Genomic DNA, 214,946 nt, shown 5'->3' on the forward strand with positions numbered 1-214,946 from the left:
AGCGTGAACTCGAAGAACCAGTCTTCGCCGACCTGCTCGATCGCCGTGACCTCGGCGGTCGTGTCGACGTGGCCCTGGACGATGTGGCCGTCGAACCGACCGTCCGCACGGAGCGCGCGTTCGAGGTTGACCGTGTCGCCGACGTCGACGGTGCCGAGGTAGGTCTTCTCGACGGTCTCGCTCGCGAGAAACACCTCGAACCAGTCGTCGCCGTACTCCTCGACCGTGAGACAGACGCCGCTCACGCTGACCGACTGGCCGTGGTGGAGGTCGTCGAACGTCGTCCGGATCCGGAGGCGACGGCCGCCGTCGGCGTCGGTGACGCCGACGACTGCGCCCGTCTCTTCGACGATACCGGTGAACATACTCGCTCTTGCAGTCGTCCCCTCGAAAGTGTTGTGTCTCTCGGTTCTGGGACGTCATGCGGTTTTTTGTCACACTCCGCCGCAGCAAAGGCCATGAGCTTCGTGGGTCGCGCTCGCAACAGTTTCGTCGCCGGGCTGATACTCGTCACACCGCTGGCGGTCACTATCTTTGTCCTCCAGTTCGTCTTCGTCCGACTCACCGGGATACTCGACCCAGTGGTCGGCGCGACACGACTGACCAACTACACGGCTAACATCGAGATCGTCGCCCAACTGCTCGCGGCAGTACTCATCGCGGTCGTCATCACGCTCCTCGGGTTTCTCGCCTCCTGGAGCCTCGGCCAGCGACTGTTCGGCGGGTTCGAGCGCGCCGTCGGCCTCGTCCCCGTCGTTCGGACGGTCTACTTCGGCGTCCGGCAGGTCTCGGAGTCGCTGACGAAGCGCGACGACCGCTTCGAGCGCGTCGTCCTCGTCGAGTACCCCCGGAAGGGAGTCTACCGACTCGGCTTCGTCACGAGCGACAGTCCGTCGGCGTTCGACGCCGTGACGGGTGAAGACACCGTCGCCGTCTTCCTCCCGCACAGCCCGAACCCGACGGCCGGCGCGCTGGTGATGGTCGCCCCCAACCAGCTGTACGAGGTCGACATGTCCGTCAGCCGCGGCCTCCGACTCGTTGTCACGACGGGGCTGACCGTCGACGAGGAGGAACTCCCGACCGGAGTGGTCAGTGACTAGGTCGGGGTCGTCTCGACCGCTACGTCGCCGGCGTGAACCCCCAGAAGACCCAGATACCGACGGTCGTCACCACCGCGAGCAACAGCTGCAACGGCGCACCCACCCGCACGTAGTCCGTGAACCGATAGCCGCCCGGACTGTACACCATCAGGTTCGTCTGGTAGCCGACGGGCGTCATGAACGCCGTGCTCGCCGCGAACGTGACGGCGAGGGCGAACGCGAAGGCGTCGGCACCGATCCGGATCGCGGTGTCGACGGCGATGGGCATCAGGAGGACCACGCTCGCGACGGGCGTGACGACGTTCGCGAGGAGGCCGGTCAACAGGTAGAACAGCGCGAGCACGAGCGGTACCGGGAGCCCTTCGGCGCCGCCCACGACGGCCTGTGCGAGCACCGCCGCGCCGCCGGTCTCCTGCATGGCGTGCCCGAGCGGGATGATCCCCGCCAGAAGGAAGACGACGTTCCAGTCGACGGCGTCGTAGGCCTCGTTCGGCGACAGGACGCCCGTGACGACCATCGCCACGATGCCGCCGAGCGCCGCGATGACGATGGGGACGACGCCGAGCGCCGCCAGCGCGATGACGCCGCCGAGGATGGCGAGTGCGGGCACCGTCGTCGGACTCAACCCCCGTTCTCGCTCCCGCAGGAGCATCTCCTCGACGAGCTCCCCGGTGACGAGGAAGTCGTCGTTCTCGGAGAGGTAGTCGGCCGTCTCCTCCGTGGTCTGCAGGAGCAGCGAGTCGCCCGCCTCGAGTTCGACCGACCCCAGCCCTTCGCGGATCAGTTCGCCGCCGGCACGGCGGACGGCCAACACCGTCGCGTCGTACCGCTCCCGCAGACGGGTGCTCCCGATCGTCTCGCCGACGATCGACGACGACCGCGGGACGACGAGCTCGACGAGCGACGTCTGCTCCGGGTTGTCGAGTTCCGCGTCGGTCACGGTCGCCCGTGGAAGGAGTCGAAGGTCGACGAGCGAGCAGAACTGCTGGATCGTCTCGGGGTTGCCGCGGACGGTGAGGATGTCGCGCGGTTCGATAGTGCGGTCGGTCTCGGTGACGATGAAGTGCTGGTCGCCGCGGACGACGTCGAGGACGTCGAGATCGAGATCGCGGTGGGCGTCCTCGATCACTTCGGCGGCGACGGTGCCGACCAGCGGCGACCGTTGCGTCACGAGCACGCGCGCGAGGTACGGTTCGACCTCGAACCGGGCCGTCCGATCGCCCGGCGGGACGCGCGCCGGGATGAGCGCACGGCCGACCGTGAGCAGGTAGATTCCGCCGACGACGAGCACCAGAACACCGAGATGGGTGAACTCGAACATCGAGAAGGCGTGGAGTCCGGTCTCGGGGTTCTCCCGCCCGAGCTGGGCGACGAGGTCGCTGGCGACGAGGTTGGTCGCCGTCCCGACGAGCGTGAGCGTCCCCCCGAGCATCGACGCGTAAGACAGCGGGATGAGCAGTTTCGACGGGGAGATCCCGGCGTTGTCGGCCAGCTCGGTCACCATCGGGATGAACACCGCCACCACGGGCGTGTTGTTGACGACGCCCGCGATAGGGCCGGTGAGACCGACGACCGCCGCCAGCAGGCGGTTCTCGCTCCCGCGAGTGAGTCGTGCCACTTCGACGCCCAACCGACGGACGACGCCCGTCTCCTGGACCCCCCGCGAGAGGACGAACATCGCGATTATCGTCACCGTCGCGGGGTTCGAGAACCCGGCCAACCCTTCCTCCGGAGAGACGCCGGTCCACGGACCGAGGACCACGAGCGCGACCACGACGCCGATGGCGGTGACGTCCGGCGGGAGTAGTTCGGAGACGAAGAGCGCGACTACGACGAGGACGAGCGCGAAGACGAGAACCGTCCCCGTAGAGAGTCCGAAGACGACCATGTCCTCCAGAGAGTTCCGGACGGCTTAGTGGTTCGTACGTCAGGTCGGGTGAACGCCCGGACTCGCGGGAGTTAAATCCCGAAGCCGTCTACCTCCGACGATGCGAGCATCGATGGGACTCATGGATACGGTCGGGTTGGCCGCCTCACTCGTCTTCGCTCTCCCGGTCGGTATCTTCGGGATGAACCGACTCCTCGACGGTCAGACGCTCCTCGGCGGGGGACTCCTCGTCGTTGCCGCCCTGATGGTGCTGCTCCCGCAGAAGCTCACGACGCCGATGGACGTCCCCCAGAAGATCGCGGGCAAGGCCGTCGGCAAGGCGGTCAAGACGCCCGACGACGAAGAGGACTAAGGGACGAGCGACGTCGAGCAGTCGACCAGCAGTTCACACCCCTCCTCGGTGACGACCGCGAGATCCGCGAGCGCCACCGTCCCTCTCTCCTCGTCCGTCGCGCTCGGGTGGACGGCGACGACGTTGCCGACCGTCGCCTCGTCGGCGAGCGACGGCCCCTCGCGTCGCGTCAACCCGACGCCGTAGACCCGGTCGCCCTCGGTCGCCGTCAGTCCGAACGACGACGCCTCGGCGACGGTCTCGGAGTGGACCCACCGAAGCGACTCGCCGGGGTCGAGTTCGTCGAGCGCGACGCGGCGGGCCGACTCCACGCCGACGTGCGCCCGCCGCTCCCACCCGCCGTCGCTGTCGACGACGAACGTCCGGACGAGCCTGCCGTAGTAGCCGTGCGGACCGCGCGGTGCGAGCGAGACGACCAGCGGCGTCCCCGCCGACAGTTCGACCGCCGACCGGGCGGTCGCCGTGCCGACCCGTACCCGGGTGTGGGCGACGTCGGCGACGCCCTCGCCAACGAGCGTCGCGTTCACCTGCCGGCGGAGCCGTTCGGTCGACAGCGGGGCGTCCTGCCAGTGGAGCGTCCCCTCCCGAACCGCGGCGTCTCGAAGGATCGACCGGGCGCGCTCCACTCCTCTGACTGCCGCTCGCTGGACGGCCCGCAGTCGGTCGAGTTCCCGGTCGGACTTCACCGCCCGCGCCTCGCGGACTGCTGGCGTCGACGCGAGGTCGTACCCCGCCGACTCGAGATAGACCGCCGCGTCGTGGGGGAGCTGTCGCGGGACGAGGACGGTCGCCCCGTCGGCCACGTCGCGGTCGGCGAGCGTGTCGACGACGCGCGTCCCCACCGGGTCGTCGGCTGCCTCGCGACGGACGTCGCCGGGGAAGTCGGCGGCGACGCGGTCGACGCTGCCGCCGGTGGCGTCGGCCGGCGCGCAGAGCGTCGCCTCGCCCCCCGCGTACACGAACCCGTAGTCGGACGTGGTCTCGGAGAGCGGAGCGAGATACCGCAGGTCGGCGTCAGCGTCGCCGACGTGGACGAACGCGTCGGCGTCCGCCGCGTCGAGCGCGTCGGCGAGGAAGCCATAGTCGGAGATCGGCTCGTCGACGGTCACGGCGGCGTCAGGGTTCCGGTTCGGGTGCGATCGGTTCTTGTGCCTCGGCGAGCATCTCCTCCAGCGGTTCGTCGCGAACCTCGTTGTGCAGGAGGACGCTGACGGGGAGCGTCGGCGCGCCGTCGACGAGGTTCTCGAGCAGGACGAGGCGTTCGCGGGCACGGGACATGCCGACGTAGAAGACGCGTCGCTCGTTGTCCGTCAGGATGGGGACGGGGTTCGTCGTCTTGGTGAACTCCTCGACGCCCTCGACGTCCTCGTCGTCGACGATGGCGGCCATCTGCTCGACGACCTTCTCGGTGAGGTCGGTCGCCACGAACACGTGGTCGGCCTCGCGACCCTTCGCGGAGTGGATGGTGCCGATGCGGACGCGGTTGGGGTCCATCTCCTTGTAGTCGCCCGCGAAGTAGGCCTTGATCGTCTTGCGCTGGAAACTCGTCACCTTCCGCACCATGTCCGACGCCGAGTTGCCGTCGGGCATGAACGGCGCGAAGTTCTTCACGTCTTCGGGTGCGATCTCGATCTCGGCGAGGTCGTCGGTGTCGGCGGCCTCCTCGCGGTCGTCGATGAGGTCGTAGAGGTCGTCGCGGTCGTTCGACCCGAACGCAGAGTCCTGCAGCATACCGGCGAGACGGCGGGCCTGCAGCCCCGTCACGTGCTCGCCGCGTTCCATCCGTTCGACGGCGCGGACGTACTGCGTGAGGCGGTCGGTCCACATCCGCTGGTCGGTGAGCACCTTGAACGGCATCCCCTCGCCGATGTATTCGTCGATGAACTGGAACATCTGGTAGCGCGCCCGGAACAGCACCATGATGCTCCCGTCGTCCTGCTGGACGGTGTAGCGGACGTTGCGGACGAGGTCCAGCATCGACGGGCTGTTGACGCCCTCGACGGCGCCGCCCTCCTTGCGCGGTTTGAGGTCCTTCTCCTGTCGTTTCTCGATGTGGCGGATCTCCCGGTTGACGACGTTGAGCACGTTCGACGGCAGCCGGTAGGAGTTCGGGAGGACGACGTCCTCCTGTCGCTCGGTGTCCAAGAGGAGGTTGGGGTCCGCACCCTGCCACGCGTAGACGACCTGGTCGTCGTCACCGGCGATGAGGACGCGCTCCATGTGGGGCTTCCACTCCTCGTAGACGTCGTACTGCAGCGAGGTGATGTCCTGGAACTCGTCGATGACGAGATAGTCGACGTTCGGCAGCAGCGAGCGCTGTTTCACGCGGACGAGCATGTCGGCGAACCCGACGAGGTCGTTCTCGCCCTTGTAGGCGCGCCAGCCACGGATGGCCTCGGGGATGTCGAGGCGATCGTCCGAACTCGGCCACGTCGGGGTGTACTTGTTGCCCTCCTGGGCGTTGGGGTCGATCTCCGGCGGGAGACGGACCTCCTCGACGTTCCACTGGAACGGGACGTCGTACCAGTCGGCGACGTCGCGACGGGTGCGCTGGAGCCACTGGCTCGTCGCGATGATCTTGTTGCCGAGCGTGGTCGAACGGGCTGTTCGACGACCAGCACCGCCGTACTCGTCTTCGTACTCGATGCCGAAGTCCTCACAGAACTCCTTCTTGTGCTTCTCGCCGACGACGTCCCCTCGCGAGAGGTTGAGCAGCTCGTAGGCCTTCGCGTGCATCGTACAGACGTTCCCCTGCAGCGCCCGGGGGGAGACGTCGAGTCGCTCTGCGAGTCGTTCGCGGACCTCCGCGGCCGCGGCGCGCGTGTAGGAGACGACGAGGATGTCACGGAAGTCGACGCCGTCCTGTTCGATGATCTCCTCGACGCGGTCGAGGAGCGCAGTCGTTTTCCCGCTCCCCGGACCGCCGAACAGCCGGGTGATGTGGGAGTCCGAATCGCTCATTATCCACGCTCACGCCCTGCCGCGTGATAAAAAGCGTGGCTTGCGCTCGGCGGTGTCAGTCGAGCGGAGAGACCGAAAGAAACGATGATTGGAGGGCAGTGCGACGGACTACGTTCGTCTGGTCGAGCGGGCCTCTCGAATCGACCCGCCGTCACGGATCATGTCCTCACAGTGCGGACAGACGCGAGGTTTGTCGAGCCCGTCCGGAGCGAAGACGCGGACGTAATCCACAGTGACGAAGGAACCGCAGTTCTGGCATTCGGGCATTTCTTTCTCCGGTAGAGTGTGGAAAACTGGTTCCTATAGTTCTACCGAAACGTTCGGAGAAAACCGTGAACGAACGGGGCTCAGGCGTCTGGATACCAGCCGCAGACCGAGCACTCTGTCGCGGCGTCGTCGTGGAGGCCGCCACAGTCGGGACACTGTTTCTTGTTGTACGACTGCTCCCATCGCTGGGGCTCCGGCTCGTGTCCACGGTCGGTGAGGAACTGGTCGAACAGTTTGTCGGTGTCGCTCGGTGCTGAGGCCATACAAGTCATGGTATGGCATACCACTATTTCAATGTGGTGGCTCAACAGGCCGAACAGTCACCTCAGACGCTCTCTACGTGTATGTAGTGTGTTAACAATCATTATCGTAATAGGGGACGACGACCTACGAGACACTGGTGGAGGAGTCATGCGACACATCGAGTATACGTACACCGAAGGGATGGGAGACGAAGAGTTGGCCGAACGCCTTCGCGCCCGAGAGATGGGCGTGCTCTCGTTGGTAGACGGCGACGATGCGTTCGGGTTCCCGGTCGCGCACCACTACGACGGTGAACGGCTGTATCTCCGACTCTGCGAGCGACCGGGTCGGGGGAAGTCTGACGTCGTCGAGGCGACGGGCCGAGCGAGCTTCGTCATCACGGGTGGCGAGGCGAACGAGGAGGCGTGGAGCGTCGTCGTCCACGGCCCGCTCGTCGCCGTCGACGACGTCACCGACGAGACGCTCAACGAGTGGTTCGCCCCGGTCCGCCTGTTCGACGAACCGGTCGAGGACGTCGTCCCGGTCGTCTATCGGATGGAGATACGGGATGTCGGCGGGCGACGGTCCTGTGGCCCGATCAATCTCGGCTGACCGCCGGACTCGGAGTCAGGCCGAGTCGACCGACTCGAGGTCGTAGAGCGCGCCGTACTTCTCGGTGACGTAGTCGAGGAAGTAGTCGGCCGTGAACTCCTCGCCGGTCGCCTGCGTCACCAGCTCGTTGGTCTCGTAGCGCTGGCCGTGGCGGTGGACGTTCTCGGTCAGCCACTCGTGGAGCGCCTCGAAGTCGCCCTCGCTGATCTGTGCATCGAGGTCGCCGATCTCCGCCTCGGCGGCGGCGTAGAGCTGAGCGGCCATCACGCTACCGAGCGAGTAGGTCGGGAAGTAGCCGAAGTTGCCGTAGCTCCAGTGGATGTCCTGCAGACAGCCCTCGGTGTCGGTCTCCGGGCGGATGCCGAGATACTCCTCGTACTTGTCGTTCCACGTCTCGGGGACGTCTTCGACGTCGAGATCGCCGGAGACGAGCTCGCGCTCGATCTCGAAGCGGATGACGATGTGGAGGTGGTAGGTCAACTCGTCGGCCTCGACGCGGATGAGGTTGTCCTCGTAGACCTGGTTGGCCGCCTCGTAGGCGTCCTCGACGGACACGCCCTCCGTCTCCGGGAAGTGGTCGGTGAACGTCGGCAGGAACAGCTCCCAGAAGGCCCGCGAGCGACCGACGTGGTTCTCCCAGAGCCGCGACTGCGACTCGTGAACCGAGAGGTCCCGCGACTGGCCGAGCGGCGTCCCGTAGTGTTCGTCAGGGAGGCCGAGCGTGTAGGTGGCGTGACCGAACTCGTGAACTGTCGATAACAGCGCGCCGAGCGGGTCGGACTCGTCGAACCGGGTCGTCACGCGGGCGTCGAACGTCGTCCCCGTCGAGAACGGATGCGGGGCGACGTCGAGGCGGCCGCGTTCCCACGGGTAGCCGAGCGTGTCGAGTGCGTCGCGGACGAGTTCGTCCTGTTCCTCCTCGGGGAAGGTTCCCTCGAAGGCGTCGACGGCGAGGTCGACGTCGCTCTCACGGATCTCGTCGATCATCGGGACGAGCGTCTCCTTGACTTCCTCGAGAATCTCCTCGGCCTGCGAGAGCGGGAGACACGGTTCGAAGTCCTCGAACAGCACCTCGTAGGGGTCGCGGTCGGGATCAATATGCTCGGCGTACTGCTGTTTCAGGTCGACCAACTTCTCGAGTGTGGGTGCGAACTTCGAGAAGTCGTCCTCGGCTTTCGCCTCCTTCCACGCCGGCAGCGCCTCCGAGGAAGTGGCGGAGATCTCTTCGACGAGGTCGGTCGGGACGCGGACCTCCCGCTCGTACTCGCGGCGAACCTCACGGACGACGGCGGTCTGCTCGTCGTCGAGGTCGCTCTCCTCGAGTTCGTCGAGCAGGTCGCCGATCTCGTCGTCGACGAGCAGGTCGTGCGAGACCGCAGAGAGCGCCGAGAGCTGTTTCGAGCGGGCGGGCGTCCCCTCGTCGGGCATCATCACCTGCTGGTCCCACGAGAGGACGCCGGCGGCGTTCTGGACGTTCGAGATGCGCTGGATCTTCTCCAAGAGCGTCTGGTAGGCGTCGGGAGCTTCTGCAGTGGAGGCCTCTGTCGACATACCCTCACGGTCGACCCCTCAGGTTATCAAGGCCGTGCTTTCGGAACTGACCGTCGACGAACCGGCCCCTCAGGCGACCTCGTCGCGGCCGACGCGCTCGGCGGCGTTCCGGTAGATGCGGTAGCAGCGCTCCAGCACGTCGACGCCGACGCTCTCGGTTTCGGTGTGGGCCTCGCCCGGTTCGGAGGCGCCGCAGACGACGCAGGTCGTCCCGGCCTGCGAGAGCCACCCGGCGTCCGTGGCGTGCGGTTTCGTCGTCAGTTTCGGGTCGCCGTCCTGCGCGTCGCGGGCGGCCGCGAGCACCGTGTCGGCGAACGTCCCGTCGTCGCACTTCATCGGCGGGAGGTCCTGGTCGACGGTCCACTCGACGCCCTCGATCTCCTCGACCGCCTCCAGTGTGACGCGTTCGCCGGGGACGGTCCGCTCGTCGACGGTCACCTCACAGCGGTCGGGGACGACGTTCCACGCCGACCCGCCGTCGATCCCGGTGACTGCGACGCTCCCGCGGAGTCGCTCGCCGAACACCTCCGCCTCGGGGAACGCCATCTCGCGGACGAGGTCGACTGCGTCGCAGCCGCGGTAGACGGCGTTTTCACCCGACTCGGGGACGCTCGCGTGCGTCGACTCGCCGTGGGCGACGACGGTGCTCCCGCGACGCCCCTTGTGAGCGACGACGACGTCCGTCACGTCGTCGCCGGAGTAGTTCGTCGACCCTTCGCCGACGAGCGCGTAGTCCGGAGCGAACCCGTCGTCGATGGCCGCACGTGCGCCGACGCCGCCGATCTCCTCGCCGACGAAACTCGCGAACACGAGCTCGCAGGCCGGGTCGGCGTCGCGGAACGCACACATCGCGGCCGCGACGGAGCCTTTCATGTCCGCCGTCCCGCGGCCGTAGAGTCGCCCCCCGCGCTCCGTGACGACGTACTCTCCCGCGTCGTCGACCTGACGGTCCGCGGGCGGGACGACGTCGTGGTGGCCGACGAGCGCCAAGGAGGCGTCGGCCTGCCCTGCGGAGTCCGAGGACGCCGCAGGGCAGGCTGCTCTCCGAGCGACGACGTTGCCCGCCTCGTCTCGCCGGACGACAGCGTCGGTCTCCCGGCGGAGCCACGTCTCGATGGCGTCGCCAGCGGCGGTTTCGTCTTCGTGACTGGCGAGTGCGACGAGTTCGCGGGTCAGATCGACGACCTCGGACATGGTTCGAGGGTCGCCCGCGTCCGTCTTAATGGGTCGGTCCACGGCGGAACGAACCGGACACCTGGACTGACAGATATTTTTATATGATTACGTTACATATGCCAGACGTGACGACACGGAGAGACGAGCCGGCGTACGAGAGCCTCTCCGAGCACGTGCTCGAGCAGGTGCTGGAGACGAGTCCGATCGGCATCGTCGTCGCGGACCGTTCCGGGACGGTCACGCTCGCCAACGAGCGCACCGCCGCGGTGTTCGACAGCGAGACCGAGACGATCGTCGGCCAGAACGTCTTCGCACCGGAGTGGGACCCGACCGACGTCGACGGCGAGCCGATCCCCGCCGAAGAGAACCCGTTCTCGCTGGCCTTCGACGGCGAGACGACTTACGGGCGGCGGCTCACGGTCGCGCTCCCCGACGGCGAACGGGCCGTCCTACGTCTCAACACGGCACCGATCCGCGACGGCGGCGGCGAGATCGTCTACGCGGTCGCCACGGTCGAAGACGTCACCGAGATCGACAGACGGCAGCGCGAGCTCGCCGCGAAGAACCGGCAGTTGGAGTCGCTCGCGAGCGTCCTCTCACACGACCTGCGGAACCCGTTGGCCGTCGCACGAGGCTACACCGACCTCGCACACGAGACGGGCGATCTGTCGTTGCTCGCGAAGGTCGACGCCGCCCACGTCCGGATGGAGGAACTCGTCGACAGTCTCCTGCTTCTCGCCCGACGCGGCCACGCCATCGGTCCGAAGGAGCCGGTCGCGCTCGTCACCGCGGCGTACGCGGCCTGGCAGTCGGTCGAGACGGGCGACGCGATGTTCGACGTCGGCACCGACCTCGAGACCGTCGTCGCCGACCGCGTCCGCCTCCAGCAGCTGTTCGAGAACCTCTTTCGAAACAGTGTCGAGCACGGGGCTCGACCCGCCTCCGGTCGCTCCGCTTCCGGAGACAGCGTGAAGCGAAGCTTCACGAGCAGTCGGACGAGGTCCGACGACAGTGTGGAGCACGGCGGCGACCGCGTCACCGTCACCGTCCGCCAGTTCGAGACCGGCGAGGGGTTCTCCGTCGAGGACGACGGTCCGGGGATTCCGGGTCTCGTCGAGCCGACGCCGCTCGGCGAGTATCTCGACCGGACGGACACGGTAGAGGGGTTGGGGATGAAGATCGTCAACGCCATCGCCGAAGGTCACGACTGGCGAGCGACGGTGGGACCGGGTCGAGCCGGCGGCCTCCGGTTCGAGTTCGACGTCGGCACCGCTCCTGAAGAAGAATAATCCTGCGGCCCTCGTCCAGTATATACCCTTATCAACGCGCCGACCCAACCAGGGGACATGAACGTAGTGCCGGACACGAGCGCGGTCATCGACGGCCGCGTGTCCGAGCGGATCGACTCGGGAGCGTACGAGGGCGCGACCGTCCTCGTCCCCGAGGCGGTCGTCGGCGAACTCGAATCGCAGGCCAACGCCGGTCACGATAGCGGCTGGGAGGGCCTCGAGGAGCTCCAGCGACTGACGAACTTCGCCGACGACGGGGCGATCACCGTCGAGTACGTCGGCCGCCGTCCGAGCAGCGGCGAACAGACGGCCGCCCACGAGGGCGACATCGACGCGCTCATCCGCGATCTCGCGGACGAACACGACGCCACGCTCCTGACGAGCGACGGCGTCCAGGCGGAGGTCGCGAAGGCGAAGGGGCTCGACGTCGAGTACGTCGAACCCCGCGGCCGAGGGAAAGAGCATCTCGTCATCGAGGAGTTCTTCGACGACCAGACGATGAGCGTCCACCTGAAGGTGGGGACGAAGCCGAAAGCCAAACGCGGCGAACTCGCGGATATGCACTACGAGGCCATCAGCGAGGAGGTCTCGACCGAAGCCGATCTGAAAGAGTGGGCCCACGACATCGAGGAGAGCGCCCGCTCCAGCCCCGAGGGGTTCGTCGAACTGCAGGAGCCGGGGATGACCATCGTCCAGTTCCACGACTACCGGATCGCCGTCGCCCGTCCGCCCTTCGCGGACGCCCTCGAGATCACCGCCGTCCGCCCCATCGCGAAGACCGACATCGAGGACTACGAGTTCGCCGACGAACTCAAAGACCGACTCGCAGAGCGCCAGCGCGGCGTGCTCATCTCCGGCGCGCCGGGTGCCGGGAAGTCGACGTTCGCACAGGCGGTCGCGGAGTTCCTCAACGACAGCGACTACGCGGTCAAGACGATGGAGAAGCCGCGTGACCTGCAGGTCGGCCCCGAGATCACCCAGTACACCGCCCTCGGCGGAGAGATGGCGAAGACAGCCGACTCGCTGCTCTTGGTCCGGCCAGACTACACCATCTACGACGAGGTGCGCAAGACCGACGACTTCGGCGTCTTCGCCGACATGCGTCTGGCGGGCGTCGGGATGGTCGGCGTCGTCCACGCGACTCGCGCCATCGACGCGCTCCAGCGGCTGGTCGGCCGCGTCGAACTCGGGATGATCCCGCAGGTCGTCGACACCGTCGTCTTCATCGAGGCCGGTGAGATCCACACCGTCTACGACGTGACGACCGAGGTGAAGGTCCCCGCGGGGATGACTGCCGAGGACCTCGCCCGCCCGGTCATCCAGGTTCGGGACTTCGAGACGAAGAAACCCGCCTACGAGATCTACACCTTCAACCGGCAGGTCGTCACGGTGCCGCTCGACGAGGACGGCGACGAGAAAGAGGAGTCCGGCGTCGGCCGCATCGCCCGCCAGGAGATCGAACGCGAGATCCGCTCGATCGCCCGCGGCCACGTCGACGTCCAACTACAGGGACAGGACAAGGCCGTCGTCTACGTCGACGAGGACGACATCTCCTACGTCATCGGGAAAGGCGGCGGTCGCATCAACGACGTCGAGGAGCGTCTCGGCATCGACATCGACGTCCGCACCCACGAGGAGAACCCCAAGATGGGTGACAGCGCGGGCGGTCCGAGCACTGCCAGCGCCGGCGGCGCGGACGGCGGTAAACAGCTCCGCGAGGGCGAGGTCGTCACCCCCGAGATCACCTCGCGACACGTTGTCATCCGGATGGACGAACACGTCGGCGAGACGGTCGAGGTCCGCGCCGACGGCGATTACCTGTTCACGGCGACGGTCGGTCGCGGCGGCGACATCCAGGTGTCGCGCGGCAGCGCCATCGCCGACGAACTGGAGGACGCCATCGACCGGAAGAAACAGATCACGGTTGTCACCGCCTGACGACGGTCGAATCGACGCTCGGATCTTCTCCGTTCTTCTTCTAGCGAGTAACGGAAGTTTTCGTACTCTTCAACGTCACAAGCTTCTCACCTGCTAAAATCTGCGTGCTGCATGTAGCGCGCTAGTCGGTCAGGACCAATTCATTCCGTCGGCGTCTTCTTTTCGATAGCCACGAGTGACTCATCAAGTGCCTCAAGTACGTCGCGATCACTTGGCTCATCGCCCCAGGTGTAACGGTACGTCGTGATGAGTTGATCAATTCTTGCACCAACTACAAGTGAGGGGTCTGGTTCACCGTCTCCGTATCCCTCATTCTCGAACGCATCTCTGAACGCATCGCTCCGAGCCCAAGAGAGCCACGTCGCTTCAGAACTCTCCCCGAGGAGAGCAAGAACTCGGTCCTCCAAAAGCCACTCAGAGGCTTGTTTGGCGTCGATATTCGTATCGTGGGGGAGAACAAGCAGGTCGGCGTTTTGCGTTTCGTTCACCGTCTGGATTTCTGCAGGCATCGAGAGTTCAACCCCGTTAGCGACGTAAACGGCGGTCACGTCAAGACGCTCGTAGGTAGGGTTCTCTGAGTTCGAAGAGTTCGTTGGGAGGGCCGAACACCCGGCGAGTGAACTGAGGAGGGCAATGCCGCACGCGCCAAGAGCGTCACGGCGAGTATATCGTCGCATAAAGGCAGAGTTGCTGGGTGATTATGAAATTGTGTCGGTGAGTTAAGTAGTCGCTATTGTTTCTTGCAGGCGAACAGTAGCAGTCTATCGTACTACAAACGAACAACGACGCTGCTGCATACACGCTCTCTATTCAGCACGCCGATTCTGGCAACTCTCGGAGAGTAGACAGAGTAACTGTCTGACTCTTTTCGCGAACCCCTCTCAGTTCTTTGCCGCCGCTGCGGTCGCCAGTCGGTCGCTCACGTCGACGAACGCGCCGTCTTCGAGCTTCGGCACCGCGGTCCGTTCGCTGAACGCGGTGATGTACTCGGTGAGATCGCGCCGTCGCGTCGGGTGGGCGTTCGCGAGGTACGCCTCCCCTTTCGCGGTCGGCAGATGCTGGCGGAAGATCTCGCGTTCGACCTCCGTGGGCGGGTGGCCCTCGAGGTGGCGGCCGACGAGCGTCGCGCCGATGTGGTCCTCGGTGGCGACATCGCCGCGAGTGCCCGAACTGACGAGGTAAGTCGGTCGGTCGTCGTCGCGAGCGCGGAGATGGCGAGCGAGCGCCGCCGCGTTCGTCGTCGATCCGACGAAGACGTCGACGTCGTCGGGGTCGGGGTCGGGGTCGGTCGCGAGCAGCGCGTTGATCGCCCGACCGCCGTTCGTCGAGGTCATAGCGACCGGCCGGTCCTCGACGTCGAGCGTCTGGACGAAACTCGGCGAGTTGAAGAAGTCGTAGTCGCCGGCGGCCTCGTACTCCTCCGTCCGGTTGCCGCCGGCGCAGACGTCGGGGTTCTCCGCTTTGTGCTCGAGCGTCTGCGGTTTCTCGTCGACCACGCGTAGTGACGCCGCATCGTTCTCGAACAGTTCGACCACGGTGGTCGAGAAGAAGATGACGTCGACGACGACGTAGTTGCCCGGGGCGGGGTCGGCGGGGATCTCCTCACAGCGTTCGATGACTCGCGAGGCGAGCGTTTCCATCGACTCGTTATACGCTATCGCGAACTTAACGCTTTCTGTCGGGGGGATTCGGTCGATAGACGATACGTCGTGCCGACAGCTCTGTATGTGCCGGGCGCGAATAGACGCGGTCCGAGGGAGAGAGCGTGGACGAGCGAGCGTCGACGCGGCGGTCCGCCCTCGCTCTCTCACCTGGAGGTCCACAATGAAGGTAGTACTCGAAGACGGCACGGTGATCGACTGCGGTGGCTACAAGGCGCTCGACACGGGGCTGGTCCTGACCGAGGACCCGAAGCGCAAGCATGTCGTCGGGTTCGTCCCGCACGACCGACTGCGGTTCGTACTCCCCGACGACGCGCTCGGGGAGGGCGAACACGGGGACGGAACCGCCGGGTTCGTCCCGGACGACGAACGGCAGCGACGGATCGACGAACTCGAAGCGCAGGTCGCAGCGCTGGAAGCGCAGATTGCCGAACTCGCGACCGAGCGGACCGCGACGGCCGGGTCCGAGACGAGCGAGTCCGGGGAGAGCGAGCCGGAGGATCTCACGGTGATCGACGGCATCGGCCCGAAGTACGCCGAACGGCTGACGGCGGCGGGGATCACGACGTTCCGGGCGCTCCGGGCGGCCGACGTCGTCGACGTCGCGGAGGCGACAGGCGTCTCCGAGGAGCGTGCCGCCGAGTGGATCGACGCGACGAGGACGGCGCGAGGGGATCGGGAGACGGACGACCGAGCGGCGAGCGAGGAGTCGGAGCGGACGTCGACAGAGGAGTCCGACGACGAGGAGCGACAGGAGGAGGCGACGTCGTGACTGTCGGATCGGTGTCGTCGGTCGGAGAACGGAGAGTGGTGAGACGTCAGTGCCCGGAACGAGTCGTCACTCTGCGCAGCAGGCCTCTTTGCCGCCGTCGGCTTCCGCCTTCAGTTCGTTGAGCTGATAGAGATTCTGTCGGGCGTCGGCGAAGTAGACGTCTTCGTCGACCATCCCGATCCCTTCCAGTCGTTCGAGCGCGTAGCGGACGGTCCGCGCCGACAGCATCGACTCCTGTACGATGCCTTTCTGCGTGAGCGGACCGTTGTATTCGAGCACCTTGAACACCAGTTTCGCGCTCGGTGGGAGATCGTCGAGATTCTCCTCGTCAGTTCCAGCCATCATTACGATTCGAAAGCCGCCAACGGCATAAAGGTTGATGGCCGCCGCCCGGCAGAAACGCCAACGTATCGACGCTTCAGGCGCTGAGCGGGCCAAAGCAGTCGCTGGTGACTTGGGGCAGTCGTGCACACTTGTCTCCGAGTTGGGTCCCGAGTCATATCAGCATGGTGGGCACAGTCGGAGCCAGCGGGCAAGCGAACACCTTTTCATTCCTGATACCGGACCATGAGGCATGGCTACGGAAACGGCAACCGACTTCTCCGACCACATGCGGGGGGTGACGGTCACGACGCTCGCGTGTCTGGCCGGCGTCGCCGCCGCGCTCACGTCCGGCTACGTCGTCGGCACGAGCGCCGAGGCCGCCCAGCAGACCCTCTCTGTGGGTATCCTCGGGGCGTTCATCCTCGGGCAGTTCCCCCTGCTGCGGGTCGTCGGTATCGACGTCGAGGGGTTCGGCGTGAAGGACTATCTGTACGTCGCCTTCATGACGTTCACCCTCTGGTTCATCTCCTACGGCATCATGCTGACCGCAGAGGTCACGTTCTAAGATGGCCGACGACAGCATCGCCGTCGTCGACCTCGATCGGTGTTCACCGGACCGCTGCAACTACGAGTGTTCGAACTTCTGCCCGCCCAACCGGACGGGCAAGGAGTGCATCACGCTCCGCGGCGAGGACACCGAGGAAGGCGACCCCGACCAGATTCGCATCAGCGAGGAGATCTGTCTCGGCGAGACCTGCGGTATCTGCGTCGAGAAATGTCCGTTCGACGCGATCGAGATCATCAACCTCCCCTCGGAGCTCACCGAGGAACCCGTCCACCGCTACGGCGAGAACGCCTTCGCCCTCTACGGGCTCCCCGTCCCGGAGCCGGGGAAGGTGACCGGTCTCCTCGGCCCGAACGGGATCGGGAAGTCGACCGCGGTTCGAGCGCTCGCCGGCGAGATCACGCCGAACCTCGGCGACTACGCCGAGGAGCCGGGGTGGGACGCCGTTCTCGACCGGTATCGCGGCACCGAACTCCAGAACTACATCGAGCGACTGCTGGACGGCGAGTTGACGGTGGCGAAGAAACCGCAGTACGTCGACCAGATCCCGAAGCAGTTCGACGGCAACACGCGGGAGCTGCTCGAACGAACCGACGAGCGCGGACAGCTCGACTACCTCGTCGACGAGCTGTCGATCCGCCCGGTGATGGACCAGGACATCGACTCCATCTCCGGCGGGGAGCTCCAGCGCGTCGCGCTGGCGGCCACGCTCGCCCGCGACGCCGACTTCTACTTCCTCGACGAGATCACCCCCTATCTCGACATCGGCCAACGCGTCAAGGCCGCCCGCCTCGTCCAGGAGCTGGCCGAGGACGACGAGGCCGACCGTTCGATGCTCGTCGTCGAACACGACCTCGCGATCCTCGATCTGCTGGCCGACACGCTCCACGTCGCCTACGGTGAACCCGGCGCGTTCGGTGTCGTCACCGACCCCAAGTCGGTCCGAAACGGCATCAACGAGTACCTGAAGGGGTATCTCACGAACGAGAACATGCGGATCCGTCCGGAGTCGATCACCTTCGAGGAGCACGCCCCGCGCGAGACCTCCAAGGGCGACGTGCTCGTCGACTACCCCGACATCGCGAAGTCCTACGGTGAAGGCGAGTTCTCGCTGGCGGTCGAGGGCGGCTCGATCCACAAGAGCGAGGTGCTCGGTATCGTCGGTCCCAACGGGATCGGGAAGTCAACGCTCGCGAAGCTGTTCACGGGTGCGCTCGAACCCGACGAGGGCGATCTCGACTTCCGGCTGGACATCTCCTACAAGCCACAGTACATCGACATCGACCAGCCGATGCGTGTCGACACGTTCCTCGCCTCCATCACGGACGACTTCGGCTCCTCGTACTGGAACACCGAGGTCGCCCAACCGCTCCAGCTTAACCGCATCATGGAGCAACAGCTGACAGATCTCTCGGGCGGCGAGCGCCAGCGGGTCGCCATCGCGGCCTGTCTCTCGGAGGACGCCGACCTCTACCTGCTGGACGAACCGTCGGCGCATCTCGACGTCGAACAGCGGGTGCAAGCGACCTCGGCCATCCGCCGCTACGCCGAGAACCACGACGCGACGGTGATGGTCATCGACCACGACATCTACATGATCGACCTACTGGCCGACCGCCTGATGGTGTTCGACGGCGAACCTGCCCAGCACGGTCACGCCTCGAAACCACAGGAGATGCGTGCGGGGATGAACGACTTCCTCGCCGACCTCGACATCACGTTCCGCCGCGACGAGCGGACGGGACGTCCCCGCATCAACAAACCCGGCTCGCAGCTGGACCGCAAGCAGAAGAAACAGGGCGAGTACTACTACGCCCCGTAGACGCGGCTCAACCGCTCTCCGTCGGTCTCGTTCGATGGCCACTCGACTTTTGACGTCGCCACGAGCACCGTCGGACGAAGCTCTCTATGACGAATCAAGACAGCCCAGACCACCTCAACCGTCTCAAAGAGTGGTATCTTCTCACCGGCAGCCGGACGAGATTAGCCGGGATCGTCCTGTTCTCTCTCCTCGTCGTCACTGGCGTGCTCGTCGAGACGGGCGTCATGTACGTCGGCCCCGGGAGTTCGATGCTCTCGCTTCTCGCCAGCGGGATGCTCTCGGGACTGCTCTCGCTCATCACGGTGAGTCTCTCTATCAACCAGCTCATCCTCTCGCGCGTCTTCGGGTCGCCGTCGGGACTCACCGACCGACTCGAGGGGAACTTGGAGTTCCGTCGTAACATCGAGGAGGTCACCGGCGTCCGCACGAGTCCGAACGACCCGGCGTCGTTCCTCGGACTCGTCGCGGAGACGCTCGAGAGACGAGCAGCCAACCTCGAACGGACGATCGACGACTCGGAGGCCGACTACGCCGACGAGTTCGCGGAGTACACGCAGGAGCTCGTCTCGTACGGCCAGCATCTCGGCCAGGTCAGAGAAGGTGACGAGACGTTCAAGGTACTCGATATCATGATCGGCAGCAGATACGCATACCACATGGACCGGGTCCGCGAACTCCGGTCGATGTACGGGAACCACATCTCGAAGGGGTCGGACGACGACCTCGAAGCCATCTTCGAACTGCTGAAAGCCGTCGCCACCATCAGGCAGTTCTTCAAGACGATCGCGATCCAGCAGGACCTCGCCATGCTTTCACGGCGCATCATCTACACCGGGGTGCTCGCGGTCGTCACGAACTACGCGCTGACGACGGTGTACACGAGTTCCTCGGGGGTTCCGACGACCATCTCGCCGGCCCACCTCCCGCTCGTCGTCACTCTCGCGACGCCGATCCTGTTCGCCCCGCTCGTCATCCTCGTGAGCTACCTCCTCCGGGTGGCGACGATCGCGCTCTACACCGCCTCCGTGGGGTCGTTCGTCCCGCCCGAAGAGCAGATCACGACGTCGAGCGACTGACCGCGACGGTCGGAGAGGCGACTCGTGGACGACGCACACCCCGACCGTGACGGTCGACGCAACAACGATGTGGATGGCACGCGTCTCTCTACAGATGAGCATCGATCGTTCGGGAGACGCAGGCGACGGGGAGAACGAACTCGGGATGATCGTCGACATCGAGTTGGACGACGTCACGCTCGAAGGGGCGCTCGTCGTCCCCGACGACGCGACGGGGATCGTCGTATTCAGCCACGGCAGCGGCAGCAGTCGACACAGTCCGCGCAACAACTTCGTCGCAGAGGTCGCCAGACGACACGGACTGGCGACCCTGCTGTTCGACCTCCTGACCGAGGCGGAAGACGAGACGTACGAGACTCGGTTCGACATCGACCTCCTGACGCGGCGACTCGTCGACGTCACCGCGTGGGTCGCGGAGGGAGACGAGACGGCCGACCTCCGGATCGGCTACTTCGGGTCGAGCACGGGGGCGGCGTCGGCGCTGCGGGCGGCCGCGGAACTCGGCGACCAGATCGGCGCGGTCGTCTCCCGCGGCGGTCGCGTCGACCTCGCCAGCGACGCGCTCGCGGACGTGACCGCGCCGACGCTGTTCGTCGTCGGCGAAGCGGACACGGACGTCCTCGCGCTCAACGAGGCAGCGTTCTCGAAGCTCACCTGCACGAAAGAGTTGGAGGTCATCCCGGGTGCGGGACATCTGTTCGAGGAGCCGGGAACGCTCGACGCCGTCGCCGAACACGCGGCGGCGTGGTTCGCACAGCACCTCGCCGAGAGGTAGGAGGGTCGGTCAGCGAACCACGGTCACCGGCACCGGCGACCGTTCGACGAGCCCCTTCGCGACGCTGCCGAGGAGCCCCTCGTACCGTTTCGAGAAGCCACGGTGGCCGACGAAGACGCCTTCGAAGGAGACCCGTTCGAGGTACGACGGGATGACCGCCATCGGGTCGCCGTAGAGCAACTCGCTCTCGACGTCGACGCCGGCGTTGGCGATCCGGGCCTCGGCGTCGTCGAGGACGCGTTGGGCGCGGTCCTCGGCGTCGGTCACCGCCTCGACGACGAGGCGTCGTTCGGCCTCGGAGAGACTCGTGATGGGGGCGTCACCGCCCTCCGAGTACACCTCTGGCTCGACTGCGTGGACCACGGTCAGCGAGGCACCGAGTCCGTCGGCGATGGTGATGGCGTGGTCGAGTGCGCGCGTACTCTCTTTCGAACCGTCGACTGCGACGAGGAACTTCACGGGGAGTCACCGAGTACACTACGTTCGCCGTGCCGATAGCTGTTCGTGTGCCGAAAAGAGACGGCCGCCCGCGTGCCGAACGGAGTGAGTGCCCAGATCGCCGGGACGACCGTTCAAGGGGCGTCAGCCACGATCGGACACGGGGCCGTCAGTACCCCCGGAGGTGGGTCCGGGTGTCGTCGTCGGGATGTTTCTTGGTCTGCGCGTAGGTCTTCCGGTCGCGGATCTGGCGGTCGACGACGTCGCGCGCCTCCGAGAGCGCGTGCTGGGCACCGTAGCCCTCGCCGGAGGCGACGAAGAGGCCCTTGTCGGTGAACAGTCGGATGCGGGCGAGCACGAGCGGCGTCCCGCGGAGTTTCTCGTCGTGACGGTGCAGGTGGATGGTCGCGTCCAGCAGCGTCAGCTCGCCGTCCTTGCTGACGAGGTCGTCGACGAGCGTCGCCACGTCCGCGTAGGACATATCCTCCAGCAACCCGATGCCGACGACCTGCACGCCGCGGTGGCCCTTCGGCGTCCACGTCAGCGACCGCAGCACGTCGGTCTTGGTGACGATGCCGGTCGGCGTCTCCGCCTCGTCGACGACGACGAGCGACGAACAGCCGACGTCGAGCATCCGGTCGACGGCGGTCTCGAGCGTCGCATCGGGCGTGATGCTGTCGACCGGCGACGTCATCAGGTCGCGGACGGGAAGATCGAGCAGGCGATCGGTGTCGCCCTCGCGTGCGCCGAACCCGCCGTGGGAGCGACCGCCCGGGACGGTCCCCGGGTCGCCACCCTTGCTTTTCGACACCTCGCGGGTGGTGAACTCGACGACGTCCGAGGCGCTGAGGATGCCGACGAGGTCGCGACCGTCGACGACCGGCAGGTGAGTGATGCGACGCTCGCGGAACTGGTTCAGCGCCGACCCCAGCGTGTCCGTCGGCGCGACGGTACAGAGGTCGTCCGTGGCGACGTCCTCGACGTCCAGCGCCGAGAGCGACGACTGGACCAGTTCGAGGAGGTCGTTCGCGAGGACGACGCCCTGAAGCGTGTCGCCCGCGAGGACGGGCAACACCATCGATCGCGACTCGACCATCAGCCGAGCGGCCTCCCGTACGTCGGTGGTCTCGCCGATCGTCGGCACGTGGTAGACGAGCGTGCCGACCTTCGCCGTCGGCTTCCGGTGAGATGCGAGGAGTTGCCGCTGCGTCACGACCCCCTCGTAGTCGTCGCTATCGGTGACGACGACAGCCTTCAGCGTCGGATCCTCGAACACGCCGGTCAGCTTGGAGACGGGCGCGTCGGCGTCGAGAGTACGGAACTCCTGAGAGACGATTTGTGAGATGTTCATCGAGTAGACCTCCGGTCGTGTGTAGGGTTCCCACGGTGATGAAACAGTGGGACAGTTGTACGACAGAAAGAACGACCGAACGGGTTAAGTCGGGGACGGCGGTCGGCAGCGCTACCGGTAGAACCGGCTACAGGTGCCGCAGAGGTTCTCCTCTTTGACGTCGACTTCGCGGACCGTCGGAGAGAAGCTCATCACGCATTTGGAGTTGTCGCAGTGTTCGAGTCCGAACGTGTGACCGATCTCGTGGACGACCTCCTTGCGAACGCGGTCGGCGAACACCTCGCTTTGCGGCTTCGTCGAGATACCACCGTCCGAAGAGGTCTGGAGGCGGTACGTCGAGATGACCGAGCCGTTGCCGTTGAGGTAGGCGAGACCGAACACGTAGTTGCGACGGCGATAAAAGAGATCCTGGGGTGTGATACCGATGTTCTTGTCGCCGCTGCCGACCCGACTCGCGAGTTCGATGAACTCCTCGGCTCGGTACTGGTTGCGACCGCGATCGAACGCGCCCTCGGGGATCGCCTGCTCGTCGTGGACGGTCACGTCGAGGTCGTAGACCGAACGCAAGGCCGCCGAGGCCTCGCGCTTGACCTGTGCCGGAACGTCCCCGATGGGCACGATGTCGACAAGCATGAAAGGTGTTAAGCGGGCGTCTCTCATAAATATCCCGACGTGGAGAGCTTTCCTCGCGACGCGCTGGCCGCCCGTCTCGCTCGCTACGATACGCTCCTCGAGGTGGGTGTCGGTCGCAACCCGGACGTCGCCGCGGCGCTCGCCGCCGCCGGCAAGACGGTCACCGCGACGGACGTCTACGAGGTCGACGTTCCCGACGGTGTGCGGTTCGTCCGCGACGACGTCGTCGCCCGGAGCAAGCGATCCGACCTCGGGCCGCTCTACTGCGTCGACGCCATCTACGCGTTGAACCTCCCGGCCGAACTGCAGCGCCCGACCCGCGACGTCGCCCGTCGCGTCGACGCGGAGTTCGTCTTCACGACGCTCGGCTACGAGGAGCCGACGATTCCGGTGCGACGGGAGACGGTGGGCAGAGAGACGCTGTACACCGCCGTCGACCGGTGAGACGGAAGAATTTTACCACGTGCGTTCCGCACGAAACCTATGAATGCGGACGCAGTCGTCCTCGACATCGACGGCGTGCTCGTCGACGTCGCCGACTCCTACCGGCGAGCTATCGTCGAGTCGGTCGACCGAGTGTACGGCAAGACCATCGACATCGAGGATATCCAGCGGTTCAAGGACGCGGGCGGGTTCAACAACGACTGGGAACTCACCTACGCCGCCGCGCTGTTCGTCCTCGCACGCCGTGAGGGGCTCCGGACGAACGTCGCGGAGTTCACCGACGCCGTCGCCGAACGCGGCGGCGGACTCGAGGCGGCCCGCACCGTCGCCGCCGAGATGCCCAACATCTCGCAGGCGCGGGTCCGAGACAAGTGGGACAGAGAACGCCTCCGCGACGTGTTCCAGACGCTCTATCTCGGCAGCAACCTCTACCGCGAGCTCGAAGGCGGCGACCCGCCGTTCGACGCCCCCGGCTACATCCACGACGAACCGGTCATCGTCGACCCCGAGACGATCGACGACCTGACGGGCAGGTTCGACGTCGGCGTCGTCACCGGCCGCCCCGCCGCCGAGGCCGACATCGCGCTCGACCGCGTCGGCCTCGACGTCCCCGACGAACACCGCTTCACGATGGACGACTGGGAGGAGGGGAAACCCCACCCCCACGCGCTCGTGACGCTCGCAGAGCGGTTCGACGCCCACGCGGTGACGTTCACCGGCGACACGCTCGACGACGTCGAGACCGCCGTCAACGCCGCCGAGGCGGACCCCGGTCGGGAGTACTACGGCATCGGCGTCCTGACGGGCGGGTTGACGGGCGAGGAGGGTCGCCGGAAGTACGAGGCCGCCGGCGCGGCCGCCGTCGTCGACACCGTCAACGACCTGCCCGGCCTACTGGAATGAGCCAGTACGGACGATTCCTCGTGACGATGCTCGTCCTCGACGGCGTCGGCTACGCCGTCGTCGCCCTTCTCACCCCCGCGAACTCGCTAACGCAGTTGGCCGCGCTGGTTCCCGTCCTGCTGGTCGCGCCGTTCGTCGCGCGGCGACTCGTCTACGGCGAGTGGTTCTCTCGACCCGACGTCGAGGACGAGGCGTCGAGTGACGGAGCGGACGGAACGTCCGGCGAAGACGACGGACGCTGAGAACTCAGAACGGCTCTCTGCTCACGTCCCCTCGTCCAGCGGGAGCAGTCGCGTCCGTCCGCCGGGGTCGAAGTAGTCCACCTCGACGCCCGCCTCGCTCGCCCGTCGCCGGAGTTCGCGGGCGAGTTCGACCGTCTCGCGTCGTTCGTCGTTCGAGCGGAACGCGAGTCGGACGTCGTCGGAGCGGCCGTCGACGCGGAGGTGCAGCGAGAATCCGGTCGGACGGACGAACGGTGCGAGCGCCCGGAGGTCGGCGTAGCGGATCCGGAGCGTCTCCGGGCCGTGTATCGCCTCGGTTCGGGTGACCGCGTGCGGGTCGTACAGGCCGAGCGACTCGGGGAGATGTCCGAACAGGCCGTTGGCCGCGTCGCCGACGACACGTGCGAGGCGACCGTGTCGAGACGGCGCGAGGAGGAGCGCGTCGTCCGTGAGGAACGCTCGTCCCGGTCTGGCGCGGTCGTCGGGCGTCGGACGGAGGAGGACGTCGTAGCTGCGGGGGTCGTCCATACTCGCAGTCTCTCCCCTCCGGCAGAAAGGCGTTCGGCAGTCGACACCGGACGGGGTGGCCGTTCGCGCAAGGCTCGTACTGTCGGCTGTGACTTCGTGACGATATTCGGCACCTCGGGGTACCGAACGCCGCCGTATGCTTACAGTCGACAGTATTACTTCCCATCCCTCCACAGTCAGCGTATGCGAATCGCACTACTCGGCGGTACCGGCGATATCGGCGAAGGGTTGGCGTTGCGGTGGGCGTTCCACACGAACCACGACGTCATCATCGGCTCTCGCGACCCAGAGAAGGCGCGACAGAAGGCCGAGGAGTACGAGACCGAACTCGACAGCCGTGGCGTCGATCGGAAGATCAACGGCTTCGAGAACCCGATGGCGGCGGATCGCGCCGACGTCGTCGTCCTCTCGGTGCCGCCGTACCACGTCGCCGACACCGTCGACGCCGTCGCCGACAAACTCGACGAGGGCGACGTGCTCGTCACCCCCGCGGCGGGGATCAAACGCGACGACGACGGCTTCCACTACCACCCGCCGAGCGCGGGGAGCGTGACGCAGCTCGTCGCCGACGCCGCACCCGACGACGTCGCCGTCGTCGGCGCGTTCCACAACCTCGCGGCGGGTCGTCTCGCCGACCTCGACGCGGAGTTGGGGATCGACACCCTGCTCGTCGCCGACGACCCCGACGCGAAGGAGACGGTGCGGATGCTCGCCGAAGGCATCGACGGACTGCGAGCGCTCGACGCCGGCGGCATCGCCAACGCCTCGGAGATCGAGGCGGTGACGCCGCTTCTCATCAACGTCGCGACGAACAACGACGGGATGCACGACCTCGGCGTGCGGTTCCAGTAATCGAGTCCCGGGTCGGCCCGTCCGACGGCGGTTCTCTCCTCTCAGACCGCAGTACTATCTGTCGGTAGAGGCACCGTCAGGTGTGTTCTCTCTCCACCCGCCGTCGATCCATCCGCTCGCCCTCGCGCTCGCCGTCGTCACGTTTCTCGCGACGACCGTCGAGCGGTTTCTCTGGGAACTCGCGGACGTCCGCGTCGTCCTCGGCGTCGGCGTCGAACCCGTCGCCCGTATCGTCCTCGCCGTCGTCGCCGTCGTCACGCTGAGTACGATCGGCTGGCAGGCGCTCACGGGGCGCGGTCTACGAGCGGCCGCCATCGTTCTCGCCGGGCCGCTCGTCGGGGTCGGTGCGTTTCTCGTACTTCACTGGCTTGTCTTCGGGCCGAGCACCGACTCGCCGACGTGGCTCGTCTACCTCGCGCTCTGTGCCGGCGCGGCGGTCGCTGGCAGCGTCGTCTACGGGGTCGGTCTCACACTTCGGTGGGGGAGAAACAGGGCAGTCGAGTCCAGGCGGCCGTGAGACTTAGGCGCCGGCCTGCTTCAGCGCCGCTTCGATGTCCTCGCGCTGCGTGACACCGACGAAGCGGTCGACGACGCCGTCGTCGTTCTCGACGATGAGCGTGGGCAGCGAGCGGACCTGATACTGGTTGGCGATCTCCTGTTCCTCGTCGACGTCGACCTTCTCGAAGGAGACGTCGGGGTAGTCTCCCTCGATCTCCTCGAGGATCGGGTCCTGCGTCTTACACGGGCCACACCAGTCGGCGTAGAAGTCTTTGAGTCGGACAGTCATTGTTCCCTTCTCCGGGTAGCCTACGAGTTCGTAAAAGGGTTTCCAAGGTGGACGTTCTCGATGCAGACAGGTCGCGGACACCGAACGTCGGACGGTTCGCTCTCCGGCAAAACCGTCCGGCGAGTCGAAACGTTTACAGCCTCAAAGAGCGCAGAGGGACAGTATGAGCAGTGGACAGAACAGCGGTGGCTTGATGTCGAGTGCCGGACTCGTCCGGTACTTCGACGCGGAGGACCGAAACGCGATCCGCGTCGATCCCAAGACCGTCGTCGCGTTCGGGATCCTCTTCGGTGTCGGTATCCAGGTCCTGAACATCATCACACTCTAAGGCCCTCCGTCTCGCCTAGACGACTCGAGTTCTCGAACAGCCCCGGCTTCGGACGACCGGGCGCGACGTCCGACCGACGACTCGCGACGGACAGCGTCGCCGGTCGCGTCTTTTTTATCCGACCACTCCCGACAGTCGCTCATGCTACGTGCAGGCGTCGTCGCCGTGCAGGGGGACGTGAACGAACACGCCGCGGCGATCGAACGTGCGGCACAGCTCCACGGCGAGGAGGCCGAGGTCGTCGAGATCCGTCAGTCGGGCATCGTCTCCGACTGCGACGTCCTGCTCCTCCCCGGCGGCGAGTCGACGACCATCTCCCGACTGCTCCACGGCGAGGGGATCGCCGAAGAGATACAGGCTCACGTCGAGGCGGGAAAACCCGTGCTCGCCACCTGTGCGGGACTCATCGTCGCCTCGGCGGACGCCAAGGACGACCGCGTCGACCCGCTGGGTCTCGTCGACGTGACGGTCGACCGCAACGCGTTCGGCCGCCAGAAAGACAGCTTCGAGGCCCCGCTGGAGATCGACGGCCTCGACGACCCCTTCCCCGCCGTCTTCATCCGCGCGCCGCTCATCGACGACGCGGGCGACGTCGAGGTGCTCGCCCGGTGGGACGACGACCCGGTCGCCGTCCGCGACGGCCCGGTCGTCGGCACGTCGTTCCACCCGGAGCTCACCGACGACGTCCGACTCCACCGACTGGCGTTCTTCGAGTCGGCGATGGCGTCCGTCGAAGCCGAGTAGGGTGAGGGGAAAACTACCTGGGTTCTGACACCGATCACCTGCCGAACTAGAAGTGAATGTGGCCGACCATCGATAGATCGCACCGCTGTCTCTTTCGTGTTGACTATGATATCCCTTCACTCATACTAAGTTATAGTGTCACAGCGCGCAGAGTGTCTACCCATGGGAGATCCCATGGGTCAGACCGGAATGTCAAGGCTCGGGCGCAGGCACACTCACGGTGGGCCTATCCCGAGTTCGCCGTCGGTGTCCGTCTCTGCGCCGTCCTCCTCTGCACGAGGTCGGACGGCCAGAGGTGGTCTCACACCGTCAGTAAAAGGACGTGTGTTCGGTCTCTCTTTGCGGGACGCGCTCTATTCAGCACGGACTAGCGAGAAGCCTCACTGAGCAGTGACTCCGACGAGGCCGAGTCGAGGCGGAAACACACGCTTTTCACGTCGCGGGTGTCCAGAACGGGTATGAGCGACGAGGACATCCTCGACGAACTGTTCGAACTCATCGAGGAGCGGAAGGCGGAGCTACCGGAGGGGTCGTACACGACGTCGCTTTTCACCCACGAGAAAGGCGAAAACGCCGTCTTGGAGAAACTCGGTGAGGAGACGACGGAGCTCATCCTGGCGGCGAAAGACGACGACACGGCCGAGATGAAAGCCGAGGGTGCGGACCTCGTCTACCACTTCCTCGTCCTGCTGTCGATGAAAGACGTGACGCTCGACGAACTGCGCGCCGAACTCGACGAGCGGTTCGGCGGCCACTGACGGCGACGAGAGCGGCGGCTCGCACACGGGGTCGTCTCGCAAGCATTATACAACCGGGCCGGCAAGAGAACGCTATATGCCCAGTTTCGACGCCGCCGTCAAGCGAACCCTGGAGAAACAGATCTGCATGCGCTGCAACGCACGCAACCCGCAGAAGGCCACGCAGTGCCGGAAATGCGGCTACAAGCACCTTCGCCCGAAGTCGAAGGAACGCCGCACCGCGTAAGCGCTCTCGGAGGGAGTAGCGTAGGAATCTATAGAGTTCCTCCGTACGCACCGACGACAGGAGCCGGTCGGGGCTCACTGTGCCTCCGGCTGGCTACGATACTCCCTATCAGTTCTCCGCGCTCTCCGCGCGATACACCGCCACCAACACGCCGACGAGCGCCAGCTGGACGACCTTGTCGAACAGCCCGACCGGCGAGACGACGTCCGGCCAGTTCAGCGCGAAATACGCGAAGAACTGGAGCAGCGTGAACGGGATGCCGACGGCCACCACCTGCCGTCGCCGGACGCCGAACAGGAAGAGCGCGACCCCGCCGAAGAAGCCGAGTCCGGCGAGGACGAAACTGACCGCCAGCGGCGAGGGCAGGAAGCCGACGCCGAGGACGAGGTGGATCACACCGGTGACGGCCGCCAGGGCGACGCCGAGATAGTGGAGGCGCGTCAGCGAGGTGGTGTCGAAGCCGACGTCGTCGGTCGTCGACGAGGAGGCGTCTGTTGCCATACCACACGGTTCGTGTCGAAGGAGAATAACGTCTGCGGGAGGGCGGCTACCCGACTCGAGGAGAGAGTCCCGCCGTTTACGGCGAGGGGGATGTCATTCGTCGGGGTACTTCAGCTGTCGTTCCTCGGCGCGGGCGAGCGCGCGTTCGACGACGTCGCGGACGCTGTCCCCCGCGGGGTCGGCGGTGAAGGAGTCGCCGTGGCCGGCGTACAGCGTCGTCACGGAGTCGGGGAGATGTTCGAGCAGGTCGCGGAGACTCTGGATGAGTCGTTCGCGCGACTGGCCGGGGAGGTCGGTGCGGCCGAAACTGCCGTCGTCGTACGCGCCGTCGTTGTAGACGACGACGTCGCCGCTGAACAGCGCCGTCTCGCCGACGAACGAGACGTGGTCGGCGGCGTGACCGGGCGTGTAGACGACCTCGAACGTCTCGTCGCCCATCGCCACCGTGTCGTCCGCTTCGAGCGCGTGCGTCCGGTGGGGGTGGTCAGCGTAGGCGTAGACGTCCGCGTCGAAGCGGTCGAGCACCGCCTCGAGTTGATCGACGTGGTCCGAATGCTGGTGGGTGAGCACGATCGCGTCGAGGTGGTCGACGTGGTCGGCCACGACGTCGGCGACGCCGGGCATCGACCCAACGTCGACGAGCACCGTCCGTTCGCCCGTGAGCAGGTACGCGTTGCAGGTGAACTGCTCGGCGTCGGCGGTGACGTTGAAAACTTCCATAGCGGTGAGTCGTCGTCAGGACTGAAAAACGGACGGGGAAGCGGCCGATTCCCCGAGAACAGACAGAGATCTGATACTCCGCCGGATTTTTTACCCCGAAACAGTAACGATAGCATGTATGGGATTTGGGAGCTACGACGAGTCAGAGCAGGAGAACCAGGAGTACGACGCTGACCTCGACGAAAACGACGGGGTAGCGAGCCGTGAGAACGACCACCAAGGCAGTATGGAGTTCGAGAACGGTGCGTCGAACGACGAACTGCTCAACCGGTTGCAGGACATCAAGTCGGACGGAGAGAGCTAGGTGAAGCGAGGCATCAGAGCGCTCGGTGTCGCCGCCTCGGACGGCGACACCCGAAGTACCCTGTGCGGCGCGCTCGTCCGCGCCGACCGCGTCGTCGACGGCTGTGCCTTTCGGGAGTGCACCGTCGGCGGCACCGACTCGACCGACGCCGTCGCTCGACTTTTTTCCACGCTCGGCCGCGAAGACGTCCAGTATCTCCTACTGTCGGGAGTCGCCCCAGCGTGGTTCAATCTCTACGACCTCCACGCTGTCCACGAGGCGACCGACAGACCCGTCCTCTCGGTGTCGTTCGAGGCCAGCGAGGGGCTGACAGCGGCGCTCCGCGAGCAGTTCGAGGGTGAGCAACTGGACCGACGGCTGGCCGTCTACGAGTCGCTCCCCCCACGGCAGCGCGTCGCGGTCGACGACGGGACCGTGTTCGTCCGTGCCGTCGGCGTCGACGACGGCGAGGCTCGCGACGTCGTTCGGGCGTTCACCCCCGAGGGCGGTCGTCCCGAACCGCTCCGGGTCGCCCGTCTCCTCGCACGCGCCGGACGGGAGTTCGTCGAGACGAGCGACGACCGAAGCCCGGTCAGTTAAGCCGTTGCCGACCTCGGTTGGCGTATGGAGAACATGGATGGGCTCTGCGTTACCGACTGCGAGCGCTGTCCCTCGCTCGTCGAGTCGCGGAGTCAGATCGTCAACGGGGCCGGCCCCGAGGACGCCGACCTGCTCTTCGTCGGCGAGGGACCCGGCGCCAACGAGGACGAACAGGGCGAACCGTTCGTCGGTCGATCGGGGACGGTGCTCGACGACGCGCTCCGCGACGTCGGCCTCGCTCGCGCCGACGTCCGGATCACCAACTGCGTGCGCTGTCGGCCGCCCGAGAACCGCGACCCGACGAAAGAGGAGTTGTCGAACTGTCGCGGCTACCTCGAACACGAGATCGAACTAGTCGACCCCGAGGTGATCGTAACGCTCGGGAAGGTCCCCGGCGAACATCTGCTCGATCGGTCGGTAGCGGTGACGAAGGAGGCGGGCGACGTCGTCGACGCGCGCCTCGGCGACGCCTCGAGACGGGTGCTCGTCTGTGTCCACCCGGCGGCGACGCTGTACGACCGGAGTCAGGAGGAGACGTTCGAAGAGACGATTCGGAAGGCCGCGGAGCTGTCGGGTGCGGGCGAGGAGTCGGGCGGCCAGTCGCGACTCGGCGACTACTGAGAGGGGGCGTCGAACGAGAGTCGGGAAGGAAGGCGGAAAGTCACCGCCAGATCGACTCGGCCATCCGCTGCGGGAAGGAGGCGACGAGGCCGACGAGGCTCCGTCCCTCGTCGTTGCCGCGGATGTACGACCGGACGCGCTGACTGAACACCTCGACGGAGATGACCAAGAGGAAGATGACGAGGATGGTTGCCATCATGTTGGTGTACTTGAACAGGCCGCGCTGGGTCTGCAACACCTGTCCGAGCCCGCCACCGCCGATGAGGCCCATCGTGACGGCGATGCGGACGTTGATCTCGAGGATGTAGAACGTCCACGCGATGAAGGGGGTGAACACCTGGCTGAGCATCCCGAAGACGACCGTCTGCGGGCCGTTCGCACCGGTGCTCTCGATGGCCTCGATGGGGCCGTCCTCGACCTCCTCGAGCGCGTCGGTGAACAGCCGACCGAGGTTCCCCATCGTGTCCGTCCCGATGGCGAGCGTTGCCGTGAACGGCGAGACGCCGCCGAGCGGGATGTAGATGAGCGCCCACACGAGCGCCGGGATGGCACGGATGACGCTCATCGTCCCGCGGAAGACGAAGTTGAACGGGTACGGCGTCACGCGCTCGGAACCGAGGACGCCGAGCAGCAGTGCGCCGGGGACGCCGAGGACGGTGCCGGCGAACCCCATCGCGAACGTCACGAAGACAGCACCGAGAACGGGGTTGCCGTTCTCGAACGTCAGGAGGAGGTTGCGTTCCTGGATGAACGACCAGTACGCGCCGAGGTCGACGAAGGGGAGGAAGCCGAACAGTTCGCTCGGCGGGAAGAACTCCCCGAGAGCGGCGGTGAACACCGGCCAGTACTCCATGATCTCGCCGACAGAGAAGCCGACCTCCGAGAGCGCGCTCTGGAAGAAGAAGACGAAGACGCCCAGCAGGACTAGCGAGAAGACGAGTCGGACTCGCTTGTGGAACTGGATGGCCGAGAGCCGTTGCTGGAGACGGTCGGCGTCAGTACTCATGTGCTCGTGCTCCGCTCCGTGTGGTTGGGTCGTCGTTCGGTCCGGTCGTCCGCTCCTCGCGGATCGCTTCGGTCTCGATGTCGCCGTAGATCTCGTCGATGACGTCGACGGTGAACTCGTCGCGGTAGCCGTCGAAGACGAGCTCGCCCTCTTTCATCCCGAGGAACCGTTCGCCGAACTCGCGGGCGATGTTCACCTGGTGGAGACTCGCGACCGTCGAGAGGTCGCGCTCCGAGGCGGCCTGTCGGATGTACCGCATCACCGTCTCCGCGCTCGCGGGGTCGAGACTCGCGACGGGCTCGTCGGCGAGGAGGAGGTTCGGGTTCTGGACCAGCGCGCGGGCGATCCCGACGCGCTGTTGCTGGCCGCCGCTCATGTTGCCTGCCCGCTGGTTGGCCTGATCGAGGAGGCCGACCGTCTCGAGCGCGCGGAGTGCCTCGTGTTTGTCGTCCTCGGGATACCGGCTGAAGAGGCTCTTCAGGAACGAGGTGCGGCCGAGCGCCCCCGTCAGCGCGTTGCTGTACGCGCTCATCTGTTCGAGGATGTAGTGCTGTTGGAAGATCATTGCGACGTCGTTTCGTGGTCCGTTCACCGGTTCGTCGTCGATGGTGATAGAGCCGGACGTGGGCGTCGTGATCCCGTTGAGACAGCGGAGCAGCGTCGATTTCCCTGCACCCGATTCCCCCAAGAGGACCACGAACTCGCCGTCCGGAATCGTAAACGAGACGTCCTGTAGCGCCTGGACGCTCCCGTAGGACTTGCTGAGGTTCGTTACTTCGATCGTGCTCATGTGTCGTCGTCACCGGCACGCCGCGTGCCGAATCGCTGGTAGTCGGTCGCCCAGTTCGCCTGCGAAGACGGTGCGGTTCGCCCAGCGTCACTGTCCGAGCGTCACGCCGAGTTCGTCGAGTACGTTCTGGACGGGCTGGTAGTCCTCGGCGGAGCCTTCGGCGACGCCCGTGAACCAGAGCTGTTGATCGTCGTTCAGCTCCTCGTTGATGAGGTCGTCCTCTGAGACGTTCAGGAGAGCCGACTCGACGTCGCCGTAGACGTCTTGGTCCATCTCCGTGCGAGCGAGGATGGGTGCGCGGGGGATCGGATCCGACGTCGCCAGCAGGTCGAGTTGTGGCTCCTCGGTGCCGAGGTCGCCGTCGTTCTCCGCCGACATGTCGAGAAACTCCTGCGGGAACTGATCTTTCGGGACGTGTGGGGCCGTCGAGAACGCCCCAGTGCCCGCCGCCACCACGTCGGGGCGGTTGACCATCGTCTCGCGGGCGGTCGCGTGGTCCGACCACTGGCCGGTGAAGTCCTCGGGCGTCCCGTCGGGTGCACCGCCCGTGTCGAGGCCGGCCTGGCTGAGCATGTACAGCGGGAACAGCGACCCGCTCGTCGAGAGACGGTCGGCGAAGGCGACCGTCTCACCCTGAAGCTCCTCGAGCGACTCGACGTCGCTGTCGGTGGGCGTCGTGACGAGCGAGAAGTACCGAGAGGCACCGTACGCGATGCGGATACCGACGACCTGTGTCACGTCCTCGTTGGCACCCTGGATGGCGATGGCAGGGGCGGCGTCGGCGACGTCCGCCTGTCCGCTCTTCAGCGCCTGCAGCACGGCGGCGTAGTCGGCCGCGACGGTGGACTCGATCGTGACGTCCGCCTCCGACTCGAGGTAGCTGAAGAGCGGCTCGTACTGCTCTTCGATGTCGACATCGGACTCGGCGGGCGTCAACGCGAACGTGAGCGTCCGGGATCCGTCGCTACCGCCCGTCGTCGTCCCCTCCGCCGTCGACTCCGGCGATCCCGACGCGTTCCCTGCCCCGTCAGAGCCGTCGCCGTTCGAGTCACCAGTACACCCACTCAGCCCGGTCAGGCCGGCGGCACCCACCGCACCGGCCCTCTTGAGAAAGTTTCGTCGGTATGCCATCGGTTTATTAAGGGGTTCGATAGGGGAGAGTTAAGAGTTCCTATTCTTTCTATTGAATGAACTGTACGAACGAGAGACAGTACAAAGCGGCGAGAGACGGCCGCTCGACGACCGGGAGTTTTCGATATCTCTCGCTGGAGTGGACAGTCGTCAGTCTCTCGCGACGACGTCCGGCGTCGACGCACGACCGACGTTCGCCCGAACGGAAACTGACTTGCGTCGGCCTCCTGTATCTCCTCGCATGAGCACGACCCACCCCCAGGAGGAGACGCTGGCCGACGTCGTCGTGGTGGACTACGGACTCGGCAACCTTCGGAGCGCGACGCGCGGTCTGGAACGTGCGGGCGCGAACGTGACGGTCTCGGACGACCCCGACAGCATCGACGAGGCCGACGGCATCGTCCTCCCCGGCGTCGGCGCGTTCGGCGACGGAATGGAGAACGCCGGGCCGTTCCGCGAGGCGCTCGTCGAGGCGGCCGACGACGGCGTCCCCCTGCTGGGGATCTGTCTCGGGATGCAGATGCTTCTGACCTCTTCGGAGGAGGCCGACCGCGCCGGCCAGGGCGACGTCGAGGGGCTCGACCTCATCCCCGGTACGAACGTCCGGTTCAAGGAGGGCCAGAAGGTGCCGCACATGGGCTGGAACGAACTCGACGTCCGACGTGACCACCCACTCGTCGAGGGTATCGACGGCGAGTACGCCTACTTCGTTCACTCCTACTACGCGAAACCCGACGACGAGGACGCCGTGCTGACGACGACGGACTACGGTATCGACTTCCCGGCGATGCTCGCCAACGAGGCGGGCAACGTGATGGGGACGCAGTTCCACCCCGAGAAGAGCGGCGAGACCGGACTGCGGATCCTACGGAACTTCGTCGAGTACTGCGCTGAGAGGTAGTTGTAGTCACCAGTCGGATGCTTTCGTAGGCCGTCGGTGGTCGCGATTCGTATGCGATTTCTGAATCTGTCACCGCGAGCAAGGCTACTCAGCAAAGCCCTCGCCCTCTGCAAGTCGCTCACTGAGCAATCTTCACGAGTGGAGCGAGTGGAGGGCAGGGCGCTTCCTTTGGGATCGATTGAAGCCGGGCAGCAGTGCTGCCCAGCGACAGGAAGACCGAAGGTCTTCCGAGAGGCGACTAAGTGAGCGAGTCGGTTGGGGAGGCTGTGGCCGTGTTGTGGGGTGGGGCCGGAAGGGGACGCGTTCTCGATTCTGCCCCGGTGCCTCAAGCACCGCAGTGTGACGAGGAGCACAGAGCGTACCGCGGCGGGTCGAGAACGCGTGGGCGTTCGAGGTGGCTCTCTACTCGACTCCGGAGACGTCACCGAACGAGCCAACAGCTACCGTGCTCACAACTACAGCGACCCGACGGCCTTTTGCCACCGACCGGCAAAGAGCCTCGTAGCATGAAGGCAGTCACCCTCGGTCCCGCGGGCACGTACTCCCACCGCGCCGCCCGCGCAGTCGCAGACGAGGTGGAGTTCCGCGAGTCGGTCACCGGCATCGTCGACGCCGTCGCCGACGGCGAGTACGAACGCGGCGTCGTCCCCATCGAGAACAGCATCGAGGGGAGCGTCACCGAGACGCTCGACGCGCTCTCGAACCGCGAGATCGCCGTCACCGAGGAGATCGTCACTCCCATCCGCCACGCACTGCTCGCCCAGAGCGGCAACTTCGACACCGTCGCCAGTCACTCACAGGCGCTCGCGCAGTGTCGTACCTACCTCGAAAACGAGTACCCCCACGTCTCGCTGGAGGCCGTCGCCAGCACCGCCCGCGGCGTCGAACGCGCGCGCAACGACCCGACGGTCGCGGGTATCGGTCACCCGGACAATGCAGGCGAGGAGCTCCAGATCGTCGCCGAGGATATCCAGGACCGCAAGTCGAACGCGACGCGCTTCTTCGTCGTCGCGCCGCCGAGCGAACGCTCCGACGCGGGCGGGAAGTCGTCGGTGGTCGTCTACCCCAACGCCAACTACCCCGGACTGCTGCTCGAACTGCTCGAGGCGTTCGCCGAGCGAGACATCAACCTCTCGCGCATCGAGTCGCGCCCGAGCGGCGACCGCCTCGGCGACTACCTGTTCCACGTCGACTTCGAGGCCGGGCTGTACGAGGAGCGCGCCCAGGAGGCGCTCGCCGACGTCGAGGAGATTGCCCGCAAGGGGTGGGTCCGCCGCCTCGGCTCCTACGACACGCGACACGTCCTGTACTGAGACGAGCTGTCGAGACGGATCACGGGGACCGTCGGTCGTTCCTGTCGCCCCCGCGGCAACAATGTTGAAGTGATAAACGGACCGACAGTAGAGATACGATGCCGAACCGTTCCAACCCGTTCAAAGACATCGAGGAGTTGTTCGACCGGATGGGTCGCGGCCTCGAACCGAGCGGCCTCGCTCACGACGTCGCCGTCGACGTCTCCGAGACCGACGACGACGTCGTCGTCAACGCCGACCTCCCCGGCTACGAGAAGTCCGACATCGACGTCACCGTCGACGACAACCGACTCACCATCCGCGCGCAGCGAGACCGGACGACTGAGGGGACGGACGCACGTTACCACCGTCGGGAGCGGACCCACCGGGAGATCCGTCGGAGCCTCTCGCTCCCGACCGAGATCGACGAGTCGGCGTCGAGCGCGTCGTACCACAACGGCGTGTTGACGATCGTCCTCCCGAAGCGGGAGACGACCGAAGACGACGGGTTCGACATCGACGTCCAGTGACTCCGTCGGGTGAGCGACGCGCCGCCTCCCAGAGCGACCCACCGTCCCCCCGGCACACCGCCTCCCGGAGCGACACACCGCCTCCCCGTGAGCGCCGGTGAACAACGCCGAGGCCGCCGCTTGCGTGCGATTAGATAGCTCTGCTCCGGCAAACGTTAAGCTCTCGAACGGCGTATCTGGATGTCGGAGATATTCATGATGCGACGTTCCAACCCATTCGACTTCAGTGACTTTGAGAGCATGTTCGAACGCATGAGCCGCCAGTTCGACGAGATGAACCGCCAACTCGGTTCGTGGGAGGGCGGCGCCGACGAGATGGACGCCCACCGCGGTGCGGCCATCGACGTCACCGAACACGACGACAGCATCGTCGTCGTCGCCGACCTGCCCGGGTTCGAGAAGGAAGACATCGACCTGAAGATCGCCGGCCAGGTGCTGACGATCGTCGCCGACCAGGAGATGGAGTCGACGTCCGAATCCGGCGACGAAGAACGGGGGCAGTTCATCCGCCGCGAGCGACGCAGTCAGTCCGTCCGACGGAGCTTCCGCCTCCCCGTCGAGGTCGACGAGGAGGGCGCGAACGCCACCTACCACAACGGCGTCCTGACGGTCACGCTCCCGAAGATCCAGATCGACGAGGACGACGACTCCCACCGTATCGACGTCGAGTAAGTCGTCACCCGACTCGCTCCCAGATCGCAGTTTTTCGGACACTCACCACGCCAGCGACGCCGCCGTCTCGTCGGGTGAGCGATGACTTGTACTCGTTACTAGAGATTCTCATCTCGCTTCGGCAGGTCGAGCGGGAGCGTGGCCCTGGGTCTCTCTCGACGGTCGCCACGAAGCTCGAGAAGCGTGTGACCGCGACCCACATTCGATCGAACACCCCGCACGTCAGGTATAGGAGTATTTTAGGGTCCGACCCGACACACTCGACTATGGACTACGACCCGCAGGAACTCGAACAGCGCTGGCGAGAGCGCTGGGCCGAGAGCGGTCGGTACGAGGCCGACCCCGTGGACACGCCCGCCGACGGTGAGGAGGAGGAACCCACCTTCATCACCGTCCCGTACCCGTATCCGAGCGGCGGGATGCACATCGGTCACGCCCGCACGTACACCGTCCCCGACGTCTACGCCCGCTACCGTCGGCAGCAGGGTGACAACGTGCTGTTCCCCATCGCCTGGCACGTCACCGGCACGCCCATCATCGGCGCGGTCGAGCGCCTGAAGAAACGCGAGGAGAAGCAGATGTCGGTCCTCCGAGACACCTACAACGTCCCCGAAGACACCCTCTCGGAGTTGGAGACGCCGATGGGCTTTGCGAACCACTTCATCGAGGAGCACTACAAGAAGGGGATGCAGTCGCTGGGGCTGTCGGTCGACTGGCGACGCGAGTTCAACACGAACGACGAGCGCTACTCGAAGTTCATCACCTGGCAGTACGAGACGCTGCGCGACCACGGCCGACTGGAGAAGGGTCTCCACCCCGTCAAGTACTGCACCGACGAGGAACAACCGGTCACCACCCACGACCTGCTGGAGGGTGAAGAGGCCGAGTTCCAGGAGTACACGCTGGTTCGGTTCGGGTGGGAACAGGCGGACGAAGATGTAGTTGTGCCCATGGCCACTCTCCGCCCCGAGACGGTCTACGGCGTCACGAACGCCTACATCGATCCCGAGGCCGACTACGTCGTCGCCGACGTCGACGGCGAACGCTGGTTCGTCTCCACGCAGGCCGCCGAAAAGCTGCGCCTGCAGGCCCGCGACGTCGAGGTGCTCGCAGAGTACGAGGGTGCCGAACTGGTCGGGGAACGCGTCACGAACCCCATCACGGGCGACAAGGTGCTCGTCCTGCCGGCCGGCTTCGTCGACGCCGACAACGCGACGGGCGTCGTCATGTCCGTTCCCGCCCACTCGCCGGACGACTACGTCGCGCTTCAGGAGGCGAAAGCCGACACCGACTATCTGGAGTCGTTCGGCATCGACCCCGCCGACGTCGCCGACATCGAACCCATCCCGATCCTCGACATCGAGGACGACGAGGAGGACTGGGGCGAGATTCCGGCGCGACACGCCGTCGAGTCTAACGGCATCGAGTCCTCCGACGACCCGGCGCTGAAGAAGGCCACCAAGGACCTCTACAACAAGGAGTTCCACGCCGGCCACCTGAAGGAGATGTACGGGGAGTACGCCGGCGAACTCGTCAAGGACGCCCGCGACGAGTTCAAACACGACAACGCCGACTCCGGCGCGTTCGACCTGATGCAGGAGTTCTCCGAGGAGGTCGTCTGTCGCTGTGGCGGCGACGTCGTCGTCGCCGAACAGGACACGTGGTTCCTGACCTACAACGACGAGGACTGGAAGCGGATGGCCCACGAGGTGGTCGACGGGATGGACGCCATCCCGGAGAACACCCGCGGCGAGTACGACCACACCATCGACTGGTTGAACGAGTGGCCCTGCATCCGCAACTATGGGCTGGGGACGCGCCTGCCGTGGGACGAGGACTTCGTCATCGAACCGCTGTCCGACTCGACGATCTACATGGCGTACTACACCATCGCCCACCGCCTGCAGGACGTCCCCGTCGAGGACTTAGACCGCGAGTTCTTCGACGCGCTGTTCTACGGTGAAGACGCCGTGGACGATGCCGACGAGCGCGCGCTGCAACTGCGCGAGGAGTGGGACTACTGGTACCCGGTCGACTACCGGTTCTCCGCCAACGACCTCATCTCGAACCACCTGACGTTCTACCTGTTCCACCACGCCGACCTGTTCGACCAGCAGATGTGGCCGCAGGGGGTCGTCATCATGGGGATGGGCTTGCTCGAGGGCGAGAAGATGTCCTCCTCGAAGGGCCACGTCGTCCTGCCGGGCGAGGCGATCGAGAAGTACGGCGCCGACACCGTCCGGTTCTTCCTGCTCAACTCCGCGGAGCCGTGGCAGGACTACGACTGGCGGGCCGACCAGGTCGGTAGCGTCCGCGACCAACTCGACCGCTTCTGGAATCGGGCACAGGATCTCATCGAGGGTGACGAGGGTGACGAGGGCGAGCTGCAGCACGTCGACCGGTGGCTGCTGTCGAAGCTACAAGACACCGTCCGTACCGTCACCGAGTCGATGGAGAACTCCGAGACGCGGTCGGCCAGTCAGGCCGCCTTCTACGGTTTCGAGGAGCAACTCCGCTGGTACCGCCGCCGTGCGGATCTGGACCGTCCCGGCGCGCGGTGGACGCTCCGGCACGTGCTGGAGACCCGTCTACGCCTGCTCGCACCGTTCGTCCCGTTCCTGACGAACGAGCTCCACGAGCAGCTGACCGGGACGCCCGCCGAGGACGCCCCGTGGCCGACGGTCGACCCCGAGTACGAGAGTACCGTCGTCGAAGTCGAGGAACGACAGGTCGAACGGCTGACCGAGGACGTCCACGACATCATCGACGTCACCGAGACCGACCCCGAGACGATCCGGGTGTACGTCGCCGCCGACTGGAAGAACCTCGTGTTCGACACCGTCGCCGACGTCGGCACGAACGTCGGGCAGGTGATGAGCCAGGTGATGCAACACGAGAGCCTCCGCGAGCGCGGCAACGAGGTGAACCAGCTCGTGCAGGACCTCGTCGACGTCGTCCGCGGTCTCGACGACGACGCCGTCGAGGCGATGCGCGAGATGGACGAGGCGGCCGTCTACGAGGACGCGACGGGGTTCCTCCGTCGGGAGTTCGACGCCGACGTCGAGATCTACGTCGAGGGGAGCGAAGACGTCTACGACCCAGCCGACCGCGCCGAGAAGGCGACGCCGTTCCGCCCGGCGATCCACCTCGAGTAGCGACGGAGCGTCGGACCGCCTCCGTCGAGTTCGCTTCTGTTGTCCAGCCAATACTTAACCGCTCGCCGGTGCTACAGAGAGCTATGAGCAGCGAACCCGACGACACAGAGACAGGGGTGCTGACGAAAGCCTACCGAACCGTCACTCCGGGCTACCGGAGTCGCCCGGACACCGAGATGAACGTCATCGGACTGACGTACTTCCTCGTCCTCCTCGTCCTTCTCGTGCCACTGCTGCCCTTTATTATCGTGGTGTGGCTCATCAGCAAGTTCCTCGACTTCGTCGCTGGACAGACCGGGAGCGGCGAAGAGGAATAGCGAGAGAGAAAGGTAGCGTCCGCGAGGCGGCCTCACTCGGCGAGGCCGAGCAGGTCGAACTCGTAGCCGTTGTCGTTCTCGTCGGCGTGTTCGTAGGCGACGTGGGCGGCGGCGACGTCCTGAATCGCGAGGCCGGTCGAGTCGAAGACGGAGACGCCGTCGTCGGCCGTACGCCCCTCTTTCGCCCCGATGACGATCTCGCCGATAGCGCCGTAGATGTCCGAGTCCGAGAGCACGCCCTCGTGGTACGGGACGTTGATCTCGCCGGAGTGTGTCGTCTGGTCGAAGTCGTCGATGACGAGTTTCGCATCGAGGAGGACCTCGTCGGCGAGTTCGTGTTTCCCCTCGGCGTCGGCACCCATCGCGTTGATGTGGGTGTGCTCCCCGACCGCATCCCGGGGAACGATGGGCTCTTCGACGGGCGTCACTGTCGAGAGCACGTCACAGCCGGCGGCCTCCTCGATAGAGCCGGCGCGGACGTCGAACTCGCCTTCGAAGGTGTCGATGAAGTCGGCGACGCGTTCCTCCGAGAGGTCCGAGACGACGACCTCTTCGATGGGACGGATCTCGGAGATAGCGCGCAGTTGCGTGTACGACTGGACGCCGGCGCCGATGACGCCCATACTGGAGGCGTCGGCGACGGCGAGGTGGTCGGTGGCGACGGCGGCGGCCGCGCCCGTCCGGAGCATCGTCAGCTCCGTCCCGTCCATCAGCGCCAGCGGGAACGCGTTCTCGGGGTCCGAGTAGATCATCGTCCCCATCACGGTCGGGAGGTCGAACTTCTCGCCGTTGTCGGGGTGGACGTTGACCCACTTGATGCCGGCGGCGTCCCAGTCGCCCGCGTCGAGGTAGGCGGGCATCGACCGGAAGTCACCGTTGTACTGCGGCAGGTCGATGTAGGACTTCGGCGGCATCTGGGCGTCACCCGTCTCGTAGGCGGCGAAGGCGTCTTCGACGGCCGGGATGAGTTCGCTCATCCGGCAGTTGGCGTGGACGTCGTCGCTGTTGAGGAGCAGCGTCTGCATGCGGGCAAATATTGCAGGGTCGTATTTAGTTCATGCTAAACGCCGAGCGGACGTGTCTCTCCGGTCACCACTAACGGATAGTTACCTGTCAGAACAGAGCGTGTGGCCACGGAAACGGCGAACAAACGACTGTTCTTGCGCGTCGAGGGGTTCCCACCCTGCGGCGACGGCGAGTAGTCCGTCGACTCGACGTTCTTTCGCGAGACGGCGTGTCGAGTGCAGCGGCTACGCAGTCAGAAATAGAGAAGGATCGTTCGTCGAGCGGTGCAGCGGTTCGGGTGAGGCGAGTGCCGCTAACCGAGCGTCACATCGCGTTGGCTGAGGAAACCTCAGCCGCACACGGGAAAGAGGCGTTCGCCGCTTTTCACATCGCGCCGCCCATACCGCCCATACCGCCCATGCCACCCATGCCGCCGGGTGCGCCGCCCTCGTCGTCATCGCCCTTGGTGGAGAGGTCACCAGCGGCGATGATGTCGTCGATTTTGAGGACAAGGTTCGCGGCCTCGGTGGCCGAGGAGATGGCCTGCTCTTTCGAGTGGGCCGGTTCGACGACACCTGCGTCGAAGGTGTCGACGACCTCGCCGGTGAAGACGTTCAGGCCGGCGCGGACGTTGCCTTCCTCGTGGGCCGCACGCAGGTCGACCAGCGTGTCGATGGAGTCGAGGCCGGCGTTCTCCGCGAGGACGCGCGGGACGAGTTCGAGCGCGTCGGCGAACGCCTCGACGGCGAGCTGCTCGCGACCGGAGACGGAGTCAGCGTAGTCGCGGAGTCGCGAGGCGAGTTCGACCTCGATGGCACCGCCGCCGGCGACGACGCGACCGTCGGAGACGGTCGTGGAGACGACGTCCAGGGCGTCCTGGATGCCGCGCTCGAGTTCGTCGACGACGTGGTCGGTGGAGCCACGCAGGAGGATGGTAACGCCGTGGGCGTCGTCGCCCTCGACGTAGAACAGCTCGTCCTCGTCGTCACGGCTGACCGAGCCGTGGCCGAGGTCGGCCTCCTCGAGACTGTCGAGGTCCGAGACGATGGAGCCGCCGACAACGTTCTTGAGGAACTTGATATCGGACTTCTTCACGCGGCGGACGGCGAGGATACCCTCCTTCGCGAGGTAGTGCTGTGCGAGGTCGTCGATACCTTTCTGACAGAAGACGACGTCGGCACCGGAGTCGACGATCTGCTGGACCTTCTGCTTCAGCTGCTTCTCCTCCTGGTCGAGGAACTGCTGGAGCTGGTCCGGGCTGTCGATGGAGACGTTCGTATCCGCGGAGGCCTCCTCGACCTCGATCGCCTCGTTGAGCAGGAGGACGTTGGCGTCCTCTGCCTCGGAGGGCATGTTGTCGTGGACCGGGTCCTTGTCGATGACTGCACCCGTCAGCAGCTCGGACTCGGAGGCCGAGCGGCCGGTTTGGGTCTCGAGTTTGACGTTCTCGAGGTCGACGACGTGCGAGCCGTCGTTCGCCTCGACGGTGACCTGTCGGACGGCGTCGACGACGAGCTGGGCGAGCACGTCCTTGTTGAGTTCGGTGCCCTTGCCCGTCATCGAGGTCTCGGCGACCTTCTTCAACAGGTCCTCGTCGTCGGGGTCGACGGACTCGGCGACGTTGCCGATCTCCTCGCGTGCCTTCTCGCTGGCGAGGTGGAAGCCCTTGATGACCGCCGTCGGGTGGATGTCCTGCTCGAGGAGGTCCTCGGCGTTCTTGAGGAGTTCGCCGGCGATTGCGACGGCGGTCGTCGTCCCGTCGCCTGCCTCGTCCTCCTGCGTCTCGGCGACCTCGATGATCATCTCGGCCGTCGGGTTGTCGATGTCCATCTCCTTGAGGATGGTGACGCCGTCGTTCGTGATGGTGACGTCGCCCATCGAGTCGACGAGCATCTTGTCCATCCCTTTCGGGCCGAGTGTGGAACGTACTGCCTCGGCGACCGCACGGGCAGCACGAATGTTGTACTCCTGCGCGTCACGGTCCTTGACGCGCTGGGAATCCTCTCCGAGAATGATCATCGGCTGACCCTGTTGCATTCGCTGACTCATGGTTCATCGCCTGATTGTTTGTGATTCTATATAAGGGCTTCGGTTCGGTTCGAGAGTGTGTCGCCTGTCGTCAGTCGTCTGTGTTCGACAAACCACCAGACTGCTCGACGCTCGTCCGGTCGTCGTGTGGTTCGTTACCACGCTCCCGGCCGACGGTCGATCCGCGATATCGGGTCGGTTTAAATAGCAATCGAGCGACCCCGAGAGCGGCGTCGGCGCACCGAGCGAGGACGCGTCGCTCGTCGGCGTCGGAGCAGCAGAGAAACGGCGAGCGGCGGCTGGGAGGAGGGTTATCGTGTTCGGTCGAGTTCGACCGCGTTGTCCGCGCGGATCCACGCGAACTCGTCTCTCGTGTCGTAGATCTCGACGAAGCCGTCGTCTGAGACGAGTGCTTCGTACCGCCCACGGGGTTCGGCGTCGTAAGTTTCGTCCACCATGTGGCCTACGTGGAGGAGAGGGCGTCGGGGAGATACCCGTTTCGAATCCGGCGATTCGGTGTCGCTCACTCGTCGACGCGCTCTTTCCAGTGGATCGTCACCGTCCCGACGGCGAACGCGTCGTCTGTGGTGGAGTCACGACAGAACTGGATGGTGTTCGTCCCCTCGTGGAGCGACGCACCGGAGAGCGTGTCGACCCAGTACTGCCAACCCTCGTTCGGCGGGATGTCGAACCCGCCGAGCGACTCGCCGTTGACGAGGATCTCGTGACCGTACTCGGTGACGTCGAACGCCTGCAGGCCGACGTAGGCGTCGATAGGGTCGTCGGTGGTGACGGTGAACTCGAACTCCTCGGTCGTGTCGCCGGCAGTCGTCGCCCAGTCGAGGTCGAGACCGCCGTCGTCGGGCGCGAGCTGTGCGCCGATGTAGACGGTGGCGTAGTTCGCACGGGTGTGCACGCTCGCGGCTACTCGGTGGGGTGATAAAAACGCGACGCCCGAGGCGTCGAGACACAGACGGCTCGTAGGGCCACGACGTCAGTCGGTCAGCTCCTCCATTTCCGCGGGGTTCGCGAGGAACTCCGAGTCGACCTCCTCTTCGGCCGCCTGCGGCGGTTCCTCTTGCCCCTCTGCCCGGAGTTCACGTCGAGTGAGTTCGGCTTCGAGTTGCGCTTCCTTGTTGAGCCCCTTCTTCTCTCGACCACTCTTCGTGTCAGGCATTGTCATGCAAGGAAAAGCCGTGGAGCTTGATGAATGTTTTTATAATGTATCTGATATTTTCGCACGGCGGAGTGAAGACCTGTGTTTCACTGTGGCCTCTCCCCGAGAACGAACGAGAACGGACCCCTAAGTGACTACTCTCGCCACGTATCACGGACTGCGGCTAAGTGTTCCTCCCACAGTCGTTGTCTGCGTTCGCTCGTCCGCGGAACGTCGTCCGTGAGCGTCGTCGCTTTTCGACCATCAGGAAGTACTTGTCCCCCACTGTGGGTTCACCAGACCCCCGCTGAACGACCACGGCAGGAAGTGGTGGATTCCCGATCTCGTCTTCGTGGAGTCCGAGGATACCGAGGACCCACGATTGCCGGGCCGTGAAAACTCCGACCTCGTCGGCGACATCCATGTACGTAGTGAACCTTGAATCGTCCCGTGCTACCGAGACGAGATACGGTTTGAGTGCTTCGAGTTTGTCGATGAGCGTGTCGAACGTGGCATAGTTGTTCGAAATCCGTCCTTCTGTTTCCGTGATTCGTTCGATTACTTCCCGGTCGATGTAGGATTGGTTCCTCATAGCAGTCAGCAACAGATATACTCATCTAAGTGTTGCTATGAAAACACGATCTAGACTGAAGACAGAACACAACGGGAGTTTATCGGTCACGTTCGGAGAAAGGTCACGGGTCAGGGATTTGAACCACGGTCGCTCCTTTCAGTCGCTCCCTCATTCAACTCCCTGCGTAGTCGAGCACCCAAAACAGTGCATCACAGCGCGATGAAACGCGCTGCTCGTCACGTAGTTTCCCGAGAAACGCCAGGACAGGGATTTGAACCCTGGATCCCAGAGGGAACACGCTTTCCAGGCGTGCGCTTTACCACTCAGCCATCCTGGCTCGTATCCCAACGTACCGCGGTGGGAAGTTTAAGTCCTTCCCTTCTGCGCCACGCGATATTCGGTGACGTAGGCCACTCCGACGACGACGACGCCGAGGACGACGGCGACGACGAGACGTCTCGGGAACGACAGCGGCAGCCGACCGCCGACGAGGACGTACCCCTGCGTGAGCGCGAGGAAGGCGAACGCTCCCACTGCACCCCACAGGACGCTCGACTTGACGCGTGGCCGCACGTTCGGCTACTCCAGCGAGGCGATGGCTTCGATCTCGACGCCGACGCCCTTCGGGAGGTTCGCCACCTCGAAGGCGCTGCGGGCCGGCGGCTCGTCGTCGAAGTACGTCTCGTACGTCTCGTTCATCGCCTCGAACTCGTCGATGTCGTCGAGCAGCACCGTCACCTTCAGCACGTCCCCTGCGTCGGCCCCTTCCTCGGCGAGGATGGCCATCACGTTGTCCAGCGACTGCTCGGTCTGCGTGGCGATGTCGGCGTCGTCGAGGAGGTCGCCGTCGGGCGTGAGCGGGATCTGACCCGCGGTGAACAGGAGGTCGCCGTCGGTCGCCGCCTGACTGTACGCGCCCACCGCCGCGGGGGCGTCGTCGGTGCTGATGATTCGCTTCATATCCGAGGCGTCGACCGGACGGGCCTTAAAACGTCGAGTCACGTCGGCCTAGATTGATACAGGCGCCGATCGATCCTCGTGTTAGCATGTCAACGCAGTCCAACGTCGACGCACCGGTCCCCGACGACGACGATCAGGCGACTCCCCATGAGTGACCGAGATCCGGCGAACGGTACCGAGGCCGACAACGAGGACGGACGGAACGTCGCGATCGCCTGTCAAGGTGGCGGCAGCCACACCGCGTTCACGGCGGGCGTCCTCCGTGGGCTCTTCGACGACTGGGACGACGCGGACCGACTCGTCGGAGTCAGTGGAACCTCCGGCGGCGCGTTCTGCGCGCTCGTCGCGTGGTACAACTTCGTCACCGACGGACCCGAGGCGGCCCGCGAGGCGCTGGGGGAGTTCTGGACCGATCTCTCCGCGCGGTCGCCGGTCGACGCCGCGACCAACGAGTGGCTGGTCTGGGGGGCGCGCGTCCGGAGCAGCGGCGTCGCCCTTCCCACGTTCAGCCCCTACGACGTCCCCGGAACGGCTCTGGGAAAACACCGACTCCGGCAGGTGGTCGAACGACACGTCGACTTCGACGAGTTGGGTTCGCTGTGTACCCGCGACGCCCCGAAACTGATCGTTGGGACGGTGGACATCAACGGCGGCGAGTTCGAGACGTTCATCGACGAGGCGGTGACTGTCGACGCCGTACTCGCTTCCGCAGCCGTCCCGACGCTCTTCGAGGCGGTCGAGATACACGGCCACTACCACTGGGACGGAGTGTTCTCGCAGAACCCCCCCGTCAAAGACTTTCTCCAGGGGCCCGTAGAGCAGAAGCCCGACGAGATCTGGATCGTCCAGATCAACCCACAGCGACGCGAGGGCGAACCGCGGTCGCTCGAGGAGATCGCCGACCGACGCAGCGAGTTGGCGGGGAACCTCTCGCTCAACCAGGAGATCGGGTTCATCAACCAGGTCAACGAGTGGCTCGAGGCGGGCCACCTCCCGAAGGACGTCTACCGATCCGTCACCGTGCGTCGGCTCGAACTGGACAAGGACCTCCACTACTCGACACAGCTCGACCGAAGTCCCGCGTTCGTCCGAGAGTTGATGAGCTACGGCGAGTCGCGGGCGGATGCGCTCTTCGAGGAACAGAACGTCGACCGGACGGGGACGTAGCCCACCTCAGACCAGCACGTCGACCTCGTAGCCGTGCTCACGGAGCCCGTCGAGCAGCTCCTCAACGTGGTCCTCTCCGCGGGTCTCGAGGTCCAACTCGACCTCGGCGGCGTTCATCGCGATGTTTCGGGAGGTCCGGTCGTGGCGGATGGCGTAGATGTTCGCCTGGTGGTCGGCGATGACCTCGATGAGTCGCTCCAGTGCACCCGGACGGTCCTTGAGGACGGTCTGGACCTTCAGATACCGGCCGGTCTCGACGAGTCCGCGCATGATGACCGTCGTCAGCACGTTCATGTCGATGTTGCCGCCGCACAGCGCGGGGACGATCACCTCGTCGTCCTCGTAGTCGAACTTGTCGAACAACAGCGCCGCGAGCGGGACTGCACCCGCCCCCTCGACCAGCGTCTTGCTGCGTTCGAGCAGGTAGGTGAGCGCCACCGCGATCTCCTCGTCGGAGACGGTGACCACCTCGTCGACGCGCTCTTGGATGACCTCGAACGGTCTCGTTCCGACGTGGCGGGTGGCGATACCGTCGGCGATGGTGTCGACCGAGTCCAGCGCCTGAATCTCGCCCTTCTGCAGTGAGTCGGCGACGCTGGAGGCTCCTTCGGCCTGGACGCCGACGACGCGAGCGTCGGGAATCTGCTCTTTGACCGCCGTCGCGATGCCGGAGATGAGGCCGCCACCGCCGATGGGGACGACCACCGTGTCGAGATCGGGACAGTCCTCGACGATCTCGAGTCCGATGGTCCCCTGACCGGCCATGACGGAGTCGTCGTCGAAGGCGTGGACGTAGACGCGGTCCTCCTCCATCTCGATCTCATGAGCCTTGTCCTGCGCCTCGTTGTAGTCCGCACCCGACAGGACGACGCGTCCCCCGTAGCGTTCGGTGGCTTTCACCTTCGTGATCGGTGCGTGTTCGGGCATGACGATAGTCGAATCGACGCCCGCACGCGTCGCCGCGAGCGCGACACCCTGTGCGTGGTTGCCGGCGCTGGCGGTGACGACACCCGCCTCCTTCTCCTCCTCGGTGAGCGTCGCGATCCGGTTCATCGCACCGCGGATCTTGAACGACCCCGTCCGCTGGAAGTTCTCCAGTTTCAGGTGGACCTCCGCGCCGGTCATGTCGGTGAACGTGTGTGAGTACTCGAGCGGTGTGTGTCGCGCGACTTCGCTGACGCGCTCGCGCGCGTCGAGAACGTCGGAGAGCGAGAGCATACGTACGGCTACTCTACCGTAGTTGTTAATTGTTTATTAGCGGTGGCGAGCGGCCGAGTCCGCACGACGCCGTCGCTCGGCGGGTTGTCTCGGAAGGGGGAATTAGGTGCGCGTGACGCGCACTCTAACTATCACCCCGAAAGTACATAAACGTCCGCCACCCGGAGTGAAAGTAAAACCGCAAGACTGCGGTGAGATGAGTCGACTGTCAGACGTCCGTCGTCCCCTCGTCCGCCGGCGTCAGTCGGTGGGTCGGACGGTCACCTCGTTAGTCGCGACGTACCGTTCGACGCGATCGCCGAGCGACCCTGCTCCGGGCCACGACACGGCGTCGCCGACGGCGAGACGGTCGGGGTCGCCGACGTAGACAGCGACCGCGTCGTCTCCGAGCGACTCGGCCGTCTCGTCCCACGGAACCGACACCCGGACGTAGAGCCCCCGGTCGACCCCTTCGTAGGCGTCGAGAGCCGAGACGTCGTCTGTCCGGAGGACGCGGCCGCCGACCGACCCACCCGGTGCGAGCGTCGGATACCGGCCCTCCACCGGATGCAACCCCTCCAGTACTGCGGCCCCGACGAACGTGTACGAGTCGACGACCTGTGCGACCTGCGCTGGGTTTGTGAGCGTCCCGTAGACGAAGACATCCATGGGACCGCTTCGGGACACACACAGTTCAACGTACGTCTCGTGGGAACTGCCTGAGAGGCTGCCGTTCCGTGTGTTACGACGACCGAGACGGGAGAGACCACCGGTCGATCGGGCGGATTCCGGTACGGTGAAAGCCGACGCCGCCGGAGAGACGCTGTGCGCGACGGACGACTCCTCGGCGTCTGGAAGCGAGTCTTCGGACTCGCGTGGCCGGTGATGGCCGAACAGACCTTCCGGACGCTGATGCGGACGACCGACATCCTCGTCACGGCGACGATCTCGCCGGTGGCGGTCGCCGCGATCGGCCTCGCGGACCTCTACGCGCGGTTCCCGCTCTGGGTCGGTCTCGGCACCGGCGGCGGGGCCATCGCCCTCTCCAGTCAGGACACGGGCAGCGGTGCCGACGCCAACCGCGATCAGGCGGTCAGCATCGCCATCCTCCTCGGCGCGCTGCTCGGCGTCCCCTTCGTCGCCTTCGGCCTCCTGTTCGGCCGCGACGCCATCGCTCTGCTCGGCGCACCCACTGCCGTCGCCGACGTCGGCGGGCTCTATCTCGGAGTCGTCTTCGCGACGGCCCCGGCCAGACAGGTCGCGCTCGTCGCTGCCCGCTCGTTGCAGGGGACGGGCGACACCGAGACGCCGATGTACGTCAACGTCGTCGCCAACCTGCTCAACATCGTCGGTAGCGTCGTGCTCGGCCTCGGCCTGCTCGGGACGGCCGGAGTCGAACTGTTCGGCGTCGCCGTCACGGGCGTCGTCGGCGTCGGTGTCGCCACCGCCGTCGCGAACGTCGTCACGGCGCTCGCGCTCCTCGCGGCGCTCCGAAGCGAGTGGACCGACGCCTCGCTGGTCCGACCGACCGATCCCGTCGTGGCCAAGCAACTCGTCCTCGTCAGCGCCCCCTCCGTCGCGGAGGGGCTCGCCTCGACGCTCGCGGAGTTCCCGCTCAACAGCATCCTGCTCGGCTTCGGCACCGAGGTGAACGCGGGGTTTCAGATCGGCCGACGCATCTACCAGCAGGTGACGGGACCGCTCTCGCGCGGCTACAACGTCGCCGCGAGCATCGTCGTCGGGCAGGCGCTCGGCGACGGCGACCCGGCGAGTGCACGACACGACGGGTGGGCGACCGTCGGCCTCGGGTTCGCGACCGTCGGCGTAGTCGGTCTGCTGCTCGTCGTCGTCGCCGAACCGTTCGTCCGGGCGTTCACCGACGACCCCGAGACGGCCCGCTACGCGGTCGACTTCGCCCGTCTCTACGGCGTGACGGCGACGTTCCTCGTCGCCTTCACAGTGCTGCAGGGTGCGCTCCGCGGTGCCAGCGAGACGCGACTCCCCTTCCTCGCGCGCACCACCGGCCTGTTCGGGTTCATGGTCGGATTCACCTACCTCGTCGGCGTCGTCCTCGACTACGGTGTCGTCGGCGCGTACGCCGGAATCGCTCTCTCGTACGTCTGGATGGCCGGCGTCGTCGTCGTGAGTTTCTGGCGGAGCGACTGGGCGACACGCGCGGCGTCGATGATGGCCGAGCGGGGGAGTGCGAGCGAGTGACGGCGGCGACGCTATCCGAAGAGTAGTCGGGAGTCCGAAAAACGGGGGTGGGTGTCCTCAGTTCGACCAGAGGCGTCGCGTGAGGTAGCCGACGGCGACGCCGCCCGCGGCGGCACCCGCGGCGAACGACTTGATCATGAGGCTGCGGCGGCGTGCCTGGTACTCCTCGGGGAAGTACCGCGCCATCGAGTCGAGCATCACGTCGCCGAGGTGGTGGTACTCGTCGGACTCGCGGGCGGTCATCGCGGCGTCGCGCATCATCTCACTGACGCGACGCGCGTACCGCTCGCTGCCGGGGTATCGTTCGCGGATTCGCTGTGCGGGGATCTCTTTCAGGGCGTTGACGTCGTCGCCACTCGGTCGTCGGAGGCCATACGGTGCCATACTATACCATCGGTGGCTGTCAGCAAAAGGTTAGCGTCGGACTCGACGGGCGAGTCGCGGACCGATCGAGTCGAGCGACGAACGTCGGTCGAGAGAGTTACCGCTCGTCGAGGGGGACGAACGTCCGGTCCTCGGGGCCGACGTAGCGGGCGCGCGGACGGATGAGGCGGTTGTCCTCGTACTGTTCGAGGACGTGTGCGATCCAGCCGCCGACGCGCGACATCGCGAAGATGGGCGTGTAGATGTCGATGGGGATGCCCATCTGGTAGTACGTCGATGCGGAGTAGAAGTCGACGTTGGGCGCGAGCCCCTTCTCCTCCATGATGTACTCCTCGACGGCGACGCTCATCTCGTACCACTTCATGTCGCCCGCGGCCTCGCCGAGCTCCTCGGACTTCTCGCCGAGGATCTTCGCCCGCGGATCTTTGACGTTGTAGACGCGGTGTCCGAACCCGGGGACACGACGTCCCTCGTCGAGAGCGTTGATGACCCACTCCGTGGGTTCCATGTCGGCCTCGTCGACCTCCTCGAGCATCTTCATCACGTTCTGGTTGGCCCCGCCGTGGAGCGACCCGGCGAGCGTGCCGACGGCGCTGGTGACGGCGCTGTGAAGATCCGACAGCGTCGACGAGGTGACCATCGCCGAGAACGTCGAGGCGTTCAGTCCGTGGTCGGCGTGGAGGACGAGCGCCATGTCGAACGTCTCGGCGAGCACGTCGTCGGGTTCCTCGTCGTTGAGCATGTAGAGGAAGTTCGCGGCGTGGCTCAGGTCCTCGCGCGGCGCAACGGGGTCGTCACCTTGCCGGATGCGCTGGAAGGCGGCTAGCGCGGTCGGGATCTTCGCGGTGATGCGACAGCCCTTCCGGACGTTCGCCTCGTGGTCGGTGACGTCGTCGAAGCCGGCGTCCTCGTCGTACGCCGAGAGGTTCGAGACGACGGTCCGAAGCGCCGCCATCGGGTTCTCGTCGGCCTCGGCGAGTTCGCGGACCGTCTCGTGGACACCGTCTTCGAGTTCGCGCTCGGCGGCCATCCGCTCGCGGAACGACTCGAGTTGCTCCCGTGTCGGCAACTCTCCGTGCCAGAGGAGGTAGACGACCTCCTCGTAGCTCGCGTCACGCGCGAGATCCTCGATGGGGTAGCCTCGGTAGATGAGTCTGCCGGCGTCGCCATCGATGTAGCTGAGTTCGGATTCGGCGACGAGCACGCCTTCCAGCCCCCGCTTCAGATCGTCTGACATACCTCAATGGTTCCCGACCGTCTCAAAAAAGCGTTATCGTTTGCCCGTTTCGTGCCACCATGACTCATACGAGTCGACGGAGGGTTACGGCGACAGCGATCAACCCGTCGCCGTCTCGAGGTCCTCGGGCTACGTACGGCGAGACGGTGGAGGCGAGCAACCCTTTTCCGGTCAGGGGGTAAACGGCCGGGTATGGACCCCGGGGACGTCGAGTACGAACCAGTCAGTGTGAAGGCAGTACTCGCAGAGATGAAAGACACCGCGGAACTGCTCATCGACCTCTCGTACTCGGCGGTACTCCACGGCAGCGACGACATCGCGGAGGAGGTGCTCGCGCTCGAAGAGCGGATGGACGTCCTCCAACTGCGGGCGCGGATGAGCCTGCTTATGGCCGCACGCACGCCGGACGACGCCGAGGCGCTCGCACCCGTGTTGGGCGTCGTCGGCGCGGCCGAGAAGATCTCCGACGCCGCCGGCGACATCGCGAAGATCGTCCTCGAAGACATCGGCCTCCCCGACGCGATGCGCGCAGCGCTCCCCGAGGCGGTCGAGACGGTCGTCCGCAGCGTCGTCATCCCCGACTCCTCCTACGTGGGCCGGACGCTCGCCGACATCAACATGGAGACCGAGACGGGGGTTCGCGTCATCGCCATCCGTCGACAGGGTGACTGGATCACCAACCCCGACCACGAGACGACGCTCGAGGCCGAGGACGTGGTGCTGCTCCGCGGGCTGGACGACGGGCTCAGAACCGTCTCGCGGGAGCTGACGGGCGCACCGTACGAACCGCCGACGGTCCCCGAACCCACCATCGAAGATCTCGAACGCGCGGTCGACTCCATCGTCCTGATGAAGAACATGAGCGAACTCGCCGTCGACCTCGCCTACGGGTCGGTGCTGTTCGACAGCGAGGGCGTCGCGGAGGAGGTGTCGGAGCTCGAAGCCGAGGTCGACGCCCTCGAGTCGCGGTTCGAGGCGTGGACGCTCCGGGCGGCGAGTCGCGTCGACGACCCCATCTCGCTGCGCGGGCTGATGCATCTCGCGGGCGCGACGGAAGTGATCAGCGACGCCGCCCTCGAGATCAGCGAGGGGGTCCTTCGGGGGCTCGACACCCACCCCGTCGTCGCCGCCGCCGTCGAGGAGTCCGACGAGATCATCGTCCGGTTCACCGTCGGTCGGGGGAGCCACCTCGCGAACGCGACGCTGGGCGACAAGATGGTTCGGACGGAGACGGGGATGCGCGTCATCGCCGTCCGCCGACCGGACGGCGGCGAGTGGGTCGTCTCGCCCGGCCCGACGACGAAGCTCACGCCGGACGACGTCATCATCGCGAAGGGGACGCGCGCGGCCGCCGAGCAGCTGAGCGAACTCGCGGGCGACCCACAGAAGTTCGACGACTGACTACAGTTCTCGCGCCAGTCTGTACGCCGAGACGAGTGTCAAGAGCGCCGTGACGAGCATCGCACTCGTCGTCGCGAGCACGAAGGCGAGAAAGAGGAACCACCCCTCCGGACCGAGAAACGGATACTCGCGCGTGCCGAGGACGGGTCCGAGGAGTTCGAACACGCGGACGAGGTAGACGGAGACAGCCAACAGTAGCCCCACGGCGACGCCAGTTTTGGCGTTGCGGGGGACGTTCAGTGCCTGCACGAGTCCGCCCGAAGGCGGCCGTTCGGGGACGTCGTCGCTCACGCGTCTACGTGAGGAGTGTGGGGACAAAGCCTCGTCGTCTCTCTTCGTTTCTTAGGCCACTCACGCGTACGCCTCGAACTCCTCGCCGAAGACGAGGAAGTACGCCGTCCCGACCACGCCTACGGCGGTCGCCACCCCGAACGCGACCGTCGGCGACGACGAGTAGAGCCACCCGCCGAGGGCGGCGCTGGGGATGACGACGACGTTCCGCAGGAGGTAGTACGTCCCGACGACGCGACCGCCGGCGTTCTCCTCGGCGGGGCCGACGATGAGCGCCTTGTGCGCCGGCAGCCCGGCGAACCGCAGGCCGGAGAACGCAAACAGGAGTGCCAACACGAGGGCGTTCGGCGGCGCGGAGATGAGAAGCAGCGGGAAGACCGCATAGACCGCAAAGCCGAGCGCGACGACCGGTTTGAGACCGACACGACGCGCCAGCGCCGCGACGGGAGCCATCACGACCAGTGCGACGGCCATCTCGATCGCCAAGAGCACTCCGAAGTAGGCGTCGGGGTTGACGCGACCGACCACGGGGAGCGTCGCGCCGACCGCCAGAAACTCGACGACGACGATGACGAAGAAGGCGTACACCATCCCGTTGGCGAACCGGACGAGCGTGTCGCCGACGAGCAGCGGGCGCAACGGGTCGGGCATCTGGCGGACGTCGTCGACGACGGCGCGCAACCCCGCGAAGGACTTGCCGAGCGAGTCCTCGGCGGCGTCGTAGAGCCAGTGCTGGAGGACGGTCGCGACCAGACCGAACCCGGCGGCGAGGAGGAGCACGTACCGGAACCCGATCTGGAACTCGTAGACCGCGAGCAGTCCCGCGGCCAGGAGCGGCCCGACGAGGAACGCCGTCCGGCGGAACGTCTCGGTGCTGGCGAACCCGCTTGCGAGGCGTTCGGGCGGGACACTCTGCTTGACGATGGCGAACGTCGCCCCGAGCCCGAACGACTTCCACGCCTGCGACAGCAGGAGGCCGAAGAAGATGCCGACCGGCAGGGTGACCGCCTCGATCGCCAGCGGACCGACCTGGACGCCCGGGAGCGTCAGAAAGCCGAAGGCGGGTGCGAACAGCCAGACAACGAACCCGACCGTCGATGCCAACCCGAACAGCGTCAGCGCCGTCCGCGACCCGATGCGGTCCGACAGCGCGCCGCCGGGGTAGGGGTAGACGGCGCTGACGAGGTTGCCGAAACTCCCGTACAGACCGATGGCGACGCTCCCTGCGCCGAGAACGCTCATGTACCGCGGCATGTACCGCCCGGTCATCTGGAAGCCGAGGCTGAACGCGAACATCGCCACGGAGAGCACGAGCACGTCGCCCTGAAGCGCGAAGAACTGTCTGAACGTGGTGAACGCGCCGACGTCCTCGTCGTCCATACTGGTCCGTCGAAGGGAGTCGACAAAATTACTCTGGAGGGAGCGGGCCGAAACTGCACTACAGTGTCCACCAGAGCAGTATTGTGAGCTTACTCGGTGACAGGTCAGGAAAAATCCATGATTGAGTTGCCAAATTTCATTAATTAATTTCTTTTTGCATCCGTGGAATTAATTGGGTGTAGATGAACGAAACGATGGCAGCCTACCTGAAGCAGCACCCACGAATGACCGGCGTCCTGTTCACGATGCTCCTGCTGTTGTCGCAGGCGGGGACGGCGTTGGCGAATAACTCAGGTGCAATCAACGGCCCTTAACCAAAGCGATCCGGATCTAGCTCGTCACTCCATTGCAAACAGTCGCCGATAATAACCGGTATCACCTCTAATTCGAGGAACGAGAATAATTCATCTACAGAGACACAGAACGTGTCTATTGTGTCTGCCGCTAAGTAGTAGACAGATTCTTCATTTATATATGGAATTATAATCGATCCAACTCCGTAGATAGGAGAAGGATAGTAGTCAAGCTCTATTTCAATTTGACCAGAGGTAGCAGTATCCGAGATACGGCCCAACATAGGCGTTCCACTCTCCGCCTGACACAGCGTCATGCCTCCATCACCCATCGCGATGTACCGATAGCCGACGACCAAGTCGTCCTGCGCGATCGACAGCGCCGATCGGAGCGTGAACCCGCAGTTGAGCAGTCGCGCCAGCGTCCGGCCGAACTCGGTGGCGGCGCGGTTGGGCACCTCCGAGAGCGTGACGACGCCGCCGTAGCTCCCGCGGTCGATGAGCGCCTCGCCCTGCTCGTAGGAACTGCAGGCGTTCAGCAGGAACGACTCGACGGCCACCTCGCCGTCGAGCGTCGTCACGTCGAGGAAGCCGTCGGCACACTGGAGGCCTCGCTCGTCGACGTGGCCGATGTAGTGCAGGAAGTTCGTCGGCGACCGCAACACCTCCACGAGTCGGTCCCGCGTGAGGTCGTAGTGGACCTCGACGTCGAACTGCAGCAGGTCGCGGAGACCGTAGAGGTCGGCGACGACGTCCTCCTCGCGCATCTCGTCGTCGTTGCAGACGACGGTGATCTCGATGCTGGTGCGCTCGACCGCGTCGCGGTCGAGTCGCCGCCGGTAGGCGGTCGGCGTCGCCTTGCTCGCGCCGAGCGGGTAGCCGTCGCCGACCCACGCGTGTTCGACGGTGTCGACCGGATCCGGTTCGACGATCTCCGTCGACGACGACGACCCGCGAGGCTCCCCCGACGCGCCGTCGACGGCCGTCCCGCCGCGGACGAACTCGCCTGCGGGCAGCGGGTCGCTGCGGAAGAAGTCCGAGACTGCGTCGCGTTCGGCGCTGACCGTCTCGGCGCACGTCGCCGTCGGACACCGCACGAGCGAGAGGTCGTTCGCGACGAACGGCAACATCTCGACGTTGCTCGCTCGCGGCTGGATGTCGGTCGTCAGCGTCCACGTCGGCAGGTACGGCTCGAGATCGTCGAAGGGGACGTCGAGATAGGCGCCGACCTGCTCGTCGAGCGGGAGGTCGTAGAGCGCGGGGAAGTCGAGCGCGAGCGCCGACTCGACGGTGCGTCGTTCGTGGAGGTCGACGGGGTAGTAGCCCTCGGTACGCGTCAGGCAGTCGAGGAAGAACACCCGTCGGAGCGTCCGTGCGACGCCGGTCTCGAGACAGCCCTCGACCGTCAGCGAGTGCGACCAGCCGTCGCCAGCGAGGCGAGGGTCACAGCCGGAGACGACGTCCGCGCCGAGGTAGTAGGCGAGCGGGGCCGCCGCGAACACCGCCGGCAGTTCCGGCGGGAGGACGAGCGTCAACCCGGTGTCGGGCGGGTCGACGGTTGCAGGGACGTCGAACTCCTCGCCCAGTTCGAGGAACGGGGGGTGACCCCGAAGCGTCGGGAACGACCGTTCGGGCGAGTGCGTCTGGAGCGACGACCCTAACGTGGCGATCGCCCGCATCATCGCCTCGGGCTCCCCCGTCGTCGTCACCGTCCCCGCCGGACGCTCGTGGAACGACCGCGCACCGATCGCCACGTCGGTAGCGGAGCCGAACGAGAGGCGCGTCTCGCCGGCGCCGTACGAGACGGTGAGCGGCGACTCGACGGCGACGTACAGTTTCATCGGAGCGGTCGTCACCTCGAGGTCGTACCGGTCGTGGGGCAGCGACAGGCCGTCGCGGTTCGACGACTGGGCGACGGTCCGTCCGTCGGGGCCGCGGACGACCATCCCGGTGAGTTTCGGGAGTCGGAGCGTCGCCGTCTCGACGGCGACCGCTCCGTCGACGGGGAACCGAAACCGACCCGGCGGAGCCTCTCGGGGCGAGACTGGGGCGGGCGTACGGAGTTCGAACTGGCTGTGTTCGATGTCGTCGACGACGCGGAACGTCGTCGGTCCGGTCGACTCGAACCGGAGCGTCACGACGGACGCCTCCCGACAGACACCGGTCGGCCGTCGCAGAGACGGCCGGGTTCCCCGCTTCGCATTGCACGTTTTGTTCCTGACAAGGTGGAATAAACGTTTCGTGGGAATCAGTCCGGTGGGACTGCGGAACCGTCACCCAGCGGCGCTCCGACGGACCGAACCCCTAAAGAGTGGTGCGACCCACCATCGGACAATGACCACGCTCGGCACCGCGAGCGCGGCCCCCGGCGAGTTCGACACCGGGCGGCTCGAAGTCGGAGAGACCCGCGACGGCAGTACGGTTGGCCTTCCGGTTGCCGTCATCAACGGCGCACGCGACGGACAGACGCTCTACATGCAGGCTGCGAGCGACGGCGACGAACTCAACGGCGTCGGCGTCATCCAGCAGGTCGTCCCGCAGCTCGACCCCGCGGAACTGAGCGGGACGGTCCTCGTCGTCGGCATCGTCAACTACCACGCGTTCCAGATCGCACAACACCGGAACCCGGTCGACGACACGAAGATGAACCGCGCCTACCCGGGCGACGAGAACGGGACGTCGAGCGAGCGCATCGCCGCCGCCACGTTCGACGTCGCCCGCCAGGCGGATCTGATCCTCGACCTCCATCAGGGGTCGACCAGTCGGATGATAAACGAGGTCCGCGTCCGGTGTGGCCGTCGTCACCGGATGCACCGCGAGTGTCTCGAACTCGCCAAGGCGTTCGGCATCGGCTACGTGCTCGACCAGAAGGGACCCGACGGCCAACTCGCCCGCGCCGGCCCCGACGAGGGCGTCCCGACCATCGACCCCGAACTCGGCGGCTGTGTCGGCTGGGACGACGAGAGCATCCGACTCGGCGTCCGCGGCGTCTTCAACGTGCTCCGTCACTACGACTTCTTCGACGACGACGCCGACCTACAGCGACAGACCCGCGCGAAGAGCTTCGACCAGTACGGGTCGCCCGCCGGCGGCCTCGTGAGCTTCGAAAAGGAGCTTGGCACCCGCGTCAGCCCCGGTGACACGCTGTTCGAGGTGACAGACGTCTTCGGCAAACTGAAGGCCCGCGTCACCGCCGACAACAGCGGCATCTTCTGGCGCTCGCGCCGACTCCCGCAGGTCGCGACCGGCGAGTACGTCTGCTCGGTCGGGACGAACGTCGACACGTACTGAGCCGTCGTTCGTCGCTGTGGGTCCCACACACCACACGAAGACTTTTCGTCCGCTCGACTGTGCGGTCGGCCGTGCAGACCTACATCACGGTCCCCTACGAGAGACCCGACGCCATCCCGGACGATATCGAGGGCGACGACTGGACGCCGGAGACGCTCGTCGAGCGCGTCGTCGAGACGTACACCGACCCCGGTGAGACGGTGCTGGACCCCTTCGCGGGGTTCGGTACCACCCTCGCCGTCGCCGAGCGGCTGGACCGGATCCCCTACGGCGTGGAGTTCGACTCGGAGCGTGCCGCGTTCGTCCGCGATCGAGTCGACCACGGCGAGAACGTCGTCCACGGCGACGTCTTCGAACTCGACGGGAGCGAGCTCCCCACAGTCGACCTCTGTCACACCTCGCCGCCCTTTATCGCCTGGGACGAGGGTGTCGATCCCTTCCGGAGCTACGACGTCGAGAGCAGGACGAGCTACGAGCGCTACCTCGACGACGTCGAACGGCTCTTCGACCGAGTCACGGAGTGGATGAGGGCCGACTCGACGCTCGTCGTCGACGTAGCGAACCTGAAGAACGACCAGGGGACGTTCACCCTCGCGTGGGACGTCGGTCGACGGATCACCGAGCGTGTCGACCGGGCCAAGTTCCGCGGCGAGACGGTGGTCGTGTGGGAGGACGAGGAATCGGACGACCGAACCGACGCGTACGGCCACGGCTACGACCACAGCTACTGTCTCGTCTACGACGTCGCCGGCGGAGCGCGGTGAACGGCCTCGCACACTCGCACGCCAGCGGCGACGCGGGAACCGTCAGCTACTGGTCGCCGCCGTCCGTCCACTCGACCATGCCATCCGCTCTCGTCTGTCCCGACTGCGGGACCACCTACCCCGACCGCTGGCGCTGTGAGTGCGGCCACCCGCTGGAGTTCGCCGAGACGCCGCTCCCGGGCGGTCCGGCCCCCGACCCCGCCGCGTTCGACGGCCGACGCGGCCTCTGGTCGTTCGAGGAGTTCCTCCCCGTCGATCGCGAGGTGACGCTCGGCGAGGGGGCGACGCCGCTCGTCGATGCCCCCGAGTGGGACGCACAGTTCAAGCTGGAGTACGTCTTTCCGACGGGGAGTTTCAAAGACCGCGGCGCGACGACGACGCTGTCGCGGGCGGCCGAGCTGGGCGTCGAGAAGGTGGTCGAAGACTCCTCGGGCAACGCGGGCGCCGCCATCGCCACCTACGCCGCCCGCGCCGGAATCGACGCCGACATCTACGTTCCCGCGTCGGTGAAGGCGTCGAAGCTCCGGGCTATCGAGCGGGCGGGCGCGACGCCGGTCCGCGTCGAGGGATCACGCGAGGACGTCACCGACGCCTGTCTCGACGCCGTCGCGTCGGGCGACGGCTGGTACGCCAGTCACGCGTGGAACCCCGCGTTCTTCGCCGGGACGGCCACCGTCGCCTACGAGATCGCGCGGCAACGCGACTGGCAGGTGCCGGACGCCGTCGTGACGCCGCTGGGACACGGGACGCTCTTCCTCGGCGCGTATCGGGGGTTCCGCGCGCTGTTGGAAGCGGGGTGGACCGACCGGATGCCGCGACTGCTCGGCGCGCAGGCCAGCGGCTACGCGCCGATCGCCGAGGAGCTACACGGGGCGTCGGAGGGGACGAACGACGTCGCCGACGGCATCCAGATCCGCGACCCGGTGCGTCGCGAGGAGATACTGGAGGCGGTCGTCGAGACCGACGGCGACGCCATCGCGCTGGACGCCGACGCCGTCGGTCGAGAACTCGAACGGTTGCACGAACGCGGCTTCTACACCGAACCGACGTGTGCGGTCGCACCCGCCGCGCTCCAAGCGTACCGAGAGCGAGGAGTGCTCGACACCGACAGCGACGTCGTGGTTCCACTGACCGGCAGCGGACTGAAAGGCTGAGCGGGAACTGTCGGCGTAGACACTCGGGAGTGCGGAGTGGCGTGGTCACTCGGCAGTTCAGTTTCGAAGGGAAGAGAGCGTAGAGTGCGTCCGGGAGACGCCTCACGCGTGAACTCGGTCGAACGAGGTCGGGGGAGTACAGCGGGCGACCTCGTCAGCGCGTCTCCGCGAGGCTGACGTAGGACCCCTCGTCTGCGGCGATCCACGCGCCGACGATGTCGTCGTCGTCGACCTCTCGTGGATAGAGGGTGCACTGATCGTGGCCGGTCTCGCTCGATTCGATGACGTACTCGACGTCGAAGACGGGCCACCGGTTGAGCCCGGCACGACGCGGTGCGGACGATTCAGCCTCGGTGGAGTTGTCGGGAGTGCTCATGTGATTGCTCCTGTCTGCCCCGGTGGTGACCACCTGGGGCGCTGCGCTACACTCTCTCCTTCGTCCGAGACCCCCTTTGCTATGGCCCGGTTAAACGAGCCACAGGCTGGCTTATTTCCAGTCTAAGCACACGTTTGCTCTGCGAAACCGACGGTTAGCACGTGACAAACCGGCGTCGAACGGCGTCGAACCGGGATGGGCGGCAGCGGCCCGAACACCCTAGATATCGGCTGGTTCTCGTCACTGTCTCACCGCTCCGGGTGGACCTGAGCGTCGAACCCGCCGCGGACGAGCGGCTTTGCGACGTGTCTCCGGGCACAGGGAGGAACCTCGTACCATCCCCGCTCCAGGTCGCGGGCGAGCGGAACGGTCACCTTTCCGGGTTCGCTCGTCCCGCAGTCTCGGCAGCGATACCCTTGGTTCCGTCCGGCGCTCTTCATCGACCGTCCGCAGTCGGGGCAGTCGGGCGTGACGCGTTCGGTTCGGAGCAACTCCCGGACGGCGAACTTCTCGAGTTTGAGCGTCCCGTCAGACAGTTCGCCGCAGACCGTGAGTCGGTCGCCGACCCGGAGGGCGCGCACCCGGTCGCGGAACCGCTTGGTCGGTTCGAACGCCACGCACGGGAGCGTTCGGCCGTCGTCGCACTCGAGTTCGAGATCGAAGAACACGTGGCCGCCCCGTCGCGTCTCCGGCGACGAGACCACCGCGCCGTCGAGTCGGTAGGCCGCGCCGTCCGTGAGGCTGCCGCCCTCCGTTCGGAGGTGGGCGTCGGTCCCCTGGTTCGTCCGGAACAGCACCGTCCGGTCGACGCGTTCGCCGTCGATCCGGGCGGTGACGTCGCGAACGGCCGCGGGGTCGTCGCCGCGGATCCCGTAGAGGATAGGACCCGGCGCGTGCGGGACGCAGACGGCACCTCCCTCCTCGCGGTCGACGGTGTCCCAGACGTCGGGGTAGCCCGCGTCGGCGGCGGCGAACACCGAGTCGTAGTCGACCTGGCGGGACGTCCCGCAGCGGTCGAACACCCGGTAAGAGATCTGTTCGTAGGTCCACTCGTCGAAGGCGGCGTGCGCACCGACCGCCGCGAGCGCGCCGATCCGGCCGCGACCCTCCTTCCACCCCTCGTGGTGGTAACCCACGTCGTCGGCGAGGGCGACGGCGTCGGCGATGGTGTGGTGATCGCGGAGCGCGCCGCGGGCGAACTCGGCGACGTGGTCCGGAACGTCGGCCGGGTCGCCCGGGGCGACGACGAGGCCGGGACTCGTCCGCGGGTCGTCGACGACGGCCAGCGGGTCGAGACGGTCGCGAGCGACGGCGGCGGCGGTGGCGACGTCGACGTCCGTGTGGAGCGCGAGCGCGGCGTTGCCCCGTGTCTTGTGCTTCACGGCGGGGTTGAGTCGAACGAGGAGGCGATCGAAGACGGTGCCACCGGCTTCCTCGACGGCGTCGGCGACGAGCGCCGCGAGGTAGGTCGTACACATCCCCTGTTCGCGGGAGTCGGTGTCGTCGAGGCCGATGACGGTCATCGCAGAGGCGTAATCAGAGGACGGTAAAGCCGTTTTCGCGTCGTGAACTGCTATATAATTGTATCGGAGAAATAAGGGGTGAATCGAAAGACGTGGGGCGGGTGAGGGACACAACCGTTATATGTTGAGAATCTCCTATTCCCCCCTATGTCCCGGGCAGTCTTGGTCGACAATCTCACGGCGATGCTACACGACGCCGGATTCGTCGTGAGCGACCGCTGTGCGATCCGACCGAAAAGTTTCGACCTCGCGGCCCGGCGAGGTGAGGACCTCGTCCTCGTGAAGATTCTGGGCAACATCGACGCGTTCGACGCCGAGACCGGCGCGGAGATGCGACGACTCGGCACCTATCTGGACGCGACACCGATGGTCATCGGGCTTCGCACCCGCGACGAGGATCTGAAACCCGGCGTGGTGTACTTCCGCCACGGCGTGCCGGTGCTCAACCCCGACACGGCGATGGATCTGTTCGTCGAAGAGGTGCCGCCGCTCATCTACGCGGCACCCGGAGGTCTGTACGTCAACATCGACGGCAACATCATCGCCGACGAACGCGAGCGTCGCGGCTGGAGTCTCGGTCGACTCGCCACCGAACTCGGCGTCTCCCGCCGCACCGTCTCGAAGTACGAAGACGGGATGAACGCGAGCGTCGAGGTGGCGATCCAACTCGAGGAACTGTTCGGCAAGCCGTTCAGCAGCCCAGTCAACGTGATGGAGGGTGCCGAGGAGGTGCGCGACGCCGACCCGACGCCCGAAGACCCGCAGGTCGACCCCGACGACGAGCACGTGCTCTCCGTGTTGACCCGCGCGGGCTTTACGGTCCACCCGACCGCTCGCGCACCGTTCAAGGCGGTCAGCGAGGACAGCGACCACCGCGAGGGGAACATGTTGACGGGGCACTCGGCGTTCACCCGGAGCGCCGAGAAGCGCGCCCGCATCATGTCCTCCATCGGAGAGGTGACCCGCACCCGCTCGGTCTACTTCACCGAGGAGCGCTCGAAGCGCGAGTCGGTCGACGGAACCGCCATCGTCAGCTGCGAGGAGCTCGCGTCGATCGACGACCCCGACGAGATCCGCGACCTCCTCCGCGAACGGGCCCGCGAACCCGCCGAGAGCTAGACGGCGACGTTATCTCTCTGTCGGGCCTACCACGGGAGTGGAAAAGTTCTCCGAGTCGTTCTCGTCGCTCCGAGCGACGTTCGAGCGAGAGGTGTTGAGGTGGCCGTCCGTGTCGAGTCACACGACGTTCGGCTGGCCGTCGTATCTCGTCGAGAGCGAACTCTTCGCCGTCGTGAGCGATCAGGGAGTCTCGTTGACGCGACTCCCGGACGAGGACCGTCGACGGCTGGCGGCGACACACCGGGTGTCGCCGTTCGTCGCGAACGGACGTGCCGTCGCCTCGTGGACGACGGTGGCGGTGACGGCTGACGACGTCGACGCGCTGTTTCCAGCCGTGAAAAAGAGTTACGAGTCCGCTGCTGCGGCGTGAATCCAATGATCAGCTCGCGCTGGAGCTGTACGTCTCCTCGAGATACTCGATGATGTCGTCGCTCTCGGCCATCCCCTCGACGCCGTGTTCCTCGTCGACGAGCACCGGCACGCCGGTCTGTCCGCTGATCGCCTCGACCTCGGTTCGCTCCGAGTGCGAGCGCGGCACCAGATGTGACTCGTACTCGAGTCCGAGATCCGCGAGTTTGTTCTTGACCTTCGCGCAGTACGGACAGCCTTCGAGTTCGTAGAGTTCGAGGTTCGCCATCGACTCCACGTTGGGAACGGGGACTTAAGAACACGGTGGTGGTGTGTGCTCAGAACGCCACACGTAGTCGGGGAGATATGTACCCAGAACGCCACACGTAGTCGGGCATGGAAGACGGGCCAGAGAGATGCGGAACAGACCGAGCGTCCGAGCGACGCCGCGATCAGCGACTGCCGGCCACCGACCGGGCACGGCCGACGATGCGGCGGCGCTGGTAGACGACTTCGGCGATCCCCCACCCGAGAAGTGCCAGCGCGGCGAGGGCGGTGAAGAAGAGGTCCCACCCGGACATCCAAGTCGGACGGATCCACGGGGTGACGTGTGACCAAGTCGCGGCGAACTCCGAGGCGGAGTCGGCCAGCGGGGTGCCGGCGAACGTCGACTCGACCTGCGCCGCGAACGTCTTGCCCTCGCCCGTCCCGGGTTGGAGGCCGGCGCTACCGGTGACGTCGTAGCTTCCGCTGGCGTTCATGTCGGCGACGGTCGGCCCGTTCGACGACCCGCCGTGGGCGACGCGCTCGGCGTCGTATGGTCCCCACGTCGCGTAGTACTCCCAGACGATCTCGCCCTGCGGCGTCACCTCGATGACGCGGTGGTTCAGCGAGTCGGTGACGAGCGTGTTGCCGTTGGGGAGGCGGTCGGCGTCACGCGGCCAGTTGAGTTGCCCCGGGCCGCCGAGTTCCCACGTCAACGTCCAGTTCCCACCTTCTTTGGCGTACTCGACGATGCGATCGTTCTCGCTGTCGGCGACGAGGATGGTGGGCGTTCCGTTCTCGGACTCGAGGTAGTCGGGGTTGTGCTGTTCGAACAGCGTGTCGTGGTCCCCGTCGCTGCCGAGGCGGTCCTCGATCTGCCCGGTCGTCCGGTTCAGGATGACGACCTGATCGAAGTTCCGCGGCGAGAGCAGCAGGCGGTGCTCGTCGATGACGTCGACGTCGTTGACGTGTGTCCAGTCCTCGTTGTACCCGCCGTCGGTGTTCTCGGGGTAGTGGTCCTTGAACTGCCACTCCCACGTGATCTCGTCGGTGCTCCGGTTGTAGACGAAGATACGGTCCTCGGAGGTGCCGTTCTCCCAGTTGCGTATGTCGGCGACGACGAGGTCGCCGTTCTCCATCATGTCGACGTCGTGGGTGTCGTCGGTGTCGAGTCGTTCGACCCAGACGGCTTCCTCGGTGTCGGGGTTGTACTCGTAGACGAGCGTGTGTGCGGGTTTCGTCGAGACGACGAGCAGATTACCGTTGTCCAGCGGGTCGACGTCGTAGAACCACGAGACGTCGTCCTCGATGCCCGTGTGAACCCACTCGGTGTCGGCGTTCTCGTCGGCCGAGACGAGCCGTGCGGGTTTCTTCTCGGCACCCCGGTCCTTGAAGTGGAACCCCTGGATGCCGACGACCGTCGATCCGTTGGCCGGATCGGTCACCGTGCCGCTGGCGAGGTCGGCGTCGTCGCCGGTTCCGGCGACTGCGGCGATGCCCGCCGGTGCGAGAAGTGAGATGATGACCAGTATCACGGCACCGCGTGCGAGCCATCGCCGGGATGGGAGGGCGTCGTTCACAATAGAAGCAGGTGTAGCGGGTGTTGAAACGCTTTGTGGTCGGTGGCGGGACCGAAGCCGTCGCTCAGACCGAACTGGCCAGCAGACCGCTCGTCCGCACGAAGAAGTAGACGACGAATGCGCCCGCGAGCGCGAGGTGGCCCGCGCGGAGGTCGTTGTACTCGCCGGCGGCAACCTTCACGAGCGGGTAGGAGATGATGCCCGCGGCGATACCGTAGGCGATCGAGTAGGTAAACGGCATCACGAGGATGGTCATCCCGGCGGGGACGGTCTGTGTGATGTCGTTCCAGTCGATGTCGACGACGTTACTGAGCATGACGACGCCGATGACGACGAGTGCGATGTGTGAGGCGTACAGCGGGATCGCCGCCGCCAGCGGGACGAGCGCGAGCGAGGCGAGAAACAGACCGGCGGTGACGAGCGCCGTGAGGCCGGTCCGCCCGCCCTCCTCGACGCCGGTCGCGGACTCGATGTAGGTGGTGACAGTCGAGGTGCCGAGCATCCCGCCGACCGTCGTGCCGACAGCGTCGGCCATCAGCGGCTTGTCGACGTCCGGAAGGTTCCCCTCGTCGTCGAGGAAGTCGCCCGCCTGTCCGACCCCGACCAGCGTGCCGGCGGTGTCGAAGAAGTCGACGAAGAAGAACGTGAAGACGACGAGCGCGAAGGCGAACCCCTCGATGTCGCCGAGCCCCTGAAGGAAGGAGCCGGCGAGCGGCGTGATGTCGTAGGTCGCGCTGGTCGACGCGGCGACGAGGCCGGCGTCGGGAGCGACCAGCCCGGCCTGCGTGACCAGCCACCCGAGCACCGTCGTGACGAGGACGCCGAGGATGATCGCACCCTTGATGCCGCGGGCGTAGAGGACGAACGTCAGGAAGAGACCGACCACCGAGAGGACGGCGACGGGGTTCGAGGCGACCTGCCCCATCGTGACGAGCGTCGCGCTGTCGGCGACGACGATTCCCATCTCCTGGAGGCCGATGATGGCGAGGAATAGCCCGATACCGGTGCCGACGGCGAACTTCACCGGTCTCGGGAACAGTTTGATGACGTACTCACGCGCGCCGACGGCGGTGAGTAGGATGAAGAGCACGCCCTCGACGACGACGGCGGCGAGTGCGGTCTGCCACGGGATGCCAAGCGCGCCGACGACGGTGAACGCGAAGAAGGCGTTCAGTCCGAGACCGGGCGCCTGCGCGAACGGCCGGTTGGCGTAGAACGCCATGATAGTCGTCGCCGTCGCCGCGGCGACGATGGTCACGACTGCGAGCATCGACCGGACCTGCGTCGGCGAGAAGCCGTCGATGACGATGCCCGGTTTCGTCCCCGGGATACCAGCGAGGATGGCCGGGTTGACCACGACGATGTAGCTCATCGTCAGGAACGTGGTGATGCCTGCGATGACCTCGGTCCGCACGGTCGTGTCGTGCGCGTCGAGGTCGAAGTACTCTGTGAGCCCCATATAGTGCATAGCCGTGATTATCCATTTAAGCGTTGTTATCGGTGGCGAGCATATATACACATATGTGGATATTTTCTTCGCTTGAGTGCCGGCCGAAAACCAAAATGTGGCACGTGTGTGCACATACAGTCCGGGGCGGGCTCGAACGCCGTCGCCGTCAGCCGACGGCACCCATCCGGACGGCGAAGTAGACGACGAACGTGCCCGCGAGCGCGAGGTGGTCCGCGCGGAAGTCGTCGTCGAGGAAGTCGCGAAGAAGTCGCGAACTCCCACGTACTGGTTCCTCTCTCGGGGAGCAGAAACAGTCCGTTAAGCCCACCGGTTCGGGAGTCGTGTGCGGGACACCGCCACGCCGTCGGGCAGGTTCGTCAGCGGGTCGACGACTCGAACGTCGTCAGCGCCCCGACGGGGGCGTCGGTGATCTCCTCGGCGCGCGAGGTGCCCTCGTCGCCGACGGCGATGAGCGTGAAGACGCCGGTGACGTCGGCGTCAGCCTGCAGAGCGATGTCGAGCAGCAGTTCCTGCGTCTCGCCCGAGCGGATGAGGTCGTCGACGACGAGCACACGCTGCCCCGAGGTGAGCGCACTCGCCGGGAGGTAGTAGGTGAGTTCGATACCCGAGGCGAGTCGCTGACGGGACTCGATGAACTCCTCGACGGCCGTCTCCTTGGACTTCTTGGCGTACGCGAGACGGGCGTCGAAGTAACTGGCCATCGCCGCGCCGAGTGTGATGCCGTCGGTCGCCGCGGTCAACACCACGTCGGGACGTTCGAAGCCGAAGGCGTTGGCGGCGATGGGGGCGACGAGGTCCAGGAACGACTGGTCGAAGACGACGCCGGAGTTGTCGACGTAGCCCTCGTCGTCGAACTCGACGCGCGCCTCCAGTTCGGTCGAGAGTGCGTCGCGACCGATCCCCTCCACGACTTCGCGGGCGCGGTCGGTGCCGGGGAGGACGTGGCCGTTGACGTACCGGTTCAGGTCGCCCGCTGGCAGGCCGGTCACCTCGGAGAGTTCGTCGTAGGTCCGCGTCTCTTTGAGCATCCGCAGGACGGCGACCGCCTGCAACTGCAGGGCGGCCTTCTCTGCTCGGTTCATGCCGTGGAAATCGCGTTTGCGTAAGTATGAACACTTCGATATCGATAGAGCGTTGAGATACACACAGTTGTGTGGGACTGCATCACACGACGGCAGCACGAGGAACGACGGAGTCGACTCGGCTACGGGGCGAAAACAGAGAGACGAACGACTATCGATCGGCCAGGAGATCCGAGGCCGAGAGCAGCGAGTCGAGTTCGAGGTCGTGTTCCGCCAGCAGTTCGTCGGCTCCCTCCTCGCGGTCGACGACGACGATCACGCGGGAGACCTCCGCGCCGGCGTCGCGCAGCGCCTCCGCGGCGTCGACGGCGCTCTGGCCGGTCGTGGCGATGTCCTCGAGGATGACGACCTCCTCGCCCTCCGCTAATCGACCTTCGATGCGCTTGGCCGTCCCGTACTCCTTGGCCTTCTTGCGGGCGATGACGTAGGGGTTGCCCGTCTCGACGCTCGTAACGGCGACGAGCGGGACTGCGCCGAGAGCGACGCCCGCCAGTTTGGTGTCGTCGAGTCGCTCGGCGAACGCCTCGGCGATCAGTTCGAGACAGTGGGGGTCGGTCTCGAAGAGGTACTTGTCGACGTAGTACTCGCTGGTGCCGCCGTGGGAGAGTTCGAACTCGCCGAACTGGACGGCGTCAGCGTCGCGCAGCGCCTGGATGAGTTCCTGGTTCGCCATTACTCGTTGTGGGACGGTGGAGTGGTATAAACGGGGTGGTTGGCCGCCGGTAGAGCGGAGAACTCCCGAGCGAGCTCGATTCGTTAATAAAGAGGGTGTCATCACAACCAAGAGTTGTTTGGTAGTTGTTGGCAACGATTGGAACGGAGTTGACTTAGCGTGGCCGAGAAGCCCCCGAAACCCGGACGATTGAAGCACCGATACGAACAGTGCCCGCACTGTGGCAACCGTGCTCTCGAAGAGTATATCCGAGACGGGAACTGTCCAGCCTGTCGAAGTTGACTCGTCTCTCGGGGAGCCTGATCTTCCCACCGTCTCGTTCGCTATCAGGAGCCGCGTGCTGTAGACGAAACGAGAGCTCCGGAGGCGACCGGGTCGGTCGAGGCGTCGGTGAGCACTGTCGGCATCGAGCTCGGGGAGCAACAGACCCTGTTCCGTAACGGAGCTACCAGGGTTCGTCCTTCAACCCCAACACGTACGCGGCCATGTTCGTCACGACGTGCAGTGCGGGCGTCATCACGACGACGACGACGAGCACGGGGATCCGAAACACCGTCCGGAACCACGTCGGCGCGACGGCGGCCGTCAGGCCGAGCGACCCGACGACGAAGTCCAGTTGGTCGAGACCGGGGAACGCTGCCCCGCGTTCACGACCGCTGCGGCGCTTGAGGAACGACGCTCCGATGTCGCCGAGCATCGCCCCGAAGGAGAGCGCGAACGCCGACTTCACCGAGAAGACGGGGAGCGTTACGTCCAGTCGCGTCTCGATCGACTCGCGAACCACGTCGAGGACGAGCGCCAGGACGACGCCGGCGAACGTCCCCACGAGCGTGCCGCGCCAGGTCTTTCCGTCGCCGAGGAGTCGGTTCCCGTTCCACGAGACTCCTCCGTCTATCGGTCTCCCGCCGCCGGCGAGTACCGCGACGTTGTTCGGGACGTACGCCGGGAGCATCGTCCAGAACGCCTGTAGGACGAGTGTACGCAACATAGAGGTCAGGTGTCGGGGGGAGGATATAATCCCCCTGCGTTTCGGTTGACCGCACGGTGGGACGCCCCACAGTGAGACGAGCGCCGAGAGACGGTCACCGTCGAACGCCGGCACGACGGCCGCGACGTGTGAGGCGAGAACGATAACGGATTTAAATACCGGCCCGGATAGTTCCGTCGTATGATCCCCCCCATCGCCAGCCGGTTCGTCGCGGGCGAGACGCCGGCGGCGGCGTTCGACCACGTCCGAGAGACGAACGAGGAGGGCGTGAAGGTCATCCTCAACCTCCTCGGCGAGCACTACGACAACCGCGCCGAGGCGGACCAGGACACCGCGACGTACGTCCAACTGATCCGAGACATCGGCGGCACCGACCTCGACGCCTGCGTCTCGGTCAAACCCTCCCAGATCGGGTTGGACGCCGGCGGCGACGTCTTCCGCGAGAACTTCCGCGCCGTCGTGGAGGCGGGCGACCACCACGACGTGTTCGTCTGGTGTGACATGGAGGACTACACGACGACGGACGTCACCCTCGACGCCTTCGAGGAACTCGCCCGCGAGTTCGAGGGCGGCGTCGGCCTCTGCGTGCAGGCGAACCTCAAGCGGACAAGAGAGGACCTCGAACGCCTCGTCGACGTCCCCGGGAAGATCCGACTGGTGAAGGGAGCCTACGCCGAACCGCGCGAGGTCGCCTACAAGGACAAATCCGAGGTCGACGCGGCGTACCGCGAGTATCTCGAGTACATGTTCGAACAGTTCGACGGCGGTATCGCCGTCGGCAGCCACGACCCCGCGATGATCGACCTCGCCGTCGACCTCCACGAGGAGTACGGCACCGACTTCGAGATCCAGATGCTGATGGGGGTCCGTGAGGACGCACAACGCGAGTTGGCGGCCGACGGCTACGAGATCTGGCAGTACGCCCCTTACGGGGACAAGTGGTTCTCCTACTTCTACCGGCGCGTCCGCGAACGCAAGGAGAACGCGCTGTTCGCGCTCCGGGCCGTCGTCGGCCAGTAGCCGGAGCGCCGGGCGACGGACCGTCCGAGCGTTTCCTTCACACCACTCTCAGAAAACACAAAGGCGTGCGAGGTAGAAGCGCTGATAAGGGCGGACCTCGCATACCCCGACAACGAATGTCTACGTGGAAACGCGACATCGCGAGCGGTCTCGTCGTCCTCATCCCTCTCGTCGTCCTCGCGTTCGTCGTCAGCTGGCTCTACCAGAAGCTGGTCGCCCTGCCGTTCATGGACAGCATCGACCTCCCGGACTACGTCCCCGCCGAGTACGTCCCGGTCGTCCGGGTGCTCATCGTCCTCGTGGTCTTCGCGATGCTGACGCTCGCCGTGGGCTACCTGATGCGGACCACCATCGGTCGGCTCGGCGAGGGAGCCATCGACGGCGTCATCAACCGCGTCCCGGTCGTCCGGGTCGTCTACAACGCCTCCAAACTCGCCGTCGAGACGGCGTTGACGGGGACCGAGGACCTCCAGAAACCCGTCCAGCTCGAAGTGTGGAGCGGCATCCGGATGACCGCGTTCAAGACGGGCAAGACCACCGCCGACGGTCGCGTGGTTCTCTTCATGCCGACGGCACCCAACATCACCACCGGGTTCGTGATGGAGGTCGAACCCCACCGCATCGAGGAGACCAACGAGAAGGTCGAAGAGGCGCTGACGCGCATCCTCTCGGCCGGGTTCGCCGAGACCAACGAGGGCGTCGACATCGACGTCACCGACGAGAGCGGGATCGAGGACCTCGGACGGATGAACTGACAGTCGGTCACCGTCGCGGACCGCGACGACGCGCCACTCCGACCGAGCGTCGGTGTCGTCGAGCGAGGGGTGTCGGGGAAGAACGAGGAGTACCGGAGAAGAACGAAACGAGACGGGAGCGGAAGGAGAAGCGCAGCTCAGCCGCCGAACGGCTCGGTCAGACGTAAGTGAACCACTCGTCGTGGTCCTCGGTGCGCCGTTCGACGAGATCGAAGAACGCCTGCTGGAGCTCCTCGGTCACCGGACCGCGCTCGCCGACCTCGACGTTGTCGACCTGCCGGATGGGCGTGACCTCCGCGGCGCTGCCGGTGAAGAACAGTTCGTCGGCGGTGTGGAGTTCGCCGCGACTGATGGAGACGTCGTCGTGGACCTCGTAGCCGCGCTCCTCGGCGAGCGTGATGACCGTGTTGCGGGTGATGCCGTCGAGGATGCTCTCCGAGAGGCCGGGCGTGAAGATCTCGCCGTCGCGGACGAGGAAGATGTTCTCGCCGGGACCCTCGGCGACGTTCCCCTCCTTGTTGAGGACGATCGCCTCACGGTAGCCGTTGCGTCGGGCCTCCTCGCCGGCGAGCATGGAGTTCACGTAGAGGCCGGTCGTCTTCGCGTTCGTCGGAATCTGACTGGAAGCGTGCTTGCGCCACGAGGAGACCATCACCTCGATGCCGTTCTCGAGGGCGTCCTCGCCGAGGTAGGTGCCCCACGGCCAGGCGGCGATGGCGACCTGCGTCGGGCAGTCGCCGGGCGAGACGCCGAGCGTATCGTAGCCGTAGAACGCGACGGGACGGATGTAACAGGATTCGAGCTCCTGCCGTTCGAGCAGTTCCAGCGTCGCCTCGGTCAACTCGTCCGGTTCGAACGGGATCTCCATGTCGTAGGGTTTCGTGGAGTTGTAGAACCGTTCGAGATGCTCCTCCCACCGGAAGATGGCCGGGCCGTTCTCCGTGTCGTAGCAGCGGACGCCCTCGAAGACGCCGGTGCCGTAGTGAAGTCCGTGGGTCAGGACGTGGATCTGTGCGTCCTGCCAGTCCACGAACTCGCCGTCCATCCAGATGGTGTCGACGTCCATGTCGTCAAATCCCATAGTCGGGCCATCGGCGGGGACCGCTATAAATTCATGAGGAACGACTCGGTCGTGTGCGGCTTTTTGGGACAGGGTTGCGACGGGGAGACTATGTCGTCACGAACCACAGTCGCCGTCACCGGTGGCAACGGACAGGTCGGTCGCGGCGTCCTCCGCGAACTCGCCGACCACGGCTACCGAACGGTCAACCTCTCACGGAGCAGTCGACGCGAGGACGTCGCCGACGGCTACCGCCGGACCGACCTGCTCGACGCGGGCGAGGTGTACGGATCGCTGGCTGCCTGCGACGCCGACGCCGTCGTCCACCTCGGGATGGTCCCCAACCCCGAGGGCAGCCCCGGCCACGTCACCTTCGAGAGCAACGTAATGACCACTTACCACGTGCTGGAAGCCTGCCAGCATCTCGACGTCGACAGCGTCGCCGTCGCTTCCAGCATGAGCGCGCTCGGCGCGGGGTACGACCCCGACCCCGTCCGACTCGACTACCTCCCGGTCGACGAGGAGCATCCGAGCGACCCGCGGGACCCCTACGCGCTCGGTAAGCGCGTCTTAGAGGTCACCGCCGAGGGCGTCGGGCGACGGAACGACGGCCCGACGGTGAGCACGCTCCGCTTCCCCATCGTCGTCGACGACGAGTGGATTTCGGAGACGCTGGTCGACAGCGACCGTTCGCTCGACACGATTCGTGAGGCTCCGTACTACCACTCCGTCCGAAACACGCTGTTCGCCTACGTCCACCTCGCCGATCTCGCCGCACTCTTTCGACGATGTCTCGAGACCGACTTCGAGGGCCACGAGACGTTCTGGGCCGCCGCGCCCGACACGACAGTCGACCTGCCGACCGCCGATCTCGTCGCCGCGGAGTATCCCGACGTCGACGTTCGAGTGGAAACAGGGGGGTTCGACGGTCACGAGAGTCTGGTCGACACGACGAAGGCGCGAGAACTGTTGGGGTGGGAGGCGGAGCGGAGTTGGCGAGACTGAGTGAGGCTAGCCGAGGCGTTCGACGAGTCGGTCGCCGTCGACGAAGGCGAACCCGTGACGAGTGGCGTAGTCGCGAGCGGCCGCCTTCGAGAGCGCCCGTCCGGTCTCGTCGTCGAGCATCTCGCAGACGACGACTGCGGGGGGGAGTCCCGCTTCGGCGGCGAGCGCGAGGCCGAGTTCGGTGTGACCCTGCCGGTCCGCGAGGAGACTGGGTGCGGCGCGGAGCACGTTGACGTGGCCGGGCGAGCGGAAGTCGGCGGCGAAGTCCGTGGCGTCGTAGTCGCCGGCGACGGCCGCCTCTGCCGCGGAAGCGAGTTCCGAGATGGTCAGCGCCCGGTCGTCGTCCGGGATACCGGTGAACGTGTCGCGGTGGTTCACAGGAAGAGAAAACGACGAGCGGTCGTCGTAGCCGAGTTCGTGACTGCCGGCGCTGGGGTGGTCGATGGTGTCGTCGAGGAACGGCAGCTCCATCGCCGTCGCCGCGTCGTGCGAGAGCGCGGTACAGACCAGTCCGCCGGCGTCGTTCCGGAGACGGGCGACCGCGTCGGCCGTGACCGCGCCGGCCGGGTAGACGATGTCGGTCTCGCCCTCGCGGTCGTCGAAGTCGTGGACGAGAACGGGGAGACCGTCGCGGAACGCCGCGAGCGCGCGGTCGACGGCGTCGCCTTCTCGCTCCTCGTCGCTTCCGGCGAGGTCACCCGTCCGGCCGCTCATCGCGAGACCTCCTCGACGCGGACGGAGACGGTGTCGCCGTCCTCGAGACCGAGTTGGTCGCGCAGGCGGTCGGGCGCGATGATCTCCAACTGCGTCTCGTCGTGGTGGGTGCGCTCGGGGACGATGATGTGGGCCGTCTCGTAAGACGCGCCGTCGTACTCGACCGTCGCCGTGTAACAGGACGCGGGACCGAACGTCCGTTCCTCGTCCTCCCAGCCGTCGATGGGGACGGCGTCGAGCGAACTCATCCCGGCGCGAGCGCGGACGCTCTCCTCGGTGAGATCGACGTTCAGCGTCCCCGGGAACGGTTCGTAGCCGAGTCGCTCGACGAACTGCTCCATGTAGCCCGGAAGCGAGATGTAGTGACGTCCCTCGCCCATCCCGCCGGTGACGGTGCCGGTGAGCGTGACGGAGGCCTCCTCCTCGAAGATGCGCCGGTAGTCGGCGTACTCTTTACGGAGCGCGGCCTCGCCCGCGTCGGTGACGTCGACCCACTGGCCGTCGCTGACGATGTCTCGCTCGACGTAGCCCGCCTCGTCGAGTCGTTGGAGGCGACGCGAGGCGGTCTGACTGGAGGCGTCGAGTCGGTCGGCGAGGGTGGAACAGGAGACTTTCACCGGACCGGCGAGCCCGCCGTCGAGGGCGACGAGCTTCAGGGCGGCGAGTTCGTCGTGTCCGACGGCTGTCGCTGCTGCCGTTTCTGCCATACGCGACACGTCGTCCCCGCTCGCCATAAGCATACCGGAACTGAGATGCGTAACAGAACTGTGATGGTAGGGGAGAGACGGTCGGCGCGACCAGTGGTACGGCGACGACGCGGTTGGTAACTCCGCTATGGCCGTCTCCCATCTAAGTGCGTCGGTCGCGGCGGTCGGCCCGTTCGTGGGACGCGGTCCACGACCCGACGAGTTCGCCACGCCGTGACACGAACCAACAGCCCTTAGAAACCCATTTACCCGACGCTCGAAAAGCACACTCCATGTTCAGAGCGTTCCGTAACGAGGTCGAGGCCGCCCTCGCCGACGCGCTGTCGGCGATGGAGCTGCCGACCGACGACCTCGGCGTGGAGGAGCCGCCAGAAGACGTCCCGGCGACACTCGCATCCAGCGTGGCGTTCCGCCTCGCCAGCGAGGTGGGCGCACCGCCGCCGAAGATCGCCGTCGACATCGCCGACCACGTCTCGGTCGCGGAGTACGACTACATCGACCACGTCGACACCGGCGGGCCGTACGTCAACTTCCACACCACGGGGAAGTATCTGGCCGACACGCTCGCCGCCGCCGGCGACGACGAGTACGGCCGACTCCCCGACAAGGGGGAGTCCGTCGTCGTCGAACACACCAGCGCCAACCCCACTGGACCGGTGCACGTCGGCCGCGCGCGCAACCCGATTCTGGGCGACGCCGTCGCCAACGTCGTCGACTTCGCCGGCTACGACGTCGAACGCCACTACTACGTCAACGACGCCGGCCGTCAGATGGCCGTCTTCACGTGGGCCTACGAGACCTTCGACGAGGAGGACCTCGACAGCGATCCGGAGCGCGACCGCATCGAGTACGACCTCGTACGCTACTACCGCAAGGGCAACGAGGTACTGGAGGAGGGCGACCCCGAGGAGGTCGAGGCCGCCGAGGCCGAGATCGCCGAGATCCTGCAGGGGCTCGAGGAGGGCGACGAGGAGACCTACGCCCGCGTCGAGACCGTCGTCGATCAGGTGCTCTCGGGGATGAAGGAGTGTCTCGCGCGTCTCCCCGCCGAGTTCGACGAGTTCGTCAAGGAGACGAAGTTCATGTTCGACGACTCCACCCAGGAGGTGGCCCAGCGACTCAAGGACAGCGAGTACGCCGTCCTCGAAGAGGAGGCGTGGCAGCTCGAACTCGACGAGTGGGACATCGAGAAGAAGCTCGTCTTCCTCCGCTCGGACGGCACCTCGCTGTACACGACGCGCGACCTCGCCCACCACGAGTGGAAGTTCGAGAACTTCGACCGAGCGGTGACCGTGCTGGGCGAGGACCACAAACTGCAGGCCGAACAGCTCAAAGCCGCGCTGGAAATCCTCGGCAACGACGTCGACCAGCTCGACCACGCCATCTACTCGTACGTCAACCTCCCCGAGGGGAAGATGTCGACCCGCGCAGGAACGGGCGTCGACCTCGACGACCTGCTCGACGAGGCGGTCGACCGCGCCCGCGACGAGGTGGAGAAACGCCTCGACTCGCGCATCCGCGACGACGAGTTGGACGAAGACGACATCGAGCGCATCGCCCACCAGGTCGGGATCGGCGCGGTGCGGTACGACATCGTCTCCAAGCAGCCGACGAAGGCGATTACCTTCGAGTGGGACCGCGCGCTCGACTTCGAGGCGCAGTCCGCGCCGTACGTCCAGTACGTCCACGCACGCTGTTGCGGCATCCTCGACGAGGCCGAGGCGGCCGGCGTCGAACCGACGGACGTCGACCCCGGGGTGCTGTCGACGGAGGCCGAGGAGGAGCTGCTGCGGACCATCGCGCGCTTCCCCGCCGTCGTCGAGGGGGCCGCTGAGGATCTCGAACCGCACACCGTCGCCACCTACACCCGCGAGTTCGCCGAGGCGTTCAACACCTTCTACCGCGAGTGCTCGGTGCTCAACGCCGACGACGAGGCCACCAAGCGTGCTCGTCTCGCGCTCGTCGACGCCTCGCGGCACACGGTCGCCAACGCGCTGGCGCTACTCGGCGTGGCAGCGCCCGACTCGATGTGAGAACGGCTCACTGACGACCCGTCGCGCGGGTCGCGGCGGTGTGATCCGCTCGCACTGACGGCTCGCCCGGGCTACGCGACGATGAGGCTCCCGCCGACGGCGTAGACCATGGCGGCACCGAGCCCGAGCGCGAGCAGCAGAAACAGTGCGATCCACCAGAACGAGACCGATTCGTTGTTAGCCATACCGGCAATCCGACCACACGGCTAAAAGAACTTCCCGTTTCAGCACGCGGGAGCGCGGGAGAGTTCACCCCAGCAGGCGACCCAAGAAGCCCGAGCGGTCGTCGTCACCCTCGTCTTCGTCCGACCCCTCCTCGTCGGCCGCCGCTTCGTCCGACTCCGCTTCGACGGTCGACTCGGCCGACTCTTCGTCGGTCGACGCGGGAGACTCTGCCGCCGAGACGCCGCTGACTTCCGCCTCGTCGACGAGCGGCGTCGTGTAGACATCGTCGTCGGAGGCGTCGGTCCCTCCGTCCGCTGTCGACGACTCGCCCTCGTCTTCGGCGTCGGGGACGAGTGTCTCCTCGTCGTCCGCCGCGTCACTCTCGTCCGCGAGCGGGACGGCTTCGACGTTCGAGTCACCCTCGCTCTCGTCGGTCTCCACGGGGTCGACCGCACCGGCGACGGCCGCCGTTTCGCCGACCTCCTCGGGGTCCGACTCGGTTGCGTCGTCGTCCGTACTGGCCTCCGCGTCGTCGTCAGCAGCGGTCTCCGCGTCGTCGACTGCGTCTCGCGCATCGACCGTCGAGTCGTCTCCCGCGTCCGCGTCGGTCGTCTCGGTCGACTCGACGTCCGGGTCGGAGACCGGTTCGTCAGTCACTGCGCGAGCGAGCCGCCGGTACGCCGCTGCGGCCGGGTCCGCCGGATCGCTCTCGACGAGTGCGTCGCCGGTCGCAGTCGCCTCTGCGACGACCGGACTGGTCGGCACCGTCGCGAGCAGGGGTGCATCGACGCCGTCGATCGGAAGGTCGTCGTCCGGGACGTCTGCGTCGACCTGCGTGACCACGAGGCCGACGACGGAGCCGTCGAGGCGGTCGACGACCTGTCGCGTCTTCTCCGTGTCGCCGACGGCGTTCGGCGTCGTGTCGGTGACGAGCAGCACGTCGTCCGCGAGGCCGAGCGGGAGCACCGTGTCGTGGCTCAGTCCGGCACCCGTATCCAACAGGACGTAGTCCGCGTCCGCGAACGCCTCGAGGACGGTCCGGAGCTTCGCAGGGTCGGCGTCGGGGAACGCCGCCAGATCGGTGTCGCCGGGGACGACTGAGAGCCCCGCCGGTCCCTCGTAGGTCGCCGCCCCGACGTCCGCCCGTCCCGCGAGAACGTCGTGGACGGTCGCCCCGTCGGCGTCGACACCGAGCGTCGCTCCGAGGTTCGCCATCCCGAGATCCGTGTCGACGGCGACGACGTCGTATCCCGCCGCCGCGAGCGTCGTTCCGAGCGCCACCGTCGTCGTCGTCTTGCCGACGCCACCTTTCGCGCTGGCGACTGCGATTACCCGAGCCATAGTTGAGTTGTCTGTGAGTCCCACGACGTCCATATATATGTATTTTATAGATAGAGATATGGTAAAAAGAATGTCTCTCTGAGGCAGGGACTGGGACGGTCGACGCGCTCCGCCGTCACGAGCGACAACAGTCAAAGGTTACTTAGCCACTGGCCGGGCTAGTATCGACAATGAGTAGTGACGCCGCGGATGCGGGCGAGGACCGACGGAAGTACGAGTTCCGGAAGGTCATCGAGGAGTTGCAGGAGTACGAAGGCTCCGGCACCCAGCTCGTCACCATCTACATCCCCGAGGACAAACAGATCTCCGACGTCGTCGCCCACGTGACCCAAGAGCACAGCGAGGCGGCGAACATCAAGTCCAAGCAGACGAGGACGAACGTTCAGGACGCACTGACGAGTATCAAAGACCGTCTCCGCTACTACGACACGTTCCCCCCCGAGAACGGCATCATCATCTTCTCCGGTGCCGTCGACAGCGGCGGCGGACAGACCGAGATGGTGACGAGGACGATGGATAGTCCGCCACAGCCCGTCGAGTCGTTCCGGTATCACTGCGACTCGGCGTTCCTCACGGAACCGCTGGAGAACATGCTGGCCGACAAGGGACTGTTCGGCCTCATCGTCCTCGACCGCCGCGAGGCAAACGTCGGGTGGCTGAAGGGCAAGCGCGTCGAACCCGTCAAGTCGGCCTCGTCGCTCGTCCCCGGCAAGCAGCGGAAAGGTGGCCAGTCCGCCCAGCGTTTCGCCCGCCTGCGTCTGGAAGCCATCGACAACTTCTATCAGGAGGTCGCCGAGATGGCTGACGACCTGATGGTCGCGAAGCGTCACGAGCTCGACGGCATCCTCGTCGGCGGCCCGTCGCCGACGAAAGACGAGTTCCTCGACGGCGGCTATCTCCACCACGAGCTACAGGACAAGGTCGTCGGCAAGTTCGACATCTCCTACACCGACGAGTCCGGTCTCTACGACCTGGTCGACGCCGCACAGGAAGTGCTCGCCGACCAGGAGGTGATGAAGGACAAGTCCCAGATGGAGGAGTTCTTCGAGAAGCTTCACCAGGGCAACGAGGCCACCTACGGGTTCGAACCGACGCGGAAGAACCTCGTCATGGGCTCTGTCGATCGGCTCTTGCTCTCGGAGGACCTCCGTAGCGACGTCGTCGTCTACGACTGTCCGAACGGGCACGAGGAGTTCGAGGTCGTCGACAGCCGCCACAAGACGCCCGACCACACCTGTTCCGAGTGCGGAGAGGAGACGGAGATGCGCGAACGCGAGGACGTGATCGAGCATCTGATCAACATCGCCGAACAGCGCGGTACCGAGACGAAGTTCATCAGCACGGACTTCGAGAAAGGCGAACAGCTGATGGACGCCTTCGGCGGCATCGCGGGGATCCTCCGGTACTCGACTGGCGTCTAGAGCCGTCGACCGCTCGCGCGGCCACTTTTAGAGGAGAGCAGAGAGAACCGTCAGGAGCACCACGAGATACCCTAGCGTGACCAGCGTGTTCCGCCGCGGCGTCCCGACGTACAGTCCAGGAACGAGCCGACAGAGGGGGTCCGAGACGGCCGTCCAGCGCAGTCGCGTACGAGCCATACTCTCGAAAGGGGAAGCGGCACCTAAGCTAATGGCCGATTAATCCCGGTACTCGGCGGTACGACTCCGTTACCGCAGTCGTGAGAGTCGCTCGGTGAACGCGGGTGACTGGGTCGCGAGATGGTAGGTCGCCGAGACGACGAACGCGACGAGGACGGCCGTCGTCCAGACGGCGGCGTCGACTGCACTGACCGTCGGAACGCCCAGCGAGTGAGCGGCGACGAGCAACAGGCCGAGCACGCCGAGTCCGAGATAGAACTCCGCCCACGAGATGTCGTTCTCCGGGACGACCTCCATGTAAACGGTGACGTCGTCGACGGCCGCCGCCAGAGTGATCTCCTTCGTCTCGTCGTCGTAGCCGACGACGTCCAGTTCCTCCAACTTCGGGAGATGTGTCTGGTGTAGCGAGACGTAGACGCTCTGGCGGACGTTCCGCGGTGCGGGCCGTTCGCCCGTCTCGGCGGTCGCGATGGTCTCCGAGAGTTCGCGGACCGACAGCGGTTCGTCCTGTTCACACAACGATTCGATGACGCGACGGCGGCGGTCGTTACGAAGGATGTCGTGAATCTCTGTACGCTCGAGCGAGTCGGGACGGGTCGTAACGGTCGACATCGGCTACCTTCGTCTGGGTTGCTCACCACCATTACGTCGACTCCTGAGTGGACGGCTCAAGGTGTGACCACTACAGTAAAAGTGTTTCTGAGATGACGGTATCTTCGCTCACTCGAGGAGCTGGTGGAGCTGCTCGAGTCGCCGGTCGAGATCGACGTACGGCTCCGGAACGGTCGCGGACAGACGGTCGAACGTCAGGAACACGTCGGCACCGCGCCGTTCGGCCTCTGCGGCGACCGCCTCGATGGCGCGTCGGTTGAGTGCCAGCGAGTCGAGCAACCCGCACAGAAGCGCGAGCGCGACCCCGGCGTCGCCGCTCGGAAACGACGTCGAGAGTGCGTCGAACGAGGGGTCCGTCTGGCCCGTCTCGGCGGCCGTCACCCGGAGACAGTGCGGGCAGACGGTCGCCGCGGCGGCCGTCTCGGGAGCGTACTCGCGGAGCGACGGCGGGACGGCGAACGCGACAGTCTCGACAGAACAGTGGGGACAGTGCATCGGCAAAAGCGAGTGGAGCGACTAGTCGTCGGCCGTGACGGCTTCGACGTCCGCCTTCTCGGCTGCTTCGGCCTCTTTGTCGGCCTTCTCCTCTTCTTCCTTCTTCGCTTTGATCTTCTTCAGCCGGAAGATCTCCTCGCGTTCCTGCTCTTCGAGCTTCTGCTCGATGTACTCCTGGTTCTCGTACAGTTCGGGCAGGAGCTTGAACTCGAGGGCGTTGACACGACGCTTCGTCGTCTCGATCTCCTCGAGCATCTTCTTCATCGCCGTCTCGACCTCCGCCGCGAGGATGATGCTCTCCAGCAGTTCCTCGTAGGCTTCGGCGGCCTCGTCGATGCGTGCGCTCGTGCCGAGCAGCCCGTAGCCACGCTGGTCGAGGCTCTTTCTGACCCGGCTGGACTCGATCTCCGGCACGACGACGCCCATGATGTTCTTCGACTGCGTCGTGATCTCCGGATGCTCCTTGAGCGCGGCGGCAGCACCGCGGACCGCGACGTCACCCTCCATGGCGCGTGCCATGTTGAGCGTCCGCTGGGCCTCCTCGTAGTTCTGACTCAGCCCCGCCCGCACGTCCTGTGCCTGGTCGAGGATGTCCATGAACTCCATGATGAGGCCGTCACGCTTCTGTTCGAGCGTGTCGTGGCCCCGCTCGGAGAGGTCGATACGATCCTCGATCTCCATCAGTTCCTTGCGGGTTGGTTTGACGTCTTTGGCCATACTTTGATCCTCCTAGTGGGCGAAGGCGTTTAAGCCTCCGCCTCGACCGTCTCTTTCTCCTCGTGGTAGTACTTCTCGATGAGCTCCTCGTCGACGCGGTTGAGCTCCGACTTCGGGAACATCGAGAGTAGCTCCCAGCCGATGTCGAGCGTCTCGTCGATGGTCCGGTCCGTGTCGAACCCCTGGTCGACGAACTCTTCCTCGAAGCGCTCGGCGAAGTCGAGGTAGATGTTGTCACGCTCGCTGAGTGCTTCGCGACCGACGATGTTCACCAGGTCGCGGAGGTCCTCACCCTCTGCGTACGCGGCGTACATCTGGTCGGAGACGTCGGCGTGGTCCTCGCGGGTGAGCCCCTCGCCGATCCCGTCGTCCATCAGCCGCGAAAGGCTAGGTAGCGGGTTGATCGGGGGTTCGATCCCCTGGCTGTTGAGTGCGCGGTCGATGTAGATCTGCCCCTCGGTGATGTACCCCGTCAGGTCGGGGATCGGGTGGGTGTCGTCGTCACCGGGCATGGTGAGGATGGGGATCTGCGTGACAGAGCCCTCGCGGCCCTCGATCCGACCGGCGCGCTCGTAGAGCTGCGCCAGGTCGGTGTACATGTATCCGGGGTAGCCACGACGACCCGGAACCTCCTCACGTGCGGCACCGATCTCGCGGAGCGCCTCACAGTAGTTGGTCATGTCCGTCAGGATGACGAGCACGTGGTAGTCCTTCTCGAAGGCGAGGTACTCGGCCGTGGTGAGCGCGAGACGCGGCGTGACCGTCCGCTCGACTGCGGGGTCGTCCGCGAGGTTCATGAAGACGACAGAGCGCTCGAGTGCACCGGTGCGCTCGAAGTCCTCCATGAACTCGTTCGCCTCTTCGGCCGTGATACCCATCGCACCGAAGATGACGGCGAACTCGCTGTCTTCGTCGTCGTCACCCTTCTCGTCCTCCGGCACCGTCGCCTGACGAGCGATTTGGAGTGCCAGGTCGTTGTGGGGAAGCCCCGACGCCGAGAAGATCGGCAGTTTCTGCCCGCGAACGAGCGTGTTCATCCCGTCGATGGCCGAGACGCCCGTCTGGATGAACTCCTCGGGGTACTCTCGGGAGTAGGGGTTGATCGCGGCACCGACGATGTCGTGGCGCTCGTCGGGGACGATCTCCGGGCCGCCGTCGATCGGCTGGCCGGAGCCGTCGAGGACCCGCCCGAGGAGGTCCTCGGTGACGGGCATCTTCAGCGTCTCGCCAAGGAACCTGACGGACGCGTTTCGGTCGATACCGGTGGTGCCCTCGAACACCTGGATGGCGACGACGCCCTCCGAGGATTCGAGCACCTGGCCACGCTTGGTCTCGCCGTTCGGCGTCTCGATTTCGACGATCTCGTCGTAACCGATCGCCTCGTCGACTTCGGCGAACACCAGCGGACCGCTGATCTCGGTGATGGTCTGATACTCTTTCATTAGTAGAGCTCCCGAAGCTGCTCGGTCATCTCGCCTTTGAGTTCCTCAACGTACTCGGCGTAGTCCTCCTGGACGCCGATCCGGTTCAGCCGCGGCGCGGCCTCGATGGCGATGATCTCCTCGACGGGGACGCCCGCGTCGAGTGCCTTCTTGGCCTCGTCGTTGAACGTGTGGATGGCCGTCAGGATGAGGTACGTCTTCTCCGGCGGACAGAAGGTGTCCGTCGGGTGGAACGCGTTCTGCTGGAGATACGCCTCACGGAGGTAGCGGGCCACCTCGAGGGTGAGCTGCTGGTCTTCCGGCAGGGCGTCCTTCCCGACGAGCTGGACGATCTCCTGCAGTTCGTCCTCCTCGTCGAGGATGTCGACCGCCCACTGGCGCTCCTCGGGCCAGTCGTCGCGGACGTTCTCGATGAACCACGGGTCGAGTTGGTTCCGGTAGAGCGAGTACGACTCGTTCCAGTTGATAGCCGGGAAGTGACGACGCTCTGCGAGGTCGGCGTCGAGCGCCCAGAACGTCTTGACGATACGCAGCGTGTTCTGGGTAACCGGCTCCGAGAAGTCGCCGCCCGGCGGTGATACCGCGCCGATCGCGGAGACCGACCCCTCGGTCCCGTTGATGTTCTCGAAGTAGCCGGCACGCTCGTAGAACTCGGAGAGACGCGCCGAGAGGTAGGCGGGGTAGCCCTCCTCGCCGGGCATCTCTTCGAGACGCGAGGAGATCTCGCGCATGGCCTCTGCCCACCGCGAGGTGGAGTCGGCCATCAGTGCGACGTCGTAACCCATGTCGCGGTAGTACTCCGCGATGGTGATCCCCGTGTAGATACAGGACTCACGGGCGGCGACGGGCATGTTCGACGTGTTGGCGATGAGCGACGTCCGGGCCATAAGCGGGTTGCCGGTCGTCGGGTCTTCGAGTTCCGGGAAGTCCTCGATGACCTCGGTCATCTCGTTGCCACGCTCACCACAGCCGACGTAGACAATGATGTCGGCGTCGGCGTACTTCGCGAGCTGGTGCTGCGTGACGGTCTTGCCCGACCCGAACGGGCCGGGGATGGCGGCCGTCCCACCCTTCGCGATGGGGAACAGCCCGTCGAGGATGCGCTGCCCGGAGACGAGCGGTTCGCGGGGCGTCATCTTCGTCTCCGACGGACGCGCCTCGCGCACCGGCCACTCCTGGTGCATCGTGATCTCTTCGCCGTTGTCGAGTTCCGCGATGACCTCCTGGACGGTGAACTCGCCCGCCTCGATGGAGGTGATCTCGCCGCCCTCGAACGTCGGCGGGACGAGCACCTTGTGCTCGATGGTGACCGTCTCCGGGACCGTCCCGAGGACGTCACCGGGGGCGACCTCGTCACCCTCCTCGGCGGTGGGGACGAACTCCCACTGCTTGTCCATCTCGATGCCGGGTGCGTCGACACCACGGTCGAGATACGGACTGTTCATCTTCTCTTCCAGCACGTCCAGCGGTCGCTGGACACCGTCGTAGATGCTGTCCAGCAGCCCAGGACCGAGGTCGACCGTCAGCGGTTCGCCCGTGTTCTCGACGGGTTCGCTGGGGCCGACGCCGGAAGTCTCCTCGTACACCTGAATGGTCGTGAGGTCGCCCTCGATCTCGATGACCTCGCCCATCAGCCCTTCGTCACCGACGTACACGACGTCGTTCATCCGGGCGTCAAGGTCGCGGGCGGTCACGACCGGACCACTCACACTCTGAATGACACCGTCCTCACGAACGGTCTCTTGCTGTGTTGTCTGACTCATAGTTATTCGTCCATTAGGTCGATACCGATTGCTCGCTTGATCTGTTCGCGCAGGCCACTGCTGCCCGCGTCACCGCCGAGGGTGACGAGCGTCGGCTCGATACTCGTCTCGACCGACTTCCGGACCGTCCGGGAGAGATGGTCGAGATCCGACGACTGCATCACGACGATGCCGACGTCCTCGTTCTCGAGGGTTCGCTCGACGGCCTCGTCGAGCTGCTCGTCTTTCTCCTCCTCGGGGACGTTCTCGAACTTCCGAACGCCCGCGAGGCGGAACCCGGTGGTGAAGTCGGGGCTGCCGATGACGGCAATCTCCTGACTCATAGTATCACCAGCTCCTGTTCGATCTCGTTCTCGTCGAGTCCGGCCTCGCGGCCACGGGCGATCGCCCGAATGTTCTCTACCTCACGTTCCTTGGCGAGGATATAAGAGATGATCGGGCCGATCGAGAGCGGGAAGATGGAGCCGAGCGTGTCGGAGTACTCCAACAGCGCCGCTTCGAGGGCACGCTCGAAGCCGATGAGGCTCTCTGCCTCCTCGAGTTCGTTGAGCGCGACGGACAGCTCGTCGCCGTACGTACTCTCGCGGATGCGCGTCACCAGCTCGTCGGGGTTGGTCGCGAGCTGCGACAGTTCGGTCGCGCTGAACAGTTTGCCGCCCTCGATGTAGTACTCCGAGGGGTCGATGTCGGCACCGCTGCGGGCGAGTCGGAGCGCGTTCCGTGCGTTCCGGAAGTCGATCTCGGCTTCGAGGAACTCGCGGTACTGCTGTGTCGCCTCGTCGACGACGAGTCCTTCGAGCAATCGCTCGTAGAACGCGCGGTCGACGGCGTTCTCGAGGGGGACGAGCACGTCCGTGTTCTCGTAGTCCTCGTACGCCTCCTCCAGCAGCTCGCCGAAGATCGTCCCCTTCAGCATGGTTACGAGCTCCTCGATGGTGCTCGCGTCGAGCAGGCGATCGAGGAAGCGATCGTCGAACTCGCCGGCGCGGATCAGGTCTGCGTCGATCGACTCGCGGTCGATGTCGGCGTAGATGCCGCGGATGATCGTCTTGACGTTCCACGCGTCGAACTTCCGGAGGTAGCGAGCGATGAGGTCGTACAGCCGACCCTCGGCCCAGTCGAGGATGTCGTTGAACTGTTTGGCGAGGTTGCGGTTCAGCGCGTACTCGATGAGGTCGACGCCGGAGTATCTGCTCCCGAGTGCGTTGATCTCCTCCTCGTACTCCGACTCCTCCATGAAGCGGGCGATCTCGGCCGGACCCATGCGGGTCAGCTTGCGGTACTCCTCGTCGCTGAACAGGGCGCCGCGTCGTGCACGGACACGGGCGTTGACGTACTCCGGATTCGCACTTCCGGCAGTACTCATTGGTCGAACAGTCGGGTGCTCAGTTCCTTCAGGTTCTCCTCCCAGACGTCTGCGAGGACGGAGTCGAAGGTGTTGTTCACACGGACGCGCGACGACGTACTCTCGACGACGACGCCGCCGAGACAGTCGTACTCGCCGGCGAAGCTGTAGCCGTCGTAGTCGGCGAGGATCTTCGTGAGGAGCGCCTCGTCGGCGGCGCGACCGTACACCTGTACCGTCGCGCCCTCGTCAAACTCCTCGCTGGCGGCGTCGAGCAGACTCCGGGTGAGCGCTTCGCGCTTCTGACCGCCCAACGCAGCGAGTTCCGCCTCGACCTGGTCGCGCACCTGTTGGAGTACGTCGCGACGTGCCTCCAGGCGCTGCTGTTTGGCCTCAAGCTTCGCCGAGGAGAGCGTCTGTTCGCGCTCCTGGGCGATCTGCTTCTCGACGGCCGCCTCGCGCTCTTCGACGATGCGCTCGGCGTCCGCTTCGGCGTCCGCGATGATCTCCTCGGCGCGGGCCTCACCCTCGCTGCGGATCTCTTCCGCACGCGCGCGGGCTTCGTCTCGAATGTCCTCAACGACAGTATCCAAACTCATTGTGAAAGGGGGAGAAGACGTTTAACCGACCAGGAACACGACGACGAGCGCGAGAATGACGAGCGTCTCCGGGAGGACTGTCAGAATCAGTCCACGCACGAAGAGGTCCTCGTTCTCGGCGACGGCGCCGACGGCTGCGGCACCGATCCCACGCTCTGCGTACCCTGCACCGAGGGCGGCGGCACCGACGGCGAGCGCCGCGGCGGCGGGTGCGCCGATAGCCGGTCCACTTGCTGCACTTTCCTGCATGACGATGTTGGCGAGTTCGTACATTGTTAGGTCCTCTATAGCCGTATTGGTCGTCTCCGAACGTCCGTATGTGTCCACAGGGAAGTCATAAAGCTTCCCAAAGCGTTTGACGGGAAGCAGGCCGACAGAGGCGAATATGGCCGCAACGAGCGGTGTGTGAACTCGGTGCAACCGCTCGTTAGAATAAAAAACACCGAGAGAGACGAGGTGGTGTCGGATGTCGCTCAGTCTTCGGTCGTGTACCGTCGGTCGTAGCCGAACGGCGTGTACTCGCGACCGCCACCGTCGTAGAACTTGCCGAAGAACTCCACGTACTCGAGACGCACCGTCTGCAGGCCGGCGCTCGTCACGCCGAGCACGAGCACGAGGAGGTGGCCGAGCACCAACACGAGCAGGCCGCCGACGATGCTCGCCGCACCGCCGTGCATGAGCCCACCGAACATGATGGCCTCCTGGCCGTACTCGTTGATGACCCACTGCGGGCCGTGATCGAGCATGAAGTGGAACTCGCCGTTGTGGCTGTACGCCCCGAAGAACAGCAGGTTGACGGTGAACGCCATCCCCGCCTTCGCCAGCAGCACCGCGGCGATTCGGGTGTACGACAGCACGTTGACGAGCACGTTCAGGAACTCGGGGAGCTCCGCCGGTTCACCGACGGCCAGCAGACCGAGACCGACGGCGAAGAGCGCCAGTCCCGCCCAGCCGACGATAGCCGGGAACCCGTTGAAGCCCAGCGGGATGACGCCCTCCGCGGAGAACGTCGTGAACAGGAACTGCGGAGCGGTCCCCTTCGTGACGTCGCTGAGGATCCACACCCACAGGCCGTTCATCATCAGGAGCCACGAGGCGCTCTCGTACATGGCGTGTTTGAGGTCGTGCAGTTCGAGGTTCTCGACGAAGTCGAAGATCCACCCGACGTTGAGGTGGAGGATGCCGAGCAGCACGCTCACGGTGAGCCAGCCGAGCGCCCAGTCTTTCTCTGCGGGCGCGAGCCCCTTCAGCATCGGCGCGTGCGACATCCCCAGTGCACCTTCCCAGAAGTACGTCGAGATGAGGTGTAAGCCGAAGATCTCGCCGTACAGAATACCGAACAGCGCGGTGAAGATGCCGGCGAAGATGGTGACGCCACCCATGCTCTTGATCCCCTGGCTGTCGAAGTTCGCGTAGAGGAAGTAGCCGATGGCGGCGTAGACGAGGCCGTAGCCGAGGTCGCCGATCATGAACCCGAAGAACGCCGGGAACGTCAGAAACAGGACGATCGAGGGGTCGAACTCGCGGTAGTTGGGTCGACCGACTGCGTTGACGAGCACCTCGAACGGTTTGATGACGCCCGGGTTGTTCTGGACGACCGGCGGGTCGTCCTTCTGCATCACGACGTCCGTCCCGCCGTCGGCGGCGACGCCCGAGCCGGTGTCGCCGACCGGTTCGCGGACGGACTCGTGACCCGTGCTCTTGAAGCTCGCGCGTTCGAGCTCCTCGACCTCTACGTGGCTGCCGACCTCCGAGTCGAGCGCGCTCGCGAACTCGCCGAACTTCGTGGTGGGGATCCACCCTTCGGCGACGAACGCGTTCTCCGTCGTGGCGAAGGAGAGCGGCGCCTCCGTCTTCTGGACGTCGATGGAGAGCTTCTCCTCGGCGGCCAGCAGGAACCCCGCGGCGTCGAGTTTCAGCTCCTCGAGATCGTCCTCGACCGCGTCGAGCTCCGAGCGGAACTGCTGTTTGCGGTGTCGGAGTTCGTCGACGTACTCCTCGGGGGAGGTGTCGGCCTCCGGCACCTCGAGCGTGGCGAACTCGGTCCCGACGAGCGCGTCCGCGAGGGCGTCCTCGTCGGCGCTGTCGGCGGGCCGAGCGAAGACGGCGAGGACGTTCCCCTCGCCGAAGATCTCGTACTGCTCGATCTCGTCGGCCCGAACCAGTGCCGCGTCGACGGCGTCGTGCTTACCGCGGCCGACCTCGACCTGTAGGCTGTCGTAGCCGGAGAGGAGATCGAGGTCGATGCCGAGCGTGGCGAACGGCGACATCGCGTCGATGCGCTCGTCGATGTCGCGGATCTCGGTCCGGAGCTCGTCGCGTCGATCGTCGAGTTCGTTCACGCGGGCGCGAACGTCATTAAGCTCCTCCTCGAGCGCGTCGTCAGTGACGATGCGGGACGGACCCGCGTCGTCGGCGTCGACGTCGAGGATGCTCTCGATAGAGCGTACCGTAACGAGCTTGTCGGAGGCCGTCTCTGCACCCTCCATCGGATCGCCCGGCTGAAACTGTTCCCAACTACCGTCGTAGTCGGTGACGTCCAGCAGGTGGAGGTCGTGGACCGTCTCGATGACGTCGTCCATGAACTTCTTGGACCCCGTCACCGAGACTTTGCTCATCTGTTCAGGTCTGAGCATCCACCGCCTCCTCGAACTGTGTCAAGACGTAGTCGACCGCCGAGTCGACGTTGGACTCGGCCTGTGCGACCAGTTCCTCGCGGGCTCGGATACCCTCTTCGAGGATCTCCTCGCGGCGGGCTTCGGTCTCCGTCTCCGCCTCCGCGAGGCGTTTCTCCTCTAACTCGTCGGCCTCCTGGCGGGCCTCCTCGCGAATCTGGTCCGCCTCCTCTCGCGCCTCGGCGATGCGCTCTTCGCGCTCCGCTTGAGCGGATTCGATAATCTCGTCGGCCTCTTCCTCGGCCGTTTTAATCCGTTCGAGAACCTCTGGTCTCGGCATACTCACTAATCACTGGGAAGTAGCGTAAGCGGCGTATAAGGTGTTTGCGGAACGCTCTCAGCGAATCGTCGGCTCGAACCGCCCCACTGCGGGGAGCCGACGACGAGAGTGAGAGTTAACTGGCCGCCCCACGAACCGAACTGCCGATGGACGCAGACGGGTTGGCCCGGTTCCTCGCCGGCTCTCCGGACCGGCGACGACTGCTCGCCCGACTCCGGACGAGTCCGGATACCCCGAGCGACGTCGCCGACGCACTCGACAGCTCCCACCGGAGCGTCCAGCGGAACCTCGCGGAGCTCGTCGACCGCGGCCTCGCGGAGAAACGTCACGGCGTCTACGCGCTGACGACGGTCGGCGAACTGGTCGCCGAGCGTCACGCCGCCTACCTCGACACCCTCGACACCCTCTGCGAGTACGAACAGTTCTTCGGCCACCTCCCGGACGCCGAGCACACTCCCGACCCCGACCTACTCTGCGACGCCGACGGAGCGGTGGCGACGGCGACGTACCCGCAGGCGGCCGTCGACTACTATCTCGACGTGCTCGACTCGCGGTCGAGCAGTCGCATCCGGATGCTCTCGCCCGTCCTCAGCCGACAGTTCCACCGCGTCCACGCCGACCACGTCCTCCGGGGCGTCGACACCGACCTCGTCCTCGCTGCGGAGACCGTCGAGACGGCCCGCTCGCTGAACCCCGTCGAGTTCGCGTTCGTCCTCCGCGTCGACGGCTTCCGGCTCTACCGCTACCCCAACGACGTCGCCCTGGGACTCACGCTCGGCGACGACTGGGCGGTCGTCAACGCCTACGACGACGACGGCCAACTCCGAGCCTGCGTCTCGGGCGACGACCCCGAGTTCGTCGCGTGGGCGGAGACGCTGTACGACCGCTATCGGTCGCCGAGCACGCGGGTCGAACCCTCCTCCGACCTCCCCTTCGGCCGAGGCGGGTAGCGGCGACGCTGGTGACGCGCTGGCGACCGACCATCGCGGTCGACCCACCGTCCCGTCGCCCGCTCGTCGTACGGAATCCGCACCGTTATGCCCCCCGACGCCGAAGCGCGATGAAATGGGAGTCCTCGAGAACAAAGCACGGGCGCGGCTGTTCTACAAGTACCTCTCGAAGGTGTACGACCAGGTCAACCCGTTCATCTGGAACGAGGAGATGCGCGACGAGGCCCTCGAACTGCTGGACGTCCAGCGCGACGACCGCGTACTCGACGTCGGTTGTGGCACCGGATTCGGCACCGAGGGGCTCCTGCAGTACTCCGAGGACGTCCACGGGCTCGACCAGAGCGTCCACCAGATGGAGAAGGCGTGGGAGAAGTTCGGCAAGCACGACCAGGTGCGATTCTACCGCGGCGACGCCGAACGCCTCCCGTTCAGAGACGACTCGTTCGACGTCATCTGGTCGTCGGGGTCGATCGAGTACTGGCCGAACCCCGTCGACGCGCTCGAAGAGTTCCGGCGCGTCGTCAAACCGGGCAACCGGGTGCTCGTCGTCGGTCCCGACTACCCCAACTCGAGCGTCTTCCAGAAGGTCGCCGACGCGATCATGCTGTTCTACGACGAGGAGGAGGCCCAACGGATGTTCGAGGCGGCCGGCTTCGTCGACATCGAACACCACATCCAACAGCGGAGTCCGGGGAGCCCCCGCGCTATCACGACGGTCGCGCGAGCGCCCGAAGAGTAGCTCGTCCTCGCCCGCCGCACTCACTTCTCTCCGTCACGACACCGTCGTCGAGAGCTGTGCGACCACGTTTCCGTCGACCGCGATCCGTACCGTCACTCGATGGCCGGGTTCGAGCGCAGGGCTGTTCGTCGACGCGACGCGGAGACTGGCCGTCTCACCCGCCGACCACCCCCCGTCGCTGGCGACGTTGAACGGACCCGTCGGCCCCGAGCGGAACCCCGTCGCCGAGAAGAACGGCACCGGCGGCTGGTTGTCCAACGGCGTCCCGTCGACGCTGACGCGGACCGTGAGCTCGTCGACGGCGAGCGTCGGCCCCGCTCGGTGGGTGAACGTCAGTCGGTCGTCCGCGTCGGACGCCGACACCGCGAGTGCGACCGGGGTCGGCGTCGCCGTCTCCGCCGGTACCGACGCGAGCGCGACGGCTCCGACGGTCGCTGCCAACACGACGGTCACGAGCAAGAGCAGCGCGATTCCAAGGGTCGACGAGACGGCACGGTCCGGCACGCCCCGAGGTGGTCTCGGCTTCGGACAAAAAGGTCGGGGCGGAGACGAGAGGGGTCGAGGGGATCGGAGACGCTAACCGCTACGGCCCGCTGACTCGGCGAGCGACGCCGACACCGACTCCGTCGATCCCGCCGTCGAGTTGTTCGTTTCGCCGACCCGTCTCGGTTCGCTCGGTTCGACGCGTATGTCGACGACGGACTGCGTGCCGACCTCGATCGCCTGGACGGTGAAGTTCTCCTCCGGTGAGACGACCCACAGCGCGCCCGTGCTGTTCGTCGTCCCCACCTGGACCGGTTCGGTGTTGCTCTGTGGCGGGGTGATGAGGCTCACGTCGGCGCGAACCGGCTCGCCCGTCCGGGCGCTCTCGACGGTGACGAGCATCGGACCGCCAGGGTACGACGGGTGCACCGAGAGTCGGAGCCCGACGCGACTGCTGTTCAGCCGTTGGGTCGGCGGCGTCCGGTTGAGCCGCAGGGTCCGCTGCTCTTTGAAGACGCTTCCCGGCTTGTCCTTGTCGATGAAGGCCGTGAGGTCCCCCCGGCGGTACTGGATCGTCGAGACCCAGACGTCGCTCTCGCGGGCCGACCCTCCTTGGGAGTCCCAGCGCTCCCAGAGCGACGGGTAGCTCTCCCGAACCAGCGCGTCGACCTCCTCGGGCGTGAGCTGCGAGTTCGACGTCGGCACACGACGCGACCCGTCGTACACCTCTCTGACGTAGGTGTCGTCGGCGATCGTCGACAGCGAGACGCCGGTCGTCGTGGTCTCGACGTACAGACGGGAGGGAGGAACCTCCCCGCGGAGGACCCCGTTCGCGTGGTCACGGACCGGTCCCCGAAGCGTCCGGAGTTCGAGCTGAATCGCGTCGATCCGGGTCTGGACGTTGAACCCGTCGATCTCCTCGGCGGCACGACCCAGTCGCGTCGCGTTCTGCGAGAGCTGTTCGGAGGCGGTGTGGATACGAGCGAGCTGGACGACCAACCCGGTCGTACTGAGCCCGCCAGTGCTGTGTCGGACGAACGCGTCGCGCTCCTCCTGACGGAGTTCGCTCGTCCGGATCTCGACTTCGGTCAGCGCACGGCGGATGTACGCCTGCTTCTCCGCGTCGGTCTCGAGGGCGGCGAGTCGTGTCTCGGTCCGCTCGCTCGCGAACTGTCGGGAGAGGCGAGTATCACGGACGGCGAGCGCCGCACTCGCGTTCGGACCCGGCTGGCTGAAGTTCGTCCGCCGGACGTCGCTCTCCACGAGTGTCAGCACGTTCGTCTGCGTTCGGTTCTGTGCGGCGACGGTGGAGGAGACGTCGTCGGTAGAGCCGTCGACGACGTCGTCGGCATCGGTCGGAGAGGTGGCGAGTCCGGGGAGAGCCGCCGTCCCCGTGACCGACGAGACGAGGAGGAGTACTGCGAGCAGCACGGCGCGGGGTCTCATCAGCGCGACCTTCTGCATCCACGTACTAAAAGTGGTCGGAGGGAAGTCGAGACCACATATTCAGGCGTTGAGGCGGCCGAAACGGCCGATTTATCGCCCGATGGAAAGCGTTTTCAGTCCAGAAAGTGACTCAGACAGCATATGCGGTACGCCGTCATAATACTTGCCCTCCTCATCCTCGTAGTCGGTGGGTTCGCCCCACCGGTCGTGGCTGACGCCGGCGCGGACACAGCGGCCGGGCTCGCCGCGCCCGCGGCGCAGACCGCTCAACTCGGTCAGGACGATTCGGCGCAGACGACCATCGTCGTCAACGTCCACTCGGACACCAACGCGACCTGGAAGGTGCGTACGCGACATTCACTCCGGTCCAGCGAGGACGTCCGCGCGTTCGAGCGGTTGGTCGACGAACTGCAGCGCGGCGAGGCCAACAGCAGTCTCGACGAGGGGATGTTCCGCAACTACGCGGAGCTCGCTGCCGAGTCCACCGGGCGGGAGATGGAGATCGTCGACGTGAGCTACAACGGGACGGTCACCGACGACGGAACGACAGGCGTACTGACGATGTCGTTTACGTGGACCAACTTCGCCGAACGCACCGACGACGGCGGGCTCCGCGTCGGCGACGCCTTCACCACACCCGACGGCGGGACGTGGTTCCCGTGGCTCGCCGAGGGACAACAGCTCGTCATCGAGACGCCGGAGAGCCACGAGGTCCAGAACAGTTTCAGCGGGATCAGAGAAGGATCCGTCGTCGCGACGGGGCCGATGGACCTCCGTGAACAGCCGATCTACGTCGTCTACGAGGCGACGCCGGGGCCGGAGCCGCCCGACCCGCTGTCGCTGGAACTCGTCGCCGGCGTCGGAGCGATGTTGCTGCTCGTCGTCGCCGGCGTGCTGTATCTCCGCCAACAGGAGGAGACCGTCCCGCAGTCCGACACCGGACCCGCGAGCGGATCGGTCGTCGACCGGTCACCGGACGACCTCGACGGCGACGATCCCGACAGCGGCGACAGCGACGGTGGCGACGACGTCGATCTCTCGCTGCTCTCGGACGAGGAGCGGGTGGAGTATCTCCTCGAACAACGGGGTGGTCGGATGCGACAGGCGGACATCGTCAAGCAGACCGGCTGGTCCGACGCGAAGGTCTCACAGCTCCTGTCGGCGATGGCCGACGAGGAACGCGTGAACAAGCTCCGTATCGGCCGCGAGAACCTCATCTCGCTGCCGAACGAGAGCCACAGAACGAACGGCGACGAGTAGCCGGCTCGGATCGAACTGTTGGAGCGGCGAGTCTCGACGGGGCTTCTTCCGAAAACGTTTACATCCGCCTAGAAGTAGTGGTCAATCATGAAGGTTCTCGTGACCGTCAAAGAGGTAGCCGAAGTCGAAGACGACTTCGAGATCGAGGGGACAGCGATCGCCGAGCAGTTCCTCGAGTACGACCTCAACGAGTGGGACGACTACGCCGTCGAAGAGGCCGTCCAGATCCAGGAGGCCGGCGACGACGTCGAGGTCGTCAGCGTCACCGTCGGCCCCGAGCGGAGCGAGGAGACGATCCGGATGGCGCTGGCGAAGGGAGTCGACCGCGCCATCCGCGTCTGGGACGAAGCGCTCGCGGACGCCGAACTGCTGGACGTCGCCGCCAAGACCCAGATCCTGCAGGCGGTCGTCGAGGCCGAGGAGCCGGATCTCGTCCTCACGGGCGTGCAGGCGAACGACGACAGTTTCGGTGCGACCGGCGTCTCGCTGGCCGACGCCATCGGCTACGAGTGGGCCGCCGTCGTCAACGCGCTGGACGTCGACACGCTCCTCGCCGAGAACGTCGCGAACGTCCACCGCGAACTGGAGGGTGGCGTCGAGGAACTCACCGAGGTCGACCTCCCGGCCGTCCTCACCATCCAGACCGGTATCAACGAACCGCGCTACGCGAGTCTCCGCGGCATCCGGCAGGCACAGTCCAAAGAGATCGCCGACCAGGACCTCGACGACCTCGGGCTCGAGGTCGGAGACGTCGAGTCCAGGCTCGCGCTGACGGAGATGTACGAACCGGAGAGCGAGTCCGACGCGACGATCTTCGAGGGGGGCGCCGAGGAGACCGCCGGACAACTTGCGCAGGTCCTCCGTGAGAAGGGGGTGGGGGCAGAATGACGGACGTTCTGGCAGTCACCGAGCACCGTCGCGGCGACCTCCGCGACGTGAGCTTCGAGCTCGTCTCCGCGGGGCGCGAACTGGCCGACGCGACCGGCGGCGACCTGCATCTGGCCGTCATCTCCGGCGACGTCGACGACTTCGCCGAAGAGCTCAACCGTGAGGGCGTCGACCAGATCCACACCGTCGACTACGGCGAGGAGTTCAACCACGACGTGTACGCACAGGCCGTCGAGGCGCTGTACGACGATCTCTCGCCGTCCGTCCTCCTCATGCCGAACAGCGTCAACGGACTCGACTACGCCCCCGCCGTCGCAAACGGGCTCGGCCTGCCGCTCGTCACCGACGCAGTCGCCTTCGAGTGGGACGGCGCGCTGACGGCGACCCGCGAGATGTACGGCTCGAAGGTCGAGACGACGATCGAAGTCGACGCCGAGCGCGTCGCCGTCACGATCCGCGGCGGGGAGTGGCCCATCGCAGAGGAGATCGGCGACGCCAACGTCGCCGCGTTCGACGTCGACATCGACGAGGGAGCGGTCCGCTCCCGCGTCACCGGCTTCGAGGAGGTCGGCTCCGGCGACGTCGACATCTCCGAGGCCGAGGTGCTCGTCTCGGTCGGCCGTGGAATCGAGGAGGAAGAGAACCTCGAACTCGTCGAGCGACTCGCCGACGCCCTCGGTGCGACGCTCTCCTCGTCGCGTCCCATCGTCGACGCTGGCTGGCTGCCGAAGAACCGGCAGGTCGGCCAGTCGGGGAAGGTCGTCACGCCGAAGATCTACCTCGCGGTCGGAATCTCGGGGGCCGTCCAGCACGTCGCCGGGATGAAAGGCGCCGAGACGATCATCGCCATCAACACCGACCCGAACGCCCCCATCTTCGACATCGCCGACTACGGCATCGTCGGCGACCTGTTCGAAGTGGTACCGGCGCTCATCGAGCAGTTCGAGTAACTCTTCGGTCCTTTTTGGTCCAGATTTTCGCCGGCCGAGCGAAGCGAGGACGGGAAAAAGGTGGTCGCTTTCTTTCGACTCCAGTCGACGGGTGACACCGCTCAGCGCTCGTACCACGTCAGCGGCAGATACCGACCTCGGAGGTCGCCGGGCGTCGGCACCGTCCCGACCGCCTTCCAGTCCCCGCGTCGACGTCGCAGCAGCGTCCCTCGGTGCGTCACGGCGAGGACGTCCTCGTCGGTCGCACACCAGCCGATGGCGTGTTCGTCCGGTGTCGGCGACGCCACCTCGTTGAGCGTCTCGCCGTCGTGACACTCGAACAGTGCGTGACCGCCGTCGTCCCACGTCGGCGAGGGACCCGGCGCGGCGCCGGCGTACACGACGTCGTCGTGAGCGAACGCCTCGCGGAAGTAGCGCTGACTGTGGTCCGTGTCCAGCCGCGTCCACGTCTCTCCGAGGTCCGGCGAGCGGTACAGGCCGCTGCCGGTCGAGGCGACGAGCGTCTCGCCGTCCGCCAGCGTGAGGTGATGGACGTCGTCGGTGTGGGGGGCGTCGAACCCCCGGATCGACCGGTCGGTCCACGTGATCCCGCGGTCGTCGCTGACGTGGACGCCGCCGACTTCGACGCCGACGGCGAGTCGGTCGGGGGCGGAGGAGTGCGTACAGACGCTCCGGACCTGCGAGACGCCGTCGTGGCGGGGGAGCCCCCAATCGCTCTCCTCGCGCAGATCGTCGAACGCCGAGATCGGTCGCCACGCTCGCTCGACGGTGGGAACGCCGGCGTTGCAGTCGGCGACGAGCAGCCGCGACGGGCGTGTGCCGACGTAGAGTCGACTGCCCGCCGGGTCGGCGGCGACCGCGTAGGCTTCGTCGACCGGGAGCGGAACCGCCGTCCAGTCGGTGCCGTCGAGCGAGTGGTACAGTCCCGTCGTCGACGCCGCGAACAGTCCGGAGAGCGCGTCGAACCGCTCGACGCGGAACACTCGCCCCGCATCGAGTACTTTCTCTGTCGTCGCGTCCGGGTCGTCGACGTCGGCGACAGAGTACACGCCGTCGTCGCTGCCTGCGATGAGCATACGTAGATACTCGAACACGACCCACTTAGCCGTTGTTCGTCCGACAGTTTCGGCGTCGCTCTCATGCCGCCACAGCGCGGCGGGAGCGTCGGAGACGGCTGGTCCGGGGGGGGAGGGGGAGTCGAGGCGGTACCGTCCGGTCGTTCGCTTTTCCCGGTATTCCGGTACGTACTTCCCTGACCGCCCCTACGACACCGACAATGGAGTATCTGGAGCGCCGGGTCGCCCTCGTGAACGACCGCCTCGAGGCCGTCGTCGAGGCAGTCGAACCCGACGAGCTATCCGACGAACTCGCGCACGTCGCGCTCGCCGGTGGCAAGCGCGTCCGCCCCGCAGTGACGATTCTCTCTTGTGAAGCGGCTGGCGGCACCCCCGACGACGCGGTCGACTTCGCGGTCGGTATCGAGCTCGTCCACAACGCCTCGCTCGTCATCGACGACATCATCGATCGCTCGGACATCCGCCGCGGCACCGAGAGCGCTTGGGCCGAGTACGGCTACGGTCCGGCGATCGTCGCCAGCGACGGCCTGCTCGGGGAGGCGTTCGCACTCTTCTCGGCGAACGAACAGGCGATGCAGGTGGTCGCCGAGTCGATGGTCGAACTCGGCGAGGGCGAGGCGACGGAACTGGTCGCCCGCCCCACCAACGAGGAGGAGTACATGGAGTTGGCTCGCCGGAAGACGGGCGCGCTGTTCCGCGCGGCCGCCGAACTCGGCGCGATCGCCGCCGGTGCCGACGCCTTCACCATCGAGTCGTTCGGCGAGTACGCAGAGCGCGTCGGCGTCGCATTCCAGATCCGCGACGACGTACTCGACGCCACCGCCGACGCCGACGCGCTGGGCAAACCGACCGGCCAGGACGCCGAGATGGATCGCCCGTCGCTCGTGCAGGTGACGAACCTCACGCCCGAGGAGGCCAACCAGCGCGCCCGCGACCAGGCCGACCAGGCGCTGGCGGCGCTCGACGCGGCGAACATCGACGACTCGGAGGCCTTAGAGTATCTCCGCGACCTCGCTGAGTTCGTCGTCGTTCGCGAGCGGTAGACGCCAGTTCGCCTCTCGGCAGTTCCTGGACCTTCGACCGTGGATGTACAGTGTTCCGCAGACGGTCGCCCCCTGCTCCGATCCATCGGCGACGAGAGAGCCACAGGGAGATAGTCGTATCTTCTCTGTTCTGGGCTCAGGTCCCGACTTGCACTCGTCACTCTAGTGGCTGTGCGTACTCGACTTGCTTCGGCTGGAAGTTCGTGTCGCGGTAGAACCGACGTGCGTCCTCGTTCTGCCACTCGCAGGAGACCTTGAGGTGGTCGCACCCCCGCTCGCGAGCCAGCTTTTTCACACGTTCGACGACCTCTGTACCGTGGCCCCGCCCCCGGTGAGCTTCGTCGATTGCGAGGTTCACGATGCGGAGATACTGCGAGTGCTGCCGAGACGGGTGGTGGCCCTCGCGGAGCGTGACGAAGCCGATAGTCTCGCCTTCCTGAACGACGAGATAGTCGGTGACGTCCTCGTCGTCGAGGTGAGCGCGGAAGCCGTCGACGGAGACCTCGTCAACATCCGCGTAGGCGAGTTCGTTCATCTCGGAGTACTGCTCCATCGCGTTTGCGAGATCGTACCAGCGGTCGACGAGCGCGTCGAGGTCGTCAGCGGTGGCTTCGACGAGTTCCATACGGGGACTCTCTGGCACCTGCTCTTGAGGCTTCGCCCGGTGTGGTGGACGTGGGCACGCCTCGGGACGCGAACGTGTCTCCAGTACGAACGAGCCACGACCACCGCTCCGCCCGTCTCACGCCGCGTCCGCTTCGATCCCCGTGGGAAACCGTGACTCCGCGATCGCGAACACGACCGTACTGAAGACGCCTATCAGCGTCCCCACGGTCAACGCGACGGCCAAGTCGGTCAGCCCGATGGCGCGGATCATCACCTCGCCGGTCTGCATCGGTCCGAGACCTACCACGTCCGAGAGGAAGAACCCGGAGACGGCGTAGAGCACGAGCGCGATGGCGACGACGTAGAACGGCGCGTTTAGATAGCGCCACTTGAACCGGTTGGCGAGGTACTCGTCGGTCACCTGTCCGAGACTGCTCGTGATGCCGGCGACGGCGAACCACTGCACCGCGCCGTGGACCAGCGACGCGAGGACGATTCCGGGCGGCAACTCGGCGCCGAAGGCGTCCTGCACTGCGCGGAGCGTCTCCAGTCCCTGTAACCCGCCGACGACGAGCAGCGCCGCGGCGACGATGTAAGTGATGAGCGTCACCCGACCGGCGTAGAGCACGTTCCGCAGATGATCGGCGGTGTCGTCGACGACGGACTCCAACCCGAGGCCGCGAAAGAGCGTATAGAGACCGAGGAGCGCCGATATGAGCCCTAACACGGTCGTCCCGGGCACCTGAAACAGGCTGGCGACGACGACGAACGGGTAGATGAGAAGCAGGATGCCGAGCGGGACGAGGATGGTCCCTCTGGTTTCGGGATCTGCGAGCACCTGCTTCATCGTGTAGTAGATCGACTCCAAGTCCTGTGCCTGCCGGACGACGACCCGGCGAACGCCGTCGATGGGGACGCGAGAGCGGATGACCGGGAGCACCGACTCGTCCTGCGCGCCGTCGGTGATGACGATGGCGCGGACGTTCTCGCCGGTCTGGAGGCTGGCGAGGACGGTGTCGACCTCCTCGCCGACGACGCGGTTGGCCTTGACGTCGCTGCCGTTGACGCCAGTGACGGCGGCGACCTCGACCTCCTCGCCGCCCTCCGCTGCGATCTCCTCGTAGACGTTGATCCCCTGGAAGAGCACGTTCACGTCCGAGTCCTCCGGGTCGGCGGTGGCGAGGGCGACCGCGGCCTCCTCGACGTCGTCTCGGCCGAGGACGGGCGTCCGCATCCCCGTCTTGCGGCCGAGGTCGTCGTCGAGGTCGACACAGAGGACCAGGAGCATCGGGCCAACCTATGACGTCGGGCTATATTTGTTTTCGGGAGCGCGGGGGTCGACGACCGGACGACGGCACCGCCGTCACCGCCCGTTCGGAGACGCTGTGAGCGACCCGCACTGACCGTATCGCAAGTCGTACTGCTTTTGAGTCTGCTCACAGTAGAGAAGAGACAACGAATGATTTCGAAGGGATGTGAACAGTGCGCCATGGGGGGCAAGATGGTCCTGTTCGTCTACGGCTACTGCGACCAGCGGGACTGCTTCTACTGCCCCCTCGGTGAGAACCGAAAGAACGTCACCGACGTCTACGCCAACGAGCGACTCGTCGAGTCCGACGAGGACGTCGTCGCCGAGGCCAAGCGGATGGACGCACTCGGGACGTCCATCACCGGTGGCGAACCGCAGGAGGCAATGGACAAGACCTGTCGTTACCTCTCGCTTCTCAAAGACGAGTTCGGGGAGGATCACCACACGCACCTCTACACGGGCATCACGGGCGGTCGCGAGAACATGCGCCGCCTCTCGGAGGCCGGTCTCGACGAGATCCGCTTCCACCCGCCGTACGAACTGTGGGGCGACATGCACGGTACCGAGTGGGAGGAGATCCTCTACATCGCCCGCGAGGAGGGGCTGACGCCCGCCTTCGAGATTCCGGGCATCCGCGCCGAACAGGAGTTCCTCGACTTCCTCGACGAGGGAGCGGCCGACTTCTGCAACATCAACGAGTTCGAGATGTCCGACGGCAACTATCGTCGGATGCAGGAGGAGGGGTACGAACTCCAAGAGGGGCATATGTCGGCCGTCGACGGGTCGAAGGAAGCCATCCTCGACGTGATGGGTGACCACGAGCGCGTCTACTTCTGTACGAGCGTGTTCAAGGACGCCGCTCAGCACCGCAACCGCCTGAAACGGATGGCGAAGAACATCCGCCGAGAGTTCGACGACATCACCGACGACGGCACCATCGTCTACGGGAAGACGTGGATCACCGAACAGCGTTTGCAGGAGCTCGGCGTCCCAGAGGAGTTCTACACGGTCAAGTCGGACCACGTCGAACTCGCGTGGTGGCTGCTGGAGGAGATGGTCACCGAAGGCGACGTCGAGAGAGGCGAAATCGTCGAGCAGTATCCGACAGTGGACGGCACCGTCGTCGAGCGGACGCCGCTGGCTTGAGTCGCCGCGAACGACTGTGAGGAGCGAGCGGGCCGAGGAGACCTCGACGACGCCAACGTTCTCTCCGGCCCGAGAGTCTCGAGTTCGGACAGTTAGACGCGACTATTATGCCGTCGGAGGTCGTTCTAGTATTCGGTGATTTGACATGGCAAAACAGTTCGAGTGCACCATGGAAGACTGCGACTTCATGATACGGGCCAACGAGGAGGGCGAGGTCATCCACATCGTCCGCGAGCACGCCCAGGACAAACACGGGATGTCCATCAGCGACAAGGACGTCCGCGAGGGAATGGCCACCGCCTGAGACGCCGCGTCCGTCCCTCGGCGGCGACCCCGACTTTTTCGACGATGATACGTGCGGAGCGACGCGTTCCGGGTTCCCTTCAGCCGTGGCAAACGGTTAAGTAGTCGCCGGGGCGTGGTGAAAGTGATGCCAGACGACCCCGAAGAGGGGATGCTGTCGTGGGACGAGTCGGTGTTCCGTGACGAGCACGTCTTCGAGATCGACTACGTCCCGGAGACGTTCAAGCATCGCGAGAGCCAGATGCAGAGTCTCAAGTACGCACTCCGTCCCGCGGTGCGCGGCTCTCGCCCCCTCAACACTATCGTCAGCGGCCCACCCGGAACGGGCAAGACGACCGCCGTCCAGAAGCTCTTCGGGGAACTCACCGCCCAGACCGACGTTCGGACCGTCCGCGTCAACTGCCAAGTCGACTCGACGCGCTACGCCGTCTTCTCGCGGATCTTCCAGGGAATCTTCGACTACGAGCCGCCGTCGTCGGGAATCTCGTTCAAGAAACTGTTCGGCCAGATCACCGACCGTCTCGTCGAGGACGAGGAGGTGCTCGTCGTCGCGCTCGACGACGTGAACTACCTGTTCTACGAGAACGAGGCCTCAGACACGCTCTACTCGCTGTTGCGAGCCCACGAAGCCCACTCGGGTGCTCGCATCGGCGTCATCGTCGTCTCCTCGGATCTCTCCTTGGACGTCATCGACGAACTCGACACGCGCGTCCAGAGCGTGTTCCGGCCCGAGGAGGTGTACTTCCCGGTGTACGACGAGAGCGACATCGTCGACATCCTCCGCGAGCGGGTCAAACGCGGGTTCCACGAGAACGTCGTCGGCGCGCCCGAACTCGACCGCGTCGCCGAGCTGACCGCCGAGAAGGGCGATCTGCGGGTCGGGATCGACCTACTCCGACGCGCCGGACTGAACGCCGAGATGCGTGCCAGTCGGACGGTCAGCGTCGACGACGTCGAGGAGGCCTACGACAAGTCGAAGTACGTCCACCTCTCGCGCAGTCTGCGTGGGCTCTCGGACTCCGAGCAGGCGCTCGTCCGAGTGATCGCCGAACACGACGGCCAGCAGGCCGGTGCCGTCTACGACGTCTTCCACGAGGAGACCGACCTCGGCTACACGCGCTACTCCGAGATCGTCAACAAACTCGACCAGCTCGGCGTCATCGAGGCCGACTACACCGACGTCGGCGGACGCGGTCGCTCGCGCTCGCTCTCGTTGGCCTACGACCCCGAAGCCGTGTTGACGCGGCTGTAGGAACCGGACCGGTTCAGAACGCTTCGACGTGTGGCCGCAGGTCGAGTTCGAGCGTCCACGCACTCTCGTCCTGTTCGATCAGCTGCCAGTAGCTCTCGGCGATGGCGTCGGGATCGAGATACTCCTCGGGGTTCTCGACGTCTCGGTCCGGCGGCAGGATGCCGCCGTCGAGCACCACGTGAGCGACGTGGACGCCCTCGGGGCCGAGTTCCCGCGCCATCGACTCGGCCATCCCACGCACCGCGAACTTCGCGCTGGAGAAGCCGAGCGCCCCGTCGCGGCCCCGGACAGACGAGGTCGCACCGGTGAAGATGATCGTCCCGCCGCCCTCGTCGAGCATGTCCGTAACGGCCTCCTTCGAGCAACAGAACCCGCCGCGGGCGGCGACCGCCCACGACTCTTGGAACTCTTCGACCGAGAGGTTTTGGAGCCCCTTCCACGCCGACCCGCTGGCGTGGTTGACGAGGACGTCGACCGAGCCGAACGTCTCGCGGACGGTCTCGAACGCGTCGGCGACCTGATCGGGGTCGGTGAGATCCGTCGGCACGGCGAGTCCGTTCTCACCCAACTCCGCGGCGAGTTGCTCGAGATAGCTCTCCGAGCGGGCGAAGAGCGCGACCCGACACCCCTCGCTGACGAGTTTGCGGGCGATGGCGGCACCGAGTCCCGGACCGACGCCGGCGACGACTGCGGTTCGTGGCATACCCGGTCGTCGGCGGGGAGACAGATAACGGTTGGTCCGAGTCGGGGACTCAGTCGCGTGACTCCGCGGTCGTCATCGCGTCGGCGACGCCGAGAGCGAGGAGGTCAAGGACGGCCTGCACCACTCCGACGAGTCCGCCGACGACGAACGCGGTCGCCGCGCCGAGTGCGAGAAACAACAGCAGCGGGAGCACCGACGCGACGTCCGGGACCCCGAGGCCACCGTCGATAGCGACCTGCACGACGGCGACGACGACGAGTTCGAGGAGGAAACAGCTCCCCGTCACGCCGCCCCACTTCACTCCGCCCGTCAGTATCTCTCGCCACGCCGAGGGCTCGAACGGTGTCGTCGCGAGCAGTCGTCGGTTCGTCCACCACGTCGTCGCCCAGAGGAGGAGATAGAGCGCGAGACCGACGGTCGTCGAGAGGCCGCCGAGGAGGTCGCCGAGCGCCCCCGTCCAGTGGAGACCGACGACGGGGACGAGCGTGAAGAGCGCCGTGTGGTACGCCGCGAGACACCAGACGAGCAACGGGTCCGGATCGTCGACCGGGGGACTGTGGTCGTCGACCGACTCGAGTTCGTCGGCCGAGTCGGAGTCGTCGAGCGACCCGACGGGCGAGCGCGTCGACGTCTCAGCCATGCGCGAGCACCTCCGCGAAGACGACGACCACCCCGAGCACGAGCGCCGTCGCGGCGTAGCCGACCCGCAGCGCGGCGGTTCCGACAGTCTCGGCGTCCGGCCGACGACGGGCGTCGACGACGAGCAGGCTACGGACGAGCGATCCGAGGAGCAACAGTGCGACGAGGAGGAGCTTCGCCGACAGCGCCGTCCCCCACGTCCCGCCCGGAACCGACGGCGTGAGCGCGCCGAGGTTGCCGACGCCCGTCATCACGAGCAGTCCCATCGCCCCCCAGAACAGCCGTTCGTAGGCCGTCGCGACGACGAGCGCCGTCGTCGACGGAGTGTCGTCTCGGAGGAGTGACCACGCGAAGAGTGCACCGCCTACCGTCACCGCCATCCCGAAGACGTGGAGCCAACGGACGGCGAGATGCGAGAGGGCCGACAGCGGAGGGACCATACCGAGCGTTCGCCCTTCACCCCCAAAACGACACGCGCTGTCGGGAGCGACAGGTGGTGTCGTCGGTGACGCGACGCCGACGCTCGACACGAGGTCGCGACCGCAGCGTCCGGCACCGGGCGGTTTTTGCCCTCCGACGGGGAGACACGAGTATGAAGACGACAGGCGGGAGTGACGCCGCGAAGCGCAACGCCGGGGAGAGCGCCGCCGACCTCGTGACCGACGGGATGGTCGTCGGCCTCGGGACGGGGAGCACCGCCGCCCACGCCATCCGGGCCGTCGGGCGGGCCGTCGACAGCGGCCTCGACGTCCGCGGTGTGGCGACCTCCTTCGCCTCGCGAGAGCTCGCCCGCGAGGCCGGGATTCCGCTTTCCGACCTCGACGAGGTGAACGGCATCGACCTCGCCATCGACGGCGCAGACCAGATCGCCGACGGCGACCTCGTCAAGGGCGGCGGCGCAGCGCACGCACGGGAGAAGATCGTCGACGTCGCGGCCGACCGGTTCGTCGTCGTCGCCGACCCCTCGAAGGAGGCCGACCGACTCGACCGTGCCGTCCCGGTCGAGGTGCTGCCCGCGGCTCGCGAGACGGTCGCCGCCGCCGTCCGGTCTGCGGGTGGCGACCCGACGCTCCGGAGCGCCGAGCGCAAGGACGGCCCCGTCGTCACCGACAACGGCAACCTCGTGCTCGACTGCGAGTTCGGGCCCATCGACGCGCCGTCGGCGCTCGCAGCGACGCTCTCGGAGACGCCGGGCGTCGTCGAACACGGCCTGTTCGTCGGCGTCGCCGACGAGGTTCACGTCGGCACCGACGACGGCGTCACCGTCCGCGAACTGCCGTAGCCGTCGCTCGGCGGTCGAATAAAGGGAGAAGTGTCGGAAGCCGAGTTTACAGGTCGCGCGGCTGGACCGTCTTGCGGTCGTTCTCTTCTGCGCGACGTGCAGCGTCCTCGAGCAGTTCCTTGACTTCCTCGTCGAGTGCGTCGTAGAAGTCGGACGCAACGTTCTTGTCGTCGAGGTACTCCTTGACTGCTGCTTTGACAATGAGGTCTGCCATGCAGCCTCGTCTACCGGGGCCTTATTAATAAGATTTCCTGAATCGCACCGTCAGACGCTCTGCCAGTCCAATATGGCCTTTTACAGCCAACGAATATATATGTGCGGCCGTTCTGAAGGCCCACTCTACCGAGAAAGGCGCTGTCGGCGGTCGTTTCGCGTCGGTGATGTATCGGAAACGATAGTGGAGTCTCGTCGTCGACGCCCTGTCGGGACGGCGACGGACGTAAACGACATCTACGAGTAGCCGCGGGAGCGAGAGATGTCCATGCGCGAGATACTGGACCGGGTCGCCGCCGGCGACCTCTCACCCGCCGAGGCGGAGGTACAATTACGCGGCTACGCGACGACAGACGCCGGGCGGTTCGACGCCGCCCGCGAACAGCGTCGCGGCGTCCCCGAGGCGATCCTCGCCGACGAGAAGACGCCGACCGAGGTCGCGGACCTCGCCGCGACGGCAGTCGAGACGACGGGACGAGCGGTCGTCACGCGGGTCGACGCCGACATCGTCGCCGCGATCTCCGACGAGTTCGGCGACACCCCGACGACGGTCGACCACGACCATCGGGCGAAGACCGTCACCGTCCACGGAGAGGCGTTCGATCCGCCGGCGCTCGACGCCACGGTCGGCATCGTCACCGGCGGCACCTCCGACGCCGCCGTCGGCGGCGAGGCGGCGGTCATCGCTCGCGAGATGGGTGCGACCGTCGAGTTCGTCGAGGACGTCGGCGTCGCGCACCTCGGGCGGGTCCTCGATCACCTCGAGACGCTTCGGAAGGCGGACGTCCTCGTCGTCGCGGCCGGCCGCGAGGGTGCGCTACCGACCGTCGTCGCGGGACTCGTCGACACGCCGGTCGTCGGACTCCCTGTCCCGACGGGGTACGGCGCGGGCGGCGACGGGGAGGCGGCGCTCGATGGGATGCTCCAGTCGTGTACGATCCTCTCAGTGGTCAACATCGGCGCTGGGTTCGTCGCCGGTGCGCAGGCGGGACTCGTCGCCCGCGCGGTCGACGACGCTCGCTCCGAGTGACCGCCACTCTGCGCGAGACTGCCACCAGACACCGTGACACACCGGCACGGATTGCCGCTTTCTCGCGCACACGTGTGCGCGCGTAGGGAACCATTATGGGGATGCGACTCATAGACGAGGACACCGGCAACGGTGGATGCCGGACAACTATGCCAAGTTGCGACCACTGCGGGTCGCACGTATCGGAGCGGTTCGCACGCGTGTTTGCCGACGCGACCGGGCGAGTCTTCGCCTGTCCAAACTGCTCGGCGAACGCGGGTATCGCGGAAGTCGCTCGACAGCGTGCACGCGCATAATCACTGAGTCAGGTAACGCAACGTACACGACCACCACGCGAAGCCAAACTCGATCCACCGCTGTGCGGCCGAGGGTTCCGGACGCCTTATGAGCGTCACACCCCTCTTCCGGCCGTGCACTACGTCTACATCGTCGAGTGTCACGACGGGAGTTACTACACCGGTTACACTACCGACGTCGAGCGACGCGTCTCCGAACACAACGACGGGACGGGTGCGAAGTACACGCGTGGTCGGACGCCGGTCGATCTCGTCTACACGGAGTCGTTCGACTCGAAGTCGACGGCGATGAGTCGCGAGTACGCCATCAAACAGCTGACGCGCCGGGAGAAAGAGCGGTTGGTCGACGACGGATCGGCGACCGTGTGAGACCGGCAGGCGTGGGAGAGTCGGTGACGGTCCGCGAGTCAGTCGTCGCAGGCGGCCATCGGCGTCTGTCGCTCGCCCATCGCGGCGGCGTGTTTGGCGACCAGTCGACCGAGCGTCTCGGCCCGTTCCCGCAGGTCGTCGTCGACGAACTCGCCGGCTTCGAACTGACTGGAGACGCGGGGGATGCCCAGTTGCTGCGGGAGCACCCACCCGTGGACGTTCCGGACGGTGCTGCGCATGTGTTCCAGCGTCGCCCCGTAGGAGGCGCCGCCGGCGACGGCGAGCAGCCCGACGACGGTGCTCTCGTAGTCGTCTCCCGAGCAGTAGTCGTGGAAGTTCTTCAGCGTCGAGGAGTACGACCCGTGGTAGACCGGCGAGCCGAGGATGACGCCGTCGGCCTCGCGGACGCGGCGGACGAGCGCGGCGGAGTCACCCTGTGCGTCCTCGTCGGGGTGGTACAGCGGGAGGTCGGCCGCGCCGAGGTCGACGAGGTCGGTGTCGGCACCGGCGCGTTCGGCCGCGGCGAGGACGTGTTCGAGTGCGGTCTTGGTGTGGCTGCCGTCGCGACGGCTGCCACAGACTGCGACGACGGTTGTCATCGGTCGTGTTCCGGGACCGACGGGGTAAAACTCGTCGCATCGGCGTCGAAACCTACCCGACGCGACCCGTGGCAGGGAGTGGTTTTTTGAGACGAGAGCGGGAGAGACGGGTATGGACCAGATCTCTTTCGGAACCGACGGCTGGCGCGCGACGCTCGACACGTTCACCGACGATCGCGTCCGCATCGTCGGCCAAGCCGTCGCCGACTATCTCCACGAAGAGGGCCACGACGAGCCCGTCGTCGTCGGCTACGACGCTCGCGACACCTCCGAGGGGTTCGCCGAGAGCCTCGCAGAGGTACTGGCCGGCAACGGGTTCGACGTGGTCCTCCCGGAGCGCGACTGCCCGACGCCCGTCGCCGCGTGGGCGATCGTCTCCCGCGAGTGTGCCGGTGCGCTCATGGTGACGGCCTCGCACAACCCCCCGGAGTACAACGGCGTGAAGTTCATCCCCGAGGACGGCGCACCGGCGTTGCCCGAAGTGACAGAACAGATCGAGGCGAACCTCCGAGAGCCCCAGTTCCTCCCGGAGGACGAACGAGGGTCCGTCGAACGCGTCGACCTCGTCGCCGACCACGCCGACCACGCGCGGGAGCTCGCCGACGCCGACCTCTCGGGACTCACCGTCGTCTACGACGCGATGCACGGCAGCGGCCGCGGCGTGACCGACGAACTGCTCGAGTCCGCCGGCGCCGAGGTCGTCACCCTCCGGACCGACCGCGACCCCACCTTCGGCGGCTCCTCGCCGGAACCCAGCGCCGAGAACCTCCGAGAGCTGATCGAGACGGTCCGCGAGCGGGACGCCGACTTCGGCGTCGCCAACGACGGCGACGCCGACCGCCTCGCGCTCGTTACCCCCGACCGCGGCTTCCTCGACGAGAACCTCTTCTTCGCCGCCATCTACGACTACCTGCTCGAGTCCGACAGCGGCCCCGCGGTCCGCACCGTGTCGACGACGTTCCTCATCGACCGCATCGCCGAAGACCACGGCGAAGAGGTGTTCGAGACCCCCGTCGGCTTCAAGTGGGTCGCCCAGGGGATGGGCGAGCACGACGCGCTGATGGGTGGCGAGGAGTCCGGCGGCTTCTCCGTCCGCGGTCACATCCGCGAGAAGGACGGCGTCCTGATGTCGCTCGTCGCCGGCGCAGCGGCGAGCGAGGAGGCGATCGACGACCGCGTCGACCGTCTGCTCGCCGAACACGGCGACATCGTCGCAGACAAGATCAGTCTGGAGTGTCCCGACGAGAAGAAGTCGGCCGTGCTCTCGGAGTTGGAGAACGAGATCCCGGACTCCGTCGCCGGCCGTGAGGTGGCGAAGGTCGTCACACTCGACGGGTTCAAGCTCCTCTTGGACGACGGGTCGTGGCTACTCGTCCGTCCCTCGGGGACGGAACCGGCGATGCGCGTCTACGCCGAGGCGAGCAGCGAAGAGCGGGTCGAAGCGTTGCTGGAAGACGGCCGCGAACTGGTCAGCGGCTTCCTCTGAGTCGGCCACGGAGCCGCGTTCGGTCGCTGTTTTCGCTGTTTTCGTCCGCCGCCGAGACATCGAACCCCAACGACTCGTAGAACGGTCGGACGCGCTCGTCGAACTCGGCCGTGAGGTCGCCGTCGACGCTCGCGGCGGCGGCTTCGACGAGCGCGCTCCCGATGCCGCGTCCGCGACGTTCCGTCTGGACGGCGACGGCGTCGACATGAGCGGTGTCAGCGTCGGCGTCGAGGACGAGCGCACCGACGACGCGACCGTCGCCGTCGGCGACGAGGACGGCGCCCTCGTCGATGCGGTCGCTCACGACTGCTGCGTCGGCTTCGAGCACCGCCGCGTCGAGCAGGCGCATGACCGCGACGAGGTCGCCCCCGGTGGCGGGTCGGACGTCGGCGTCGTGGCTCGTCCCCATCAGTCCTCGTGCGCCGACCGTCCACCTTTGATGAGTCGAAGCACCTTCACGTGGTCCGTCTCGACCGGCTGATCCTCGGGGACGGGGCGGCCGTCGACGAGCACCGACACCTGGTGAGGACTGAGTCCGACCGCGGCCACGAGATCGGCGTAGGTCCCCTCCGGGTCGACGCTGACCTCGTGGCGCTCCTCGCCGACGACTTCGACGGTGACGTCCATACCCGCCGTCAGTGCCGCGTGCGTTTCAGCGTTGCCGTCCCCGGTGGCGACTCGCCGGGGTCGGCCTCGACCCGCCGACCGCTCGCTCTCGGGGAGTTTATCAGGAGACCCGCACCTACAACGGGTATGAGCGAGGCCGAGAGTTCGTCGCCGGGCCGAGAGATCTGGATCGAGAAGTACCGACCGCAGACGCTCGACGACGTCTACGGGCAGGAGGACATCGTCGACCGGCTGGAGAGCTACATCGCCCAGCACGACCTCCCCCACCTCCTCTTCGCCGGACCCGCAGGCATCGGTAAGACCACCTGCGCCACCGCCATCGCCCGCGAGGTCTACGGCGACGACTGGCGCGGCAACTTCCTCGAACTCAACGCCTCCGACGAACGCGGCATCGACGTCGTCCGTGACCGCATCAAGAACTTCGCGCGCGCCTCGTTCGGCGGTCACGACTATCGGATCATCTTCCTCGACGAGGCCGACTCGCTCACGTCGGACGCCCAGTCGGCGCTCCGCCGGACGATGGAGCAGTTCTCGGACAACACGCGCTTCATCCTCTCGTGTAACTACTCCTCGAAGATCATCGACCCCATCCAGTCGCGGTGTGCGGTGTTCCGCTTCGCGCCGCTCTCGGACGACGCGGTGGCGGGACAGATCCGCAACATCGCCGACGAGGAGGGGATCGAGCTCACCGACGAGGGGCTCGACGCACTGGTCTACGCCGCCGATGGCGACATGCGCCGCGCGATCAACTCGCTGCAGGCCGCCGCGACGACGGGCGAGGTCGTCGACGAGGAGGCCGTCTACCTGATCACGAGCACTGCCCGCCCCGAGGAGATCGAGTCGATGGTCACCGCGGCCATCGACGGCGACTTCGCGCAGGCCCGGTCGACGCTCGACACGCTCCTCACCGATACGGGAATGGCCGGCGGCGACATCATCGACCAACTCCACCGCAGCGTCTGGGAGTTCGACATCGACCAGCGGGCGACGGTCCGCCTGATGGAGCGAATCGGCGAGGCTGACTACCGGATCACGGAAGGCGCGAACGAGCAGGTGCAGTTGGAGGCGCTGTTGGCGTCGCTGGCGCTGGACGAGTAGTGTCTGTCGACGAACACGCCGAAAGTCGTCTCTAAAGGCTCCTCGAACGTCTCACAGCTCCGGTTCGATGTAGATCGTCTTCACCCGGCTATCGGTCTGTTTGAGTTTCTTCTCGATCTGCTTGATGTCCTCGCCGATGTCGCCGGTGAGGAGCTCCTTGTCGAAACTGACGTCGGCGGCGACGAGCGCCTTTCCCGGTCCGATGAACATCGTCCGGAACCCGTCGACGTGGACGACGCCGGGGTGGTCGCGGATGACCTCACGGAGTTCGGTTTCGGCGTCGGCGGCGAAGCTCTCGCCGAGGATGAGTCGCTTGTTCTCCCACGCCAGCGCCAGCGCGAACCCCATCAGCAGGAGCCCGATGAGCATCGCGGCCGCCGCGTCGTACGCCGGGTTGCCGAGGAACCGTGAGAGGAGGATGCCGACGAGTGCGATCGCTGCCCCGCCGAGGGCGATTGCGTCCTCGGTGAACGCGGTGAGCGTCGTCACGTCGCTCGTCTTGCGGAACGCCTCGGGGATGCCCGACCAGCCGTACTCGCCGATCTGCCGCTGGAGTTCGGCGTTCGCCTTCACGAACGCGTAGGTCTCGAAGGCGATGGCACCGAGCAGGACGGCGACGCTGACCCAGATGGGATCGAACGGGAGGTTCGGATCGAAGCTGAAGCCGAGGAACTCGACCGCCTGGTCCGTCGGTCCGGTGTGACCGCCGTGGACCAGTTTCTCGTAGCCGTGCTTGAGTGACTCCCAGCCAGCGATACCGAACAGCAAGACGGAGACGAGGAAGCTGTAGAAGAACTGCGCCTTCCCGTAGCCGAACGGGTGCGAGCGGTCCGGTTCCCGCCCGCTGTAACGGATGCCGACGAGGAGAAACACCTGATTGCCTGTGTCCGAGATCGAGTGATACGTCTCCGAGAGCATCGAAGGACTGCCGGTCAGAAGGAACGCGAAGAACTTCAACACCGCAATCGCCCCGTTTGCGATGAGCGCCGCGATGACGACCGACTTGCTACCAGCCATGAACGTCTGGTTCACGAGGGGGCCGGTTAACGATTCCGCCCGTCTCGCTCGAATCGGGTCGCCGTCGGCCGATACGACGGCAGGTTTCTGTACCTCCCGGCCGAACGTGACGTATGCTCACCGTCGTCTCCGACACGCACAGCACCGCGGGTCACCGACTCACCGGTCGGACGCTGGAGGCCGTCCGCGAGGCGGAGCTCGTCGTCCACGCCGGCGACTTCATGACGGAGTCGGTGTTGGACGCGTTCTACGACGAGGCCGACACGCTCCGAGCCGTCTCCGGCAACAACGACGACCACGGGATCCGCGGTCGGATCCCCGAGGCCAGAACCGTCGAGTACGGCGGCGTTCGCTTCGCTGTCACCCACACCCGCAACGGTGGGGCGACGGCGCTGACGCTGTTCGGGCGCGAGCGCGACGCCGACGCGGTCGTCTTCGGCCACAGCCACCGTCCGACGTTCGACGCGACGGGACCCCTCGCGCTGTTGAACCCCGGGAGTCACGCACAGCCACGCGGCTACCGGGCGGCACACGCCGAACTGGAGGAGACGACGGGCGGCCTCCGGGGACGACTCTGCACGCCCGACGGCGACGTGTTCGAAGAGTTCACGATCCGAAAGCGGGAGTGAGCGCGGAGAGAGTGAGGTGTGCGCGCAGGTCGCGAGGCCGTCGCCGTGCTCGTGGAACGGTCGGGTACGCTGGAGGGCCTAACGCAGCGGGGAGCGATGGGAAGGACACGCCGCCCGCCCCGAGCGAGGGGTGGTCGCAGACCGACGGCACGGTCGAGACGGGGAGTCGCCTCCGACGGAGTGCAGTCGTCGAGGCGTGGGGGAGGGCCGAAGCGGGCGGTCGCAGCCGTAGCTATGTCGTCTGCTATCAAATACACTTGGTAGGCTCAAAGAACTGTTTTACCTACTAGCCGATCGTGCCGCGAGCACGAACAGGAGTGCCGTCAGTCCCCCTAGGAAGAAGATGAGACCGGGCGACGCCGCCAGCGCATCCACCATCGTCGGGTCGACCGCGTCGACGGCGGTCTCCGTCGCCGTGCGGGTCGTCTCTGCGTCCAGTGTCGGCGTCGGCGTCGAGCGGACGCTGTCGGCAGCCGTCTCCGTCGACTCGGCTACCTGCGTCGACGTCGGGGCGGCCGTCGGCTCCGCGGTCGACGCGGCGTCTCCTGCCGTACGGGTCGTCTCGACTGCGTCCTCGGTGACCGTCGCGTTCCCGCTCTGGTAGTCGACGTCGGCCGACGACGTCGGCGTTCCGCCCGCGTCGCCGCTCGCGTTCCCACCGGATCCGCTCCCGGCGTCGCCGCTCGTGGGTGCCGCGCCGCCGTCCATCCCCCCACCCGCGCCACCGCCGTCGGCACCGCCAGTCGCGAACAGTCGCGTCGTCGGCCCACCGAGTACACGGTCGACGACGAGACTGGCGACGCCGAGCACGCCCACCCCACCGAGCAGTCGGCGGAGCGTCGCCTTCAGACCCGTCGTCTCCTCCTCGCGGCCGGCGACGACGACGAGCGCTCTGTCCGCCGGGACGTACACCTTCATCTCGCGGCCCTTCTCGGAGTAGACGGTGTCGCCGACCTCGACGAGACCCGCGTCCTCGAGTCGCTCGAGGTGGTACTGGGTGTTCTGCAGCGAGGACTCGATGCGGTCGGCGAGCGCCGCCGGCGAGGCCGGCTCCTCGTGGAGTTCCGCGAGGATACGGCGGGCGGTTCGCGAGGAGAGCGCAGACAGCAGATCGTCGGCGGCGTCGCTGTCGAGGCCGACGACGCGCGGATCGTCGCTGCCGGGACCTGCGACGTCGGACGTGGAGGGCAGGAGGTCGGCCATCGGTCGCGGATTCCCGACGTGGCAGTATGAGTGTTCCCCCTCTCGCCGAAACGGCTTTGGAGCGTCCGCCGGAAGGAGCGGACATGTCTTCGCTCGTGCTGCAGGGGGTTGTCGACTTTCTCGCCCAGAACCCCGTCTTCACTGGTCTCCTGATCGTCATGTTGGTGTTCGTCTTCTTCTCGTATCTGTTCGTCAGACGGACGTTGACGGGGCTCCGCGAGGGGTACGACCGGGGTCGCCGTGGGAACTGACGTGCGGATGCGACGGACCGCGTCGACGACGGTGAACGGACAATTCGAGCACGGAGGCGGACGCTGATGGTCGACGTCGTCACGCTCGGCACGTTCGGCGTCGCCGCACTCGCCAGTCTGTTCATGGCGTGGGCCATCGGTGCCGGCTCCTCGGGGTCGACGCCGTTCGCCCCCGCAGTCGGTGCGAACGCCATCTCGGTGATGCGGGCCGGCTTCGTCGTCGGCCTCCTCGGCTTTTTCGGGGCCGTCCTCCAGGGACAGAACGTCACCAACGCCGTCGGCACCGAACTCATCGTCGGCCAGTCGCTGACGGCGACGGCTGCCGTCGTCGGGTTGCTCACCGCGGCGGGTCTCGTCGCGATCGGCGTCTTCACCGGCTACCCGATCGCCACCGCGTTCACGGTCACGGGAGCCGTCGTGGGCGTCGGGTTGGCGCTCGGCGGCGACCCTGCGTGGGCGAAGTACCAACAGATCGCGACGCTGTGGGTGCTCACCCCCTTCGTCGGCGGCGGCATCGCCTACGCGACGGCCCGGACGCTCCGGAGCCAGCGCGTCCCGGAACGGGTGGCTGTCCCACTGCTCGGCGGCGTCGTCGGTGTGCTCGTGGCGACCATCCAGTTCGCGCTCCTCGGAGGGGCAGCAGGTCCACGCTCCATCGCGCAGATCGTCGGTGCCCGGATTCCGCTCCCGGTCGTCGCCGGCGTCGACGCCGGTCCCATCGCCGCGATGCTGCTTCTCGCCTCTCTCGCGACCGGTGCATTGGCCTACGAGATGCGGCGAGACGAGGCCCGCGGGCAACGGCGCTTCCTGCTCGCGCTCGGGGGGCTCGTCGCCTTCTCCGCCGGGGGGAGTCAGGTCGGCCTCGCCATCGGCCCGCTCGTCCCGCTGCTGGAGGAGGTCACCATCCCGCTCACGGCGCTGCTCGTCGGCGGTGGCGTCGGCCTGCTCGTCGGCTCGTGGACGGGTGCACCGCGGATGATCAAGGCGCTGGCGCAGGACTACTCCTCGCTCGGTCCCCGCCGCTCGATCGCGGCGCTCATCCCCTCCTTCGCCATCGCGCAGGCCGCGGTTGCCCTCGGCGTCCCCGTCTCGTTCAACGAGATCATCGTCTCGGCCATCGTCGGCAGCGGGTACGCCGCCGGCGGCGCGGGCGTCAGTCGGCAGAAGATGTTCTACACGGTGCTCGCGTGGGTCGGCTCGTTAGTGCTGGCGCTCGGAGTGAGCTACGCCGTGTTCGTCGGCGCCGACGCGCTCGTCTGACGGCAGCGGTCCGTGGGCGTCGAGCGCTCTCGCGACTCGACCCGCTGGCCCGCGGCGACGTACGCCCGCTCGTGGAGCGTCCGCTCACCCGACGGCCGACTCGCGTCGTCAGATCGGTTCGCCGTTGCAGAAGTAGTCCTCCGGGGTGGAGCCGTCGCCGATGTGCGTCCCTCCGTCGTCGTCGGTCACCACGAAGTCGGAGGCGTAGCGCTGGGTGAGTTACCCGGTCGCGTCAGTTCCCGCTCTCGACTTCCGCTTCGGGCTCCTCCTCCTCCTCGACGTCGGCCTCCTCGAGCTCCTGTTTGGTGATGCGGGCCTTCATGATGCGCGTGTTGTCGACCTGTTCGATGCGGATGAGCACGTTGTCGTAGGCGATCTCCTCGCCCTCCTCGACGAGGCGGCCCGCACGGTTGAAGACGAACCCTGCGAGCGTCTCGAACTCCTCGCCCTCCGGCAGATCGAGTCCGAGCATCTCGTTGACCTCGTCGATGTTGACCTCGCCGCGGACGAGCGTGGTGTCGTCGTCGACGAGTTCGAACGGCTCTTCCTCGTCGCCCTCGAGGATGTCGCCGACGATCTCCTCAACCATGTCTTCGAGCGTGATGAGCCCCTCCGTCGTCCCGAACTCGTCGATGACGATGACCATCTGCATCCGGTTGTCCTGGATCTCGGCCAGTAGTTCGTCGACGTTCTTCGACTCGGGGACGTGCAGCGTCGGTTGGACGGTGTCGACGAGCGTCCCCTCGCCCTCACCGTAGTACTTCTGGCGGACGAGATCGCGGACGTTGACGATGCCGATGATGTTGTCGAGGTTACCGTCGTAGACGGGGATGCGCTCGTGGTCCGACTGGACACAGGTCTCGATGGCCTCGTCGATGGTGGCGTCCTTCGGGACGGCGGTCATGTCGAGACGCGGCGTCATCACCTCCTTGGCGATGGTGGAGTTGAACCGGAAGATGCGCTGGAGCATCTCGCGTTCGTCCTCCTCGATGACCCCCTCGCGCTCGCCCGTCTGAATCATGTTCTGGATCTCGTCACGGGTGACATACGAGGTCTCGATCGCCGACCGGCCACCGGTCACTTTGTTGATGACGCGGGTGAGGTAGTCGAAGACGACGACGAGCGGCAGGAGGACGTACTCGGAGATCTTCAGCGGGCGGGCGATCCGCAGCGCCCACGACTCGGTGTTCTCGACCGCGTAGGACTTCGGCGCGCTCTCGCCGAACAGCAGGACGAGCGTCGTGATGCCCAGCGTGGAGATGAGCACGGACTGTCCCGGCGAGAAGTCCAGCACCGCGAGCAGCCCCGTCGCCAGCGCCGACATCGCGATGTTGACGATGTTGTTGCCGACGAGGATGGTGACGAGCAGTCGGTGCGGGTCCTCTTTCAGGTCTTTGACTGCCTCGGCACCGGGGACACCCTCGTTGACGAGCGAGTCGACGCGATGCTTAGCGAGGGAGAACATCGCGATCTCCGACGAGGAGAAGAACGCCGAGAGACCGATGAGGATGGTGATGGCGACGACGCCAGCGATCGTGATAGAGCGGTCGTCGGTCGGCAACGCCTGCAGCAGTTGCGCGACGAGCCCGGAGGCGGCGAGAGTGATGACTGGCAGCGGCAAACCCATGTAACACCTCATCTTGACGGGGGTACGGATTAAGAGTTACCCTCAGAGACCCGCTCGCGCGGATCGAGCGGTCGTCGACCCCCGACACGGATCCCCGCGAGCGAAGGGCTTAGGCGGGAAACGACCCAAGAGTCGTCCATGTCGGACGACCAGCCACCGATCACGCTCTACCGGCTTCAGGCGTGTCCCTACTGCGAACGCGTCGTGCGGAAACTACAGGAGTACGACCTCGACTACCGCTCGCGGTTCGTCGAACCGATGCACTCCGACCGGAACGTCGTCAAGCGTCTCAGTGGCAAACGAAGCGTCCCCGCCATCGTCGACGAGAACACCGGCGTGACGATGTCGGAGTCGGCCAACATCGTCGACTATCTCGAGAAGACCTACGGAGGGGCCGCCTGATGGTGGATTTCGACGTGGTCGAACTCGAGGAGACCGACCACGTAGACGTCGGCGAGACCGCCCCCGACTTCGTCCGCCCGCTCGTCAACGGCGAGTACTGGCAGAACGTCGCGCTCTCGGAACTCACCGACGAGGGACCAGTGCTGCTCGTCTTCCACCCGATGGACGGCGCGTTCCCTTCGACGTACGTCTGGAACGAACTCCGCGACCGCGAGTTGGGTGAACACGTCACCGTCGTCGGCTGTTCGATCTCCGACCCCTACACGCACAAGCGGTTCATCGGCGAGCGAGAGATGAGCTACCGGCTCTTCTCGGATCCGAGCGCCGAGGTCGCCCGCGAGTACGGCATCGACCACGAACTCGACGGAATGGCGGGCATCCGCGAACCCCGACCGGCGATCTTCCTCCTCGACGAGGATCGAACCGTCCAGTACGCGTGGGTCGCCAGCGAGTGGCCGGAGTTCCCCGACTACGACGAGGTCGAAGACGCCGTCCAGTCGAACGTGTAACACCGGATCGTCGTCGACGGATTCAGAGCTTTTTCGAGGGTACGGCACCCACAGACAGCTATGCGAGCGGACGTCAGTGCGGCCGTCGACGCCGTGGCACGCGGCGAGGCGGTCGTCTACCCGACGGAGACGGTGTACGGACTCGGAGCGGACGCACTCGACGCCGAAGCGATCGAGCGCGTCTTCGAACTGAAGCGACGGAGCCACGACAAACCGCTCTCGCTCGGCGTCGCCGACGTCGACACCGCGCTCCAGTACACCTACCCGACGCCGACCGAGGAGGCGTTCATGCGCGAGTTCCTCCCCGGTCCCGTCACGGTGGTCGTCGAGCGCAGCGAGCAGGTTCCCGACGTGCTCACCTCCGGGAAGCGTCGCGTCGGTGTCCGCGTCCCCGACCACGAGATCGCCCGCGAGTTGCTCTCGGAGACCGGGCCGCTGACGGCGACGAGCGCCAACGTCAGCGGGTCGCCGAGCGTCACTCAACTTGCCGACCTCGACGAGCGCATCCGCGAGGGCGTCGGGGCCGTCGTCGACGGCGGCGAGGCGCCCGGCACCGAGAGCACCGTCGTCGACCCCGGGTCGGGCGTCGTCCACCGCCGGGGCGCGTCGGCAGACGAGATCGAGGCGTGGTTGGCCGACCACACCTGACGGTCCGAGTCATCGACGGTCCGAGCGACAGACTCGACTCCCTCGCCGACCGCTCGACCACGACGGCTACAACCCCAGCAGCGATCGCAACGAACGGGTCTTCACCCCACACTGACCGCGGTACTCGCAGCTGTCGCACTTGTCGCTCCCGCGGAGTCGCGGCGGTGGCCCGTCCAACCCTCGAACCGTCCGGAGCGCGAGGCGATAGGCCGCCTTCTTCCGCGTCGTCAGTCGGACCGTCCGCACGACGCCGTGGGTGGGGTACTCGACGACGGCTCGCGGAACCTCCCGGCGGCGCACCCACGACAGCGCCTTCGCCGCCGCGACGGCTCGCACCGCCTGCGGTTCCCAGACGCCTCGGGCGGGCGGGTCGCCGGGCGAGACGAGCACCGGCACCGGTGGCTGCTCCGCGTCGTCCCCGAGCAGTTTGTGGACGACGCCGCGGCAGTCCTTCCCGGTCAGGAGCACGTCGCGGTCGGCGGGGTCACAGAGGGCGTCGAAGTCGTCGCGGGTGGCGAGTCGGTCGAGCGCCGTCCGGTACTCCTCGGGAGTGACGTTGACGGGGAGCTCCGAGAGCGTCGCGTCGTCGGCGTCCCGGAGCTCGCGGTAGCGAAAGGCGAGCGAGCGACGTTCGGCGACGTCGGCCGGGGGGCCTCGGTCGTCGTCCCGTCGAGCGTAGTAGAGCTGTCGCGGACAGTACGCCGCGTGAGCGAGGTCGCTGAACGGTACGTGTGAAGACACGGGACGGAATGGTCGCGGCATCACACTTGAACCGTCGCACCGACTGCCGAGACGACGGAGTCAGTGGCGTCGAGAAACGAGTCGGCGAGTCGGCGAGCCGACGAGCAAGTGCGCAGTCGAGTCTCGTCGACCGAGAGACGCGTCGCTCACGGGAACGGACACGTCGAAAGAATGTAGTCAGAACGAGACGTCGGTCTCGAGATCCTCGGTCGCTTCGCGGAGACCGTCCTCGCGGGCGTCGCTCGCCATGCGGTTCGTGAGCGCCGAGTCCGTGAACAGTTCCTCGAACTCGTCGCGGAAGCGGTCGTTCGCCCGCGTGGACTCGAGGTCGGCCTCGACGATCTCGCTGTAGTGAGAGACGACCGTCTCGTCGGTGCCGAGGGCGGCGGCCCGCTCCTCGATTGACGTCTCCTCGACGAGCAGTCGGCGCAGTTCGTCGAGGTCGACGGGGGCATCGCGGTCGGTCTCGCGTACGAGGTGGAGGTCCATCCGCGCGTCGAAGACGGTGTCTTCGTCGACGCCGACTGCCGTGGCGATGTCGGCGTCCGACTCGTCCTCGTAGAACCGCTCGACGACCGTGTGGAGGTCGTCGTCGTCGAGTCCCGAGACGAACGTGTACTTCTCACGCATCGTCCCGACGATCTCTGCGACCCGTACGTCGGTCTGTCCGCCGGTCTCGGTGAGCGACCCGCGAGCCTCCTCCTGACTCTCGGTCACCGTGTCCGACCCCGTGGTGTCGATGAAGATGTCACGGAGTTCAGCAGTCTTCTCGTCCATTGGTACGGATTACACTCTGTGGACGTACTAAAGCCTGTTCCCAAACTGGTTGGGGCAACGGGAGGGTTCACGTCAACCAAAGCGTTCAACACAGTTTACACACGAGGAGGGGTATGGAAACCTCGACCGACTCCGTCGAACTGGTCGGCGACGAAGCCGTCGGCAACCTCGCCCGTGCGGTGCTGTTCGCCGCGCTCATGGGCGCGTTCGCCTTCGTCTCCTTCCCGAACCCCCTCTCACCGGCGCCGATAACCCTGCAGGTGCTGGGCGTCTTCCTCGCGGGCATCATGCTCGGTCCGCTGTGGGGCGCCGCCGCGCTGTTGCTCTATCTGGCAGCGGGTGCCGTCGGCGCGCCCGTCTTCGCCGGCGGGGCGTCGGGACTCGGCGTCCTCCTCGCTGAACCGACGCTGGGCTACCTCTGGTCGTACCCCGTCGCCGCCGCCGTCGTCGGACTCGTCGTCCATCGGGGGTCGCTCGGCGACTACCGCGACACCAGCGTCCCGGTGCTCGTCGGCGCGATGGTGCTCGGAACGGTCGTCATCTACGCGTTCGGCATCGCCGGACTGATGCTGATCCTCGGACTCGGCCCCGTCGAGGCGTTCATGGCCGGAGCGGCCGCGTTCATCCCTGCCGAGGCGTTCAAGATCGCCGCCGCCGTCGGCATCGTCCGCTCGGACGCCATCGCGGCGGCGTAGACGACTGAGAGAAACGATGAGGAGGAGACGATGATCCGAACCCGCAACCTCACCCATCGCTACGGCGACACGGTCGCCGTCGACGACGTCTCGCTGACGGTTCCCGACGGCGAGTTCCTCGTCCTCGTCGGCGCCAACGGCTCCGGCAAGACGACGCTCGTCCGCCACTTCAACGGCCTGTTAGACCCCGACGAGGGCGACGTGCTCGTCAACGACGTCCCCGTCGGCGACGACCTCGTCGCCGCTCGCACCGCCGTCGGGATGGTGTTTCAGGACCCGCGCGACCAACTCGTCGCCGCCACGGTCGGCGGCGACGTCGCCTTCGGCCCGGAGAACCTCGGTCTCTCCCGCGAAGAGATCGACCGCCGCGTCTCGGCGGCGCTGGCCGCGGTCAACCTCGACGGGCGGGCGGACGAGAGCGTCCACGAACTCTCCGGGGGCGAACGCGAGCGCGTCGCCGTCGCCGGCGCGCTGGCGATGGAACCGGACCACCTCGTGCTCGACGAGCCGTTCACCGGTCTGGACGAACCGGCCCGTCGCTCGGTGCTCGACCGCCTCGAAGCACTCCACACCGGGGGGACGGGCGTCGTCGTCGTCACACACGACCTGCGGGACGTCGTCGCGCTCGCCGACCGGGTGGTGGCGATGGCCGACGGCCGCGTCGCCGTCGACGCCGACCCCGAGCGCGCACTCGACGAACTGGCCGGACTGAACGTTCGCGTCCCCGACTCGGTCGCTGCCGTCTGCGAGAACGCCCGCGACGTCCTCGACCCCGGACCCGACCACGACTGACTCTGACCGACACCGATGTTGACCTACACGCCCGGCGACACGCTCGCCCACCGCCTCGACCCGCGGACGAAACTCCTCCTCCAGATCACCTTCGTCGCGGCCGCGTTCGCCCACACGACGCCGCGCAGTCTCGCAGTTCTCACCCTCCTGACCGGGGGGATGCTCGCGCTCTCGCGGGTGTCGCTGCGGACGACGCTCTGGGAGTTCCGCTACGCCCTGCCGCTCCTCGTCGCCGGTCCGCTCGTCGCCGGGGCGACGCTCGGCGCGCCGTGGTTCGTCGTGAGCGAAGCCGCCCAGACCGCTCTCGCCAGCTACCGGGTCGTCCTCGCGCTACTCGTCAGCGCGATCTACGTGCGGACCACGTCGCCGCGGCAGTCGCGGGCGGCCATCCAGCACACGATACCGGGGAGAGCGGGGCAGTTTCTCGGGATGGGCGTCGCGCTCGTCTTCCGCTTTCTGCCGGTACTCCAGTCGGACCTCGCGCGCGTCCGTGAGGCGATGGCTGCCCGCCTCGGTGACGAACGACCGGTGCGAGAGCGGATGCAGTTGGTCGCGACGGCAGGGCTGAACCGCGCGTTTCGCCGGGCGGACACGCTCGCACTCGCGCTGCAGGCGCGCTGTCTGGCGTGGAACCCGACGCTTCCGGAGCTACGGTTCTCGCGACTCGACGCACCGGCAGTTGCGCTGGCGGCAGTTCTTGCGGCCGGCGCGCTGCTCTGAACTCTGGTGCTGCGAGGGGGCGAGTGGGTGAGCCGACCCGCGTCCGGTGACAAGATTTAACCGTTCACTATTCGGGTGATTGAGTATGATATTCCTGCAATCGACAGTCACGCGGGAAACGTTCTGGACTATCGGTCCGGTCGGCAAGGCCGCGTTCTACTTCCTCGCGGCCGCCGCCGTCCTCGTCTTCCTCTACGGCGTTTACGAGCGGTTCGCCCGGTACACGAGAGGGACCGACGACTGGTTCGAGCGGTTGGACGACGTCGGCACTCGGATCGTCTCCTCGGCCAAGATAGTGCTCTCGAACGAGAAACAGTTCGACCGGGACCTGTACGGCGGCATCATGCACGCCTTTATCCTCTGGGGCTTTCTCACCCTGCTCATCGGGACGACCATCCTCGGCATCGACATCGACGGCTATCGCCTCCTCACGGCGCTGCTGACCGGCGAGGAGCAGTCGTTCTTCGTCGGCGATTTCTATCTCTCCTACTCGCTGGTGATGGACGCGATGGGGTTGCTGTTCGTCGTCGGCGTCGGCATGGCGATCTACCGCCGCTACATCGTCCGTAACCACCGGCTGTGGGGCAAACACACGTCGCTGGAGGACGACGCGTTCATCTGGACCCTGTTCCTGCTCGGCGTCGGCGGCTACGTGATCGAGGCGCTCCGCATCGTCGGCACCGGCTTTCCCTCCTTCGAGACGGTGAGCTTCGTCGGCTACTTCGGCGCGCTCGTCTTCGACGCCGCCGGGATGTCCGCCGGGCAGGCCGAGACGCTCTACTGGTGGGGCTGGTGGTCCCACGCACTGCTCGCACTCGGGTTCGTCGCACTCGTCCCCTACGCCAAACCGTTCCACATGATCTCCTCGTTCGCCAACGTCGTCACCCGCGACGAGAAAGCCGGTCAGCGTCTTCCGGGCGTCCCGGCGGATCTCGCACCCGACGACATCGGCTACACGTCCGTCGAGGACTTCTCGTGGAAGCAGATGCTCGACATGGACGCCTGCACGAAGTGCGGCCGGTGTTCGGCCGTCTGCCCGGCGAAGGCCTCGGGTCGGCCGCTCGACCCGCGCGACGTCATCCTCGACCTGAAGCAGTACCGCGACGACCGCGACGCCGGCCGCACCGAGTCGATCGACATCGTCGCCGACGGCGGGACGTCGGTCGTCGACTCGGAGACGATGGAGTCCTGTATGGCCTGTATGGCCTGCATGGACGCCTGTCCGGTCGAAATCGAGCACCTGAACCACTTCACGGAGATGAACCGCCGGCTGACCGAGACCGGTCAGATGAAGGAGTCGGTCCAGGAGACGATGATGAACGTCTTCCAGAACGGCAACACGTTCGGCGAACCCGAGCGCAAGCGCGGCGACTGGACCGACGAACTGGAGTTCGAGGTGCCCGACGCCCGCGAGGAGGCGGTGGAGTTCCTCTGGTACGTCGGCGACTACCCCTCCTACGACGAGCGCAACCAGCGCGTCGCCCGCTCGATGGCCCGCGTCCTCCACGAGGCGGACGTCTCCTACGGCATTCTCTACGAGGACGAGAAACACGACGGCAACGACGTCCGCCGGGTCGGCGAAGAAGGTCTCTACGAGATGCTCGTCGAGGACAACGCCGCCGCCTTCGAGCAGTGCGAGTTCGAGAAGATCGTCTGTACGGACCCCCACTCGTACAACACGTTCACGAACGAGTACCCCGAGATGGTCGACGACTTCGACTACCCGGTCTACCACTACACGCAAGTGGTCGAAGAGCTGGTGAACGCGGGACGGTTAGGGCTCGACGGCACCGAACTCGACTACGACGTCACCTACCACGATCCGTGTCATCTCGGTCGGTACAACGGCGAGTACGAGGCGCCGCGCGAGGTCATCCGCGCGACGGGCGTCGATCTCGCAGAGATGCCGCGGAACCGCGACGACTCGTTCTGCTGTGGCGGTGGCGGCGGCGGCCTCTGGATGGACCTCGAAGAGGAGTCGAAACCCAGCGAGGAGCGACTCCGCGAGGCGCTGGAGGACACCGACGCGGGGGCGGCAGTCGAGAAGTTCGTCGTCGCCTGCCCGATGTGCGGAACGATGTACGAGGACGGACGGAAGACCGGCGACTTCGAGGACGACGTCGAGATCGTCGACATCACGGAACTGCTCGTCGAGGCGTTCGAGGCGAGAGACGCTCGCGCCCATGCCGGGACGAGCGACTCGGGCGGAGCCGCCGGCGGACCCGCGACTGCCGACGACTGAGTCGAGCGGAGGACGCGACGGCCGAAAAATCGAGTGTCGAGGGAAGCGGCGAGTTAACTGTCGTCGTACTCTTTCTTGAACCCGCGGAACTCCGTGCGGTGGGCCTCCTCGTCGGCGAGGATGGTCACCGCGAGATCTTCGGTGACGGGGTCGCCGGCCTCTTCCGCTGCGTCGACGAGCGAACGGTAGGTCTCGATGGCGTCTTCCTCGGCGTCGAGCACGCCGTCGATCACCGAGAGCACGTTCGTGGTGTCCTCCGGCGGCTGGAGGCTGTCCTGGTGGGCGGTGAAGTCGGCCGACCCCGGCGGGCGTTCGTCGAGTTGTTTCAGGCGCTGGCCGATCATCTGGGCGTGGTCGAGTTCCTCTTGGATGTCCGCCTGCAGGGACTCTTTGATCTCCTCGGCGTGGATACCGTCGAGGACGATAGAGTTCGTCATGTAGTTCATGACGGTCTCGATCTCGTCGCCGTACGCCTTCTTCAGCAGATCGGTGACTTCCTGAGAGGTCATTGCGTACGCACTTCTCTCGGCACGACCAAGAAGGTATCCGCCGAAACGGGACCCGGAACCGTCCACCGGTGGGTAACTCGGCGCCCACCCGACCGTGTCACCGCTCGCGACGACAGCGGAACGAGACGTCGTCGACCCCGGAGAGTCCGTGCTCCCGACTCTCGTCGCGGTCCCACCGGAGTTCGGCCCGTTCCTCCTCGCCCGAGAAGCCGGCATCGGCGAAGGGGAACCGGAGCACGAGGTCGTTACGCCCGTCGTCGTCGACGTCGCGGATGCGGCACGCTCGTGTCGCCTCGGCACCGCCACCGTCGGCGACGACGTCGGGTGCACCGAACCGGTAACGCGTCGCGTCGGCGGTCGCCACGACGTCGTCGACGTTGGTGACGGCGACGCGGACCTGTCCACGGTCGTGTCGTGGGAGCGGGCCGTCGCCACGGAACGGCGCGACGGAGACGTCGAGGTCAGCCGGGAAGTGGGCGGTCGCAGTCCCGGCGAAGACGGAGGCGGCCCCGCCGAGAGCGGTGAGACCGGCGAGAGCTCTCAGAAACGTTCGTCGCTCGCTTCGTGTCGTCGGGGAGTGTGGTGGTCGGATCACCACGTGAGCGCACTTCTCGGTCGGACAAAGTTCGTCTGGCGCAGTCGTCGAAAACAACTCTCGAAAGGGGTGACGACGGCGGATGGGCGAGAGAGCGGCGGTCCGGTGACCTCGGAGACGACGAGTGGCACGTCGACGCCGGCGACTCGCGTCGATAGTACCGGTGACTCGCGTCGACTGAACTACCGACTCGCGTCGACGTCGATGGCGTCGACCGGGCAGACGTCGACACAGAGCATACAGTCGATGCACTGATCCTCGCGGGTTGGTTCGACCTTCCGGTCGCTCTCGGGGTGGTCGGGCGTGTCGACCCAGGTGAACACGTCGACCGGGCAGTTCTCGAGACAGACGCCGTCGGCGATGCAGATGTCGTAGTCGACGGCGACGTGCGTCCCGTGGATGCCCAACTGCTCCGGCGGGTCGACGGGTCCCCAGACCGTGACCCCGTTTTCCTCGCCCACCTGCTCGCGGCTCTGCTCGAAGTTCGGGTCGATAGCCATTGGTGACTCTCCAGCGAGGACGCGGTAAAAAGAATCGAAAGCGGGCGATGGATCGACGGAGCGTTCAAGCTGGACGGCGTCGACTCGCCATCATGTCGAAGACGAACGAGTCCGACCTCGAGTGGAGCGAGACCGACCACGGCGAGACGCGGTTCCGACGGAAGAAGCTGGGTGCGGCCGCCGGGAGCGAGCGACTCGGCTGTAGCCTCTACGAGCTCCCGTCGGGTTCGAAGTCGTGGCCGTACCACTACCACACCGGCAACGAGGAGGCGCTCTACGTGCTCGACGGCGAGGGAACACTCCGAGCGGACGACGGGACGCATCCGCTCCGCGCTGGTGACTACGTCGCGCTTCCCGTCGGCGAGGAGGGCGGCCACCGCGTCGTCAACGACGGCGAGGAGACGTTGCGGTATCTCGCCGTCTCGACGATGAGCGAACCGGACGTGTCGGTCTACCCCGACTCCGGGAAACTCGGCGTCTTCGCGGGATCGCCGCCGGGGAGCGACGACCCGCGGACGCTCCAGGGGTACTATCGCCTCGACGACGACGTCGACTACTGGGACGGCGAGGAGTGAGGGAGGGCCGCCGAAGAGCGGGGCTTTTGCCCAGCCAGCCCCAACAGTCAGTCATGACGCGTCAGGCGACCGACGAGGAGCGACAAGAGACGACGGAGACGACACCGCGCATCGTCTACGATGACGACTGTGGGTTCTGTACGTGGGCTGCGGCCTTCGCAGACCGCCACGGCGAGTTCGAACTCGTCGGGTTCTCGGAGTTGACGCGAGCCGAGAAGGTCCGGCTTCCGGCGAACTACGAGAGCTGTGTGCATCTCCTCGTCGACGGCGACGTGTACTCCTGCGGCGAGGCGACAGAACAGGTCCTGGCGCGACTCGATCCGACGGCGCGGCAGACGTTCGAACTCCTTCGGGGAGTGCCGGGGTACGCGAAACGACGAGAACGGCTCTACCGATGGACGGCCGACCGGCGCGCGCTGTGGGGGAAGATCCTCCGACGCGACTCGCTGTGAAGACGAGACGGGGCGACGAGACGGCCCGCGTCACCCGAGCGCCGCGTCGACAGCGGCGAGCACCGAGATGGCCGTCTCGCGGTCACGGTCGGGGGCGTCACCGAAGTAAGTCTGGAGCGCGGTTCGAAGCGACTGGAGTTCGTCCGGTGTGAACACGCGCTCACCTTCGACCGTCTCCAGGAGGTTCACTCGACAGTCGACGCTCTGGTCGTTCTCCACTGCGCGCTCGACGGCAGCGAGAACGGCCGTGTGCAACACCCACGCCTCTTCGGGCGAGAGGTCGAGGGTCACCGGGTCGCCGTGGGCCGTTTCGGTCATGCGGTTGTTCCTCCAGTCACACGTACGGACCGTATACTTTTAATCACGAGTCATGTTGGCATCGAACACGCACAACACCAGAAAGCGTGTCGGCAGAGACGGTCCGACCGGCAGACGTCGACGCTTACTCGAACGCCGAGAACCCGGTCAGATCCTGTCCGAGCACCAGCGTGTGGATGTCGTGGGTCCCCTCGTAGGTGTAGACGGTCTCCATGTTCGAGAGATGGCGCATCGGCGGATAGTCGACCGTGATACCGTTGCCGCCGAGCATCTCCCGGGCGACGCGGGCCTGGTCGCGGGCCATCCGGACGTTGTTGCGCTTGGCCATCGACACCTGCTGCGGGCGGAGATCGCCGCGCTCTTTCAGTTCGGCGAGTCGGTGCGCGAGCAGTTGGGCGGTCGTGATCTGGGTCGCCATCTCCGCGAGCTTCTCCTGTTGGAGCTGGAAGCGTGCGATCGGGCCGCCGAACTGCTCGCGGTCGGTCGCGTAGTCGCGAGCCGTCTCGAAACAGTCGCGGGCGGCACCGACGGCACCCCACGCGATACCGAACCGGGCCTGCGTGAGACAGGAGAGCGGTCCCTTCATCCCGGTGACACCGGGGAGGACGTTCTCCTTCGGGACGACGACATCGTCGAGACCGATCTCGCCCGTGATGGAGGCACGAAGCGAGAGTTTCTCGTGGATCTCGTTCGTCGAGACGCCGTCGCGGTCGGTCTCGACGAGGAACCCCCGGATGGGCCTCTCATCGGCCGACGTGTCGCGCGCCCAGACGACGGCGACGTCGGCGATAGGCGAGTTGGTGATCCACGTCTTCGACCCGTTGAGAACGTAGCTGTCGCCGTCGCGTTCGGCCCGCGTCTCCATCGACGAGGGGTCCGACCCGTGTTCCGGTTCCGTGAGGCCGAAACAGCCGACGGCCTCGCCGGCCCCGAGTTTCGGCAGCCACGTCTCCTTCTGCTCGTCGCTCCCGAAGGCGTGGATGGGGTACATCACGAGCGCACCCTGCACGCTCGCCATCGACCGCAGTCCCGAGTCGCAGGCCTCCAGTTCCTGCATCAAGAGGCCGTAGGCCGTCTCGCTGACGTTCGGGAGTCCGTAGCCGTCGAGATTCGGCGCGTAGAATCCCAGCTCTCCCATCTCTGGGATGAGTTCCGTCGGGAACGTCCCCTCCAGATAGTGGTCGCCGATCTCCGGGCGGACCTCCTCTGCGACGAACTCGCGGGCGGTGTCACGGATCAGTCGCTCCTCGGCGTCGAGGTCGGCCTCCAGTTCTACGTAATCGAGCATGAACGACTCTCGGCGCGGTTCAGTGAAAAGCGTTCGCAAGCGTCGCCTGCTTCTACGCCGCCGCCTTCGACTCGTCGCGAACCCGCTGTGCGTACTGCACGAAGTTGTCGAACAGCTGTTTCGCCTCGCAGGCCGCCTCGTAGTTCGCCGGCGTGATGCCGTCGAGCACCGACTGGATACGGTCGTCGCCGAGGAACTCTCCCTTGCTCTCGGTGATTTTCTCGGCGGTCGCCGTGTCGTACTCGGGGTGGAACTGGACGCCGAAGCAGTGACCTTTCCGGAACCCGTGGTTGCCGTATTCGTTCTCGGCGATGGGGTGAGCACCCGGCGGGAGGTCGGTCACGCTGTCGCCGTGACTCGTGAAGACGGTGAAGCGGTCGCCGACGCCCTCGAACAGCGGGTCGTCGCCGGTGTGTTCGACCTCGGTGTAGCCGAGTTCGAACGACCCCATACCCTCGACGGTGCCGCCGAGCGCCGCCGCCACAATCTGATGGCCGAAACAGACGCCCAGGATGGGAAGATCGCGGTCGGCCGCCTCGGCGACCCAGTCGACGAGGTCGGCGATCCACTCGTCGTCCCAGTAGACCGAGGAACTCGACCCGCTGACGACGACGGCGTCGAAGTCGTAGTGGTCGGGGAGCTGTCCACCGCTGGCGTCGAACTCGACGAGATCGGCGTCGAGTTCGCGTCTGAAGTTTCGTCTCGTGGTCGGGTCGTTGTGTGACGCATCGAGAAAAGCCACACGTAGTCGTCTCATTGTGTCCCGACAGGAGATGGGTGGGAAAATGCCTTGCGTTCGGCGCGGGTTTCTGCCGGTCTCTGCGAACCGTCCGTCGGCTCCGATGACGACCGTCTGTCGCTGATATCTTCGCCTTCTGTCACTCGCTCTGTTCGGCGAGGAAGTCGAGTAACAGATCGTTGACGACCCGCGAGTGCTCGACGTGGGCGAGATGTGCCGCACCGTCGACGAGGTTAAACGACCCTCGCGGGAGTCCCTCGGCCAGTTCGCGACCGCGTTCGACCGGCCAGACGGCGTCTTCCGAGCCGTGGAGCACGAGCGCCGGCGTCGTCACCTCGTACAGTCGGTCGGTGGCGTCGAACCCCTCGACTGCGGCGGACTGCGCTTCCCACGCAGGCTTCGTCGCGTCTTCCTCGCGCCGCCACGCGACGATCTGGTCGACGACGTCCGGTTGCTCCTCGAAGAACGCCCGCGAGAGCGCTGCGTCCAGGGAGGCGCGGAGCTCCGGCGGGTTCGTCGGCACGCCGTAGAGCGGCGAGAGGTCGAGGTCGCCGCCGGAGGCCGCGGTGCCGACGAGCGTCAGACTCTTCGCCCGCGACGAGGACAGCGCGGTCTGCAGCGCGACCATCCCGCCCAAGCCGGCACCGACGAGATGCGCTTTGCGGGCGCCGTGGTCCGCGAGGACGACTTCGAGATCCTGTGCGAGTTCGCCGACCGTGTACGGACCGTCGGGGGTGTCGGACTGCCCGGTCCCGCGAACATTCATCACGAGGCTCTCGTACGGGCCGGCGACCGCGGCGTGCTGCCACCCCCACTGCCAGGCCCCGTAACCGACGTCGCCGACGAACGCGACGGTCTCGCCCTCGCCGTCGGTGTCGTAGAAGAGCGAGACGTCGCCGTTGCGTGCAGTTGGCATGGGAGGATGTACTCGAAGAAATCGGTTCAACCCACCGGTTCGGTCGGTCCTCGTCGAACGCGGACGGAGAGCGCCGGGGAGTCACCCGAGCAGATACCGGAGTTTCGGCCGCTTCCGGACGAACTCGGTCTCCTCCAGGTAGCCGTCGACCCCGAAGATGCGGCCCGCGGCGAAGACGCCGCCGACGACGAACATCAGCAGTCCGAACAGGTCGCCGTTGACGTAGCCGTGTGCCCAGTCGGCGTTGCCCAGGTAGAACAACACCATCAGGACGCCGCCGAAGAACGCCGCGAGTCGGGTGAGCGCTCCGACCAACAGTCCGAGGCCGATGAGCAGTTCACCGACCGGAACCGCGAGGTTCGTGAACTCCAGGAGCAGCGGCGTCTGACCCGCCCACGCGAGAAGACCGTGGATAGGCGCACCTTGCGTCCCCTGGACCAGCCACCCGGCGGCGTCGAACGGCTCCGGCCCCGTCAGTTTCCCGAACCCGGCGTGGAAGAACCACCACCCGGTCACGAGACGGACGAGCACCGTCACGTAACCTGCGACACCCTCCGCGTAGTCGAACTCGACTGCGTCACCGAACCAGTCGGTCGTCGCCCGCGTCGTCGTCCGTGTTGTCGCCATCAGTCGTCACCTCACATGTGAGTGTCGTGCCGCCGACCACGTATAACTGGAAAGCAGTTCCCAGAGACTGAAAACGAACGCAAGACCGGGAGAGGAAAGCGGGTTCGAGACGGCGCGTCTGCGACCCCCGAGGGTCGTCTGTGTGACGTCGTCTCAGGCCGCACCTCCACGACAGCGTGTCCGCGACCACGAAGGGTCGCGCGGACGAGGTCGCTCCGGACTTACGCGTTCAACACGCTCTTCAACAGGTCCGGCGCCTCCGCGAGCGCGTCGTCGAGTTTGTCGACGTCGGGGCCGCCACCCTGTGCGAAGTCTGCGGGGCCGCCGCCGCCGCCGCCGACCTTCCCGGCGAGCTGGCCGACGAGGTCGCCGGCGTTGAGGTCGACGTCGTCGGGGACGCCGACGACGAACGTGGCGCTGCCACCGTCGGCGCTGCCGAGGACGGCGACCTTCCCCTCGTCGACGAAGGCGTTGGCCATCTTCCGGAGCTCGTCGGTGTCGCCGTCGAGTCGCTGGACGACGACGGGCGTGCCGTCGATGTCGATCTCGTCGCCGCCGGCTGCCGCGCGCGCCTCCGCGAGTTCGCTCTTGAGGCGGTCGATGGTCTTGCCGCGCTCCTTCCACTCGGTGAAGAAGCGCTCGGCGGTGTCCGGCACCTCCTGCGGCGTCACGTCGAGCACCTCGGCGGCGTCGTACAGCGCGTCTTCGGTCCGCTGGGTCGCCGAGAGGGCGGCGTCGCCAGCCGCGAAGACGATGCGCTCGATGCCGTCCTGAACGGGCTCGGTAGTCAGCACTTTGACACAACCGATGTCGCCCGTCCGCTTGACGTGCGTACCACCGCAAGCCTGCACGTCGTCGGCGACGTGGATGAGCCGGATGTTGGTCCCCGGCGGGATCCCACCCTGATAGAGGTCGAAGCCGTGTTTCTCCTCGGCTTCGTGGCGGTGGGGCCACTCCTGTTTCACCGGATGGTTCTCCATCACGATCTCGTTGGCGACGCGCTCGATCTCCTTGACCTCCTCGCGCGTGATGCGCTCGTAGTGGGTGATGTCGAACCGGGAGCTGGTCGTCCCCTTCTGGGCGCCGGCCTGTCGGATGTGGTCGCCGAGCACCTGTCGAGCGGCGTAGCCGACGACGTGCGTCGCCGTGTGGTGTCGCATCAGCTGACGGCGACGCTTCACGTCGACCTGGCCGCGGACGAACTCGCCCTTACCGGGGTCGCGGTCAGTCCGGTGGAGGACGACGCCGTCACGGATCTGGACGTCCGTGACCTCGGCCGTCAGGTCTTCGCTGGTCAGCGACCCCTTGTCGGCGGGTTGGCCGCCGCCCTCGGGGTAGAACATCGTCTGATCGAGGACGACGTCGTACCCCTCGTCGCGCTCGAAGACGTCGAGGATGACCGCCTCGAACTCCGTGCGCTGTTGGTCCTCGTAGTAGAGCTTCTCGGTGTCGGGAAGCTCCGACAGCCGGTCGTCGCTCCGTTCTCTGTCCTCGAACGCCTGCTCGGTGTCGTGGCGGGCCGCCACGAGCGAGTAGAAGTCGTCCGGGACGTCGACCTCGGCCCCGCGCTCCTCGGCGATCTCTTTGACCATGTCCGGCTGGATGCCGTGGGAGTCGTACAGTTCGAGCAGTTCGTCAGTGGGGATGGTCTCGCCCGTCCCGGCGTACTCGTCGGCGAGTTGCTCGATGCGGCGGCTGCCGCGTTCGAGCGTCTTGCGGTACTTCGCCTCCTCGGTGCGGACGATGTCGCGGATGGTGTCGCGGTTGTCGTAGTCGAGGCGCTTCGCCTGCATGTCGACGAGTTCGTCGAGCGGCGCGTCGATGCCGACGTTGTCGACGAGGCGCTTCGTCCGGCGCAGCACCATGCGGGCGAGATAGCCCGTGCCGACGTTCGAGGGGACGATACCGTCGCCGAACATGTACGCGAGCGCGCGGCAGTGGTCCGCGATGGCGTAAATGTCCTCCAGCGGCCGCATCAGCGTCGTCAGTTCGCTGACGTTGACGTCGAGTTTGTCCGCGATGTTGTCGCGGGCGACGTCCATGTCCTCGGCCTCGTCGATGTCCATGTGACCGGCGAGTTTCGCGGCGCGGTGGATGAGCCGTTCCTCGTCCTCGGAGTGTTCGATGCCCGCGTTCTCCTTGAGGAAGGCGATCATCTCGGGGTAGACCGCCTCGTAGACGGTCGGCGTCCCCTGACTCATCCACGTCCACCGTTCCAGCCCGTAGCCGGTGTCGACGATGTACGTGTCCATCGGCGAGTAGCGGTTGCCGTCCTTCAGTTCGTACTCGCCCTCGGGGTCCTGCTTCAGCGACATGAAGACGAGCGTCGCCAGTTCGGCCCCCTTGTAGATGACCTCGATGGCGGGGCCGGCGTTGCCGCCGCCGACCCACGGGTCCTCGATGTAGACGATCTCGTCGAGGTTCGCGCCCATCGACTCGAACAGCTCGTCGCAGTAGCGGACGGTGTCGTTCTTCCAGTAGACCTCTCCCTCGTAGGCGTACTCGTCTTCGGCTTCCTCGCGGGCGTTGAACGCGTGATGGGCCATCATCTCGAACGCCATCGTGTGTCGGCCCGTCCGGCCGACGTTGTCGATGTCCTGCATCCGGATGCACGGCTGAGAGATACAGAGCGGGTTCGCTGGCGGCGGCGTCTCGCCCGAGGTGACGAGCGGCTGGAAGTCGTAGATCGACGCCTGCGTCAGGAGCACGTCGTCACGCCAGCGGTTGGCGGCGACCGGGTACGGGTCGATTCGAGTGTGGTCGTTGTCCTCGAAGAAGGAGAGGAACGCCTCCCGCATCTCTTCCATCGTGTAGGCCTCGTCGAACCCGGGGTCGTCGATGAAACTGTAGTCGTCACACGGTGGCTCACCGCACGTCTCTCGATCGTGGTCGCGCGTCCAGAAGTTCGCCCCGCAGGAGGGACACTCCTTTCGCACGAAGTCGTTCTCCTCGAAGTAATCGAGGCGATACTCCGACTCGAGTTCGCTCATTACCAGTTATCTGGCCGATGCCCGGGTAAAACAGTTCCGCAACACCCAGTTCCGAGACCACCGACAGTCGCCTTCACCACAACGTTTTTGCCTGCTGTTGGCAACTGTCGGATACTCGGATACGTCGCCAGATGACCGCGTTAGACCCCCTTCACGTGCTCGTCGTCGCCGACGGACCGACGGTCTCGGATCTTCTCGCCGACAGCGACGCCGTCACGGTGGTCGAACGGTCCCCTGCAGAGGTGTCGGCTGCACTCGTCGCCCTCGACCCCGACTGCCTCCTCGTCGACGACCTCGACGCGCTCGACCGGGCGACCCTCGACGCAGTCGACCGTCGGGGCGTCCCGGTCGTCGCCTACACCGACGCTGCGCTCGAAACGCTCGTCACACGGGAGTGGGTCGCCGGCTACGTCCGCAGCGACGACGGCGACGACCCCGCTCGCCGACTGGTCGACGAACTCGTCTGGGTGACGAGCCAGGAGACACGCCAGCAACTCCGTCACAGCACCGACCGAGTCACGGCACTCCACGACGCCGCGACGCGACTGTTCGTCGCCGAGACGCCCGACGAACTGTATCGGTCGACGGTCGAAGTCGCAGACGACGTCCTCTCGTTCGACATCTGTTACGTCGGCATCGTCGACGGCGATGAGATCGTTCCGAAGGCCGTCTCGGCCGACTCACCCACCGACGGTGCGCGGCGGATGCACGTCGACGAGGGACTCGCCGGGAAGACGTATCGGACGGGGACGTCCCAGCTGGTGCGTCGCGTCACCGACGACGACGAGGCGAACCCCGCGCGACCGGAGTACCGCTCCGGTGTCAGCGTCGCCATCGGCGAGTACGGCGTCTTCCAGGCGGTCGCACGCCGTTCCGACAGGTTCGACGAGACCAACCTCGAACTCGCCGAGCTGCTCGTCTCGCACGTGACGGCGGCGCTGAAGCGTCTCGAAGCAGAGTCGCAACTGCGCAGCGAACGTGACCGTCTCAGCGCGCTGTTCGAGAACGTCCCGACGCCGCTATCGCCTTCGAGTTCGACGACGGCCGACCCGTCGTGCAGCGAGTCAACTCGACGTTCGAGCAGGTGTTCGGCTACGCGGCCGACGACGTCGTCGGCGAGAACGTCGACGAGTTCATCGTCCCGCCGGAACGGGACGCGGAGGCCGCGGCGTTCAACGAGACACTACAGGCGGGGACGAACCTCCGGGCGGAGGTCCAGCGGGCGACGGCGACCGGCGTTCGGGACTTCCTCCTGCACGTCGTCCCGATCCGACTCGACGAGACGAACGCGGGCGGCTACGCCATCTACACGGACGTCACCGACCAGCGGGAGCGCGAACGCGAACTCCGCCGGCAGAACGAACGGCTCGACGAGTTCGCGAGTATCGTCTCACACGACCTGCGGAACCCGTTGACCGTCGCCAGCGGCTACCTCGATCTCGCCCGCGAGACGAACGACGACGCGAACCTCGAGAAGGTCGACGCGGCGCTCGGCCGGATGGAACGGCTCGTCGAGAACCTCCTGCGACTCGCCCGCAAGGGACAGATCGTCGGCGAGACGACGCCGGTCGAACTGCGAACGGTCGCGACGGAGGCGTGGGGACACGTCGAGACGGCGGACGTCGAGTTGGTGCTGTCGCTCCCGACGGACGAGACGATCGACGCCGACTACGACCGACTGGTCGACCTGCTGGAGAACTTGTTTCGGAACTCGGTCGAGCACGGGGTTCGACCTGCCTCCGGTCGCTCCGCTTCCGGAGACAGCGTGAAGCGAAGCTTCACGAGCAGTCGGGCAGAGCCCGACGACAGCGTGGAGCATGGCTCCACGAACAACCGGACGGAGTCCGGTGACTCGGTCGAGCACGGTTCTACGGACGGCCGGACGGAGTCCGCCGACGCAGCCACGGACGGCGAGGTGACGACCGTTCGCGTCGAGACCACCGACGGCGGGTTCGCCGTCGAAGACGACGGTCCCGGCATCCCCGAGGGGGACCGCGAGTCGGTGTTCGAGATCGGATACACCACCGACGACGACGGCACCGGGTTCGGGCTCGCCATCGTCCCGCGTATCGCCGAAGCTCACGGTTGGAGCGTCGCCGTGACCGCCGGCGTCGACGGAGGCGCGCGCTTCGAGTTCTCGGTGTGACCGGCGGAACGTTCAGGCTCTCGGCGGCCGAAGAGTGGGTATGGAACTTACACGGAACGCACCGAGAGAGCGACGCGACTGGGTGACGCTCGTCGGCTTCGTCGTCCTGGTCAACGTCGTCGGCGCGGTGCCGGCAGTGCTCGGCGGGCCGGACAGCGCGTGGTTCGCGGCGCTAGAGAAGCCGTGGTTCTACCCGCCGTCGGTGACGTTCGGGATCGTCTGGACGCTCCTGTTCACGCTGATGGGCGTCGCGCTGTGGCTGGTCTGGCGACGCGGCACCGACAGCAGCGCCGTCCGCCTCGCACTCGGTGCGTTCGTCCTCCAGTTCGTCTTCAACGTGGCGTGGACGCCGGTGTTCTTCGCGCTCCAGCGACCGGCGGCGGCGTTCTGGATCATCGTCGCCCTCGTCGTCGCCGTCGTCGGCACCATCGCCGCTTTCGCCCGCGTCGACCGGCGAGCGGCCGCGCTGCTCGTCCCCTACCTGCTGTGGGGCTGTTTCGCGGCGGTGTTGAACTACACTATCGTCCAGCTGAACGGGTACGCGCTGTTCTGACGCCGACCGCAGACGACGGCGAGTCGAGGAGTCTACGCGAGGGTCGACGCGATGCGGTCGACGGCCTCGTCCACGTCGTCGCGCGAGACGTCCCAGTTCGTACAGAAGCGCGTGGTGTACTCACCGAACGCGCCGCAGCCGACGCCCGCGTCGGTACAGCGCTCGGCGAACTCGTCGCCGGTGAGCCCCGCCTCCCGACTGTCGACGACGACGACGTTCGTGTCGGGTGTCGGCACCGAGAGCCCCTGTATCCCGTCCAGTCCGTCGGCGAGCGCTCGCGCGTTGGCGTGGTCGTCGGCGAGTCGGTCGACGTTGTCGAGCGCACAGAGACCGGGTGCGGCGATCATCCCCGCCTGTCGCATCCCGCCACCGAGGAGTTTGCGTGTGCGCCGCGCGCGAGCGACGAACTCCTCGGACCCCGCGAGCATCGACCCGACCGGCGCGCCGAGTCCCTTCGAGAGACAGAACATGACGCTGTCGACGGGCGCGACGAGGTCGGCCGGGTCGACGTCGAGGGCGACGGCCGCGTTGAAGACGCGTGCGCCGTCGAGGTGGACCGGTACGTCGCGGTCGTGGGCGGCCTCGGCGGCGGCCTCGACGTGGGCGACCGGGACCGCCACGCCGCCGCGACTGTTGTGCGTGTTCTCCAGCGAGAGCAGCCCCGTCCCGGGGCGGTGGAGGTCCTCGTCGACGAGGTTCGCCCGGACCTGCTCGGGCGTCGGCACCGCGCGTTCGCCGCAGTCGACGGTGCGGACCTGCAACCCCGACAGCTGGGCGAGCCCACCGAGTTCCCACTTGACGACGTGCGCCTGGTCGTCGACGAGGATCTCCTGCCCGCGGTCGGTGTGCGTCCGGGCGGCGATCTGGTTGCCCATCGTCCCCGTCGGGACGTAGAGCGCCGACTCCATCCCCACGAGGTCAGCCGCGCGGCGTTCGAGTTCGTTCACGGTTGGGTCGTCGCCGTAGACATCGTCGCCGACGTCGGCGTCGCGGGCGGCCTCGCGCATGGCGTCGCTCGGGCGGGTGACGGTGTCGCTGCGAAGGTCGATCATACCCACTCGATTCGGAGGCGGGGTGAAAGAACTCGTGGTCCCGGCGGAAGAAGAGGAACGCTCAGGCGGTGCGACCGCGCCCGCCGACGAGGACGCCGTACGCCAGTCCGACGACGGCGCTCAGACCGAGTATCCCGCCGATGCCGAAGGACGTCGAGAAGCCGTCGGGACCGCTCTCGAACTGCAGGACGCTCCACGGCGTGCCCGCCGGTCCGAGCGACAGCGACGCGACGCCGAGAACGTCGAGGGCTATCGGCGCGAGCATCGCCGCGAGGAAACAGAGGCCGACGGCGACGCCGAACCCGACGAGACTGCTCCGCAGGACGGTGCGGGGGCTGTCGACGGGTGCGTGCTCGGCGTCGCCGAAGACGCGGAGGCCGGTGACGTCGTCGACGACGGCGACGTCCGCCGGGTAGCGCAGGAGCAGTCGAACCATCCAGAGGTCGCCGACGGCGCCGCCGACGTTCAACGCGAGCGGGACGAGCAACACGGGGAGTTCCAACAGCAGCATCAGCGGGACGCCGACGGCCGTGATGACGACCAGCGGCGTGAGCGCGACCACGATGAACTGGTTGCGCGTGAACTCGGCGTCGGTCGTCGCGTAGGCGTACGGGAGGACGAAGTGGGCGACGCCCGCGCCGTATCGGGGTTCGCCACCGTAGCGCTTCATCGCGACGCCGTGGAGGAGTTCGTGGACGACGATGGTGCCGGCGGAGAGCAGGAGGACGACCAGTCCACCGACGGCGGCGCTGCCGAGGTTCTCGGCAGCGACCGAGACGGCGAGGTCGAGGCGACCCGTGACCGCCGTGTAGAGGCCACCGAGGACGAACAGCGCGACGACGAACCCGGCCGTCCCGAGACCGGTCCATTCGACGGCGGTCTGCCGGGAGACGGTGAACGTGATGAGGGGAGAACGGGAACGCGAAGACATTGCCACGGGAACGATATCGCTCGCTCAGGACATAGCCCTACTGTGAGCAGTGCTCGCGACAGCCACGAGCGTCGCGAGAGCACAACCCGAAAGGGGTATCCGCCACCTGTATGAAGAACCGGTATGGATGCACGAATCCGCGAACACGCAGAGGTCATCGTCGACCACTCGACGGATATCCAGGAAGGCGACAACGTCGTCGTCTACCTGCCGTCGGAGGCCGAGGACCTCGGCGTCGCGCTCCACGAACTCATCGGCGACCGCGGTGCCAACCCGCTCTATCTGAACTACTCGGACCGCGCCGACCGTGCCTTCCTCCGTGCACGCGAGGACGACTTCGAGACGCCGAGTCACCATCTGGCGATGTACGAGGAGGCCGACGTCGTCATCCTCGCCCGCGCGGGGCCGAATCCCTCCGAAAAGAGTGACGTCGCTCCGGAGACCAACGCCGCGTGGCGTCGCGCCTACCAGCCGGTCCAGAAGGAACGGCTGTCGACGCGCTGGTGTCTCACGCAGTTCCCCACCGGGGGATACGCCCAGTTGGCGGGGATGAGCACCGAGGGCTACGAGAACTTCGTCTGGGACGCCGTCAACAAAGACTGGGACGAACAGCGCGAGTTCCAGGCGCAGATGGTCGAGATTCTCGACGACGCCGACGAAGTGCGTATCAAGAGCGGCGACGAGACCGACCTGACGATGTCGATCGCCGGCAACTCCACGCTCAACGACTACGGCGAGAAGAACCTCCCCGGCGGCGAGGTGTTCACCGCACCCGTCAAGGACAGCGTCGAGGGCGAGGTCTACTTCGACATGCCGCTGTACCGCTACGGTCGCGAGATCGAGGGCGTCCGCCTCTCTTTCGACGACGGGGAGGTCGTCTCCCACAGCGCCGAGCGCAACGAGGAGCTGTTGACGGGTATCCTCGACACCGACGAGGGCGCCCGCTACCTCGGCGAACTCGGTATCGGGATGAACCGCGCCATCGACCGGTTCACCTACAACATGCTGTTCGACGAGAAGATGGGCGACACCGTCCACATGGCCGTCGGGAGCGCCTACGGCGAGACGGTGGGCGAGGAGAACGAGACCAACGACTCGGCCGAACACGTCGACATGATCGTCGACATGTCCGAGGACTCCGTCATCGAAGTCGACGGCGAAGTCGTCCAGCGCAACGGGACGTTCGTCTTCGAGGACGACTTCGAGTAGCGGTCTGCGGTCTTTTCATCCACGTTTTGCGAGTGAGCGCAGCGAACGAGCAAAAGGTGGGACTGGGACGTTCGTCTTCGAGGACGACTTCGAATAGCTGTTTGCGGTCTTTTCATCCACGTTTTGCGAGTGAACGGTCTCTCGTCGCACCCGCGACGACGAGAGCGTCTGCCAACTGTACACGGCCGCAGCGAGAAGAGAGGAAGCCGCTGACGACGACGGCGACCGAGCGAGCTCGGGGTCCACGTCCGAGAGAGACTCTCAGCTGAGACGAAAATGTATATCCATATATTTTATTAAAGTATTTAGTACAGAGTTTCTCTCGTATACAATATGCCCAAACTGAACTGTCCGGACTGTGGTCGAGAGATCGGGATGCACGAACTGCAGGCGAAGACGACCGCCCAGTCCGGCGGCTTCAGCACGCGATATCGGTGTCCGTTCTGTCGGACCGACGTGGAGAACGTCGCCGAGCACTTGGCGTAGCCGTCGCTCGGACGAGCGGAAAAAGGGTGTGAGAACGGCGGATTACTGGTCGATGTCGAGTTCGAACTGCTGGTTCTCGACGACGGCGTTGAGCACGACGCTCGTGTTGGACTCGCGGATGTCCGAATCCGTGAGCAGCGTCTTGATCTGTCGGTTCATCCCGTCGGTGTCGGTGAACTTGCCGATGGCGATGACGTCGTAGTCGCCCGTCACTTCGTAGACCGAGATCATCTGTTTCTCCTCTTTGAGTCGCTCGGTGATGTCCGGGAGTTTACTCCCCTCCACCTTCAACTGGAGGACGGCCGTCACGTCGTATCCCAGCGCGTCGTAGTTGACCTTCGGCGTGTACCCCTCGATGACCCCCTCGTCTTCGAGGTCGCGGAGGTGGTTCGAGACGGTCGTCACCGAGACGTCGAGTTCCTCCGCGAGACTTCGGAGACTCGCGCGACCGTCGCCGAGCAGTGCATTGATGAGTTTCGCGTCGAGGTTTTCGTACGTCATTACACCAACGATCTCCCTGGGGGCATTAGAATTTTACGAATATCCAGTTCTAGTCTGGAGCGACCACGTTTGCACCAGCCGATAAAATCTTTATACTGGGTGTATTCGGTAACGAGTGTCCAGAACATGACGGACGAAAACACCACGCCCGATGGCGGCTTGACAGCGGAAGCCCAGGCCGTCGTCGACGAGATCGAAGACAAGGAGGTCGACTTCCTTCGCCTACAGTTCACCGACATCCTCGGCACAGTCAAAAACGTCGCCGTCCCGGCTTCGCAGGCCGAGAAGGCGTTCTCCGAGGGGATCTACTTCGACGGGTCGTCTATCGAAGGCTTCGTGCGCATCCAGGAGTCCGACATGCGCCTCACGCCCGACCCCTCGACGTTCGCGATCCTGCCGTGGCGCGACGGCCGCTCCGCGCGTCTCATCTGTGACGTCGTCAACACCTCGACGGGGGAACCGTTCGAGGGTGACCCGCGGACGATTCTGAAACAGGCTATCGACCGCGCCCACGAGATGGGGTACATGGTCAACGCCGCCCCCGAACCCGAGTTCTTCCTCTTCGAGGAGGACGAGGAGGGTCGCGCGACCACGAAGACCAACGACGTCGGTGGCTACTTCGACCTCGCGCCGAAGGACCTCGCCTCCGACGTCCGCCGTGATATCATCTACGGCCTCGAACAGATGGACTTCGAGATCGAAGCCTCCCACCACGAGGTCGCCGAAGGGCAACACGAGATCAACTTCGAATACGACGACGCGCTGACCACGGCCGACAACGTCGGAACCTTCCGCACGGTCGTCCGCGCGATCGCCGCCCAGCACGACCTGCACGCGACGTTCATGCCCAAGCCCATCCCGCGCGTCAACGGCTCGGGGATGCACACCCACATCTCGCTTTTCACCGAGAGCGGCGAGAACGCGTTCCACGACGACGACGACGAGTTCAACCTGTCGGAGACGGCCCACTCCTTCCTCGCGGGCATCCTCGAACACGCCCCCGCCCTCGCCGCCGTCAACAACCCGACCGTCAACAGCTACAAACGTCTGGTGCCCGGCTACGAGGCACCGGTCTACATCGCGTGGTCCGACCGCAACCGTTCGGCGCTCATCCGCAAGCCGGCCGCCCGCGTCCCGGCAGCGAGCCGTATCGAGGCACGCTTCCCCGACCCGTCGTGTAACCCGTACCTCGGACTCGCAGTGCTCATCCACGCCGGTCTCGACGGCATCGAGAAGGATCTGGAAGCGCCCGACCCGGTCCGCGAGAACATCTACGAGTTCGACGAAGAGAAGCGTGAAGAGTACGGCATCGAGACGCTCCCGTCGAACCTCGGCGAGGCCATCGAGGCGCTCGAACAGGACGAGGTCGTCCAAGACGCACTCGGCGAGCACGTCTACGAGAAGTTCGTCGAGGCGAAGACCCAGGAGTATGACGAGTACCGCATCGACGTCTCCCAGTGGGAGCTCGACAAGTACCTCGAGAAGTTCTAACTCGGTCGGTCACCGGTCCGACTCTCCTTTTATCCCCGAACCGCCGCGACGAGCCGCGGGTACGCGACGATGAGCGCGACCGCCGTCGCGTAGACGACGAGCGTCACGGCTGACGGGAGGACGGCGGTCGCCTGCCGCGCACCGACCCACAGACCGCCGGCGACCACGAGGCCGACGGCGGCCAGCGGCGGTGAGACGGCCGCGTCGGTGACGCCGACGCGGTGCCACGCGAAGAGGCCACCGACCGACGCACTCAGTCCCGCCAGCGACTCGCGGAGTTCGACCGGGTGGCCGCCGACGGCGGCGGCGACGGCCGAGAGCGCGGCGACGACGGCGGTGATGGCGAACATCCGGAGCGGCCGGCCGTCGGCGACGCGGAGTACGACCCCGAGGAAGAGGAGGCCGACGACGGCGCCGACGGCGACGTCGACGAGATAGTGGACGCCCAGCGCGATCCGCGCGAAGCTCACGAGGGCGACGAGCGCGGCCGCCACGAGCGCTCGCCGTCGACGGGTCCAGACGTCGAGCAGCGCCGCGAGACCGCCGTAGACGACGGTCGTCGCGATAGCGTGGCCGCTGGGGAAGCCGAACCCCGTCCCGGTGGCAATATTGCGGAAGACGGGGACGGCGACCGCCGGGAGCCACGCCGGAGGCGTCACCGACGCCGCGCCCGGCGGTCGCGGGAGCGCGAAGCTGCTCTTGAGACCGATCGTCAGCACGAACCCGCCGAGCGCGAGTGCGACGAGGAACGCGCCCGTCCGTCGAGGATCGTCGGTGAGGCGCTCGCTCCCGAGCCAGTAGAGCAGCGTCACCGAGACGAGCAGGAACCAGACGTCGCCGAGTTGGGTGAGAGCGGCGAACAGGAACAGCACGCTTTCGGCGGCCGTCGCGACGAGCTCGGAGAGTCCGAAGCCACGCATCAAAATCGTCTCACCGGTCGGTTACTGTCGCTTCTCGCGGACCTTCCCGGCGGCCTTCGCCGGGACGCTGAGGAGGTTGAAGCTCAGCCCGACCATCACGAACAGCGCGTAGAGCCCGAGCGTCGAGAGGAAGATGATGAGCATTGCGGCGATGGCGAGCAGGCCGCTGTCGAACGTGAAGAAGGCACCCAGCGTCAGCACCGTCCCGTAGAGGAGCACGAGGTACGGCCCCCAGCCGCGGGCGTGACCGCGACGCATCTTCGCGCGGACGTACCGCTTCATCTCTCGTTCGAGTTCGGGTTTCTTCACCGTCCGCTCGTCGACGTCGTGCTCGAAGTCGTCCAGGTCGGCACGGAGTTCCTCGACGCGATCTTCGAGTTCGTTGATGTCCGGTGCCCCCGCCGGCTCGACGCTTCGGCGCGTCGTTTCGTCTGTTCGGTCCTCGCTCATGTCCGTCTGAGCGAACTGTCGGCCCGCGGGCTGTTGTAGCTGCCGGTCCGTGACCCGTCCACCCATCACGGCGTTGACGACTGCGCCCGTGAGGAGTAACATCCCAGAGAAGTAGAAGTAGGTGAGAAGCAGGAGGATAGCACCGACTGCGGCTGCGCCGCCCGACCCGTCGGACGTCGAGGCACTCGCGTAGATACCGAATCCCGCACCCAAGATGGTCCAGCCGACGGCGGCGAACAGTGTCCCGGGGAGCGCCTCCCGCGGGCTGGCGTCGACGTCCGGCAGGACGTAGTAGAACGGGAAGAACGCCACACAGAGCGTCGCGAGCAACACGAGCGGGCTGATGAGGCCGATGAAGGGGAGCTGCACGAGCGCCATCACCGACGTGACCGCGCCGATGCCGACGATGCCCAGTCCGATGGCGACCAGCACGACGAGCCCGTCGCGCACCTGGTCGAGCAGGCCGCCCGCCTCGGAGCCGTAGATGCGCGAGAACGCGACGTCGACGCCGCGGAAGATCTTCAGCGCCCCCCAGAGGGTGAGTACGAAACTCACGACGCCGAGGCCGCTCTGGGCGCTCTCCGCCTCGAGGGTGTCCTCGATGAGGCCGAAGCTCGCGTCGGGGAGGTTGGCCGCGGCGAAGTCGAGGATCTGCTGTCGCAGGGGGTCGCCGCCGACGAACAGCGCGACGACGACGGCGAGCACCAACAGCGGGATCAGCGATACGAAGGCGTAGTAGGAGATGCTGGCCGCCATGAACGTCACGTCGCGCTCCTGTATCGTCCGGAGCACGCTCCGTCCGACGGCGACCAGGTCTCCCGGTCCTGAGACGCTTACTGATGACACGCCAGAGCGTTCGGACGGTTGTTATAAGTAACCGACGGCAGTCTCGACGGGTTAGCTGTCCTTCTCGGGTTCGGCGGCCTCGCGGATCTCGGCGACGTTCGCGTCGGTCTTGAACGACGTCCCCGTATAGTGGGCGTGGCTGGCCTCGTAGCCCGCGTCCCGGAGGTCGGCGAGGAACTCGTCCATCGCGTTCGCGGGGACGTTCCACTGCTTGCACAGGCGGTGTTGGTCGTAGTGGGTCGGCGTGTCGAGTTCGTCGGCGACGGTGTCGAGCAGTCTTCGGGCTTTCTTCGCCTCGCCCATGTCGTCAGTCACCTGTTCGCGGACGGCGCGTGCGAACTCGGCGTCGGCGACAGGGCCGAGCCAGATGGGGCCGGCCGTCAGCATCCGGGTGCCGTCGCAGTTCGGACAGCTGTCGAGGGGATGCGAGTGGAGACCGAACTCGTGGTCGCGGAAGAGACAGTCCTCGCAGTGGTAGACGTGGCCCAGCTGCTCGATGGCGGCGTCGGCGCGGGTCGCCCGGTGGTCGAGTTCGAGGTACGTCCGGGCGTAGTGTCGCGAGACGTGCGAGAGGAGAGGGACGGCGGCGACGTCGTGGCGGGCGGCGGTGCGGACGAGCGCGGAGACGAGCACTCTGAGCCCCATCTCGGCGTGGTAGTCGGTGTTCTGCGGAACGGTCGAGTACTTGCGGATGCCACTCTTCTGGTGGGCACCACAGAGCGGTGCGGTGTCGGTGGCGGTGACGCAGACGAGGTTGCGGGCGTTGGCGAAGGCGGCGTCGGCGAACGGCATCGGCGTGCCGAACGGGTCGATGTCGACCACGTCGAACAGTTCTTCGTGCACGAGCACGTTGGCGTCTCTCTGAATCGCGCGGCCCGGCAGGCCGTTGCGTTCGAGGTTCGACTCGGCCAAGGAGACGGCGTCGGCGTCGATGTCCGCGCAGGTGACGTCGTAGCCCTCGGCGGCGGCGCGGACGCCGCGGACCCCGCTTGCCGCCATCGCGTCGAGGTACGTCTCGACGCGCGGTTCGCGCTCCCGGTAGGCGCGGAGCGCCGCGACGGTCACGTCGCGGTTCAGTTCCTGTGTAGGGTTGAAGAACACCCCGTCGCCTGCGCCCTCGCTGGCCCCGTCGCGGGAGGATTGGACCTCCACGTCGACGCCGCCCTCGCTGATATCCATGTGACGGCGTCGGACGGCGACGGCGAAAAGTCGCCCGATACGTGCTTAGCAAGATGTCGAGTCAGATTTTGTCGCGTGAGGGGTGGTCGTGGTCGACATCGTTGTCTCGTCTGGTGTCGACGGAGAGTCTGCAGCCTCTCGAAAGCCCACGCCTCGTTCGCTCTGCGCACGAGCACACCCGCAACAGCCACACCTTCCCAGCCGATTCCCTCGTCCACTCGCTGACGCTCGGTCGCTCGATCGTCCCTCGCGTGCGTGTTCGTCACACAGAGGCGACGAACCACACGCCACGGTGGTCGCTTCGGTCACCACCGTGTAGCGCATCGAACCTGTTTTGTCCGGCCACCCGGAAGCACGAGACGTGAGCGACGAGGAGGGGGCAGACTGGCGAGCGGCGCTCGAAGACGCGGGGCGACTCACCGCGTCGGTAGCCGAGACCATCGTCTCGATCCACGGCGACCGCGGCCTGCGCGCCATCGAAGCCGTCGCCGAGCACCGCGTGAAACAGTACCGCGACTTCACCGTCGTCGTCGGCTACGACGACGAGTACGTCGTGGAGGACGGCGGCTGTACCTGCAAAGACAGCTCGTACAATCTGGACCCCGAAGACCCCGACCAGCGCTGCTGGCACGTGCTCGCCGTCGACATCGCCGAGGCGCTCGACGAGGTCGACCACCACGACATGTGGTACTCCGAGGTTCGGGAGTTCCTATAGGCTCCGTCGACCGCGCCGACGTGGACCCCTCCCGCAACACTTTCGCACCGACCGCGAGAACCGTACGCTGAGATGAGTACGGACGACAGCATCGAGGAGAAACGCGTCTACAGCGACAGGGCGGGCAAGGTGGAGGTGTTCGTCGCCACCGAACTCGGGGTCGTCACCGTCGACGTCTCCGGCGACCGGGTCGGCGAGTTCGGCCTCGACCACCGCTGTACCGCTCGCGACGTCGCCGCCGCGGGCGAGCAGGTCGCCGTCGCCACTGACGAGGATATCGACCTCGCGGTCGGCGACACCGAGTTCGAACCGACCGGGTTCGGCCCGGCCGTCGCCATCGGCTTCTGGGACGGCCGGCTCGTCGCCGCCAACGAGGACGGGTGGATCGCTCGCTACGACCCCGACGCCGAAGCGGGTGACGTCGACCTGGCCGAACTCGACGCGGCGGACGCCGACGTCGCCGAGACGTTGGCCTGGAAGACGCTGGGTCGCATCGATACCGTCCGCGCCATCGACGGCCCGCTCGTCGCCGCGGCCGACGGCGTCTACCGCATCGACGAGGACGGCGTGACCCACACGGGACTCGACGACGTCCGCGACGTCGTCGGGGTCGGCGTCCCGCTGGCGGCGACCGGCGAGGCGCTGTACAGTCTAGGCAACGGCTGGATGAACGTCCTCGGGGGGAACTTCCGAGCGGTCACCGGCGACGGCGCGGCCCGTGCGCACGCCGTCGCGGCGACGACGCTCTACGCCCGCGAGGACGACGTCTCCGCGAGTGACGCGAGTGGAGGCCCGTCGGACTCGTCCGACGGCGAGTGGGCGGCGGTGGAGCTACCGACGCCCGACCCGGTCGTCGGCGTCGCCTACGCGACCGGGGCTGTCGTCGCCGTCACGGAGGCCGGAACCCTCCTCGTCGACGCCGGCGACGGCTGGCAGAGCCAGGAGCTGGGCGTCCGCGGCGTGGCCGGACTGGCCGTGCGGTAGTCGCCCGCGCACCCGGACCCAACGAAAACCGGTTTAACGCCGAACGTAGTGGCCTCGAATATGATACTACCCGGTTCCACCTCGCAGGCGCTCGCGGCGACGCTGGCCGACGTCGCCGGCGAACCGCTCGCGACCGTCGACTACCGAACGTTCCCGGACGGCGAACGGCTCCTCACGGCCGACGCGCTCGCCGAGGAGACGCCCGAGCGGGCCATCATCGTCGCCTCGACGACCACGAGCGACGCCCACGTCGAACTGCTCCAACTGCAGGACGCCGCTCGCGAGGCCGGCGTCGACGAGGTCGTCACGGTGATCCCGTACATGGGGTATGCCCGGCAGGACTCGGCGTTCAAACCCGGCCAACCCGTCTCCGCCCGCGCCGTCGCCAGGGCCGTCAGCAGCGGAACCGACCGCGTGCTACTGGTCAACCCCCACGAGGAGACGATCGCGGAGTTCTTCGACGTCCCCTGCGAGACGATCGACGCCGCACCCGCGCTCGCCGACCCGCTTCCCGCGGCGCTCGCCGACCCACTCTTTCTCTCGCCGGACTCGGGAGCCATCGACCTCGCGGAGACCGTCCGCGACGCCTACGGGACGGGTGACGTCGACTACTTCGAGAAGGAACGCGACTACGACACCGGCGACGTCGAGATACGTCCGAGCGACGCCACTGTCGAGGGAAGAGACGTCGTGCTCGTCGACGACATCGTCGCCACCGGGTCGACGATGAGCGAGTCGATCGGCGTGCTTCACGACCGGGGCGTCGGCAGCGTGTACGTCACGTGCGTCCACCCGCTCCTGGCGGCCAACGCGCGGACGAAGCTCGCGGCGGCGGGCGTCGAAGCCATCTACGGCACCGACACCATCGAACGCGACGTCTCGGCGGTCAGCGTCGCCGACGCGCTCGCGGCGAAGCTGTAGGCGACGTTCCTACACCCACACCTGTTTTCTCCTCGAACGAGGGGCCACAGGACGGACCGTATCCGGTCGCTATGGCGACGTCGACTACCACCGGCTGACGAAGCGGAGCGTCGCCTTCGCCGCCCCGTTCGTCTTCGGGATCGTGCTGCCGCTCACGGAGTAGCGTCGTCGAGAACTGAGGGTGGTGGCTGTCGGTTACTGCGCTGGCTCGGAACCGAGATAGCTGCTCAGACGGGGGAGCAGTTCGGAGTACCCGAACAGATACAGCCCGAAGTAGAAGGCTAGCAGCCCGAACGCGGCGAACCAAAGCGCGAGGAACGTCTCGCCGGTCGCGAGCGTCTGCAGTGCGAGTTCTTCGAGGTAGACGCCGAGCGTCGAGAGCGCACTCGACCCGACGGCGAAAAACAGGATGGCGGCGAGTTCCGGAACCGTCTCGACCAGCAGTTCGTACATACACCGAACAGTCGGGCACCGAGTTGTGAGTCTTTCGCTCTCGAAAGTGGTTTCAGCCACCGCCGAACTACTACCGAGCATGGCAGGCCGCTACGGCAACCTCGACTACCCCCGACTGACGAAGACCAGTTTCGCGTTCGGCGTCGCGCTGTTCGCACTCGGCGCGCTCGGCCACCTCGCTGGCAGCGCGTTTTTCGGCCCGCTTCCGGGCTGGGAGTCGATGCTCCTGACCGACATGGAGATACTCGGCATCCTCATCGCGTTCTTCTCGCCGATCGTCTTCGGGATCGTGCTGCCGCTGACGGAGTAGTCCACGCCCTTCCCGACGATGCCACGGCATCCACCACCGGAGGCGCGGAACGCGCTCGAACCAGGCTGTTCCCGCTGTCCGGCGCTCGTCGAGTCCCGGACGTGCATCTCGTGGGGAACGCTCCCGGTCGACGACGACGGTGACCCGCTGCTGCCGGAGGCGGCGGACGTCGTGGTCGTCGGTGAAGCGCCCGGCGCGGGCGACCCCGACGCGGAGACGTGGAACGGCGGCAACCACACGGGGCTCGCCTACACCTCGCGGCACTCCGGCCGTCGCGTCCGCTCGCTGTTCGAGGCGTTGGGCTACGGTGACCGGACGTACTACACGAACGCGGTGAAGTGCTTTCCGAGCGACGGTGAGGGGTCGAACCGGGAGCCGACACGCGAGGAACTCGACAACTGCCGTCGCCACCTCGAGACCGAACTCGCGCAGGTCGACCCGGCGGTCGTCGTCGCCACCGGCAAGCACGCCACCGAGACGATGCTCGCCTTCGAGGGGAAGACGGTCGAGGGCTTTCTCGACACCGTCCTCGACCCGGTCGACTGCCCGTCGCTCGGCGTGACGCTCCTCCCCATCCTCCACCCCTCGTACCAGGAGGTGTGGCTCTCGCGACTCGGCTACACTCCAGCGGAGTACCGCGACGCCGTCGCCGCCCGCTTGCCCTGACGGTGCGCTCGGTGGCGCTCACGACCGTCGCGAGCGCGTGACCCTCGGGGGGCGGGAAATCTTCTTACCGCTCGCGGCCGACGCTCGACGCATGTCCGAAGACTGCATCTTCTGTGCTATCGTCGACGGCGACATCCCTGGTCGGATCGTCCGCGAGACAGAGACGACGCTCGCCTTCCTCGACGCCAACCCGCTCGCGCCGGGGCACACGCTCGTCATCCCGAAGGACCACCACGCGCGACTCGACGACCTGCCGGACGACGTCGCCGCCGACATCTTCCGCGACGTCCACGAGCTCGTCTCGCGCGTCGAGGACGCCGTCGACGCCGACGCGACGACCGTCGGCATCAACGACGGCGAGGCCGCCGGACAGGAGGTGCCGCACGTCCACGCCCACATCGTCCCACGGTTCGACGGCGACGGCGGCCATCCCATCCACGCCGTCGCCGGCGACCGCCCCGACCTGAGCGACGAGGAGTTAGACGAGATCGAAGCAGCTATCGCCGAGTCGTAAGATTCCGTCGCTCGACGAAGAATTTTAATCCGAAGAGCGGGGCATCTCAGCCCATGCCCGGAACGACTACCGCGCTTGTCGGCGCGACCGGCGGCGCGGGTGTAACCCGTACGGCAGTCGAACTCGCAGCCACGCTCGCACGGGACGGTCGCGACGTCGCGGTCCTCGACGCCGCCTACGCGACGGAGGGACTGTCCAGTACATTGGCGGTCGGCTCGACCCCGACCTGACGGCTCTCGTCACCGATCACGAGGAGCTGCTGGACGCCGGCCTCGTCGACCTCGAACTCTCGGATGTCGACGGGTCTCCTCGAACAGCGCTGCGCGACCGAACCATCGGACGACGGTCTCATCGTGGATGCGACAGACGTTGCGGAGCGTGCCACGGGCGGCCTGCGAGTACGTGACGACCAACAGCACGCAATCAGCTATCGAATTAATTGAATTAAATCTATCGTCAGCTACCGAGAACGGACGGTCCACTCCTCGCCCGAGAGGTCGACCGCTACGTCGCACAGCGAGACGAGTCGTTCGACCGTCTGTTCGTCGTGGGCATCGGGGTCGACGTGGAAGTGCGCTCGCGCGCCGGCGGCGTAGAACCGTCCCGAGAGGACGTGGAGGAACTGGTAGACGGTCTCGACGTCGACGTACTGGAGCATCGCCGTCAGCGAGTCGAGACAGACGGTCGTCGGGTAGTCGTTGTCGTCCCACCGTCGAAGATAGTCGTTGAGACGGATCCCAAGCCCGGTGAGGTCGGTCGGGTTCGCGATCGTCTCGACCGGACCGGAGAGTGGAGTCTCGTCCGGCCGAGCGGCGGCCGCAGACCGGGCCGACTCGCCGACGCTTACGATCCCGAGGTTCGCCGGTCGGCCGCAGCCGTGCGTTTGCCACCGTCGGAGCAGGCTGTCCGGGGATCGAGTGTACGCCACCCAGAGGAGGTTCCCCGGCGGGTCGTCGGTCGGCTGGAGCAGGTCGGTACAGCACGCCGCCTCGTCGTCGGAGAGCGACGGCGAGAGAAGGAGCACGCTCGACGCCTTTTCGAGGACGTCGTCACCAGTGAACTGTCGTCTGTTAGCTTTCACCCTGGATCACTCCACCGATGGTTGTCGATATTTCTCGGTCTGTCGACAAAAGCGTTTACGTTCCACCGGTCCCGGCGAGTGGACCGCCGCCGGGAGCGGTCACCCGAGGCGTTCGAGGCCGAACGGGACGTCGTCGTCGACGTCTCGGAGCGTCCGAACGCGCTCTCGGGCCTCTGGTTCCGAGCTCGCGACGACGACCGCGTCGTCGCCGATCGCCCGGTACGTCGTCCGGGGGTCGTCGTCGAACTCGGTGGCGTACGTCCGCAGCACCGTCGCCACGCGCCGTTCGGTCGTCGCGAGGTCCATCTCGCCGTCTTCGAACGCTCGGAGCGCGTCTTCGACGTTTCTGAGCGCGGAGATCCGGTCCATCGCTGAAGTTACGTGGTCCGGAGGTGGTCGGTCTTCGGTTCGTACACTTCGCCTTTCCGGCGAAGTTTCTCGATCTCTCCGTCGGCCTTGTCGCGTCCCATCCCGATCTCGTCGGCGCGGTCGAGCACCTCGTCGATGGGTGCTCCCTCCTCGAACTCCTCTTCGATCTCGCTGATCAGCTGTTTGAGCGTCTTGATGCGGTCGCGCTGGCTCTTCGAGGTGCCGGTCTCGACGACGTCGGCGTCGAACTGCCCCGTCTCGGGGTCGACGCCGATGTCCTGCAGACACGACCGGACGATCTCGATGACGCGGTTGGCGTCCTCGGCGGTTACCTCGTCGGAGAGGCGGACCCGCGCGCTCGCCTCGGCCAGTCGGACGAGCGCCTCGAGTTTCCGGGCAGTGACCGGGACGGGGGCGTCCTCGTCGGCCCCCTTCGACCGCAGGTCGACGTAGAAGTCGCGGATCGCCTGCTTGGCCTCCTCGGTCATCGTCGGGAAGCAGTTGCGCTTCGAGAAGGCGATGTACTTCCGGAGGAGTTCGGCGTCGATCTCGGGAGCAACCTCTTCGGTGACGGAGTCGACCTCCTCCTCGGTGAAGTTCGAGGTCGGCACGCGCGTCCGCTGAGTGTTCAGCTCGCCCGCGTAGTTCGTCTTGAGGATGTGGTCTGCGAGTTTCGCGTCGTGTTCGGGGTCCGGCTGATCGGTGACGGTGAAGATGAGGTCGAACCGCGAGATGAGCGCGGGTTCGAGGTCGATCTGCTCGCCGATAGGCTCGTACTGGTCGAATCTCCCGTATTTGGGGTTCGCCGCGCCGAGCAGCGAACACCGGGACTTGAGCGTCGCGTTGATGCCGGCTTTCGAGATGGAGATCTTCTGCTGTTCGAGCGCCTCGTGCATGGCCGACCGATCTTCCGAGCGCATCTTATCTAATTCGTCGACCGCGGCGATCCCCTTGTCGGCGAGAACGAGCGCCCCCGCTTCGAGCGTCCACTGCTGGCCGTCGCCGAAGTCGTCGCGAACAGCGGCCGCGGTCAGACCGGCCGAGGACGAACCCTTCCCGGAGGTGTAGACCGAACGAGGGGCGATGTTCTGAATGTACGAAATCATCTGGGAGTTGTGAGAGATGACTCCGTTCGTCAGGTAGTTGTGCGTCCCTTCGACCTCGAGATCGTAAACCCACTCCTCGGTCGGCTCGACCAGTTCGATGGATTCGATCCGGTCCCATGCAATATCGTCAGTAGCGAGCGATCGTAGTGCCTCGACGTCCTTCCGTGCGGCGATTCCCTCTCCGAGGCGGTCGAGGATCACGTCCGAGGCGTCGTCGACTTTCCCCCCGTCCGGAACGACTTCTTCGCGCTCGTAATAGCTGACCGCTGTTTGGGTGACGTCCATCCCTTCTGCGGGATCGTGCTGGGAGATGCCGAGCGCCTCACGCGCATCGACGACCGCCGACCAGCTACCCTCTTCGATCCTCGATTTGAGGCGTTGAAGCTCCTCGATCCGGTCCTCGAATGCTGATAAGACCCTGCGGAAGTTCTTCCTGCTCGGATTCCGGTCCCCGCGCTCGTAGTGCTGATAGGTCGTACGCGGAACGTTGCAGTCGAACTGCGTCAGACCGAGCGATTCACGAAGCCGTCGAAGTTCTGTCCCGACGTCGGGTACGACTTCGACGTTCGTGTTTTGCGCTACGTCCTCGAACTCTCCGGCCGCCGTCGTCTTTCTATCCGTGATGAAACCTACACGCTCGACGTACCGGACGAAGTTCTCACCCGAGATACGGAGACGATACCCGTCGGGCTCTTTCGACATGAACTGAGACCGGATTCCGAGCGAGAGGAGGAGGCTTCTGACGCCACGGAGTAGTTCGGGACTCATCGACGAAATCGTCAGCTCACGTTCCGTAGTCGAGACGTGGACTTCACTGTCGACGTACGCGCGGACGAACTCGGCGCGGATGCGAGGTCCAGTCCGGAATATCGCGCTCGGAACGCGTTGGTCCGCCGACGCATCCAGCATCGCGGGTTCGAGGTTGGCAAGGAAGTCGACGAACTCTCCGGACCCGGAGTAGATCTCTTTCGCAGACTTCCCCTTGCGCGATGCACGTTCCGTGTAGTTCAGGCCGAGTTCGGAGAGCGCCTCGGCCACGTCGCCGAGGATCTCACAGTCGTCGTTCGTGACGGAGACGTATCCCGTGTTATCGGGACGTTGTTCGACGTACCCTTCCCCAATGATGTATCCGACCAGCCGAGCGAGCGACGCTGTCCACTCGTCGGGGAGGTCTAGCCTCACAGCGTTGTGGGACTTTGACTGCCGAAATCGAACGTCGATCGCGTCGTGCGACTCTGTGGAAACGCGCTGCGGGACGGCGACGAACTGCCCGTCGGTGAGTTCGTCCGCTCGAACTGCGGCGAACCGTCCTTCGGATTGGACGAACAGTGGATGTGACGGCGTAACCGTGATTTCCGTTCCGCTGGCCGTTTCGATTCGATACATCGATTCGGGCGTTTCGCGCTTCCACACCTTCGTCGCACGTCGCTTGACCAACGACCCGTCGGCTGTGAGCGACGGAACGGCGACGTCGACGTCGTCCCAGACGCCGTCGTCGACGGGCTTCGGGTCGTCGAGGTTCTCCTCGACCAGTTTTCTGATCGGGACTTCCGACCCGTCAGCGAGGGTGACGAGCGTGTCGCCGTCGACACACTTCCCCGTACCGGGATCCCCGATCAGTAGCATGTGGAGGTCGCCACGGATCCGCGACCCGTCGGGGAGGTTCTTGGTCACGCCGGAGAACAACTGGAGGATCATCGCGAGTTTCTCCTCCTCGTAGCCGTAGATGGCCGGGGCGACGGAGGCGACCATGTCCTCGTAGATGGTGTCGCGCTCGGAGAGTTCGACGATCTGCTGTTTGTCCTCCTTGGTAATCTCCATATCCTCGAACTCCTCGTCCTCGATGTCGATGGCGACACCGTCCATGTAGAGATCGAAGATGGCGGACTTCTCCTGACCGCTCTGCTGTTGTTCGATGTGGAGGACGCCCGTGACGGTGACGTGGTCGCCGGCGGTCACCTTGCCCGTGACGTCGTCTTCCATGTTGACGTCGATCGACTGCGGCGTCTCGCCGCCGCGGAGCCCCTCGGGGCTCTCCTGGACGCGGATCTTCTGTGAGTCGATGAACTCCGACTGGTCGAAGTTGACCCGGAACGGTCCCTGTCGCTCACACCCCTGACACTCGTGGGGTTCCTGGAAGTTGCCGTCGCTCTGGGGGATGTAGGTCATCGTCCCGCAGCGTTGGCACTCGAAGGCCGCTTCCGTGATCTTCGGGCGGACGTCGGTCGCCTTCCGGACGATCCCCGACACCGAGATCAGTTTCCCGATGTGGTCGTCGTGGACGCGGATCGAGCGGATATCGACGTTACGGTCGATGTTGCGGAGGCGGACGTGCGCCTTCCCGAGTTTGACGTCGGCCGGGAGGTCGTAGAGTCGGAGGGCCTCCTCGGCGTACTCGCGCAGCTGGTCGGGCTGGTTGAGATAGTCGTCCGCGAGGTCCGTGTCGAACCGATAGAGATCTTCGTAGTCGACGTAGAGCGACCGCTGCTCGTTAGGGTAGTTCTGAGCGAGTTGACCGATGGCGTCCCGATAGTAGTTGCGGTAGAACTGGATGAACCGCTCGGTCAGCTCTTGGTTCTGTGCCTGAGCCATTGAGGCGGAGTTATGGCCTCATCGTGTAAGAACTGTCGCCTTGGAGCGGAAGTGGTCTCGAGGAAACCGCCACCCGGAGCCGTCGTGACGCCGCAGCGTCACGTCAGCTCACCGCAGGCGAAGACAACTGTACTCGTCGAGTGGGAGGTGCCAATCGAAGGAGAGTCCGTAGCGAGGTACTGTTTCCCGAGGATGTCGCCGGCGAGGACGTCCGGTCGTCGGCTTGTGACGCCGTCGAGGCGATCGATACTGTTCGATAAACAGAGAACAAATCCCGACAGTCACAGGTTAGTTGACAAGTACCTATCGGTCGATACGTGGACAGTCTCAGGGTATGACACGCAGGCGCGATGTACTCAGGCTCGGCGCGGGAATGGCTGTCCTCGCGGGGGTCGGCTCCGCCGCAGGAACACTACAGGTCGACGACAGCGCCGGTTCACAGCGCTCGCCGCGGTTCTACAGCGCGGGGACGCTCGGCGGTGACGCGGAGGTGCCACCGGTCGAGACCGACGGGACGGGAGCGACGTTGGTCCGGGTGAGCGACGACGGAGAGGCGCTTCACTACGTCCTCCTCGTCGCTCGCATCGAAGACGTCACACAGGCACACATCCACCTCGGAGCAGCGGACGAGAACGGACCGGTCGTGGCGTTCCTCTTCGGCCGCGAAGACGAGGACGGGACCCCCGTCGGGGCGCTGGAGCAGGGCGTCACCGAGAACGGCGTGCTGGCGGAGGGGACCGTCACCGCCGACGACCTCGTCGGACCGCTCGCGGGGGCGTCGCTCGCGGACCTCGTCGACGGGATGGAGAACGGGAACACCTACGTAAACGTCCACACCGAGGAGGTACCGAGCGGCGAGATCCGCGGTCAACTCGGCCGGGTGAGTCAGGTCACCATCGAGCTGACGGAGACGGAACGGATCGAGGCGGGCGAGGGGATCGGCGTCGCCGCCGAACGGGTCGCGACGATCCGGGTCAGCGAGCGGAGCGGCACGGGCGTCGAGGACGGACAGCCGACGACGGAGACGCCCGCGACGGACGACACGCCGGAACCACCAGAGACGCCCGAACCGCTCGAGACGCCGGAACCGCCGGAGACGGACGACGACAGCGCCGGGAACTGAGACGGGAGTCTCGACTCGCGTCGCTCGTCGTTCGATCGAACGAGAGCATTTCCGTGTCGCTCCCGTGACGGGTGGATTGTTACAAATGGGACCACCCGAATTTGAACCGTACCGAGACCACACTCCGTTCGGGCTCGTCGGATTCAGACCGGGCTGTGTATGTCTGACTCCTCACGTGCGTTCGTCGCACAAAAGTGGGACCGCCCGGATTTGAACCGGGGTCACGGGCACCCAAGGCCCGAAGTATACCAGGCTAACCCACGGTCCCGCATATACATCAATACCCGACCGCTTGTAAAGCGTTTCGTTCCCCTGCGCAGCGTGTCACGTCAGGGTCGTAGTCCGAAGAAGAACGCGATGCCGAGCGTCGTCACGACGGCGAAGAGCAGCTGTAGCGGCGCGCCGACGCGCATGTAGTCCGTGAACTTGTACCCGCCGGGACCGTAGACGAACAGGTTCGTCTGGTAGCCGACGGGCGTCATGAACGCCGTACTCGCCGCGAACGTGACGGCGAGGATGAACGCGAAGGCGTTCGCGCCGAGCGTCCGTGCCGCCTCGAAGGCGACTGGGATCATCAACACCACGCTCGCGTTGTTGCTGATGACGTTCGTCAGGAGCGCCGTGACGACGTAGAACACGCCGAGCACCGCCAGCAAGGGCAGGAACTCCCCGGTCATCACGACCAGCTCCGCCAGCAGCGCGGCCGCGCCCGTCTGTTCCATGGCGATGCCGAGGGGGATGACGCCCGCGAGGAGGAAGACGACGTCCCACTGGACCGCGTCGTACACCTCCGTCGGTTTCAGACACCCGGTCGCGACCATCGCTAGCGCGCCTGCGAGCGCCGAGACGACGATAGGGACGAAGTCGAGTGCGGCGAGCCCGACGACGACGGCGACGATGCCGACGGCGACGGCGATCTTCGACTCGCGGTAGTCGTGACGTTCGATCTCCTGGGCGACGATGAAATCGCGGTTCTGGTCGAGTCGTTCGATGCTCTGGGTCGTCGCCTGCACGAGCAGCGTGTCGCCGACGCGAAGCGGGATGTTGTCCATCCGCCGCCGGATGAGTTCGCCGCCGCGCCGGAGTGCGAGGACGGTCGCGTCGTAGCGCTGGCGAAACGACGCCGAGGCGAGCGACTCGCCGACGAGCGACGACCCGGGAGCGACGACGACCTCGACGAGGTTCTGACCGCCGCTCGCAGCCTCCAACTCCGCCTCGTCGACGACGACCTCTGGCACGAGATCGAGCCCTTCGACGTCTAACAGTTCGACGAGCGTGTTGCGGTCCGTCCGGAGGGCGAAGACGTCGCCTGCCTTGATCTGTTTCGGTCCGAGCGGTTCGAGGAACACCTCCTCGTCGCGGATGAGTTGGATCAGGTCGACGTCGAACTCCGTCTCGACGAGCGCCGTCTGGACCTGCTGGCCGACGAGCGGCGAGTCCTCGCGGACGGTCACCTCGGTGAGATACTCCGCCATCTCGAACTCCTCGGTCAGGTCGACCTGCGGTTTGATGCGCTCGGGGATGAGATACCGACCGACGGTGAGAAGATACACCGTCCCGACCAGCGAGACGACGAGGCCCAGTTGGGTGAACTCGAACATCGAGAAGGCGTCGAGCCCCGTTCCGGGGTGCTCCTGCCCGAGTCGCTCCGAGAGCTGGGAGGCGAGGATGTTCGTCGACGTGCCGATGAGCGTGAGCATTCCGCCGAACATCGACGCGAAGGACAGCGGCATCAGCAGTTTCGACGGCGACGTCCTCCCGCGCTCGGCGAGGTCCGTCACCATCGGCAGGAGGATCGCGACGGCGGCGGTGTTGTTGATGAACCCCGAGATGGGGGCGACGAGACCGATTATCGCTCCGAGCTGTTTCGACTCGTCGTCGCCCGTCAGCGACGAGATCTTCGCGCCGAGGAGCTGCACGACGCCGGTCCGCTGGACGCCCTCGCTGAGGATGAACATCGCGAGGACGGTGATCGTCGCCGCGCTGGAGAACCCCGAGATCCCCTGTTCGGGCGTGATCGTCTCGATCGGTGCCCCGAGGAGACCGACCGACACCAGCAGTTCCGACACCGGCGGGACGAGCATCAGCGCAACCATCACGCCGATGGCGGTGATGTCGACCGGGACGGGTTCCGTCGCGAAGAACAACAGTGCGAGGAGGATGATGACGAAGACGGCGACCATCCCCGACGTTATCGCAACCACGTCGTCTGCGACGGCACCGGTCGGCAAAAGGATGTGGGAACCGGGCGTCGAAACCGCTGCTCGGCGGCCGGTTCGTGGGACGGGAGTCGGTGTCGAGCGCGAGTGGTCAGAATGGGTACTCTCGGGGGTCGCGCTGGACGCCGATCCACTTCGGCTGAGTGAACTCCTCGAGGACGTGCTCGCCGTTGAACCGGCCGATACCCGACGCCTTCATCCCGCCGAACGGGACGTGCGGTTCGTCGTTCACCGGCATGTCGTTCAGGTGCACCATCCCGGCGTCGACGTCGTCGGCCACCGTCTCGGCCCGCTCACGGCTCTCCGAGAACACCGACGCGGCGAGGCCGTACTCGGTGTCGTTGGCCAGTTCGACGGCCTCCTCGTCGTCGGAAAAGGGGATGACGGGCGCGATGGGGCCGAAATGCTCGTTGCACGCGGCGGCCATCTCGTTGGTCGCCCCCGAGAGCACCGTCGGTTCGACGAACAGGCTGTCGTCGTCGTCGACGTCGACACCGCCGGGGACGACCGATTCGCCGCCCGTCTCGAGTGTCGCACCCGCGTCGACCGTCTCCGCGACGTACTCCAGCATCTCGTCGCGTTGGGACTCGTCGATGATAGGCCCGACCACCGTCTCCTCGTCGCGCGGGTCGCCGATGGGGAGCGACGCCGCCTTCTCGGCCAACTGCTCGACGTACTCGTCGTAGATCGACTCGTGGACGAGGTGGCGGTTGATGGAGATACAGATCTGCCCCTGGTGGAGGAACGTCCCGAACGCGCCGGCCGCGACCGCCTGCTCGACGTCGGCGTCCTCGAGGACGACGTGTGGACCGTTGCCGCCGAGCTCCATCGCCGGGAGCGCGAGGTTGTCGACGGCCTGCTTGGCGACCCGTCGACCGACCGGCGTCGACCCGGTGAACGAGACGACGCTCGCCTCGGGGTGGCCGGCCATCCGGTCGCCGATCTCCGACCCCTCGCCGGTGACGACGTTCAGAACGCCGTCGGGGAGCCCGGCGGCCTCGAAGAGCCGGGCGAGGAGCAGTCCACCCGTGATGGGCGTGTTCGAGGCGGGTTTGAGCACCACCGAGTTGCCCGTCGCCAGCGCGGGCGCGACCGCCCGGATCGACAGATGCAACGGGAAGTTCCACGGCGAGATGACGCCGACGACGCCCATCGGCTCGCGCTTGACGAGATTCTCCTTCCCGTCGACGTTCGACTCCCTGTAGTCGCCACCCATCCGGGTCGGGAAGCTCGCCGCCTCGCCCGTGATGCCGACGGCGGACTGGAACTCGACCTGCCCTTTCAGCTGGCTACTGCCCGCCTCGACGGCGAGGAGGTCGAGTATCTCCTCGCGGTGCTCGCGCATCACGTCGACAGCCCCGGAGACGATTTCGGCCCGTTCCGCCGGCGACCGGTCGGCCCACGCTTCCTGCGCCTCGGCGGCCACCTCGTACGCGTCGTCGACGTCGTCGGTCGTCCCCCGCGGGACCTCGGCGAACTGCTCGCGGGTCGCCGGGTTCTCGACCGACAGCGTCTCGCCGTCGGCGTCGCGTTCGCCGTCGACGTAGAGCGTCGTCCAGTCGTCCTCGGGGTCGAGCGCGACCGCCGTCGACTCGGAGTGTTGAGACATCGTGCTCCCGAATTGGGGAGTCGGGGAGAAGAGGCGTCTGGAGGCGGTGATACGGAGGGTGAGCGTGCGTCTTTTAGCCGTCGAGCGGGGCGTCAACTGTCTTCTGGCCGGCTATCGTCGGGGGCGCGCTGGCCGTCGTCGTCGGCGCGCTACCCCTCCTCGTCGGCCAGTTCCATCTCGGCGACGATGTCGTACGGCTCTAACTCCGAGCGGATGCCGTCGAGGATGCGGAACGCGTCCTTCGGCGAGAGGAAGTGACGGGTGACGACGCGACCCAGCGGCGTCGGCTGGAAGCCGTCGATGAACTCCCACTCCAGGAGGCGACCGAGCGCCCGCTTCGTGTCGATCTCGCCGAGCATCCGGTCGTTGAGTCGCTTGGCCCGCTTGCCCGCGACGGTGATGTTCGCGAGCGTCTCCTCGACGGCCGCCGACTCCGTGTAGCGGGTCAGGACGTCCTCCATCTCGCCTTTCAGCAGCTTGATCGCCACCTCGTCTTCGGACATGTCCATGCTGCCGTGGTAGCGGCAGTCGGGTTCGACGAGCATGTAGACGATACCGCGGTCGTGGAAGTCGGGACGACCGGCGCGGCCGAGCATCTGGCTGAACTCCTGGACGGAGAGCCACTCGATCCCCATCGCCAGCGAGTCGAAGACGACCTGCGAGGCCGGGAAGTCGACCCCGGCGGCGAGGGCGGCGGTGGTGACGACGGCGGCGAGTTCCTGGTCGCCGAACTGTCGCTCGACCTGCTTCCGTTGGCCGTAGTCGAGCCCGGCGTGATAGGGGGCAGAGGAGTACTCCAGTTTGCGGGAGATCTCGTGGCAGCGTCGCCGGGAGTTGGTGAAGATGATCGTCTGTCCCCTGAAATCCTTCGACGACTTGCGGTCGAACTCCCGCTTGACAAGTCGGTTCTCGATGCGGGCTTTCTCTTGGCCGTCGACGAAGGTGAGGTGGCGTTCGATCGGGACGGGCCGCTCCTCGAACTCGATGAGCGTCGCCCGCAGGCGCTTGGCCAGCCACTCGGGGTTGCCGACGGTCGCCGAGAGGTAGATGTACTGCGCGCCGTCGTAGCTGTCGCGCTTCTTCGCGCGCTCTTCGCAGTAGTGTTTGAGTCGGGAGATCATCCCGTCGAGGCGGTGGCCGCGTTCGTCCTCCTTCAGCGTGTGGACCTCGTCGATGACGACGGTGCCGACGTCGCCGAGATCCTTCCCCGTCCGCAGGGCGTGGTCGATACCCTCGTAGGTGCCGACGATGATGTCGGCGTTGGGGTCGAACCGGTTGCCGTCGTTGTTGATGCGACTCGCGCCGACGCGGATAGTGACGTTCAATCCGAGGTCGCTGTAGCGCTCCTTGAAGTCCTCGTGTTTCTGGTTGGCGAGGGCGACGAGCGGAACCAGAAACAGGAGCTTCCCGTTGCCCTTCAGTGCGCGGTCGACGCCGGCGAGTTCGCCGACCAGCGTCTTCCCGGTCGCCGTCGCGCTCACGACCAACTGGTCGTCACCGTCGAACAAGCCGTTTCGGACCGAGAGGCTCTGGACGGGCAGCAGCGTCTCGAACCTGCTCTCCACCTGTTGCTGGAGCTTCGGATGGAGGTCGAGACTTGCCGTCTCGACGGGGTCGACGTCGTCGACGGTGGCGCCGATCTCGTCGAACTTCGTCAGGTCGGGGTCGAGGTCGCCCTTCAGGAGATTAGTGATACGGTCGAGATCCTGCACGTCGAACAGCAGGTCCTCGAGTCGCTCCTGGGCGGCCTTGGTGAGACCGCCTTTGAACGACAGTTCGCGTTCGAGTTCGCGGGTCGCACAGTCGGGACAGATGTAGTCGCGGTCGGCCTTGATCGCGGTGTCCTCGGTGATCGGCGAGTACCGGCCGCTGCCGGCGCAGTACCGGCAGGTCCGGACGACGAGCGCCTCCAACTGGTAGCCGTCGAGCATCTCGCGGAGTTCGTCGCGACCCGTCTGGGAGGTGTGATCGGAGATGCGGATGCGCTTGGCGTTCCGGGCGAGTTCGACGAACTCGTCGGGGCTGCGAGGCTTCTCGCTCGACCCGTCTTTCTTCCGGAACTTGCCCGGTCGGGGCCCCGCGTTCGTCTCCTTCAACTCGAGCACGCCGCGGAAGACGTGCTCGCCGTCGCGGGTGACCACGACCTGGAATCTGTCGCCGAGTTCGTGGAGGAACAGGGTGTCCACCTGTGCGACCTGCTGAGACACGAGTTACGTTACGAGCACGGGGTATTTCAGCCACACGATAGCGCCGGCACGTACTGCGTCGGTGACGGTCCGTCGGCGGACCGAGACTTGTGGAAACACGTACCGTGACACCCGAAACCAACACGAACAATCAACTAATTCGGGTGGATAGTCAACTATTTACGCTTTTGGTGCGGATAGCGAAGTGAATGTCGAGCACGAACGAACGAACGCCGACCGATCGTCCACCGAAGACGGTTCTCATCTGCCCCTCCTGCGGTCACGAGAGTCCGCTGTCCGGTGACTGGAAACTCGAGACGCGAGAAGACGAGTTCGGGACGTCGACAGCGTACGTCTGTCCACGTTGTGCGTCCGTCGTGACGCGACGACCGGTGTCGTAGGGCGACTCAACCCTCCACGAGGTCGATACTGTCGTCGCCGTTCGGAACGGCACACAGGAACGCCCCCTCCAGTTCACTCTCGTTTCGGTACCAGTGGACCGTCCCTGCCGGGATGAGAAGCGAGTCGCCCGCGGCGACGGTGTACTCCTCCTCGCCGATTCCGACCGTGTACTCGCCCGCGAGCACGTACTGTTCGTGTTCGACCTCGTTGGTGTGCTTCGGCACCGACGCGCCCGGCGCGAGCGTGAACCGTCGGATCGCGAACTGTGGTGCGCCGTCGGAGTCGTCGATGAGGACGCCCTTCTGCATCCCCTCGGCGGCATCGACCGTCTCGTACTCGACGTCGCTCGCGCGCTTGACGACCGGGTGTGGAGTCGAATCGCTCATGGGGTCGTCTACGGGGCCGGTCAGGTAAGGGTTGTCCTCAACGGAACCGTTGCTGTCGTGCCCGAACTTAAGAGTCCGCCCCGACTAGAGGGAGGCATGCGAGGCATTCGGATCGGGAGCGCGTTCGGCATTCCCATCAAACTCGACTTCACGTTCCTTCTAGTGTTGCCGTTCTTCGCCTATCTCATCGGAGCGGACGTCACCAACCTCACCGAGGTGATGAACGGCCTCTTCGGCACCAGCATCGCGACCGGTCCGCTCACGAGCGGGTCGATGTCGTGGATCGTCGGCGTCACCGCCGCCCTCGGACTGTTCCTCGGCGTCCTCCTCCACGAGTTCGGCCACTCGCTGGTCGCTCGGAAGTTCGGCTTCGAGATCGAGTCGATCACGCTGTGGCTGTTCGGCGGCGTCGCCCGCTTCGTCGAGATACCCGAAGACTGGAAACAGGAGTTCTACATCGCCGTCGCCGGCCCCATCGTCAGCGTCCTCGTCGGCGTCGTCTCCTACGTCGGCTTCCTCGCGGTGCCGGAGAGCCAGGCGGCCGTCAAGTTCGTCCTCGGCTACCTCGCGATGACGAACGTCGCACTCGCCGTCTTCAACATGCTCCCCGGCTTCCCGATGGACGGCGGCCGCGTCCTCCGGGCGCTGCTCGCGCGGAATCGTCCGCACGCGAGAGCGACGCAGATCGCCGCCGAGGTCGGCAAAGCATTCGCCTTCATGCTCGGTATCTTCGGGCTCTTCGCGAACCTGTTTCTCGTCGCACTGGCGTTCTTCATCTACATCGGTGCCTCCAGCGAGGCCCAGCAGACGGTGATGAAGGCCGCCTTCGAGAACGTCGTCGTCCGCGACATCATGACCACCCGCGAAGACCTCCATACGGTCACCGAGCAGACCACCGTCGCCGAGCTAATGGAGCGGATGTTCCGCGAGCGCCACACCGGCTACCCGGTGATGCGCAACGGTGCGCTCGTCGGGATGGTGACGCTCAACGACGCCCGCGGCGTCAACGAGGTCGAACGCGACGCCTACCGCGTCGAGGACGTGATGGCCAACGACGTTACCAGCATCACCCCCGACGCCGGAGCGATGGATGCGCTGTCGACGATGCAGCAACACAACGTCGGCCGCCTCCCCGTCATCGATGCTGACGACGAACTCGTTGGGCTCGTCTCCCGGACCGACCTGATGACCGCGCTGAACATCATCCAGACGACCGGGGCGCTGAACGCGACCCGCGCGACCGACGGTGTGGGTGAACGGTCGTCGCCGTTCGAGGCGCGGTAACTCGTCTTCGGCGGCGCTATCGGGACGCAAATCTCGGGTTTCTCGTATCCCCCACACACCGACCTCGAGACGATTCGGCCTCGGCCGCGCGAGCGGCAGTGAGTGCGTGAGCGGCTACTGCTCTCGTGGCTTGCTGATGTTCTGCATGTAACCCCCGCACTCCGAACACTCGCCCGGGCGGTTCTCCGCCTGGACTCGTTCACCGGAGTTCGTACACTCGTATAGATACGGCGGGTTCTGATCGTACGGGTCGACTCCTGACATAGTTATATGTTACCACCACACACGGCTAACTCTGCCGGGAGATGTATCCAGAGTGTGAGTTCCTCGCCGAGCACTGTTTCGAGAGCGGCGTCGCGAGACGACGTGTTCACCGGGCAACGTTCGGAAGACGGTCCAGGTGCGAGAATCGAACCACGGTCGTTCCGCTTCGCTCCACTCCCTGTTTCGGGTTCGCACGTACGACTCATCAGCGCTCACTGTCGTTCGCGCAGAAGTGAGGTCCAAGTGCGAGAATCGAACCACGGTCGGACGTGCTCGCTCACTGGCGTTCGCTGTGCGCGACCTCCCCGCTTCGATTCTCTCCGTCGGCCCGTTTCACTCCGTACGTCGGTTACTCGCGGTGCTCGCTGACGCGAGCATACGCTCGTCGGAGTAACGTCGTGAAAAGGTCCAGGTGCGAGAATCGAACCCGCGTCTCAGCCTCCACAAGGCTGAAGGATGGTCCACTACCCCAACCCGGACACACCCTCTCCTACTCCTGTTTCGCTCAAATACGTTACGACTTCCGGCTTCGTGTGTGTCGATTCAGCACACCACACCGCGCCGCGATCGGCCGAAGCGCGGCCCTTTTCAGGCTCACCGTCGTATCTTGCTCCAAGCGTGGCTATCACGGACAAGATCTACCTGAAGAACCACCGGCAGATCGCCTCCCAACTGGAGGCGAACATCCCGAAGGGGGCGTTCAAGGGGGCGACGCTCGACCTCGTGTTCTCCGGCGAAGGACTGACGAAGCTCGACGACGCGACCCAAGAGCGGGTGCTCGACTTCGCACAGGACTTCCTCGACTGCGACTGCGAGGACAACCCCTACTGCGGCCATCCCGAGCGGAAGTTCATCCGCTACCTGCTGGAACTCCGCGCGCAGGGGCTCGGCCCCGACGCCATCGTCGACGTGATGACCGACGAGTACATGCTCTACGCGTATCCGGGCGACATCCTCTCGTTTCTCGACCAGTCGGTCCGGACGCTCGAGGCGGTCGAGGCGCTCGCGGGCGTCGAGGACGACAGAGAGATGGAGGAGAAGGCGGCGACCGCGAAGCGCGAACTCTCCGGGTAGGAGATTCAGCCCAACCGATAGGACGGTTCGTCGCTCTCGCCGTCCAGATCTTCGAGGAAGATGACTTCCTCGTCGTCGTCGAGTTCCTCGCGGAGACGGTTCACGTAGTGTTTGTACTCCTCCAGCTGCTCGCGGAGGTGGTCGGCCTCCAGTTCGAGTCGTTCGTGCTCGCGGATGAAGCTCTTCGGCACCTCCACTTTCGGCGGGAAACTCGGCTCGTCGCCGTCTCCGAGGTCGTCGAGTTCGTGCTCGGGGACGACCTGTACTTGCCCGTCGTGGGCAACCAACGTGTCGACGTAGTCGCGGAAGACCGCCGACAGGGAGATGTCGCGCTCCTCGGCGATCTCCCGAAGGGTCTCGAAGGCGTCCTCGTTGACCCGAAAGGAGATGGTCTTGTTCTTGTTGCCCATCGGTGGCTCTCTCTCGGCCAGCCATCCACTTAACCGTTTGTCAGACGAGGACGAGACAGTCAGAGGTACTCGATCACCCCCGCGAGAAGCTTGTTCTCCGCCCGACGGAGATGCTCCTCGGCGGTCCGCCGCTCGACGCCGACGACGGCGGCGATCTCCTCGGTCGTCGTCCGCCGCGGGATCTCGTAGTAGCCGGCGTCGAAGGCGGTCGTGAGCACCTCGCGCTGTCGCTCGGTCAGCGTCGGCAACGCGTCGTCGAGCCTGAGAAGCGGCGCGTCCTGCCGGACCGCCGAGATCTCGCGTTTCGACTCGACGCCGACGCGGTAGCCGTCGTCGACGAGGTCGCGGTAGCACGCCGAGAGCGCCGCCGGGTCGAGCGCGAGCACGCGACAGAGCTTCGCACCCCTCGCGTACCGAAGCGGCGGCAGGAGCAGACAGCCGTGCCGGGCGAGATACGTCTCCACGTGCGAGGAGTCGTGTGACTTGAGGCAGTCGGCCGTGACGACGACGAGTTCATCCGTCGTCTCCAGTCGGTCCTGTACGCCGACGAGTTCCTCGACGCGAGCGACGACCGCCGCTGCGGCCTCGCTGTCGTCGCCGGCCGTCACGTGCAGGAGGTCGCAGTGGTCGTTACACCAGAGCTCGATACGGGCGTCGGAGCCGGCCGTCGCCGCCGCGTACGACCCTGCGTCCGGGATTCGGAACGTCGCTTCGTACATCGCCCGTCACGTTCGTCACGAGTAAATAAATACCCCGCCGTATGCGGGGTCGCAGCTATTTGCGAATCGTTCACGAATCCTAGAGTAGCAATGAGCGACCAGAGGCCCTCACAGTCGACGGATCGAATCGGCGAGCCGAGCGCCGAGTGGCGGCGATACCAGGGTTCGCCGACCGGAACCGACATCGAGTGCAAGGGGTGGCGACAGGAGGCGGCGTTCAGAATGCTGAACAACAACCTCGACCCCGACGTCGCCGAGAAACCCGAGGAGCTCGTCGTCTACGGCGGCACCGGGCGCGCCGCCCGGAGCTGGGACGCCTACGACGCCATCCTCGCGGAACTCCGCGATCTGGCGGACGACGAGACGTTGCTCGTCCAGTCCGGCAAGCCGGTCGGTCGGTTCACGACGCACGAACGCGCTCCCCGCGTCCTCATCGCCAACTCCAACCTCGTCGGGAAGTGGGACAACTGGGAGCACTTCCACGAGTTGGAGGCCGAGGGGAAGATCATGTACGGCCAGATGACCGCGGGGTCGTGGGCGTACATCGGGACGCAAGGCATCCTCCAGGGGACCTACGAGACGCTCGCGGAGGCGGGGCGACAGCAGTTCCCCGACCGTGACGGCCTTCGCGGGACCGTCACCGTCACCGGCGGGCTCGGGGGGATGGGCGGCGCACAGCCGCTCGCGGTGACGATGAACCACGGCGTCTGCATCGCCGCCGAAGTCGACGAGGAGCGAATCGATCGACGCATCCAGACGCGCTACTGTATGGAGCAGACCGACGACCTCGACGAGGCCATCGAGAAGGCCAAACAGGCGGCAGCGCAGGGCGAACCCTACTCCATCGCGGTTCACACGAACGCCGCCGACATGCTGGAGGGGATGCTCGAACGCGACTTCGTCCCCGACTTCCTCACCGACCAGACGAGCGCCCACGACGAGTTGGAGGGGTACTACCCCTCGGGCTACACCGTCGCGGAGGCCGACCAGTTGCGCAGAGACGACCCCGACCGCTACGTCGAAGAGAGCCTCGACACCATGCAACGACACGTTCGGGCGATGCTCGACCTCCAGGAGCGAGGCGCAGTCACGTTCGAGTACGGCAACAACATCCGCGGACAGGTGCAGGAACACCGCGGGATGCGAGAGGCGTTCGACTTCCCCGGGTTCGTCCCGGCTTACATCCGCCCGCTGTTCTGTCGTGGGAAGGGACCCTTCCGCTGGGTCGCGCTCTCGGGTGACCCCGCGGACATCCACCGAACCGACGAGGCCGTGAAGGAGCTGTTCCCCGAGAAGGAACATCTGAACCGCTGGATCGACCTCGCACACGAACAGGTCGAGTTCCAAGGGCTGCCGAGCCGCGTCTGCTGGTTGGGCTACTCGACCGACGGTGAAGGTAGCGACGTGCCGAAGGCGCACCGAAGCGGAGGCGCTGAAGGCGCCGAAGCACTCACCGAACGCGCGAAGTTCGCCCTCCGCATCAACGAACTCGTCCGCGACGGCGAGATCAGTGCCCCGGTGGTCGTCACCCGCGACCACCTCGACGCGGGGAGCGTCGCCAGCCCGCACCGCGAGACCGAGGCGATGAGAGACGGCACGGACGCCGTCGCCGACTGGCCTATCCTCAACGCCCTGGTGAACTGCGCGGCCGGGGCGGACATCGTCTCCGTCCACGACGGCGGCGGCGTCGGCATCGGCAACTCGCTGCACGCGAACAACCACGTCGTGCTCGACGGCACCGACCTCGCCGCCGAGAAGGCCCGCCGCGTCTTCACCACCGACCCCGGCATGGGCGTGATCCGCCACGCCGACGCAGGGTACGAGGAGGCGCTCGACGAGGCGACGGCGTCGAACGTCCGGATACCGATGCGGGATCACGATGAGTGAGTTCGTCCAGTCGTTCGAGTGGCGCGGACCCTCCGCGGACCCGAACGACGAACAGTTCGGCCACGTCGTGCAGGAGACGACGAGAGAGGAAGCAGACGAGTTCGACGTCGTCCTCGTCGGCGAGCCGGTCGACGAGGCGGTTATCGGTCGGCGCGGTGCCGAAGAGGGACCGACGGCACTCCGCGAAGCGTTCGCCGATGTCAAGAGCCATCACTTCGAGTCGGGTGCAGTCGGTGACCGACGGAGCATCGGCGACCTCGGCGACGTGGCCGACCTCGTTCGTCTGGGCGACCGGTCGCCGAACGCGACGGTCGGCGGCATCCAGAATCTCGTCCGGCAGACGGGCGAACGAGTCCACGACCTCGACGCCCTCCCGGTCTTCCTCGGCGGCGACAACTCTCTTACCTATCCGAACGTCGCTCCGCTCCTCGATCGCGGTAGCGTCGGCGTCGTCAACCTCGACGCCCACCTCGACGTCAGGGAGGTACGGGACGACGCGACGAGCGGCACTCCCTACCGGCAACTGTTCGATGCCGGACTCGACGGCTACGCCTGTCTCGGCGCACGTCACTTCGAGACGTCGACCGCGTACGCGGATTACGTCGACGAGATGGGCGGTGACGTCGTCACGGCCGACGACGTCGGCGACGACCCGCTCGTTGCCACGGACCGCGCGCTCGACGCACTCGGGTCCGTGGAACAGGTCTACGTCAGCGTCGACCTCGACGTCCTCGACGCCTCTGCGGCTCCCGGTGTGTCGGCACCGACGCCCGGCGGACTGACGACGCGCGAACTGTTCGGCATCCTCCGCCGTCTCGCTTCCGACGACCGGATCGCGGGCTTCGAGGTCGTCGAGTGCGCCCCGCCACTCGACAGAGACGGGATGACGGCAGCGGCGGGTGCCCGTGCCGTGGCCCACTTCCTAAGTGGGCTTGCTGCGAACGGAGGGCATCATGACTGAACTCACCGCCGTCGTCCACGACGCCGCCGAGGTGGTCGTCGGCGACGGGGAGAAGCGCGCGACTCGCCGCGCCGCGGGAGGAGCGAGCGGTGAAACGGCGAGCACGCCGCTCACTCGTCTCGAAGACGCCGCCGTCGCCGTCGAAGACGGCCGCGTCGTCGCCGTCGGCCCGAGCGACGAGGTGACGCGGGAGCATCCGCCGGAGAACGCCCAGTACGCCGTCGACGCGACCGGGCGAAGCGTGGTCCCGGGGTTCGTCGACTCACACACTCACGCCTGCTTCGCGGGCGACCGCTCCGACGAGTTCGAGGCCAAGTTACGCGGGAAGACGTACCAGGAGATCATGGCCGAGGGCGGTGGCATCCTCCGCACCGTCCGCGCGACCCGCGAGGCCGACGGCGACGAACTCCTGTCGAACCTGCTGTCGCATCTCGACACGATGCTCTCACACGGGAGCACGACCGTCGAGGTCAAATCCGGCTACGGCCTCGACACGGAGACCGAGCTCCGGCTGCTCGACGCCGTTCGCCGCGCCGACGAGCAGCATCCAGTCGACGTCGTCCCGACGTTCATGGGCGCACACGCCGTGCCCGAGGGTCGGGAGACCGACGACTACGTCGACGAGGTCGTCTCCGAACAACTCCCTGCAGTGGAAACGCAGGGGGTCGCCGAGTTCTGCGACGTCTTCTGCGAGGAGGGCGTCTTCGCGGTCGAGCAGTCCCGTCGCGTCCTCGAAGCGGGAGTCGACCACGGCCTGACGCCGAAGGTCCACGCCGAGGAGTTCGCCCACCTCGGAGGTGCACAACTGGCCGCAGAGGTCGATGCGGCGAGCGCCGACCACCTCCTGCAGGCCGACGCCGACGACGTCGAGGCCCTGCTCGACGCCGGCGTGACGCCCGTCTTCCTCCCGGGGACGGCGTTCTCGCTCGGCGAAGCGTACGCCGACGCGCGGGCGTTCCTCGACGCCGGCGGCTCCGTCGCCGTCGCGACGGACTTCAACCCGAACTGCTACTCCCAGAGCATGCCCTTCGCCGTCGCGCTGGCCTGTACCGGGATGAAACTCACGCCCGCAGAGGCGCTCGTCGCCGCCACCGAGGGCGGCGCACACGCGCTGAACCGCGACGACGGGACGGGGACGCTACGAACGGGTGCGCCGGCGGACCTCGTCGTCCTCGACGCTCCTTCGTACCGACACGTCCCGTACAACTTCGGCGTCAACCCCGTCGCGACCGTCCTCAAGGACGGCGAGGTGGTCCATGAGTGAGTCAGAACGGGTCGTCCTCGACGGCGACTCGCTGACCGTCGAGGAGGTGGTCGCCGTGGCTCGCGACAACGTGCGAGTCGAACTCGCCGACGACGCCCGCGAGGCCATCCGTACCTCCCGTGAACGCATCGAACACATCGTCGAGAGCGGCGACCCGGTGTACGGCGTCAACACCGGGTTCGGAGAACTCGTCGACACGCACATCCCTCGCGAGAAGGTCGAGGGGTTACAGACGAACCTCGTCCGCAGTCACGCCGCCGGCGCGGGCAGAGAACTGTGTCGTGAGGAAGTCCGGTCGATGCTCCTCACTCGCGTCAACGCGCTCGCGAAGGGGTACTCCGGCGTCCGGGAGACCGTCGTCGACCACCTCCTCGCGATGCTCGACTCGGGGGTTCATCCGGTAGTGAACTCCCGCGGGAGTCTCGGCGCGAGCGGCGACCTCGCGCCGCTGGCGCACATGGCGCTCGTCCTCCTGGGAGAGGGTGAGGCCGACGTCGAGACGGCAGACGGCGACACGAGACGGCTCCCGGGCGACGAGGCGCTCGAGACCGCCAACCTGGAACCGCTGACGCTGAAAGCCAAAGAGGGACTCGCGCTCATCAACGGCACGCAGTTGACCGTCGGCCTCGCGGCGATGGTCGTCGCCGACGCCGAGCAGGTGCTCCGGGCGGCCGACGCCGCGGGCGCGCTGACGACCGAGGTGACGATGGGGACGACCGCCTCCTGCGATCCGGCCGTCCACGCGGCCCGCCCGCACCCGGGGCAGAAGGCGACCGCCCGGAACGTCAAACGACTCTGTTCGGGGTCGGAGATCGTCGAGTCCCACCGCAACTGCGACCGGGTGCAGGACGCCTACGCGCTCCGCTGTCTCCCGCAGGTCCACGGGGCCGTCCGCGACGCCGTCGCCCACCTCCGAGAGGCAGTCGAGGTCGAACTGAACAGCGCCACCGACAACCCCCTCGTCTTCGCCCGCGAACGCGTCGACGAGCGGGCCAGCGGCACGGAGGTCGGAGCGGTCATCTCCGGCGGCAACTTCCACGGCGAACCGCTGGCACTGCGACTCGACTACGTCGTCAACGCGCTCACCGAGCTGGCGGCCATCGCCGAGCGACGGGTCGACCGGATGGTCAACCCCAACCTGCAGGAACCGCATCTGCCCCCCTTCCTCACGGCCGACAGCGGGTTCCAGTCGGGGTACATGATCCCGCAGTACACCGCCGCGGCGCTCCTCAACGAGTGTCGCTCGGAGGGGCGGCCGTCGATGGACAGCACGCCGGTCAGCGGCGGGCAGGAGGACCACGTCAGCATGAGCGCGACGTCGGCGTTCGCCGCGCGACGCGTCACCGAGCGCGTCAGAACCGTCGTCGCCGTCGAACTGCTCTGTGGCGCGCAGGCCGCCGAGTTCGTCGACGAGACGTTAGCACACGCGCCGGGAACGGGCGCGGTCTACGAGAGCGTCCGAGAAGTCGTGCCGCCGCTCGTCGACGACCGGCCACCGCACCCCGACATCGAGGCAGTGACGGCGCTGATCGAAGACGGCCTGCTCGACGACCGACTCGAAGCGACGCTGTCGGAGTCGCTGGAGTAGGCGTCGCGGAACGCCGCCGACGACTTACGGGGTCGACGCCGACGAATCCGAGTCGGACCCTGATTCGGGACAGCTTGCGCGTTCGAGACGGGCGAGATGTACCTCACAGCAGAGGTCGCTGCCGTCGACGCCCGGGAGTCGCCCGCAGTCGGGACACGGCTCGAACGATGAGCGAGAGTCGCCTCCGCCCTCGTGGTCGACGCCGCCGTCGGCGCACAGTTCTCTTGCGACGTCGCGCCACCCGCCGCTCGGAGAGGTGCGGTCAATCGGCATCGTCGCCTCCGTGCTTCTGGTGGCGAGTGCCACACCGGAAACAGCCCGTCCGGAGCGCCGGGTCGGCGCTCTCGAACCCGCAGCGCTCACAGCGCCAGTAGCGGTGGTCGAGCGCGCCGTCGCTGTCGCGGCCGTCGTGCGGGCCGGTGATCCGGCGGTTCGTGTCGGTCGGCTGGTCGTTCGGTCTGTCGGTAGCTTCTTGTGTGAGTCCGGGGGTAACGGAGAGTGGGCTCATGTGTCTACGTGGGGCCCGGCGTCCGGGTGCTGCAACACCCGGGCGACTCGATTCTGCGTCACCCGACGACGCCGGGGTTGTCGATCGTATACGCGGTGCTCTCTGGACGACGAACGTCGCGAGTGGCGACTTCAGCGCGGTGCGCTAAAGTCGCCGGACGTGGGGTCGCATCCTGCGTCGGATTACGCTTCTGACTCCGGTGCGTCGGATGCGAGCTCGTCGGTGGTCTCGGTGTCGAGGCTCTCGAGTGCCCCGATGGCAGCCTGCGTGTAGCTGTCGACGGGCAGGTCGTACTGCTCGTCGGCCATACGAGCGTACTCGTTGCCCTCGTCGTCGAACGACTCGACGCGTTCGAGCGTCCGCTGAGCGGTCTCGACGACCCAGCGGTCGCGCGTCGCGGCGTTCACCTCGGTGATCGACTCGGGTCGGACGGAGACGTTGATACTCCCGTCGTCCGTCTCGTAGGTCCGCGGCTTGCCGACGATGGCGACGTACGACGGTGCCTCGAGTTCGCGCAGCGCGCTCGCGGCCTCGGGTTGGTACTGTCCGGCGTAGACGAAGAACGTCCCCGTCGGGTCGACGATGCGGCCGCGCCAGTACTCCGAATCCTCGCCGACGTCCTCCTTCTCGGTCAGAGTGCCGACGAGGAAGACGCGGTTCGCGCGCTCCCCGGTGGGGAGCAGCAGGTAGACCGGTGCACGTTCGTCGTCGGACTCTTTGAACGTGTAGCCGGCGTCGTTGAACTCTTCGGCGAACACGCGGCGGGCGACTTCTCGGGTAGGGACTGACTGACTCATTTCACATCGACCTCGCTTTGATGAGGACGTCTTCCGCATCGGTTGGACCGCTCAGTTCCTCGAACTCGTCGGCGAGCACGTAGCGACCGAACGTCGGGCCGGTGACGCGGTAGTAGCGTCCGAGCACCATCGTGCGCATCTCGTCGGCGACGACGGTGGTGTCGAGCGCGTCCATCGCCTGCTGTTTGGCCTCCTCGAGCGTGACGCCGGTGAGCTCCTCTGTCATCTCCTGGTTGAAGATGACCTCGTGGACCTCGCTGCCGTCGTCGAGGACGCCCTTGATGCGGAGGTCGAACTCGCCTTCGACGTTGCCGTGTTCCGAACAGCGACCGTTCTGGAGGACGCGCGTGCAGTCCTCCTCGGGACACCGCTTGATGAGGCCGCTGCCGCTCTGGATGTCGACGAGCGCCCCTTCGACGGTGGCGCTGTCGTCGCCGACCTCGATCTCCTCGTCGAGTTCGGTGATCGTCGTCGTCCGGTTGAGTTTGACCGAGAAGTTCCCCTGGTACTCGTCGGTGACGACGTTCTGCAGGCTGTAGGACGTCCCCTCTTCGAGCGCCTCGAGTTCGGAGGTCTGGAAGGCGACGAACTTCATCGTGCCGGACTCGTCGCCGACGAGACCGACCTGTGCGATGGACTCGTGGCCGGGGTCCCAGAGGTCGACGAGCTTCACCTTCAGGTCGACCCACTGTTCGTCCTCGTCGATGTCCGCGAGTTCGACGAGTTGACTGCCGCCGGCGCCGCTGGCGATGTCGTCGCGTTCGAGGCCCGCCTCGTCGAGGTAGCTGTTGGTGACGCTCCGGCGCGCCTCCTCGACGGGGACTTTGTACTCGTTGACGAGGTTGTCCAGTCGCTCCTCGACCTCGTCGACGCTGACGTCCAGATGGTCCGAGAACTGTGCCGCAATCTCCTCTGCGTGGGTTCGCAGGTCTGTCATGGGTTCTCACTGCCTCTGCTTGAGTTTTCGACGAGAGGCATACGCCGGTTGGTTCCCGATGGTATAAAAATGTCGCCACTCGGTGAAAGTAAAATCGAAGGGAAGGGAGCGTCAGTCATGCGTCTGACGCAGTCTAGAGCCCCTCGCGAACGGCTGACTTACTCCTCGAACCGCACGTCCGCGACGACAGGCGCGTGGTCCGACGGCGGGACACCGTTCCAGTCGTCGTCGACGACGGCGTGTTGGAAGACCGACGAGCCCTCGGTGACGAACACGTAGTCGATCTTCTCGGTCGCGCCGTCGAACCGGTTGAACGTCACCGTCGGGCCGTGGTGGCCGTGTTCGGCGCAGTACTGCGCGTCGTACAGGCGGCGGCCGCCGCCGTCGGCGGCAGTGAGCAGTTCGTACGGGCGGTCGATCTCGGTGCAGTTCAGGTCGCCGGTGACGACGGCGGGCGTGTCGCCCGCGATGTCGGCGAGACGGCGGCGGAGCAACCCGGCGCTCTCCTCGCGGGCCGTCGCACTCCGATGTTCGAAGTGTGTGTTGCACACGACGAACGACCGGTTAGTGGTGTGGTCGTGTAGTTCGGCCCACGTCGCCATCCGCGGGTACGAGGCTTCGGGATGTTTGCTACCGCTGACGTGGGGGGTCTCCGAGAGCCAGAACGTGCTGTGGTCCTGCAGCGCGAATCGGTCCCGACGGAACCCGACCGGGCCGTGTTCGCCCTCGGCGTCGCCGTCGACGCGGCCGACGCCGACCCACTCGTAGGCGGGCAGTTGCTCGCGGAGGTACGACAGCTGGTGCTCGAGCGGTTCCTGCAGACCGACCACGTCGGGGCGGTGGAAGCGGATCACGCTCGCGACCCGGTGTCGACGGTGCGGCCACGCCAACTCGCCGTCCTCCTCGGTGTCGTACCGGACGTTGAACGTCATCACGCGCACTGTCTCGGTCTCGTCGCCGGAACCGGGGGGTGTCACACTCTCGTCTGTCATTTCGAGCCTCCGGGCGTGGTGAACCGCATCTACCGCGGTGTGAGTGCTTCACCGACTTAAGACCGCCGTCGAACGGTCGGCGACGCGGCGCGAGCACGGACGCCCCGAGACGACCGGAGGCGACGGACCTTTGGCCTCGGCGGACGCATCCCGACGCATGGACGAGCGGTTCGAACGGTTCGTGCGCACCACGTTCCGCAGCGCCGGACGACGGTACGCCGAGGCCCGCAGCGCCTACCACGAGGGGCGAGACGAGACGGGCGACGAGAGCGACCGGTTCGACTTGCCGCGAGACGACGAGGGGAACGCCCGCCTCGTCTGTCGCCGCTACGCCGAGCGACGCGCCGTCGCCGTCGACGCGGAGGGACGTCCGGCCTGCTTCGACCCGGACCACCCCGACTGCCGAGGCTGTGCGGAGGACGTCCGCGAGGGCGTCGTCGAGACGTGGTGACCGGCGGCGCTCGTCTCGATGTGGGAGACGGCGACCGTCGGACGGCACGGACGCCGCCGAGCGGCGGGGTTTTGTAGCGCCCGCGTCAGGGTCGCGTATGGACCGACCGCTCGTCGCACTCGTCCTCGCCGGCGGCACCGGCACGCGACTCTACCCGGCCAGTCGCGCCGACCGTCCCAAACAGTTCCTCTCGCTCGTCGGCGACGACTCGCTTCTCGCCGAGACCGCCGACCGCGTCGACTTCGCCGACCGCACGTTCGTCTCGACGCGCCCTGCCTTCGCCGACGAGATCTCCGACCACGCCCCCGACGCCGACGTCCTCACCGAACCCGTCGCCAAAGACACCGGCCCGGCGCTGGTCTACGCGACGCACCGAATCCGCGAGGAAGTCGGCGACTGCGTCGTGTTGGTGGTGCCGAGCGACCACACCGTGAGCGACCTCGGAAGCGGCGACGAGGCTGCCGCCGGAGGGGGGCACTTCGAGTCCGTCGCACAAACGGGTGCGCGAGTCGCCGCCGAGACGGGCGCGCTCGTCACGTTCGGCGTCGACCCCAGTCGGGCAGAAACGGGCTACGGCTACGTCGAACCCGGCGAGGGGCGGTCGCTGGACGGCGAAACGTACTTCGACCTGGCGGCGTTCCACGAGAAACCGGACGCCGAGACGGCGGCCGAGTACGTCGACGCCGGCTACTACTGGAACGCCGGTATCTTCGCGTGGACGCCCGAGTCGCTGCTGGCGGCCGCTCGCGACTCGCCGCTGGCGCCGCTCGTCGACGCGCTCGAGACCGACGACGGGTCACGGGGGTTCGACGACGTCCCCGAAGTGAGCATCGACTACGCGGTGATGGAACGTGCAGACCACGCTGCCGTCGTCCCGGCCGCCTTCGAGTGGGACGACCTCGGGTCGTGGGACGCGCTCGAACGCGTTTTGGAGGCCGACGCCGACGGTAACGTCGCACTCGGCGACGCGCTGACCGTCGACGCCGAAGACAACGTCGTCGCCAGCGACGACAAGCACGTCTCGCTCGTCGGCGTCTCGGAGCTTGCGGTCGTCGCGTGGGACGACCGGGTGCTCGTGATACCCAAAGAAGACGCACAGCGTGTCCGCGAGGTGGTTTCGCGGTTGAAGGCCGAGGGAAGGTTTTAGCTCCGCAGTCGGCCGCCGTCGACGGGGAGCGCGGCCCCGTTGACGAAACTCGCACGCCGACTCGCGAGGAACGCGACGACGTCGCCGAGTTCGCGCGGGTCGCCCACCCGACCGAGCGGGATGTCGTCGGCCCAGCTCCGCAGTCCCTCGTCGTAGCTGTCGTACTCGCCGCGCTCGACGGAGTCCTCCACCAGTTCCTCGATGCGCGACGTCTCGTGTGCGCCGGGCAGGACAGCGTTGGCCCGCACGTCGGGGGCGTACTCCCGAGCGAGCGTCTTGACGAGGCCGACGACGCCGCGACGGACGGCGTTCGAGAGCACGAGACCGTCGATCGCCTCCTGCACGCTGGTCGAGGTGATGCAGGTGATCGTCCCCGCGTCGCTCTGTCGCAGGTAGGGGGCGGCCGTCTTCACGGTCCAGACGACGCTCATCACGAGCATGTCGTACGCGCCGTACCAGTCCTTCTCGGTCGTCTCGTCGAACGTCCCCGGCGGGACGCCGCCGGCAGAGGTGACGAGGTGGTCGATGCCGCCGAACTCGTCGACGGCGACCTCGACGAGGTCCTCGATGCTGTCGGGGTCGGTGATGTCGGCCTCGACGCCGACCGCGCGTCCGGTCCCGACGCTCTCCAGCGCCTTCTCCGCCGTCGCGAGTTTCTCCGCGTCGCGTCCACAGATGACGACGTCCGCGCCCGCGTCGGCGAGCGCCTCGGCGCTCCCGTAGCCCAGTCCGGCGGAACTCGCAGTGACGAGTGCGACGTCGTGTTCCAGTTCGAGATCCATGACGAGGGTGTCACAGGGCGGCGACAAAAGTCTGCGTTCCGTCGACGGCGAACGACGTCGCAGCGTCGGGTCGAGAGTCTCGAACGCAGCGAGAGCGATTCACGAACGGACGAGAGTCACGTGGAGCGGACGGGAGTCTCAACGAGGTGACTGCCACAGGTCCTCGACCTTCGCCGAGAGCGCGGCCGGGAGATGTTTCGGAGCGAGTTCCTCCTCGTTGGGGTCGGCGTCTGTCTCGAACCCGGGGTCTTCTGCGGGCGGCCCACCGCGGTACTCGGGCGCCGCGTGGGCGTAGGTACTCTCGGAGTGGGGGTAGTTCCAGACGTGCATCATCCACGGCGTCCGGCAGGGGAACTCCGAGACGTCGCCGTAGACCGTCTGGTACTTCCACCAGGCGTACCGTCCCGGGAGACCGACGTGAGCGTGCCACGGGACACACGCCCCGTCGTCCTCGTAGACTGTCGGCGGGGGGTCCCGACGTTCACCCTCGACAGTTGCCATGAACATCACGCCGATGGGCCGCCACCACGTGTGGTCGACGAGGACCGACTCCGGCCGGGAGGGATCGACCATCGAGTCGTCGCCGATGAACTCCGGGTTGATCCAGTGAGACCAACTCCCGTCGGCGAAGAAGTCGAAGTACGGGATGTATCCGGCGTCGATCAGCGCCCCGACCGTCGGGTACTCGTCCGCCAGAGACGTCTTCACTGCCTCCCGTATCGCGACCGTCTCGGGAGCGTCGTCGGAACACACCTCGTGGATCGAGTCGTTGTAGTGAACCATCGACGGTCCGACGGTCGTCTCGGTACAGCTCTCCGCGTCGCGCCCGGAGCGGGTGGCTCTGACCTCGCCTACGCCGACGGTCGCGAACCCGGCAGTCGCGCCGAGAGCGGACAGCAGCCGGCGGCGCGAGACGGGGCGGTCGTTGGACGGGGTCATGTCGTGTACTCGGGGGTGGTCGAGGAGGGTAGCAGTGTTTCGAGAGCGACTCTCGCGGCGAGGCGTTCGGCCGCCGAGCGACGAGGTGTCGAAGCGGCGGCTCTCGAGTACTTCCCGCGGTTCGTCTGTGGGATACGTGATTTCATGCCAACAGCTTCGATAGAGGTGAACTCCGTGCATAATGGTTAGTGATAACAAACAACACAGTCTGGATGGAGGATAGAACGAGCGGGAGACGTCGGATAGAGACGGCGTACGGGCGACAGGACGAGAGCGGTCGAGTCCAGGGTCGCTGTCCGGCGTGATCGCCGTCGGCGGCGCTGCCGAGACGTCAGTCAGACCGTCGGACGCGGACCGCCCCGTCGCTGGTGACGCCGACGAGGATGGAGTCGCGCACCTCTCGGCCCTGCACCGCGTCGCCGGCCGCGTCGCTGACGCGCTTCATCAGGTCGGGAGCGGTGTGGTTCACTTTCACGCCGGCGGCGTCGCAGGCGTCGTAGACGAGTTTCGGCACGTCGTAGAGGTCGGTCCCGGCGGCGACGTCGACGCGGACCGGGGCGGTGAGTGCCTCGGCGAACGCGACAGTCTCGCGGGCCTTCTCGACGTTCGAGCGGGCGCTGGCCTCGATGCTGGAGACGTTCGCACGCGAGGTGCCCAGAAGGTCGGCGATGACCGTCTGACGGACACCGCGCTCGCGCAGGGCGAGCACCTCCGCCTGCCGACGCGTGAGGATACTCTGGTCGGGGTCGAAGCCGGCTTGCGACAGCAGGCTGTCGACGTCGGGGACGTCGTCCATGCTGAGTCTTGACGTCCGGGTCGCAAAAAAGTACAGAATTCACTGTCCACGGCCGCTCCGAGGGGGTCGACGGCGACTACGAACCGCCCCAGAAGTTGTCACGGCTGCCGAGCCGGTCCGGACGGTCGCGGCCGCGGGTCCGGGAGTCGTCGTCGGTCTCGGTCGGCTCTTCGTCGGCGTCCTCCTCCATCGGGAGCCGTTCGATCTCCTCGCCGAGCGCGTGGTTCGACTTGACCTGCGTGATCTTCACGCGGGCACGGGCGTCGGGGAGCACGCCGTCGACCATCACGATGAACCCGTCGTCGGTGCGGCCGACGCCGGCACCGCTCTCGTGGATGTCAGTCACCTCGACGACGACCTCCTCGCCGGGTTTCACCGGCTGCTGTTTCAGGTCGCGGATCGGCTTGTTGTAGTGTTTGCACCACTCGGCGCCGCCGCGGTCGCCGTAGTGCTGACAGCCCATCCCTTGGATACGTTCTTGGAAGCTGGGGCAGTCGTCGGCCAGTGGACAGTCCGGCATACGCGTGTTTACCTCGGGGGCGGTCTAAACCCTTCCGTTCGGTCGACTGGCGGAGACTAAGCGACTTTCTGCCATCGAAACCCTTTCGCCGTCGCTCGCCAACCCCCGGTCATGAGCCAGCGCGTCCCCGAGTTTGCCCTCGTCATCGGCGGCTTCCTCGCTCTCACCGTCCTCGTCACGAGCGTCGTCTTCACTGGCGACGTCGCACGGTCGACGCTCACGGCCGCCGTCGTCGGCCTCCCGTTCGGCGTCTACGCGGTCCACCACAGCGACGACCCGACGACGGTGCTCCCGCCGCGGGTCGTCCTCGCCGGGGCAGCGCTCCTCGGCGGCGTGCTGTTCGTCGCCGCAGTGCCGGAACTACCGGGTCGGACCGACAGCCTCCCGCGACGTCTCCTGTACGCGCTGTTCGTCACCCTCGTCGTCGGGCTACCGCTGGCCACCTACGCCGTTCAGTACGGCGGACTCCGTCCCCTCCCGCCCCGCGCGACTGCCGCCGGGACGGCCGCGCTCGGCGTCGCCCTCCTCGTCGTCGGCCCGCTCGTCGGCGACGCCGTGCTCGGTGCGGTCGACGCGGTGCTCGTCTTCCTCGCCGGACGCGGCTACGCCGACGTCCACGGCGTCGGCGCGAGCAGACGGGTTCGCCGGGCGCTCGTCGCCGCCGGCGGGTTGCTCTGCGTCGGCCTCGTCGGTCTGGGGGCCGTCGTCGGGTCGGCGGAGACGCTGCTCCCGTGGGTCGTCGCGGGCGTCGCCGCCGCGCTCGCCCCGAGCCTCCACTACGCGCTGTCGGTCGAACGGCGCGGCGATCAGAACTTCTTCAGCAGGCGGTCGTAGAAGGCGTTGCCGCTCTCGCCGGCGAGTTTCTCGACGATGAGCTCCGGCGTCGACCGCGCGAGGTGGTCCTTGACGGGCGAGCGGTTCACCTGCAGCTCCCCGTCTTCCAGCCCGACGGCCTCGATGCCGTCGACGGCGACCGGAAACTCGGCCGCCTCGCGGATCCCGCCGGCGAGGTGGGAGACGAACACCGCCGTCGTCTCCTGTCCGTCGAGCTCTTCGAGGATGCCGGCGATGATCTTCGCGCTCGCGCCGGGTTCGGTGATGCTCTCCAACTCGTCGACCAGCACCAGTCGGTTCGCCGCCCCCTCGGTCAGCGTCGCGAAGTCCCGGAGCGTGCTCTCGAACGCCCCCGCGTCGAGCGTCCCCTGCGACTTCTCGTAGTAGTGTAGCTCCTCGACGACACCGAGTTCGACGCGCTCGGCGGGGACGGGCAGCCCCATCTGTGCCAGCAGGACGACGACGCCCACCAGGTCGAGCGTCGAGGTCTTCCCCCCGCTGTTGACTCCCGAGAGGAGCGTCACGCCCGACACCTCGTAGTCGACCGGGTCGACCTCCTCGAAGGGGACGTCCAAGAGCGGCGAGCGACCGCCTTCGATGGCGAACCCCGCGTGACCGAACTCGGGCATCACACAGTCGAACTCCGTCGCGAACCGGGCGACGGCGAGTTCGACGTCGAGTTCGAGCGCGTCGCGGACCAGCTCTTCGACCGGATCGCGGAGGTCGCCGAGGTCGGTCGCGAGATCGGCCTTCAGGCGGGCCGCCCGCTGGTCGCGGGCCGCTCCCAACTCGGTCTCCAGACGCGCGGCGACGTCCTCGCGGTGGTCGACCGGGAACGACGGGTCGGACGGGAACAGGCGGTCGACGGGACCCGTCTCGCCGGACTGCAGCGAGAGGCTGTCGACGACGTGCTCGCGGGCCTTCGTCAGCGCATCGTCGTACTCGTCGGCCAGTTCGCGGTCCAACAGGGAGTCGACCCGCGCACCCTGTTCGACCAGCGAGAGGAAGTCGGTTCCCTCGATGGTGACGTCCTGTTCGCGGATGGCGTCCCGCAGGTGATCGTTGGCGACGGACTCCGCCGTCGAGACGGCGGCGTCGACGTCGTCGACGGCGGCGGTCAACCGGGCAAGTTCCTCGTCGCCGACGAGTTCGCCGTCGTCGTCGACGCGCGAGAGCCCGTCCCGCAGCTCCGCCAGCGAGCAGGTCGGCTCCATCCCGGCGGCCTCGTGTACCTCGGCGGACGCCTCGAGCCGCCCGCGGTTCACCGCGAAGAAGTCGAGCAGGCGTTCGGGGACGATATCCTCCGGATGCTCCAGCGCGTCCGGACGGACCCGGACGTCGCCCTCGACGTCGATGCCCGCGAACGACTCGTCGAGGACGACCACCGTCGAGTACGACCGGGCGAGTTCGGCGACGTCGCGGGCGTCCTCGACGATCTCGACGGAGAGTTCGGGGTATGCTGCCTCGGCCTCTGCGTAGCGTTCGGCGTCGGCCGTGGCGAGACACCGCTCGCGGACGCGCTGCGTCGGCGGCGAGGTGAGCGGCGAGACGCCCGAGAGCGCCTCGAGGACGGCGTCGTCGACGTCGCGCTTCATCGCATCGGCGGCGAAGGCGCGGACCTCCTCGATGCGTGACTCGGTGGAACTCGGAAACAGCGTCTCCAGTCGCTTCTCCGCGTAGGTCGTCTGCGTCCGTGCCTGCAGGAGGCCGAGGACGTCCTCGTACAGTTCGCGGGAACGGTCCGTCGCGAGGAAGTCGCCGTCGTCGCCGTGTCGCCGCCGGATCGCTCCGCGGGCGATGGCGGCGGCCCGGCCCTCGGTGAGACCCGGCGCACGGGCGAGTGCGGCCACGTCGCCGTCGCGAAGCGCTCGCTCGGCGTCGTCGAGGCGAGCGAGCGAGGCGGCCGTCTTCTCGCCGACGCCGGGGATGGCCGTGAACTCCATTCGTCCCGGGGTATTGCGGCCTCTGATAAAAGACTGCGGGTCGGGGCGGTCCCGGCGCGAGGCAGAGCGCGAGCGCCGCCGGAGCGTCGTTCAGTCGCCGAACTCCGCGTCCTCGAAGTGCTCGTTCGCGAGGCGGTCGATCAACTCTTTCACGTCTTCTTTCGTGTCGTCGTCGACGTCGTCGATCGCACCGACGCCGTGGCCGCCGCTCTTGGCTGTCTGCAGGGCGTGGCGGTTGAGGTTCCCGTCGGGGTCGACGACCGGGAGCTTCAGATCCGTGAAGTTCTCCGGCGGAAACCCGTCCGCCGAGAGGAGGAAGTGGTCGTCGACCGCCGAGAGGTCGTCGGTGTCGAAATCTTCCAGTTGAGGTTCGTCCCACCCTCCGTCCGTCGTGCCCGAGAACTCGGGTTCGTGCAGCGAGTAGTCGGTCATGGCTCCGTGAGCGTCAGCGTCCGTCCGCGTCGGTCTCCTCCGAGTCGTCGTCGCTCACACCGGGTAGCTGTGAGCGAGCGTACTCGGTCAGTTCCGAGAGCCCGAGCGACCGCTGGAGTCGTCCGACGAGGTCGCCGACCGACTCTCCGGGCGGGAGCGCTCGGCGACTGGTCCACCCCGAGGAGTCGGCTCGCAGCTCGTCGGGGCCGAGATCGGTCTCGAGCAGGAGGTTGTCGTCGGGGTGGTAGTAGGCCATCCCGCCCCCCGCACTCCTCCCGATCAGTCGCGCCCCGTCACGTTCGTCGGGGTACGACTCCACGTCGCCGTCCCGCGGTTTCGGGTCGGTCACTGTGTGTCCCTCACGCACCGGTTCGTCCCGACAACTTCTGACTCTTGTGGCGGCACCGGCGGCGGCGGGAACGTCGCCTGTGTGGGACGTACGGAATCGGCTGTGTGAGACGTACGGAAGACAGTGCGCTTTTGCAGTCTCGGGAGTAACGCCGACTATGACTCTCGACGAGAAGCTGTCGGCCGTCCGGGGCGCCCTCGCAGAGCGAGACGGCGTCCTCGTCGCCTTCTCCGGCGGCGTCGACTCGGCCGTCGTCGCCACGCTCGCCCACGACGCGCTCGGCGACGACGCCGTCGCCTGTACCGCCCGCAGCGAGACGCTCCCCGAGGCAGAACTGGACGACGCGAAGCGGGTGGCCGACGAGATCGGGATCCGGCACGAGCTCGTCGAGTTCTCGGAGCTCGACAACCCCGACTTCGTCGCCAACGACGGCGAGCGATGTTATCACTGTCGGACGATGCGTCTGGGCAAGATGTACGAGACCGCTCGGGAGCTCGGCATCGACACCGTCTGTGACGGCACCAACGCCTCGGACCCCGGCGAGGGTCACCGTCCCGGCCTCCGCGCAGTCGAGGAGTTGGAGGTGTACTCGCCGCTCTTGGCCCACGACGTCACCAAAGACGAGGTGCGGGAGATCGCCGATCGCTACGACCTCTCGGTCGCCGACAAACCGTCGATGGCGTGTCTCTCCTCGCGCATCCCGACTGGACTCGAGGTCACCGAGGAGAAGCTCTCGCGCGTCGAGAAGGCCGAGCGCGTCCTCCGGACGTGGGGGTTCTCGCAGTTCCGCGTCCGCGACCACGACGGTCTCGCCCGCATCGAGGTCGCGGAAGAAGAACTGGACGAGGCGCTCGACCCCGAGTTCGTCCGCGCGGCCCGCGATCACCTCTCGGAGGTCGGGTTCGACCACGTGACGCTCGACCTCCACGGCTACCAGACCGGGAGCGTCAGCCCCGCCAACGAGACCTACGACGAGGAGCCGGTCGTCGCCGACGTGTTCGCCGAAGACTACCCGATGCGCGACTGAGAGGGGTTATCGTCGCCGGGCGGAAAACCAGTGATCCACGGCGAGACACAGGTTCGATTCTCACGGAGAAACCCGACGAACATCTACGATAACCCCGATGAGTTCAGAGAAAGCCGGTCTCGTTCTCGGAGACGAGTTCTGGCGCGTTCGCCAGCCGGACCTCGGTGAGCGCACCGTTGTCCTGCTCCTGTCCGAGGATCGCCTCGACGACGTCGAGTCCTTTCAGGTCGGCGAGCACGAACCGGGTCGGGCCGCCGTGGGTGACGACGACCACCGTCTCGTCCGTGTCCAGTCCGTCGACGAGCCCCCGCCAGGCCGTCAGCACACGATCTCGAAGGTCCAGAAAGCTCTCGCCGCCCCGCGGTCGTTCTCCCGTCGCCGCGTGGCCGACGACTTCGAGGGCGTACTCGGGGAACTGCTCGCACACCGCCGCGTCGGTGAGCCCCTGCAGGAACCCGAAGTCGCGTTCGCGCTACCCTGCGTCGAACGTCGGTGTGCGCCCGACTGCCCCGACGACGTGTTCCGCGGTCTCCTGTGCCCGCAGGAGGTCCGAGGCGACGACGCGGTCGACGTCGTAGGTCGCCGCGAGGCGTCAACCGCGACGGTGCCCACCCCTGGATCAGCCCGTCGCAGTTCCACGTCGTCTCGCCGTGCCGGACGAACAGCACCGTCGCCATAGCTGGCGGTTCACACGGCGACGAGATGAGGGTTGTCCCATCTCCAGTGACACGACCTGCCACGCGAAGTTGAACGTCTCGGCCGACGAGTAGACTGTATGCGAGAACTCTCGACCACCATCGACATCGAGGCACCGCCGGAGACAGTGTGGAGCGTCCTGACCGACTTCGAGCGCTACCCCGAGTGGAACCCGTTCATGCGCGTCGTCGGTCGCCCGAACGAGGGTGCCCACCTGGTCGTCGACCTGACGCCGCCCGGAAAGCGGGAGTTCCGGTTCCGTCCCACGGTGACCCGTGTCGAGCGACCCCGTGAACTCCGGTGGCTCGGCCACCTGTTCGTCCCGGGACTCTACGACGGCGACCACCGGTTCACACTGGAGAGCGTCGACGACGGTCGAACGCGACTGACTCACGCCGAGTCGTTCGGCGGCGTCCTCACCGGCATCGTCAACCGATTCGTCGGATCGGCGACCGAGGCGGGGTTCCACGAGATGAACGCGGCGCTGAAGGCGCGAGCGGAGTCGCTGGCCGAGATGGAGCGCGTGGCGGCGAGAGAAGAGAGTAGCGGCGACGAACTGGCCGCCTAGTTGCGTCTAGTTGCCAGTCCACCGCAGCAGCAGCAGCGTCCCCTCGAACAACGCCACCATGGTGATGGCGATGATGATGGGTGCCATCCCCGTCGGGTCGGGGCTGACGAGGAACGCGAGTCCGAGGAACGACCCCCAGAAGATGAGCCGTTTGTCCTCCAGCCACTGTCGAGTGACGAGGTTCATCATGATGGCGAGCATGATGAAAAGCGGGATCTGGAAGACGATGGCCATGTAGCCCATCAGGATGAGGATGAGGTTGAACGTCTCCGAGAGGCCGAACGCGATGAGCGCCGTCCCCTCGGTGTAGCTGGTGAAGTACGCGAAGATGGAGGGGAGCACGACGAAGTGTGCGAAGGCGACGCCGACGACCGCGAGGATGAGACTCGTCGGCACGGAGGCGAGGTAGTACTTCCGCTCCTTCTGGTAGAGACCGGGTCGCATGAACAGATACGACTCGTAGACGAACACCGGTAGGCCGACGACGACGCCGACGAGGCTGGCGACTTTCAGCTTCGTGAGGATGAGTTCGAGCGGGCCGTAGATGTGCGGCCGGAGGTCCTCGTTGCCGGGGAGCCCCGCACCGGGGATATGCTTGTTCCAGAGGAAGTTGATGATGTCGATGGTGCTGGGGACGTACTGGAGTACCTCGCCGAGACCGAACACCGACAGTGCAACCACGCCGCCGATGACGAACACGACGGCGAGACGTCGGACCATCTCCTCGATGTGGTCCGCGAGCGGCATCTCCTGGTCGGTCTCGGGACCGTCGACCATCCCGTCGTCGTCGACGTCGTCGACGTCGTCGAAGTCGTCGTGGTAGTCCTCGGGAGTGGCGAAGTCGTCGTCGAAGTCGTCGTGGAAATCGTCGTCGAAGTCGTCGTGGAAGCCGTCGCCCGACTCCGTGGCCGGGGCTGCGAACCCCTCACCGGCGTCTGCGACGGCGTCGTCCGTCCGATCTGGCCGTCGGTCGGCGGCGTCGGGCGTCTCCTCACCATCGCCGGTTCGAGCGTCGGCCCGTCCGTCCTCGGCGTCTCGGTCGGCGGCCACCGGTTCGAGCGTCGCCGCCTCGTCGTCTTCGACGAGGGCGGTGTCGCCGGGAGCCTCGGGCTGTAGCGCCGGCTCCGAGTCGTCGTCGGTAGTGTCGGCAGCGTCGGCGTCGCCGACCGTCGTCTCACTGGCCGAAGGCGAGTCGTCGGACGGTTCCGAAGTGCCGGTCGCAGGCGGGTCGTCGGTCGGCTCTTCGTCGGTCGACTCCGCGCCGTTCGTTCGGGCCGTCGCGTCGAGATCGACCGAGTCGGCGTCGTCACTGGTCGTGTCGTCGACCTGTTCGGTCCGATCGTCGGTCGACTGGGTGGCGGTCTCGTCGGACTCGGGAGAGGTGTCGTCGCGGTCGTCCAACTGGTCGGTCGGCTCCGCATCCGACTCCGATTCGTCGCCCATTCAGTTGTCCTACGCTCCCGCTCTGTTATAGGCCTTTTTCCATCGTCCGCGGTCGAAAAGATTGATAACTGCGAGATGGCTTTCACCCTGTATGTCTAGCGCGCTCGACGAGGATACCCGCCGCACCCTCGACGAAGGCCGGGCGACCGCCGGTGCGATGCTGCGGTCGGCCCAGAAAGACGGACAGAAGATCTTCCTCGTCTTTCTCGTCGGGTTCCTCGGCGCATTCTACGCACTCCAGTACGCGGTGTGGGATTTCCTCTGGGCGGTCACGGAGTCCCGGATGGACGCCCAGACCGCCGGCGACGTCGAACTGATCGCACAGACCCCCTTCGACGTCATCCTCCTCCAGGCGAAGATCAGTATGGCCGCCGGACTCATCATCGCCGCCCCCGCGTTCATTTACTTCGCTCGCGACGCCCTCCGCGAGCGTGGCTACTGGCCGCAGGCACCCGTCGCGACGTGGAAGCTGGTCGGGATCGGGCTCCTCTCTGCCGTGCTGTTCACGCTGGGGCTCTTCTACGGCTACTTCCTCTTCTTCCCGCTGATGTTCCAGTTCCTCGCGGAGAACGCCATCGCGGTCGACCTCGCACCGCGCTACTCGATCGTCAAGTGGGCGCAGTTCATCTTCCTCCTGACCGTCTCCTTCGGGTTGGCCGCCCAGATGCCGCTGGCCATCACGGCGCTCTCCTACGCCGAGATCGTCCCCTACGAGACGTTCCGCGACAAGTGGCGGTACGCGGTGCTGGCCATCTTCGTCTTCGGTGCCGTCTTTTCGCCGCCGGACCCGTTCACGCAGATCATGTGGGCCGCGCCGCTGCTCGTGCTCTACGGCTTCAGCCTCTATCTCGCCAAGATCGTCGTCACTGCCCGTCGAGGGAGCGAACAAACCGACTTCCGGGCGGTGGCGAAGACGAACTGGAACGTACTCGCGGGCGTGTTCGCCGCCGCCGTCGCCGCCGCGTACCTGTTCTACACCCGCGGCGGGGTCGCCCGCGTCAACGGCTATCTCGACACGAGCACGATCGGCGGGTACACCGACTACCGCCTGCTCCCGGCGGCCGACCTCCTGCCGCTGTCGCCGACGGCCAACGCCGTCCTCGTCGGTGCGGTGCTCGGCCTCGTCGTCGCCGGCGTCGCGCTGATGTACTTCGTCGTCTCGGCGCTCGGCAAGTCGACCGAGTCGACCGGCGAACTGGGCGACCCGACCGGGATCGACCTCCGAGAACTCGACGAGGCGGGCGTCCGTGCGGCACCGCTGGAGGCGTTCGCGGCACTCTCGGAGTCCGAGGCGCTGCAGATCGCCAGCGAGGCGATCGACGACGGCGACCACACGAAGGCGCAGGCCGTCCTCGACCGCTTCGACGAGGCACAGAAGGCCGACGTCGACGGCGACGAGTCGATGGTCCAGACCGGCGAGGGCGGCGACGAGGCCGGGACGGCCGAGGGGAGTGCCCCCGGTAGTATCGAGGACCGGGCGACCCGTGCCGGCGGGTCGTTCCTCTCGGAACTGACCGACGGCGAGCGCGACGAGGACGACATCGGTGGCTACTACACCGACATCATGTTCATCATCGAGAGCCTCACCTCGAAGGCGTTCTGGGTGGTCGGGTGGTTCATGCTCATCCTCGGGGGGACGTTCACGTGGCTCTACAGCGGCGGGATCGGTGACGTGAAGACGAACTTCCTCGACCGTCTGCCAGCGGCCGTCAACCCCGAGGCACTGACGGTCATCACGCTTCACCCCGTCGAGGCGCTCATCTTCGAGGTGAAGTTCTCGACGCTCGTCGCCGGGGTCATGACGCTCCCGCTCGTCGCGTTCCTCGCGTGGCCCGCGCTCCGCGAGCGAAAGCTCGTCTACGGCCGTCGCTACGTCATCTTCGGCTGGATGGGGGCGCTGCTCGTCGGTCTCGTCGGCGGGTTCGCCGTCGGCTACCTCTACGTCGCACCGACGGTGATCTCGTTCCTCGTCGCCGACGCGGTGGCGGCGGATATGGTCATCAGCTACCGCATCTCCGACTTCTTCTGGCTCATCTTCTACACGACGGCCGGCATCGGTCTGCTGGCGGACGTGCCGGTGTTGATGGTGCTTCTCAACACCAGCGGCGTCTCCTACCGGGCCATGCGGGGTCGCTGGCGGGAGGTGACGGTGGGTATCCTCACGTTCGCGGCGTTCTTCACGCCCGCGGGCATCCTGACGATGTTCCTCGTTACGATCCCGCTGATGGCCGCCTACGGACTCGGACTCGCCGTCCTGTACGTCATCACGTTCGGCGGTCGCCGCGACCTAGCCCGGCCCCGCGCATCGGACGTCTGACCCGTCTGACCCGTCTGACCCGACCCGACTCGGTCCCTCCGTTTCTCTCGACGGCGTTCGCCCGTCAGTGGCAACACTTGCAGGCGGTACTCGAACTGTAAGACGTAAGTATTACCCGAAGAATATCCACGTATGGCCAAGATAAGCGTCGAGATTCCCGACGAGTTACTCGCCGACCTGGACGACCACGTCGGCGAGGGAGGGAAGTTCGTCAACCGAAGCGACGCTATCCGCGCGTCGGTCCGGAAGACGCTGGACCTCCTCGACGAGATCGACGAACGACACGGACGCCTCGACGAACGGACCCGAGACGCGGACGATGAGTGAGCGAAGGCGTGAGCCCTCCGTGGCTCCCATCGCACTCGTCGCCCTGTTCGTCACCGCGCTGGTGACCGCACAGCTCGTCTCCTCGAAGCTTCTGTCGCTCACGGTTCCCGTCGTCGGGATCGCACTCACGGCACCGGGCGGGACGCTCGCCTACGCAGCCACCTACTTCGCCTCCGACTGCATCTCGGAGCTGTACGGCGAGTCGTTCGCTCGCCGCGTGGTCAACGTCGGCTTCGCGATGAACTTCGTGATGTTGGCGCTCGTCTTCCTCACCATCCGGATCCCGGCCGCACAGGGGAGTCCCGTCGACCCCGATCAGTTCGCGACCGTTCTCGGGTCGGGCGCGAACATCGTCCTCGGGTCGTCGCTGGCCTACCTCGTCAGCCAGAACTGGGACGTCGTCGTCTTCCACCGGATCCGCGAGGCGACCGACGGTTCGATGCTCTGGCTCCGCAACGTCGGGTCGACGGCGACGAGCCAACTCATCGACACGGTCATCTTCACCGTCATCGCCTTCGCCGTCGCACCGGTCGTTCTCGGTACCGGACAGCCGCTGCCGACGGCCGCCGTCGTGAGCGTCGTCGTCGGACAGTACCTCGCGAAACTGCTCATCGCACTGCTCGACACGCCGCTCGTCTACGCGACGGTCGGCGCGCTCCGACCGGACGGCCGCGAGGGGACCGCCCCCACCGCGAGCAATTAAGGCCCCCGAGGCGACGGGTTCGTCGCCGTGACGCTCCGACCCCGACGCTTCCGGCGAACCTGTCCGCCGACGATACAGTCGTGCTTATGTCTGTCGGTAGCAAATGACACTCATGGCTGGGACGCACCGAATACGACTAACCGAGCGCGACAGCATGGAGGGAGGCGTCCGCTGTCCGAACTGCGGGAGCTACACGTCGTTCGGCGACATCATCGCCACCGGACACTGCAGGGGCGTCAGACGGGAGGAGGAGCCCTGCGAGACGGGGCTCGCGATCGATCTCGTGGTCAGAGAGACCGACATCCGACAGACGGCGTACGAACTGAACGCCCTCGACCCGGAACCGCTCGACCCCGAAGACTGACGACCGAACGGCGGCGGTGTCGAGGAGGAGAGTACGGACGATCGAGAGCGACCGCGTCGGACGGCGATCGCCCTACTCGGCGTCGACGCGTTCGGCGAACGCGAACCGCGGCTTCACGTCGGTGATCTGGACGGTGACGACGTCCCCCGCCTCCGCACCGGAGACGAAGACGGTGAACTCCTCGACCTTGGCGATCCCGTCGCCCTCGCTGCCGACGTCGACGACCTCGACCTCCAGTTCGTCGCCCTTCCGGACGGGAGCCGTGATGCGTTTCTTCGCGACGAGGTAGAGTTCGGAGGACTCCTGTCGGGAGGCGTCGGGGTGGGTCGCCCGGACGTACTGGAACTCCTCTTCCATGTCGGCGCGGAGATCCGGCAGGTCCGGCCCGTCGAACACCTTCACCACGAGGTCACCGCCGCTGTCGAGCAGGTCGAGGGCGACCTCGAACGCCTGACGAGCGAGATAGACCGATCGGGCGTGATCGAGGTTGTACTCGCCGGTCATGTTCGGTGCCATGTCGGAGACGACAACGTCCGCGCCGTCCGCGCCGACGGCGTCCGACAGCCGCGCCTTGGTCTCGTCGTCGGTCATGTCGCCACGGATGGTCTGAACGTTGCGCGCCTCCAGTTCGTCGATGCGCTGGAGGTCGACGCCGACGACCTTCCCGTGTTCGCCGACCTCCTCGGCGGCGACCTGTAGCCACCCGCCGGGTGCGGCTCCGAGGTCGACGACCCGGTCGCCGGGCGAGAAGAGTTCGGCGGTCTCGTCGAGCTGTTTGAGCTTGTAGGCCGAGCGGGCGCGATAGCCCTGCTGTTTGGCCTTGTTGTAGTACTGATCTTTGCGAGCCATCTGTTGAGCAACGGTAGACGACCGAGCGGTAAACAGGCTTCGTTGTCGTCGACGTGCCGTGTCCACCGTCGGGAAGGAAAGAGTAAGTGCGGACGCGCTACGCGACAGTCGGCGGGTTCACTCGATGTGGAGTTCGTCCCCGTCGTCGACGGCGTCGGCGTCCCACTCGAGGTGGAAGTCGACGCTGCGTCGACTCGCGGAGGTCAACATCGCGGAGTCGGAGTCGACGGCGACGTCGAGCGTCATCGTCTCCGGTGGGTTGATCGTGGCGCTGTCGTCGCCGACGTAGAACGTCACCTTGTCGTACTTCGTCCGGTGGCCGACGTCAGCCCCGCTGTCGGTGTCGGTCCGTTCGGCGTTCTCCGAAGGCTCCACGCTCCGGTCGCGTCCGGTGTCGCTCGTCGCGTTCGTCGCGGTCGTTCGGTCGTCCGGCCGCGTCTCCGCGGGGTTCGTTCGTTCCCGGTCGGAACGGGTCGTTCCGTCGGCCTCGTGCGTCCCCTTCGCGTCCAGTTGATCGGCGAACTCGCGGAGGTACGCTGCGACGTCCGCTCGTGACAGCTCTCGTGATGTCTCGATCTCGGTCATGGTGAGAGAACGGTCGCCGGAGAGACATGAAGATGGGCTGTATTTGCAAGTCGTTTATTTACCCGTCCGTCGTCGTCGGCCTGTCCGGCAGATCGTCGCTGACCGCCAACGTGCGCGCTCGCACACGCTACACACTACGGTAAATCAGGAGTATTTTTAAGGCCCATCTCGTAGCACGCACCATATGTTCAAGGCCATCGTCAGTGCGTCGACGCTCCGAGATGCGCTCGACTCGGTAAGCGTACTGGTCGAGGAGTGTAAGATTCGACTGAACGAGGACGAACTCGCCATCCGTGCGGTCGACCCCGCCAACGTCGGGATGGTCGACCTCTCGCTGGAGGCGGCGGCGTTCGAGTCGTACGAGGCCGACGGCGGCGTCATCGGCGTCAACCTCTCTCGACTGGAAGACATCGCGGGGATGGCCAACTCGGACGATCTCATTCAACTCGAACTCGACGAGGAGACACGGAAGCTCCACATCCAGATCGAGGGACTCTCCTACACGCTCGCGCTCATCGACCCCGACTCCATCCGCCAGGAGCCGGACATCCCGGATCTCGATCTCCCCGCGGAGATCGTCCTCGAGGGTAACCAGATGAACCGCGGGATCAAAGCCGCCGACATGGTGTCGGACCATATCCGCCTCCGCGTCGACGAGGAGGCCGAGGCCTTCTACATCGAAGCCGAGGGCGACACCGACGACGTCGACCTCGAGATCACCCGCGAGGAGCTCATCGATCTCACCGCCGGTCCGGCCGACTCGTTGTTCTCGTTGGACTACCTCAAGGACATGAACAAGGCGATCCCCTCCGACGCCGAGGTGACGGTCGAGCTCGGCGAGGAGTTCCCGGTGAAGCTCCACTACGAGTTCGGCGAGGGGATGGGTCACGTGACCTACATGCTCGCCCCGCGCATCCAGAGCGACTGACGGTCGGAGGGCGAATCTATCACCGATCCTACCGTTGGCAAGAACGACTATCTGTGAGGCCGTCGAATCCGGTCGTGTATGGCGACAAACATCACAGAGGACGACGAAGGCAAGCCGGTCGTCGGTGCCGACGGTGAAGAGGTCGGACGAATCGTCAGCGTCGAACACGGGACTGCGTACGTCGAAGCCGACCCCGGGCTGACCGACACCGTCATGGCCAAGCTCGGCTGGGGCGACAGCGACGAGGAGTCCTATCCGCTCCAGGAAGGGTCCGTCGAGCGCGTCACCGACGACGAGATCCGACTGAAGGCGTTCTGAGGTCGCCACACCACTTTTTTTGCGAGACGCAGTGCGAACGCCGAGTCGAAGACTCGCCGACAGACAGACCGTCACCGGGCTGGGACCGATGCGAGACGGACGACACCGACGAGGAGTCCGACGACGGGGAGTAACAGCACCGCACCGGCGACGAACGGCGACCAGTAGGCGACGAGCGCGTACAACGCCGCCATCGTCGGCGGACCGACGGTCCGGCCGAGACTTCCGGCCCCCTGCGTCACGCCGAAGGCGCTCCCCTGTGTCTCCGCCGACGCCGCTATCGAGACGAGCGTCGTGAGCGCGACGTTCAACAGGCCGTTGCCGAGCGACAGCGCCGCGAGCACGACGAGCAGGGCGAGGAGCTCCCGCGTCAGGTACGGCGGCCCGCCGACCGCCGGCAGGAGCGCCCCCAACTGCGGCGAGAAGGGGATGGCCGCCAGCGCGACGAGGAGCAGCGACGCACCCGCGATAGCGATGCGTGACTCGGCGACGCGACGCGAGAGGCGACCGACGACGACGCCCTGGTTGACGACGCCGAGAACGCCGATGTAGGTCAACAGGAGCGCCGTCTGCGTCTCGTCGTAGCCGTAGATGTCCGCCGCGAAGGGGATGAACATGACCTGTACGCCGGAGAACGCCACGGAGACGAGGAAGAACGCGACGACCAGTCCACGGAGGTCGGCGTCGCGGAGCGCGGCGACGAACTGGCCGACGAGCGTCTGTCGGGCACCCCTTCGACGCTGTCGAGCGGGTTCCGGAAGGAACAGCGCCGCGGACGCCAGCGAGAGCAGACTCAGCCCGGCCGCCGCGAAGCTCGGCAGCGAGAACCGCGTCGCCGGGACGAACGAGGGGAAGACGCCGCGGGCGGCCGTGACGACGGCGTCGCTGGCGAAGACGCCACCGAGTGCGGGGCCGAAGACGAAGCCGAGACCGAACGACGCGCCGATGAGTCCCAGCGCTCCCGCCCGTCGCTCCGGCGGCGTGATGTCGGCGATGTACGCCTGCGCGGTGGCGATGTTGCCGCCCATCGCGCCGGCGACCATCCGCGCGAGGAACAGCACGGTCAGACCGGCCGTGAGCCCGAACGTGTCCGAGAACTCGCCCGCGAGTCCGAACACCGTCCACGCGACGACGCTCCCGACGAGCGACAGCATCAGGACGGGGCGACGCCCACGTTCGTCTGAGAGCCGGCCCAAGAGTGGGGCGAAGAGAAACTGCATGAGCGAGTAGGAGGCGGCCAACAGCCCGATGAACACGTCGCTGACGAGGAAGCTCCGCACGTAGAACGGGAGGATGGGGATGACGATGCCGAAGCCGAGCAGGTCGATGAAGACGACGCCGATCACCGCCGCCAGCGCGCGTCGGCGGGAGGCGACGGCGGCGTCCGGGTCGGCGTCGACGACGGTGGCGGCTTCGGGGCCGTTCATACAGGGACCGCGGCGTCGACGGGCCTAACGCTTTCCCCGACCCTCGTGGGCGATGCGAGAGGAGAGTTCGGCTCTCGGGGAGTCGGACCGGCCGGTCACCGACGGGACCGGCGTGCTGAACAGTGCGGTCGTCTCCGACCGGCGTCCGACGGATCGACGCTCTCGAAGGGGAAGGCGGCCTGCAACACGTCCGTCCTGCCGACTACCCAAACAGTTGGTCATCATGCCTAATTGACTCTCGTTAGATGGTTCTTGTGATGGCACTGTTCCAGCAAACGTCCTCATCCGAGGACATCGAAGAAGCAAAGAAGTCGGACATGATCCTTCTCGCAGCGGCTGCTTCGGTCGTGCTCTCACTGCACGAGTTCTACATAAACGACAACCCGGAGCGGGCCGTGTTCATCGGTCACTGGCCGCCGACGATCCTCGCGTTCGCGATCTACGTCCGAGACCGGATGAAGTAACAGTCCGACTCAGGTACGAGTCAGAGACTCGTCTTCCCGTTCCTGATCCGTTTTCATTTTTTTCGGAGTCGAACACGAGCTTGTCGTCTGTAGGGATAGCTACGTGCGGTATTTCTCGGCGTTCTATCGCCAGACCACATGGAGACGCTCGTCTCCTCGGCACGGTCGCCGGAGCGCGTCGGGTTCACACACTCCGGTCGATGACCCGCTTGGCCGCCTGCGCCTTCTCCTTCCAGCCGTAACCGGCCTCGTAGACGTGGCGCTTGCTCTCGACCAGTTGCTCGGGGGAGGCCTCCTCGAACCCGCCGCGGTCCCACGCGCCCGACTCCCGAAGCCACTCGACGACGTGCTCTTTCGTCTCGGCCCACGACAACCCCACCATCTCGTACCACGCGACCATGGCGAAGACGGCGTTGTCGTGACAGCCGGGGACGCTCCCCTTCCGGTAGAGGGTTCGCATCGGCTCTCGGGTCGGTTCGGAGACGAGTTCCTTGTACTCGGCGGCCGTCAGGAGGCGCAGCTCGCCGTCCTCGACGACGACGCGTTGCTGGCGCTTGAGGTAGTCCAGCGCCGCCTTGTGGAGGTTGTCCCACTCGCCGTGAACCAGTTCGGGCAGGCTCCCCTCGGCGCGAGGAGCGACGGAGAGCAGCGAGACGATGTCGACGTAGGCTTTCTCGACCGTCGGCCACTGAGTGCCCTCGAAACGGCAGTCGGCGTCGTGCAGGCTGTTCGTGGTGCGACAGCCGGGACACGGGTAGTCGAAGCGCGGCACACCACGTCGGTTGTGAATCGGCCGTAATAGCTTGCGTGGTTGCCGGTGCGTGCGGGTGGACGCGACACGCGACGGCGATGGAAGCTGCCAGGGAGACGACGCGCGACGGCGGTGGGAGCGACACAGCGACGAGAGAGCGGAAGAGCCATGCACGCTGCGCCGTCACGAGGGGACGATGCATCTCCCGCCCTCCACCGTCGCATCCGCGACGCCGACCCGTCGGTCGCTCCTCCGGGCGACCGGCCTGCTCTCGGTCGGCCTGCTCGCCGGCTGCTCGGCCATCGACAGCGACCCCAAGCCCGGGTCGCTGCTCGTCGTCAACAACGACGACGTCGCTCACACGCTCCGTCTCGACGTCCGCGTGGGCGGCGAGACGCGTCGGGAGACCGTCGACGTCGGTGCCGGCGAGTGGGGACTCCGAAACGAGTTGCTCACCGACCCCGGCACGTACGAAGTGACGGTGACGCTCGACGAGGGCGGTGACGAGTCGGACGGAGAGAACAGCGGGAACGACGGCGCGACCGCGAGTGCCACGGTTGAACTGACCAGAGGCTCGAGCGGCGGCGTCGCAGGCGAGAATCTGGAGGTATACATCGACGAAGGCGGGAGTCTCAGGGCCGTCGCGCGGCAGTACGACTGAGCGTCGGGCTGGACTCGTTAGAAATCGGTGGAGAGCGTCAACGATCCGCGGAGAGCGGCGAAGAACGGCGCCGCTACTCCTCTCGACCGCCGTTGGCGCGGTGTTCGCTGATGATCTGGTCGACCATCGCCGACTTCTGTTCCTTGCGGCGATTCTCGGCACGACGCTTCCAGTCTTCGATGGCGGCCTCGACGTCGCTCTCGCGGGCGATCGCGAGCTCGTCGATCTCCTGAATCGAGACGTCGTCGGCGGGGCCGACGGGGATGCCGTGGTCGAACAGGAGTTCGTCGGCGACGTCCGAGAGACCGCCCGAGCGGAGGACGACGCGAGGGTTCTTTTCGGCGAGGCGCTGGGCGGTGCTCCGGCCGGCCCCGCTGGCGTCGCGGAGATACACCACGTCGCCCGCGGAGATGCCGTACTCCTCGTCGGTGTCCTCGATGGCCCCCTTGGTGAACTGCTCGACTACCTTCACGGGGACGAGATCGCGCCCCTCGGCGACGTCGGCGAAGTTCGAGTGGTCGAGCTTCCAGAGGTCTTTCAGCCGCGAGAGCTTCGACTGGAGCTCGTCGGCGCGCTCCTCCTCGGCGTCGAGTTCGCGTTCGAGGCGATTGTTCTCGCGTTCGAGGCGGTTGATCTCGCGGCGTTCGCGGGCCTCTCGCCGTTCTTCGCGGCGGGCGTCCGACAGCTCCTGCTTGTACTCCTCGATCGTCTCCTCGCGATCCGCGAGGCGGTCTTTCAGGTCGTCGACGTGCGACTCGAGACGGTCGACCTGCGACTCCAGTCGCTTGATCTTCTTCTCCTCGGCGGAGAGTTCCCGTTCGACGTGTTCCGTCGACTCCTCGGACGACGAGGAGTCGTCCGAGAGATCGCGCAGGACGGCTTCGACCGACTCCTCGCCGGAGACGACGCGGGCGACGACCTCCCCGCGGTTGACTCGCGGCGGCACCTTCTGCGTGATGCGGTCGAACTGGTCCTCGTGGGCGTCGAACGCGAACAGCGCGGCGGCCATCGCGTCGCGCTCGTGGTCGTTGTCGTACTCGTCGTTGCGTGTGCGGTGGAGTTTCTCGTCGACCGGGAGGTCCGTGTCGGGCCGCCACCCCGCCGCGTCGAAGCTGCGGCGGAACTTCTCGACCGTCTCGGGCATCGGGTTCACGTCGGCGGCGACGACGATAGGCCGGCCGCGCTCGATGAGCCACTCGATGACGTCGGCGGTGTCTGCCGTCCGCGTCGAGAGGACGTCGAGGACGGTGCCGTCGAGGTCGACGACGGCCGCCGCCGTCGTTGTTCCGGGGTCGATGCCGACGATGACGTGGTCGCGGCGCTTCACCAACGGCTCGAACTCGATACCGTCGCGACGGTCGCGCTCGACCTCGATGCGGATGTCGCCGGAACGGCGGTTCGAGACGGGGATATCCTGTGGTCGCGCCTCGACGGTGAAGATGGCGTTCGAGAAGCCGCCGTACTTCTCGGTGACGTCGCGCTCGTAGTCGAGGCCGGCTTCCTTCAGTTTCGACTCGACGTCGCGGGCGGTCGTCTTCACGTTGCCGTGGATGCGGCGCGTGTAGCGGTCGGAGCTCCACCCGCCCTTGCCGGTCGACCGGCCGCGAGCGACCTTCACGGTCGTCGTGTCGGTGAACGCCGACACCTCGTAGCCGACGTTGGCGGCGGCGAGTCGGGCGGCGGCCTCGGCCTCCTTCATCGGTTCCTTCCCGTAGGGGACGCCGTGACGGGAGGCGACCCGCGAGAGCGGTTCCGGTTGCTCTGCACCGGTCACCTGCACGAGCTTCGTCTCGGCTGGCAACGACTGGAGGAACCGCACGAGGGCGTCCTTGTCGGCCGCCAGTTCGTACATGTTGTCGGTGGCGACGATGGCGGGTTCTTCACGCTCGATGAGTCGTCGTAGCTTCCGAAAGGAGACGACGTCCCTGTCGAGATGTTCGCCGTCGAAGGCGACGACCGCGTAGGAGGGAGCGTCCCCCCGGATGTCGCCACTCTGGATGTCGACGCCGAACACCAGCGAGTCGAGCGCACTCGTCCGGGTGCTCACGAGTCTCCGCTAGGGGGTCGGTCGATAAATACCCAACGCCGGTACTATCTCGGCGCGTCCCGTCGCCCGGCTGTCGGGAATCCGAAACGTCAAATCGGTAGGGGCCGAGTCCTCGCCGTGGTAACATGAGTACCGACCCAGACCCTCCACGAATCGGTCCCGACAACCTCCGACGAACCGCCGTCGTCGGTCTGCTCGCCCTCCTCCTCCTCGCTGCGCCCGTCGCCGGGCTCCTCGCGTGGGAACCCGTCGACGAGGGGAACGTGAAGGTGGTGAAGAAGTGGGGTGCGACCACCGGCACGGTGTTCGAGCCGGGTGCCCACTTCGTCAACCCGGTCTCGCAGTCGACGAGTAGCCTCTCCGTCCGCCCGCAGTCCTACACGATGTCCGCCCAGCAGAACGAAGGTCAACAGAGCGGTGACGACGCCATCCGCGTACTCACCGAAGACGGACTCCGAACCGACATCGACGTCACCGTCCGCTACCGCGTCGACGCCGGTAAGGCGGTGAACTTCTACCGGAAGTACCGCACGCTCGACACCGCCGAAGAGCGGCTGATCCGTCCGTCGATCCGTTCGGTTCTCCGGACGGAGGCGGGACGCCTCCCCGTCACCGAGATCTACACCGGCGAGGGACAGACGAAGTTGAAGCTCGCCGCCGAGCAGGAGCTCGCAGACGAGTTCTCCAACGACGGACTCATCCTCGAAGCCGTCCAGATCCGCAACGTCGAACTCCCCGCGGAGTACGCGAAGGCCGTCGAACAGAAAGAGATCACCGAACAGCGTCGCCAACAGAAACAGAGCGAACTCGAAGTCGAGAAGCTCGAAGCCGACCGCAAAGAGATCGAGGCGCAGGGCGAGGCCGAGGCCAACCGCATCGTCAGCGAGTCGCTGACGGACGAGGTGCTCGCTCAGCAGTACATCCAGCGACTCGACGAGACCGACACCGTCTACATCCCCGTCGGTGGGGACGGCTACCCGCAGTTCGTCCGCAACCTCGAATCTGACTCGGAGGCCGGTAGCTCCGGGTCGACGACTACCGGACAGTCGAGCGGCAACAGTTCGACCGACTCGACGCAGTCGTAGTCGACGATGGACCGTCGTGCCCTCGCCGTCGTCGGCTTCGTTACGCTCCTCTTCGTCGGCTTCCTTGCCCGGGGCGTGTTGCTCTCGGTCGGCCGGATCGCCCTCGTCGCGTTCGTCTTGGCGCTCCTCGCCGGCGTCGCGCTAGTAGCGACCCGGCAACCCGCCTACCGGCGGTCGACGGTCGGGCCGGCGACACGCGTTCTCCGGCGACCGCTCGAAAGGGACGACCGGCATCGCTGTGCGGAGTGCGACGCGGTCGTCGACGACGGCGAACGCCGGCGGTTCGTCCGCGAGTGGGTGCTCTTCGGCGTTCCGATTCTCCTGCTCGACGACGGCGAGAACGTCTACTGTTCGTCGTGTACGGGGAGGACGATCGACGCCGACGAAGCAGTCGACGCCACCGACAGCGACGCCGACCGGCTCCGCGAGAGATAGCCGACGCTACTCGGCGTCCGGGAACGGGACGTCGAACTTCTGACCGTCGCTCGGGACGAAGCACTCCCCGTCGAACCGTTCGCGCGCCTCCGCTTCGATGGGGCTCGCGTCGCCGGCGTAGCGCGAGGAGATGTGCGTCAGCGCGAGTCGCTTGGCGTTCGCCCGAGACGCGACGTCCGCGGCCTCCCGTCCCGTCGAGTGGTAGGTCTGCCGGGCGCGGCCCGCCTCGTCGCTGGCGAAGGTGGCGTCGTGAATGAGCAGGTCGGCGTTCTCGGCGATATCGACCGTCGCCTGTACGGGCCGCGTGTCACCGGTGTAGACGAGTTTCCGGCCCGGTCGTGGGTCGCCGACGACCTGTTCGGGCTGGACGACCCGGCCGTCGTCGAGTTCGACGGCCTCGCCCTCGTGCAGTTTGCCGTACAGCGGTCCCGGCGGGATACCGAGTTCCTCCTCGGCTTTCTCGCGGTCGAACCGACCCGGCCGGTCGTCCTCGACGATGGCGTACCCCTGCGAGCGCGTGCGGTGGTTCGTCTCGAACGCCCGCACCTCGTACTCGTCACCGGCGAGTGCCGTCGACCCGGGTGATACCTCGTGGACGTTGATGGGGTAGCCCGGATCGTAGCCGCCGGCGTGGACGAGACGGTTGATATGCGTCTTCGACCCCGGCGGAACGTGGATGGCCAGCGCCTCGTCGCGTTCGTTGAAGTCCCACGACTGGACCAACCCTGGGATGCCGAGGATGTGGTCGCCGTGGAGATGCGTGACGAAGAGATGCGAGACGTCGAACCCGGTCCCGAACCGCATCATCTGCCGCTGAGTTCCCTCGCCGCAGTCGAACAGCAGTCGCTCGCCCTCGCGGTTGACGAAGACGGCGCTGGGGGCCCGTTCCGTCGTCGGGACCGCCCCGCTCGTTCCGAGAAACGTCACACGCATCGACATTGGTGGGGACGAGACGGGGCGGGCGTAAACGCGTGTCGGAATGGGGCTGGTGGCGAGCGACGCCGAGACCCGGGAACTCGACGCCGCGTGGTTCAGCGTCTCTCACGTACCGTTCGTTCGCTCGTCTCCGCCGGTGTGGACGCCCGTTCTCTCGTTCCGGCGCGACGTTAGCCGGCACAAAGCTACGATAAACTACAGTTTAACCGGGCAACAGCGGAGGACCCGAGTACGGGACGACCGAAACGGTCTCCTCTGACGTACTGTAGTGGACGAGAGTCTGGAAACACCGTATTCGAGTGGAAATCGTTCTTTAATCAAGGTAACATGACTAGTAACTAATGCGACAATCGTCGATTTATCGATTTGTCGGGCCACGCCCGACTGAGTGACAATGGATCGAAAACTCGGAAAACAGATGCTCGTCGTATTCGTCGTCGCCACACTCCTTCTCAGCGGCCTCGCAGGGGTCGCAGCGGCACACGACGACAAGAAAGACGACCGGAAGAAGCACAAGCACGACCACGAGAGCGAGCGAAACGACGCCGACCAGCGCCAGCAGAGTCACGCAGACGCGTGGGCGAAACAGGTGGGCTGGAAGAACGACGCCGATCAGGACCAGGACAGCGATCAGCGCCAGCGGGCACGACAGAAGGGTGACGACAACGACGTCGACCAAACTCAGCGCAACGAGCAACGGCAGCGCGCCGACCAGGACGGGAAGTACAACGACGCCGACCAGGACCAAGACAGCGACCAGCGCCAGCGGGCACGACAGAAGGGTGACGACAACGACGTCGACCAGACCCAACGCAACGAACAGACGCAGCGTGCGAAGCAGGACGGGAAGCACAACGACGTCGACCAGGACCAGGACAGCAAGCAGACGCAGCGCTCGACCCAGCGAGGACACGGTAACTCCGCGAGCCAGTCACAGTCCAGCAGTCAGACGCAGGTCGCCGTCCAAGGCTAGCTGACTTGTCCCACTGAGACGTCCGGTCGAACTGGCCGCTCGGGTCGGATCGCCCGAGCGCCGTTCGAGGTTCGAGAGGCGCAGCAGGCTGCCGAGTACGGTCGGACGACTCACGATCTCTGCGGAGCTACGCGCCCGACGGCAGCCGGTTCGATACGACCGAGTCCGAAGGCAGTTCGAGCGCCACAACCGACCGATTCTTACCCGTCGCCCGGTTACGACAGACCGATGGACGCGCCGCTGTGGACGGACACGCACGCGCCCGCCCTCGCCGACCTCCCGCAGTCGGAGGTGCGCGACCGGCTGGCCCGCGCCGTCGACGAACCGATGAACCTCGTGGTGCAGGGGCCGGCGGGCGTCGGCAAGACGGCCGCCGTCCGAGCGCTCGCCCGCGAGACGCACGACGACCCCGACAACGACCTCGTCGAAATCAACGTCGCGGACTTCTTCAACCGGACGAAGAAGGAGATCCGCACCGACCCGCGCTTCGAACAGTTTCTGGAAGGGCGGAGTCGGATGGCCAAACGCGACATGATAAATCGCGTGCTCAAAGAGTCCGCCAGCTACGCCCCGATGTCGGGGACGTACAAGACGATCGTGCTCGACAACGCCGAGGCGATCCGCGAGGACTTCCAGCAGGCGCTGCGCCGCGTGATGGAGAAACACCACCGGACGACCCAGTTCGTCATCGCCACGCGCCAGCCCTCGAAGCTCATCCCGCCGATCCGCTCGCGCTGTTTCCCCGTTCCCGTCCGCGCGCCGACGACCGACGAAACTATCGACGTGCTGGAAGCCATCGTCGACGCCGAGGACGTCGACGCCGACCCCGACGGACTGGAGTTCGTCGCCAGCGCCGCCGGCGGCAACCTCCGCAAGGCCGTCCTGTCGGCGCAGGCGACGGTCGTCGAACACGACGAACTCACGATGCAGGCGGCCTACCAGACGATCGGCGAGCTCGGCCACGACGAGGCGATACTGGAGGCGCTATCGGCGGCCGAGTCCGGCGACGTCGCCTCGGCGCGGAAAGCCGTCGACGACCTCGTCTCCGACGAGGGGTACGACGGGCAGGAGCTACTGCTCGAACTGCTGCGCGTCGCCCGTGCGAAGTCCGAGATCGCCGGCAGCGACCTCGCACGGCTCTATCGACTGGCCGGCGACGTCGACCTCGATCTGGCGACCGGGACGGACGCGACGATCCACCTCACGCATCTGCTGTCGGCGTGGGCGACCGAGCGACCGAGACAGGGTCGGCCATGAGCGCGCGAGTCACCCCCGGGACGTGGCGCTACGCGGCACCGCCGCTGGTGCTCGCGATTCCGGCGCTCGTCGTCTCCCTACCGGTCGGTCTCGCGCTCCTCCTCGTCGGGGTCGCGGTCGTCGCCTTCTTCCGCGACCCCGACCGTACCCTACCCGAGTCGGGCGTCGTCGCCCCTGCCGACGGGAAGGTCTCCGTCGTTCGCGAGGAGGACGGACGGGTCCGCGTGGGCGTCTTCATGAACGTCACCGACGTCCACGTCATCCGCGCGCCGCTGGACGGCTACGTCGAGTCGGTCACTCACCGTTCCGGTGCGAACAAGCCGGCGTTCTCGAAGGACTCCGACCGCAACGAGCGCGTCGACGTCGACTTCGGCACCCACGAGGTGTCGTTCATCGCCGGCTGGTTCGCCCGACGCATCCACCCCTACGTCGGCGGCGGCGAGTCCGTCGCCCGCGGCCAGCGACTCGGTCACATCGCGTTCGGCAGTCGTGCGGACGTACTGCTGCCCGAGTGGGCCGACGTCGACGACGTCGAGATCGAAAAAGGCCAGCGCGTCTCGGCCGGCGAGACAGTTCTCGTCGAGACGCCGACCGACGAAGCGTAGCCTCCCCCGTCGCCGTCGTTCGTTCTCCAGTGGAAACGAAGGGGTTTGTCAGACAGTCACATCGGAGAGAACGACGGTTCCAACGAGCGTTCCAACGAGCGGACGCTACGCGCGTGTCAGCACGTGGACGTACCGCGTGAGCGACCCGTGAACCCGTCGTTCGAACAGATGGTCGACCTCCCAGCCGGCGTCGACGGCAGCGTCTTCCCACGAACGGTCGGCGACGACGACGGCCCGGGGAGCGACGCGGGCGGCCTCCGCGAGCGCACCGGCGACGAGGTCGGCGAGTTCGTGCCGAGCGATCTTCGACTGGCGGCCGTAGGGAGCGTCGAAGACGACGCCGTCGACGCTGTCGTCGCGGAGCGCGAGGCTGGTGGCGTCGCCGCGCAGCACGTCCCACGTCGCCTCGGGGGTAAGCGCCTCGAAGTTCGTCTGGCTGCCGCGGGCCATCTTCCACTGTGCGTCGGCCCCGACGACGCGAGCCCCGACCAGCGCCGCCTCGAGGAGCACGCCGCCGGTCCCACACATCGGGTCGAGGATGGTCGCTCCGGGCTTCGCTCCGGCGATGTTGACGAACGCGCGGGCGTCGAGCGGTGCCATGCTCCCGGGTTGGAAGAACGGGCGGTCGGTCGGCTTGCGGTCGCCGAAGTCGCGGACGCTCTCGACTTCGAGCCAGCCGAGCAGACAGACGTCGTCGGAGAACAGCGCCCGCAGCACGTGGTCGGGGTCGTCGAGGTCGACCGAGAACCCGCGGTCGACGAGGACGCTGCCGAGCGTCCGTTCGGCGGCCTGTGTGCTCACGCCCGTCTTGCCGTGGACGTCGCGGGCGCGGACGGCGACCGACCCGCGACGGTCGACAGTCGCCGCCTCCAGCAGGTGACGGGCGCTGTCGACGTCGGCGTCGGTGTGGCCGACCAGTTCGCTGGCCCGGTGGGTGTACGCCAGCGTGCGGAGGCGGTCGGGGGAAATGCCCCGGGCCGTCGCGAGGCCGGGGGCGACGACGTCGACGGCGTCGGCCGCACTGGCGGCCTCGCAGGCGGCGAACGCGTCGTCCTCGCCGGCGAGTTCGAGACAGTACACGCTCGCAGTGTGACGGTCGACCGGTATGAGGATGCCGACTCCCACCGTCGCGGTTGCGACTCGGTACCACCCGTCGAGCGACACGAGCGCCTCGAGACACGGCGAGGAGGTCGTTCTCCCACGACCCAGCCGTTTAGTCACGTTGTCGACGTATCATTCAGTAGCACCAATCTTTTTAAACCTTAAATACGACCCTTAAATTGACGCATGACCGACCCCACGGACACAATCAACATCGAAAACGTGGTCGCCTCGACGGGAATCGGGCAGGAACTCGACCTGCAGAGCGTGGCGATGGACCTCGAAGGGGCCGACTACGACCCAGAGCAGTTCCCCGGCCTCGTATACCGCACCCAGAACCCGAAGTCTGCGGCGCTCATCTTCCGCTCCGGCAAGATCGTCTGTACCGGAGCGAAGTCGACCGACGACGTCCACGAGAGTCTCAACATCGTCTTCGACAAACTCCGCGAGCTGAAGATCCAGGTCGAAGACGACCCCGAGATCACCGTCCAGAACATCGTCACCAGCGCCGACCTCGGCAAGAACCTCAACCTCAACGCCATCGCCATCGGGCTCGGACTGGAGAACATCGAGTACGAGCCCGAACAGTTCCCGGGACTCGTCTACCGCCTCGACGAACCGAAGGTCGTCGCGCTGCTGTTCGGGTCGGGAAAACTCGTCATCACGGGCGGGAAGAAACCCGAAGACGCCAAACACGCGGTCGAGGTCATCACCGACCGCCTCTCCGAACTCGGTCTACTCGGCTGACCATCGCATCGACGCACTGCTTCGGCGACGCACCGACTCGCCACCCCGCCGACTCGACGTCTCTGACCCTCTCCTCTGTCGTCTCCGACCCGAGAGCGTCAGGACCAAACCCCCACACCGCCAACAGGGGGCATGGTCACTCTCCAGGCCGGGTCGGTCGGGAGTCCCGTCGCTATCGCCGGGACGGTCGGCCTGTTCGCGCTGTTTCTCTCGATCACCGCCCACATCGCGGCCCGGAACGTCCTCGGCGACGTCGAGGTGAAGAAGGCGTTCGTCGTCGGCCCGCTGCCGGCGACGATCGCCGTCGTCTCGACCGCCTTCGGTCTCAACCCCTTCCTCGCCATCCTCACGGCACTCGTCGTCGACGCGACGGCCATCTCCCTCCTGTACGGCCGCTCGCGACGACTGACCGCGTACGTCACCGCCATCCACGTCGTCGTCAGCATCCTCCTCGGGACGGTGCTTTTCGGACTCGCCTTCCTCCTCGCGAGCGCACCGGGGTGACGGAGGCGACGCGGGCGACGGAAGTGAAACGGAGGTGGAGAAGGAGAGCACTCAAGCGACTGCCGGACGCAGCGCTGCCATGGTCGACTCGCTGAAGTCGCTGGTGTGGAACCGCGCCGAGCGACGACCCCGTGCACCGGTGCGGCTGGTCGCGGGTCTCCTCCTCGTCGCCGTCGTCACGTTCGGGCTCGCCGTCGTCGTCGGACTGCTCGGGGTCGGGTCGTTGCTGGTCGGACTGCTCGGAGCGACCGCAGGCGACCTCGCGACGGGGCTGGTCGGCAGTCTCGTCTTGGGCGTCGCCATCGTCGTCGCCGTCACCGTCGCCGGGCGGTTCCTCGACCGACGGCCGTTCACCGACTTCGGGTTCCACCTCGATCGCTCCTGGTGGCTGGATCTCGGGTTCGGCCTCGGTCTCGGCGCGGGGCTGATGACGCTCGTCTTCGGCGTCGGCGTCGCGGCGGGGTGGTTCCGCGTCACGGGCTTTCTCGTCGGCGACGCCGTCGTCGTCGGCCTCGCGACGCTGGTCGTCCTCTTCGTACTGGTCGGCGTCTACGAGGAACTGTTCGCCCGTGGCTACCTCCTGACGAACGTGGCCGAGGGGCTGGCGGGCTACGTCGGCGAACGCTGGGCCGTCGCCGTCGCCGTCGCTCTCTCCTCGGGCGTCTTCGGACTGCTCCACGCGAGCAACCCCAGCGCCTCGCTCGTGAGCACCGTGACGATCACGCTCGCGGGCGTGATGCTCGCACTCGGCTACGTGTTGACGAACGAACTCGCCGTCCCCGTCGGCCTGCACGTCACGTGGAACCTGTTTCAGGGCGGCGTCTACGGCTTCCCGGTGAGCGGTCTCGGGGTCGACGCGACGATCGTCGCCACGCGCGAACAGGGGCCCGATCTGGTGACAGGGGGGAGTTTCGGCCCCGAGGCGGGGCTGCTCGGGGTGGGTGCGATGCTGCTCGGGAGCGCGGCCATCGTCGCGTGGGTCCGCTGGCGGTACGGGGAGGTCGGGGTGCATCCGGGAGTGACGACGCCGGAGTTGCGGACGGGAGGGCGTCGAGGGGACGACGACGCCTGAACGGAGTCGGTGGGCGTCGGTTCTACTCGACCAACCGCTCGATCTCGGTGACGAGGATGTCAGACGCGCCGACCTCCCGGAGGTCGCTGATGACGGAGAACACGTCGCGTTCGTCGACGACGACGTGGACCGCCACCATCTCGTCGCCGGCGACGTCCATCACCGTCGGGCCGCCCATCCCGGGGATGACCTCCCGGACGTCGTCCAGTCGCTCCTTCGGCGCGTTCATCATCAGGTAGCGCTTGCCGTCGGCGGCGAGCACCGAACGGAGCGCCATCGTCACCTGCTGGACCTTCGGGTCGTCGGTGACGTCCGGGCGGGCGAAGAGGCGCACGGAGGAGGAGAGCACCTCGTCGACGATGCCCAACCGGTTGACGGCGAGCGTCGTCCCCGTCGACGTGATGTCGATGATGGCGTCGGCCATCTCGACGTGCGGGGTGAGTTCGGTCGCGCCCGTCACCTTCACGATCTCGGGGTCGACGCCCTGCTCCTCGAAGTAGCGACGCGCGATGGTGGGGAACTCGGTGGCGACGCTCTTGTCGGCGACGTCCTGTACGTCCTTGATGTCGCCGTCCTCGGGGGCGGCAAGCACGAGTCGGCACTTGCCGAAGCCGAGGTCCAGCAGTTCCGTCAGGTCGTGGCCCGACTCCCGGACCTGGTCGTAGCCCGTGATACCCAGGTCGGCCGCGCCGTCGCGGACGTACTCGGGGATGTCCGCCGCGCGGACGAACAGCACGGTGACGTCGGGGTCGACGGTCTCGGCGTACAGTTTGCGTTCCGCTCCGTTCTCGATGTGGAGGCCGGCGTGTTCGAGCAGGTCGATCGTCGGATCGTGGATGCGCCCCTTGTTGGGCACGGCGATGCGCATACCGGTCTCTCACGCCGGCGGGAGAACTGTCTTTCCCTCCACGGTCCGAACCACACCACCTAATGCGGCCTCCGCGGAACGCTCGGACATGAGTACGCTCCTCATCGCGGACGGGCAGGTGCTCCTGCCGGAGATGGAGGTCGTCGAGGCGGACGTCCTCGTCGACGCCGACGAAGGGACGATCCTCGCGGTCGGTTCGGACCTCGCTACCGCCGACGAGACGCTCGACGCCTCGGGCGGCCTGGTGATGCCGGGGCTCGTCAACGCCCACTGTCACGTCGCCATGACGCTGCTGCGCGGCTACGCCGACGACAAGGAGTTGGACGCCTGGCTGCAGGAGGACATCTGGCCGGCCGAGGCCGAACTGACGTCCGAGGACGTCCACGTCGGGGCCGAGCTGGGGCTGTTGGAGATGATCAAGTCCGGCACGACCGCGTTCGCCGACATGTACTTCGAGGTGCCCGAGATCGTCGACGCCGTCGACGACGCCGGGCTACGGGCCCGCGTCGGCCACGGCGTCGTCACCGTCGTCAAGGACGACGAGGGTGCACGCGCCGACGTCGACGAGAGCCTCTCGGTCGCCCGCGAGTACGACGGCGCCGCCGACGGGCGCATCAGGACGGCGTACATGCCTCACTCGTTGACTACGGTGGGCGAGGAGTATCTCCGCGAGAGCGTCGCCGAGGCGCGCGAAGACGGCATCCCGATCCACTTCCACGCCAACGAGACGACCGACGAGGTCGACCCCATCGTCGACGAACGCGGCGAGCGCCCGCTCGAATACGCCGACGAGTTGGGGCTGCTCACGTCGTCGGACTTCGTCGCCCACGGCGTCCACGTCGACGAGACGGAGATCGACCTGCTGGCGTCGCGCGGGACGGGCGTCGTCCACTGTCCGGCCTCGAACATGAAGCTCGCAAGCGGGATGGCACCCGTCCAGCGGCTGCTCGACGCCGGCGTGACGGTGGGCATCGGCACCGACGGCGCGGCCTCGAACAACGACCTCGACATGTTCGACGAACTGCGCGATGCGGCGATGCTGGGTAAACTCGCGGCCGACGACGCCAGCGCCGTCAGCGCCGAGACAGTCGTCGAACTGGCCACGAAGGGGAGCGCCGACGCACTCGGATTCGAGTCGGGCGTCGTCGAACCGGGTGCGAACGCCGACCTCGCCGTCCTCGACCTCGACGCACCGCATCTGACGCCGCCGCACGACCTCGTGAGCCACCTCGCCTACGCCGCCCGCGGCTCCGACGTTCGACACACCGTCTGTGACGGACAGGTGCTCATGCGCGACCGCGAGGTGCTGACGATGGACGAGTCGGCCGTGCTGGAGCGCGCACGTCAGTACGCCGCGGACCTCGCCGAGCGCGCCGCGTAGCCGAACTGGCGTTTTCACGATTGATAACCGCCCGCCAGACCATTCAAAGATAATATTATTCTCAACTGTAAACTACGTATTGGGAGAAGTTTCTAAACGCTGATGAACGATGTGAGCCTCTCGTTGAACGGAACGAACCAGGTGAACGACGAACCCGGTTTATATCACTCATCGGTCATGGATAGGTCGGAATGAAGACCGACAACCAGATCACAGCGATCGCGGCTGCGGTGCTGCTCGTCTTCGCGGGCATCGCCGGGGCCGCGGGGACAGTCACCGCACAGTCGTCGGGGAACGTCGCCGTCGGCGTCGAACAGGCGGGGAACACCGGCGAGGCGGTCGTCACCGTCACGGAAGACGGTTCGGCCGTCGAGGGGGCGACGGTCGCCGTCGCCCCGGCAGGTGAGGAGACGTACGCGGGCAGCGGCGAGTACGAGACGGACGCGGACGGGACCGTCACGCTCCCCGTTCCCGAGGAGACGGTCGAACTGACCGTGGCCGCCGCGACGGAGACCGGCTCCGCCGAGACGACGGTCGAACTGCTCGCCCTCGCCGACTCGCTCGACGTGAACGTCGCTCAGCACACCGACAGTACGGCGACCGTCACGGTGACGCAGTACGGCGACCCCGTCTCGGACGCGACGGTGGACGTCACGAGCGACGGGACGTACACCGGAACCGGCTCCTATCGAACCGGGACGGACGGCACCGTCTCGCTCCCGGCGCCAGCCGAGTCGACGACGGTGACCGTCACCGCGACGAGCGGTGATCTCACCGCCGAGAGGACGGCGGAGCTCACCGAACAGACGTTCGCGAACTTCGGCCAGCGCGTCTCCTTCTTCGTCCACGGGCTCCTCGATGGGACGGACAACGAGGGCGGCATCGGCCAGGTCGTCTCGGAGTTCGTGAAGAAACACAACCCGAGCAACGACAACAGACCTGACCACGCCGGGAAGCCCAGCGACGCCGGTAAACCCGACGACGTCGGGAAGCCCGCCCACGCGGGCGGCCCGGACAAGGCCGACAGCAAGCCCGCCCACACTGGTGCCGAGGAGGGGCAGCGAGACGACGGCAAACCCGCTCACGCCGGCGGTCCCGACGAGACAAACAGTGAGAACCCAACCGACGCAGGCAGTGACGACGGGGACTCGGACGAGTCCGACGAGGAGACGGCGGACGAGACCGAGACGGCGGACGAAGAGCGCGGTAACGGTTCCGGCGAGGACCACCCCGGCGAGGCGAACGGAGACGGTCCCAAGGCGCTCGCCGTCCCGTTGGCGAACTGAGAGACACCTCGACCCACGGCTGACACACTCGAACAGACAGTAGCACACCGGATCGGCGCGGGGCGCGACGGCAAGGGCGCGTCCATCGCCGAGTACGCGACCGGGGCGTTCCGCCTTCGGTATCGTTTTCACCGCCCTGACCGCACTCAGACGTATGAGCGAGACGTATCCCCCGATCAGCGAACATCTCGACGACGTCGAGGCTGCTCGCGAAGAGGGTCGCCGCAAGATGGACTGGGCGCTGCAACATATGCCGATCCTACAGGCGCTCCGCAAGGAGTTCGAAGCCGACAAACCGTTCGACGGCCAGCGCATCGCGATGGCGATGCACGTCGAGGCGAAGACGGCCAATCTCGTCGAACTGCTCGCGCTCGGCGGTGCCGAAGTCGCCATCACCGGCTGTAACCCGCTGTCGACGCACGACGACGTGAGCGCCGCGCTCGACGCCCACGACAACATCATCTCCTACGCCGTCCGCGGCGTCGACGACGAGGGGTACTACGAGGCGCTGCGGGCGACGCTCGACTTCGACCCGACGGTCACCGTCGACGACGGGATGGATCTCGTCTACCTGGTCCACGAAGAGTACCCCGACCTCATCGACACGCTCCTCGGCGGCGCCGAGGAGACGACCACCGGCGTCCACCGACTGCGTGCGATGGACGAGGACGGCGAACTGCAGTACCCCGTCTTCGCCGTCAACGACACGCCGATGAAACGGCTGTTCGACAACGTCCACGGCACCGGCGAGTCGTCGCTGGCGACGATCGCGATG

At 66.4% G+C, this 214,946-nt stretch carries 237 protein-coding genes, 3 tRNA genes and 5 pseudogenes (2 of these 245 running past the window's edge); 114 read left to right on the plus strand and 131 right to left on the minus strand.

Annotated features, from left to right (window positions below):
• Positions 1–365, minus strand: partial view of a riboflavin synthase gene (locus BSG17_RS06220; protein WP_089822128.1) — the 5' portion only. The gene continues 223 nt to the left of window position 1, outside the view; only the first 365 of its 588 coding nucleotides appear in the window; it begins with the start codon at positions 363–365; its stop codon lies beyond the left edge, outside the window.
• A 93-nt stretch (positions 366–458) separates the two neighbouring features.
• Between BSG17_RS06220 and BSG17_RS06225 the strand changes: the two genes are divergently transcribed.
• Positions 459–1,100, plus strand: a complete 642-nt coding sequence (locus tag BSG17_RS06225; protein WP_089822130.1) for a DUF502 domain-containing protein — start codon at positions 459–461, stop codon at positions 1,098–1,100.
• A gap of 19 nt (positions 1,101–1,119) precedes the next feature.
• On the opposite strand, the gene BSG17_RS06230 is transcribed toward BSG17_RS06225, so the two are convergent.
• Positions 1,120–2,988, minus strand: a complete 1,869-nt coding sequence (locus tag BSG17_RS06230) for an SLC13 family permease (protein ID WP_089822132.1) — start codon at positions 2,986–2,988, stop codon at positions 1,120–1,122.
• Positions 2,989–3,088: 100 nt separating this feature from the next.
• Between BSG17_RS06230 and BSG17_RS06235 the strand changes: the two genes are divergently transcribed.
• Positions 3,089–3,340 (plus strand): DUF7533 family protein, encoded by a 252-nt coding sequence (locus BSG17_RS06235; RefSeq protein WP_089822136.1) that lies wholly within the window; start codon positions 3,089–3,091, stop codon positions 3,338–3,340.
• Here BSG17_RS06235 and BSG17_RS06240 read toward each other — a convergent pair.
• From BSG17_RS06240 to BSG17_RS06250, 4 genes are all read right to left on the minus strand, one after another.
• Positions 3,337–4,449, minus strand: coding sequence for a M24 family metallopeptidase (locus BSG17_RS06240; protein WP_089822138.1), 1,113 nt, complete (start codon positions 4,447–4,449; stop codon positions 3,337–3,339). The genes BSG17_RS06235 and BSG17_RS06240 overlap by 4 nt on opposite strands.
• Before the next feature lie 7 nt (positions 4,450–4,456).
• On the minus strand, positions 4,457–6,301 hold the full coding sequence (locus BSG17_RS06245; RefSeq protein ID WP_089822141.1) for a UvrD-helicase domain-containing protein: 1,845 nt from the start codon (positions 6,299–6,301) through the stop codon (positions 4,457–4,459).
• Between the two features lie 108 nt (positions 6,302–6,409).
• Positions 6,410–6,568, minus strand: coding sequence for a DUF7563 family protein (locus tag BSG17_RS26815; protein WP_170864728.1), 159 nt, complete (start codon positions 6,566–6,568; stop codon positions 6,410–6,412).
• A gap of 80 nt (positions 6,569–6,648) precedes the next feature.
• The gene (locus BSG17_RS06250) at positions 6,649–6,831 is read right to left on the minus strand and encodes an HVO_0416 family zinc finger protein (RefSeq protein ID WP_089822143.1); all 183 of its coding nucleotides are present in this window, start codon (positions 6,829–6,831) and stop codon (positions 6,649–6,651) included.
• Between the two features lie 148 nt (positions 6,832–6,979).
• Here BSG17_RS06250 and BSG17_RS06255 point away from each other — a divergent pair, with 148 nt between their 5' ends.
• On the plus strand, positions 6,980–7,423 hold the full coding sequence (locus BSG17_RS06255) for a pyridoxamine 5'-phosphate oxidase family protein (RefSeq protein WP_170864729.1): 444 nt from the start codon (positions 6,980–6,982) through the stop codon (positions 7,421–7,423).
• Positions 7,424–7,438: 15 nt separating this feature from the next.
• Here the strand turns inward: BSG17_RS06255 and BSG17_RS06260 are convergent, their stop codons facing one another.
• Both BSG17_RS06260 and BSG17_RS06265 read right to left on the minus strand, forming a co-directional pair.
• A complete protein-coding gene (locus BSG17_RS06260; protein WP_089822147.1) occupies positions 7,439–8,974 on the minus strand; it encodes a carboxypeptidase M32 in 1,536 nt (511 codons plus the stop codon).
• Positions 8,975–9,043: 69 nt separating this feature from the next.
• Positions 9,044–10,168 (minus strand): M20 family metallopeptidase, encoded by a 1,125-nt coding sequence (locus BSG17_RS06265; RefSeq protein ID WP_089822149.1) that lies wholly within the window; start codon positions 10,166–10,168, stop codon positions 9,044–9,046.
• Positions 10,169–10,275: 107 nt separating this feature from the next.
• Between BSG17_RS06265 and BSG17_RS06270 the strand changes: the two genes are divergently transcribed.
• Both BSG17_RS06270 and BSG17_RS06275 read left to right on the plus strand, forming a co-directional pair.
• Positions 10,276–11,439: a PAS domain S-box protein gene (locus BSG17_RS06270; protein ID WP_170864730.1), complete on the plus strand. Its 1,164-nt coding sequence runs from the start codon at positions 10,276–10,278 to the stop codon at positions 11,437–11,439.
• 57 nt (positions 11,440–11,496) lie between these two features.
• Positions 11,497–13,377: a PINc/VapC family ATPase gene (locus BSG17_RS06275; RefSeq protein WP_089822153.1), complete on the plus strand. Its 1,881-nt coding sequence runs from the start codon at positions 11,497–11,499 to the stop codon at positions 13,375–13,377.
• Between the two features lie 140 nt (positions 13,378–13,517).
• Here BSG17_RS06275 and BSG17_RS06280 read toward each other — a convergent pair whose 3' ends face one another.
• Together BSG17_RS06280 and BSG17_RS06285 are read right to left on the minus strand one after the other, a co-directional pair.
• Positions 13,518–13,886: a hypothetical protein gene (locus tag BSG17_RS06280; protein ID WP_244531495.1), complete on the minus strand. Its 369-nt coding sequence runs from the start codon at positions 13,884–13,886 to the stop codon at positions 13,518–13,520.
• A 372-nt stretch (positions 13,887–14,258) separates the two neighbouring features.
• Positions 14,259–15,017, minus strand: a complete 759-nt coding sequence (locus tag BSG17_RS06285; RefSeq protein WP_089822157.1) for a 2-phosphosulfolactate phosphatase — start codon at positions 15,015–15,017, stop codon at positions 14,259–14,261.
• A gap of 184 nt (positions 15,018–15,201) precedes the next feature.
• Here BSG17_RS06285 and BSG17_RS06290 point away from each other — a divergent pair, with 184 nt between their 5' ends.
• The gene (locus BSG17_RS06290; protein WP_170864731.1) at positions 15,202–15,810 is read left to right on the plus strand and encodes a helix-hairpin-helix domain-containing protein; all 609 of its coding nucleotides are present in this window, start codon (positions 15,202–15,204) and stop codon (positions 15,808–15,810) included.
• Positions 15,811–15,876: 66 nt separating this feature from the next.
• Here the strand turns inward: BSG17_RS06290 and BSG17_RS06295 are convergent, their stop codons facing one another.
• Positions 15,877–16,152, minus strand: coding sequence for a MarR family transcriptional regulator (locus tag BSG17_RS06295; protein WP_089822161.1), 276 nt, complete (start codon positions 16,150–16,152; stop codon positions 15,877–15,879).
• A 232-nt stretch (positions 16,153–16,384) separates the two neighbouring features.
• Here BSG17_RS06295 and BSG17_RS06300 point away from each other — a divergent pair, with 232 nt between their 5' ends.
• From BSG17_RS06300 to BSG17_RS06315, 4 genes are all read left to right on the plus strand, one after another.
• Positions 16,385–16,699, plus strand: a complete 315-nt coding sequence (locus tag BSG17_RS06300; RefSeq protein WP_089822163.1) for an EMC6-like membrane protein — start codon at positions 16,385–16,387, stop codon at positions 16,697–16,699.
• 1 nt (position 16,700) lies between these two features.
• Entirely contained in the window at positions 16,701–18,521 is a 1,821-nt protein-coding gene (locus tag BSG17_RS06305) for a ribosome biogenesis/translation initiation ATPase RLI (RefSeq protein WP_089822165.1), read from the plus strand.
• Between the two features lie 86 nt (positions 18,522–18,607).
• Positions 18,608–19,597, plus strand: a complete 990-nt coding sequence (locus BSG17_RS06310; RefSeq protein ID WP_089822167.1) for a DUF7972 family membrane protein — start codon at positions 18,608–18,610, stop codon at positions 19,595–19,597.
• A gap of 145 nt (positions 19,598–19,742) precedes the next feature.
• The gene (locus BSG17_RS06315) at positions 19,743–20,372 is read left to right on the plus strand and encodes a dienelactone hydrolase family protein (protein ID WP_089823013.1); all 630 of its coding nucleotides are present in this window, start codon (positions 19,743–19,745) and stop codon (positions 20,370–20,372) included.
• 9 nt (positions 20,373–20,381) lie between these two features.
• On the opposite strand, the gene BSG17_RS06320 is transcribed toward BSG17_RS06315, so the two are convergent.
• The 3 genes from BSG17_RS06320 to BSG17_RS06330 all read right to left on the minus strand — a co-directional run bounded on the left by BSG17_RS06320 (position 20,382) and on the right by BSG17_RS06330 (position 22,794).
• On the minus strand, positions 20,382–20,831 hold the full coding sequence (locus BSG17_RS06320; protein WP_089822169.1) for a universal stress protein: 450 nt from the start codon (positions 20,829–20,831) through the stop codon (positions 20,382–20,384).
• A 148-nt stretch (positions 20,832–20,979) separates the two neighbouring features.
• Entirely contained in the window at positions 20,980–22,161 is a 1,182-nt protein-coding gene (locus tag BSG17_RS06325) for a CBS domain-containing protein (RefSeq protein WP_089822172.1), read from the minus strand.
• A gap of 111 nt (positions 22,162–22,272) precedes the next feature.
• Positions 22,273–22,794, minus strand: coding sequence for an archaemetzincin family Zn-dependent metalloprotease (locus BSG17_RS06330; RefSeq protein ID WP_089822175.1), 522 nt, complete (start codon positions 22,792–22,794; stop codon positions 22,273–22,275).
• Between the two features lie 39 nt (positions 22,795–22,833).
• On the opposite strand from BSG17_RS06330, the gene BSG17_RS06335 reads away from it, so the two are divergent.
• From BSG17_RS06335 to BSG17_RS06345, 3 genes are read left to right on the plus strand one after another with little or no spacing between them, the layout of a single operon-like run.
• A complete protein-coding gene (locus BSG17_RS06335; RefSeq protein ID WP_089822177.1) occupies positions 22,834–23,238 on the plus strand; it encodes a UPF0146 family protein in 405 nt (134 codons plus the stop codon).
• A gap of 39 nt (positions 23,239–23,277) precedes the next feature.
• Positions 23,278–24,141, plus strand: a complete 864-nt coding sequence (locus BSG17_RS06340; protein WP_089822179.1) for a TIGR01548 family HAD-type hydrolase — start codon at positions 23,278–23,280, stop codon at positions 24,139–24,141.
• Complete coding sequence (locus BSG17_RS06345; protein WP_089822181.1) at positions 24,138–24,383, plus strand: DUF7534 family protein; 246 nt, start codon at positions 24,138–24,140, stop codon at positions 24,381–24,383. The genes BSG17_RS06340 and BSG17_RS06345 overlap by 4 nt, the downstream gene beginning before the upstream one ends.
• 21 nt (positions 24,384–24,404) lie before the next feature.
• Here BSG17_RS06345 and BSG17_RS06350 read toward each other — a convergent pair whose 3' ends face one another.
• Entirely contained in the window at positions 24,405–24,890 is a 486-nt protein-coding gene (locus tag BSG17_RS06350) for a hypothetical protein (protein WP_089822183.1), read from the minus strand.
• A 183-nt stretch (positions 24,891–25,073) separates the two neighbouring features.
• Here BSG17_RS06350 and npdG point away from each other — a divergent pair, with 183 nt between their 5' ends.
• Together npdG and BSG17_RS06360 are read left to right on the plus strand one after the other, a co-directional pair.
• Positions 25,074–25,742: an NADPH-dependent F420 reductase gene (gene npdG / locus BSG17_RS06355; protein ID WP_089822186.1), complete on the plus strand. Its 669-nt coding sequence runs from the start codon at positions 25,074–25,076 to the stop codon at positions 25,740–25,742.
• Between the two features lie 82 nt (positions 25,743–25,824).
• Entirely contained in the window at positions 25,825–26,259 is a 435-nt protein-coding gene (locus tag BSG17_RS06360; protein WP_089822188.1) for a hypothetical protein, read from the plus strand.
• 3 nt (positions 26,260–26,262) lie between these two features.
• Here BSG17_RS06360 and BSG17_RS06365 read toward each other — a convergent pair whose 3' ends face one another.
• Positions 26,263–26,529, minus strand: a complete 267-nt coding sequence (locus BSG17_RS06365; protein ID WP_089822192.1) for a thioredoxin family protein — start codon at positions 26,527–26,529, stop codon at positions 26,263–26,265.
• A 163-nt stretch (positions 26,530–26,692) separates the two neighbouring features.
• On the opposite strand from BSG17_RS06365, the gene BSG17_RS06370 reads away from it, so the two are divergent.
• From BSG17_RS06370 to BSG17_RS06385, 4 genes are all read left to right on the plus strand, one after another.
• The gene (locus tag BSG17_RS06370) at positions 26,693–26,857 is read left to right on the plus strand and encodes a preprotein translocase subunit Sec61beta (protein ID WP_089822194.1); all 165 of its coding nucleotides are present in this window, start codon (positions 26,693–26,695) and stop codon (positions 26,855–26,857) included.
• 141 nt (positions 26,858–26,998) lie between these two features.
• The gene (gene pdxT / locus BSG17_RS06375) at positions 26,999–27,601 is read left to right on the plus strand and encodes a pyridoxal 5'-phosphate synthase glutaminase subunit PdxT (protein ID WP_089822196.1); all 603 of its coding nucleotides are present in this window, start codon (positions 26,999–27,001) and stop codon (positions 27,599–27,601) included.
• A gap of 458 nt (positions 27,602–28,059) precedes the next feature.
• Positions 28,060–28,359 (plus strand): phosphoribosyl-ATP diphosphatase, encoded by a 300-nt coding sequence (gene hisE, locus BSG17_RS06380; RefSeq protein ID WP_089822198.1) that lies wholly within the window; start codon positions 28,060–28,062, stop codon positions 28,357–28,359.
• A 76-nt stretch (positions 28,360–28,435) separates the two neighbouring features.
• The gene (locus tag BSG17_RS06385; RefSeq protein WP_089822200.1) at positions 28,436–28,585 is read left to right on the plus strand and encodes a 50S ribosomal protein L40e; all 150 of its coding nucleotides are present in this window, start codon (positions 28,436–28,438) and stop codon (positions 28,583–28,585) included.
• 108 nt (positions 28,586–28,693) lie between these two features.
• Here BSG17_RS06385 and BSG17_RS06390 read toward each other — a convergent pair whose 3' ends face one another.
• Positions 28,694–29,086, minus strand: a complete 393-nt coding sequence (locus BSG17_RS06390) for a DUF7475 family protein (RefSeq protein WP_089822202.1) — start codon at positions 29,084–29,086, stop codon at positions 28,694–28,696.
• A 93-nt stretch (positions 29,087–29,179) separates the two neighbouring features.
• Positions 29,180–29,806: an MBL fold metallo-hydrolase gene (locus BSG17_RS06395; RefSeq protein WP_089822204.1), complete on the minus strand. Its 627-nt coding sequence runs from the start codon at positions 29,804–29,806 to the stop codon at positions 29,180–29,182.
• Between the two features lie 118 nt (positions 29,807–29,924).
• Here BSG17_RS06395 and BSG17_RS06400 point away from each other — a divergent pair, with 118 nt between their 5' ends.
• Genes BSG17_RS06400 through BSG17_RS06410 form a run of 3 tightly spaced genes read left to right on the plus strand, consistent with a single transcriptional unit; the run spans position 29,925 to position 31,310 of the window.
• Positions 29,925–30,110 (plus strand): DUF5786 family protein, encoded by a 186-nt coding sequence (locus tag BSG17_RS06400; protein WP_089822206.1) that lies wholly within the window; start codon positions 29,925–29,927, stop codon positions 30,108–30,110.
• Entirely contained in the window at positions 30,111–30,689 is a 579-nt protein-coding gene (locus BSG17_RS06405) for an endonuclease dU (protein ID WP_089822208.1), read from the plus strand.
• Between the two features lie 24 nt (positions 30,690–30,713).
• Positions 30,714–31,310 carry a uracil-DNA glycosylase gene (locus tag BSG17_RS06410; RefSeq protein WP_089822210.1) on the plus strand — a complete coding sequence of 199 codons (597 nt, stop codon included), beginning with the start codon at positions 30,714–30,716 and terminating at the stop codon, positions 31,308–31,310.
• Between the two features lie 40 nt (positions 31,311–31,350).
• Here BSG17_RS06410 and phnE read toward each other — a convergent pair whose 3' ends face one another.
• The 3 genes from phnE to BSG17_RS06425 form a co-directional block, all read right to left on the minus strand.
• On the minus strand, positions 31,351–32,316 hold the full coding sequence (phnE, locus tag BSG17_RS06415; protein ID WP_089822212.1) for a phosphonate ABC transporter, permease protein PhnE: 966 nt from the start codon (positions 32,314–32,316) through the stop codon (positions 31,351–31,353).
• Positions 32,306–33,106: a phosphonate ABC transporter ATP-binding protein gene (gene phnC, locus BSG17_RS06420; protein ID WP_089822214.1), complete on the minus strand. Its 801-nt coding sequence runs from the start codon at positions 33,104–33,106 to the stop codon at positions 32,306–32,308. The genes phnE and phnC overlap by 11 nt, the downstream gene beginning before the upstream one ends.
• An 87-nt stretch (positions 33,107–33,193) precedes the next feature.
• On the minus strand, positions 33,194–34,237 hold the full coding sequence (locus tag BSG17_RS06425; RefSeq protein WP_089822216.1) for a PhnD/SsuA/transferrin family substrate-binding protein: 1,044 nt from the start codon (positions 34,235–34,237) through the stop codon (positions 33,194–33,196).
• Between the two features lie 241 nt (positions 34,238–34,478).
• On the opposite strand from BSG17_RS06425, the gene hisH reads away from it, so the two are divergent.
• The 6 genes from hisH (at position 34,479) to BSG17_RS06460 (ending at position 41,104) form a co-directional block, all read left to right on the plus strand.
• Positions 34,479–35,138: an imidazole glycerol phosphate synthase subunit HisH gene (hisH, locus tag BSG17_RS06435; RefSeq protein WP_089822221.1), complete on the plus strand. Its 660-nt coding sequence runs from the start codon at positions 34,479–34,481 to the stop codon at positions 35,136–35,138.
• Positions 35,139–35,644: 506 nt separating this feature from the next.
• Complete coding sequence (gene pheA, locus BSG17_RS06440) at positions 35,645–36,451, plus strand: prephenate dehydratase (RefSeq protein WP_089822223.1); 807 nt, start codon at positions 35,645–35,647, stop codon at positions 36,449–36,451.
• 98 nt (positions 36,452–36,549) lie between these two features.
• On the plus strand, positions 36,550–36,960 hold the full coding sequence (locus tag BSG17_RS06445) for an Hsp20/alpha crystallin family protein (protein ID WP_089822225.1): 411 nt from the start codon (positions 36,550–36,552) through the stop codon (positions 36,958–36,960).
• Between the two features lie 195 nt (positions 36,961–37,155).
• Positions 37,156–37,632 carry an Hsp20/alpha crystallin family protein gene (locus tag BSG17_RS06450; RefSeq protein WP_089823015.1) on the plus strand — a complete coding sequence of 159 codons (477 nt, stop codon included), beginning with the start codon at positions 37,156–37,158 and terminating at the stop codon, positions 37,630–37,632.
• Positions 37,633–37,898: 266 nt separating this feature from the next.
• Positions 37,899–40,787 carry a leucine--tRNA ligase gene (gene leuS, locus BSG17_RS06455; RefSeq protein ID WP_089822227.1) on the plus strand — a complete coding sequence of 963 codons (2,889 nt, stop codon included), beginning with the start codon at positions 37,899–37,901 and terminating at the stop codon, positions 40,785–40,787.
• 83 nt (positions 40,788–40,870) lie between these two features.
• Entirely contained in the window at positions 40,871–41,104 is a 234-nt protein-coding gene (locus BSG17_RS06460; protein ID WP_089822229.1) for a DUF7535 family protein, read from the plus strand.
• Positions 41,105–41,136: 32 nt separating this feature from the next.
• Here BSG17_RS06460 and BSG17_RS06465 read toward each other — a convergent pair whose 3' ends face one another.
• The 9 genes from BSG17_RS06465 to BSG17_RS06500 all read right to left on the minus strand — a co-directional run bounded on the left by BSG17_RS06465 (position 41,137) and on the right by BSG17_RS06500 (position 46,827).
• Complete coding sequence (locus BSG17_RS06465; RefSeq protein ID WP_089822231.1) at positions 41,137–42,129, minus strand: ornithine cyclodeaminase family protein; 993 nt, start codon at positions 42,127–42,129, stop codon at positions 41,137–41,139.
• 364 nt (positions 42,130–42,493) lie between these two features.
• A complete protein-coding gene (gene thsB / locus BSG17_RS06470; protein ID WP_089822233.1) occupies positions 42,494–44,128 on the minus strand; it encodes a thermosome subunit beta in 1,635 nt (544 codons plus the stop codon).
• Positions 44,129–44,448: 320 nt separating this feature from the next.
• Positions 44,449–44,595, minus strand: a complete 147-nt coding sequence (locus tag BSG17_RS26820; protein WP_170864732.1) for a DUF7331 family protein — start codon at positions 44,593–44,595, stop codon at positions 44,449–44,451.
• Between the two features lie 65 nt (positions 44,596–44,660).
• Positions 44,661–45,053 carry a DUF7383 domain-containing protein gene (locus BSG17_RS06475; RefSeq protein WP_089822235.1) on the minus strand — a complete coding sequence of 131 codons (393 nt, stop codon included), beginning with the start codon at positions 45,051–45,053 and terminating at the stop codon, positions 44,661–44,663.
• A 78-nt stretch (positions 45,054–45,131) separates the two neighbouring features.
• Positions 45,132–45,314: a hypothetical protein gene (locus tag BSG17_RS06480; protein WP_089822237.1), complete on the minus strand. Its 183-nt coding sequence runs from the start codon at positions 45,312–45,314 to the stop codon at positions 45,132–45,134.
• 163 nt (positions 45,315–45,477) lie between these two features.
• Complete coding sequence (locus tag BSG17_RS06485; RefSeq protein ID WP_089822239.1) at positions 45,478–45,885, minus strand: hypothetical protein; 408 nt, start codon at positions 45,883–45,885, stop codon at positions 45,478–45,480.
• Positions 45,886–46,123: 238 nt separating this feature from the next.
• Positions 46,124–46,204: transfer RNA gene (locus tag BSG17_RS06490), tRNA-Ser, on the minus strand.
• A 29-nt stretch (positions 46,205–46,233) separates the two neighbouring features.
• Positions 46,234–46,440 (minus strand): DUF7981 family protein, encoded by a 207-nt coding sequence (locus tag BSG17_RS06495; RefSeq protein ID WP_089822241.1) that lies wholly within the window; start codon positions 46,438–46,440, stop codon positions 46,234–46,236.
• A gap of 6 nt (positions 46,441–46,446) precedes the next feature.
• Complete coding sequence (locus BSG17_RS06500) at positions 46,447–46,827, minus strand: Rid family detoxifying hydrolase (protein ID WP_089822243.1); 381 nt, start codon at positions 46,825–46,827, stop codon at positions 46,447–46,449.
• A gap of 147 nt (positions 46,828–46,974) precedes the next feature.
• On the opposite strand from BSG17_RS06500, the gene BSG17_RS06505 reads away from it, so the two are divergent.
• Entirely contained in the window at positions 46,975–47,994 is a 1,020-nt protein-coding gene (locus tag BSG17_RS06505) for a patatin-like phospholipase family protein (RefSeq protein ID WP_089822246.1), read from the plus strand.
• Positions 47,995–48,000: 6 nt separating this feature from the next.
• On the opposite strand, the gene ilvA is transcribed toward BSG17_RS06505, so the two are convergent.
• Both ilvA and BSG17_RS06515 read right to left on the minus strand, forming a co-directional pair.
• Positions 48,001–49,212 (minus strand): threonine ammonia-lyase, encoded by a 1,212-nt coding sequence (gene ilvA, locus BSG17_RS06510; RefSeq protein WP_089822248.1) that lies wholly within the window; start codon positions 49,210–49,212, stop codon positions 48,001–48,003.
• 240 nt (positions 49,213–49,452) lie between these two features.
• Positions 49,453–49,860: a gamma-glutamylcyclotransferase family protein gene (locus BSG17_RS06515; RefSeq protein ID WP_089822250.1), complete on the minus strand. Its 408-nt coding sequence runs from the start codon at positions 49,858–49,860 to the stop codon at positions 49,453–49,455.
• A 216-nt stretch (positions 49,861–50,076) separates the two neighbouring features.
• Between BSG17_RS06515 and BSG17_RS06520 the strand changes: the two genes are divergently transcribed.
• A complete protein-coding gene (locus BSG17_RS06520; RefSeq protein ID WP_089823017.1) occupies positions 50,077–51,408 on the plus strand; it encodes an MATE family efflux transporter in 1,332 nt (443 codons plus the stop codon).
• A 57-nt stretch (positions 51,409–51,465) separates the two neighbouring features.
• Here the strand turns inward: BSG17_RS06520 and BSG17_RS06525 are convergent, their stop codons facing one another.
• Together BSG17_RS06525 and citZ are read right to left on the minus strand one after the other, a co-directional pair.
• Positions 51,466–51,792: a hypothetical protein gene (locus tag BSG17_RS06525; RefSeq protein ID WP_089822252.1), complete on the minus strand. Its 327-nt coding sequence runs from the start codon at positions 51,790–51,792 to the stop codon at positions 51,466–51,468.
• A 97-nt stretch (positions 51,793–51,889) separates the two neighbouring features.
• Positions 51,890–53,029 carry a citrate synthase gene (gene citZ, locus BSG17_RS06530; RefSeq protein WP_089822253.1) on the minus strand — a complete coding sequence of 380 codons (1,140 nt, stop codon included), beginning with the start codon at positions 53,027–53,029 and terminating at the stop codon, positions 51,890–51,892.
• 192 nt (positions 53,030–53,221) lie between these two features.
• Between citZ and BSG17_RS06535 the strand changes: the two genes are divergently transcribed.
• Positions 53,222–54,430, plus strand: coding sequence for a potassium channel family protein (locus tag BSG17_RS06535; protein WP_089822255.1), 1,209 nt, complete (start codon positions 53,222–53,224; stop codon positions 54,428–54,430).
• Here the strand turns inward: BSG17_RS06535 and BSG17_RS06540 are convergent, their stop codons facing one another.
• Together BSG17_RS06540 and BSG17_RS06545 are read right to left on the minus strand one after the other, a co-directional pair.
• A complete protein-coding gene (locus BSG17_RS06540) occupies positions 54,431–54,721 on the minus strand; it encodes a DUF7536 family protein (protein ID WP_089822257.1) in 291 nt (96 codons plus the stop codon).
• A gap of 60 nt (positions 54,722–54,781) precedes the next feature.
• A complete protein-coding gene (locus BSG17_RS06545) occupies positions 54,782–56,101 on the minus strand; it encodes an MFS transporter (protein WP_089822259.1) in 1,320 nt (439 codons plus the stop codon).
• A 182-nt stretch (positions 56,102–56,283) separates the two neighbouring features.
• Between BSG17_RS06545 and BSG17_RS28220 the strand changes: the two genes are divergently transcribed.
• On the plus strand, positions 56,284–56,415 hold the full coding sequence (locus tag BSG17_RS28220; RefSeq protein WP_280141159.1) for a DUF7503 family protein: 132 nt from the start codon (positions 56,284–56,286) through the stop codon (positions 56,413–56,415).
• On the opposite strand, the gene BSG17_RS06550 is transcribed toward BSG17_RS28220, so the two are convergent.
• Positions 56,412–58,532 carry a hypothetical protein gene (locus tag BSG17_RS06550; RefSeq protein ID WP_089822261.1) on the minus strand — a complete coding sequence of 707 codons (2,121 nt, stop codon included), beginning with the start codon at positions 58,530–58,532 and terminating at the stop codon, positions 56,412–56,414. The genes BSG17_RS28220 and BSG17_RS06550 overlap by 4 nt on opposite strands.
• A 196-nt stretch (positions 58,533–58,728) precedes the next feature.
• Here BSG17_RS06550 and BSG17_RS06555 point away from each other — a divergent pair, with 196 nt between their 5' ends.
• From BSG17_RS06555 to BSG17_RS06565, 3 genes are all read left to right on the plus strand, one after another.
• Positions 58,729–59,685, plus strand: a complete 957-nt coding sequence (locus tag BSG17_RS06555) for a succinylglutamate desuccinylase/aspartoacylase family protein (protein ID WP_089822263.1) — start codon at positions 58,729–58,731, stop codon at positions 59,683–59,685.
• Positions 59,686–59,756: 71 nt separating this feature from the next.
• Positions 59,757–60,449, plus strand: coding sequence for a DNA methyltransferase (locus tag BSG17_RS06560; protein ID WP_170864734.1), 693 nt, complete (start codon positions 59,757–59,759; stop codon positions 60,447–60,449).
• A gap of 77 nt (positions 60,450–60,526) precedes the next feature.
• On the plus strand, positions 60,527–61,603 hold the full coding sequence (locus BSG17_RS06565) for a pyridoxal-phosphate dependent enzyme (RefSeq protein ID WP_089823018.1): 1,077 nt from the start codon (positions 60,527–60,529) through the stop codon (positions 61,601–61,603).
• A 154-nt stretch (positions 61,604–61,757) separates the two neighbouring features.
• Here the strand turns inward: BSG17_RS06565 and BSG17_RS06570 are convergent, their stop codons facing one another.
• Entirely contained in the window at positions 61,758–61,979 is a 222-nt protein-coding gene (locus BSG17_RS06570) for a DUF7511 domain-containing protein (RefSeq protein ID WP_089822268.1), read from the minus strand.
• A gap of 248 nt (positions 61,980–62,227) precedes the next feature.
• On the minus strand, positions 62,228–63,502 hold the full coding sequence (locus BSG17_RS06575; RefSeq protein ID WP_089822270.1) for a tRNA(Ile)(2)-agmatinylcytidine synthase: 1,275 nt from the start codon (positions 63,500–63,502) through the stop codon (positions 62,228–62,230).
• A 147-nt stretch (positions 63,503–63,649) separates the two neighbouring features.
• Between BSG17_RS06575 and BSG17_RS06580 the strand changes: the two genes are divergently transcribed.
• On the plus strand, positions 63,650–64,621 hold the full coding sequence (locus BSG17_RS06580) for a transcriptional regulator (protein WP_089822271.1): 972 nt from the start codon (positions 63,650–63,652) through the stop codon (positions 64,619–64,621).
• A 37-nt stretch (positions 64,622–64,658) separates the two neighbouring features.
• Entirely contained in the window at positions 64,659–64,991 is a 333-nt protein-coding gene (locus tag BSG17_RS06585) for a hypothetical protein (protein WP_089822273.1), read from the plus strand.
• A gap of 9 nt (positions 64,992–65,000) precedes the next feature.
• Here BSG17_RS06585 and BSG17_RS06590 read toward each other — a convergent pair whose 3' ends face one another.
• From BSG17_RS06590 to BSG17_RS06615, 7 genes are all read right to left on the minus strand, one after another.
• The gene (locus tag BSG17_RS06590) at positions 65,001–65,258 is read right to left on the minus strand and encodes a glutathione S-transferase N-terminal domain-containing protein (protein ID WP_089822275.1); all 258 of its coding nucleotides are present in this window, start codon (positions 65,256–65,258) and stop codon (positions 65,001–65,003) included.
• 163 nt (positions 65,259–65,421) lie between these two features.
• Positions 65,422–66,813: an aryl-sulfate sulfotransferase gene (locus BSG17_RS06595; RefSeq protein WP_244531497.1), complete on the minus strand. Its 1,392-nt coding sequence runs from the start codon at positions 66,811–66,813 to the stop codon at positions 65,422–65,424.
• A 64-nt stretch (positions 66,814–66,877) separates the two neighbouring features.
• Positions 66,878–68,272: an NCS2 family permease gene (locus BSG17_RS06600; protein WP_089822279.1), complete on the minus strand. Its 1,395-nt coding sequence runs from the start codon at positions 68,270–68,272 to the stop codon at positions 66,878–66,880.
• 157 nt (positions 68,273–68,429) lie between these two features.
• Positions 68,430–68,591, minus strand: coding sequence for a hypothetical protein (locus BSG17_RS26825; protein WP_170864735.1), 162 nt, complete (start codon positions 68,589–68,591; stop codon positions 68,430–68,432).
• Positions 68,592–68,640: 49 nt separating this feature from the next.
• Positions 68,641–69,366: a phosphoribosyltransferase family protein gene (locus BSG17_RS06605; protein ID WP_089822281.1), complete on the minus strand. Its 726-nt coding sequence runs from the start codon at positions 69,364–69,366 to the stop codon at positions 68,641–68,643.
• Positions 69,367–69,517: 151 nt separating this feature from the next.
• A complete protein-coding gene (pyrE, locus tag BSG17_RS06610) occupies positions 69,518–70,039 on the minus strand; it encodes an orotate phosphoribosyltransferase (protein WP_089822283.1) in 522 nt (173 codons plus the stop codon).
• Positions 70,040–70,484: 445 nt separating this feature from the next.
• On the minus strand, positions 70,485–71,027 hold the full coding sequence (locus BSG17_RS06615; RefSeq protein ID WP_089822285.1) for a CDP-2,3-bis-(O-geranylgeranyl)-sn-glycerol synthase: 543 nt from the start codon (positions 71,025–71,027) through the stop codon (positions 70,485–70,487).
• Positions 71,028–71,207: 180 nt separating this feature from the next.
• On the opposite strand from BSG17_RS06615, the gene BSG17_RS06620 reads away from it, so the two are divergent.
• Both BSG17_RS06620 and BSG17_RS06625 read left to right on the plus strand, forming a co-directional pair.
• Positions 71,208–72,047 carry a proline dehydrogenase family protein gene (locus BSG17_RS06620; protein WP_089822287.1) on the plus strand — a complete coding sequence of 280 codons (840 nt, stop codon included), beginning with the start codon at positions 71,208–71,210 and terminating at the stop codon, positions 72,045–72,047.
• Between the two features lie 116 nt (positions 72,048–72,163).
• Positions 72,164–72,802, plus strand: coding sequence for a DUF502 domain-containing protein (locus BSG17_RS06625; protein ID WP_089822289.1), 639 nt, complete (start codon positions 72,164–72,166; stop codon positions 72,800–72,802).
• Positions 72,803–72,959: 157 nt separating this feature from the next.
• Here BSG17_RS06625 and BSG17_RS06630 read toward each other — a convergent pair whose 3' ends face one another.
• Positions 72,960–73,883 carry a branched-chain amino acid transaminase gene (locus BSG17_RS06630; RefSeq protein ID WP_089822290.1) on the minus strand — a complete coding sequence of 308 codons (924 nt, stop codon included), beginning with the start codon at positions 73,881–73,883 and terminating at the stop codon, positions 72,960–72,962.
• A gap of 90 nt (positions 73,884–73,973) precedes the next feature.
• Here BSG17_RS06630 and BSG17_RS06635 point away from each other — a divergent pair, with 90 nt between their 5' ends.
• Entirely contained in the window at positions 73,974–74,867 is an 894-nt protein-coding gene (locus BSG17_RS06635) for an NAD-dependent epimerase/dehydratase family protein (protein WP_089822292.1), read from the plus strand.
• Between the two features lie 6 nt (positions 74,868–74,873).
• On the opposite strand, the gene ribB is transcribed toward BSG17_RS06635, so the two are convergent.
• Positions 74,874–75,581, minus strand: a complete 708-nt coding sequence (gene ribB / locus BSG17_RS06640) for a 3,4-dihydroxy-2-butanone-4-phosphate synthase (RefSeq protein WP_089822294.1) — start codon at positions 75,579–75,581, stop codon at positions 74,874–74,876.
• The gene (locus tag BSG17_RS06645; protein ID WP_089822296.1) at positions 75,578–76,288 is read right to left on the minus strand and encodes a DUF120 domain-containing protein; all 711 of its coding nucleotides are present in this window, start codon (positions 76,286–76,288) and stop codon (positions 75,578–75,580) included. Before BSG17_RS06645 ends, ribB begins: the two co-directional genes overlap by 4 nt.
• Before the next feature lie 272 nt (positions 76,289–76,560).
• Between BSG17_RS06645 and argS the strand changes: the two genes are divergently transcribed.
• Positions 76,561–78,321, plus strand: coding sequence for an arginine--tRNA ligase (argS, locus tag BSG17_RS06650; protein WP_089822298.1), 1,761 nt, complete (start codon positions 76,561–76,563; stop codon positions 78,319–78,321).
• Between the two features lie 249 nt (positions 78,322–78,570).
• Here argS and BSG17_RS06655 read toward each other — a convergent pair whose 3' ends face one another.
• Entirely contained in the window at positions 78,571–79,827 is a 1,257-nt protein-coding gene (locus tag BSG17_RS06655) for a nucleotide-binding protein (protein WP_089822300.1), read from the minus strand.
• 170 nt (positions 79,828–79,997) lie between these two features.
• Between BSG17_RS06655 and prf1 the strand changes: the two genes are divergently transcribed.
• Positions 79,998–81,248 carry a peptide chain release factor aRF-1 gene (gene prf1, locus BSG17_RS06660; RefSeq protein WP_089822301.1) on the plus strand — a complete coding sequence of 417 codons (1,251 nt, stop codon included), beginning with the start codon at positions 79,998–80,000 and terminating at the stop codon, positions 81,246–81,248.
• A 27-nt stretch (positions 81,249–81,275) separates the two neighbouring features.
• On the opposite strand, the gene BSG17_RS26830 is transcribed toward prf1, so the two are convergent.
• The 12 genes from BSG17_RS26830 to ahaH all read right to left on the minus strand — a co-directional run bounded on the left by BSG17_RS26830 (position 81,276) and on the right by ahaH (position 91,353).
• Complete coding sequence (locus BSG17_RS26830) at positions 81,276–81,425, minus strand: hypothetical protein (protein ID WP_170864736.1); 150 nt, start codon at positions 81,423–81,425, stop codon at positions 81,276–81,278.
• A gap of 69 nt (positions 81,426–81,494) precedes the next feature.
• Positions 81,495–82,037, minus strand: a complete 543-nt coding sequence (locus tag BSG17_RS06665) for a DUF7344 domain-containing protein (RefSeq protein ID WP_089822303.1) — start codon at positions 82,035–82,037, stop codon at positions 81,495–81,497.
• Between the two features lie 108 nt (positions 82,038–82,145).
• Positions 82,146–82,532 carry a DUF6276 family protein gene (locus tag BSG17_RS06670; protein WP_089822305.1) on the minus strand — a complete coding sequence of 129 codons (387 nt, stop codon included), beginning with the start codon at positions 82,530–82,532 and terminating at the stop codon, positions 82,146–82,148.
• A gap of 21 nt (positions 82,533–82,553) precedes the next feature.
• Positions 82,554–83,249 (minus strand): V-type ATP synthase subunit D, encoded by a 696-nt coding sequence (locus BSG17_RS06675; protein WP_089822307.1) that lies wholly within the window; start codon positions 83,247–83,249, stop codon positions 82,554–82,556.
• A 29-nt stretch (positions 83,250–83,278) separates the two neighbouring features.
• Positions 83,279–84,691 carry an ATP synthase subunit B gene (locus BSG17_RS06680; protein ID WP_089822309.1) on the minus strand — a complete coding sequence of 471 codons (1,413 nt, stop codon included), beginning with the start codon at positions 84,689–84,691 and terminating at the stop codon, positions 83,279–83,281.
• On the minus strand, positions 84,691–86,454 hold the full coding sequence (locus BSG17_RS06685; RefSeq protein WP_089822311.1) for an ATP synthase subunit A: 1,764 nt from the start codon (positions 86,452–86,454) through the stop codon (positions 84,691–84,693). The genes BSG17_RS06680 and BSG17_RS06685 overlap by 1 nt, the downstream gene beginning before the upstream one ends.
• A 2-nt stretch (positions 86,455–86,456) precedes the next feature.
• On the minus strand, positions 86,457–86,777 hold the full coding sequence (locus tag BSG17_RS06690; protein WP_089822313.1) for a V-type ATP synthase subunit F: 321 nt from the start codon (positions 86,775–86,777) through the stop codon (positions 86,457–86,459).
• Positions 86,774–87,820, minus strand: coding sequence for a V-type ATP synthase subunit C (locus tag BSG17_RS06695; RefSeq protein WP_089822315.1), 1,047 nt, complete (start codon positions 87,818–87,820; stop codon positions 86,774–86,776). The genes BSG17_RS06690 and BSG17_RS06695 overlap by 4 nt, the downstream gene beginning before the upstream one ends.
• A complete protein-coding gene (locus BSG17_RS06700; protein ID WP_089822317.1) occupies positions 87,817–88,398 on the minus strand; it encodes a V-type ATP synthase subunit E in 582 nt (193 codons plus the stop codon). Before BSG17_RS06700 ends, BSG17_RS06695 begins: the two co-directional genes overlap by 4 nt.
• 21 nt (positions 88,399–88,419) lie before the next feature.
• A complete protein-coding gene (locus BSG17_RS06705) occupies positions 88,420–88,671 on the minus strand; it encodes a hypothetical protein (RefSeq protein WP_089822319.1) in 252 nt (83 codons plus the stop codon).
• Positions 88,672–88,871: 200 nt separating this feature from the next.
• The gene (locus BSG17_RS06710; RefSeq protein ID WP_089822321.1) at positions 88,872–91,034 is read right to left on the minus strand and encodes a V-type ATP synthase subunit I; all 2,163 of its coding nucleotides are present in this window, start codon (positions 91,032–91,034) and stop codon (positions 88,872–88,874) included.
• The gene (gene ahaH / locus BSG17_RS06715) at positions 91,021–91,353 is read right to left on the minus strand and encodes an ATP synthase archaeal subunit H (RefSeq protein ID WP_089822323.1); all 333 of its coding nucleotides are present in this window, start codon (positions 91,351–91,353) and stop codon (positions 91,021–91,023) included. The genes BSG17_RS06710 and ahaH overlap by 14 nt, the downstream gene beginning before the upstream one ends.
• Positions 91,354–91,499: 146 nt before the next feature.
• Here ahaH and BSG17_RS06720 point away from each other — a divergent pair, with 146 nt between their 5' ends.
• Positions 91,500–92,303 (plus strand): helix-turn-helix transcriptional regulator, encoded by an 804-nt coding sequence (locus BSG17_RS06720; RefSeq protein ID WP_089822325.1) that lies wholly within the window; start codon positions 91,500–91,502, stop codon positions 92,301–92,303.
• A 115-nt stretch (positions 92,304–92,418) separates the two neighbouring features.
• A complete protein-coding gene (locus BSG17_RS06725; protein ID WP_089822327.1) occupies positions 92,419–93,042 on the plus strand; it encodes a methyltransferase domain-containing protein in 624 nt (207 codons plus the stop codon).
• A 33-nt stretch (positions 93,043–93,075) separates the two neighbouring features.
• Here the strand turns inward: BSG17_RS06725 and BSG17_RS06730 are convergent, their stop codons facing one another.
• Both BSG17_RS06730 and BSG17_RS06735 read right to left on the minus strand, forming a co-directional pair.
• A complete protein-coding gene (locus tag BSG17_RS06730) occupies positions 93,076–93,546 on the minus strand; it encodes a type IV pilin domain-containing protein (protein ID WP_089822328.1) in 471 nt (156 codons plus the stop codon).
• Positions 93,547–93,618: 72 nt separating this feature from the next.
• A complete protein-coding gene (locus tag BSG17_RS06735) occupies positions 93,619–94,971 on the minus strand; it encodes a DUF7096 domain-containing protein (RefSeq protein WP_139246558.1) in 1,353 nt (450 codons plus the stop codon).
• 141 nt (positions 94,972–95,112) lie between these two features.
• Here BSG17_RS06735 and BSG17_RS06740 point away from each other — a divergent pair, with 141 nt between their 5' ends.
• From BSG17_RS06740 to BSG17_RS06750, 3 genes are all read left to right on the plus strand, one after another.
• Complete coding sequence (locus BSG17_RS06740) at positions 95,113–96,231, plus strand: DUF7345 domain-containing protein (RefSeq protein ID WP_089822332.1); 1,119 nt, start codon at positions 95,113–95,115, stop codon at positions 96,229–96,231.
• Between the two features lie 87 nt (positions 96,232–96,318).
• A complete protein-coding gene (locus tag BSG17_RS06745; RefSeq protein ID WP_089822334.1) occupies positions 96,319–97,119 on the plus strand; it encodes an electron transfer flavoprotein subunit beta/FixA family protein in 801 nt (266 codons plus the stop codon).
• Positions 97,116–98,069 carry an electron transfer flavoprotein subunit alpha/FixB family protein gene (locus BSG17_RS06750; protein ID WP_089822336.1) on the plus strand — a complete coding sequence of 318 codons (954 nt, stop codon included), beginning with the start codon at positions 97,116–97,118 and terminating at the stop codon, positions 98,067–98,069. The genes BSG17_RS06745 and BSG17_RS06750 overlap by 4 nt, the downstream gene beginning before the upstream one ends.
• Positions 98,070–98,170: 101 nt before the next feature.
• On the opposite strand, the gene BSG17_RS06755 is transcribed toward BSG17_RS06750, so the two are convergent.
• Positions 98,171–99,145, minus strand: a complete 975-nt coding sequence (locus tag BSG17_RS06755) for a WD40/YVTN/BNR-like repeat-containing protein (protein ID WP_089822338.1) — start codon at positions 99,143–99,145, stop codon at positions 98,171–98,173.
• Positions 99,146–99,345: 200 nt separating this feature from the next.
• On the opposite strand from BSG17_RS06755, the gene BSG17_RS06760 reads away from it, so the two are divergent.
• Positions 99,346–100,188, plus strand: coding sequence for a polyprenyl synthetase family protein (locus tag BSG17_RS06760; RefSeq protein ID WP_089822340.1), 843 nt, complete (start codon positions 99,346–99,348; stop codon positions 100,186–100,188).
• A 157-nt stretch (positions 100,189–100,345) separates the two neighbouring features.
• On the opposite strand, the gene BSG17_RS06765 is transcribed toward BSG17_RS06760, so the two are convergent.
• Complete coding sequence (locus BSG17_RS06765) at positions 100,346–100,813, minus strand: GNAT family N-acetyltransferase (RefSeq protein ID WP_089822342.1); 468 nt, start codon at positions 100,811–100,813, stop codon at positions 100,346–100,348.
• Positions 100,814–100,930: 117 nt separating this feature from the next.
• A complete protein-coding gene (locus BSG17_RS06770) occupies positions 100,931–102,082 on the minus strand; it encodes a DUF373 family protein (protein ID WP_089822344.1) in 1,152 nt (383 codons plus the stop codon).
• Between the two features lie 171 nt (positions 102,083–102,253).
• Here BSG17_RS06770 and BSG17_RS06775 point away from each other — a divergent pair, with 171 nt between their 5' ends.
• From BSG17_RS06775 to BSG17_RS06785, 3 genes are all read left to right on the plus strand, one after another.
• Positions 102,254–103,249 carry a radical SAM protein gene (locus BSG17_RS06775; RefSeq protein WP_089822346.1) on the plus strand — a complete coding sequence of 332 codons (996 nt, stop codon included), beginning with the start codon at positions 102,254–102,256 and terminating at the stop codon, positions 103,247–103,249.
• A gap of 145 nt (positions 103,250–103,394) precedes the next feature.
• Positions 103,395–103,553, plus strand: coding sequence for a DUF1059 domain-containing protein (locus BSG17_RS06780; protein ID WP_089822347.1), 159 nt, complete (start codon positions 103,395–103,397; stop codon positions 103,551–103,553).
• 126 nt (positions 103,554–103,679) lie between these two features.
• The gene (locus tag BSG17_RS06785; RefSeq protein ID WP_089822349.1) at positions 103,680–104,804 is read left to right on the plus strand and encodes an ORC1-type DNA replication protein; all 1,125 of its coding nucleotides are present in this window, start codon (positions 103,680–103,682) and stop codon (positions 104,802–104,804) included.
• Between the two features lie 13 nt (positions 104,805–104,817).
• Here BSG17_RS06785 and BSG17_RS06790 read toward each other — a convergent pair whose 3' ends face one another.
• From BSG17_RS06790 to BSG17_RS06800, 3 genes are read right to left on the minus strand one after another with little or no spacing between them, the layout of a single operon-like run.
• Positions 104,818–105,507 (minus strand): SDR family NAD(P)-dependent oxidoreductase, encoded by a 690-nt coding sequence (locus BSG17_RS06790; RefSeq protein WP_089822351.1) that lies wholly within the window; start codon positions 105,505–105,507, stop codon positions 104,818–104,820.
• A gap of 49 nt (positions 105,508–105,556) precedes the next feature.
• Entirely contained in the window at positions 105,557–106,147 is a 591-nt protein-coding gene (locus BSG17_RS06795; protein WP_089822352.1) for a DUF7965 family protein, read from the minus strand.
• Positions 106,140–106,586, minus strand: a complete 447-nt coding sequence (locus tag BSG17_RS06800; RefSeq protein WP_342028332.1) for a CopD family protein — start codon at positions 106,584–106,586, stop codon at positions 106,140–106,142. The genes BSG17_RS06795 and BSG17_RS06800 overlap by 8 nt, the downstream gene beginning before the upstream one ends.
• 152 nt (positions 106,587–106,738) lie before the next feature.
• Here BSG17_RS06800 and rpiA point away from each other — a divergent pair, with 152 nt between their 5' ends.
• Positions 106,739–107,428, plus strand: a complete 690-nt coding sequence (gene rpiA / locus BSG17_RS06805; protein WP_089822355.1) for a ribose-5-phosphate isomerase RpiA — start codon at positions 106,739–106,741, stop codon at positions 107,426–107,428.
• A 46-nt stretch (positions 107,429–107,474) separates the two neighbouring features.
• Here the strand turns inward: rpiA and BSG17_RS06810 are convergent, their stop codons facing one another.
• Positions 107,475–107,642 (minus strand): DUF1931 family protein, encoded by a 168-nt coding sequence (locus BSG17_RS06810; protein ID WP_089822357.1) that lies wholly within the window; start codon positions 107,640–107,642, stop codon positions 107,475–107,477.
• Positions 107,643–107,909: 267 nt separating this feature from the next.
• On the opposite strand from BSG17_RS06810, the gene larB reads away from it, so the two are divergent.
• The 3 genes from larB to BSG17_RS06820 all read left to right on the plus strand — a co-directional run bounded on the left by larB (position 107,910) and on the right by BSG17_RS06820 (position 109,336).
• Complete coding sequence (gene larB, locus BSG17_RS06815; protein ID WP_089822359.1) at positions 107,910–108,671, plus strand: nickel pincer cofactor biosynthesis protein LarB; 762 nt, start codon at positions 107,910–107,912, stop codon at positions 108,669–108,671.
• A 149-nt stretch (positions 108,672–108,820) separates the two neighbouring features.
• Complete coding sequence (locus BSG17_RS28910; RefSeq protein ID WP_009366865.1) at positions 108,821–108,967, plus strand: DUF7563 family protein; 147 nt, start codon at positions 108,821–108,823, stop codon at positions 108,965–108,967.
• Between the two features lie 114 nt (positions 108,968–109,081).
• Positions 109,082–109,336: a GIY-YIG nuclease family protein gene (locus BSG17_RS06820; protein WP_089822361.1), complete on the plus strand. Its 255-nt coding sequence runs from the start codon at positions 109,082–109,084 to the stop codon at positions 109,334–109,336.
• A 38-nt stretch (positions 109,337–109,374) separates the two neighbouring features.
• On the opposite strand, the gene BSG17_RS06825 is transcribed toward BSG17_RS06820, so the two are convergent.
• The gene (locus BSG17_RS06825) at positions 109,375–109,935 is read right to left on the minus strand and encodes an NADPH-dependent FMN reductase (protein ID WP_089822363.1); all 561 of its coding nucleotides are present in this window, start codon (positions 109,933–109,935) and stop codon (positions 109,375–109,377) included.
• A 112-nt stretch (positions 109,936–110,047) separates the two neighbouring features.
• Between BSG17_RS06825 and BSG17_RS06830 the strand changes: the two genes are divergently transcribed.
• Positions 110,048–111,421: a phosphoglucomutase/phosphomannomutase family protein gene (locus BSG17_RS06830; RefSeq protein WP_089822365.1), complete on the plus strand. Its 1,374-nt coding sequence runs from the start codon at positions 110,048–110,050 to the stop codon at positions 111,419–111,421.
• Here the strand turns inward: BSG17_RS06830 and BSG17_RS06835 are convergent.
• Both BSG17_RS06835 and samp2 read right to left on the minus strand, forming a co-directional pair.
• Complete coding sequence (locus tag BSG17_RS06835; RefSeq protein WP_089822367.1) at positions 111,405–111,830, minus strand: GNAT family N-acetyltransferase; 426 nt, start codon at positions 111,828–111,830, stop codon at positions 111,405–111,407. The two genes, BSG17_RS06830 and BSG17_RS06835, sit on opposite strands and share 17 nt — an antisense overlap.
• Positions 111,830–112,048 carry a ubiquitin-like small modifier protein SAMP2 gene (gene samp2, locus BSG17_RS06840; protein ID WP_089822370.1) on the minus strand — a complete coding sequence of 73 codons (219 nt, stop codon included), beginning with the start codon at positions 112,046–112,048 and terminating at the stop codon, positions 111,830–111,832. Before samp2 ends, BSG17_RS06835 begins: the two co-directional genes overlap by 1 nt.
• Before the next feature lie 126 nt (positions 112,049–112,174).
• Here samp2 and BSG17_RS06845 point away from each other — a divergent pair, with 126 nt between their 5' ends.
• On the plus strand, positions 112,175–113,146 hold the full coding sequence (locus BSG17_RS06845; protein ID WP_089823020.1) for a replication factor C small subunit: 972 nt from the start codon (positions 112,175–112,177) through the stop codon (positions 113,144–113,146).
• 51 nt (positions 113,147–113,197) lie between these two features.
• On the opposite strand, the gene BSG17_RS06850 is transcribed toward BSG17_RS06845, so the two are convergent.
• Positions 113,198–114,163 carry a cation diffusion facilitator family transporter gene (locus BSG17_RS06850; RefSeq protein WP_089823021.1) on the minus strand — a complete coding sequence of 322 codons (966 nt, stop codon included), beginning with the start codon at positions 114,161–114,163 and terminating at the stop codon, positions 113,198–113,200.
• Between the two features lie 113 nt (positions 114,164–114,276).
• Here BSG17_RS06850 and BSG17_RS06855 point away from each other — a divergent pair, with 113 nt between their 5' ends.
• On the plus strand, positions 114,277–114,792 hold the full coding sequence (locus BSG17_RS06855) for a metallophosphoesterase (RefSeq protein ID WP_089822372.1): 516 nt from the start codon (positions 114,277–114,279) through the stop codon (positions 114,790–114,792).
• Between the two features lie 279 nt (positions 114,793–115,071).
• Here BSG17_RS06855 and BSG17_RS06860 read toward each other — a convergent pair whose 3' ends face one another.
• Entirely contained in the window at positions 115,072–115,995 is a 924-nt protein-coding gene (locus BSG17_RS06860; protein WP_089822374.1) for an ArsR/SmtB family transcription factor, read from the minus strand.
• 83 nt (positions 115,996–116,078) lie between these two features.
• Here BSG17_RS06860 and BSG17_RS25910 point away from each other — a divergent pair, with 83 nt between their 5' ends.
• On the plus strand, positions 116,079–116,246 hold the full coding sequence (locus BSG17_RS25910; protein WP_449271716.1) for a DUF7859 family protein: 168 nt from the start codon (positions 116,079–116,081) through the stop codon (positions 116,244–116,246).
• Between the two features lie 66 nt (positions 116,247–116,312).
• Positions 116,313–117,506 (plus strand): inorganic phosphate transporter, encoded by a 1,194-nt coding sequence (locus BSG17_RS06865; protein WP_089822376.1) that lies wholly within the window; start codon positions 116,313–116,315, stop codon positions 117,504–117,506.
• Between the two features lie 232 nt (positions 117,507–117,738).
• Here the strand turns inward: BSG17_RS06865 and BSG17_RS06870 are convergent, their stop codons facing one another.
• Complete coding sequence (locus BSG17_RS06870; RefSeq protein WP_089822378.1) at positions 117,739–119,133, minus strand: hemolysin family protein; 1,395 nt, start codon at positions 119,131–119,133, stop codon at positions 117,739–117,741.
• A gap of 138 nt (positions 119,134–119,271) precedes the next feature.
• Between BSG17_RS06870 and BSG17_RS06875 the strand changes: the two genes are divergently transcribed.
• Genes BSG17_RS06875 through BSG17_RS06885 form a run of 3 tightly spaced genes read left to right on the plus strand, consistent with a single transcriptional unit; the run spans position 119,272 to position 120,692 of the window.
• Positions 119,272–119,535, plus strand: a complete 264-nt coding sequence (locus tag BSG17_RS06875; protein WP_089822380.1) for a glutathione S-transferase N-terminal domain-containing protein — start codon at positions 119,272–119,274, stop codon at positions 119,533–119,535.
• The gene (locus BSG17_RS06880; protein WP_089822382.1) at positions 119,535–120,044 is read left to right on the plus strand and encodes a redoxin domain-containing protein; all 510 of its coding nucleotides are present in this window, start codon (positions 119,535–119,537) and stop codon (positions 120,042–120,044) included. Before BSG17_RS06875 ends, BSG17_RS06880 begins: the two co-directional genes overlap by 1 nt.
• A 60-nt stretch (positions 120,045–120,104) precedes the next feature.
• Entirely contained in the window at positions 120,105–120,692 is a 588-nt protein-coding gene (locus tag BSG17_RS06885; RefSeq protein ID WP_089822383.1) for an L-threonylcarbamoyladenylate synthase, read from the plus strand.
• 66 nt (positions 120,693–120,758) lie between these two features.
• Here BSG17_RS06885 and BSG17_RS06890 read toward each other — a convergent pair whose 3' ends face one another.
• Both BSG17_RS06890 and BSG17_RS06895 read right to left on the minus strand, forming a co-directional pair.
• Positions 120,759–121,433 (minus strand): CRISPR-associated protein Cas4, encoded by a 675-nt coding sequence (locus BSG17_RS06890; RefSeq protein WP_089822385.1) that lies wholly within the window; start codon positions 121,431–121,433, stop codon positions 120,759–120,761.
• Positions 121,434–121,610: 177 nt separating this feature from the next.
• The gene (locus BSG17_RS06895; protein WP_089822387.1) at positions 121,611–122,210 is read right to left on the minus strand and encodes a conditioned medium-induced protein 4; all 600 of its coding nucleotides are present in this window, start codon (positions 122,208–122,210) and stop codon (positions 121,611–121,613) included.
• Positions 122,211–122,323: 113 nt separating this feature from the next.
• Here BSG17_RS06895 and BSG17_RS06900 point away from each other — a divergent pair, with 113 nt between their 5' ends.
• From BSG17_RS06900 to BSG17_RS06915, 4 genes are all read left to right on the plus strand, one after another.
• Positions 122,324–122,905: a biotin transporter BioY gene (locus BSG17_RS06900; RefSeq protein ID WP_089822389.1), complete on the plus strand. Its 582-nt coding sequence runs from the start codon at positions 122,324–122,326 to the stop codon at positions 122,903–122,905.
• 30 nt (positions 122,906–122,935) lie between these two features.
• Positions 122,936–123,697, plus strand: coding sequence for an energy-coupling factor ABC transporter ATP-binding protein (locus BSG17_RS06905; RefSeq protein WP_089822391.1), 762 nt, complete (start codon positions 122,936–122,938; stop codon positions 123,695–123,697).
• Between the two features lie 15 nt (positions 123,698–123,712).
• Positions 123,713–124,417: an energy-coupling factor transporter transmembrane component T family protein gene (locus BSG17_RS06910; protein ID WP_089822393.1), complete on the plus strand. Its 705-nt coding sequence runs from the start codon at positions 123,713–123,715 to the stop codon at positions 124,415–124,417.
• Positions 124,418–124,502: 85 nt separating this feature from the next.
• Complete coding sequence (locus tag BSG17_RS06915) at positions 124,503–126,659, plus strand: heterodisulfide reductase-related iron-sulfur binding cluster (RefSeq protein WP_089822395.1); 2,157 nt, start codon at positions 124,503–124,505, stop codon at positions 126,657–126,659.
• Between the two features lie 53 nt (positions 126,660–126,712).
• On the opposite strand, the gene BSG17_RS06920 is transcribed toward BSG17_RS06915, so the two are convergent.
• The 3 genes from BSG17_RS06920 to BSG17_RS06930 form a co-directional block, all read right to left on the minus strand.
• Entirely contained in the window at positions 126,713–127,168 is a 456-nt protein-coding gene (locus tag BSG17_RS06920) for a ferritin-like domain-containing protein (protein WP_089822397.1), read from the minus strand.
• 97 nt (positions 127,169–127,265) lie between these two features.
• Positions 127,266–127,763: a hypothetical protein gene (locus BSG17_RS06925; protein ID WP_139246560.1), complete on the minus strand. Its 498-nt coding sequence runs from the start codon at positions 127,761–127,763 to the stop codon at positions 127,266–127,268.
• 182 nt (positions 127,764–127,945) lie between these two features.
• A complete protein-coding gene (locus BSG17_RS06930) occupies positions 127,946–128,263 on the minus strand; it encodes a 4Fe-4S dicluster domain-containing protein (protein ID WP_089822401.1) in 318 nt (105 codons plus the stop codon).
• 92 nt (positions 128,264–128,355) lie between these two features.
• Between BSG17_RS06930 and BSG17_RS06935 the strand changes: the two genes are divergently transcribed.
• Together BSG17_RS06935 and BSG17_RS06940 are read left to right on the plus strand one after the other, a co-directional pair.
• Positions 128,356–128,838, plus strand: coding sequence for a cupin domain-containing protein (locus BSG17_RS06935; RefSeq protein WP_089823023.1), 483 nt, complete (start codon positions 128,356–128,358; stop codon positions 128,836–128,838).
• A gap of 53 nt (positions 128,839–128,891) precedes the next feature.
• Positions 128,892–129,290 carry a DCC1-like thiol-disulfide oxidoreductase family protein gene (locus tag BSG17_RS06940; protein ID WP_089822403.1) on the plus strand — a complete coding sequence of 133 codons (399 nt, stop codon included), beginning with the start codon at positions 128,892–128,894 and terminating at the stop codon, positions 129,288–129,290.
• A 30-nt stretch (positions 129,291–129,320) separates the two neighbouring features.
• Here the strand turns inward: BSG17_RS06940 and BSG17_RS06945 are convergent, their stop codons facing one another.
• The 7 genes from BSG17_RS06945 to BSG17_RS28445 all read right to left on the minus strand — a co-directional run bounded on the left by BSG17_RS06945 (position 129,321) and on the right by BSG17_RS28445 (position 136,698).
• Positions 129,321–129,608, minus strand: coding sequence for a DUF7853 family protein (locus BSG17_RS06945; protein ID WP_089822405.1), 288 nt, complete (start codon positions 129,606–129,608; stop codon positions 129,321–129,323).
• Positions 129,609–129,732: 124 nt separating this feature from the next.
• Positions 129,733–130,896 carry an acyl-CoA dehydrogenase family protein gene (locus BSG17_RS06950; protein WP_089822407.1) on the minus strand — a complete coding sequence of 388 codons (1,164 nt, stop codon included), beginning with the start codon at positions 130,894–130,896 and terminating at the stop codon, positions 129,733–129,735.
• 52 nt (positions 130,897–130,948) lie between these two features.
• Positions 130,949–131,653 (minus strand): type 1 glutamine amidotransferase, encoded by a 705-nt coding sequence (locus tag BSG17_RS06955; protein WP_089822409.1) that lies wholly within the window; start codon positions 131,651–131,653, stop codon positions 130,949–130,951.
• A gap of 121 nt (positions 131,654–131,774) precedes the next feature.
• A complete protein-coding gene (locus BSG17_RS06960) occupies positions 131,775–132,551 on the minus strand; it encodes an alpha/beta fold hydrolase (RefSeq protein WP_089822410.1) in 777 nt (258 codons plus the stop codon).
• Positions 132,552–132,632: 81 nt separating this feature from the next.
• Entirely contained in the window at positions 132,633–133,178 is a 546-nt protein-coding gene (locus tag BSG17_RS06965) for a DoxX family membrane protein (protein ID WP_089822412.1), read from the minus strand.
• 221 nt (positions 133,179–133,399) lie between these two features.
• Positions 133,400–136,168, minus strand: coding sequence for an alanine--tRNA ligase (alaS, locus tag BSG17_RS06970; RefSeq protein ID WP_089822414.1), 2,769 nt, complete (start codon positions 136,166–136,168; stop codon positions 133,400–133,402).
• Between the two features lie 140 nt (positions 136,169–136,308).
• On the minus strand, positions 136,309–136,698 hold the full coding sequence (locus BSG17_RS28445) for a hypothetical protein (RefSeq protein WP_170864724.1): 390 nt from the start codon (positions 136,696–136,698) through the stop codon (positions 136,309–136,311).
• Between BSG17_RS28445 and BSG17_RS28450 the strand changes: the two are divergent.
• The 3 genes and pseudogenes from BSG17_RS28450 to BSG17_RS06980 all read left to right on the plus strand — a co-directional run.
• Positions 136,636–137,049: pseudogene (locus tag BSG17_RS28450) on the plus strand (GAF domain-containing protein); the annotation flags it as partial. The gene BSG17_RS28445 and the pseudogene BSG17_RS28450 overlap by 63 nt on opposite strands.
• 173 nt (positions 137,050–137,222) lie before the next feature.
• Positions 137,223–138,314 (plus strand): PAS domain-containing sensor histidine kinase, encoded by a 1,092-nt coding sequence (locus BSG17_RS28455; protein WP_342028333.1) that lies wholly within the window; start codon positions 137,223–137,225, stop codon positions 138,312–138,314.
• Positions 138,315–138,354: 40 nt separating this feature from the next.
• On the plus strand, positions 138,355–138,867 hold the full coding sequence (locus BSG17_RS06980; RefSeq protein ID WP_089822416.1) for a TspO/MBR family protein: 513 nt from the start codon (positions 138,355–138,357) through the stop codon (positions 138,865–138,867).
• Between the two features lie 32 nt (positions 138,868–138,899).
• On the opposite strand, the gene BSG17_RS06985 is transcribed toward BSG17_RS06980, so the two are convergent.
• Positions 138,900–139,919, minus strand: a complete 1,020-nt coding sequence (locus BSG17_RS06985; protein ID WP_089822418.1) for a threonine aldolase family protein — start codon at positions 139,917–139,919, stop codon at positions 138,900–138,902.
• A 61-nt stretch (positions 139,920–139,980) separates the two neighbouring features.
• A complete protein-coding gene (locus BSG17_RS06990; RefSeq protein WP_089822421.1) occupies positions 139,981–140,850 on the minus strand; it encodes a DUF3267 domain-containing protein in 870 nt (289 codons plus the stop codon).
• A 123-nt stretch (positions 140,851–140,973) separates the two neighbouring features.
• On the opposite strand from BSG17_RS06990, the gene BSG17_RS06995 reads away from it, so the two are divergent.
• On the plus strand, positions 140,974–142,059 hold the full coding sequence (locus BSG17_RS06995; RefSeq protein ID WP_089822423.1) for an aminopeptidase: 1,086 nt from the start codon (positions 140,974–140,976) through the stop codon (positions 142,057–142,059).
• Positions 142,060–142,392: 333 nt separating this feature from the next.
• Positions 142,393–142,545, plus strand: coding sequence for a hypothetical protein (locus BSG17_RS26855; protein WP_170864738.1), 153 nt, complete (start codon positions 142,393–142,395; stop codon positions 142,543–142,545).
• A gap of 42 nt (positions 142,546–142,587) precedes the next feature.
• Here BSG17_RS26855 and lrp read toward each other — a convergent pair whose 3' ends face one another.
• Complete coding sequence (lrp, locus tag BSG17_RS07000; RefSeq protein ID WP_089822425.1) at positions 142,588–143,046, minus strand: HTH-type transcriptional regulator Lrp; 459 nt, start codon at positions 143,044–143,046, stop codon at positions 142,588–142,590.
• 126 nt (positions 143,047–143,172) lie between these two features.
• Here lrp and glnA point away from each other — a divergent pair, with 126 nt between their 5' ends.
• A complete protein-coding gene (glnA, locus tag BSG17_RS07005) occupies positions 143,173–144,537 on the plus strand; it encodes a type I glutamate--ammonia ligase (protein WP_089822427.1) in 1,365 nt (454 codons plus the stop codon).
• A gap of 29 nt (positions 144,538–144,566) precedes the next feature.
• Here the strand turns inward: glnA and BSG17_RS07010 are convergent, their stop codons facing one another.
• From BSG17_RS07010 to BSG17_RS07020, 3 genes are read right to left on the minus strand one after another with little or no spacing between them, the layout of a single operon-like run.
• A complete protein-coding gene (locus BSG17_RS07010) occupies positions 144,567–145,457 on the minus strand; it encodes a phosphatase PAP2 family protein (protein ID WP_089822428.1) in 891 nt (296 codons plus the stop codon).
• A gap of 21 nt (positions 145,458–145,478) precedes the next feature.
• Complete coding sequence (locus BSG17_RS07015; RefSeq protein WP_280141160.1) at positions 145,479–146,753, minus strand: YihY/virulence factor BrkB family protein; 1,275 nt, start codon at positions 146,751–146,753, stop codon at positions 145,479–145,481.
• 51 nt (positions 146,754–146,804) lie between these two features.
• Complete coding sequence (locus BSG17_RS07020) at positions 146,805–147,932, minus strand: tRNA (guanine(26)-N(2))-dimethyltransferase (protein WP_089822430.1); 1,128 nt, start codon at positions 147,930–147,932, stop codon at positions 146,805–146,807.
• A gap of 361 nt (positions 147,933–148,293) precedes the next feature.
• Here BSG17_RS07020 and BSG17_RS07025 point away from each other — a divergent pair, with 361 nt between their 5' ends.
• From BSG17_RS07025 to prs, 3 genes are all read left to right on the plus strand, one after another.
• Complete coding sequence (locus tag BSG17_RS07025; RefSeq protein WP_089822432.1) at positions 148,294–148,647, plus strand: hypothetical protein; 354 nt, start codon at positions 148,294–148,296, stop codon at positions 148,645–148,647.
• Positions 148,648–148,719: 72 nt separating this feature from the next.
• Positions 148,720–149,631, plus strand: coding sequence for an HVO_0234 family beta-propeller protein (locus tag BSG17_RS07030; RefSeq protein ID WP_089822434.1), 912 nt, complete (start codon positions 148,720–148,722; stop codon positions 149,629–149,631).
• 60 nt (positions 149,632–149,691) lie between these two features.
• Positions 149,692–150,552: a ribose-phosphate diphosphokinase gene (prs, locus tag BSG17_RS07035; protein ID WP_089822436.1), complete on the plus strand. Its 861-nt coding sequence runs from the start codon at positions 149,692–149,694 to the stop codon at positions 150,550–150,552.
• A 195-nt stretch (positions 150,553–150,747) separates the two neighbouring features.
• Here prs and BSG17_RS07040 read toward each other — a convergent pair whose 3' ends face one another.
• The gene (locus BSG17_RS07040) at positions 150,748–151,005 is read right to left on the minus strand and encodes a DUF8151 family protein (protein ID WP_089822438.1); all 258 of its coding nucleotides are present in this window, start codon (positions 151,003–151,005) and stop codon (positions 150,748–150,750) included.
• A 79-nt stretch (positions 151,006–151,084) separates the two neighbouring features.
• Here BSG17_RS07040 and BSG17_RS07045 point away from each other — a divergent pair, with 79 nt between their 5' ends.
• The 4 genes and pseudogenes from BSG17_RS07045 to BSG17_RS07060 all read left to right on the plus strand — a co-directional run.
• On the plus strand, positions 151,085–151,315 hold the full coding sequence (locus BSG17_RS07045) for a DUF7860 family protein (protein WP_089822440.1): 231 nt from the start codon (positions 151,085–151,087) through the stop codon (positions 151,313–151,315).
• Between the two features lie 18 nt (positions 151,316–151,333).
• Positions 151,334–151,981 carry a uracil-DNA glycosylase gene (locus BSG17_RS07050; protein ID WP_089822442.1) on the plus strand — a complete coding sequence of 216 codons (648 nt, stop codon included), beginning with the start codon at positions 151,334–151,336 and terminating at the stop codon, positions 151,979–151,981.
• A gap of 91 nt (positions 151,982–152,072) precedes the next feature.
• Entirely contained in the window at positions 152,073–152,495 is a 423-nt protein-coding gene (locus BSG17_RS07055; RefSeq protein ID WP_089822444.1) for an HIT family protein, read from the plus strand.
• A 53-nt stretch (positions 152,496–152,548) separates the two neighbouring features.
• Positions 152,549–152,742 (plus strand): annotated as a pseudogene (locus tag BSG17_RS07060) (ParA family protein); the annotation flags it as partial.
• A gap of 55 nt (positions 152,743–152,797) precedes the next feature.
• Here the strand turns inward: BSG17_RS07060 and BSG17_RS28915 are convergent.
• The 4 genes and pseudogenes from BSG17_RS28915 to BSG17_RS27465 all read right to left on the minus strand — a co-directional run.
• Positions 152,798–152,914, minus strand: a pseudogene (locus tag BSG17_RS28915) (DUF7855 family protein); the annotation flags it as partial.
• 41 nt (positions 152,915–152,955) lie between these two features.
• Positions 152,956–153,576 (minus strand): DUF7504 family protein, encoded by a 621-nt coding sequence (locus BSG17_RS07070; protein WP_211609074.1) that lies wholly within the window; start codon positions 153,574–153,576, stop codon positions 152,956–152,958.
• 99 nt (positions 153,577–153,675) lie between these two features.
• On the minus strand, positions 153,676–153,945 hold the full coding sequence (locus BSG17_RS07075; RefSeq protein ID WP_089822448.1) for a DUF7854 family protein: 270 nt from the start codon (positions 153,943–153,945) through the stop codon (positions 153,676–153,678).
• A gap of 8 nt (positions 153,946–153,953) precedes the next feature.
• The gene (locus BSG17_RS27465) at positions 153,954–157,643 is read right to left on the minus strand and encodes an LAGLIDADG family homing endonuclease (RefSeq protein WP_211609075.1); all 3,690 of its coding nucleotides are present in this window, start codon (positions 157,641–157,643) and stop codon (positions 153,954–153,956) included.
• A gap of 334 nt (positions 157,644–157,977) precedes the next feature.
• Between BSG17_RS27465 and BSG17_RS07090 the strand changes: the two genes are divergently transcribed.
• A complete protein-coding gene (locus BSG17_RS07090; RefSeq protein WP_211609077.1) occupies positions 157,978–158,766 on the plus strand; it encodes a CHRD domain-containing protein in 789 nt (262 codons plus the stop codon).
• Positions 158,767–158,961: 195 nt separating this feature from the next.
• On the opposite strand, the gene BSG17_RS07095 is transcribed toward BSG17_RS07090, so the two are convergent.
• The 4 genes from BSG17_RS07095 to BSG17_RS07110 form a co-directional block, all read right to left on the minus strand.
• Positions 158,962–159,034 (minus strand) — tRNA-Pro (locus BSG17_RS07095).
• A gap of 61 nt (positions 159,035–159,095) precedes the next feature.
• A complete protein-coding gene (locus tag BSG17_RS07100) occupies positions 159,096–160,949 on the minus strand; it encodes an SLC13 family permease (protein ID WP_089823029.1) in 1,854 nt (617 codons plus the stop codon).
• Between the two features lie 127 nt (positions 160,950–161,076).
• Positions 161,077–162,594, minus strand: a complete 1,518-nt coding sequence (locus BSG17_RS07105; protein WP_089822452.1) for an aldehyde dehydrogenase family protein — start codon at positions 162,592–162,594, stop codon at positions 161,077–161,079.
• A gap of 149 nt (positions 162,595–162,743) precedes the next feature.
• Positions 162,744–164,801, minus strand: coding sequence for a DEAD/DEAH box helicase (locus BSG17_RS07110; protein ID WP_089822454.1), 2,058 nt, complete (start codon positions 164,799–164,801; stop codon positions 162,744–162,746).
• Between the two features lie 188 nt (positions 164,802–164,989).
• Between BSG17_RS07110 and BSG17_RS07115 the strand changes: the two genes are divergently transcribed.
• Complete coding sequence (locus tag BSG17_RS07115; RefSeq protein WP_089822456.1) at positions 164,990–165,181, plus strand: DUF8106 domain-containing protein; 192 nt, start codon at positions 164,990–164,992, stop codon at positions 165,179–165,181.
• Positions 165,182–165,187: 6 nt separating this feature from the next.
• Here the strand turns inward: BSG17_RS07115 and BSG17_RS07120 are convergent, their stop codons facing one another.
• A complete protein-coding gene (locus BSG17_RS07120; RefSeq protein WP_089822458.1) occupies positions 165,188–165,568 on the minus strand; it encodes a cupin domain-containing protein in 381 nt (126 codons plus the stop codon).
• A gap of 96 nt (positions 165,569–165,664) precedes the next feature.
• Between BSG17_RS07120 and BSG17_RS07125 the strand changes: the two genes are divergently transcribed.
• Complete coding sequence (locus BSG17_RS07125) at positions 165,665–166,852, plus strand: M50 family metallopeptidase (protein ID WP_089822460.1); 1,188 nt, start codon at positions 165,665–165,667, stop codon at positions 166,850–166,852.
• A gap of 114 nt (positions 166,853–166,966) precedes the next feature.
• Here BSG17_RS07125 and BSG17_RS25925 read toward each other — a convergent pair whose 3' ends face one another.
• Both BSG17_RS25925 and BSG17_RS07130 read right to left on the minus strand, forming a co-directional pair.
• Entirely contained in the window at positions 166,967–167,116 is a 150-nt protein-coding gene (locus BSG17_RS25925) for a rubrerythrin-like domain-containing protein (protein WP_139246564.1), read from the minus strand.
• Positions 167,117–167,522: 406 nt separating this feature from the next.
• Positions 167,523–167,595, minus strand: a tRNA-His gene (locus BSG17_RS07130).
• 139 nt (positions 167,596–167,734) lie between these two features.
• Here BSG17_RS07130 and BSG17_RS07135 point away from each other — a divergent pair.
• Positions 167,735–168,190: a DUF5814 domain-containing protein gene (locus tag BSG17_RS07135; protein ID WP_089822462.1), complete on the plus strand. Its 456-nt coding sequence runs from the start codon at positions 167,735–167,737 to the stop codon at positions 168,188–168,190.
• Positions 168,191–168,195: 5 nt separating this feature from the next.
• On the opposite strand, the gene BSG17_RS07140 is transcribed toward BSG17_RS07135, so the two are convergent.
• Together BSG17_RS07140 and BSG17_RS07145 are read right to left on the minus strand one after the other, a co-directional pair.
• Positions 168,196–168,600: a DUF8146 domain-containing protein gene (locus tag BSG17_RS07140; protein ID WP_089822463.1), complete on the minus strand. Its 405-nt coding sequence runs from the start codon at positions 168,598–168,600 to the stop codon at positions 168,196–168,198.
• Positions 168,601–168,659: 59 nt separating this feature from the next.
• The gene (locus BSG17_RS07145; RefSeq protein WP_089822466.1) at positions 168,660–169,319 is read right to left on the minus strand and encodes a helix-turn-helix domain-containing protein; all 660 of its coding nucleotides are present in this window, start codon (positions 169,317–169,319) and stop codon (positions 168,660–168,662) included.
• Between the two features lie 90 nt (positions 169,320–169,409).
• On the opposite strand from BSG17_RS07145, the gene hutU reads away from it, so the two are divergent.
• The 4 genes from hutU to hutH are packed head-to-tail and all read left to right on the plus strand — an operon-like array spanning position 169,410 to position 175,019.
• Positions 169,410–171,206, plus strand: coding sequence for a urocanate hydratase (hutU, locus tag BSG17_RS07150; protein WP_089822468.1), 1,797 nt, complete (start codon positions 169,410–169,412; stop codon positions 171,204–171,206).
• Positions 171,199–172,167: a formimidoylglutamase gene (hutG, locus tag BSG17_RS07155; RefSeq protein WP_089822470.1), complete on the plus strand. Its 969-nt coding sequence runs from the start codon at positions 171,199–171,201 to the stop codon at positions 172,165–172,167. The genes hutU and hutG overlap by 8 nt, the downstream gene beginning before the upstream one ends.
• Positions 172,160–173,431 (plus strand): imidazolonepropionase, encoded by a 1,272-nt coding sequence (gene hutI / locus BSG17_RS07160; protein ID WP_089822472.1) that lies wholly within the window; start codon positions 172,160–172,162, stop codon positions 173,429–173,431. The genes hutG and hutI overlap by 8 nt, the downstream gene beginning before the upstream one ends.
• Positions 173,424–175,019, plus strand: a complete 1,596-nt coding sequence (hutH, locus tag BSG17_RS07165; RefSeq protein ID WP_089822474.1) for a histidine ammonia-lyase — start codon at positions 173,424–173,426, stop codon at positions 175,017–175,019. Before hutI ends, hutH begins: the two co-directional genes overlap by 8 nt.
• Positions 175,020–175,043: 24 nt before the next feature.
• Here the strand turns inward: hutH and BSG17_RS07170 are convergent, their stop codons facing one another.
• From BSG17_RS07170 to BSG17_RS07190, 5 genes are all read right to left on the minus strand, one after another.
• The gene (locus BSG17_RS07170) at positions 175,044–175,292 is read right to left on the minus strand and encodes a hypothetical protein (RefSeq protein WP_089822475.1); all 249 of its coding nucleotides are present in this window, start codon (positions 175,290–175,292) and stop codon (positions 175,044–175,046) included.
• Positions 175,282–175,527 carry a DUF8118 domain-containing protein gene (locus BSG17_RS07175; RefSeq protein ID WP_089822477.1) on the minus strand — a complete coding sequence of 82 codons (246 nt, stop codon included), beginning with the start codon at positions 175,525–175,527 and terminating at the stop codon, positions 175,282–175,284. The genes BSG17_RS07170 and BSG17_RS07175 overlap by 11 nt, the downstream gene beginning before the upstream one ends.
• Positions 175,528–175,709: 182 nt before the next feature.
• Positions 175,710–176,324 (minus strand): RPA family protein, encoded by a 615-nt coding sequence (locus tag BSG17_RS07180; protein WP_089822479.1) that lies wholly within the window; start codon positions 176,322–176,324, stop codon positions 175,710–175,712.
• Between the two features lies 1 nt (position 176,325).
• Positions 176,326–177,261, minus strand: coding sequence for a replication factor A (locus BSG17_RS07185; RefSeq protein ID WP_089822481.1), 936 nt, complete (start codon positions 177,259–177,261; stop codon positions 176,326–176,328).
• 158 nt (positions 177,262–177,419) lie between these two features.
• Entirely contained in the window at positions 177,420–178,253 is an 834-nt protein-coding gene (locus BSG17_RS07190; RefSeq protein ID WP_089822483.1) for an endonuclease/exonuclease/phosphatase family protein, read from the minus strand.
• Between the two features lie 157 nt (positions 178,254–178,410).
• On the opposite strand from BSG17_RS07190, the gene BSG17_RS07195 reads away from it, so the two are divergent.
• Positions 178,411–178,704: a DUF7091 family protein gene (locus BSG17_RS07195; protein ID WP_089822485.1), complete on the plus strand. Its 294-nt coding sequence runs from the start codon at positions 178,411–178,413 to the stop codon at positions 178,702–178,704.
• Between the two features lie 97 nt (positions 178,705–178,801).
• Entirely contained in the window at positions 178,802–179,851 is a 1,050-nt protein-coding gene (locus tag BSG17_RS07200) for a mannose-1-phosphate guanylyltransferase (protein WP_089822488.1), read from the plus strand.
• Here BSG17_RS07200 and BSG17_RS07205 read toward each other — a convergent pair.
• The 4 genes from BSG17_RS07205 to BSG17_RS07220 form a co-directional block, all read right to left on the minus strand.
• The gene (locus BSG17_RS07205) at positions 179,848–180,633 is read right to left on the minus strand and encodes an SDR family oxidoreductase (protein ID WP_089823031.1); all 786 of its coding nucleotides are present in this window, start codon (positions 180,631–180,633) and stop codon (positions 179,848–179,850) included. The two genes, BSG17_RS07200 and BSG17_RS07205, sit on opposite strands and share 4 nt — an antisense overlap.
• 138 nt (positions 180,634–180,771) lie before the next feature.
• Positions 180,772–181,572, minus strand: coding sequence for a hypothetical protein (locus BSG17_RS07210; RefSeq protein WP_089822490.1), 801 nt, complete (start codon positions 181,570–181,572; stop codon positions 180,772–180,774).
• A gap of 331 nt (positions 181,573–181,903) precedes the next feature.
• Positions 181,904–182,404, minus strand: coding sequence for a Tfx family DNA-binding protein (locus BSG17_RS07215; protein ID WP_280141163.1), 501 nt, complete (start codon positions 182,402–182,404; stop codon positions 181,904–181,906).
• A gap of 40 nt (positions 182,405–182,444) precedes the next feature.
• A complete protein-coding gene (locus BSG17_RS07220; protein ID WP_089822494.1) occupies positions 182,445–182,888 on the minus strand; it encodes a TRAM domain-containing protein in 444 nt (147 codons plus the stop codon).
• Between the two features lie 111 nt (positions 182,889–182,999).
• Here BSG17_RS07220 and BSG17_RS07225 point away from each other — a divergent pair, with 111 nt between their 5' ends.
• Entirely contained in the window at positions 183,000–183,722 is a 723-nt protein-coding gene (locus BSG17_RS07225; RefSeq protein ID WP_089822496.1) for a hypothetical protein, read from the plus strand.
• Here BSG17_RS07225 and BSG17_RS07230 read toward each other — a convergent pair.
• From BSG17_RS07230 to BSG17_RS07240, 3 genes are all read right to left on the minus strand, one after another.
• A complete protein-coding gene (locus BSG17_RS07230) occupies positions 183,695–185,665 on the minus strand; it encodes a MutS-related protein (protein ID WP_089822498.1) in 1,971 nt (656 codons plus the stop codon). The genes BSG17_RS07225 and BSG17_RS07230 overlap by 28 nt on opposite strands.
• Positions 185,666–185,755: 90 nt before the next feature.
• The gene (locus BSG17_RS07235) at positions 185,756–186,097 is read right to left on the minus strand and encodes a hypothetical protein (protein WP_089822500.1); all 342 of its coding nucleotides are present in this window, start codon (positions 186,095–186,097) and stop codon (positions 185,756–185,758) included.
• Positions 186,098–186,110: 13 nt separating this feature from the next.
• Positions 186,111–186,446 carry a hypothetical protein gene (locus tag BSG17_RS07240; protein WP_089822502.1) on the minus strand — a complete coding sequence of 112 codons (336 nt, stop codon included), beginning with the start codon at positions 186,444–186,446 and terminating at the stop codon, positions 186,111–186,113.
• Positions 186,447–186,603: 157 nt separating this feature from the next.
• On the opposite strand from BSG17_RS07240, the gene larE reads away from it, so the two are divergent.
• Positions 186,604–187,473: an ATP-dependent sacrificial sulfur transferase LarE gene (gene larE / locus BSG17_RS07245; protein WP_089822505.1), complete on the plus strand. Its 870-nt coding sequence runs from the start codon at positions 186,604–186,606 to the stop codon at positions 187,471–187,473.
• A 103-nt stretch (positions 187,474–187,576) separates the two neighbouring features.
• On the opposite strand, the pseudogene BSG17_RS07250 reads toward larE, so the two are convergent.
• Positions 187,577–188,150 (minus strand): annotated as a pseudogene (locus BSG17_RS07250) (histidine phosphatase family protein).
• Positions 188,151–188,248: 98 nt separating this feature from the next.
• On the opposite strand from BSG17_RS07250, the gene BSG17_RS07255 reads away from it, so the two are divergent.
• Complete coding sequence (locus BSG17_RS07255) at positions 188,249–188,737, plus strand: SRPBCC domain-containing protein (RefSeq protein ID WP_089822506.1); 489 nt, start codon at positions 188,249–188,251, stop codon at positions 188,735–188,737.
• Between the two features lie 6 nt (positions 188,738–188,743).
• Here the strand turns inward: BSG17_RS07255 and BSG17_RS07260 are convergent, their stop codons facing one another.
• A complete protein-coding gene (locus BSG17_RS07260; protein WP_089822508.1) occupies positions 188,744–190,180 on the minus strand; it encodes a twin-arginine translocase subunit TatC in 1,437 nt (478 codons plus the stop codon).
• 91 nt (positions 190,181–190,271) lie between these two features.
• Here BSG17_RS07260 and BSG17_RS07265 point away from each other — a divergent pair, with 91 nt between their 5' ends.
• The 4 genes and pseudogenes from BSG17_RS07265 to BSG17_RS07280 form a co-directional block, all read left to right on the plus strand.
• Positions 190,272–192,497: a twin-arginine translocase subunit TatC gene (locus BSG17_RS07265; RefSeq protein ID WP_089822510.1), complete on the plus strand. Its 2,226-nt coding sequence runs from the start codon at positions 190,272–190,274 to the stop codon at positions 192,495–192,497.
• Between the two features lie 132 nt (positions 192,498–192,629).
• Positions 192,630–192,824 carry a ribbon-helix-helix domain-containing protein gene (locus BSG17_RS07270; protein WP_089822512.1) on the plus strand — a complete coding sequence of 65 codons (195 nt, stop codon included), beginning with the start codon at positions 192,630–192,632 and terminating at the stop codon, positions 192,822–192,824.
• Positions 192,817–193,527 (plus strand): queuosine precursor transporter, encoded by a 711-nt coding sequence (locus BSG17_RS07275; RefSeq protein ID WP_089822514.1) that lies wholly within the window; start codon positions 192,817–192,819, stop codon positions 193,525–193,527. The genes BSG17_RS07270 and BSG17_RS07275 overlap by 8 nt, the downstream gene beginning before the upstream one ends.
• Positions 193,528–193,639: 112 nt before the next feature.
• Positions 193,640–193,822 (plus strand): annotated as a pseudogene (locus BSG17_RS07280) (hypothetical protein); the annotation flags it as partial.
• A gap of 141 nt (positions 193,823–193,963) precedes the next feature.
• Here BSG17_RS07280 and BSG17_RS07285 read toward each other — a convergent pair.
• The gene (locus BSG17_RS07285; RefSeq protein ID WP_089822516.1) at positions 193,964–194,740 is read right to left on the minus strand and encodes a 23S rRNA (uridine(2552)-2'-O)-methyltransferase; all 777 of its coding nucleotides are present in this window, start codon (positions 194,738–194,740) and stop codon (positions 193,964–193,966) included.
• Positions 194,741–194,857: 117 nt separating this feature from the next.
• A complete protein-coding gene (locus BSG17_RS07290; RefSeq protein WP_089822518.1) occupies positions 194,858–195,325 on the minus strand; it encodes an amphi-Trp domain-containing protein in 468 nt (155 codons plus the stop codon).
• Positions 195,326–195,509: 184 nt separating this feature from the next.
• Here BSG17_RS07290 and BSG17_RS07295 point away from each other — a divergent pair, with 184 nt between their 5' ends.
• Both BSG17_RS07295 and BSG17_RS07300 read left to right on the plus strand, forming a co-directional pair.
• Positions 195,510–196,253, plus strand: coding sequence for a DNA polymerase sliding clamp (locus BSG17_RS07295; protein ID WP_089822520.1), 744 nt, complete (start codon positions 195,510–195,512; stop codon positions 196,251–196,253).
• A gap of 78 nt (positions 196,254–196,331) precedes the next feature.
• The gene (locus BSG17_RS07300) at positions 196,332–196,571 is read left to right on the plus strand and encodes a hypothetical protein (RefSeq protein ID WP_089822522.1); all 240 of its coding nucleotides are present in this window, start codon (positions 196,332–196,334) and stop codon (positions 196,569–196,571) included.
• Positions 196,572–196,642: 71 nt separating this feature from the next.
• Here BSG17_RS07300 and BSG17_RS07305 read toward each other — a convergent pair whose 3' ends face one another.
• Positions 196,643–197,998 carry an MFS transporter gene (locus tag BSG17_RS07305; protein WP_089822524.1) on the minus strand — a complete coding sequence of 452 codons (1,356 nt, stop codon included), beginning with the start codon at positions 197,996–197,998 and terminating at the stop codon, positions 196,643–196,645.
• 257 nt (positions 197,999–198,255) lie between these two features.
• Here BSG17_RS07305 and BSG17_RS07310 point away from each other — a divergent pair, with 257 nt between their 5' ends.
• Positions 198,256–198,462 carry a hypothetical protein gene (locus BSG17_RS07310; RefSeq protein ID WP_089822526.1) on the plus strand — a complete coding sequence of 69 codons (207 nt, stop codon included), beginning with the start codon at positions 198,256–198,258 and terminating at the stop codon, positions 198,460–198,462.
• Between the two features lie 184 nt (positions 198,463–198,646).
• Here the strand turns inward: BSG17_RS07310 and BSG17_RS07315 are convergent, their stop codons facing one another.
• Positions 198,647–199,234, minus strand: coding sequence for a DUF7474 family protein (locus BSG17_RS07315; protein WP_089822528.1), 588 nt, complete (start codon positions 199,232–199,234; stop codon positions 198,647–198,649).
• A gap of 55 nt (positions 199,235–199,289) precedes the next feature.
• Between BSG17_RS07315 and BSG17_RS07320 the strand changes: the two genes are divergently transcribed.
• Entirely contained in the window at positions 199,290–199,874 is a 585-nt protein-coding gene (locus tag BSG17_RS07320) for a hypothetical protein (protein WP_139246565.1), read from the plus strand.
• 73 nt (positions 199,875–199,947) lie between these two features.
• On the opposite strand, the gene BSG17_RS07325 is transcribed toward BSG17_RS07320, so the two are convergent.
• The gene (locus BSG17_RS07325; protein ID WP_089822532.1) at positions 199,948–201,921 is read right to left on the minus strand and encodes a DUF460 domain-containing protein; all 1,974 of its coding nucleotides are present in this window, start codon (positions 201,919–201,921) and stop codon (positions 199,948–199,950) included.
• A 125-nt stretch (positions 201,922–202,046) separates the two neighbouring features.
• Between BSG17_RS07325 and BSG17_RS07330 the strand changes: the two genes are divergently transcribed.
• Together BSG17_RS07330 and BSG17_RS07335 are read left to right on the plus strand one after the other, a co-directional pair.
• Positions 202,047–203,006: a prohibitin family protein gene (locus tag BSG17_RS07330; RefSeq protein WP_089822533.1), complete on the plus strand. Its 960-nt coding sequence runs from the start codon at positions 202,047–202,049 to the stop codon at positions 203,004–203,006.
• Positions 203,007–203,012: 6 nt separating this feature from the next.
• Positions 203,013–203,441 (plus strand): DUF8108 domain-containing protein, encoded by a 429-nt coding sequence (locus BSG17_RS07335; RefSeq protein WP_211609079.1) that lies wholly within the window; start codon positions 203,013–203,015, stop codon positions 203,439–203,441.
• A 6-nt stretch (positions 203,442–203,447) separates the two neighbouring features.
• Here the strand turns inward: BSG17_RS07335 and rnz are convergent, their stop codons facing one another.
• On the minus strand, positions 203,448–204,380 hold the full coding sequence (gene rnz / locus BSG17_RS07340; protein ID WP_089822535.1) for a ribonuclease Z: 933 nt from the start codon (positions 204,378–204,380) through the stop codon (positions 203,448–203,450).
• A 391-nt stretch (positions 204,381–204,771) separates the two neighbouring features.
• Between rnz and BSG17_RS07345 the strand changes: the two genes are divergently transcribed.
• From BSG17_RS07345 to BSG17_RS07355, 3 genes are all read left to right on the plus strand, one after another.
• Positions 204,772–205,350, plus strand: coding sequence for a hypothetical protein (locus BSG17_RS07345; RefSeq protein ID WP_089822537.1), 579 nt, complete (start codon positions 204,772–204,774; stop codon positions 205,348–205,350).
• 228 nt (positions 205,351–205,578) lie between these two features.
• On the plus strand, positions 205,579–206,607 hold the full coding sequence (locus tag BSG17_RS07350; RefSeq protein WP_089822539.1) for an AAA family ATPase: 1,029 nt from the start codon (positions 205,579–205,581) through the stop codon (positions 206,605–206,607).
• Positions 206,604–207,212 (plus strand): protein sorting system archaetidylserine decarboxylase, encoded by a 609-nt coding sequence (locus BSG17_RS07355; protein WP_089823033.1) that lies wholly within the window; start codon positions 206,604–206,606, stop codon positions 207,210–207,212. Before BSG17_RS07350 ends, BSG17_RS07355 begins: the two co-directional genes overlap by 4 nt.
• 105 nt (positions 207,213–207,317) lie before the next feature.
• On the opposite strand, the gene BSG17_RS07360 is transcribed toward BSG17_RS07355, so the two are convergent.
• The gene (locus tag BSG17_RS07360; protein ID WP_089823035.1) at positions 207,318–208,292 is read right to left on the minus strand and encodes a methyltransferase domain-containing protein; all 975 of its coding nucleotides are present in this window, start codon (positions 208,290–208,292) and stop codon (positions 207,318–207,320) included.
• Positions 208,293–208,499: 207 nt separating this feature from the next.
• On the opposite strand from BSG17_RS07360, the gene BSG17_RS07365 reads away from it, so the two are divergent.
• The 3 genes from BSG17_RS07365 (at position 208,500) to BSG17_RS07375 (ending at position 210,636) form a co-directional block, all read left to right on the plus strand.
• Entirely contained in the window at positions 208,500–209,060 is a 561-nt protein-coding gene (locus BSG17_RS07365; protein WP_089822541.1) for a TATA-box-binding protein, read from the plus strand.
• Between the two features lie 132 nt (positions 209,061–209,192).
• Positions 209,193–209,564 (plus strand): DUF7473 family protein, encoded by a 372-nt coding sequence (locus tag BSG17_RS07370; protein ID WP_089822543.1) that lies wholly within the window; start codon positions 209,193–209,195, stop codon positions 209,562–209,564.
• A gap of 79 nt (positions 209,565–209,643) precedes the next feature.
• Complete coding sequence (locus BSG17_RS07375) at positions 209,644–210,636, plus strand: CPBP family intramembrane glutamic endopeptidase (RefSeq protein WP_089822545.1); 993 nt, start codon at positions 209,644–209,646, stop codon at positions 210,634–210,636.
• A 22-nt stretch (positions 210,637–210,658) separates the two neighbouring features.
• On the opposite strand, the gene hisG is transcribed toward BSG17_RS07375, so the two are convergent.
• The gene (gene hisG / locus BSG17_RS07380) at positions 210,659–211,504 is read right to left on the minus strand and encodes an ATP phosphoribosyltransferase (RefSeq protein WP_089822547.1); all 846 of its coding nucleotides are present in this window, start codon (positions 211,502–211,504) and stop codon (positions 210,659–210,661) included.
• A gap of 88 nt (positions 211,505–211,592) precedes the next feature.
• Between hisG and BSG17_RS07385 the strand changes: the two genes are divergently transcribed.
• The 3 genes from BSG17_RS07385 to BSG17_RS07395 all read left to right on the plus strand — a co-directional run.
• Positions 211,593–212,885, plus strand: a complete 1,293-nt coding sequence (locus BSG17_RS07385; RefSeq protein WP_089822549.1) for an amidohydrolase — start codon at positions 211,593–211,595, stop codon at positions 212,883–212,885.
• Between the two features lie 191 nt (positions 212,886–213,076).
• The gene (locus tag BSG17_RS07390) at positions 213,077–214,171 is read left to right on the plus strand and encodes a hypothetical protein (RefSeq protein ID WP_089822551.1); all 1,095 of its coding nucleotides are present in this window, start codon (positions 213,077–213,079) and stop codon (positions 214,169–214,171) included.
• A 154-nt stretch (positions 214,172–214,325) separates the two neighbouring features.
• Positions 214,326–214,946, plus strand: the start of a protein-coding gene (locus tag BSG17_RS07395; protein ID WP_089822552.1) for an adenosylhomocysteinase. 666 nt of this gene lie beyond the right edge of the window; the window shows 621 of its 1,287 coding nt (coding positions 1–621); the start codon lies at positions 214,326–214,328; its stop codon lies beyond the right edge, outside the window.

This window comes from Halogranum amylolyticum, assembly GCF_900110465.1.
Taxonomy (GTDB): Archaea; Halobacteriota; Halobacteria; order Halobacteriales; family Haloferacaceae; genus Halogranum; species Halogranum amylolyticum.

What these genes read in the sequence shown, in the direction of transcription:
- BSG17_RS06710 (WP_089822321.1), bottom strand. Translation starts at nt 91,034, where the DNA reads ATGCTCAGACCTGAACAGATGAGCAAAGTCTCGGTGACGGGGTCCAAG.
- BSG17_RS07275 (WP_089822514.1), top strand. Translation starts at nt 192,817, where the DNA reads ATGAGTGAGCGAAGGCGTGAGCCCTCCGTGGCTCCCATCGCACTCGTC.
- BSG17_RS06250 (WP_089822143.1), bottom strand. Translation starts at nt 6,831, where the DNA reads ATGGCCTCAGCACCGAGCGACACCGACAAACTGTTCGACCAGTTCCTC.
- BSG17_RS06620 (WP_089822287.1), top strand. Translation starts at nt 71,208, where the DNA reads ATGATCCCCCCCATCGCCAGCCGGTTCGTCGCGGGCGAGACGCCGGCG.
- BSG17_RS07190 (WP_089822483.1), bottom strand. Translation starts at nt 178,253, where the DNA reads ATGACAGACGAGAGTGTGACACCCCCCGGTTCCGGCGACGAGACCGAG.
- BSG17_RS07270 (WP_089822512.1), top strand. Translation starts at nt 192,630, where the DNA reads ATGGCCAAGATAAGCGTCGAGATTCCCGACGAGTTACTCGCCGACCTG.
- hutG (WP_089822470.1), top strand. Translation starts at nt 171,199, where the DNA reads ATGAGTGAGTTCGTCCAGTCGTTCGAGTGGCGCGGACCCTCCGCGGAC.
- hisH (WP_089822221.1), top strand. Translation starts at nt 34,479, where the DNA reads ATGAGCACGACCCACCCCCAGGAGGAGACGCTGGCCGACGTCGTCGTG.
- BSG17_RS07040 (WP_089822438.1), bottom strand. Translation starts at nt 151,005, where the DNA reads ATGTACGAACTGCTGGTCGAGACGGTTCCGGAACTCGCCGCCATCCTG.
- BSG17_RS07300 (WP_089822522.1), top strand. Translation starts at nt 196,332, where the DNA reads ATGGCGACAAACATCACAGAGGACGACGAAGGCAAGCCGGTCGTCGGT.
- BSG17_RS07075 (WP_089822448.1), bottom strand. Translation starts at nt 153,945, where the DNA reads ATGGACCGGATCTCCGCGCTCAGAAACGTCGAAGACGCGCTCCGAGCG.
- BSG17_RS07175 (WP_089822477.1), bottom strand. Translation starts at nt 175,527, where the DNA reads ATGAGCCCACTCTCCGTTACCCCCGGACTCACACAAGAAGCTACCGAC.
- BSG17_RS07260 (WP_089822508.1), bottom strand. Translation starts at nt 190,180, where the DNA reads ATGGGCGACGAATCGGAGTCGGATGCGGAGCCGACCGACCAGTTGGAC.
- BSG17_RS06895 (WP_089822387.1), bottom strand. Translation starts at nt 122,210, where the DNA reads ATGGACGAGAAGACTGCTGAACTCCGTGACATCTTCATCGACACCACG.
- hisE (WP_089822198.1), top strand. Translation starts at nt 28,060, where the DNA reads ATGAGCGACGAGGACATCCTCGACGAACTGTTCGAACTCATCGAGGAG.
- npdG (WP_089822186.1), top strand. Translation starts at nt 25,074, where the DNA reads ATGCGAATCGCACTACTCGGCGGTACCGGCGATATCGGCGAAGGGTTG.
- BSG17_RS07050 (WP_089822442.1), top strand. Translation starts at nt 151,334, where the DNA reads ATGCCACGGCATCCACCACCGGAGGCGCGGAACGCGCTCGAACCAGGC.
- BSG17_RS06330 (WP_089822175.1), bottom strand. Translation starts at nt 22,794, where the DNA reads ATGCTTGTCGACATCGTGCCCATCGGGGACGTTCCGGCACAGGTCAAG.
- prs (WP_089822436.1), top strand. Translation starts at nt 149,692, where the DNA reads ATGATACTACCCGGTTCCACCTCGCAGGCGCTCGCGGCGACGCTGGCC.
- BSG17_RS06410 (WP_089822210.1), top strand. Translation starts at nt 30,714, where the DNA reads ATGGAGAACATGGATGGGCTCTGCGTTACCGACTGCGAGCGCTGTCCC.
- BSG17_RS06280 (WP_244531495.1), bottom strand. Translation starts at nt 13,886, where the DNA reads ATGCCTGCAGAAATCCAGACGGTGAACGAAACGCAAAACGCCGACCTG.
- hisG (WP_089822547.1), bottom strand. Translation starts at nt 211,504, where the DNA reads ATGCGCATCGCCGTGCCCAACAAGGGGCGCATCCACGATCCGACGATC.
- BSG17_RS06750 (WP_089822336.1), top strand. Translation starts at nt 97,116, where the DNA reads ATGACGGACGTTCTGGCAGTCACCGAGCACCGTCGCGGCGACCTCCGC.
- BSG17_RS07355 (WP_089823033.1), top strand. Translation starts at nt 206,604, where the DNA reads ATGAGCGCGCGAGTCACCCCCGGGACGTGGCGCTACGCGGCACCGCCG.
- BSG17_RS06630 (WP_089822290.1), bottom strand. Translation starts at nt 73,883, where the DNA reads ATGGGATTTGACGACATGGACGTCGACACCATCTGGATGGACGGCGAG.
- BSG17_RS06305 (WP_089822165.1), top strand. Translation starts at nt 16,701, where the DNA reads ATGGCCGACGACAGCATCGCCGTCGTCGACCTCGATCGGTGTTCACCG.
- BSG17_RS06365 (WP_089822192.1), bottom strand. Translation starts at nt 26,529, where the DNA reads ATGACTGTCCGACTCAAAGACTTCTACGCCGACTGGTGTGGCCCGTGT.
- BSG17_RS06755 (WP_089822338.1), bottom strand. Translation starts at nt 99,145, where the DNA reads ATGCTCATCGCAGGCAGCGACGACGGCGTGTACTCTGTCGCCGACGTC.
- BSG17_RS06555 (WP_089822263.1), top strand. Translation starts at nt 58,729, where the DNA reads ATGACCACGCTCGGCACCGCGAGCGCGGCCCCCGGCGAGTTCGACACC.
- BSG17_RS06400 (WP_089822206.1), top strand. Translation starts at nt 29,925, where the DNA reads ATGGGATTTGGGAGCTACGACGAGTCAGAGCAGGAGAACCAGGAGTAC.
- ilvA (WP_089822248.1), bottom strand. Translation starts at nt 49,212, where the DNA reads ATGCTCTCGCTCTCCGACGTTCTCGACGCGCGCGAGCGCGTCAGCGAA.
- lrp (WP_089822425.1), bottom strand. Translation starts at nt 143,046, where the DNA reads ATGACGTACGAAAACCTCGACGCGAAACTCATCAATGCACTGCTCGGC.
- ahaH (WP_089822323.1), bottom strand. Translation starts at nt 91,353, where the DNA reads ATGCCGAGACCAGAGGTTCTCGAACGGATTAAAACGGCCGAGGAAGAG.
- pyrE (WP_089822283.1), bottom strand. Translation starts at nt 70,039, where the DNA reads ATGGCGAACCAGGAACTCATCCAGGCGCTGCGCGACGCTGACGCCGTC.
- argS (WP_089822298.1), top strand. Translation starts at nt 76,561, where the DNA reads ATGTTCAGAGCGTTCCGTAACGAGGTCGAGGCCGCCCTCGCCGACGCG.
- BSG17_RS06450 (WP_089823015.1), top strand. Translation starts at nt 37,156, where the DNA reads ATGATGCGACGTTCCAACCCATTCGACTTCAGTGACTTTGAGAGCATG.
- BSG17_RS07285 (WP_089822516.1), bottom strand. Translation starts at nt 194,740, where the DNA reads ATGGCTCGCAAAGATCAGTACTACAACAAGGCCAAACAGCAGGGCTAT.
- phnE (WP_089822212.1), bottom strand. Translation starts at nt 32,316, where the DNA reads ATGAGTACTGACGCCGACCGTCTCCAGCAACGGCTCTCGGCCATCCAG.
- BSG17_RS06625 (WP_089822289.1), top strand. Translation starts at nt 72,164, where the DNA reads ATGTCTACGTGGAAACGCGACATCGCGAGCGGTCTCGTCGTCCTCATC.
- rpiA (WP_089822355.1), top strand. Translation starts at nt 106,739, where the DNA reads ATGAAGACGACAGGCGGGAGTGACGCCGCGAAGCGCAACGCCGGGGAG.
- BSG17_RS06580 (WP_089822271.1), top strand. Translation starts at nt 63,650, where the DNA reads ATGTCCCGGGCAGTCTTGGTCGACAATCTCACGGCGATGCTACACGAC.
- alaS (WP_089822414.1), bottom strand. Translation starts at nt 136,168, where the DNA reads ATGAGCGAACTCGAGTCGGAGTATCGCCTCGATTACTTCGAGGAGAAC.
- BSG17_RS07330 (WP_089822533.1), top strand. Translation starts at nt 202,047, where the DNA reads ATGAGTACCGACCCAGACCCTCCACGAATCGGTCCCGACAACCTCCGA.
- BSG17_RS06545 (WP_089822259.1), bottom strand. Translation starts at nt 56,101, where the DNA reads ATGGACGACGAGGACGTCGGCGCGTTCACCACGTTCAGACAGTTCTTC.
- BSG17_RS06850 (WP_089823021.1), bottom strand. Translation starts at nt 114,163, where the DNA reads ATGGCTGGTAGCAAGTCGGTCGTCATCGCGGCGCTCATCGCAAACGGG.
- BSG17_RS06680 (WP_089822309.1), bottom strand. Translation starts at nt 84,691, where the DNA reads ATGAAAGAGTATCAGACCATCACCGAGATCAGCGGTCCGCTGGTGTTC.
- BSG17_RS06670 (WP_089822305.1), bottom strand. Translation starts at nt 82,532, where the DNA reads ATGCACTGTCCCCACTGTTCTGTCGAGACTGTCGCGTTCGCCGTCCCG.
- BSG17_RS07385 (WP_089822549.1), top strand. Translation starts at nt 211,593, where the DNA reads ATGAGTACGCTCCTCATCGCGGACGGGCAGGTGCTCCTGCCGGAGATG.
- BSG17_RS07105 (WP_089822452.1), bottom strand. Translation starts at nt 162,594, where the DNA reads ATGTCTCAACACTCCGAGTCGACGGCGGTCGCGCTCGACCCCGAGGAC.
- BSG17_RS06520 (WP_089823017.1), top strand. Translation starts at nt 50,077, where the DNA reads ATGGCCGAACAGACCTTCCGGACGCTGATGCGGACGACCGACATCCTC.
- thsB (WP_089822233.1), bottom strand. Translation starts at nt 44,128, where the DNA reads ATGATCATTCTCGGAGAGGATTCCCAGCGCGTCAAGGACCGTGACGCG.
- BSG17_RS06345 (WP_089822181.1), top strand. Translation starts at nt 24,138, where the DNA reads ATGAGCCAGTACGGACGATTCCTCGTGACGATGCTCGTCCTCGACGGC.
- larB (WP_089822359.1), top strand. Translation starts at nt 107,910, where the DNA reads ATGCGCGAGATACTGGACCGGGTCGCCGCCGGCGACCTCTCACCCGCC.
- BSG17_RS06935 (WP_089823023.1), top strand. Translation starts at nt 128,356, where the DNA reads ATGTCGAAGACGAACGAGTCCGACCTCGAGTGGAGCGAGACCGACCAC.
- BSG17_RS06945 (WP_089822405.1), bottom strand. Translation starts at nt 129,608, where the DNA reads ATGACCGAAACGGCCCACGGCGACCCGGTGACCCTCGACCTCTCGCCC.
- BSG17_RS06760 (WP_089822340.1), top strand. Translation starts at nt 99,346, where the DNA reads ATGGAGTATCTGGAGCGCCGGGTCGCCCTCGTGAACGACCGCCTCGAG.
- BSG17_RS06880 (WP_089822382.1), top strand. Translation starts at nt 119,535, where the DNA reads ATGGTGGATTTCGACGTGGTCGAACTCGAGGAGACCGACCACGTAGAC.
- BSG17_RS06525 (WP_089822252.1), bottom strand. Translation starts at nt 51,792, where the DNA reads ATGGCACCGTATGGCCTCCGACGACCGAGTGGCGACGACGTCAACGCC.
- BSG17_RS06255 (WP_170864729.1), top strand. Translation starts at nt 6,980, where the DNA reads ATGCGACACATCGAGTATACGTACACCGAAGGGATGGGAGACGAAGAG.
- BSG17_RS06425 (WP_089822216.1), bottom strand. Translation starts at nt 34,237, where the DNA reads ATGGCATACCGACGAAACTTTCTCAAGAGGGCCGGTGCGGTGGGTGCC.
- BSG17_RS07030 (WP_089822434.1), top strand. Translation starts at nt 148,720, where the DNA reads ATGAGTACGGACGACAGCATCGAGGAGAAACGCGTCTACAGCGACAGG.
- BSG17_RS06315 (WP_089823013.1), top strand. Translation starts at nt 19,743, where the DNA reads ATGATCGTCGACATCGAGTTGGACGACGTCACGCTCGAAGGGGCGCTC.
- BSG17_RS06865 (WP_089822376.1), top strand. Translation starts at nt 116,313, where the DNA reads ATGGTCGACGTCGTCACGCTCGGCACGTTCGGCGTCGCCGCACTCGCC.
- BSG17_RS07310 (WP_089822526.1), top strand. Translation starts at nt 198,256, where the DNA reads ATGGCACTGTTCCAGCAAACGTCCTCATCCGAGGACATCGAAGAAGCA.
- BSG17_RS06245 (WP_089822141.1), bottom strand. Translation starts at nt 6,301, where the DNA reads ATGAGCGATTCGGACTCCCACATCACCCGGCTGTTCGGCGGTCCGGGG.
- BSG17_RS06675 (WP_089822307.1), bottom strand. Translation starts at nt 83,249, where the DNA reads ATGGCCAAAGACGTCAAACCAACCCGCAAGGAACTGATGGAGATCGAG.
- BSG17_RS06705 (WP_089822319.1), bottom strand. Translation starts at nt 88,671, where the DNA reads ATGTACGAACTCGCCAACATCGTCATGCAGGAAAGTGCAGCAAGTGGA.
- BSG17_RS06575 (WP_089822270.1), bottom strand. Translation starts at nt 63,502, where the DNA reads ATGACCGTCATCGGCCTCGACGACACCGACTCCCGCGAACAGGGGATG.
- BSG17_RS06485 (WP_089822239.1), bottom strand. Translation starts at nt 45,885, where the DNA reads ATGAGGAACCAATCCTACATCGACCGGGAAGTAATCGAACGAATCACG.
- BSG17_RS06995 (WP_089822423.1), top strand. Translation starts at nt 140,974, where the DNA reads ATGGATGCACGAATCCGCGAACACGCAGAGGTCATCGTCGACCACTCG.
- BSG17_RS06350 (WP_089822183.1), bottom strand. Translation starts at nt 24,890, where the DNA reads ATGGACGACCCCCGCAGCTACGACGTCCTCCTCCGTCCGACGCCCGAC.
- BSG17_RS26815 (WP_170864728.1), bottom strand. Translation starts at nt 6,568, where the DNA reads ATGCCCGAATGCCAGAACTGCGGTTCCTTCGTCACTGTGGATTACGTC.
- hutH (WP_089822474.1), top strand. Translation starts at nt 173,424, where the DNA reads ATGAGTGAGTCAGAACGGGTCGTCCTCGACGGCGACTCGCTGACCGTC.
- BSG17_RS07390 (WP_089822551.1), top strand. Translation starts at nt 213,077, where the DNA reads ATGAAGACCGACAACCAGATCACAGCGATCGCGGCTGCGGTGCTGCTC.
- BSG17_RS06505 (WP_089822246.1), top strand. Translation starts at nt 46,975, where the DNA reads ATGAGTGACCGAGATCCGGCGAACGGTACCGAGGCCGACAACGAGGAC.
- BSG17_RS06955 (WP_089822409.1), bottom strand. Translation starts at nt 131,653, where the DNA reads ATGAGACGACTACGTGTGGCTTTTCTCGATGCGTCACACAACGACCCG.
- BSG17_RS27465 (WP_211609075.1), bottom strand. Translation starts at nt 157,643, where the DNA reads ATGGCTCAGGCACAGAACCAAGAGCTGACCGAGCGGTTCATCCAGTTC.
- BSG17_RS07305 (WP_089822524.1), bottom strand. Translation starts at nt 197,998, where the DNA reads ATGAACGGCCCCGAAGCCGCCACCGTCGTCGACGCCGACCCGGACGCC.
- BSG17_RS06910 (WP_089822393.1), top strand. Translation starts at nt 123,713, where the DNA reads ATGTTGACCTACACGCCCGGCGACACGCTCGCCCACCGCCTCGACCCG.
- BSG17_RS06385 (WP_089822200.1), top strand. Translation starts at nt 28,436, where the DNA reads ATGCCCAGTTTCGACGCCGCCGTCAAGCGAACCCTGGAGAAACAGATC.
- BSG17_RS07210 (WP_089822490.1), bottom strand. Translation starts at nt 181,572, where the DNA reads ATGACCCCGTCCAACGACCGCCCCGTCTCGCGCCGCCGGCTGCTGTCC.
- BSG17_RS07375 (WP_089822545.1), top strand. Translation starts at nt 209,644, where the DNA reads ATGGTCGACTCGCTGAAGTCGCTGGTGTGGAACCGCGCCGAGCGACGA.
- BSG17_RS06795 (WP_089822352.1), bottom strand. Translation starts at nt 106,147, where the DNA reads ATGGCTGAGACGTCGACGCGCTCGCCCGTCGGGTCGCTCGACGACTCC.
- hutU (WP_089822468.1), top strand. Translation starts at nt 169,410, where the DNA reads ATGAGCGACCAGAGGCCCTCACAGTCGACGGATCGAATCGGCGAGCCG.
- BSG17_RS06920 (WP_089822397.1), bottom strand. Translation starts at nt 127,168, where the DNA reads ATGACCTCTCAGGAAGTCACCGATCTGCTGAAGAAGGCGTACGGCGAC.
- BSG17_RS06460 (WP_089822229.1), top strand. Translation starts at nt 40,871, where the DNA reads ATGAGCAGCGAACCCGACGACACAGAGACAGGGGTGCTGACGAAAGCC.
- BSG17_RS06740 (WP_089822332.1), top strand. Translation starts at nt 95,113, where the DNA reads ATGCGGTACGCCGTCATAATACTTGCCCTCCTCATCCTCGTAGTCGGT.
- BSG17_RS06950 (WP_089822407.1), bottom strand. Translation starts at nt 130,896, where the DNA reads ATGCTCGATTACGTAGAACTGGAGGCCGACCTCGACGCCGAGGAGCGA.
- BSG17_RS07125 (WP_089822460.1), top strand. Translation starts at nt 165,665, where the DNA reads ATGCGAGGCATTCGGATCGGGAGCGCGTTCGGCATTCCCATCAAACTC.
- BSG17_RS07205 (WP_089823031.1), bottom strand. Translation starts at nt 180,633, where the DNA reads ATGGATCTCGAACTGGAACACGACGTCGCACTCGTCACTGCGAGTTCC.
- larE (WP_089822505.1), top strand. Translation starts at nt 186,604, where the DNA reads ATGACTCTCGACGAGAAGCTGTCGGCCGTCCGGGGCGCCCTCGCAGAG.
- BSG17_RS06725 (WP_089822327.1), top strand. Translation starts at nt 92,419, where the DNA reads ATGGGAGTCCTCGAGAACAAAGCACGGGCGCGGCTGTTCTACAAGTAC.
- BSG17_RS06855 (WP_089822372.1), top strand. Translation starts at nt 114,277, where the DNA reads ATGCTCACCGTCGTCTCCGACACGCACAGCACCGCGGGTCACCGACTC.
- pdxT (WP_089822196.1), top strand. Translation starts at nt 26,999, where the DNA reads ATGCTACGTGCAGGCGTCGTCGCCGTGCAGGGGGACGTGAACGAACAC.
- BSG17_RS06780 (WP_089822347.1), top strand. Translation starts at nt 103,395, where the DNA reads ATGGCAAAACAGTTCGAGTGCACCATGGAAGACTGCGACTTCATGATA.
- leuS (WP_089822227.1), top strand. Translation starts at nt 37,899, where the DNA reads ATGGACTACGACCCGCAGGAACTCGAACAGCGCTGGCGAGAGCGCTGG.
- BSG17_RS06480 (WP_089822237.1), bottom strand. Translation starts at nt 45,314, where the DNA reads ATGCCTGACACGAAGAGTGGTCGAGAGAAGAAGGGGCTCAACAAGGAA.
- BSG17_RS06290 (WP_170864731.1), top strand. Translation starts at nt 15,202, where the DNA reads ATGAAGGTAGTACTCGAAGACGGCACGGTGATCGACTGCGGTGGCTAC.
- BSG17_RS07100 (WP_089823029.1), bottom strand. Translation starts at nt 160,949, where the DNA reads ATGGTCGCCGTCTTCGTCATCATCCTCCTCGCACTGTTGTTCTTCGCG.
- BSG17_RS06235 (WP_089822136.1), top strand. Translation starts at nt 3,089, where the DNA reads ATGCGAGCATCGATGGGACTCATGGATACGGTCGGGTTGGCCGCCTCA.
- BSG17_RS06615 (WP_089822285.1), bottom strand. Translation starts at nt 71,027, where the DNA reads ATGTTGCGTACACTCGTCCTACAGGCGTTCTGGACGATGCTCCCGGCG.
- BSG17_RS06275 (WP_089822153.1), top strand. Translation starts at nt 11,497, where the DNA reads ATGAACGTAGTGCCGGACACGAGCGCGGTCATCGACGGCCGCGTGTCC.
- BSG17_RS06230 (WP_089822132.1), bottom strand. Translation starts at nt 2,988, where the DNA reads ATGGTCGTCTTCGGACTCTCTACGGGGACGGTTCTCGTCTTCGCGCTC.
- BSG17_RS26820 (WP_170864732.1), bottom strand. Translation starts at nt 44,595, where the DNA reads ATGGTGGACGAAACTTACGACGCCGAACCCCGTGGGCGGTACGAAGCA.
- BSG17_RS07365 (WP_089822541.1), top strand. Translation starts at nt 208,500, where the DNA reads ATGACCGACCCCACGGACACAATCAACATCGAAAACGTGGTCGCCTCG.
- BSG17_RS06830 (WP_089822365.1), top strand. Translation starts at nt 110,048, where the DNA reads ATGGACCAGATCTCTTTCGGAACCGACGGCTGGCGCGCGACGCTCGAC.
- BSG17_RS06310 (WP_089822167.1), top strand. Translation starts at nt 18,608, where the DNA reads ATGACGAATCAAGACAGCCCAGACCACCTCAACCGTCTCAAAGAGTGG.
- BSG17_RS06985 (WP_089822418.1), bottom strand. Translation starts at nt 139,919, where the DNA reads ATGATCGACCTTCGCAGCGACACCGTCACCCGCCCGAGCGACGCCATG.
- BSG17_RS26830 (WP_170864736.1), bottom strand. Translation starts at nt 81,425, where the DNA reads ATGGCTCGTACGCGACTGCGCTGGACGGCCGTCTCGGACCCCCTCTGT.
- phnC (WP_089822214.1), bottom strand. Translation starts at nt 33,106, where the DNA reads ATGAGCACGATCGAAGTAACGAACCTCAGCAAGTCCTACGGGAGCGTC.
- BSG17_RS06915 (WP_089822395.1), top strand. Translation starts at nt 124,503, where the DNA reads ATGATATTCCTGCAATCGACAGTCACGCGGGAAACGTTCTGGACTATC.
- BSG17_RS06635 (WP_089822292.1), top strand. Translation starts at nt 73,974, where the DNA reads ATGTCGTCACGAACCACAGTCGCCGTCACCGGTGGCAACGGACAGGTC.
- ribB (WP_089822294.1), bottom strand. Translation starts at nt 75,581, where the DNA reads ATGAGCGGCCGGACGGGTGACCTCGCCGGAAGCGACGAGGAGCGAGAA.
- BSG17_RS06745 (WP_089822334.1), top strand. Translation starts at nt 96,319, where the DNA reads ATGAAGGTTCTCGTGACCGTCAAAGAGGTAGCCGAAGTCGAAGACGAC.
- BSG17_RS06810 (WP_089822357.1), bottom strand. Translation starts at nt 107,642, where the DNA reads ATGGCAGACCTCATTGTCAAAGCAGCAGTCAAGGAGTACCTCGACGAC.
- BSG17_RS07145 (WP_089822466.1), bottom strand. Translation starts at nt 169,319, where the DNA reads ATGTACGAAGCGACGTTCCGAATCCCGGACGCAGGGTCGTACGCGGCG.
- BSG17_RS07120 (WP_089822458.1), bottom strand. Translation starts at nt 165,568, where the DNA reads ATGAGCGATTCGACTCCACACCCGGTCGTCAAGCGCGCGAGCGACGTC.
- BSG17_RS06325 (WP_089822172.1), bottom strand. Translation starts at nt 22,161, where the DNA reads ATGAACATCTCACAAATCGTCTCTCAGGAGTTCCGTACTCTCGACGCC.
- citZ (WP_089822253.1), bottom strand. Translation starts at nt 53,029, where the DNA reads ATGTCAGACGATCTGAAGCGGGGGCTGGAAGGCGTGCTCGTCGCCGAA.
- BSG17_RS06500 (WP_089822243.1), bottom strand. Translation starts at nt 46,827, where the DNA reads ATGAAGCGAATCATCAGCACCGACGACGCCCCCGCGGCGGTGGGCGCG.
- BSG17_RS06645 (WP_089822296.1), bottom strand. Translation starts at nt 76,288, where the DNA reads ATGGCAGAAACGGCAGCAGCGACAGCCGTCGGACACGACGAACTCGCC.
- BSG17_RS07225 (WP_089822496.1), top strand. Translation starts at nt 183,000, where the DNA reads ATGAGCCAGCGCGTCCCCGAGTTTGCCCTCGTCATCGGCGGCTTCCTC.
- BSG17_RS06960 (WP_089822410.1), bottom strand. Translation starts at nt 132,551, where the DNA reads ATGCCAACTGCACGCAACGGCGACGTCTCGCTCTTCTACGACACCGAC.
- BSG17_RS06765 (WP_089822342.1), bottom strand. Translation starts at nt 100,813, where the DNA reads ATGGAACTCGTCGAAGCCACCGCTGACGACCTCGACGCGCTCGTCGAC.
- BSG17_RS06445 (WP_089822225.1), top strand. Translation starts at nt 36,550, where the DNA reads ATGCCGAACCGTTCCAACCCGTTCAAAGACATCGAGGAGTTGTTCGAC.
- BSG17_RS06825 (WP_089822363.1), bottom strand. Translation starts at nt 109,935, where the DNA reads ATGACAACCGTCGTCGCAGTCTGTGGCAGCCGTCGCGACGGCAGCCAC.
- BSG17_RS07010 (WP_089822428.1), bottom strand. Translation starts at nt 145,457, where the DNA reads ATGCGTGGCTTCGGACTCTCCGAGCTCGTCGCGACGGCCGCCGAAAGC.
- BSG17_RS07265 (WP_089822510.1), top strand. Translation starts at nt 190,272, where the DNA reads ATGTCTAGCGCGCTCGACGAGGATACCCGCCGCACCCTCGACGAAGGC.
- BSG17_RS06665 (WP_089822303.1), bottom strand. Translation starts at nt 82,037, where the DNA reads ATGTCGACCGTTACGACCCGTCCCGACTCGCTCGAGCGTACAGAGATT.
- BSG17_RS06980 (WP_089822416.1), top strand. Translation starts at nt 138,355, where the DNA reads ATGGAACTTACACGGAACGCACCGAGAGAGCGACGCGACTGGGTGACG.
- BSG17_RS06940 (WP_089822403.1), top strand. Translation starts at nt 128,892, where the DNA reads ATGACGCGTCAGGCGACCGACGAGGAGCGACAAGAGACGACGGAGACG.
- BSG17_RS06600 (WP_089822279.1), bottom strand. Translation starts at nt 68,272, where the DNA reads ATGGGGCTCACAGAGTACTTCGACCTCGACGCGCACGACACGACCGTG.
- BSG17_RS07335 (WP_211609079.1), top strand. Translation starts at nt 203,013, where the DNA reads ATGGACCGTCGTGCCCTCGCCGTCGTCGGCTTCGTTACGCTCCTCTTC.
- BSG17_RS07295 (WP_089822520.1), top strand. Translation starts at nt 195,510, where the DNA reads ATGTTCAAGGCCATCGTCAGTGCGTCGACGCTCCGAGATGCGCTCGAC.
- BSG17_RS06800 (WP_342028332.1), bottom strand. Translation starts at nt 106,586, where the DNA reads ATGGTCCCTCCGCTGTCGGCCCTCTCGCATCTCGCCGTCCGTTGGCTC.
- BSG17_RS07290 (WP_089822518.1), bottom strand. Translation starts at nt 195,325, where the DNA reads ATGACCGAGATCGAGACATCACGAGAGCTGTCACGAGCGGACGTCGCA.
- BSG17_RS06695 (WP_089822315.1), bottom strand. Translation starts at nt 87,820, where the DNA reads ATGAGTACTGCCGGAAGTGCGAATCCGGAGTACGTCAACGCCCGTGTC.
- BSG17_RS06885 (WP_089822383.1), top strand. Translation starts at nt 120,105, where the DNA reads ATGCGAGCGGACGTCAGTGCGGCCGTCGACGCCGTGGCACGCGGCGAG.
- BSG17_RS06295 (WP_089822161.1), bottom strand. Translation starts at nt 16,152, where the DNA reads ATGGCTGGAACTGACGAGGAGAATCTCGACGATCTCCCACCGAGCGCG.
- BSG17_RS06990 (WP_089822421.1), bottom strand. Translation starts at nt 140,850, where the DNA reads ATGTCTTCGCGTTCCCGTTCTCCCCTCATCACGTTCACCGTCTCCCGG.
- BSG17_RS06905 (WP_089822391.1), top strand. Translation starts at nt 122,936, where the DNA reads ATGATCCGAACCCGCAACCTCACCCATCGCTACGGCGACACGGTCGCC.
- BSG17_RS06845 (WP_089823020.1), top strand. Translation starts at nt 112,175, where the DNA reads ATGAGCGAGGCCGAGAGTTCGTCGCCGGGCCGAGAGATCTGGATCGAG.
- BSG17_RS06535 (WP_089822255.1), top strand. Translation starts at nt 53,222, where the DNA reads ATGGACCCCGGGGACGTCGAGTACGAACCAGTCAGTGTGAAGGCAGTA.
- BSG17_RS07115 (WP_089822456.1), top strand. Translation starts at nt 164,990, where the DNA reads ATGTCGAGCACGAACGAACGAACGCCGACCGATCGTCCACCGAAGACG.
- BSG17_RS06835 (WP_089822367.1), bottom strand. Translation starts at nt 111,830, where the DNA reads ATGGGGACGAGCCACGACGCCGACGTCCGACCCGCCACCGGGGGCGAC.
- BSG17_RS07235 (WP_089822500.1), bottom strand. Translation starts at nt 186,097, where the DNA reads ATGACCGACTACTCGCTGCACGAACCCGAGTTCTCGGGCACGACGGAC.
- BSG17_RS06590 (WP_089822275.1), bottom strand. Translation starts at nt 65,258, where the DNA reads ATGGCGAACCTCGAACTCTACGAACTCGAAGGCTGTCCGTACTGCGCG.
- BSG17_RS06340 (WP_089822179.1), top strand. Translation starts at nt 23,278, where the DNA reads ATGAATGCGGACGCAGTCGTCCTCGACATCGACGGCGTGCTCGTCGAC.
- BSG17_RS25910 (WP_449271716.1), top strand. Translation starts at nt 116,079, where the DNA reads ATGTCTTCGCTCGTGCTGCAGGGGGTTGTCGACTTTCTCGCCCAGAAC.
- BSG17_RS06770 (WP_089822344.1), bottom strand. Translation starts at nt 102,082, where the DNA reads ATGCTCCTGGTCCTCTGTGTCGACCTCGACGACGACCTCGGCCGCAAG.
- BSG17_RS06735 (WP_139246558.1), bottom strand. Translation starts at nt 94,971, where the DNA reads ATGAGACCCCGCGCCGTGCTGCTCGCAGTACTCCTCCTCGTCTCGTCG.
- BSG17_RS06265 (WP_089822149.1), bottom strand. Translation starts at nt 10,168, where the DNA reads ATGTCCGAGGTCGTCGATCTGACCCGCGAACTCGTCGCACTCGCCAGT.
- BSG17_RS06790 (WP_089822351.1), bottom strand. Translation starts at nt 105,507, where the DNA reads ATGCCACGAACCGCAGTCGTCGCCGGCGTCGGTCCGGGACTCGGTGCC.
- BSG17_RS06565 (WP_089823018.1), top strand. Translation starts at nt 60,527, where the DNA reads ATGCCATCCGCTCTCGTCTGTCCCGACTGCGGGACCACCTACCCCGAC.
- BSG17_RS07185 (WP_089822481.1), bottom strand. Translation starts at nt 177,261, where the DNA reads ATGACAGACCTGCGAACCCACGCAGAGGAGATTGCGGCACAGTTCTCG.
- BSG17_RS26855 (WP_170864738.1), top strand. Translation starts at nt 142,393, where the DNA reads ATGCCCAAACTGAACTGTCCGGACTGTGGTCGAGAGATCGGGATGCAC.
- BSG17_RS07140 (WP_089822463.1), bottom strand. Translation starts at nt 168,600, where the DNA reads ATGGGCAACAAGAACAAGACCATCTCCTTTCGGGTCAACGAGGACGCC.
- BSG17_RS28220 (WP_280141159.1), top strand. Translation starts at nt 56,284, where the DNA reads ATGAACGAAACGATGGCAGCCTACCTGAAGCAGCACCCACGAATGACC.
- BSG17_RS07180 (WP_089822479.1), bottom strand. Translation starts at nt 176,324, where the DNA reads ATGAGTCAGTCAGTCCCTACCCGAGAAGTCGCCCGCCGCGTGTTCGCC.
- BSG17_RS07255 (WP_089822506.1), top strand. Translation starts at nt 188,249, where the DNA reads ATGCGAGAACTCTCGACCACCATCGACATCGAGGCACCGCCGGAGACA.
- BSG17_RS07345 (WP_089822537.1), top strand. Translation starts at nt 204,772, where the DNA reads ATGGATCGAAAACTCGGAAAACAGATGCTCGTCGTATTCGTCGTCGCC.
- pheA (WP_089822223.1), top strand. Translation starts at nt 35,645, where the DNA reads ATGAAGGCAGTCACCCTCGGTCCCGCGGGCACGTACTCCCACCGCGCC.
- BSG17_RS06225 (WP_089822130.1), top strand. Translation starts at nt 459, where the DNA reads ATGAGCTTCGTGGGTCGCGCTCGCAACAGTTTCGTCGCCGGGCTGATA.
- BSG17_RS07170 (WP_089822475.1), bottom strand. Translation starts at nt 175,292, where the DNA reads ATGCCGATTGACCGCACCTCTCCGAGCGGCGGGTGGCGCGACGTCGCA.
- BSG17_RS06870 (WP_089822378.1), bottom strand. Translation starts at nt 119,133, where the DNA reads ATGGGTTTGCCGCTGCCAGTCATCACTCTCGCCGCCTCCGGGCTCGTC.
- samp2 (WP_089822370.1), bottom strand. Translation starts at nt 112,048, where the DNA reads ATGGACGTCACCGTCGAAGTCGTCGGCGAGGAGCGCCACGAGGTCAGC.
- BSG17_RS06930 (WP_089822401.1), bottom strand. Translation starts at nt 128,263, where the DNA reads ATGGCTATCGACCCGAACTTCGAGCAGAGCCGCGAGCAGGTGGGCGAG.
- BSG17_RS07230 (WP_089822498.1), bottom strand. Translation starts at nt 185,665, where the DNA reads ATGGAGTTCACGGCCATCCCCGGCGTCGGCGAGAAGACGGCCGCCTCG.
- BSG17_RS06465 (WP_089822231.1), bottom strand. Translation starts at nt 42,129, where the DNA reads ATGCAGACGCTGCTCCTCAACAGCGACGACGTCCACGCCAACTGCCGG.
- BSG17_RS06515 (WP_089822250.1), bottom strand. Translation starts at nt 49,860, where the DNA reads ATGGATGTCTTCGTCTACGGGACGCTCACAAACCCAGCGCAGGTCGCA.
- BSG17_RS06390 (WP_089822202.1), bottom strand. Translation starts at nt 29,086, where the DNA reads ATGGCAACAGACGCCTCCTCGTCGACGACCGACGACGTCGGCTTCGAC.
- BSG17_RS06685 (WP_089822311.1), bottom strand. Translation starts at nt 86,454, where the DNA reads ATGAGTCAGACAACACAGCAAGAGACCGTTCGTGAGGACGGTGTCATT.
- BSG17_RS06860 (WP_089822374.1), bottom strand. Translation starts at nt 115,995, where the DNA reads ATGGCCGACCTCCTGCCCTCCACGTCCGACGTCGCAGGTCCCGGCAGC.
- BSG17_RS28910 (WP_009366865.1), top strand. Translation starts at nt 108,821, where the DNA reads ATGCCAAGTTGCGACCACTGCGGGTCGCACGTATCGGAGCGGTTCGCA.
- BSG17_RS06605 (WP_089822281.1), bottom strand. Translation starts at nt 69,366, where the DNA reads ATGAACCGAGCAGAGAAGGCCGCCCTGCAGTTGCAGGCGGTCGCCGTC.
- hutI (WP_089822472.1), top strand. Translation starts at nt 172,160, where the DNA reads ATGACTGAACTCACCGCCGTCGTCCACGACGCCGCCGAGGTGGTCGTC.
- prf1 (WP_089822301.1), top strand. Translation starts at nt 79,998, where the DNA reads ATGAGTAGTGACGCCGCGGATGCGGGCGAGGACCGACGGAAGTACGAG.
- BSG17_RS07045 (WP_089822440.1), top strand. Translation starts at nt 151,085, where the DNA reads ATGGCAGGCCGCTACGGCAACCTCGACTACCCCCGACTGACGAAGACC.
- BSG17_RS06285 (WP_089822157.1), bottom strand. Translation starts at nt 15,017, where the DNA reads ATGGAAACGCTCGCCTCGCGAGTCATCGAACGCTGTGAGGAGATCCCC.
- BSG17_RS06965 (WP_089822412.1), bottom strand. Translation starts at nt 133,178, where the DNA reads ATGGCGACAACACGGACGACGACGCGGGCGACGACCGACTGGTTCGGT.
- BSG17_RS07200 (WP_089822488.1), top strand. Translation starts at nt 178,802, where the DNA reads ATGGACCGACCGCTCGTCGCACTCGTCCTCGCCGGCGGCACCGGCACG.
- BSG17_RS07370 (WP_089822543.1), top strand. Translation starts at nt 209,193, where the DNA reads ATGGTCACTCTCCAGGCCGGGTCGGTCGGGAGTCCCGTCGCTATCGCC.
- BSG17_RS07350 (WP_089822539.1), top strand. Translation starts at nt 205,579, where the DNA reads ATGGACGCGCCGCTGTGGACGGACACGCACGCGCCCGCCCTCGCCGAC.
- BSG17_RS07220 (WP_089822494.1), bottom strand. Translation starts at nt 182,888, where the DNA reads ATGCCGGACTGTCCACTGGCCGACGACTGCCCCAGCTTCCAAGAACGT.
- rnz (WP_089822535.1), bottom strand. Translation starts at nt 204,380, where the DNA reads ATGTCGATGCGTGTGACGTTTCTCGGAACGAGCGGGGCGGTCCCGACG.
- BSG17_RS06655 (WP_089822300.1), bottom strand. Translation starts at nt 79,827, where the DNA reads ATGGCTCGGGTAATCGCAGTCGCCAGCGCGAAAGGTGGCGTCGGCAAG.
- BSG17_RS06720 (WP_089822325.1), top strand. Translation starts at nt 91,500, where the DNA reads ATGGACGCAGACGGGTTGGCCCGGTTCCTCGCCGGCTCTCCGGACCGG.
- BSG17_RS07055 (WP_089822444.1), top strand. Translation starts at nt 152,073, where the DNA reads ATGTCCGAAGACTGCATCTTCTGTGCTATCGTCGACGGCGACATCCCT.
- BSG17_RS07195 (WP_089822485.1), top strand. Translation starts at nt 178,411, where the DNA reads ATGGACGAGCGGTTCGAACGGTTCGTGCGCACCACGTTCCGCAGCGCC.
- BSG17_RS06690 (WP_089822313.1), bottom strand. Translation starts at nt 86,777, where the DNA reads ATGAGTCAGGAGATTGCCGTCATCGGCAGCCCCGACTTCACCACCGGG.
- BSG17_RS06260 (WP_089822147.1), bottom strand. Translation starts at nt 8,974, where the DNA reads ATGTCGACAGAGGCCTCCACTGCAGAAGCTCCCGACGCCTACCAGACG.
- BSG17_RS06395 (WP_089822204.1), bottom strand. Translation starts at nt 29,806, where the DNA reads ATGGAAGTTTTCAACGTCACCGCCGACGCCGAGCAGTTCACCTGCAAC.
- BSG17_RS06300 (WP_089822163.1), top strand. Translation starts at nt 16,385, where the DNA reads ATGGCTACGGAAACGGCAACCGACTTCTCCGACCACATGCGGGGGGTG.
- BSG17_RS06900 (WP_089822389.1), top strand. Translation starts at nt 122,324, where the DNA reads ATGGAAACCTCGACCGACTCCGTCGAACTGGTCGGCGACGAAGCCGTC.
- BSG17_RS06570 (WP_089822268.1), bottom strand. Translation starts at nt 61,979, where the DNA reads ATGAGCACTCCCGACAACTCCACCGAGGCTGAATCGTCCGCACCGCGT.
- BSG17_RS06370 (WP_089822194.1), top strand. Translation starts at nt 26,693, where the DNA reads ATGAGCAGTGGACAGAACAGCGGTGGCTTGATGTCGAGTGCCGGACTC.
- BSG17_RS06700 (WP_089822317.1), bottom strand. Translation starts at nt 88,398, where the DNA reads ATGAGTTTGGATACTGTCGTTGAGGACATTCGAGACGAAGCCCGCGCG.
- BSG17_RS06775 (WP_089822346.1), top strand. Translation starts at nt 102,254, where the DNA reads ATGATTTCGAAGGGATGTGAACAGTGCGCCATGGGGGGCAAGATGGTC.
- glnA (WP_089822427.1), top strand. Translation starts at nt 143,173, where the DNA reads ATGACGGACGAAAACACCACGCCCGATGGCGGCTTGACAGCGGAAGCC.
- BSG17_RS06785 (WP_089822349.1), top strand. Translation starts at nt 103,680, where the DNA reads ATGCCAGACGACCCCGAAGAGGGGATGCTGTCGTGGGACGAGTCGGTG.
- BSG17_RS25925 (WP_139246564.1), bottom strand. Translation starts at nt 167,116, where the DNA reads ATGTCAGGAGTCGACCCGTACGATCAGAACCCGCCGTATCTATACGAG.
- BSG17_RS06875 (WP_089822380.1), top strand. Translation starts at nt 119,272, where the DNA reads ATGTCGGACGACCAGCCACCGATCACGCTCTACCGGCTTCAGGCGTGT.
- BSG17_RS07020 (WP_089822430.1), bottom strand. Translation starts at nt 147,932, where the DNA reads ATGGATATCAGCGAGGGCGGCGTCGACGTGGAGGTCCAATCCTCCCGC.
- BSG17_RS07090 (WP_211609077.1), top strand. Translation starts at nt 157,978, where the DNA reads ATGACACGCAGGCGCGATGTACTCAGGCTCGGCGCGGGAATGGCTGTC.